This window comes from Rhodobacter xanthinilyticus, from assembly GCF_001856665.1.
GTDB classification, from domain to species: domain Bacteria; phylum Pseudomonadota; class Alphaproteobacteria; order Rhodobacterales; family Rhodobacteraceae; genus Rhodobacter; species Rhodobacter xanthinilyticus.
This window is the reverse complement of record NZ_CP017781.1, coordinates 1,454,716-1,675,493: the sequence shown is the minus strand read 5'-3', so window position 1 is coordinate 1,675,493 and position 220,778 is coordinate 1,454,716. Positions and strand designations below refer to the sequence as shown.

Sequence of the window (220,778 nt, the reverse complement as noted above, 5' to 3'; positions counted from 1 at the left end):
CGCGCGATCGAGGCCTTCGACGTGACCCATCATGAGGTCGTTCTGTCCTCCTCGGCGGCGCTCGCCAAGGGGGTTCTGACCTCGCCCGATCAGAAGCATTTTGCCTATGTGCATTCGCCCGCGCGCTATGCCTGGGATCTGACGCATGAATATATCGCCACGATCGAGGGCTTTGCGCAGGGGCTCAAACGCGCCGCGGCGCGCGAGATGATGCATCGCTTCCGGATCTGGGATCAGCGCACGCCGCCGCTCGTCGACCAGTTCATCGCGAATTCCGATTTCATCCGCAAACGGATCTGGAAGGTCTACCGCCGCGAGGCCGAGGTGATCTATCCGCCGGTCGATATCGATGCCTTCAGCCTGTCGCAAAAGCCGCGCGAGGACTTCTTCTTCACCGCCTCGCGGATGGTGCCCTACAAGCGGATCCCGATGATCGTGGAGGCGTTTTCGAGCCGGCCCGACCTGCGGCTCGTGGTCTCGGGCGACGGGCCGGACATGGCCCGCGTGCGCGCGCTCGCGGGGCCCAATGTCACGCTTTTGGGCCATGTCAGCCAGGCCACGCTGATCGACCATCTGCAGCGCTGCCGGGGCTTTGTCTTCGCGGCGATGGAGGATTTCGGTATCGCCCCGGTCGAGGCGCAGGCCTGCGGCGCGCCGGTGGTGGCGCTTGGCGCGGGCGGCACGGCGGAAACCGTGCGCGGTCTTGAAAGCGCGGCGCCCACCGGGGTGCATTTCGAGGCGCAGACGCCGCAAAGCCTGCTTGCCGGGGTTGACCGGCTGATCGCGGAGGAGGCGAACCTGCGCCCCTCCGAGATCCGCGCCAATGCCGAAGGCTTCAGCCCGGCGATGTTCCGCACCCGCCTGACCGATCTGATCGAGGCGCAGCTCTGAGGCCGGGGGCGGCGGCCCCCGCCCCGGGCCCGCCCCGGGCCCGCCCCGGCCCCCGCCCCGGGCCCAGACCCGGGCCCGGCCGCCCTCAGCCGAGCGCCCATTCGCGCGCGACGGCCTGCTCGACCTGCCAGGGCGCCAGCTGCGCGGCAATCGCCTCGGCCTCGCCCTGCGCCACGCGGATGTTGAGAAACCAGCCCGGAAGCGGCCCGAAAACCGGCACCTCATAGCCGCCGTCATCGAGCTCGACCGCGCCGGTCGGGCGATAGACCACGCCGATCACGTCGAAGAACACCCCCGCGCCGTAATCGGGGAAGGCCCCGTCTTGCAGATACTCGGCCAGCTCGCGGCGGGCCTGTGCGGCATCGGCAAACCGCAGCGTCAGATTGACATAGCTCATTGCAGCGCTCCCTCGCGATAAACCTCGATCTTCTCGACCCGGCCGGTGGCGGCGGCGGGCCAATAGGGGCCCGCGATCGCGACCCCGGGCAGGATCGTGCTGACCCCGTCGGCCACCACGCGCAGATCGTAGCTGCCCGCGGGCAGGTTGGTGATCCGCGCGATATCGGCCGCGCGGGTGGTGGCGGCGCCGTTTTGCACGATCACCGAGGAACGCAGGGTCGCTTCGGTCATGTTCGGCAGCGCGACATAGGCCAGCGTGGTCGCGGTCTCGGTGTAGATGCGGCAAAAGGCGCTCGTGCTGCCCGGTAGGAACTGCACCTCGTGGCGGGCATAGCCGCCGGCCGTGACATCGGTCCTCACGTAGGTCGTGCCCGTCCCCGCCCCGCGCAGCGAGATCTGGCCGCTCACGACGCGGGCATAGGCGCTGAACACATGCGGGTTGGTGCTGCCCGTCACCCCCGGCAGCGAGATCGCCGCCAAGGCGGACGAGCCATCCGCCTCGATCTTCAGCACCGTGCCGACGACCCCCGAGAGCTTCGCCGCGGCGAGCTCGGCCGCATCGGTCACGATGCTCAGGTTCACCCCCGCCCAGGCCGAGGAGACGAGATCGGAGACGACCGTCGGGTTGGCGTTGCGGACGGTGAGTTTCGAGGTCGCGGCCGCCTCGATCAGCAGGCCGCGGATCGCGCCGGTCGTGGTGTGATCAAAACGCGGCACATCCACCGGGGCGAGCTGCAACGCGCCGGAGCTGTCGCGATAGCTGCCGGTGGTGGCGCGCGCGAAGGTCACGCCCGCGGGCAGCACGCCCGTGGTGAAGCTGTAGCGCGCCCGCAGCTGCGAGCGCCCCGCGGCCCGCTGCGCGACGGCAGGAATGGAAAACGAAAGGCTTGGCAATTGGCGACTCCTTCAAGGTTCGATCGACGCCCCCCGCCGCCCCGCGCGGCCAGCGCCCCGCCCGGGCCGGAAGGCGGCCGGCTAGATCGCGCCCCGGTCAATGCCAGACCCGCGCCAAGGGCGCCGGGCCCGAGGGCCGGGGCGGATAGGTCCAGCTATCGACCGAAATCCTTAAACTTGGAGGAAGTGAGCGCGCGCCCCGTTGCGCGGCGCGGCGCGCCTCAGCGCCACAGATCGAGCGGGAACGCGCGTTTCAGCGCCGCGCTGTCAAACACCGGCGCGGCCTCGCCGCCCATCTCGAGCGCCTCCTCGATCGAGCGCGCATAGGCAAAGCTCCCGCGCCCGGTGCCGGCATAATAATCCTGAAACTTGAACAGGTTCTCATGCTCGCTCAGGCGCACATAGCGCGCCGGGATGCCGAAAGCCTCGGCGATCACCACGCCATGCAGCGACGAGGCCACCACGAAACGCGCCGCCACGATATCGGCCACCACCCGATGCCAGCTGCGCATCGGCGAGACGAGCGGCACCCCGGCCGGCAGCGTCACCTCGGTGCCGGCGAGGATATCGTTGAGGTTGGGCACGAAGATCGTGCCGCCCGCGCCGGAGGGCTGAAACCGCCCCTGACACAGCTCGGGCAAGAGCAGCGCCGGGTCGCCGTAGATCTCCGGCACCGCGATCTTGCGCCGCATCAGCCACTCCCGCGTATAGGGCCCGCGCACCGCGCGCACATCGAGCCCGCGATAGCGGTGGAAATGCTCGGGGATCTTGCCATTCACCCCCGAGCCCCAAAGCGTCGCCCCCTCCGGCGCGAAATGGATGATCGAGCCGATCGCGAGCAGGCTGGTGGCCCGCACCGCCTCATCCTCGAGCGTCCGCCCGCGCCGCGCCAGCATCAGCGAGACGATCACCTGCGACAGGTCATCGCCGAAATTGGGCACATTGCGCGGCGATTTCCACGCCACTAGGGACACCATCGGAAATGGCGGCGGCGGCGCCGGTTTGAAGGCGCCAAGCGCGCCGCGCAGCCGCTGGCGCAGCCGCCGCACCGGCGCTGGCACGAACTTTGCGATCGAAGTCATCTGGACCCTCCGTTGAGCCAGCAGGTGATCGTGGTGTTCACCCGGTGTTTGCGCCAGGCAACCGCGACACTCACCCCGGCGATCACCAGCATCGAACAGGCATTGGCAATCGCGCAGCCAAGCGCCCCATAGGCGGGGATCAACAGCAGATCGAGCCCGAGATTGACCGCGAGCGCCATCCACACCGCGCGCGCCGCCCACCGCTCCTCGCCGATCATCGACAGAACCGAATTGCACGGCCCCGCCAGCAGCACGAAGAGCACCCCCAGAACATAGATCCGCATCGCCCAGGCGCCCTCGGCAAAGGCCGCCCCGAAAACCGACATCGCCTCGCGCGGCCAGATCCAGAGCCCGAGCGTGATCGGCAGGCCGGTCACCACGAAGATCGCCACCATCAGCCGGGTGATCTTGCGCACCCGTTCGAGATCGCCCCGCCCGAAGGCCTCGGCGAGCTGCGGCTTGTATTGCAAGATCACGATCGCCCGCACCAGCCCGGCCATCTCCGCCACCCGCGACGCCACCCGCACGAGCGCCACCTGATCGGGCCCGGCAAACACCCCGGTGAGCAGAACATCCATATGCTGACCCAGCACAAACCCCAGAGAAATCAGCGAAAAATGCCAGCCGCTGCGCAACAGCTCGGCCGCGCCCGGGATCTCGCCCTCGCTCGAGCCATCGCGCGGCGTCTGCCGGGCGAGCCGTTGCAGCACCGGCCAGATCAGCAGGATCGACACGAGGAGGCTGCTGCCGATCGCGAGCCCATAGACGAGCATCACATTGCGCAGATCGACCACGCCGAGCCCCCAGATCGCCAGCGTGCCGAGGATCATCAGCACCGGATAGGCGATCTGGCTGCCCAGGATCGAGCGCCCGACGAGCTTGGCGCCGAGCGCGACACTCTCGACATATTTGCGCCCGAGCACGAGCGGCAGCGCCAGCGCCACCCCCGCCAGCGCGAGCCCGTAGCCGCCGCCCAGCCCGCTGCCCAGAAACAGCGCCCCGAAGCCCACCGCCAGCCCGAGCACGAGCGGCACCTGCCAGCGCCCGATCAGCCGCCGCAGCGCCAGCCACCGCCCCGACCGCGCAAAGCCCTCGAGCCCGCTGCGCGCCACATCGCGCATCATCAGCTGATCCAGCCCGATCGACAGCACCAGCACCGCCAGCGCCGAGACCGAAAGCGCGAAGGACAGGCTACCGAAGGTCTCCCGCCCGATCAGCCGCGTCATCACCAGCGTTTGCAGAAAGGTCAGCCCGATCGCCGCGAAGCGGATGCTCAGGAGCCGGCCGAGTTGTTTCCACACGCCGCTCACCTCGCCCCGTCCCCCGCCAGAACCGCGCGGTAGAAGGCCGCGGTGCTCTGCGCGATCCGCGTCCAGTCGAAGGCCGACATATCCGGCACCGCCGCGCGCAAACGCAAGGCCCGCGCCGCGCTCAGCGCCGCCTCGAGCTGCGCGCCATCGAGTTCGCCCGCAATCAGCCGCACCCAGTCGCCGCCCACCTGCCCCTGCAATTCGCGAAACAGCGCCGCATCCGAGGCGAGAATCGGCCGCCCCGCCGAGAGCGCATAGATCGCCACCCCGGAGTTCAACACATCCGCATAGGGCAGCACCACCAGATCCGCCGCCCGGATCGCCTCCAGAAGCTCCGCATCGGGGATGAACCGGTCCTCGAACACCACCTCCCCCGCACGCGCCTGCGGCACCTTGGCCAGCAGATCGAGCAGCCGCTCGTCCGGGATCGTCAGGCTCATCTTCCCCGAAATCCGCAGCCGCGCCCGCCCGGCGGGGATCTCGAGAAAGGCCGCCAACAGCTTCCAGACATTCTTGTAGCGCGAAATCGAGCCAAACAGGATCGCCTGCGGCGCCGAGCCGGGCTCCACCGGCGCGGGCGAGAGCGCGCCGATCACCGGCGCATAGCTGCCATGCGGGATCACCGCCGCGAGCTTGCGCGCGAGCGCCGGCGCCTCGGCCCGCGCCTGCGCGGCGGAGGCCTCGGTCATGAAGATCACCCCGTCGATCCGCCCCAGAAACCACGGCCAGAACCAGCGCTCGAGCCGCGCGCCGTTTTGCTGCTCGGCCCGGCGCAGGTTATGCGCCGTCCAGACCACCTTGATCCCGCGCACCCGCGCCAGCGCCATCGCCCCGCGCAGCGCCAAGAGCCGCGGCCAGAACCGCCAGCCCTTGCCCGCCGCGAGAAACACATCAGGCCAGTGCAGATGCCAGATCTCGGGCGCCGGCCGCGCCAGCAGCCCGCGCATCGAAAACTCGGCCACCTCGGCGCCGCCCTGCCCCTCGAGCGCGCCATAAAGCAGGCTCTGGAACGGGTTGCGCGCCGCATTGGCCCGCGCCGGCCAGGCAAGCACCCGCATCGCCCCGCCGCCGGTCCGCTCTTGCTGCCCCGGCGCCCTTGCCCCCGTCGTCATGCCCGCGCACTCTCCCAATAGATCACCTCGGGCGCCACCAGCCCCCGCAGCGTCTCGCAATCTCGCGCATAGATCTCGCGCAGCACCGCCTCGGTCTGCGCCGAGAGCCGCGGCCGCTCCTGCCCGCGCCACCGCGCCAGCCCCTCCACCGCCCGCGACATCACCGCCCCGAGCGCGCGCACCGGCAAGACCCGCGGCTCGCGCCGGTAGGTGCCCGCGATCGGACGCGTCTTCACGAGGCTGGCGAGCCGCGCATAGGGCAACAGCCCGATGTCATAAAGCCCCTCATTGGCCCGCTCGATCGGCTGCGCGGCAAGGCTCTGCCCCTCCTGCGCCAGCCCCAGATGGCGCCGACACGCCGCCAGCGCCGCCTGCGGATCCTTGCTGACCAGGGTCTGCGGCAGGAACAGGAACCGCTCGCGCGGATAATGCTCGAACCAGCGCGCGATATACTGGCCATAAAGCCCGTAGCTGATCACACTCGCCGCCCGGTCGCCCCGCCCCGCCCGCCAGGCCTCGATCGACCGCAAGATCCCCTCGTCGAGCCCATGCACCGGCAGATGCCCGTGCCGCACCAGATAGAGATAGCTCGACACCGCCCGGCTCACCGGCTCGCGCAGCACCGCAATGAACCGCGCCTGCGGCAACACCGCCGAGATCCGCGCGATCGCCTCGTCCGAGCACAGATAATCGGGCCGCTTGATGCCGCGCAACTGCGCCCCGCGATGGGCCTGCGCAAAGCCGAGCCAGGGCGCCCGGCCGAAATCGGGGTCCTCGAAAAACGCACTCTCCCCCGCCGGCATGGCGATCTCGGGCGCCGCCCGCAGCGCCCCCTGAAGCGCCGAGGTCGCGGCTTTCTGAGCGCCCAGAATGACAAAGTCGATCGACGGCTCAACCGATGGCATGCGACGACGCGCCTCCGTTCTTGATTGCGGAAGGGTTCAGTTCAGGGCCCTCGCCCTGAGACGCGGCCCGGCGCGCGCGCTGGCGATAGGCGCCCCGCGCCAGAATCGGGCGTCGGCGCAAGAGCAGGCTCCCGGTCGCCCAGAACAGGAACAGGGCAAACCAGGTCAGAAAGTGGTTCTGGTTATGGTTTGACGCGGCAAACAGCGATGCATGCATCCCGGCAATCACCGTGACCACCAGGAGATTGCTGTCGATGACGTTCCGATCGGCAAACTGCAAAAACCGCCGCCGGAACAAGACACTCGCCCACAGGAAAATCAGCACCGCAACGCCAAAGCCAAATCCGCCGAGCCCGACGAGAAACTGCAGGTAGGTATTATGCAGCCCCCAAGCCCCGGGAAACTCGAAACCAATTCCGAGCAGCGGGGAACTCTCCAGATAGGCGATCCCGGTATCCCACTTTTCGTATCGGTCCGCGACCGAAGCAGTGCCGTTGACCGCCGCGGAATACCCGGTTTGCAACACATTCAAGGATGAGCTCACCAGACTATCTGGCAACAGCATGATAACGATCACCGACAGCACGGCCGCGCCGAACGCGCCCTTCAAGGCCCGCCCGGCATCGAGCGACACGAAAGCAATGATCACGCCAAGCGCGAATGTGATATAGGCAGCGCGCGTCGTGGCAAGCGCCATCCCGATGAACCCCAAGACAAAAACCGACCACAGGAGTTTCTTTCCGATATTCGTGTCGCGGCGCAGAATCAGCGCCAGAGCGGCGACGCTGAAAAAGGACGCCATCGTCCCAAATTCATTCGGATAAGATCCGGGACTGAAACGCAAAAACCCGTAACCTTCCTGCGTCATCACGTTGAACATCTCATATTGCGCGCGCGGCAAACCGGCGAAACGGACACCAAAATAAAGAATGGCGCCAAGAACCGAGACGAAAAGAAACCCCTGAAAGGAGAGCCTGACCCAGCGCCAGACCTGTTCTGTTCCCTTGGAAAGCGCGTGCCATGCCGCGAACAGGAAAAAGGCGACAATCAGCGAATGGACCGCCAAGCGCACAACCGGAAACGTATTGATCGAAAGCCCCGGCGGCAAGTCATCGAGATGCAAGACAATCGACGCAAGCGCGTTGATGACATAGGCAAGCCAGACAACAAAAATCGGCAAAGTCGACTTGTATCGCAGGAAGTAGAAAAACGAAAAGGGCAGGATCAGAAAGAAGAAGCGCAAGGATTCGCCCGGCAGGCCCGGCAACAACGCTTTCCCGATTGGCGCGGTGAAAAAGACCGAGCTCACGAAAAGCACCGAAGGGCTTAGCGCGAGAAATGACTTTTCCTTGTAACCATAAGCCATTCTAGTCTCGCTCGATTTCGGCGCGCCACTGCTCCGCCACGGAGATGGCCGAATAGCTCTCGGCGAGCGGCGCCTGTGCGGCGCGCAGGCTGTCCAAAGCGGCGCGATCTTGCGCAAGGCGGGCGATCTCGGCCTCGAACCCGGCGTGATCTTCCTGATCGAACAGCCCTGCCCCGCCGGCCGCGGCGAGGATCCCGCGCGGGCCGATATGGTCGGAGCATAGCACCGCCATCCCGGCCGCCAGCGCCTCGATGATCACGATCCCGAAGAGCTCCTCCCAGCCCTCGCTGCGCTGCGAGGGCAGCACCAGAACGTCATGGCCCGCCATGATCCGCGCAAGCTCCGCCCGGTCCGAGATCCGCCCGAGCGCGCGCACCCCCGCGCCCGCCCGCGCCACCTCCGCCGCGAGCGGCCCATCGCCCACCACCGTCAGGCTCACCCCCCACGCCGCGAGCCGGGGCATCATCTCGAGGAGCGTCAAGAGCCCCTTCTTGCGCGACAGCTCCCCCACGAACAAGAGCCGCAGCCCCGAACCCGCCTCGGGCCGCCCCGCCGCCCGCGCGGTCCCCGCCGCAAAGAACACCTCCGGCACCGCATGCGGCACGACCGTCGCCGCCACCCCCATCTCGCGCGCCAGCGAGGCCTGCACCGCCGGCGTCACCGCGATGGTGCGCACATTGGGGTCGCGCAAGAACGCCCGCCAGCGCCGCATCATCGCCGCGCGAAACACCCCCGGCCAGGGCTGGCGCGGCGTCTGCCCGGCGCGCCAGTCATGCCAGGAGGTGTGGTAGAGAATGCGGTTGCGCCGCGCCAGATGACGATAGACCAGCAGCCGCCAATCCCAGGGCGCAAAGCCGATCACGATCACCTCGCCCGCCACCCGCCCCGCGGTGAGCCGGAACCACAGATCCGCCAGCGCGTTCTTCGTGCGCTGCGCCACCGGGGTCTTGTCGATCAGCCCCGCGCGCAGCCATTCCTTCGCGACGCTGTAGCGATGCGCGCCGACAAGCTCGACCGCGCCCCGTTCGGCCAACAGGTACAGCGCGGGGAAATATTTCTGCGGGTTGGTCTCATGGAGAAGACGCAGGCGCGGCCGGCTCATCGCAGCCCCTCGCACAGCGCGATCAGCCCCTCGGCCTGCGCGCGCCAGCTGTAGCGCGCCGCCTGCGCCCGCGCGCGCGCCGCATAGTCGTGCCAGAGCGCCGGATCCTCCATCACAGAGCGGATCGCGGCGGCGATCTGCCCCTGATCCTCGGGCTCGAAATAGAGCGCCGCCTCGCCGCAGCGTTCGGTCAGGCTAGGGATCCGCGAGACGAGTGCCGGGCAGCCGAAACTCATCGCCTCGATCGGCGGCAGCGGCGAGGCCTCGTAAAACGACGGGAACAGCAAGAACCGCGCTCCGCGATAGGCGGCGTGGATGGTCGCGGCATCGTTGATCTGGCCGCGGAACTCGAGCCGCGCGGCCAGATGCGCGGGCACCGAGATCTGCACCCCCTCGAAACTCGCCCCGCTCGCGCCGATCACCACGAAGCGCATCTGCGGATAGGCCTCGAGAAAGGCGATCGCGGCGCGCAACAGCCCCTCGGCGTTCTTGCGCCGGGTAAGCGAGCCGACATAAAGCCCGTAGCCGCGGCTCTCCATCGGCGCGAGCGGCACGGCCGCCACCGACTGCGCCACCGCATCGCTCAGCCCGCCGTTTTGCAAGAAGCTCAGCCGCCCATCGCCCGCCAGCGCCGGATAGGCGGTCACGATCGCCCGACGTTCCGCATCGGAGACGGTGACCACCGCCTGCGCCTTGCGCAAGATCACCGGGATCAGCGCCCCGTAAAGCGCCCGGAACTTCCAGTCATAGGCGGCCGGGAAATACTTGTAGGAGAGGTCATGGACCATCGCCACGGTCGGCCGGCCGCGCGCGAGAACCCGCGCGAGCGGCGCGGTGTTGCCAAGACACAAGAGCGGCTCCGCCCCCGCCATCCGCGGCAGTTCGAGCTGTTCCCACAGATGGCCGGTGAAGCGCCCACCCCGCTCGGGCCGGATCGCCTCGAGCGCCGGCGGCGCCACCAGATCGCCGCGCGCCGGCAGCAACAGCCGCGGCGGCGCGATCTTCCCGGCCACCGCCAGCGCATCGAACTCGGCCAGCAGCTCGCGCGCCACCCGCTGCACCCCGGTCACCGATTGCATGAGGAATCGGCCATTGATGGAAAAGCTGGAAGCCGGATCGGTCACGCGTCAGTCCCTGTTGCTGAGCTTTTCAGAAAGCGTATTTTCCCCGGCAAAACAAGTGCAGACTGGCTCAAACGGGGCCATCCCGCGGGCAGGTTTCTCCGGCTGCGAAAATTTAGGCAAACATGAAAAAGGCAACAGCCTCATGACGCAGGACGGGGCGTGCCCCGCCGCGCCTCGATGTGAAAAAGCGGCCGGCCTTCGTCAGGAAGACCGCCCGCGAAAAGCCCGTCGCGCCCGGGACAGGCGGGCGGCGCGGGCCAGAGAGTGCGCCCCCGACCGGGCCGGAGCGGGGCGGGCCGGCGCGGCGCGGGCCGGCGCGGGGCCTGCCGCCCCCCTCGCCGCTCTCAGGACAGCGCAAACCCGTGGATCCCGGTCGCGGTGGTGCCGGTGGCCAGCACCCGGCGCACGCCCACCGGCAAGATCGCACCATCGCCCAGCGTCACGGTCCGGGTCTGGCCCGCGCGCGAGACAAAGCGCAGCGCGCCCGCGGTTTCCACCATGACCGCCACGACGACCTGGCTCAGATCGGCACTGTCGGAAGGCGTGATCGGCAGCAGATCGACCGCGGGGCCCTCGAGCGACAGGGCCGTGTTATGGAAAGGATCAGTCATCTTGGTCTCCTTGTGAGAGAGAGCCCGCCCCCGGGTCGGGCGCGGGTCTCGAATGGTCCCCAAGGATTAGGTCAAATGTGCTGACAACTGCTTGGAGCAGCGTGCGCTGCCCCCGGCCCCCGCCTCACTCGACGTAATATTTCGACCCATAGCTCGCATAGGCGCCATAGCGGCCATATTTGCCGCCATAGCCATAGGCTTTCATCCGCTCCGGGTCGATCTGCGCGAGCACGAAGCCGGTGATCGGCTGGTTGACCGTCTCGAACATCGAGACCGCCTCCTGCAGCTGACCGCGGCTGGTATCGTCCCATTTGACGGTGAACAGAACCGCATCGGCCGAGCTGGCGATGATTCTCGCATCGGGCACCACGAGCACGGGCGGCGTGTCGATGATGATGTAATTGAACCGCGTGCGCAGCTCCTCGACCAGCGACTTCCAGGCATCGGACATGAACAGATCCGCCGCGTTGACCGCCGAACGCTCGCCCATGATCAGCGACAGCCCGATGCTGTCGTCATGCGCCACGACCGTCTCGAGCGTCGCGCGCCCCGAGAGCAGCGACACCAGCCCCGGGCGTTTTTCGAACTGCGGGAAATACTGGCCAAGCGTGTTGCGCCGGATGTCGCCCTCGATCAGCAACACCGATTTGCCGATGCCGACGAGGTTCATCGCGAGACCGAGCGAATTGGTGGTCTTGCCTTCGCCGGGCAGCGACGAGGTCGACAAGATCACCTGCGGCGGCTTGTCGACATTGGAAAGCAGCACCGAGGTGCGCAAATTGCGGATCGCCTCCATCGCCGCCGAGGCCGGCTTGTCGCGCAGATAGGCCAGAATCGCGCCCCGGTCGGCACCCTCGACGAGCGGGATCTGCCCCATCACCACGCCGCCGATCTCGTCCTCGAGCTCGCGCGCACTGCGGAACCCCGAGCGCATCATGTGCCGCCCGAGCACCGCGCCCACCCCGATCAGCGCGCCGAGCAGCGTCGCCATCACCACCACCAGCTTCTTGCGCGGCGCGGTCGGGAATTGCGGGCGCACCGCGGCCGAGAGCACCCGGCTGTCGGCTTGCTGGATGCCCTGCTGCGCCGAGGATTCCTTCAGCCGCGACAGGAAATATTCGTAAAGCGCCCGGCTCGCCTCGGCCTCGCGGGTGAGCTGCTGGAGCTTGATCTGATCATCGCCCTGCGAGGAGATCTGCGCCGAAAGGGCCTGCCGCGAGCGCTCGAGCGCCGCCGCCTGATCCTTCAGCCGCGCCACATCGAGCCGCGCCCGCGCCACCACCTGATCGTAGCGCGCCGCCAGATCCTCCGCCGTGACCCCCGCCTCGCCGCGGTCGAGCCGGCGCGCCAGATCGGACATCTGCGCATCATTGGCGAGCTTGAGCCGCTCGACGGGATCGGTCTGCGCCTCGAGCTGCGCCAGCCGGTCGACGGCCGCATCGCGCTCGCGCTCGGTCGCGCCCAGACGTTCGCGCAGATCCTTGAGCTGCGCCTCGAGCAGCGTCAGCGTCTCGGCCGAAACGAGCGAGGTCTGGGTGTTGAAGGCCTTGACCTTCTCCTCCGCCGCCTCGAGCTCGAGCTTGAGCGTCGAGACCCGGTTGGCCAGCCACTCGGTCGCCTGTTCGGTGGCGTCGAATTTCATCTCGATCTGGTTGACGATATAGGTATCGGCCAGCGTATCGGCGAGCAGCTTGGCCTTTTGCGGGTCTTCCGAGGTCACGCTGATCGCGAACACATAGCTCGAGGGCTGGTTCTTCACCGTCACCGCCGTGAGCAGGTTGCTCACCGTCGATTCGAGCTGACGCTCCGCGCTCGGCGGCTGCGCGTCGCGCAGCGCGCCCAGCATCTTGCCGATCAGCCCGGGCTCGCGCAGGCTCGTGTTGAACTCCGGGTCGCTCACGAGATCGAGCTTCTCGACCACCTTCTGCGCCAACCCGCGCGAGCGGATCACCTCGACCTCGGTGTTCAGCTCCGCGGAATCGCCGGTCAACCCATTGACCATCCCCGCAAAATCGACCGCCTGCGGCTTGCGCGTATCGAGCATCACCACCGCGCTTGCGGTATAGATCGGCACCGCGACGAAGCTGACATAGGCCGCCGAGATCACCGCGAGCGCAACCGCCGCCGCCGCGATCGGCTTCCAGCCCGCGCGCAGAACCTGAACCAGCTCCATCAGGTTGACCTGATCCTCCTGCGGCGCCCCGACCGGCATGTTTCTGGAACTCATCACATCCTTCATCGCAGGAGCCTTCTCGCTTCGCTTCATTCGTTAATCCACGCCCTAGCGGCTCTGCGCCAACAAACCATGACAGCGCCCCGGCTTTCGCCCGTCTTCACCCGTTTTGATGATTTTTCCGGCATCGGAGCGAGAGACTGCCGGTTTTGATAGCTAGAATTCGAATCCCTGTCTAGCGGCGCCGCGCCTCGATCTCGAGCACCCGCGCCCCGGCCGGGGTGATCACCACCGCGCTCAGCCGCCCCGTCGCAAAGGCGCCGGTGTCGACGGAAATGACTCCCGCCTCGACGCGCGCGCGCTCCACGATCACATGGCCATGCGCCACCCAAAGCCCGTCGGTGCGCGGCCGCCGCCCAAAGTCCTCATGCCCCCAGGTGAGCGCCTGCGGCTCCTGCAAGGGCAAAGGCCGGCGCGGATCGGCCCCGGCATGGGTCACCAGCAGGTTGCCGCTTTGCCAGGCCCGCGGCAGCCCGCGCAGCCAGGCCTCGGTGCCCTCCCCCAGCGCCGCGCGCAGCGCGTCGCGGATCTGCGCCCGCGCCCCGGCCTCGGGGCGCGCGCCGCTCACCGCCACCCCGTAACTCGCCAGCGTCTGCATCCCGCCATGGCGCAGCCACGCCGCCCCGCCCTGCGGATCGTCGAGAAAGCGCAGCATCATCTCCTCATGATTGCCGAGCAGCACCCGCGCCCGCGCGAGCCCGCGCACCCGCTCCAGCACTGCGGCGCTGTCCTCGCCCCGGTCGATCAGATCGCCCACGAAGACCGGCACCGCCGCCGCGTCCTCCTCGGCCAACCGCGCCAGCAACGCCTCGAGCAGATCCGCCCGGCCATGCACATCGCCGATGATCGCCACCGGCTCTTGCGGCGCGGGAGGGTTCCAGCACCTTTCCTCGGTGCCTTGCGGCGCCGTCGCGCGGCGCGGGCGCCCGAACGCGCGGGCAAGAGACCGAAACATGGCCTGACCTCCGACAGGCGCAGCAGAAACTCTCCCGGCGCCGGGCGCCATTCTCCCCCATGCCCCCGCCCGAGACAACCCCGCCCGAGACACGCCGCCCGAAACACCCCGCCCGAAACACGCCGCCCCGGAGCGCCGCACGCCCTGACGCGCGGGGGAATCTGACGCGGCGGCACCCAGCCCGCGCCCGCCCGCCTGCCCCACCCCGCAGAACGCCCCCCGATCGCATCCGCACTCTGCCCAGCGAAGCGCCAACCCGCCGCGCAGCGCTGCGATTTTGCCCAGAAAAACGGCATTTCCCGGATCCCCGCGCCGCAGCGCAGCAAAAGACTGCAAAGATCCTCCCAGATGGTTAAAAGACTGTTACCGAAACTCGGTAGTGTCAGCGCGGCCGACTAAAGTTTGCGCAAGTGATGAGTGAATAAGCGTAACATTTACCGCTGAAGTCATCGGGGAAGAATTCGCCGATCAACACCCGATTGTTCGCGAAACCGTGAGGTTTGAATGGCTTATAGAGATTTCTCCGAGACCCGGGTTCAGGCCTCTGGCCTGCGGGACACCCATCTTGCGCATGCCCCGCTCGCCGCGGTGCGCTTCAAAGCCCCGGCCGACAGCCTCTACAACCGATTCGGCAAACGCCTTCTCGACCTCGTCCTCGCGGTGCTGATGCTGCCGGTGCTGATCCCGGTGATCGCGCTGCTGACGGTTCTGGTGCGCCGCGACGGCGGCCGGGCGTTCTTCATCCAGCCCCGTGTCGGCCGCGACGGGCGGGTGTTCAACTGCTACAAATTCCGCACGATGATCGAGAACGCCGAGGCGGTGCTCGAACAGATGTGCCGCGACAACCCCGCGGTGGCGGCGGAATGGGAAACCTACCAGAAGCTCTCGAACGATCCGCGGATCTCGCGCGTCGGGCGGTTCCTGCGCGCCAGCAGCCTCGACGAGCTGCCACAGATCTTCAACGTCCTGCTCGGCGACATGAGCTTCGTCGGCCCGCGCCCGTTCCTGCCCTCGCAAAAAGCGCTCTATGACGCCGCCCATGGCCGCGCCTATTACGATCTGCGCCCCGGCATCACCGGGCCCTGGCAGGTCTATGGCCGCTCCGCGACCACCTTCGTGGCGCGTGTGGGCTATGACGAGACCTATCTGAAGGATCTCGGGCTGCGCGCCGATCTCGAGTTGCTGGTGAAAACGGTCAGCGTCGTGTTCCGCCGCACCGGCGCCTGAGCGCCCCCCGGCGGCCGCGCCGCCGGGCGCGCGTTGCACAGATGCCGCACGCGCGCTCCAAATCCTCGCCCCAGGACGCTCGCGGAAATAGTATCTGGCCAAGCAGACCCGGATCCCGCAGTTCTAACGACAGATCCCGCCGTGCCCGAGACCAGATGACGAACGCCCTTACCTCCACCGCGATCCCGCTCTTGCTGTGTGCCGCGCTCGGCTGGGCTGGCCTGCCCGCCCGGGCCGACGGGCTGTCGAGCTACGGCACCCCCGGGCTGATCGACATGCCGAGCGCCACGCCGGTCAAGGACGGGCTGCTGATCGACACGCTCAGCGCCCTGCCCGAGCATTACCGCAATTCGACCGCGTTCCAGATCACCCCGCGGATCTCGGGCGTGTTTCGCTACAGCATCCTCGAGAACTTCGGCGACAGGGGCAACCCGAACCGCTACGACCGCAGCTTCGATCTGCATGTGCAGCTGCGCGACGAGGGGCAATATTGGCCCGCCCTCGCCCTTGGCCTGCGCGATTTCGGCGGCACCGGGCTGTTCAGCTCGGAATATGTCGTCGCCTCGAAACATTTCGGCCCGAAATGGACGGTGACGGGCGGCATGGGCTGGGGGCGGCTGGCCAGCTACGGCGGGTTTTCCAACCCGCTCGGCGCGATCTCGGACCGTTTCAAGACCCGCCCCGGCGGGATCACCAACATCACCCAGACCGGCCGGGTCAACCTCAAGCAGTTCTTCCGCGGCGATGCGGCGCTCTTTGGCGGCATCGAATATCAGCTCAATGACCGCACCCGGCTGATCGCGGAATATTCCTCCGATGATTACGCCACCGAAGTGCGGCGCATGGGCTTCGAGCACAAGACGCCGATCAACCTCGGGGTGGAGTATCAGGCCTCGCGCAACCTGCGGATGGGGCTGTTCACCATCGGCGGCGCGCAGATCGGCGCCAAGCTCACCTATGTCATCGACCCGCGCGCGCCGAGCTTCCCGGGCGGGGCGGAAAAGGGCTACGAGCCGCTGCGCCCGCGCGTCGAGCTGGCCGGGCTCGGCTGGGACGAGGCCGATGGCACCGCCAACCGCGCGCGCCTCGATCAGGCGCTGCGCCGGCAGGGGCTGACGCTCGAAAGCTATCGCCAGACCGGCGCCGCGGCCGAGATCGTGCTCGACAACCGCCGCTATCCGGCCTCGGCCCAGGCGCTCGGCCGCGCCGCGCGGGCCATGGCCAACAGCCTGCCGCCCGAGATCGACCGGTTCGAGATCGTGCTGGCGCGCGGCGGCGTGCCGCAAACCCGCGTGAGCCTGCGCCGCAGCGATCTCGAGGCGCTCGAACATGCCGAGGACGGCAGCTGGAAGAGCTTCGCCCGCGCCCAGATCTCCGATGCGCCGAGCCGCCTGCCGCCCGATCCGGGCGTCTATCCGCGCCTCGAGGGCCGGCTTGGCCCCTATTACGCGCTTGGCATCTTCGACCCGGATGCGCCGCTGCGCTATCAGCTTGGCGCCGAGTTCGAGACCACCAGCCGGATCGCGCCGGGGGTCTCGGTCTCGAGCACCCTGCGCGTGCCCCTCGTCGGCACGCTCTCCGAAAGCACCCGCCCGTCGAATTCGATCCTGCCCCATGTCCGCTCCGACCAGGCGCTCTATGACAAGGCCGACGGGCTGCTGATCAACCGGCTCACCGCGGATTACCTGTTCCGGCCCGGGCCCGATCTCTTCGGCCGGCTCTCGGCGGGCTATCTCGAGCAGATGTATGCCGGGGTTTCGGCCGAGCTGCTCTGGGCGCCGGTCAACAGCCGCCTCGCGCTCGGCGGCGAGATCAACTATGTCGCGCAGCGCGATTTCGACCAGCGCTTCGGGCTGCAAGATTACCGCGTCGCGACCGGGCATCTGTCGGCCTATTACGATTTCGGCGGCGGCTATCTGGGCCAGCTCGATGTCGGGCGCTACCTCGCCCGCGACTGGGGCGCGACCTTCTCGCTCGACCGCGAATTCGACAACGGCTTCAAGGTCGGGGCGTTCTTCACCCTCACCGATGTCCCCTTCGACGATTTCGGTGAAGGCTCCTTCGACAAGGGCATCCGCTTCTCGATCCCGACCGACTGGCTGACCGGCCAACCCGCGCAGGGCGGCCTCGGCCAGACGATCCGCCCGGTGCAACGCGATGGCGGCGCACGTCTGGCGATCGCCAACCGGCTCTACGCGCAGGTCCGCGCCGACCGCACGACCGAGCTCGAGGATCGCTGGGGCAAGTTCTGGAGATGAGCATGACCCGCGCCCTGCCCGTGATTCTCGCCCCGCTGCTGGCCGCCCTGATCGGCCTGACGGGCTGCGCCAATACCGAGATCACCCTGCTCTCGCCCGCGATCGAACAGGCCGCGCGCCGCTTCAGCCGCGCCGAGGCCGCCCCCGTGCCGGCCTTCGCCGCCGCCGACCGCGCCGGCGCGCCGGTGATGATCGCCGCGCTCGACAAGACCCCGGACCGCGCCGCCGCCTTCTTGCGCCAGAGCGTCTCGCAAGACGGGGTGAGCACCTGGATCACCCTCGATGGCAGCCAGATGATGTTCCGCGACGGCCTGCTGGTCGGCACCCGCGGGCTCACCGGCGATGTCCTGGCCGCCGATGCGGGCGAAAGCGCCGCGCTGATCCGGGCCTTGGGCACCGGCGTCGCGACGCGGATCATGACCGTGATCGACGGCGAGGATCAGGCCCGCCGCCTCGCCTTCCGCTGCCAGATCGCGCCCAACCGCGCCGATCTCGTCGATCTCGGCCCGATTCAGGTGCAAACCCGCACCGTCGTCGAAGACTGCCGCGGCAATGGGATGGATTTCGTCAATTATTACTGGCTTGAGCCGCGCAGCCGCGAGATCATCCAGTCTGGCCAATGGGCCGGGCCGTCCAACGGCAAGATTTCGATGCGCAAGGCCCTGCGCTGAACGGGCAGAAGAGAGAGTGAGAACATGAAGGCGCGTTTGATCCTGGCTGGTCTGCTGGCAACTACCCTCGCGGGCTGCGGTGTGATTTACCACGGCACCGGGGTCAGCCCCGGGGTGACCGACCAAGGCAAGGTGCGGGTGCTGCCGATCACGCCCGAATCGGTGCTGACGGCCAATCACGACCCCTATACGCCGCGCAGCCTGCCCGCCGCCTTCTCGCAAACCGCGGGCACCACGGGGGGGCTGACCTCCGCGCCGCCCGCCGCCGTCTATGAGCGCCAGTCGCGCCCGGCCTCGGTCGAAACGCTGCTGCCGCCGCCGCGGCAACCCGAACCCTACCGCATCGGCGTCGGCGATGTGGTGCTGCTCGCCACGCCGAAATCGGGCAATACGGTCGAACAGCTCGCCGGCGTGCTCGCGGCGGAAAACTCGCGTCAGGGCTATACCGTGCAAGACGATGGCACGATCTCGATCGCCAATGTCGGGCGCGTCGAAATCGCCGGCCAGACCATCGAGGATGCCGAGGCGACGCTCTTCCAGCGCTTCCTCGACAAACAGGTCGACCCCACCTTCTCGCTCGAGATCTCCGAGTTCAACTCGAAGAAGGTCACGATCGGCGGCGCGGTGGTGAAACCGACGGTCGAACAGATCACCCTCTCGCCGCTCTACCTCGATCAGGCGATCAGCGACGCGGGCGGCACCACCTCGGGCGAGCTCGATTACACGCTCGTGCGGCTCTACCGCGAGGGCAAGCTCTACCAGGTGCCGCTCAAGGATGTCTATGCGCGCAAGGGCGGGCGGATCCTGCTCGCCGCCGGCGACATCATCTTCGTCGATGCCGAATATGACCTGGCCAAGGCCGAGGGCTATTTCGAACAGCAACTCAAGCTCGGCAGCTACCGCCAGACCGAACTCGCCGCGCTGCAAAACGAGATCGCGCTGCGCCGCGCCGGGCTCTCGGAAGAGCGCGACACCTTCAACGCGCGCCTCGAACTCGGCGCCGAGAAACGCGACTACGCCTATCTGACCGGCGAGGTCGGCAAGCAAAGCCGCTTCGCCCTGCCCTTCAATGAAAAGGCCAGCCTCGCCGATGCGCTCTATGATGGCGCGGGCGGGCTGCCGGCCAAGACCGCGAACCCGAAACATATCTATGTGCTGCGCGGCAGCAGCGACCCGCTCGAATATCAGTCGATCACCGCCTGGCATCTCGATGCGCGCAATGCTGCGGCGATGCTGCTCGCGACGCGCTTCGAGCTGCACCCCAATGATGTGGTCTATGTCGCTGCGCAGCCGGTGACCCATTGGTCGAATGTCGTCAATGCGATCACCCCGAGCCTGCTGATCAGCTCGGTCAACGCCGCGACCAACTGAGACGCCGCCGCACAGCCCCATCGAAAAGCCCGCCCCTGGCGGGCTTTTTCATCTCCGCCCGCGCCCTGCGCCGAAACAGCGCCCCCACAAAAGCAAAGGGCGGCGCAGAGCGCCGCCCGATGAGATCTGTCTGATCGCGCGATCAGTTGGTCGAGGGCGTGGTGCCCGTGGAGCCACCGCCGCCGGCGGCAACCCCCGCGACAACGCCCGCGAGGCCGAGGATCGGCCCGAAGATCACGAAGTTGCTCGCCACGCCGGTCGGCAGGGCGGCGCCCAGCGTCGGGTTCGGCGCGGGCGGCGCGGGCGGGGTCGGTTCGGCCGATTGTGCCAGAGCCAGGGAGCTGCTCGCGACAAGAGCGAGACCAGCGGCGGCGATAGCCTTGGTAAGTTTCATGGTGAAAGCCTCTTGCTGCGATTGCGAGATACCCGACTTGGATACCATCATTTCCCCCATGAAAAAAGGGATTTTCATAGAGCGATGCGACAAATTCTCCGCATGGTGGCCCGCCTTTGCGGGAGCCCCGGGCCGATGACGCGCATTTGGGCGCTGCAGGGCCGCGCGATCAGATTATGAGCGAAGTTCGAAACAATTTGCCGGACTATCCGGCGCATCGGGTCTGCGAGGTAAGCACTCCTTAAAGCCTCGGTGCTCTACTCCTTCTCGACGGCGTTGGGGAACGGTCCGTCAAGCCGCGAGAACGCGGCCGTGATCCAAGGGGTGGATTTCCATGTTTGGCAAAATCTTGGCCGCGCGGCGCGCGGCGCCGGTCGCGCATGCCTTGCGCGGCCTCCAGATCCTGTTCGCCGCCGCCGCGATTGTGGCTCTGCCGGCGCCGCAACCGGCCTCGGCGCAAAACTTCGGCGCCGCGCCGCGGCTCTTCGTGATCAAGAACGACCTCGGCGGCGATGTCGGCGCGCGCGCCAACAAGATCACCGCGATGCGCAACGAGGGCGCGCGCGTCGAGATCCGCGGTCAGGTCTGCTACTCGGCCTGCACGATGTATCTGCAACTGCCCGGCACCTGCATCAGCCGCCAGACCGAATTCGGCTTCCATCGGCCGAGCTATTACGGCGTCTCGCTCTCGCCCGAGCAGTTCGAATTCTGGTCGCAGGTGATCGCGATGCACTACCCGCCGGCGCTGGCGAGCTGGTATATGCGTGAGGGGCGCTATTCGCGCAGCCTCGTCAAGATCTCCGGCGCGGAGCTGATCCGGCTCGGCGTGCCGGAATGTGCGGCGAGCTCCTGAGCGCCCGCCCGCGTGGCGGGGGCGCTCAGACCCCGTCATCGACCGGCTCGAAAGCCTCCGGCCGCGCGCGCCGCCAGCGTTTGAGATAGCCAAAGCGATCATCATCCTCGCGCAGCAAAAAGCCAATCGGCATATAGGGATAGATCTCGTCGCCCACGACCATCTCGCGATCCTTCTCGCGCAGGAGCAGGTGGTGGGGCAGGAATTTCCCGGGATGATCGAGGCCCGCCGCGCCGGTCATTTCCGCGAGCGCCTTCATCGTGTTGCGGTGGAAATTCGCCACCCGCTGCGCCTTGTCGGGCACGACGATGGCGCGGGCGCGGCTCGGATCCTGGGTCGCGACGCCGACGGGGCAGCGATTGGTGTGGCAGGCCTGCGCCTGGATGCAGCCGATCGCGAACATGAAGCCGCGCGCGGAATTGGCCCAATCCGCCCCGATCGCCAGCACTTTGGCGATATCGAAGGCGGTCACCAGCTTGCCCGAGGCGCCGATCTTGATCCGGTCGCGGATCCCCGCGCCGCGCAGCACGTTATGCGCGAAGGTCAGCCCCTCGACGAGCGGCATCCCCATATGGTTGGCGAATTCGAGCGGCGCGGCGCCGGTGCCGCCCTCCTTGCCATCGACCACGATGAAATCCGGGGTCACGCCGGTTTCCAGCATCGCCTTGACAATACACATGAATTCGCGCCGATGCCCGATGCAGAGCTTGAAGCCCACCGGCTTGCCGCCGGACAGCTCGCGCAGCTCCTTGATGAAGGCCATCATCTCCAACGGCGTCGAAAACGCCGAATGCGAGGCGGGCGAGACGCAATCCACCCCCATCGGCACGCCGCGCGCCTCGGCGATCTCGGGGGTGATCTTGGCCGCCGGCAGCATCCCGCCATGGCCGGGTTTGGCGCCCTGGCTGAGCTTGATCTCGATCATCTTGACCTGCGGGTTGGCGGCCTGTTCGGCAAAACGCTCCGGGCTGAAGGAGCCATCGTCAGTGCGACAGCCGAAATAGCCCGAGCCGATCTCATAGATCAGATCGCCGCCGCCCGCGCGGTGATAGCGCGAGATCCCGCCCTCGCCGGTGTCATGGGCAAAACCGCCCATCGCCGCGCCACGGTTGAGCGCCTCGATCGCATTCGAGGAGAGCGCGCCGAAGCTCATCGCCGAGATATTGTAGATCGAGGCCTGATAGGGCTGCGCGCAATCGGGCCCGCCGATCGTCAGGCGGAAATCATGGTCGACGATATGGCGGGGCCGCACCGAATGGGTCAGCCATTGATAGCCCGAATCATAGACCCGCATCCTTGTGCCGAAGGGCCGCGCATCCTCGACATTCTTGGCGCGCTGATAGACGATCGAGCGTTCATCGCGGGAAAACGGCTCCTCATCCTGATCGCTTTCGATCAGATATTGCCGGATCTCGGGGCGCATTTCCTCGAAAATATAGCGCATATGGCCCAAAACCGGGTAGTTGCGCAGCACCGCGTGGCGGGTCTGGGTCAGATCGCGCAGCCCGACGCCGGTCAGGAAGCCAAAGAGCGCGACCCCGATCCAGAAGGCCGGCGAGAGCGCGAGCGCGCCGAGCGAAACGAGGGTGAGCAGCGCGCAAAGCACGAGCGGCAGGAAGCGGGTATAGCGGGCAACCATTCTGAGAGCCTCTCTGACGGACACATCCGGCGGGGCCAGAGTGCGGGAATTTTCTCAAGTTTTGGTAAAAATGTCCCGGGAATCCGGCAAAGTCGAGCCAGCAGATCGGCCAAGGGTCATGCAAATCTGGTCTGACATCATGCCCTTGGCTGTCAGATCGGCCAGTCGCGGCTTATTTTGCCGCGCAGGCGAGGCGGTTGAAGCGCAGCGAGGACATCAGCGAGAGCCCGATCAACGCCGCGCCGACAAGGCCGGTGACGAACTCGGGAATATGCCACAGCGTCTGGGCAAACATCACCCCGGAGAGCACCAGGATCGACCAGAAAGCGCCGTGCTCGAGATAGCGGAACTCCGAAAGCGTCTGGCGTTCGACCAACATGATCGTCATCGAGCGGACGTAGAACGCGCCGATCCCGAGGCCGATCGCGATCAGAAAGAGGTTCTGGGTGAGCGCGAAGGCGCCGATCACGCCATCGAAGCTGAACGAGGCGTCGAGCACCTCGAGATAGAGGAAGGCGCCGAGGCCGCCCTTTGCGGCATCCCCCGAAAGGCTCGCGCGATCAAGGACTTGGCCGAGGATCTCGACACCGAGAAAGGTCACGAGCCCGGCGCAGGCAGCGAAGATGAAGCGCCCCGCCTCCTGCTGCGGCAGCGCCACGGCGAAGATCATCACCAGCGCCAGCACCACCCCGATCTCGAGGCCGCGGATCGAGGCGCAGGCGCGCAGGCGCCGCTCGAGCGCGGCAATCCAGTCGACCTCCTTGCCCTCGTCGATGAAATAATTGAGCGCCACCATCATCAGGAATGCCCCGCCAAAGCCCGCGATCGCGATATGGGCCTCGCCGATGATGCGCGCATATTCGGCCGGTTGGGTGGCGGCGAGCACCAGCGCCTGCCAGGGCCCGATCCCGGCCGCGAGCACCACGATGGCGAGCGGAAACAGCACCCGCATCCCGAAGACCGCGATCACGATCCCCCAGGTGAGGAAGCGGTGCTGCCATTCGGGGGTCATCTGCTCGAGCTTGTTGGCGTTGACGATGGCGTTATCGAAGCTGAGCGAGATCTCGAGCACGGCGAGCACCGCGGCGATCATCAGGAAGGAGAGCGCGCCGCCGAGCCCGGGGCCGTAGACCCATCCAAGGCCGAAGGAGAGCACGAGGCCAACCAGCGTGAACAGGAAGGCCCAGCGGAAATAATGAAGTGCGATGCGCATGATGTCCCCGAAGTTCGCCTCGAGATAGGCGGGGGCCAGGGGCGCCGCAAGGGGCGGCATCGGGGGGGGACGCAAATTTCCTGCGCCCCGGGCACAAGAGCCACGCCGCGCGCGTGGATCGCGCCAGTTTTTGCGTATTTTTGCCAAGAAGAAACGGCTTTCGCTTCTTCTTGGACCAAATACGCAAGCCCCGCTTGCCACAGGCCGCGCCCCCTTGCAGGCGCGCGCGAAAGCCGCTAGCTCGCGCGTTTTCCGCCCTTTCGGAGGTCTCCATGCCCGCCCCTCGTCTCGCGATCGATTTTGGCACCTCGAACTCGGCGGTCGCGATCGCGGCGGGGGGGCGGGCGCTCCGGCTGCCGCTCGAGGCGGGGGCCGAGACGCTGCCCACGGCGGTGTTTTTCCCCGCCGGGGGCGGGGCGATGCAGATCGGAACGGCGGCGGGCGAGGCGCTTCTGTCGGGCGCCGAGGGGCGCTACATGCGGGCGTTGAAAAGCGCGCTCGGCACCAGCCTCCTGCATGAGCCGCGCCTGCTCGGCGGCAAGCGGCGCACGATTGCGGAGGTGATCACCGCGTATCTGGCCGAGCTGCGCACCCGCGCCGAGGCGATGGCGCGGATGCCGCTCACCCGCGCGCTCTCCGGCCGGCCGGTGCATTTTCATGACGGCGACCCCGCGCGCGATGCCCAGGCCGAGGCCGATCTCGCGGCGTGTTACCGCGCGGCGGGGTTCGAGGAGGTCGCCTTTCTGCCCGAGCCGGAGGCGGCGGCGCGGGCCGCGCGCGGGCTCGCGGCGGACGGCGCGCTGGGGCTTGTCGTCGATATCGGCGGCGGCACCTCGGATTTCACGCTGTTTCGCGCGCGCGGCGGGCGCGCCGAGATTTTGGCCAGCCACGGGATCCGCCTTGGCGGCACCGATTTCGACCAGGCGGTCTCGCTTGCCCATGTGATGCCGCTCCTCGGTCAGGGGGGCGAGTTGCGCCGCGAGATGGGGGCGGGGCTCCTGCCGATGCCGAATGCGCTTTTTGTCGATCTCGCGAGCTGGCCGAAGATCCCGTTCCTTTACACGCCCGAGACGCGGCGCGAGGTGGCGCGGTGGCGCCGGCTGGCGGTCGCGCCGGGGCCGCTTGCGCGGCTCGGGCGGGTGCTCGAGGAGGAGCTCGGCCATGAGCTCGCCTTTGCCGCCGAGCGCGGCAAGATCGCGGCCAATCGCGGCGAGGCGGGGGCGCGGATCGCGATGGGGGCGGTCGAGCCGGGGCTGGCGGCGCCGATCGACGCGGGCTCGATGGGCGCGGCGCTGGCGCCCTTTGCCGCGCGGATCGAGGCGGCGATCGCGGAGACGCTGGCGCTTGGCGGGGTGGCGCCGGGGGCGGTCGAGGCGGTAATTCTGGTTGGCGGCTCGAGCCTGATGGGCTTTGTGCGCGCGGCGGTGCGCGCCGCCTGCCCCGGCGCCGAGATCCGCGACGCCGACGCCTTCACCGCGGTCGTCGACGGACTCGCGCTCGCGAGCGAGGAATGATCACAGGCCCGCGCGGGCGAGCCAGCCTTCGACCCGGGCGCGGTTGACGCCGAAATCAGAGCGGCCGAAGACCAGATGGGCGCGGATATGGATCCGGTCGCCCTCGATCCAGATATTTGAAATATCAGGGAAACCCCAGATCCGCGAGCGGGTGACGAAGGTCACGAGCCCCTCTTCGGGCGCGCCTTCGAGGCGCGTGGTGCGCGGCGTGGCCTCGGCGAGGCGGGTGAGCTCGGCGAGCGTGGCTTGCGGGGCGGGCACCTGACGGACCGCCTCGAAGCCGCCGGGCTCGGGCCAATCGCCCTCGGCCTGCGCGGCGGCCATGCGGTGAAAGCGGTCCACCGGCAAGGGCGCGAGCCGCACCCAGGCGGCAAAGCCCACCACCGCGAGAACGAGAAGCGCCAGCGCGATCCGCAGGATCATTTGCGCCGCGTCCAGCCATAGAGCGCGATCAGCTCCATCGCGACATGGGCGCCCGCGATGGCGGTGGCGCCGGTCGTGTCATAGGGCGGCGAGACCTCGACGACATCGCCGCCGACGAGGTTGATGCCGGCAAGGCCGCGCAAGATCGCCGCCGCCTGCCATGACGCCAGGCCCCCCCAGACCGGCGTGCCGGTGCCCGGCGCGAAAGCGGGGTCGAGGCAGTCGATGTCGAAGGTGATGTAGCAGGGCCGGTCGCCGACGACCGCCTTGATCCGCGCGACCGTCTCGGCCACGCCCGCCTGATGGACGAAGGGCGCGTCGAGGATCGTCACGCCGCAGGTGTCGGGGTTGTCGGTGCGGATGCCGACCGAGACGGTGGTCTCGGGCGCCACGACCCCGGTTTTCAGCGCCTTGTAGAGGAAGGTGCCGTGGTCGATCCGATCCATGTCGTCATCGGCCCAGGTATCGGAATGGGCGTCGAACTGGATGAGCGCCAGGGGGCCGAATTTCTCGGCATAGGCGCGCAGGATCGGCAGGGTGATGAAATGATCGCCGCCGAGCGTGATCGAGCCCGCGCCCGCGGCGAGGATGGCCGCGATATGGGCCTCGACCCGGCCCGGGAAGGAGGGGGTATGAGCGTAATCGAAGGCGAGATCGCCGTAATCGACGACGCTCATCTCGGAGAGCGGGTCGAAGCCCCAGCCATAGGGCGCATCAAAAGCTTGCAGAGTCGAGGCTTCGCGGATCGCGCGCGGGCCGAAGCGGGTGCCGGGGCGGTGGGTCACGGCCTGATCGAAGGGCACGCCGGTGATCGCGAGATCGACGCCCGCGAGGTCTTTGGTGTAGCGCCGGCGCAGGAAGCTCACCGCGCCCGCAAACGCGTTCTCATAGGCCAGACCGCGCAGATCCTTGCGGGTGAAGGCCATGTCGATCTCGTTTTTCGCGTCTTCCAGCGCCATTCGGTCCTCCTCGCCGCTTCGGGCCACGCCCTCTGATAGGGGGGCGCGGCGGGGGCGGTCAAGAGCGGGGCGGGGCGCGCGCGGGGGGCGTGCGCCTCCGGCGGGGATATTTGGACATCGTTGAAGGGGGGCGCCCTGCCCCGCACGGGCTGCGTCAGGCTGCCGCAGTTGGAATTCTTCTAATTCTGATCTGGATCAAATCCGCTCACGCATCCGTGAGTTTAGAAGGGTTCTACCTTTCGGAGCTACGGAGGAAAACCTCATGAAACGGTCAAGACGGATGGCAGTGGCGGTCGGCACGGCGCTGGTGCCGCTCACCCTCGCGGGCGCGGCGCTCGCCGATGACGCGGAGCTGCGCGCGCTGGCGAAGGAGAATTTCGAGATCATCCCGATGCAGGCGCCCCAGCTTGGCGACGCCAATGTGATGAGCCGCGAGCGGGTCGAGCTTGGCAAGATGCTGTTCTTCGATCCGCGGATGTCGCGCTCGGGGCTGTTCTCGTGCCAGTCGTGCCACAATGTCGGCATCGGCGGGGTCGACGGGCTCGAAACCTCGATCGGGCATGGCTGGCAGAAGGGGCCGCGCAACGCGCCGACGATGCTCAACGCGGTCTATAATATCGCGCAATTCTGGGACGGGCGCGCGCCTGACCTTGCCGCGCAGGCCAAGGGGCCGGTGCAGGCCGGCGTCGAGATGAACAACACGCCCGAGAATGTGGTGGCGACGCTGAGTTCGATGCCGGGCTATGTGGACGCGTTCGCGGCCGCTTTCCCGGGGGTCAACGACCCGATTTCCTTCGACAATTTCGCGCTTGCGGTGGAGGCTTTCGAGGCCACTCTGGTGACGCCCAATTCGAAGTTCGACCAGTTCCTGCTCGGCAATGACGGGGCGATGTCGGATCAGGAGAAGGCCGGGCTGAAGCTCTTTGTCGAGACCGGCTGCGCGGCCTGCCACAACGGCATCAACTTCGGCGGCAACGGCTATTATCCGTTCGGCGTGGTCGAGACCCCCGGCGCCGAGATCCTGCCCGAGGGCGATACCGGGCGGTTCAAGGTCACCGAGACGGCGGGCGAGGAATATGTGTTCCGCGCGGCGCCTTTGCGCAATATCGCGCTGACCGCGCCCTATTTCCATTCCGGCAAGGTCTGGGATCTGCGCGAGGCGGTGGCGGTGATGGCCAATTCGCAGCTCGGCGCGGCGCTCGAGCCCGGGCAGATCGACGATATCGTGGCCTTCCTCGGCACGCTGACGGGCGAGCAGCCGGAGGTGGTGCATCCGATCCTGCCGGTGCGGGGGGCCGATACGCCCAAGCCTGAGCCGATGTAAGCGGTTGAGAGGAAAGACAAACGCGGGCCCCCAGGGCCCGCGTTTTCGTTCATTCGGGCTGGCAGATCTCGCCGCGCGCGACGCCGATCAGGGTGCGCCCGACGAGCCCCGCGATCAGCACGCTCAGCATCACCAGAAACGCGGTGCCGAGCCGGGCATGGAAGGCGGAGCCCGAGAGCTCGGCATAGAGGAATGTGGCGATGGTCAGCGCCGCGACCGGGAAGCTCAGCGCCCAGAACGACATCGCAAAGGGCAGCCGCAAGATCCGCGGGATCTGCACCGCGACAAGGGCGGCAAAGACATAGCCGAGCGACAGGAGCACATGGCCAAACGCATCGACCGGCGCGCCGGCGGTGTGGGTGAGCCGGATCCAGGCGATGAAGGCCACCGCGGGCGGCGCCACCATGATCACCAGCGTCGGCTGCAACCGCCCCGGCAGCGGGTCATGAAACACCAGCCGGTTGAAGACCAGCGTGAGCAAGATCACCCAGAACATCAGCCCCGCCGAGAAGAAGAGCCAGGCGATCTCCGGGTGGCCAAGCTGCGCACCGGCGACCGGCACGATGACATTGCCGACCGCGGGGATGAACCAGGCCGGGTTGAGGTGGCCATGCTCGAAGGCGCGGGTGCCGATCCAGTTCGAGACGATCGCGAGGGTGAGCACGCCTTGCAGCGCGGTGCCGATCGCCCAGAGCACGGGCGCGGCCGCGGGCGCGAGGCCAAGCGCGGCGGTGGCGAGCAGCAGCAGCGAGACCGAAACCGTCGGGAAGAACGCCAGCCGCACCGGATGGGCCCATTCCGCCGCCACCATCGGCCAATGCACCATCACCTTGAGCCCGTAGCCCGCCACGATCAGCCCGAAAACCACCGCCGTGACCATGAACGCCGCCGCCGACGGCCCCACCCCGAGGCCCAGCGGCCCTGCCCCGGCCCGCAGCGCCAGCGTCAGCCCGCCAAGGCCCATGGTGGTGGCGAAAAAGGTGATCGGGAAATGCGCGAGCCGCCCGGCCGGGGCGCCGGCGGGTCTGAGCGGGGTCAGGGTCGTCTGGGTCATGATCGGATCCTTGCGGGTCATATGCGACATCTGGAATGTATCTAGCCGCAAGCGAGCGGAAAAGCGCGCAGAAAATTGTGCATCTGCGATACCTGATCTAAGTCAAATCGTCTCACCCGGGGATCGGCTATGCAGGGGCGAACCGAGGATGGCCCCATGCGACTGACCACACGCACCAATCTGGCGATGCGCACGCTGATGTTTTGCGCCGTGAACCCCGAGCGGATCGTGCGCAAGCACGAGATCGCCGAAGCCTGCAATGCCTCCGAAAACCACCTCGCACAGGTGGTCAACACGCTCGCGCAGCGCGGCTTCATCGAGACCCAGCGCGGCCGCGCCGGCGGTCTGCGGCTCGCCCGCCCGATGGCCGAGATCGGCGTCGGCGAGGTCTTGCGCACCTTCGAGGCCACGCTGCCCTTCGCGGAATGTTTCGATCTCGAAACGAACACCTGCCCCCTGCACGAGGCCTGCATGTTCCGCACCGCGCTGCTTGAGGCGCTCGAGGCCTTCTATGCCTCGATGGACCGCCGCACGCTCGCCGATCTCGTCGAGGACAATGGCGCGCTCGAACATATCCTGCGCCTGCCTTCGGCCGCGCCGGTGCCGCTGTGTGGGACGCGCGCGCGCGGCGGCTGTGCCCCCGAAGCTGCGGCAGCGCTCTGAGGCAACCGCCGGGGGCTGTCTGCCCCCGGACCCCCGAGGATATTTTCAGCAAGATGAAAGACAGGCCGCGAATCTGGGGTTCTTTTCATCTTGCCCCAAATATCCCGGGGGTGAATGCCGAAGGCAGAGGGGGCAGCGCCCCCTGCGCCCTGCGCACCCCCGCCCTGATGCGGCGCAGTCACAACCGCGCGAGATGTGGCACAATGTCGCGAAAATCCTCGAGATCATATTGACCCATCGTCAGCTTGGTCCTAGGTCAGGCGCCGAAGCGGTTGTTTTCAAAGCGCCTCATAGAGAGGCCTCGCCGCTGATTTTTGAGGCATCGAGATGCAGAACCAACAGCAAATGGGCAGCCAGCCCGCGCAACAACCCGCCGCCCCGGTGAAACAGCAAAGCCAGAGCGACACCGCGAAGCCCGCCCAGCAGGGCGTGCATTTCTCGGACTGGGCCTCGATCTGACGCTCTTGCGGGCGCGCGCAGGCCGGGCGACACTGAGCGCCCCTGCCCTACGAAAGTCCCCGCAATGCCTACCCCCCTGACCGACATCGCCGGGATTGGCCCGGCCACTGCCGAAGGCTTTCTCCGCGCCGGGATTTCCGACGCGGAGGCTTTGCGTGCGATGGGCGCGGATGCGGCCTATGGCGCCTGGCTCGCGGCGGGCAACCCGCCTCATTTCATCGGCTATTATGCTTTGGTGATGGCGCTGCAGGGCCGGCCCTGGAACGATTGCCGTGGCGCTGAGAAAGACGCGCTGCGGACGCGGTTCGAGGCGTTGAAAGCGGGCGCGCGGCGCGCGGGGCGCCCCGCGGCGGCGGCAGACCCCGACCATGAAAAACGCCGCCTCTTGCGGGAGGCGGCGTTTGACGAGATTGGCATCGGGCTGCGACGCGCGCAGCCCTAAGGGCGATCAGCCGACGAGCTCGAGGCCCGAGAAGAAGAAGGCGATCTCGACCGCGGCGGTTTCCGGCGCATCCGAGCCGTGGACCGAGTTTTCGCCCATCGAGAGCGCGAATTCCTTGCGGATGGTGCCGTCGGCGGCATTGGCCGGGTTGGTTGCGCCCATCACTTCACGGTTCTTGGCGATCGCGCCTTCGCCTTCCAGCACCTGCACCACGACCGGTTCAGAGGCCATGAATTCGCACAGCTCGCCGTAGAAGGGGCGCTCTTTGTGGACTTCGTAGAACTTGCCGGCTTGGTCCATCGACAGCTTGATGCGCTTTTGCGCGACGATGCGCAGGCCGGCTTCCTCGAACTTGGCATTGATCTTGCCGGTGAGGTTGCGACGGGTCGCATCGGGTTTGATGATGGAGAGAGTGCGTTCGATCGCCATGGGAGGGGCCCTTTCTGAATGGATCCGGGCTTGACCGCCCGGTCGGAATTTCGTCTCGCGCCTGCTAGCATGGGGTTTGACGCTTGAAAACCCCTCGCGATGCGCAAGACTTGCCACGAAAGTATGACATTTGTGCAGGACCTGTCCAAAACGGCAAGGGAGCGGGGTTCGGGCTGGACCGGGGCGCGCGGGCGGGGCATGACGGGCAAAACGGAGGGCGGGATGCGGGCGATATTCGGGATCTGCGGGATCTTTGTGGCGACGGCGGCGGGCGCGGATCCGGCGCCCCTGCCCTTCACCTATGCGATGTTCGAGGCCTCGGTGCCGCATGTCGATCTGCCGGCCTGCCCGGTCGATCTGGCGGGGGCGGCGCGGTTTTGCCGTGTCGCGCTTTTCAACGACGCGTTTCATGTCTTCGTCTTCTCCGAGGCGGGCGATCAGCCGCTGATCGGGTTTCAGGATTATGACGCCGATCTGATGGCGGGGCTGTTCGACTGAGCGCCTCCGGCGGGGATATTTTCACATCGTTGAAGGGCGGGTCATTGACGGCGCGGGCGCGCTCGGGCATGGCTCGGCCATGCTGAAGATTTCCGACATCACCTATGCGGTCGAGGGGCGGCCCCTGTTCGAGGGCGCCTCGGCGACGATCCCGGAGGGCCACAAGGTCGGCCTCGTCGGCGCCAATGGCGCGGGCAAGACGACGCTGTTCCGGCTGATCAAGGGGGAGATCGCGCTGGAGAGCGGGGAGCTGTCGCTGCCCGCGCGGGCGCGGATCGGGGGCGTGGCGCAGGAGGTGCCGAGCTCCTCGACCTCGCTGATCGACACGGTTCTCGCCGCCGATACCGAGCGCGCGAGCCTGATGGCGGAGGCCGAGAGCGCCACCGACCCGCATCGGATCGCCGAGATCCAGACGCGGCTGGCCGATATCGAGGCCTGGTCGGCGGAGGGGCGCGCGAGCGCGATCCTGAAGGGGCTCGGCTTTGATGCGGAGGCGCAGCGCCGCCCCTGTTCGGATTTCTCGGGCGGCTGGCGGATGCGCGTCGCGCTCGCGGGCGTGCTCTTCGCGCAGCCCGATCTTCTGCTCCTCGACGAGCCGACGAACTATCTCGACCTCGAGGGCGCGCTCTGGCTCGAGCAATATCTCGCGCGCTATCCGCATACGGTGATCGTGATCTCGCATGACCGGGATCTGCTGAACCGGGCGGTGGGCGCGATCCTGCATCTCGAGAACCGCAAGCTGACGCTCTATCAGGGCGGCTACGATACGTTCGCGCGCACCCGCGCCGAGCAGCGCGCCGTTCTGGCCGCCGAAGCGAAGAAGCAGGATGCGCGGCGCGCCCATCTGCAAAGTTTCGTTGACCGCTTCAAGGCCAAGGCCACCAAGGCCGCCCAGGCGCAGGCGCGCGTCAAGATGCTCGAGAAGATGGTGCCGATCACCGCCCCCGAAGAGGCGGCCAAACAGGTCTTCACCTTCCCCGCCCCCGAACAGCTCAGCCCGCCGATCATCGCACTCGAGAGCGCCTCGGTGGGCTATGGCGGCACGCCGGTGCTCAAACGGCTCAACCTGCGCATCGACCAGGATGACCGGATCGCGCTCCTGGGCCGCAACGGCGAGGGGAAATCCACGCTTTCCAAGCTCTTGGCGGGCAAACTTGAGGTGAGCGAGGGGCGCATCACGCGCTCGTCCAAGCTGCGGATCGGCTATTTCGCCCAGCATCAGGTCGATGAGCTCGATCTCGGCGCGAGCCCGCTTTTGCATCTGCAACGGCTGCGCCCGGAGGAACATCAGGCGAAGCTGCGCGCGCGGCTGGCGGGGTTTGGCCTTGGCGCCGATCAGGCGGAAACCGAGGTGCGCAAGCTCTCGGGCGGGCAAAAGGCGCGGCTCTCGCTGCTCTTGGCCACGCTCGATGCGCCGCATCTGCTGATCCTCGACGAGCCGACCAACCATCTCGACATCGAGAGCCGCGAGGCGCTGGTCGAGGCGCTGACCGCCTATTCGGGCGCGGTGGTGCTGGTCAGCCACGACATGCACCTGCTCAGCCTCGCGGCCGACCGGCTCTGGCTGGTGAAGGGCGGCGCGGTGGCGCCCTATGGTGGCGATCTCGAGAGCTACCGGGCCGAGCTTCTGGCGGGCGATCCGGCCGAGAAAGCCGCGGCCAAGCCGAAAGCCACCGAGAAGCCCGCGCGCCCCTCGCGCGATGCGGTTCTCGCGCTGCGGGCGGAGGCGCGCAAATGCGAAGAGCGCGTGAACAAGCTCTCGGAAATGCTTGAAAAGCTGGATGAAAAACTCGCCGACCCGGAGCTTTACGAGGCCTCCCGCGCGGCCGAGCGCGACAAATGGCTGCTCAAACATGCCGAAGCGCGCGAGGCGATGGGCCGCGCCGAGGAGCTCTGGATGGCCGCGTTCGAGGCGCTGGAAGAGGCCATGGCGGGCTGAGCGCCCCCCTTCAACGATGTGAAAATATCCCCGCCGGAGGCTCCGCCGCCGCCACCCGCGCGGCGCCGGGCAGGCGATAGCCGATAACTTCACTCAACTATTGACCCACGCCCGCTCACCGGCTAGTCAGGCAAAAACCTGACCAAAGGAGTCACCCATGACCCAGCGCATCCTTCTGGCCCTGATCCCCGCGCTCACCGCGGCCCCGGCGCTCGCCGAGGACGTCAATGTCTATTCCCACCGCCAGCCCGAGCTCGTGCAGCCGCTCTTTGACGCCTTCACCGCCGAAACCGGGATCAACGTCAATGTCGCCTTCGTCGACAAGGGCATGGTCGAACGGCTGACCGCCGAGGGCGCGCGCTCGCCTGCCGATCTGGTGATGACGGTCGATATCGCGCGGCTCGATCAGGTGGTCGCGGCCGGCGTCACCCAAGCCGTCGACGACCCCGCCCTCGAGGCCGCGATCCCCGCCGAATTCCGCGACCCGGGCCAGCACTGGTTCGGCCTGACCTCGCGCGCGCGCATCGTCTACGCCAGCAAGGACCGCGTCGCGCCGGGCGAGGTGACCACCTACGAAGACCTCGCCGACCCGAAATGGAAAGGCCGGATCTGCACCCGCCCCTTCACCTCGGATTACAACGTCGCGCTGACCGCGGCCTTCCTCGCCCATCACGGCCCCGAGGCGACGCGCGCCTGGCTCGAGGGGGTGAAAGCCAACCTCGCCAAGCGCCCCGAGGGCAATGACCGCAGCCAGGTGAAATCGATCTGGGCGGGCGAATGCGACATCTCGCTCGGCAACACCTATTACATGGGCCAGATGCTCGCCGACCCCGAACAGATCCCGTGGGCGAATGCGGTCAACATCGTCTTCCCGGTCTTCGAGGGCGGCGGCACGCATGTGAACATCTCTGGCGTGGCGATGACGAAATCCGCGCCGAACCGCGACAACGCCTTGAAACTCATGGAGTTTCTGGCCTCCGACGAGGCGCAGCGGATCTATGCCGAGACCAACCATGAATTCCCGATCAAACCGGGTGTGGCGCGCTCGGCGCTGGTCGAGAGCTGGGGCGAGTTCACCCCCGACAGCCTGAGCCTGACCGAGATGGCGCGGCTGCGGCCGGAGGCGCTCAAGCTCATCGAAGATGTGAACTTCGACGGCTAAGCCCTTGTCCTAAAATAAAAAGCCCCGGAGCGATCCGGGGCTTTTGCTCATTCCGCGGCGAGCACGAGCTCGGGCGCCGCCCCGATCCGCACGCCGGGGCGCGCGGCAAGCGTGGCGAGATCGGCCTGATAGCGGCGGCGCAGGCGCGCGGCTTCGAGCGCGGAAAAGGCGGCGAGCGGCGCGGGCTGCGGCTGGCGGGCGTGAAACTGCATCAGGCGCTGGATCTGGCGCGGCGCGATCGTCGCGCCGGAGCGGTAGAGCCGCTGCAGCATCACAAGGCCGGTATCGGGCACGTTCTCCTGAGCGGCGGCGGGCGGCATCGGCAGCGAGGCGCCGGGCACCAGCGCCGCGAGCGCCTCCTCGCCGCGCACCGGCGCGGGCAGGATCACCGTCTCGCGCGCTCCGAGCGCCGCGCTCAGCTCGCTCACCAGCTCGACCCAGCCCCGCTCGCGCGCGACGAGGAGCTCGGCCATCTCGGCAAAGGGTTGCACCGCGCGACGATGCGCCAGAAAGCGCCACATCATCGGGTAATAAAGGTCATAGGGCAGCGTCGTGATGACCAGCCGCCCCACCGGCCCGCCGAGCCGCCCGGCGTAATCGCGCGCCCGCCCGCCCACCTGCGGGAAGAACCCCGCAAGCCCCTGCGGCACGCGCCCGATCAGCGTCTCGTCGATATGGATCTGCGCGCTGGCGCTCGGCCCGATCGCGGCGGCGCCATAGCCCGCCTCGGCGAGCCGGTCGCGGCCCTGGGCAAGCGCGCGCGCCACCTGCCCCGCAAGCCCCGCCATCGCGGGGGCACAAATCATCAGATGATGCACGGTCTTGGTCATGTCTGCCTCGTCTGCCGGTTCGGGAGGCCGGTTAGCCCGGTCTGATCTCTTCACGACTCGTTAACTATTTGCCGATTGTGGCGGAGTTTTGACCAATCGGGCGGATCTGGACTCCCGCGCCGGGCTGCGACACTCTCGGCGCCAAACAGGAGGGCCCGATGGCACGCAAGATCATCATCGACACCGACCCCGGACAAGACGACGCGGTCGCGATCCTGCTGGCGCTGGCGAGCGAGGAGCTCGAGGTGCTGGGGATCTGCTGCGTGGCGGGCAATGTGCCGCTCGCGCGCACCGAGGAAAACGCGCGCAAGATCTGCGAGCTGGCCGGGCGGCGCGAGATGCGGGTGTTTGCCGGCTGCGACCGGCCGATGCAGCGCGCGCTGGTCACGGCGGAATATGTGCATGGCAAGACCGGCCTCGACGGGATCGCGCTCGCGCCGCCGACGATGCCGCTCGAGAGCCAGCATGCGGTTGATTTCCTGATCGAAACGCTGCGCAAGGAGCCGCCGGGCTCGGTCACGCTGTGCACCCTCGGGCCGCTGACGAATGTCGCCACCGCCTTTGCCCGCGCCCCCGACATCATCCCGCGGGTGGCCGAGATCGTGGCGATGGGCGGGGCTTATTTCGAGGTCGGCAACACCACGCCCGCGGCCGAGTTCAACATTTACGTCGACCCGCAAGCGGCTGAGATCGTGTTCAAATCCGGGGTGCCGCTGGTGGTCTTGCCGCTCGATGCAACGCATCAGGTGCTCACCACGCGCACCCGGATCGAGGCGTTTCGCGCGCTTGGCACGCCGGTTGGCCAGGCCGTCGCCGCCTGGACGGATTTCTTCGAGCGGTTCGACATGGCGAAATATGGCTCCGAGGGCGCGCCGCTACATGACCCCTGCGTGATCGCCTATCTGCTCAAACCCGAGCTTTTCGAGGGGCGCCATATCAATGTCGAGATCGAGACTGGCTCGGAGCTGACGCTCGGCATGACGGTTGCCGATTGGTGGGGGGTGACGGATCGGCCGGCGAATGCCTATTTTGTCGGAAAGGCCGATGCGGCGGGGTTCTATGCGCTTTTGACCGAGCGTCTCGCGCGGCTTTGAGCGGCGGATTTTGCGTATTTTTTCCAAGAAGAAGCGAAGGGGTTTCTTCTTGGTCCAAATACGCACAAATCGGCCAGGTCGGGCGGCACGCCGGGTTGACGCGCCCGGCGCCCGCCCCAGATCAGCCGCAGGAGGCAAGATGACGCCCGTTTTCGACAACAGCTATGCCCGCCTGCCCGGGCGGTTTTACGCGCCCCAGGCGCCCACCCCGGTGGCGGCGCCCGTGCTTTTGGCGCTCAACCGCGGGCTTGCCGCGCGGCTCGGGCTCGAGGCCGAGTGGCTTGCCGGGCCGGAGGGGCTTGCGATGCTGGCGGGCAATGCGCTGCCTGCGGGCGCCGAGCCGATCGCGATGGCCTATGCGGGGCATCAGTTTGGCGGCTGGGTGCCGTCTTTGGGCGACGGGCGGGCGATCTTGATCGGCGAGGTGGTGGCGCCGGATGGCGCGCGGTTTGATCTGCAGCTCAAGGGCGCGGGGCCGACGCCGTTTTCGCGGCGCGGCGACGGGCGGGCCTGGCTCGGGCCGGTGTTGCGCGAATATCTGGTGAGCGAGAGTTTCGCCGCGCTCGGGATCCCGACGACGCGGGCGCTTGCGGCGGTGGCGACGGGCGAGCGGGTGGTGCGCGATGGGTTTGCGCGGCCGGGCGCGATTCTGACCCGGGTGGCGGCGAGCCATTTCCGGGTCGGCACGTTCCAGTATTTCGCCGCGCGGGGCGATGTGGACGCATTAGAAACGCTCTGCAACACACTGATTTCGCGCCATTATCCGCAGGCCAACACGCCGCTTGCGCTGCTTGAGGCGGTGGTGGCGGCGCAGGCGCGGCTGATTGCGCGCTGGATGGCGGTGGGGTTCATCCATGGGGTGATGAACACCGACAACATGGCGCTTTCCGGCGAGACGATCGATTTCGGGCCCTGCGCCTTCATGGATGCCTATCACCCGAACACGGTGTTTTCCTCGATCGACAGTTATGGCCGCTATGCCTATGCCGCGCAGCCGCAGATCGGGGCGTGGAATCTGGCGCAGTTTGCCTCCTGCCTCTTGCCGCTGATGGGCGCCGATGAGGCCGCGGCGATCGAGGCGGCGAGCGCGGCGGTCAACGGCTTCGGGCCGCTGTTTCAGGCCGAGTGGCGGGCGCGGATGGGCGCCAAGATCGGGCTCGCGGCGGCCGGGCCGGAGGATTTGCCACTGATCGAGGGCTTGCTCGGGCGGATGGCGACCGAGGGCGCGGATTTCACCCGCACCTTCCGCGGCCTTTCGACGGGCGCGGCGCGGGAGGAATTTGCCGAGCCTGCGGCCTTTGACACCTGGGCGCCGGAGTGGCGGGCGCGGCTTGCGCGCGAGGCGGAGCCCGAAGCGGTGATGGCGGGGGCGAACCCGGTGCGGATCGCGCGCAACCACCGTGTCGAGGAGGCGATCGCGGCGGCGGTGGCGGGCGATCTGGGGCCTTTCGAGCGGCTGATGGCGGCGCTTGAGCGGCCCTTCGAGGCGGCGGCGGAATTTGTCGATCTCGAGGCCGCGCCGCGCCCCGAGGAGCGGGTCAGCCGCACCTTCTGCGGAACTTGAAGAGCGCCTCGCAAAACATTGAAATCATGTCAATTCGCATCGCCTCCTATAATCTGCACAAATGTGTCGGCACCGATCGCAAGACCGATCCGGCGCGGATCCTGGCCGTGCTCAATGCGCTGAGCGCCGATGTCATCGCGCTGCAGGAGGTCGACCGGCGGATGGGGGCGCGGCCCGCCGCGCTGCCCGAAAAGCTGATCGAGGCGGAGAGCGATTTTCTGCGCATCGATGGGCCGCGTACGGGGCCGGACAGCCTCGGCTGGCATGGGCAGGCGATCCTCGTGCGGCGCGGCACGCGGGCGATTGCGGTCGAGGGGCTCGATCTGCCCGGGCTCGAGCCGCGGGGCGCGCTGGCGGCGCGGCTCGCGCATGAGGGGGCGGCGCCCTTCACGCTGATCGCGGCGCATCTGGGGCTGCGGCGCGCGGATCGGCGCGCGCAATGGGGGCGGCTGGCCGAGATCTTGCGCGCAGCCCCCGGCCCCGCGCTCGCGATCGGGGATTTCAATGAATGGTCGGAGAGCCGCGGCTTTGAGGCGCTCACCGGCTTTCAGATCCATGCGCCGGGGGCCTCCTACCCCGCGTTCGCGCCGGTCGGGCGGCTTGATCGGGTGGTGGTGACGCCGGGGCTGCGGGTGGTGCGGATGGGGGTCTTCGACAGCCCGCTGGCGCGGCGCGCCTCGGACCATCTGCCGATCTGGGCCGATATCGAGGGGGCGCTACGCTAACTTGTGCCGGGCACAATCGCGGATTTGACCGCGCGGACAGGCTCGGGCAGAGCGGCGGCAGGGCAACCCGGGGAGCGAGATGGAAAACCTGCGCGGCAGCTTGTTGATGGTGCTCGCGATGGCGGGCTTTGCGCTTGAGGACATGTTCGTCAAGGCGCTGGCGCGGGGGCTGCCGCTGGGCGAGGTGCTCGCGATCCTCGGCGCGGGGGGCGCGGCGATCTATGCGGTGGTGGCGCTCTTGCGGCGCGAGCGGCTGGTCACGCGGGGGCTTCTGTCGGGGCCGGTCCTGATGCGCAATGCCACCGAGCTGATCGGCACGATGTGTTTTGTCTCGGCGGTGGCGTTGACGCCCCTCGCGCAGGCTTCGGCGATCTTGCAGGCGACGCCGCTGGCGGTGACGCTGGGGGCGGCGCTGTTTCTGGGCGAGACGGTGGGCTGGCGGCGCTGGCTCGCGATCGGGGTGGGGTTCGCAGGCGTCCTGATCGTGATTCGGCCCGGCACCGAGGGGTTCTCGGCGCTCTCGCTTTTGGCGGTTGCGGCGGTGATCGGGCTCGCGGCGCGCGATGTGGTCACCCGGCGGGTGCCGCGCGAGGTCAGCTCGCTGATGCTCGCGACCTGGGGCTTTGCCTCGGTGATCCCGGCGGGGGTGGTGATGGCCGCGCTCTCGCCCGAGCCGGTGCGCGCGCCCTCGCCGCTCGAGGCGGCCTATTTCGCGGGCGCCCTCGTCTTCGGCACCGGCGCCTATTACGCGCTGATCGCGGCGATGCGGATCGGCGAGGTCTCGGTGATCACGCCGTTCCGCTACACGCGGCTGGTGTTTGCGCTGATCATCGGGGCGGCGATCTTTGCCGAGCCGGTCGATGGCGCGACGCTCGCGGGGGGGCGGTGATCGTCGGCTCGGGGCTCTATACGCTCTGGCGTCAGGCGCGGCGCCGGCGCGCCGACCTTCGTCGCTAACATGCGCCGGGGCGTCGGTTTTTCGGCGCTTGGGCCTTTTCGGATGGCCCGCCCGGGTCTATAGAGGGCGCGACTTCAGCACCCAAGCAGGGGACCGACATGAGCACGATCATCGACATCCACGCGCGCGAAATCCTCGACAGCCGCGGCAACCCGACCGTCGAGGTGGACGTCACCCTCGAAGACGGCACCATGGGCCGCGCGGCCGTGCCCTCGGGCGCCTCGACCGGCGCCCATGAGGCGGTGGAACGCCGCGACGGCGACAAGGCCCGCTACATGGGCAAGGGCGTGCTCGAGGCGGTGATGGCCGTCAACGGCGAGATCGCCGAGAACCTGGTGGGCGAGGATGTGACCGAGCAGGTCGCCATCGACCGCGCGATGATCGAGCTCGACGGCACGCCGAACAAGAGCCGGCTCGGCGCCAATGCGATCCTCGGCGTCTCGCTCGCCTGCGCCAAGGCCGCGGCCGATTACACCGCGCAGCCGCTCTACCGCTATGTCGGCGGCGCCGCGGCGCGGATCCTGCCGGTGCCGATGATGAACATCATCAACGGCGGCGAACATGCCGACAACCCGATCGACATCCAGGAATTCATGATCATGCCGGTGAGCGCGGGCAATATCCGCGACGCGGTGCGGATGGGCTCGGAAGTGTTCCACACGCTCAAGAAAGAGCTGACCGCGGCGGGCCTCTCGACCGGGCTTGGCGATGAGGGCGGCTTTGCGCCGAACCTCAGCTCGACCACGGCGGCGCTCGATCTGATCCTGAAATCGATCGAGAAGGCGGGCTACAAGCCGGGCGAGGATATCTATCTCGCGCTCGATTGCGCCTCGACCGAATATTACAAGGGCGGCAAATACGAGATGAAGGGCGAAGGCCTGTCGCTCAGCTCGGAAGAGAACGCCGACTATCTGGCGAAGCTCTGCGCGGCCTATCCGATCATCTCGATCGAGGATGGCATGGCCGAGGATGACTGGGCGGGCTGGAAGATGCTCACCGAGAAGCTCGGCGACAAGGTGCAGCTCGTCGGCGACGACCTCTTCGTGACCAACCCCGCGCGTCTGGCCGAGGGGATCAAGCAGGGCGTGGCGAACTCGATGCTCGTCAAGGTCAACCAGATCGGCTCGCTCACCGAGACGCTGCAGGCGGTCGAGATGGCGCATCGCGCGCGCTATACCAACGTCATGTCGCACCGTTCGGGCGAGACCGAGGATGCGACGATCGCCGATCTCGCGGTGGCGACGAACTGCGGCCAGATCAAGACCGGCTCGCTCGCGCGCTCCGACCGGCTGGCGAAATACAACCAGCTGATCCGCATCGAGGAAATGCTGGGCGAGACCGCCGAATATGCGGGTCGTTCGATCCTGAAATAAGTCAGAAGACCGACCTTCGGTTTCTTCTTGGCAAAAATACGCATGACCCCGCCGGAACGCAGCGTTCCGGCGGGGTTTTCTTTGACTTTCAGGCCTCCGGCGGGCGTATTTGGGCCAAGAAGAAACGGGAGGACGGAATGGAAGAGGCGGATCGGATCATCGCGGAGCTGGGGCTTTTGCCGCACCCCGAGGGAGGGTGGTATCGCGAGACCTGGCGGGCAGCGGCGGAGGCGGGCGCGCGGCCGGCGGGCACGGCGATCCTGTTCTTGCTCAAGGCCGGTGAGCGCAGCCATTGGCACCGGGTCGATGCGGCGGAGATCTGGCATTTTCACGCGGGCGCGCCTTTGGTGCTCGGGATGTCGGAGCACGATGCCGGGCCGCGGCGCGATGTGGTTCTGGGGGCGGATGTGCTCGGCGGCGAGGTGGTTCAGGCGATCGTGCCGGCGGGGCATTGGCAATCGGCGCGCAGTTGGGGGGCGTGGTCGCTGGTCGGCTGCACGGTGAGCCCGGGGTTCCGCTTCGAGGGGTTCGAGCTCGCGCCGCCGGGGTTTGCGATCCCGCGCTGAGGGCGTCTGAGACGGCGGCGGGCTCACCAGAAATCGCGTTTGAACCAGCCTTGCAGATCGGCAAGCCAGCTTGCGGGCGGCCAATCGGCGAGCGCGGTGACGAGCACCAGCGCCACGAGCGCGCCGGCGAGGGCCAGTTCGCGCCGGTGGCCCAGGACCGCGCCGCCCGCGCCGCGCAGAAGGTTGATGATCACCGACCCATGCAGCGCGATATGCCAGCCGCCCGCGCCGAGAAAGAGCGCGCCCATCGTCAGATGCAGGCTCTCCCAACCCGGCCGGGAGAGGCCGAGCGCGGTCCAGTCGCCGGTCTGGGCGATCCGGCCCGAGGGCGCGATGGCGAGCACAAGGCCCGAGAGCGCCATCACCAGAGAGGCCAGTCCGATCAGGAAGACCGCCGCCGCGCGGGCCGAGAAGCGGGGGGCGGAGGACGGGGCGGAAACGGGATGGGCCATGGGACACCTCCTCGCGCGTTCAGCCGAGTATAGCACGCCCCGCCCTGCCCCGCCATGCGACGCGCTGGCCCGATCAGGCGGGCCCGATCAGGCTGATCCGATCAGGCGGGCCCGGCGACGCGGTGCATCACCCAGAAGGCGAGTTTGAAGGCGAGCGGGCCGACGAAGAGCGAGAGCACGAAGGCCACCGGCCAGGCGGCGAGGAAATGCTCGAGCCAGCGCAGCGGCCAGCCCGGGGTGAGGCCCTCGGCGACGAGGATCGAGAAGAGGAAGGTCATCATCAGCGCCATCAGGCAGGAGATGAAGACCTGTGCGAGCAGGATCGTGAGTTTCTCACGTTTCGGGTTCGGTTTTTGCATCATGCACCTTTGCGGCGGGCGGGGCCCGCATGTTTAGGTGCCGTGGGTTCGAAAACTCGACTAACTCCGGGCGCGGGGGGCGCCTCGGGGCCGGGGTAACCTGACCGGCCGCACGTTTTTCGGCTTGGGCGAAATAATGCGGCGCGGGGCGGGCGTCAAGCGCGGCGGGCTCAGTCGGGCTGGCTGATCTGGCCGCCGCCGACGAAGGCCGCGACGCCGGTGGTGGTGGGGGCGGTGGTGGGCAGGCCGCGGGCCACGCGCACGGCGAGATAGGCGAAGGCCTGCGCCTCGAGCATGTCGCCATCGAGGCCGAGATCTTCGACGGGGGCGACGGGCACGCCCACGCGCGCGGCGAGCTCGACCATCAGCGCCTCGTTGAGCCGGCCGCCACCGGCGACATAGAGCGCGCTGGGGGGGCTGGGGAAATGCTCAAAGCCGCGGGCGACGGCGGCGGCGGCGAAGGCGGTGAGCGTGGCGGCGGCATCGGCGTCGCAAAGCCCCTCGAGCGCCGCGAAGAGCGGGTTGAAATCGTTGCGATCCAAAGACTTGGGCGGGATGCGCAGGAAATAGGGATGGGCCAGGAACCGCGCGAGGAGGCCCTCGTCGGCCCGCCCCGCCCGGGCGAGCGCGCCGCCTTCATCGACCTCGCCGAGCCCGCGCGCGCGCATCAGATCGTTGAGCGGGGCATTGGCGGGGCCGGTATCGAAAGCGAGCACCGCGCCGGGCACCTCGGGGCCCGGCGCGCGCGGGTCGAGCCAGGTGACATTGCCAACGCCCCCGAGGTTCAGGATCGCCACCGGCGCGGTGAGCCCGGCCCATTTCGCGCAGGCGAAGTGGAAAAACGGCACGAGCGGCGCGCCCTGACCGCCGAGCTCGACATCCATCGAGCGGAAATCCCACACCACGGGGCGGCCGAGCACCTCGGCCAGCACCGTGCCCGAGCCTGCCTGATGGGTGCGGCGGGGGCCCTGACGGCCGTCGGGGTCATGGGCCAGCGTCTGGCCGTGAAAGCCGACGAGCCGCGCCTCGAGAAGGGTCGAGAGGAGCTCGGCATGGGCGGTCTCGACGACTTCGGCCGCCGCCTCGACCCCGGGCTCACCGGGCCAGCGGCCAAGGGCTGCGCGCAGGGTTTCGCGTTCGGCCTCGGAATAGGGGCGATAATCGGCGCGGCCGAAATCGAGGATGCGGGTGCCATCGGTCAGCACGAGCGCCGCATCGACGCCATCGAGCGAGGTTCCCGACATTGTCCCCACTGCCCAGACCGGCCCCGGTTTCAACATGGCTTCCCCTTTCGCTGATGCGCCGATATACGCATGGGCGCAGCAAAGGAACAAGCACGATGACCTACCACCCCAAATCTGACTTTCTTCGGATCATCATCGAGCGCGGCTTCCTTGCGGATTGCACCGATCTGCAGGAGCTCGACGCGGCATTGGCGAAGGGGATGGTGACCGCCTATATCGGCTATGATGCAACGGCGGCGAGCCTGCATGTGGGGCATCTGCTCAATATCATGCTGCTGCGCTGGTTCCAGAAGACCGGCAACAAGCCGATCACGCTGATGGGCGGGGGCACGACGAAAGTGGGCGACCCGAGCTTCCGTTCGGAGGAGCGCCCGCTGCTCACGCCCGCGCAGATCGACGCCAATATCGACGGGATGCAGCGGGTGTTCGCGCGCTATCTCGATTATCAGGACGCGGGCAATGGCGCGCTGATGCGCAACAACGCCGAATGGCTCGATGAGCTCAATTACCTCGATTTCCTGCGCGATATCGGGCGGCATTTCTCGGTCAACCGGATGCTCTCGTTTGAATCGGTGAAATCGCGGCTCGATCGCGAGCAGAGCCTGAGCTTCCTCGAATTCAACTACATGATCTTGCAAGCCTATGATTTCCTTGAGCTGAACCGGCGCTACGGGTGCCTGTTGCAGATGGGCGGCTCGGATCAATGGGGCAATATCATCAACGGGATCGATCTCACGCGCCGCGTGCTCGACCGCGAGATCTTCGGGCTGACGACGCCGCTTCTGACCACCTCGGACGGGCGCAAGATGGGCAAGAGCCAGGGCGGCGCGGTGTGGCTCTCGGGCGAGATGCTCTCGGCCTATGAGTTCTGGCAGTTCTGGCGCAACACGACCGATGCCGATGTCGGGCGCTTCCTCAAGCTCTATACCGAGCTGCCGGTCGAGGAGTGCGAGCGGCTGGGCGCGCTCGGGGGCGCCGAGATCAATGGCGCGAAGATCATCCTCGCCAATGAGGTGACGACGCTTCTGCATGGCGCGGAGGCGGCTGCGGCGGCGGAAGCGACCGCGCGCGAGGTCTTCGAGAAGGGCGGCGTGGGCGAGGATCTGCCGACGCTGAGCCTGGCGCCCGAGGAGCTGGCCGAGGGGATTTCGCTGGCGCAGCTCGTGCTGCGCTCGGGGCTGGCCAAAACCGGCAAGGACGGCAAGCGGCTGATCGCCGAGGGCGGACTGAAGGTCAACGACGATATCTGCACCGAAGCCGGGCGGATGTTCCATGCCGGCGATTTCGCCGAGCCGCTGAAACTCTCGGCGGGCAAGAAGCGCCACGCGCTGGTGCAGATCGACTGACGGCGTGGGGGGCGCTGCCCCCCGGCCTGCGGCCTCCCCCCGGGATTTTTGGGGCAAGATGAAAAGCAAAAGGGGCGCTCCTGCCGGGCGCCCCTTTCTCTTTCATCTTGCCGAAAATATCCTCGGGGAGGTCCGGAGGGGTGGAAAACCCCTCCGGCGGGGGGGTCGGGGGGCTGGCCCCCCGCGTCTCCCCCCTGCCCTGATCTTCCGCCGTTACTCCTCGACGGTCGCCGAGACGATGTAATCGGGGTCTTCGACGAGGCCGTTCATCCGGGCATCGCCCTTCTTGATCTTGTCGACGAGATCCATGCCTTCGACGACATGACCCACGATCGTGTATTGGCCATCGAGATGGGGGGCGGCGTCGAACATGATGAAGAACTGCGAGTTGGCCGAGTTCGGATCGGCGGAGCGGGCCATGCCGACCATGCCGCGGGTGAAGGAGCGGTTCGAGAATTCCGCCGGCAGGTCGGGCAGTTTCGAGCCGCCCATGCCGGCCATCTGCAGATCGCCGCCGCGTTTGCCGAATTGCACATCGCCCGTTTGCGCCATGAAGCCGTCGATCACGCGGTGAAAGACCACGTTGTCATAGGCGCCTTCCTTGGCGAGCGCGGTGATCTGGGCCACGTGTTTGGGCGCGACATCGGGGAGCAGGTCGATGACGACCTTGCCGGTTTCCGAGCCGCCGATCTGCAGCACGAGGTTGGGGCCCGGGCCGTCGGGGACGGTGGTACCATCCTGGGCAAAAGCCGCGGCCGAACCGAGCGCCCCGCCGAGGCCGAGCGCCAGCGCCGCGCCGAGGAGCGCGCGTTTGCCCAAGTTACGCATCGGCGGCGACCTTGACCGAGATCATCCGGTCGGGCGAGGCCGGCGGCTCGCCGCGGGCGATCTTGTCGACGAATTCCATGCCCGAGAGCACGCGGCCGTAGACGGTATATTGGCCGTTGAGGAAATGGTTGTCGGCGAAGTTGATGAAGAACTGCGAGTTGGCCGAGTTCGGGTTCATCGAGCGCGCCGCGCCCAAAGTGCCGCGATCATGCGGCAGGCGCGAGAATTCCGCTTTCAGATCAGGATATTGCGAGCCACCCGTGCCGGCGCGGCGGGGGTTGTAATCCTTTTCCATATTGGCGTGTTCGACGTCACCCGTCTGGGCCATGAAGCCGTCGATCACGCGGTGGAAGGCGACGTTGTCATAGGCGCCGTCGCGGGCGAGCTGTTTCATCCGCTCGGTGTGCAGCGGCGCGACATCGGCGAGCAGTTCGATGACGACGGGGCCGTCTTTCAGCTCGATGATGATGGTGTTCTCGGGATCTTTGATTTCGGCCATGACGGTCCTCCTCGAAATTTTTTGCGACTTTAGGGAAGGCGTGCGGGATTCGGAAGACGAAAGCGCCGCGTGCCGTTGACGGCACCCTCACATCAGGGCAAGTTTGCGTGAACCGCGCGGGCAGCCCCCGGGCCCTCCCCGCCCTGCGCGCAACTCAGGAGAAGACGAATGGCTTGGAAAACGCTCGACGAGATGGATCTTTCGGGCAAGGTCGTGCTGGTGCGGGTCGATATCAACGTGCCGGTGGAAAACGGTGTGGTGACCGATGCGACGCGGATCGAGAAGATCGTGCCGACGGTGCGCGACATTCTGACCGCGGGCGGCAAGCCGGTGTTGCTGGCGCATTTCGGGCGGCCGAAGGGCAAGGTGGTGCCGGAGATGAGCCTGCGGCCCTTGGTGCCGGTGCTGGCCGAAAAGCTCGGCGCGCCGGTGGTGTTCGCGGAGGATTGCATCGGGGCGCCGGCCAAGAAGGCGGTGGCGGCGATGGCGCCGGGCGAGGTCGTGCTGTTGGAGAACACCCGCTTCCATGCGGGCGAGGAGAAGAACGCCCCCGAGCTTTCGGCGGCGATGGCGGCGCTTGGCGAGGTTTATGTCAACGACGCGTTTTCGGCCGCGCACCGGGCGCATAGCTCGACCGAGGGGGTGGCGCATATCCTGCCCTCGGCGGCGGGGCGGCTGATGGAGGCGGAGCTCAAGGCGCTCGAAGCGGCGCTGGGCGCGCCGGTGCGGCCGGTGACGGCGGTCGTGGGCGGGGCGAAGGTCTCGACCAAGATCGAGCTGTTGTCGAACCTCGTCGCGAAGGTCGAGAACCTGGTGATCGGGGGGGGATGGCCAACACCTTCCTCGTGGCGAAGGGGATCGATGTCGGCAAGTCGCTCGCCGAGCGCGAGATGGCCGAGACTGCGCGCGAGATCATGGAGAAGGCCGCCGAGACGGGCTGCCGGATCGTGCTGCCCTCGGATGTGGTGGTGGCGCGCGAATTTGCCGCCGGGGCGGCGAATGAGGTCGTGGCGGCGGATGCCTGCCCGATGGATGCGATGATTCTCGATGCGGGGCCGGCCTCGGTCGCGGCGATCGTGGCGGTGTTCGAGGCCTCGAAAACGCTGATCTGGAACGGCCCGCTCGGCGCCTTCGAGATCGCGCCGTTCGACACGGCGACGAATGCGGCGGCGCAGGCGGCGGCGCGGTTGACGAAGGCGGGCGCGCTGACCTCGGTCGCGGGGGGCGGCGACACGGTTGCGGCGCTCAACAAGGCGGGCGTTGCGGGCGATTTCAGCTATATCTCGACCGCGGGCGGGGCCTTCCTCGAATGGATGGAAGGCAAGGAATTGCCCGGCGTCGCGGCGCTGATGAAATAAGCGACAGGCGGCCCAAGGGCCGCCTTTTCCCTTCGGGGCGGGCTGTTAGCGTTCTCAGAATTGCGCGCGCGCGGCCGAGCCTGTATCCGGGGCACAAGGCCGGGCGACCGGCGTTTCAACACCAAGGGGGCCATCATGGCGAATGCGAAGCAGACCGAACAGATCCAGAAGGGCCAGGGCTTCATCGCCGCGCTCGACCAATCGGGCGGCTCGACGCCGAAGGCGCTGAAGCTCTATGGCATCGAAGAGGATGCCTATTCGGGCGAGACCGAAATGTTCGACATGATCCATGCGATGCGCTCGCGGATCATCAAATCGCCCGCCTTCACCGGCGAGAAGGTGATCGGCGCGATTCTGTTCGAGCAGACCATGGACCGCGAGATCGACGGGATCCCGACGGCGACCTATCTGTGGGAAAAGCGCGGCGTGGTGCCGTTCCTGAAGATCGACAAGGGGCTCGAGGCCGAGGTCAAGGGCTGCCAGACGCTGAAGCCGATCCCGGGGCTCGAAGATCTGCTGACGCGCGCGGCGAAGGCCGGGATTTTCGGCACCAAGGAGCGCTCGGTGATTTCGGCGGCGAATGCCGAAGGGATCCGCGATGTGGTTGCGCAGCAATTCGAGCTGGCGAAAACGGTGATCGCCCATGGGCTGATGCCGATCGTCGAGCCGGAGGTCACGATCTCGATCGCGGACAAGGCGGCGGCCGAGGCGATGCTGCGGGAGGCGATTCTCGAGCAGCTGATGGCGCTGGGCGAGGATGAGAAGGTGATGCTGAAGCTCTCGCTGCCGACCAATGCGAATTTCTACAAGCCGCTGGTCGATCATCCGAAGGTTCTCAAGGTGGTGGCGCTCTCGGGCGGCTATTCGCGCGAGACCGCGAACGAGATGCTGGCGCAGAACACCGGGATGATCGCGTCCTTCTCGCGGGCGCTGACCGAGGGGCTGAGCGCGCAGCAATCGGACGCCGAGTTCGACGCGATGCTGGCCGAGACGATCGAAGGGATCTACCAGGCGTCGATCGCGGGCTGAGGCCCCGGCGCCGGACGGATCGGACGGGGGCCCCTCGCGGCCCCCGTTCACATTTTGCGCAAGCCCCCGAAAATATGGCGGATTTCGCCGCGAGGGGGATTCCCAAGCCGCTTGCGCTGTGGCATGATTCCCAGACCGCCCAAGAAGAGGCGGACCCTTGGCATATCGAGCGAAACCCATGCACAAGAGCCGCACCCTCGGGCCCTTTATCTTTGCCTCCGTCGCGTTTGTGCTCGGGGCCTATTTTACCTTTGCCGCGGTGCAAGGGTCTTACGGGGTGTTCCGGCGCGTGCAGATCGATGCCGAGATCAAGGACCGCACCGCCGAGCGCGATGCGCTGCGCGCGGAGGTGGACCGGATGGCGAACCTGACGCGGCGGCTTTCGGATCAATATCTGGACCTCGACCTGCTCGATGAGCGCGCGCGCGAGGTGCTGGGCACGATCCGGCGCGACGAGATCGTGATCCGCTGAGGCGCGCCCGCCCGGAGAGGCGAGACGCCCCCTTCCCGCCCCCGGTGCCCCGGGGGTTTCTTGTTTTTCGGGCTGATGCCTGTCGAAACGGCGCTTTCGCGGCAAATCCGGGGCGCGGGCGCGGGCCCGTCTTGCGAAGCGTTGCCTTTTGCGGAGGGCTTTGCTAGAGGTAGTTTAACGTTGAACTATCTTCGTCTCAGGGGAGGATGCCCGATGGCACCACGCAAGCAACCCGAGGCACAGGCCGCCGCGGGCGCCAATGTCTCGAAGGAAGAGCTGCTCAAATATTACCGCGAAATGCTGTTGATCCGGCGCTTCGAGGAGAAGGCAGGCCAGCTTTACGGGATGGGGCTGATCGGCGGCTTCTGTCACCTCTATATCGGGCAGGAAGCGGTGGTCGTCGGGCTCGAGGCGGCGGCTTCGGAGGGCGACAAGCGGATCACCTCCTATCGCGACCACGGCCATATGCTCGCCTGCGGGATGGACCCGAAGGGGGTGATGGCGGAGCTCACCGGGCGCGAGGGCGGCTACAGCCGCGGCAAGGGCGGCTCGATGCACATGTTCTCCAAGGAAAAGCATTTCTACGGCGGCCACGGGATCGTGGCGGCGCAGGTGCCGCTGGGCGCGGGGCTGGCGTTTTCGGACAAATACAAGGGCAACGACCGGGTGACGTTCGCCTATTTCGGCGACGGGGCGGCCAACCAGGGGCAGGTCTATGAGACCTACAACATGGCCGAGCTCTGGGATCTGCCGGTGATTTTCGTCATCGAGAACAACCAATATGCGATGGGCACTTCGGTGGCGCGGGCGACGAAATCGACCACGCTCTTTGGCCGCGGTCTGGCTTACGGGATCGAGGGCGAAGAGGTCGACGGGATGGATGTGCTCGCCGTGAAGGCCGCGGGCGAGAAGGCGGTGGCGCATTGCCGCGCGGGCAAGGGGCCGTATATCCTCGAGGTCAAGACCTATCGCTACCGGGGGCATTCGATGTCGGACCCGGCGAAATATCGTTCGCGCGAGGAGGTTCAGAAGATCCGCGAGGAGCGTGACGCGATCGAGGCGGTGCGCGAGCTGCTGCTGACCGGCGGGCATGCGAGCGACGACGATCTCAAGGCGATCGACAAGGAGATCAAGCTGATCGTCAACGAGGCGGCGGAATTCTCCAAGGAAAGCCCCGAGCCCGCGCTGAGCGAGCTTTGGACCGATATTTACGCGTGAGGAGCTGAGAGAATGGCAACCGAAATCCTGATGCCCGCGCTCTCCCCCACGATGGAGGAAGGGACGCTTGCGAAATGGCTCGTGACGGAGGGGGATGTGGTCAAATCCGGCCAGATCATCGCCGAGATCGAGACCGACAAGGCGACGATGGAATTTGAGGCGGTCGACGAGGGGGTCGTCGGCAAGATCCTGGTGGCCGAGGGCACGGCGGGCGTGAAGGTGAACACGCCGATCGCGGTGCTGGTCGAGGAGGGCGAGAGCGCGGAAGCCGCGCCCGCCCCGGCCGCGGCGGCGGCCCCTGCCCCGGCGGCGGCTTCCGCGCCCGCCCCGGCGGCCGTGGCGGCGCCCGCGCCGGTCGTGTCGAACGCGTCGGCCGATTGGCCCGAGGGCACGCCGATGAAGACGATGACGGTGCGCGAGGCGCTGCGCGAGGCGATGGCCGAGGAGATGCGTGGCGATGGCACGGTCTTCCTGATGGGCGAGGAGGTCGCCGAATATCAGGGCGCCTACAAGATCAGCCAGGGGCTCTTGGACGAGTTCGGCGCCAAGCGGGTGATCGACACGCCGATCACCGAATATGGCTTTGCGGGCATCGCCTGTGGCGCGGCCTTTGGCGGGCTGCGGCCGATCGTCGAATTCATGACCTTCAACTTCGCCATGCAGGCGATGGACCATATCATCAACTCGGCGGCGAAGACGCTTTACATGTCGGGCGGGCAGATGGGTTGCCCGATCGTGTTCCGCGGCCCGAACGGGGCGGCGGCGCGGGTGGGCGCGCAGCACAGCCAGGATTATGCGGCCTGGTATGCGCAGGTTCCGGGGCTGAAGGTGGTGATGCCTTACTCGGCGGCGGATGCGAAGGGGCTGCTCAAGACCGCGATCCGCGACCCGAACCCGGTCGTGTTCCTTGAGAACGAGATCCTCTATGGCCGCAGCTTCGAGGTGCCGGCGCTCGAGGATTTCACGATCCCGTTCGGCAAGGCGAAGATCTGGCGCGAGGGCACGGATGTGACGCTGGTGAGCTTCGGGATCGGGGTGAGCCATGCGCTCGAGGCGGCACAGACGCTCGCCGCCGAGGGGATCTCGGCCGAGGTGATCGACCTGCGCACGCTGCGCCCGCTCGATTATGACACGGTTCTGGCCAGCGTGATGAAGACCAACCGCTGTGTGACCGTCGAGGAGGGCTGGCCGGTCGCCTCGATCGGCAACCATCTGAGCGCGGTGATCATGGAGCGCGCGTTTGATTATCTCGACGCGCCGGTGATCAACTGCACGGGCAAGGATGTGCCGATGCCCTATGCGGCCAACCTCGAGAAACTTGCGCTGATCACCCCCGACGAGATCGTCGCGGCGGTGAAAAAGTCACCTACCGCTGAGGGAGAGAGAGAATGGCAACCGAAATCCTGATGCCGGCGCTCTCCCCCACGATGGAGGAGGGGACGCTTGCGAAATGGCTCGTGAAAGAGGGCGATGAGGTCAAGGCGGGGGATATTCTCGCCGAGATCGAGACCGACAAGGCGACGATGGAGTTCGAGGCGGTCGATGAGGGGATCGTCGGCAAGATCCTCGTGGCGGCGGGCACGGCCGGCGTGAAGGTCAATACGCCGATTGCGGTGCTGGTCGAGGAGGGCGAAAGCGCCGAGGCCGCGCCGAAGGCGGCGGCGCCGGTCGCGGCGGCCCCGGCGGCGGAAGCCCCGGCGGCGGCTGTGGCGGCTCTGGCGCCGGCGCCGAAGGCCGCGGGCGCGCGGATCTTCGCCTCGCCGCTCGCGCGGCGGATCGCGGCGGAAAAGGGCGTCGATCTGGGCACGGTCACGGGCTCGGGGCCGCATGGGCGGATCGTGAAGGCCGATGTCGAGGGCGCGAAAGCGGCGCCCGCGGCGGCTCCGGTTGCGGCGGCGGCGCCTGTGGCGGCGGCTGCGGCCCCGGCCCCGGCGGCTTCGGCCTCGAACGTGGCCAAGCTCTATGAGGGGCGGGTCTATGAGGAGGTCGCGCTCGACGGGATGCGCAAGACGATCGCGGCGCGCCTCACCGAGGCCAAGCAGACGATCCCGCATTTCTATCTGCGCCGCGAGGTGCGGCTCGATGCGCTGATGGCGTTCCGGGGCGAGCTGAACAAGAAGCTCGAGAGCCGGGGCGTGAAGCTCTCGGTCAATGATTTCATCATCAAGGCCTCGGCGCTCGCGCTGCAGGCGGTGCCTGATGCCAATGCCGTCTGGGCGGGCGACCGGGTGTTGAAGATGAAGGCGTCGGATGTGGCGGTCGCGGTCGCGATCGAGGGCGGGCTCTTCACGCCGGTGCTGCTCGATGCGGAGGCGAAATCGCTCTCGAAACTCTCGGCGGAGATGAAGGATCTGGCCGCGCGGGCGCGGGCACGCAAGCTCGCGCCGCAGGAATATCAGGGCGGCGCCTTCGCGATCTCGAACCTCGGGATGTTCGGGATCGAGAATTTCGACGCGGTGATCAACCCGCCCCATGGCGCGATTCTCGCGGTCGGGGCCGGGGTGAAGAAGCCGGTGGTGACTGCCGCGGGCGAGATCGAGGTCGCGACGATGATGTCGATGACGCTCTCGGTCGATCACCGGGTGATCGACGGGGCGCTCGGCGCGCAGCTGCTGGCCGCGATCGTCGAGAACCTTGAAAATCCGCTGGCGATGCTGGCTTGAGCCAAAAATCTGCTGCAATGCAGAAAAAGCCCCCGGTTTCGGGGGCTTTTTGTTCTGGCTCAAGGCGAAAGGCCCCGAAAAACATATTGTCGCATCACGATATGATCGTTCGGAAAGGAATCGTCATGGACTGGAAGGCGGAACTTGCGACCATCAAGAGCGGCATGGGGGACTTTGCCAAGCATCAGGAAGCCCCGTTTCAGGGCTTCCACGCGCTGCATGGCGCCTCGCTCGCGCCCGGCGCGCTCTCGACCAAGCAAAAGGAGCTGATCGCGCTCGCGATCGGGATCGCGCGGCAATGCGCCTATTGCATCGGCGTGCATGTGCAGGCCTGCATCGCGGCCGGGGCCACGCGCGAAGAGGTCGAGGAAACGGTGAATGTGAGCGTGCTGATGGGCGGCGGGCCGTCGCTGATGTATGGCATCAAGACGCTCGAGGCCTTCGACCAGCTCTCCAGCTGATCCGGGCCTGACAAACGGTCAAGGGCCGGGTCCCACCCGGCCCCGGCCCCCGTTCCTCTGCCCGGCTCAGCCGGCGCAGTCGCAGCCCTTGAGCTGCTGATCCATGCGCACCGCAGGCTGATCGCAGCCCGCCTCGCCAACGATCTTCGCAGGCACGCCCGCAACCGTCTTGCAGCAGGGCACATCGGCCAGCACGACCGACCCCGCCGCGATGCGGCTGTTCTCGCCCACGCGAATATTGCCCAGAACCTTCGCCCCCGCGCCAATCAAGACGCCATTGCCGATCTTGGGGTGGCGATCCTCCTCCTCCTTGCCGGTGCCGCCCAGCGTCACCGAATGGAGCATGGAGACATTGTCGCCCACCACCGCCGTCTCGCCGATCACGATCGAATGGGCGTGGTCGATCATCACGCCGCGCCCGATCCGCGCCGCCGGATGGATATCGACGCCGAACATCTCCGAGGTCCGCATCTGCACGAAATAGGCCATGTCGCGGCGCCCGTTGCGCCACAGCCAATGCGCGATCCGATAGGATTGAAGCGCTTGATACCCCTTGAAAAACAGGATCGGCTGCAAAAACCGGTGGCAGGCCGGGTCACGGTCATAGACCGCCACCAGATCGGCCCGCGCCGCCGCGCCGAGATCGGGATCCGCCGAATAGGCCTCATCGGCAATCTCGCGCAGGATCTGTTCGCTCATCTCCCCCGAGGCGAGTTTGAGCGAGAACCGATAGGCCAGCGCGCGCTCCATCGTCGGGTGGTGCAAGAGCCCCGCATGGATCAGCGCGCCCAGAAGCGGCTCATCGCGCACCGCATCGCGTGCCTCATCACAGATCCGGGTCCAGACCGGATCGATTGCAGCAACCTTCGCGCGGATTTCGGCCATGACAGAGCTCCTTCTTCACGGTGCGAGCCTATCACATAGGCGCGCATCGGAATAGGGGAAGGGCGCGGGCGCGAAAAGAGCTAAACGCGCGCCCGCCATTCGGCGATGACCGCCAAGACCAACGCCAAGGCCTGAAGATACTCCGGCCCGAAGAGGCTCCCGCGGTAAAGCGGCGCCCGCATCGCGCGATCGATCAGCGCGCCATTGCCCCAAAGCGGATGGCTACGGCCAAGCCGCTTGCGGATCCGGTCGGCGCAATGCGCCTCCTCGAGCATCCGCCGCACCGCCCCGAAACGCGCCGACGGCGCGAGCGGCAAGACCGCCCGCGCCGCCATGATCAGATCGCCCTGCAAGATCGGGCGCATGGTCAAACCGCCACCGCAACCGAGGCAAAAAGCCCCGCGCCATAGACATCCGACACCTGCGCCACCGCGAGCGCAAACCCGCCCGCGACCCCATCGGCCGCCGCCTGCGCACTCGAATAGCTCCAACCGGGCTCGGCCACGAGCACCTCGCGCCGCACCGCCGTGCCGTCCATGACCCGCACGAGATAGCGCTCCTGCGCCTCGCCAAGCGGCACGTCATAGCCGTCCCAACTGTCCCCATCTATCCGCGTGCGCCGCACCCAGGAGAAATCCCAACCCGCGCCCGTCGCCGCCACCCGCAGATGACAGGGGCTGAGCGGGCGCAGCCCGATCCCCGAGAACGCCTCCACCCGGTGCCGATACGAAGGGTCGTCGTAAGGCCGCTGCGCCGCGCCGATCCGGTAATGCCGCGCAAGCCCCCGCGCCGAGGGCGCAAGCTCGATCTGCCCGGCCGATCCGTCGAGCAACACCACCGTGCTGCCCACCGGCCAGGCCGCCGGCATCAGCGCATCCGAGCCAAGCTGCCCGCGCAGCCGCAAGCTCAGATCCCAGGTCCGCACATCGACAAGCGTCGCCTCGGCAAACTGGAAAATCTCCCAATTGTCCGAACTGCCATCGCCGATCGCCATGACATTCGCGCCATTGAGCACCCGCGCCATCGTCGCCGCCTCGAGCTCGCCCGTCGCGAGCTTCACCCGCACCGCCGGCCCGCGGTCCCAGACGCCCGGCCGCGCCGCCAGCATCGGCGTCAGCGTCCGCCCGATCACCGAGCGCGCCTCCACCAGCCGGTTGAGCGTATAGCCCGCATCCTCGCTCGCCGAATAGACCGCGACCGAGCCCGGCCAGGGCCGCGCCGTCACCGCCAGATGCGGCGCATAGGGGTCTTCCTTGCCGGTCAGCAAAGGCAGATCGAGAAACACCGGCGTCACCGGCACCGGCGCGGCAAAGGGCTTGAGCGTGATCCGCGCCTCGGCCTCGTCCGAGGGCTCATAAAGCCCCGGCTCGATCCGCACAGCCTCGACCGCCACCGCGCCCGCCTGCTCGACCCGGTCGATCCGATAGCGCCGCACCCCGTCCGCGCGCTTGAGCGCCACGACATCGCCGGGCCCGAGATAGCTGCGCGAGGGCGCCAGCGTCATCCGCACCCCGTCGCGCGCCACCCGCGCCTCCGAAAGCCACCGCTCGACGATCTCCTGCGCCTGCGCCCGCGTCAGCGCGATCTCGAGCTCCGAGCCCGCCGCCGCCCCCGCCGTCTCATCCGGGAACACCGCCTCGACAACCCGCGTCTCGAAATCACCATCCGCCTCGACATAGGCAAGCCGCACCCGCCCGGCCATCTCCGCCTCGGGTGCCCGCGTCGCCTCGACCGTCTGGTCCTCCTCTCCGAGCGCGAGCTCGCCCTCCTCGATCTGCGCATCGACATGCCCGTCGCGCATCCGAAACGCCAACCTGCCGCCGCGCTCGACCGCCTCGAACCCATAGCCCAGCATCAGCGATTGCAACGCCGAACGCGCCGAGGCCGCACTCGTCACCGCATAGCCGCGCACGACCCCGTAAAGCCCGCTCGTGTCGATCGCCTCGAGCCCGGCCGTGCCGCAAATCTCCGCCACCACCGAGGCCAGCGGCTGCGACACCGCCCGCCCCGAGATCCAATGCCCGCGCGCATAATTCTCCGCATCCGCCCAAAGCGCGCCCAGCGCCGGAAACTGCGGATAGGGCCGGCTATCCCAGGCCCAGACATTGGCCCGGCTCATGTCGACCATCGGCCCGGCATAAACCTCCGAGATCGGGTTGTTCGCCGCATCCCCCCAATAGCCCACCATCGCGCGCAGATATTGCATCTGCACCAACTCGTCGCGCCGCCCATCCGAATAATAAGGCAGGCTCGATTCCGAGCTCTTCGGGTCGAGGAACTTGTTGGGCTGGTTGGTGCCCTTGTCGATCGCCGCACAGCCCATCTCGGTGAACCAGATCGGCTTCATCCCCGGCTCCCAGGCCGTGGGCGCCCCCGCACGCACCCCGCCGATGCGCTCGAAATGCTCGTTCTCCCACCAGCCGCGAATGTCCTTGTAGCGCCACACCCAAGGCTCGCCATAAGCCTCGTCGGTGATCGGCGTGCGGATTTGCGCATCGCGGTGCTCGGGCGCGGCATAATACCACTCATACCCCTCGCCCCCGGCGATATTCGCCATCAGATAATCGAGGTTGTAGATCGAGCCCCAGCCCGCATCGAGATGCTCCTCCCCCGCGCGCCAATCCGAAAGCGGCATGTAATTGTCGATGCCCACGAAATCGATATTCGGGTCCGCCCAGAGCGGATCGAGGTGAAAATAGCGATCCCCCTCCCCGGTCTGATAGCCGAAATACTCCGACCAATCCGCCGCATAGCCGACCTTGCACCCCGGCCCGAGGATCGCCTTCACCTCCGCCGCAAGCTGGCGCAGCGCCACCACCGCCGGGAAACTGTCCCCCGCGCCCCGGATCTGCGTCAGCGCGACCATCTCGGTGCCGATGCAAAACGCCTCGACCCCGCCCGCCTGCGCACACAGATGCGCATAATGCAGGATGAACCGCCGCATCGACCATTCCGCAGGCCCCGTATAGGCCACCGTCCCCGCCGCCGCCGAGAAATCCCCCGGCTGCGCCGCACCGAAAAACGCCGCAACCTCCGCCTCGGCCGCCGCCGTCCGGTCGGGCGTGCCCTCGCGCCCGGGCGCGATCGAGGTCGTGATCCGCCCCCGCCACGGCAGCGCCGGCTGATCATCCGCCCCGCTCCAGGGATCGGTCTTGCCGTTCCCGGCGATCTGATCCATCAAGATAAACGGATAGAAGGTCACCGCCTTGCCCGCCGCGCGCAGCGCCACGATCGCCTCGATCACCGATTGGTCCGCAGGCGTGCCGCCATAAACCGGCGCACCATCGTCCAAGGCCACCTGCCCCGCCGTCGCCCGATCCACACCCGAGACGCGCCAGACCATATTGGTCCCCTCCGCCTCGAGCGTATCGGCCCGCGGCCGCACCGTGCAGTCCCCACAGCGCAGATCGTCGCCAAACCAGCTCACCACCAGCGACACCGCCCCGCAATTGGGCAGCTCCTCGCCCAGCGTCTCGAGCGCGCGCGCAAAATCCGTCTTGCCTCCGGGCGCATTCTCGTTGACCGCCGTCGTCCCCTCGGTCAGCTCATCCCCGGTGCTCGTGTAAACCGGCGTCGTCGCCAGCGCATAATCCCCCGTGCCCGGGATCAGCGCCACCGCCTGAATGCCCCGCACAAGATCGGGAACCTCGTCGACCAACGCCCCCTGCGCCGCGCGCATCACCTCAAAGGTAAACTGCGGCACCCGGTTGCCGTAAGGCTCGAGCGGCAGATCCTCGATCACAACATAGGCAATCCCGCGATAGGCCGGCGCCTCCCCCTCGACCGCCACGATCTTCGGGTCCGGCACCTGATCCTCGGTCCCCGCATAGACCCGCATCGTCAGACGCGACTTGTCGATCTCGATCCCGTCCGCCCAGACCCGGCCCACGCGCAGGATCTCCCCCTCGCACAGCGCGAGCGCGAGACTCACCGAATAGCTGTAGCTCGTCGTGGTGACCTTCGGCGTGCCCTTGCCGCTCTTCTGCACCGTCTGCGTCTCGAAGAACCGCGTGGCCCAGATCACCTGCCCGGCCATCCGCATCCGCCCCCAGAGCCGGCCCACCGCCTCGCCCTCCGACGCGCTCGAGAGCCGCAGCCGGTCGACCTTGCCGGTCTCCACCGATTGCGAGCCCACGCCCAGGAGCTTCTGGTCGATCGCCCGCCCGAGCGCCGCGCCCACCGCGCGCCCGATCACCGCGCCCGAAAGCCCCAGAACCGTGCCGCCGAAGCCGCCGCCGATAGCGGCCCCCGCCGCCGAAAGCAAAATCGTCGCCATTCACCTGGCTCCTTCCGGAAATTGAAATCGCGCCACGATACGGCGCCGCCACGGCTCGGAGAGCGGGCTCTCCACGACCCCGTGGCCGGTATAGGCATGGATGAAGCTCGCCTCGGCCCCGACCCGCGCCAAAATGCCCAGATGCTTCGCGACCGCCCCGTCGCGCATCCGAAACAACAGAACCTGCCCCGGCGCTTCCGCCCCGGCCACCACCAGATGCCGCGCCGCCGCCGCCCAGAGCAGCTCCTCGCGCGCGGGCTCCGACCAATCCGACGTATAAGCCGGGATCACCTCGGGCTCGGCCCCGTAAAGCCCCCGCCAAATGCCGCGCAACAGGCCCAGACAATCCGTGCCCGCACCCCGCACCGAGGCCTGATGCTGATAAGGCGTGCCGAGCCAGTCGCGCGCAATCGCCACCGCGCGCGCGCCCGCCGTCTCCTCGCCCCTCATGAGAACAGGCTCCCCCCGTCATTGGTGCCCGAACTGACCGGATAGCTGATCAGCCAATCCTCGCCCGGCAAATGCGGAAACCCGCGGAAATTCAGGAAATTCTGGAATTTGAGCCGACAGGTCTCGGCCCGCCGGTCGCAACCCGCCTCGAGCCGCACCAGATCGCCCACGGCAATCTCCGCGCCCAGCCGCTGCCACAGCTCCACCACCCGCTCGCCCGTCCCCGCAACCCGATCGTTCTTGATCAGGCCGACAAGACCCGCCGCCGCCCCGGTCAGAACCTTCAGCCGCCCCTTCTCGAACCACCGATCCTCGAACCCGTCGACCTCGGCAAAGCGGAACACCACCGCCCCCTCGACCTCCTCGGCCGCGAGCTCGATCGCATAGCCGGGCTTGTCGAGGTTGAACCGGCACTGCCCGTCCCCCAGAACCGCCGAACAGCGCGGATGATAGACCCGCCCGTTCTGCGCCCCCAAAGCCTCCGTCAGCCCGCGCAGCTCCGCCGTGAACGCCCCGCCCGCGCGCGTGATCTCGCCCACCGAGCCGCGAAACACCATCTCGCGCTGGCTCACATCGGCCCAGTTCACGATCCAGGCCCGCACCTCGGCGCCGTCATAGCGCCCGGCAAGAATATCCGCCTCGTTGATCGCCTCCGAGCTCAGCGCCCCGAAACTCTCGGTATTGTCGACCGCAAGCCCGGTGTTTTGCGCCACCGCCCGCGCCGTCATCCCGCTCTCGGGCGCAAACCGCAGCCCCTCGAACGTCAGCGCCACATCATGATCGGTGAAACCGAGCTCCACCCCATCGGTGCGCGTGATCGCCCAGGCCCGCGCCAGCGTCGTGCATCCGCTCGCCAGATGCGCCTTGAATGCCTCCGAATAGCCCATCAGACCCGCACCTCCACAACCGGCACCTGCGGCAGATCCCCTGCCTGGAACGATTGCACCGAGACCTGGATCCGGTCGGTGTCAAACCGCACCGGCACATCGAACTCGAACCCCGCCGTCACCCGCGCGCCCATCGGCGGCGCATCGACAAAACTGATCACCCCGGTCTCGAAATTCACCGAAAAATGCACCGATTCCGCCTGATGGTCGCCCTGCAACCCCACCAGAACGGTGCCCGACACCGGCTTCACGATCGGCCGCGTATAACTCTGCGCGCCCGAAACATAGGTCTTGGCGAGCTGAAACTGCGTCGTCACCCCGTCGCCCGTGCCGATCACCTGGTCTTCATAATCCGGGCTCTTCGAGGAGGGGCAGCTCTTGTAATCGGCCCAATCCTTCCAGCGAAACCCGTGCAACTGCCCGCCCCGCGCCTCGAAAAACGCGATCAACCGCTCGACATCGTCGAGCGAGCGCAGGCCAACCCCCGCGTCATAATGCCGGCGCGAATGCGCCCAGGGCGTGTTGCGCTCCTCGAAGCCGCTCGCAAGCGTAACGATATCGGTGCGCCGCTCCGGCCCGCCGACCGAGCCAAAGCTCAGATTGGCCGGAAAGCGAACTTCATGAAAAGCCATTGTCCTACCTCAGCTATTGCGATTGCCGCGCGCCAGAACGCGGTTGATCTGCGCGGCGATCTGGCTTTGGCTGCGCGCAAAGCCGGCGGTATCGGGTGTGGTGATGTTCATCACCACATTGACCGTCCGCCCGCCGCCATTCGACTGCACCCCGAGCCGCCCATCGGCGGTGCGCGTCAGCGGCATGATCGCCTCCGGCCCCGCCTCGCCCATCAGCCCGGTCGCGCCGCGCATCGGGAAATTGGTGGGCGAGCTCACCACGCCCCCCTTGGCAAAGGGCATCACCTTGCCCTGCGCAAAGGCGCCGCCCTTCGCAAACGGCAACATGCCGCCGAGAAAATCGCTCATCGTCGTCGCGATCGCCCCGCCAAAAGCGTTCTGCACCGGCTTCATCGCCACCGCATAAACGCTGTCGACCATCGTCTGCGCCACGCTCTTGAGCGCATCCTCGAGCTTCATCCCCTCGAAGATCAGCCCGTCGAAGGCGTTGCGCAGCCCCCGCCCGATGCTCGCCGTGAGCGTGTTCACCTCGCGCCCGGTGAACAACATCCCCTCGCGCATCCGCCCGAGTTCCTCGTTGAAAGCGCCCGCCATCGCCTCGGCCCCGCCGAGGTTCTTCTCGAGCGCCGCCGTCTGCTGGGTGAAACCGTCCAGCCCGTCGACCTCAGCCATCGCTCATCCTTTCCCATCTGTGCCGCCCGCCGCCGCCGGCCGGTCGGGCCATCGCGCCGCCAGCTCCTCGAGCCGCGCGCGCGTCAAAGGCGGCGAGCCCGCCACCTCGCCGAGCATCAGCGCCAATTCAGCGGGCGTCAGCGCCCAGAACTCCGCCGGCCGCAGCCCGAGCCCGCGCAAGCCCACCCGCATCAATCCGGGCCAGTCGAGCCCGCGCGCCTGCGGCAAGCTCATGACCCGCCGCCCTGCGGCACCGTGAAGGCCCGCGCCAACAGCTCCGCCGCGATCCGCGCCGCGCCCACCGGCCCGCCGCCAATCTCGACCGTGCGCAAATCCGCCGCCGTGCCGCGCCATCCGCCGCCCCGCAGCCCCGCCACGACCAGCGCCAGAACATCGCGGCTCGAGAACGCCCCGCCCTCGAAACGCCGCACGAGATCGAGCATCGAGCCCCCCTCGAGCGCCGCCTCGAGCTCGGCCAATGCGCCCAGCGTCAGCTTCGCCACATGCCGCTCCCCGTCGAGAAACACCTCGACCTCGCCCGCCCAAGGGTTTGCCATGGCCGACCTCAGAGCGCCGTGAAGGTCAGAACACCGGCCGAGGCCATGCTCAGCTCATAGGTCGCCTCGCCGTTATGCGAGCCCGCATATTCGACCGCAGTGATCATGAACGGCCCCTGCACGATGCCGAAATCGGGGATGATCACCTGAAACTCGGGCACTTCCCCGTCAAAGAAGATCTGCCGCGCGCGCTCGTCGGTCGAGGCGTCCTTGAACACCCCCGAGCCAGAGATCGAGGCCGAACGCACGCCGGCGCCGCCCAGAAGCTCGCGCCAGCCGCCCTGGCTCTCGAGCGAGGTCACATCGACCGTCTCCGCGTTGAAGCTGATGCGCGTCGCACGCAGCCCCGCGATGGTCTCAAACTGCCCGCCCCCGGTGAGGTCGAGCTTGATCAGAAGGTCCTTGCCGTTCTGCGCCGCCATGTCAATTCTCCGATAAGTGCTGGAATTTGGTCAAACCGCCCGCCTCGGACGGTGTTGATTGTCGTATTTTCGCAATCTGCCGGGGCCTCAGCCCTCGACCCGCGCCCGAAACGTCAGGTCGATCCGCCGGGTGTCGGCCTTCTCGACCCGGCGCGCCCGCGCCTTGAGAAACCACAGCCCGACGAGATGCCCCCGCGCGAGCACGAGCGGCGCGTCCACCAAAGCATCCGAGATCGCCGCGGCGATCTCCTTGGCGCTCTGGAACCCGGCCTCATTCGTCACCACCGAGACCACGAAATCATGCGCCGCTCCGTCGCCGGTCTGGTCCGAAGCGTCCGAAACGTCCTCCGGCCCGAGGCTGACATAGGTCGCCGGCGTGGTGCCCGGAGGCACCGCGTCATAGATCGCATCCCCCACCAGCGCCGCGATCGCGGGGTCGGTGTAGATCTGCTGATAGACCGCCGCCTGCAGCGCGGCCGCAACGCCATAGCTCATGCCACCACCTCCTCACGCGCAAAACAGGTCAGGTAATGCTGGCTGCGGTCGGCCTCGGCCACCGCGAGGATGCGAAACACCCGCCCCCTTCGCGAAACCGCTGCTCCGGCCGCGGCCGGCGCGGCGAGCCCACCGGCGCCGCCCGCACCACGATCTTGTAAGGCACCGAGGCGAGCGTCACGAACTCCCCCGCGCGCTCGACGCCGGTGCCGGGCGAAACCTCCGCCCAGAGCTCGCCAAGCGTGACCCAGGTGAGCCGCTGCCCCCCCGCGCCATCGGCCACCCGCTGCGCCTCCTCGAGGCTCAACAGCCGGTTCAGGACAGGCACCGTCATCCCCGCGCCCCCCCATAACCGCCCAGCACCCGCACCGTGCGCCACCGCTCGATCAGCGCCATCACCCCGAACGGCATCGCCTCGCCGGTGATCCCGCCATCGAGCCGGTTCTCGTAATATTGCGCCGCGAGCAGGAACACCGCCTGCGCCAGATCGACCGGCAAATCGCCCCAGGCCGCCCCGAACCCCGCCGTAAACGCGATCTCGACCGTGCCGCCGGTGGCGATCGAGGGCAACAGCCCGCTGATCGGCTCGATCCGCGGCCGGCTCAGATCGGCGATCAGCCGATAGTGCTCGGCCTCGACCACCGTCCCCGCGCCGGCCCTGTCGCGCAGCGTCACCGAGGCCACCGCGCTCACCGGCGCGATCGGCAGAGGCTGGCTCTCCGCCGTCCGCCAATACGCCAGCGTCAGCGTATAATCTCGCGAGATCAACACCTTGGAGGTGCGTCCCTCAATCGCCGCGATCGCCGCCCGCAGATAGGCTTCGAGCGCCGCATCCTCCGCACCGAGGTCGGCAAACCCGGTGCCAAGCCGCAGATGATCGCGGAATTCCGCCACCGGCAGGGCGCCCGAGGCGATCGCCGTTTCTTCGTTCAGCATCATGGAAATCTCTCCGAAAGTCGCGCGCGGCCCGCTCGGGCGGCGCGGTGAGGCGTTCGGGCGCGGGCTCTCCCGCCGCCGCTCGGACGGAGGGAGCAGCTAGGCGACGACGGTCAAACCCGCGCCCGCCCGAAGCCGTTACCGGCTCAGCGCCGCGGGGTTTCCCCCGCGACCAGGTTCACCCCCCTCACGAGGCGGCGAATTTCAGCACCTTGATCGCCGCGAAGTCGGAAACATCGCCGCCGACGCGCTTCGAGGCATAGAAGAGAACATGCGGCTTGGCCGAGAAGGGGTCGCGCAGAACGCGCAGATCCGGGCGCTCGGCGATCGTGTAGCCGTTCTTGAAATCGCCAAACGCGATCGCGGTGGCGCCCGAAGCGATATCGGGCATGTCCTCGGCGATCAGCACCGGATAGCCCATCAGACGCGCCGGCTCGCCCGCCGCAAGGCCATCCGACCACAGGAAGCGGCCATCGGCATCCTTCATCTTGCGCACCGCGCCGGCGGTCTTCGAGTTCATCACGAAGGTCGCATTGGCGCGATATTCCGCCTCGAGCGCATAGACGAGATCGACGATCGCATCCGAGGCATTGAGCGCGGCGAAATCGCCATCCGCGCCGGTCGCGACATAGCCGATCGAGCCCCAGGCCCAGACCCCGTTGGCGACCTTCGGATGGGTCAGGAAGCCGGTCGGCTTGTCGACGCCATTGCCGTTGATGAACGCCGCCGCCTCGGCACGGGCGAATTTGTCAGCGATGCGGCCCGCCAGCCAGCCCTCGATATCGAAAGCCGAGTCATCGAGCAGGCGCTGCGAGGCCTTCGGCATCGCCGAGAGCTCGTGCAGCGGGATCGAGATCCGGTCGATCTGCGGCGTCGCGGTCTCGGTCAGCGCGGCGGTCTCGGTCGCCCAGCCCGAGCCGAGCTCGGTGTGATCGACGAGCACGTCAAACGAGGTCGCCTCGACATTGACGACATTGGCGATCATGCGGATCGAAGCGGTCGATTTGAGCACACCGCGGATCGTGTCCGAGGTCTGCGGATCGACGAGATAGCCGCCCTCGGCCGCCACGGCGGTGTTCAGGCCCTTGCCCTCGAGCGAGAGCCCGCGCAGCGCGTCATCATCGCCCGAACGCAGATAGGCGGCGAAGGCTTTCTGATGCGGCGCCTCTTCGGTGGCGGCGACGGACAGGGCGGGACGCCCGGCGAAAGTTTTGGTCTGCAGCATGGTCATACGCTCTTCTTGCTGTTGAAACTTCGATTTAACTTCATCCTGAAAGCCTTTGATTTCTTTCAGGAACCCGGCCAGCGCGGTTTTCACCTCAGCCGCCGGGTCCGGGCCCTCGGACACACCCGTCCCGGCCCGAGCCTTGGTCTCGGTCTTCATCGTCACTCGATCTCCATCAGGTCAGTGACCGGGCTCAGCGCCCGGCCAGTTCGGCCGCGGCGCTCGAAAGCGCCTGAGCCAGATCGCGCCAGGTCTCGGCCTCGAGGCTCTCGCCCTTCGCCGCCACCCGCGCCTCGCGGAGCATCGGGAAGGTCACCAGCGACACCTCCCAAAGCTCCAGTTCCGCAAGAAGCCGCTGGCCTTTTGCGTCCTTCTCGGCAGCCACCGTGCGGTAGCCGATCGACAGCCCGTCGATCGCCCCCGCCTCGATCAGCGCCGCCGCCTCGCGCGCACGCCCCACCTCAAGCAGCAGCCGCCCCTTGACGTAAAGCCCGCGCTCGTCCTCGAAAATCTCGTCCCAGACGCCGATCGGCTGGGTCGGGTCATGCTGCCAGAGCATCTTCACCGAGCCCCCCCGCGCCCGCAGCCGCTCGAGGCTGCGGCCATAGGCGCCGCGCTGGACGATATCGCCGCCCTGATCGGGCAGACCAAAGAGCGAAGCATAGCCCTCGATCTTCGTGCCATCCTGGACCTGAACCTGGGCCTCGGCCCGACAGAACTTCAACTCAAGCCCATAATCACTTGTATTCATGTGACAATCCTCATTTGGGGGCATATTCCAGGACGCCCTGGATCGCCTGCGTCAGGATCACGGCGACAACGCCATAAACCGTCATCCAGAGCCGCTTCTCGAGGCCCTCGATCATCGTCTCGATCCGCACGAGCCGCTTCTCGACCTGGCTGAACTGCAGCTCCATGATCTTCTCGGTCGCCTCGAACCGCTGCTCATGCACCTCGAAAGGCTCTTTGAGATATCGCGACCCACCCTCGGCCATCTCACGTCTCCGCGATCGGCGGCAGCCCCAGAAGCGCGCGTTTCTCCGCATCCGTCAGGAAGCTCGCCGCCCCCACCCGCGCCCATTGCGCATCGCGCTCGGCCGCGAGCGCGGGGATCTGGTCGAGGTCGGGCTTGAGCTCGATCACCTCGCCCAGGAACCCCGAGAGCCACCAGCTCACCGCCGCCGACACCCGCGTCGCGAGCGGCAGAACCGTCAGCCGGTAAAACGCCCGATGCGCCTCCGCGTAATTGGCGTAAGTCGCATCCCCCGGGATCCCGAGCAGCATCGGCGGCACCCCAAACGCCACCGCGATCTCGCGCGCCGCCGCCACCTTGGTCTCGTGAAACTCCATATCCGAGGGGCTGAACCCCATCGGCTTCCAGTCGAGCCCGCCCTCGAGCAGCATCGGCCGCCCGGCGTTGCGCGCGCCCTGATGATGGGTCTCCATCTCGAACACGAGCCGGTCATATTGCTCGGGCGAGAGCATCCCCTGCCCGTCCGAGCCCTTGTAAACGATCGCCCCCGAGGGCCGCGCCGCATTGTCCAAAAGCGCCTTCGACCACGCGCTCGCCGAGTTGTGCACATCGATCGCCGTCGCCGCCGCCTGCATCGGCGAGAGCCCGTAATGGTCGTCCTGCGGATGGAAGCTCTTGATATGACAGATCGGGTCCGGGTAGCCTGTCATGTCGAAGCGATGCTTGCGCCCGCCGACCACATAATCATAGCCCACCGGCCAGCCATCCGCCCCCGGCACCACCGACATCCGGTCCGAGCGCAACACATGCAGCTCCCGCGGCAGCCCCGGCTCCGGCGTCACCGCCTCGAGATAGCCGTTGCCGGTCAGCAGCATCTGCCCGTAAAGCGCCTCGAACAGCTCCGCCCGCCCCTGCCCGCCATTCGGGCGCCGGATCAGGTCGATCACCGGGTGGATCTCATAGCGCCGCTCGGCGTCCTGACAGTTGAGCGGCACCGCCGCCGCCGCTTCCGCGATCAGCTTGACACAGCGAAACCCCACCGGGTTGCCGGTGAACCCCGTGCGCGTCAGGCTCACCACATCGCGCGGGCTCCAGACCACCCGCCCCGCGCCCGTGGCCATCGCCACCACCCGCCCCGTCACCGAGGCCTTGAGCTCGGGCGCGCGCGCCGGCTCCGCCTTGCGAAAGAAATTCAGTCCCATCCTGGTCTCCTCGTCGCGGCCCCGCCCCCGGGCTCACCCGCGGGGCCGGCCAAAGAAAAAGGGCCGGGGAATCCCCCAGCCCTCGCTCAGTCTCGCCCCCGGCCGCGGCCCGGAGCCCTTCGTCATGACCTCACAGCCCCCGCACCTGCGGGCGCCGCCAATGCGCCGCGGGCTCGAGGATCAGCTCCGTCAAAGCCCAGACCAGCGCATCCACCCGGTCGGGCGAACCCCGCCCCTCGAAGCCGCGCGTGGTCATCTTGCACATCTGATCCTCGAGCGCGCCCAACCGCCCGCCCTTGAGATGCTTGACCCGCCCCTGCTCGTAAAGCGCGGCGACCGGCTCGGCCCGGGCCGACTTGCCCCGCCCCGCCCGCAACGCCTTGAACGGCACCAACGGGTCGATCTGCCGGATCACACTCTCCACCATGTCGCCGCCCTGGTTGACCTCCGCCACCAGCTTCTCGGCGCCATGTCGCTCCATCGCCGCAATCGCCGCGCGCGCCCAATCGGTGGGCTTGCCGCGCACCGAAGCATCCTCGAGCACAAACGCCCGCCACTCCTGCACCGGCCCGCGCAGCTGCGCGCCCACGACCACGATCCCGCATTCGTCCGACGCCGCCCCCCCCGTCACCGAAGGGTCCACCGCCACCACGATCCGGTCGAGCTCGGGCGCCCGCTCCACCCGCGCCGCCTCGAGCGCGCCAGTGGTCCACAGCGCCCCCTCGACATCGTCGAGCAACACCCCCTCGAGCTCCTGCCGCCCGAGCCGCGTGCCCGCATAGCGCGCCTGCACCTCCTCCAGAAACGACGCCGCCAGATAGGCGCGGTTCGCATCCGTGGGCGCGTGGGTCATCACCGTCGACGGGTTCTTCAGGATCGCCTTCAACACCGCCACATTGCGCGGCGTCGTGGTGATCACCTGCTGCGGATGCTCCCCCAGCCGCAGCGCGAACTGCAACATGTCCCAGGTCTCATCCGCCTTCTTCCATTTCGCCAGCTCGTCCGCCCAGGCTGCATCGAACTGCGGCCCCCGCAGCGCCTCCGGCTCATGCGCCGAAAACGCCTGCGCGGTCGCGCCATTGGGCCAGATGAGGCGACGCTTGGTCGCCTCCCAGTCCGGCCGCCGGTCGGGCGGCGAACAGGCGATGATCCCGCTGTCACCGAAGATCATCACATCCCGCACCTGGTCAAACGTCTCGCCGACCAGCGCCACCCGCCGCGCCCTGCCGGGGTCGAGCGGCCGCGCGCCTTCCACCTGCGCGCGCACCCACTCGGCCCCGGCCCGCGTCTTGCCGGCACCGCGCCCCCCCATGATGACCCAGCTTTTCCAGGCCCCCTGGGGCGGCAACTGATGCGGCAATGCCCAGAACTCGAACATCCACGGCAGGGCCAGAAGCGCATTCTCCTCCAGCCCCTCCAGAAACTCGTCAACCTCCTCCTGCCTCGCGCAAGCGAGCCAGGCGGCGCCCGATCTCAGATCGGGCAGCGTCGAAGTCGAGAGCATAATCTCGGACGACCCCGGCAACCTGTCTGCGGAGTTTTTCAACGCGTGTCCTTTCATCCATGACCATCTGAAATGCGGCGCGAAGATCCTTCACCGCCTGCATGGCGGCCTTCGCTTCCGTCAAATCGCCTTGGCGAACCCCCTGCATCGCCAACGCCAACTCTTGAGCGACCTCACGATAAAGGTCTTCCGTTTCCTTCAGCAGATCGGCCGAAGGACTTTCCCCACCCGAGAAAGACATATCCATGTGCTTTGAACCCGCTCCTCATGCTTGTTCCGCACGAGCGAAATGCAAAAGCGCCGACGGTCACCCGCGGCGCTTACCCACTTCTCCTAGCATGTCATATCTCTACCTTAGAGCGTTCGCAAAGTCAAGCGCTAAATCTGAGGTTGTGGCGTTTTCCAAAAACCCCGCCCCCGCCGCGCCAAAAGAAAACGCGCGCAGCCTCCCGACCGCGCGCGCCCATCCTTCAAAAACTCAGCAAAATCAATTCGCTGCGCCGCTCGCCTTCTGCTGCGCCTCGATCTCGCGCCATTTCGCGACATTGCGGTTATGCTCCTCGAGCGTCTGCGCGAACACATGCCCGCCGGTGCCATCCGCCACGAAAAACAGATAGCGAGTCGAATCGGGGTTCAGCGCCGCCTCGATCGCCGCCCGCCCCGGGTTGCAGATCGGCGTCGGCGGCAGCCCCTCGATCACATAGGTGTTGTAAGGCGTCTCGCGGCGCAGCTCGCTTTGCCGCAGCCCCCGCCCCAAGATCCCCTGCCCCTTGGTCACCCCATAGATCACCGCCGGGTCGGTCTGCAACTTCATCCCCTGCTCGAGGCGGTTGACAAACACACTCGCCACCCGGCCCCGCTCGCCCGGAACGCCGGTCTCCTTCTCGACGATCGAGGCCATCACCAGCGCCTCCTCCGGCGTCTCGTAAGGCAGCCCGCTCGCCCGCGCCTCCCAGGCCGCCGCGAGAATCGCGCCCTGCCGCGCTTCCATCTCGTCGATCAGCTTCTGGCGATCCGAGCCGCGCTTGACCTCATAGCTGTCGGGCGCGAGGCTGCCCTCGGGCGGCACCGCCTTGACCTCGCCCGCGAGGAAATCGGCGGCCTTCAGCCCCTCGACCACCTGCCAGCTCGTCACCCCCTCGGCCACCGTGACCCGGGTGCGCACATCGGCCTTGCTCGCGGCCGCGTCGAACCCCTCCGGGCGCGCCTCCGCCGCCGGGTCGAATTTCGCCTTCTCGACATATTGGCCCGAGCCCGGGTCGAGCTCGCGCAAGATCAGCTGCGTATTGAGCACCCCGATCCGCAGATTGAGCTCCGTGCCACAGCTCGAGGGCACCCCGGCGGTGATCTCGTCGACGATCTCCTGCATCGAGGCGCCCGGCGCCACCAGATAGGAGCCGAACTTCAAATCCTTGGATTTGCCCGCATAATCCGCCCCCGCCCGAAAGATATAGCCCGAGCGGATCGCGCCTTGCGCCAGCAGATCCTGCGAGACGCGGGTGAAATTCGACCCCTGCTCGACCCGCAGACAGACCGCCTGCGCCAGCGGCCCCGGCCCCTCATATTGCTTCTTGGCCCAGGCCGCGAGCCCCGCCAGCCCGACCATGATCACGATCAGGACGGTGAGGAAATTCGAGACGATATGGCGCCACATCAGCCGGCGACCTTGCCCAGGATCAGGCTCGCATTGGTGCCGCCAAAGCCAAAGCTGTTCGACAGCGCGATATTGATCTCGCGCTTGACCGCCTTGAGCGGGGCGAGATCAATCGTCGCCGCGACCGCCGGGTTCTCGAGGTTGAGCGTCGGCGGCGCCACCTGATCGCGGATCGCCAAGATACAGAAGATCGCCTCGACCGCCCCCGCCGCACCCAGCAAATGCCCGATCGCGCTCTTCGTCGAGCTCATCGTGGCCTTCGCCGCCGCATTGCCCATCAGCCGCTCGACCGCGCCCAGCTCGATCGTGTCGGCCATCGTCGAGGTGCCATGCGCGTTGATGTAATCGATCGCATCCGGGGTGATCCCCGCGCGCGCGAGCGCCGCCTTCATCGCCCGGAACCCGCCATCGCCGTCCTCCGAAGGCGCGGTGATGTGATAGGCATCGCCCGACATCCCATAGCCCAGAACCTCGGCATAGATCTTCGCGCCGCGCGCCTTGGCGTGCTCATATTCCTCGAGCACCACAACCCCCGCGCCCTCGCCCATGACAAACCCGTCGCGATCCGCGTCCCAGGGCCGCGAGGCCTTGGTCGGGTCTTCGCCGGCCTTCGTCGAGAGCGCCTTGCAGGCGTTGAACCCGGCAATCCCGATCTCCGAGATCGGGCTCTCGGCGCCACCGGCCACCATCACATCGGCATCGCCCAGCATGATCAGCCGCGCCGCATCGCCAATCGCATGCGCGCCCGTCGCACAAGCCGTCACCACCGAATGGTTCGGCCCCTTGAACCCGAAGCGGATCGAGACCTGCCCCGAGGCGAGGTTGATCAGCGAGGCCGGGATGAAGAACGGGCTCACGCGCTTGGCGCCCTTTTCCTTGATCAGAACGGCCGTTTCCGCAATCGTCTGCAAGCCGCCGATGCCGGAGCCGATCATCACGCCGGTGCGCTCGCGCCCCTCCGCATCCTCCGGCATCCAGCCCGAATCCCGCACCGCCTGATCGGCCGCCGCCATCGCGTAGAGGATGAATTCATCGACCTTGCGCGCCTCTTTCGGCGCCATCCAGTCATCGGGGTTGAACGTGCCGTCCGACCCGTCGCCGCGCGGCACTTCGCAGGCATATTGCGTCACGACATTCGTCGCATCGAAGCGCGTGATCGGGCCCGCGCCCGACTGCCCGGCAATGAGCCGCGACCACGTCTCCTCAACCCCGCAGGCGAGCGGCGTAACCAGACCCAGACCCGTGACAACCACACGACGCATGTTCAACCTCTCCGGCATGTTTTCCGACCCCGCCGTGATACACGCGCGGGCCGCGAGGCGCAACGTCAAGCGGCCACCTCAGCCCGCTTCGCCCGCCCCGCCCGGCGCAACCCCGCCCGGCACAAGCCGCTCCGGCCCCGCCGAGGCCCCGCCCACAGGCTCGAGCGCCCCGCGCCCGCCCGCCTCGGCGGCGCCGCGCGCGAAACTCGCCCCCGCCTGCCCGGCCCCCGTCTGCCCGGCCCCCGCCTGCCCGGCCGGCGGCGCCGCGACCACCCGGTCCCGGCCATGGCCCTTGGCCGCGTAAAGCGCCTCATCGGCGCGCGAATAAAGCTCGAGCATGGTCTCCCCCGGGCTCCATTCCGCCACCCCGAGCGAGGCCGTCACCGCAACCTGCCCCGACAAGAGCCCGCGCGCCCCGCCCGCGCCCCGGGCCTGCGCCGACGTCGCCCCGCGCCGCGAAAACCGCTGCGCCGCAACCCGCGCCCGCAGCGCCTCGGCCACATCGAGCCCCTCCGCCAGCGACCGCCCCGGCAACAGGATCGCGAATTCCTCGCCCCCGAGCCGCGCCAGCGTATCCTCGGGCCGCACCCCGGCCTGCAGGGTCTGCGCCACCTGCCGCAACACCTGATCGCCGAATTCATGCCCGGCGAAGTCATTGATCTGCTTGAAATGATCGAGATCGACCAGCACGAAACAGAACGGCACCCCGCGCCCGCCGCGCAGATCCGAAGCCGCCGCGAAGCGCTGCTCGAACTTCACCCGGTTGAACAGCCCCGTCAGCCCGTCGCGCTCCGCCAGATAGCGCCGCTCCCGCTCGAGCCGCCGCCGCGCCCGGTCCGAGCGCTCGAAAGCGAGCGCATTGAGCGCCGAGATCAACAGATAGAACGCCACGATCAGCACCACCACGAGCGCCACATCGCCGCGCGCCTCATGCGAGGTAATCCGCTCGAGAAACAGCCCCCCGATCGCCACCGGCCCGACCACGCCCAGCGTCATCTGCCAGCGCGCCTGCTGCCCCGCCGGGTATGCCCCCAGAACCGCCCGCAAGATCCCCCGGTGCGGCGCCCGCGCCAGAAAGGCCGTGGCCAGCAACAGCCCCACCACCGCCGTCATCGGCGCCATCACGCCCTGCGGCAAAGGCGCGTCGAACACCAACCCGATCAGGCTCAGGATCGCCGTCCAGATGCCGAGAAACACCAGCCATTGCGCCGCCAGAATCATCTCCGCCGCCGCACAGATCCGCGCCACCGCCAGCGACGCGATCATCACCGCCGTGCCCAGATCGATCCCGCCCGGCGCGCTCAGCCCCCCCGGGCTGGCCTGCGCGAGCGCCGTCAGCCGCGGCGCAACCCCCGCCGCCACCATCAGCAAGACCCCGCCCGCCAGCACCGGCACCCCCCGGCGCAGCCCCGCCGGCACGAGCACACTCGCCCCGAGCAGCAACAGACACAGCGCCGAGACCGGGTGGCTCAAGCCCCCCTCGATCGGCGGGCGCATCCACGCCGCCCCCGTCGTCGCGCCCAAAAGACTCCACAGCGCCAAGGCCATCGCCAGCACCGTTGCGGGAATCACGGCTCTGAGTGCCAATCGCACCAGCACGACCACGCCCTACCCAATCATAAAATACTGCGACCGGCGCCGGCCGATGCAATATCGGAAAATCCTACGCCCGAATTCAGGTTTTCCCAAATGATATTGGCGTTTTTCGGGCCCGAAACCCGCGCAAATGCCAAAAAACAAGCGGCGCTCCGGGGAGCGCCGCTTGCCGCAAGTCTACCGATCCGAAAAAATCAGACGGCTTCCGAGATGAATTTCACCGCGTCGCCGAAGGTCTGGATGGTTTCGGCCGCATCATCCGGGATCTCGATGCCGAATTCTTCTTCGAAAGCCATCACCAGCTCGACGGTGTCGAGGCTGTCGGCGCCCAGGTCGTCGATGAACGAGGCGGTCTCGGTGACCTTGTCCTCTTCCACGCCCAGATGCTCCACGACGATCTTCTTCACACGATCAGCGATGTCGCTCATGTTTCTTCCTCAGTTTTGAGGGCCTCGGCCCCGTCTCTAGTTCCTGGCTCCGCGGGTTTTCCCCGTCCGAGCGGTTCATGTGCACGTCTCGCGGCTCCCACGAGACGGCCGAAAGGCTGGAGCAGCCCCCGGCCCCTTCCCCGCCGCTAATAACACAGTCTTACCCCAAGGCAAGGTGTTTTCACTGCGCCCGAAGGCCACATTCCAGCGCCGGGGCCTATTCCGCCCCGACGGTTCGAACCGCGCCCAAAGAGAGCGCAATCCGCCTCCGTTCAGAGCATCGCCATGCCGCCGTTGACATGCAGCGTCGCGCCCGTGACATAGCCCGCCTCGGGGCTCGCAAGGTACAGCACCGCCGCCGCGATCTCCTCGGGCGCGCCCATCCGCCCCGCCGGGATCTGCGTCAGGATCTTCGATTTCTGCTCGTCATTGAGCTTGTCGGTCATCGCCGTCGCGATGAACCCGGGCGCCACGCAATTGACCGTGATCCCGCGGCTCGCCACCTCATAAGCGAGGCTCTTCGACATGCCCACAAGCCCCGCCTTCGCAGCCGCATAATTGCCCTGCCCCGGGTTGCCGGTCGCGCCGACCACCGAGGTGATGTTGATGATCCGCCCCCAACGCGCCTTCATCATCCCCCGCAGACTGCCGCGCATCAACCGAAACGCGGAGCTGAGGTTCACATCGATCACGCTTTGCCATTCGTCATCCGACATCCGCATGAACAGATTGTCGCGCGTGATACCGGCATTGTTGACCAGAATGTCGAGCCCGCCCATCGCCGCAGCCGCCGCCTTCGGCAAAGCCTCGACCGAGGCCGCATCCGACAGGTTCGCAGGGCACACAAACGCGCCCTCGCCCAACTCCGCCGCCAAAGCCTCGAGCGGCTCAACCCGCGTCCCCGAGAGCGCAACCTTCGCCCCGGCCGCGTGCAACGCCCGCGCAATCTCGGCGCCAATGCCCCCGGACGCACCCGTCACCAGCGCCGTTTTCCCAGTCAGATCAAACATCTCAAAGCCCTTCCCGCAGCTTTCATCTTGCCGCAAATATCCCAGGGGGTGCGGGGGAGGATCCCCCGCCGCCCTCACCCTTTCAGCGCCGCAATATCCTCAGGCGTGCCAACCGCCTTCTGCACACTGTCCTTGGCGATCCGCTTGATCATGCCCGACAAAGCCTTGCCCGCCCCGATCTCCCAGAACTCGCCAACGCCCGCGCCAACCATCCATTGCACCGACTCGCGCCAGCGTACCGACCCGGTCACCTGCGCCACGAGCAACTCGCGGATCACCTCCGGCTCACTCACCGCCGCGGCACGCACATTGGCCACCACCGGCACCACAGGCGCCTTGATCTCGACGCCCTCCAGAGCCTCGGCCATCGCCTCCGCCGCCGGCTGCATCAAGGCACAATGGAACGGCGCCGAGACCGGCAACATCACCGCGCGCTTGGCACCCTTGGCCTTGGCGATCTCCACCGCCCGCTCGACCGCGCCCTTGTGCCCCGAAACCACCACCTGCGCGGGGTCATTGTCATTGGCCGCCTGACAGATCTCGCCCTGCGCGGCCTCCGCCGCCACCTCGGCCGCCGCCGCGAAATCAAGCCCCAGAAGTGCGGCCATCGCCCCCACCCCCACCGGCACCGCCGCCTGCATCGCCGCGCCACGGATCCGCAACAGCCGCGCCGCATCCGCGACACTCAAACTCCCCGCCGCACAAAGCGCCGAATATTCCCCAAGGCTGTGCCCCGCGACAAAAGCCGCATCCAGCACCCCGAAGCCCTCCGCCTCGAGCGCCCGCAACGCCGCGATCGAGGTCGCCATCAACGCCGGCTGCGCATTCGCCGTCAGCGTCAGCTCGGCACTATCGCCCTCCCAGATCAACCCGCTCAGGCTCTGCCCAAGCGCCGCATCGACCTCCTCGAAGACCGCCCGCGCCGCCGGATAGGCCTCCGCAAGGGCCCACCCCATGCCGATCGTCTGCGCGCCCTGACCGGGGAATACGAATGCACGGCTCATGCCATCCTCCATCGCTCGTTTGCCCCGTCCTAACGTGACGGAAGCGCCCTGACAACTCCCGCGCGCGCCGCAGCCCCACTGATGAGGGGGCGCTGCCCCCGCTGCCGTGCCGGCAGCCCGCCGGGATATTTGACCATCATTGAAACAGCCCCCCTTCAACGATGCCAAAATATCCCGGGGGTGAGGCGCGGCAGCGCCGAGGGGGCAGCGCCCCCAGTCCGGCGCACAGCCCCTGTGCGGATCGCGCGCTGGCCCGCCCGCCCGCCCGCGCGTAAACTCGCCCCGACCATTTCCTCAAAGGGCCTCCCCGATGATCTCCAACACCCCGCAGAGCTACGGCCTGCCCGCGCGCGCGCTCCATTGGCTGACCGCGCTTTTGATCCTCACCGCCATCGGCCTTGGCCTCTACGGCGAAGACCTGCCGCGCGACGCCGCCCATACCGACACCCTCAAGACCCTCTATTCGCTGCACAAGACGATCGGCGTCGCGGCCTTCTTCACCGCTCTCGTGCGCATCCTCTGGGCGCTCGCCCAGCCCAAGCCCGTCCCCCTCCACCCCGAGCGGCGCGCCGAGACCTTCGCCGCCGAAGCCGTCCACTGGGCGCTCTACGGCGCGATGCTGGTGATGCCGCTCTCGGGCTGGATCAGCCATGCCGCCGCCACCGGCTTTGCGCCGATCCTTTGGCCGTTCGGCCAAGGCCTGCCCTTCGTGCCGGTCTCCGAAACCCTTTCGCATACCACGGAAATCGTTCACAAACTCTCGGCGAATCTGCTCTATGCGGCGATTGCGCTGCATGTCATCGGCGCGCTCAAACATGTGCTCTTCGACCGCGACGCGACGCTGGCGCGGATGACCCGTGGCGCGCGCGCCGGGGCCGCCGCGGCGCGCCATGGCGGCGCCGCGCCCGCCGCGCTCGCCGGGCTGATCTGGCTCGCGGTGATCGGCGCCGGGGTCGGGCTCTCGGGCCGCCTTGCGCCCGAAGCCCCCGCGCAAGCCCCGGCCCCCGCCGCCAGCGCTCCCACCAGCGCCCACGCCTGGACCGTCACCGAAGGAGCGCTCACCTTCACCGTCGCGCAAATGGGCGCGCCGGTGAGCGGCACCCTGCCCGCCTGGACCGCCGCAATCGACTACGACCCCGAGACCGGCACCGGCACCGTGACGGTCGAGATCGACGTGACCCAACTCAGCCTCGGCTCGGTCACCGATCAGGCGCGCGGCCCGGAGTTCTTCGATACCGCCACCCACCCGAGCGCGCGGTTCGACGCAACGATCCGCCGCCTCGACGGCCCCGCGCATGACGCTACCGGCACCCTCACCCTGCGCGGCACGGCGGTGCCCGTCACCCTGCCTTTCACCCTCGAGATCAGCGGTGAGGCCGCGCAGATGACGGGCCAGCTCATCCTCGATCGGCGCGCCTTCGGGATCGGCGCGGCTTACGGCGATGAAAGCACGGTGGGCTTTGCCGTCACCGTCGATGTCGCGCTCACCGCGCAGCGCGCGAATTGAACGCCCGAGCGGGGGGCTGGCGGCCCCCCGCACCCCCCGCGCGTATTTTCGCCAAGAAGAAAATGCCCGCTTCTTCTTGGTCCAAATACGCAAAAGAAAACGGCCGCCGGTGTCCCGACGGCCGCTCTTCGTCTCGACGGCTGGGCTTATTCAGCCTTTTGCGCCTCGATCGAGATCGAGATCGCGACCTCGTCCGAAACATAGGGCGCGAACATGCCCATGTCGAAATCCGAGCGCTTCACCGTGGTGGTCGCATCGAAGCCGACCCAGGGCTTCTTCGCCATCGGGTGCTCGCCCATCTGGGTCATCACCGCATCAAGCACCACCGGCTTCGTCACGCCATTGATCGTCAGATCGCCGGTGATCTTGCCCGATTTCTCGCCCGTCACTTCGATCGCGGTCGATTTGAACGAGATTTCCGGGTTTTCCGGGGCGTCGAAGAAATCGGCGGTCAGGAAATGGGTGGTGCGCTCATCCCAGCCGGTGATCAGCGAGGCGGTCGGGAAGCTCACGGTCACCGAGGAGTTGGCCGGCGCTTCGGCGTCAAACTCGATCGTGCCCTCGAAGCCCGAGAACATGCCGGTGGTGGTCGAGAAGCCGAGGTGGTTGTAGCTGAACACGATCTGGCTGTGGCTCGGGTCGAGCGTGTAGGTCTCGGGCGCGGCGGCGGCGGCGGTGGCGAGGCCGAAGGCAAGGCCGGCGGCGAGCAGAACGGATTTCATCGCGAAAACTCCTGATGCGGTGAGGATTTGGTTCCACCTCAGGATGCGGGTTGCGCCCTCAGGGCACAATTCCACAGTTTCCAACAGGTTCTGTGCATCCGCGCAGATCACGAGCCCGCAAGAACCCTTGCGCCGCGCCCGCGCGAACCAGCTCCGCGCCGTCTTACCGCGTGCAGCGCCCGCTCGACGCGCCCGTCGCCGAGGCCGTCGCCGCGCAGCCCGGCTGGCCGGTCGCGGCCTGGGCGGGCGCGGCGGCGGGCGCTTTCGGCGGCTCCCCCTTCCAGAAGGGCAGGAACGGCGCGCTTTCGCTGATCGGCGGGCCGTCGATATAGCCCTTCATCGCGCCCCAGCCGAGCTTGCCATCGAAGCGTTGCTCCGCTTCGAGCCCCGCGCCGCCGCCCATCACCGCCCCGCCGGGTTTCGACGGTTGCGGGACCGCAATATCGACCCTGCTCCCGCCAAAGGCGCCGCGGCTCGCCGCGCGCTCCTCGGCCCCGGCGCCGCCCGCCAGCGCCAGAGCCAGACCCACGATCCCGCCAGCCATCGCCCGTTTCATCGCCTCACCTCCGCAGACCAAGCCCCGAGGAAACCCCGTCCCCCGCCCCCGCGCAAGCAAAAAGGGCGCCCCGAAGAGCGCCCTTTCCGTCGAAATCCCGAAGGAAATCAGCAGGAGTAGTACATTTGGTACTCAACCGGGTGCGGCGTATGCTCATAGGCATACACTTCTTCCCATTTGAGCCCGATGTAGGCCTCGAGCATCTCCTTGGTGAAGACGTCGCCCTGCAGCAGGAAGTCCATATCGGCTTCCAGCGCCTCGAGAGCCTCACGCAGCGAGCCGCACACGGTCGGGATCGCGGCCAGCTCTTCCGGCGGCAGGTCGTAGAGGTCCTTGTCCGAAGCCGGGCCCGGATCGATCTTGTTCTTGATCCCGTCGAGGCCCGCCATCATCAGCGCCGCGAAAGCGAGATAGGGATTGGCCGCCGGATCGGGGAAGCGGGCTTCCACACGTTTCGCCTTCGGCGATTCGGTCCACGGAATACGGACGCAACCCGAGCGGTTGCGGGCCGAATAGGCGCGCAGAACCGGGGCTTCGAAGCCCGGGATCAGACGCTTGTAGGAGTTGGTCGAGGGGTTCGTCAGGGCGTTGAGCGCCTTGGCGTGCTTGAGGATCCCGCCGATGAAGTAGAGCGCTTCTTGCGACAGATCGGCGTATTTGTCCCCGGCGAAGAGCGGCTTGCCGTCTTTCCAGATCGACATGTTCACGTGCATCCCCGAGCCGTTGTCGCCCTTCATGGGCTTGGGCATGAAGGTCACGGTCTTGCCATAGGCGTGGGCCACGTTGTGGATCACGTATTTGTATTTCTGGATATTGTCGGCTTGCTCGACGAGGCCGCCGAAGATCATGCCCAGCTCGTGCTGGCAGGTCGCCACTTCGTGGTGGTGCTTGTCGACCTTGATGCCCATGCGCTTCATGGTCGAGAGCATCTCGCCGCGCAGATCCTGGGCTTCGTCGACCGGGTTCACCGGGAAGTAGCCGCCCTTGTGGCCGGCGCGGTGGGCGAGGTTGCCCATCTCGATCGCGGCATCGGTGTTCCAGGCCGCCGCTTCCGCGTCGATCTGATAGGCCACTTTCGCCGGGGTCACCGAGTAACGCACGTCGTCGAAGATGAAGAATTCAGCTTCCGGGCCGAAATAGGCCGTGTCACCGATCCCCGAGGATTTCAGATAGGCTTCCGCCTTGTGGGCGATCTGACGCGGGCAGCGGTCATAGGCCTCGCCGGTGTCGGGCTCGACCACGTCGCAATGCACGCACATGGTCTTCTCGGCGTAGAACGGGTCGATATAGACCGAGCTCGCATCCGGGATCAGTTTCATGTCGGACTGATCGATCGATTTCCAGCCGGCGATCGACGAGCCGTCGAACATGAAGCCTTCCTCGAAGAAATCCTCATCCACGAGATCGGCGACCAGCGTGACGTGCTGGAGCTTGCCGCGCGGATCGGTGAAGCGCACGTCGACGTATTCAACGTCTTCGGCCTTCATCAGTTCGAGAGCTTTCTTGACCTTGCTCATTGCAATTTACCCTTTCGTTGAGCATGGGTTTGCGGGCCGCGGACGGCCCGTAAATCGGTGCGGCTCAGACGGCGTCGTCGCCGGTTTCGCCGGTGCGGATACGGATCGCCTGTTCCACGGGCGAGACGAAGATCTTGCCATCGCCGATCTTCTCGGTGCGCGCCGCGGAGGTGATCGCCTCGATCGCGGCCTCGACCATCTCGTCGGGCAGAACCATCTCGATTTTCACCTTCGGCAGGAAGTCGACGACATATTCGGCGCCGCGGTAGAGCTCGGTATGGCCTTTCTGACGCCCGAAGCCCTTCACTTCGATCACCGAAAGCCCCTGGATCCCCGCTTCTTGCAGAGCTTCCTTCACTTCATCGAGCTTGAACGGCTTGATGATCGCTTCAACCTTTTTCATCCGGTCGACTCCCCCCTTGAGGTCTTGCCGAAACCCTCTGACCATGTTCCTTACCAGCCCGCAATCGACTAGGCTGGCGGGGGGTCCAAGCGCCCCGGGATTCCCTATATGATGCCTACATTTTGTGCAGTTAGCACGCGCAGCGGGCAAAGTGAAAACGATTCGAGCAGCAAAATGGCAGAAACCCTCACCTCCGCCCAAATGCGCGCCACCGAAGCCGCGGCGATCGCTGCGGGCCGGGTGACGGGCCTTGCGCTGATGGAGCGCGCGGGCGCGGCCACGATCACCGCGATTTTCGAGACCTGGCCCGCGCGCGCCGCCGCCCCCGGCCACGCCCTCGTGCTCTGCGGGCCCGGCAATAACGGCGGCGACGGCTTCGTGGTGGCGCGCCTCCTCGCCGCGCGCGGCTGGCAGGTGACAGTGCGCTTTTTCGGACGCGTCGAAACGCAGCCGCCCGATGCCCGCGTCAACCATGATCGCTGGGCCGAACTCGGCCCGGTGCTGCCCCTCGACCCGGCCGCGCCGCCGCCGCTCTCCCCCGCCCCCGATCTCGTCATCGACGCGCTCTTCGGGATCGGGCTGAGCCGCCCGCTCGAGATCTTCGCGCCGCTCTTCGCCGCGCTCGGGGCCTGCGGCGCGCCGGTGGTCGCGGTCGATCTGCCCTCGGGCCGCGAGGCCGATGCCCGCCCCGAGGCCGCGGCCTGGCCCGCCTGCCCCGCCGATCTGATCGTGACCTTCCACCGCGCCAAACCCGCCCATGCGGCCCTCGCCCCGGGGGCGATGCTGCGGGTGATGGACATCGGGCTGTAATCCGTTAACCAAATCCTCAGGGATCGGGCGAATACTGCCCCCGCCCCTCACCCCCGCCGGAGGCCCAAGTGATCCGCCCCATCGAATTGACCGAACCCCTGCGCGCGGCGCTGATGAAACCCGAGGCGGCGCATAAATACAGCCACGGCCATGTGCTCGTGCTCGCGGGGGGCGCGGGGAATGGGGGCGCCGCGCGCCTCGCCGCGCGCGCCGCGCTGCGGGTCGGCGCGGGGCTCGTCACCCTCGCCGCGCCGCAGGTGGCGTTCGCCGAACATGCCGCGCAACTCACCGCGATCATGCTGCGCACCCTGCCCGATGCCTATAGCCTGCGCGGGATGCTCGCCGACCGCCGGCTCAGCGCGCTTTGCCTCGGCCCGGGGCTCGGCCTCGCGCGCGCGCAAGAAATGGTGCCCGCCGCGCTCTGGGGCCGCCGCCCGACGGTGCTCGATGCCGATGCGCTCTCGAGCTTCGCCGAGGATCCGCAGCTCCTCTTCAACGCGCTCCACGCCGAAACCGTGCTGACCCCGCATCTGGGCGAATTCGCGCGCCTCTTCCCCGATCTGGCCGAGGGCCTCGCCGAGGCGCCGCTCGAACGCCGCATCGCCGCGACCGAAGCCGCCGCCGCCCGCACGGGCGCGGTGGTGCTGCTCAAGGGCGCGCAAACCGTGATCGCCAAACCGGGGGGCGAAACCGCCCTCCACGACGCGACCGGCCCCCGCGCGGCCCCTTGGCTCGCCACCGCCGGCGCAGGTGATGTGCTCGCAGGCCTGATCGCCGGGCTGATGGCGCGCGGCATGGCGCCGTTTGACGCCGCCGGCGCCGGCGCCTGGCTCCATGTCGAGGCTGCACGCAGCTTCGGCCCCGGCCTGATCGCCGAAGATCTCCCCGAAGAACTCCCCAAAGTCTTCCGCGCGCTCAAGCTCTGAGGCCGCGCCCGGCCCCAAAGGCAGGATTTGCGTATTTAGTCCAAGAAGAAACCCATCCGCTTCTTCTTGGTCCAAATACGCCCTTTTTGCCGATCGCCGCCCCGCGCGCGCTCAGACAAGCGCGCCCGCCGCCGCCCCGGACACCTCGACACCGTCCGCGTAATAGACCTCGGCCTGATCGAATTCGAGCGCGTAAAGCCGCAAAAGCCCCGGCTCGGCCAGCGTGACGAACTCGCCATCCACAAGCCGCGTCACCGGCACCAAGGCCTCGCGCGCCCCGAAAAGCGCCTTCGCCCGCCAGTCGCGGACCAGAACCTGCGTCCCTGCGCCGATAGTCAGCGCCTGTTCGGGCCGGTCATGACCAAGCGCGCCCGGCGCCACCCGCACCGCCGCCCCATAGGCCGCGGTCATCGACACCGACACCAACCTGCGCGCGCCCGCGCGGGTGATCACCCGGTCGCCCGGCGCGAGAAATTCCACCGGCAGGGCGCCATCGAGCGTGAGCACCTGCGTGCCCTGTGCCACCCCCACCAAAGCGCGGACCGCCCCTTTCGAGGGCGCGGAGTCGGGGCGGGGATCGAGGAGCGAGGCTCCGACGATCTGCCCCAAAAGCGTGTTCGCCATCGGGTTTTCCTGCTCTCTTGCCTCGGCCCGTCTCGCGGGCGCTTGCTTTTGCGTGGATAATTCTTTGTTAACCATCAGCGGCCATCCTAAGCCCAACACCGCGGCTTGGCGAGGATTTTTCGCGCGCCCCCTATCGCCGGGCGAGGAGGGTTGCTAAAACGCCGCGCAGGTTGCGGGTGTGGCGAAATGGTAGACGCACCAGATTTAGGTTCTGGCGCCGCAAGGCGTGGGGGTTCAAGTCCCTTCACCCGCACCAGCCCTCGCCCGAGATTCCGCCCCCCCGCCCCCCGATCGCCGCCTTTTCGCCTTGCCTCCAAGGCGCGCGCCCAATAGAAGGGCGGCTGAAATTCACGGACGCGGCCGCCGCATGCGCGGCCCTTCAGACAGAGGAACCCCCATGCAGGTCACCGAGACCCTCAACGACGGCCTCAAGCGCGGCTACAAGATCACCCTGACCGCCGCCGAGCTCGACGAGAAAGTCACCGCGAAACTTCTCGAAGCCCAGCCCGAAATCGAGATGAAGGGCTTCCGCAAGGGCAAGGTTCCGATGGCCATGCTGCGCAAGACCTATGGCGACCGCGTCATGGGCGACGCCATGCAAGAAGCGATCGACGGCGCGATGTCGGATCACTTCGAAACCGCGGGCGTGCGCCCCGCGATGCAGCCGAAGGTCGAAATGGAAGGCGGCGAAGCCTGGAAGCCGGGCGATGACGTGATCGTCACCGTTTCCTATGAAGCGCTGCCGGAAATCCCGGAAGTCGACCTCTCGGGCCTGAAGCTCGAGCGTCTCGTGGTGAAAGCCGGTGAGGCCGAGATCGACGAAGCGCTGGCGAACCTCGCCAAGACCGCGCAGAACTTCGAAAAGCGCCGCAAGGGCTCGAAGGCGAAAGAAGGCGATCAGGTCGTGATCGACTTCGAAGGCTTCGTCGACGGCGTGGCCTTCGAGGGCGGCAAGGGCGAGGATTACCCGCTCGTGCTCGGCTCGGGCTCCTTCATCCCCGGCTTCGAGGACCAGCTCGTCGGCGCCAAGGAAGAAGAAGAAGTCGACGTCAAGGTGACCTTCCCCGAGCAATATGGCGCCGCCCATCTCGCCGGCAAGGAAGCCCTCTTCAAATGCACCGTGAAGGAAGTTCGCGGCGCGAAAGAAGCCGAGATCGATGACGAACTGGCCAAGAAATTCGGCGCCGAAGACCTCGCCGCGCTGAAGGCCCAGATCGCCGAGCGCCTCGAAGCCGAGTTCAAGGGCGCCGCCCGTGCGGTTCTCAAGCGCGGCCTGCTCGACCAGCTCGACGGCAAGGTGAAATTCGACCTGCCGCCCTCGCTCGTCGAGGCGGAAGCCAATTCGATCGCCCACCAGCTCTGGCACGAAGAACACCCGGAAGAGCATGGCCACAACCACGGCTCGATCGAACCGACCGAAGAGCACAAGACCCTCGCCGAGCGCCGCGTGCGCCTCGGGCTGCTGCTGGCCGAGCTCGGCCGCAAGCAAGAGATCGAAGTGACCGACGCCGAGTTCACCCAGGCCGTGCTGAACCAGGCTCGCCAATACCCGGGCCAGGAACGCGCCTTCTTCGAATTCGTGCAGCAAAACGCCCAGATGCAACAGCAACTGCGCGCGCCGATCTTCGAAGACAAGGTCGTCGATTACGTCGTGAACGGCGCCGAAGTGACCGAGAAGGAAGTCTCGAAAGAAGAGCTCCAGAAGGCCATCGAAGCCCTCGACGAGATGTAATCTCGCCACCATCGAATAGTGAAAGCCGCCCTTCGGGGCGGCTTTTGCGTTTTTCCTCCCCGGCCCGAACCGCCGCCCCGCCGTTGCCCCGACAGTCAGACGCTCCGCGATCATCAGCCCGTCCGCGGCCTCACGACAGCTCTTGGCCCTGAGCGCACCCCGCCCAGCCCCGCGCCGCCGCCCTTCAACGATGTCCAAATATCCCGGGGGGCCGCAGGCGGGGGCGGAGCCCCCTCCCCGCTCAACTCGGCGGGCGCAGGAATTTCGCTTGCGACACGGCGCGCTCGGGCGCGGGGGTCGGCGCGAACCGCTCGGCGTTGAGAACCGGAGCCGCCTCCTCAGAGACCTCCCCCGCCCCGCCCAAGAGCGGCGCCGCCCCGGCGCCCGCCGCGGCCAGCGTCTCGAGCGGGCGCGCGCCCATCGCCGCCCCCCCAAGCCCCGCAAGCCCGCGCGCAAGGTCGCGCTGCGCCTGCGCGGGCGTGTCGATCACATAAACCCCGACCCCCGCCAGAAAGACGGTCACGAAACTCAACAGAAATCGGATCACGAACATCGGCCCCTCCGGCGCCGGCTTGCGCGGCTTTCACCAAGACTGGCCGAACAATCGGGCCGGATTTTGGCCCCGCGGGGGTGATTTGGCGCCCCCCAAACGCAAACCGCGCCCCGAGGGGCGCGGCGCGATCTTCCCGATGGGGGAGAGATTATTCTTCGTCGCCGGCGGCCGCGCCGACTTCGTCGAAGAGCTCGGCGATCTCGAACTCGGCTTCCGCTTCCGCTTCGGCGGCGAGTTGCTGGATCGACTTGCCCGAGGCTTGCAGCTCGGCTTCTTCAGCCGAACGCGCCACGTTCAGAACGACGGTGACGTCGACTTCCGGGTGCAGGACGACATGAACTTCGTGCAGGCCGAGGTCCTTGATCGGAGCCTTGAGCGCGACTTGTTTCTTGTCGACGGTGAAGCCCGCGGCGGTGGCGGCATCGGCGGCGTCACGGGGCGTGACCGAGCCGTAGAGCGCGCCGGCGTCCGAGGCCGAACGAATCACCACGAAAACCGAACCGGCGAGTTTCTCGGCCAGCGCTTCGGCTTCTTTCTTGGTCTCGAGGTTGCGGGCCTCGAGCTGAGCCTTGCGAGCTTCGAAGCTCTTGATGTTGGCGTCCGAGGCGCGCAGCGCCTTGCCTTGCGGCAGCAGGAAGTTGCGGGCGTAACCGTCCTTGACGGAGACGACCTCGCCCATCTGGCCAAGCTTGGCCACACGTTCCAGAAGGATCACTTGCATGGTCGCTCTCCTTACTTCACGGCGTAGGGAAGCAGGGCGAGGAAGCGCGCGCGTTTGATCGCACGGGCCAGCTCACGCTGTTTCTTGGCCGAGACGGCGGTGATGCGAGCCGGCACGATCTTGCCGCGCTCGGAGATGTAGCGCTGCAGCAGACGCACATCTTTGTAGTCGATTTTCGGCGCGTTCTCGCCCGAGAACGGGCAGACCTTGCGACGACGGAAAAACGGTTTGTTCGCCATGGGTTAGCTCCTCTCGATCAACGGCGCTCGCGGCGCTCGCCGCGCTCGGGGCGGCCTTCGCGCTCGTCGCGTTTCTGCATCTGAACCGAGGCGCCGTCCTCGTGGGCGTCGACCTTGACGGTCAGAACGCGCATGACGTCGTCATGCAGGCGCGCCAGACGCTCCATCTCCTGCACGGCGGCCGAGGGGGCATCCGTTTTCAGGAAGGCGTAGTGGCCCTTGCGGTTCTTGTTGATCTTGTAGGCCATGGTCTTCACACCCCAGTATTCCGAGGCAACGACCTTGCCGCCATTGTCGGCGAGCACGGTCGAGAAGTGTTCCACGAGGCCTTCGGCCTGCGCGTTGGACAGGTCCTGACGCGCGATGAGGACATGCTCGTAAAGCGGCATGCGATCTCCTGTCATGTTCGGGCGGCTTCATAGGTGGGCTTGATCTTCCGCGCCCCACCACGAGAGGCTCCGCCGGTTCTACTGATCTGCGGAAGTCCGCGCGTTATAGGCGATGGGCCGCGCGATGCAAGGGAAATCGGCTCAACGCCGCCCCGCGAGAACGATCCCCGCGAGGATCGCGCCAAAGCCCACCGCGTGATAGAGATGCAGCTCCTCGCCGAGGAAAATCGTCGAGAGCACCGCGCCATAGACCGGCAGAAGGTGGATGAACTGCCCCGCCCGCGCCGGGCCCGCGAGCGCCACCGCCCGCATGTAAAGGAGCGTCGCGAGAACCGAAGGCACGATGCCCACATAGATCATCGCCGCGATCCCCGCGGGCGAAAAGCTCGGCACCCGGCCGGAGTGCACCTCGAGCGCCAGAAACGGCGCCAGGATCACCAGCGTCACCGCCGTCTGCACCGTCAACAGCCCGAGCCGGTTGACGCTCGCCGGGATCCGCGTGAGCCCGAGCGTGTAGATCGCCCAGCACACCATCGCGACGAAAATCACCAGATCGCCGCGCGAAAACTCGAGCGCGATGAGCCGCGCCCATTGGCCATGCAAGATGATGACAGCAACGCCAAGCGTCGAGACCGCAAGCCCGAGCACCTGCATCAGATGCAACCCGCGGCCCAGAAACACCGCGCCGATCAACAAGATCAGGACCGGGATCGTCGAGTTGAGCAACATCCCGTTCGTCGCGGTGGTGTATTGCAAGCCGAGATAGACCAGCGTGTTGAAGGCCGTGACCCCGAAGACGCCAACCCCCGCAACGAAAAGCCAATGCGCCCGGTAATAATCGGCATCACGGCGCAGATATTTCCACGCGAAGGGCAGAAGGCACAAAAGCGCAATCCCCCAGCGCACCGAGGCCAGTGCGATCGGCGGCACCTCGCCACGCGCCGCACGCGCCACGATGAAATTGCCCGCCCAGAACAAGGGCGGCAAGGCCAGCGCCGCCCAAACCTGCGCCTTGCTTACCGATCCGGCTTCCTCGCCCATCCGCGCCCCCTGCTTGCCGCCCGGTTCTGGGCCATTTCGCCGCGCGGCGCAAGGTGGTGGGGGCGCAGGGGGCGCCGCCCCCTCTGGCCTGCGGCCATTCACCCCCGGGATATTTGCAGCAAGATGAAAGGCTCCGGTTTCATCTTGCCAAAAATATCCCGGGGGCCCGGAACGGGCGGGGGCAGCGCCCCCTCCGCGCTCAGCCAATGCGCCCGAGCAGCTTCGCCATCGCCCGGATCAGCTTGAGCTTGCCCCCGGAATAGGGCGGCATGAAATTGCCCAAGGGCGCGAACCGGTTCTCGAGCACGGGCTTTTCATGGCTGAAGGCGCGGAAGCCCCAGATCCCATGCGCGGCGCCGAGGCCGGAATTTCCGATACCGCCGAAGGGCAGGTTCAGATGCAGGTAATGGGCGAGGGTGACATTGATACCGACCGCGCCCGAGCTCGTCTCGGCGCAGACCCGCTCGATGAAAGTGCGCTCTTTTTCAAAGACATAAAGCGCGAGCGGCTTTGGCCCGGCATTGATCCGCTCGAGCACCTCCTCGAGCCGGTCATAGCCGATCACCGGCAGGATCGGGCCGAAGAGCTCTGTTTGTTCGACGCCCATCTCGGCGCTGGTGCGGGTCAGGATCGTGGGGGCGAGGTAGCGCGCCTGCGCGTCGGCCGTGCCGCCGACGGCGACCTCGGCGCCCTTGAGCCGCGCCTCATCGACGAGCCCGGCGAGGCGCGCGAAATGCCGCGCGTTGATGATCCGCGCGAAACTGCCGCTCGCTTTCGGCTCGGCGCCATACATGCGGGTGATCTCGGCGCGCAGCGCGGCGATCAGCGCCCCCTCCTGCGCGCGCGGCACGAAGACATGATCGGGCGCGATACAGGTCTGGCCGGCATTGGCGAATTTACCCCAGGCGATCATCCGCGCCGCGCGGGCGAGATCCGCCCCCGGCCCGATCACCACCGGCGATTTGCCGCCAAGTTCGAGCGTGACCGAGGCCAGGGTCTTGGCCGCCGCCGCCATCACCACGCGCCCCACCTCGGGCGAGCCGGTGAAGAAGATATGGTCAAACGGCAGCGCCAGCAGCGCGCTCGCCGTCTCGACCCCGCCCTGCTCGACCGCGACGAGATCAGCCGGCAGATCCGCCACGATCCGCGCCACCACCCCCGCCGTCGCAGGCGCGAGCTCGGAGGGTTTGATCACCGCCGCACAGCCCGCCGCCAGCGCCGAGACGAGCGGCCCGAGCGCGAGGCTGAGCGGGTAGTTCCAGGGCGCGATGATCAGCGCGGTGCCCTTCGGCTCGGGGCGGATGCGCGCCCGCGTGCCGAGCATCGCCAAGGTCGGGCGCACCCGGCGCACCCGCATCCAGCCGCGCAAGTGCCTGAGAGTATGGGATATTTCCGACTGGATCGGCAAGATCTCGGTGAGCCGGGTCTCGGCCTCGGGCTTGCCGAGATCGGCCTTCAGCGCGGCGAGGATCGCGCTTTCATGGGCGCCGATCGCCGCGCGCAGCGCTTCGAGCGCCGCACGGCGCTCTTTCAGCCCAAAACTGCGCCGACGCGCGATCGCCCCCGCCGCGAGCCGCTCGAACGCCGCGCTCATACCGCCACCACGACCTGACGCTGGCTCCCCAGCCCCTCGATCCCAAGCGTCACGACATCGCCCGCGCGCAGGAACCGCGGCGGTTTTTGCCCCATGCCCACCCCCGGCGGCGTGCCGGTGGTGATGATGTCGCCGGGCTCGAGGGTCATGAACTGGCTCAGATATTCCACAAGGAAAGCAACGCCATAGACCATGGTCGCGGTGCTGCCGCGCTGTTGCGGCGCGCCGTTCACATCGAGCCAGAGGGGGAGCGCCTGCGGGTCGGGGACCTCATCGGCGGTCACCAGCCACGGCCCGAGCGGGGCGAAACTGTCGTGGCTCTTGCCCTTCACCCATTGCCCGGCGCGCTCGGCCTGAAAGGCGCGCTCGGAGATGTCGTTGCACACCATATAGCCCGCGACATGGGCCAGCCCCTGCCCCGGCGCGACATATTTCGCCCGCGAGCCGATGACGAAGGCGAGCTCCACCTCCCAGTCGAGCTTTTCCGAGCCGCGCGGCAGCTCGGTCGGGTCATCGGGGCCGCAAATCGCGGTGGTGGCCTTCATGAACACGACCGGCTCGGGCGGCACCTGCATCCCCGCCTCGGCGGCGTGATCGGCGTAGTTGAGCCCGATCGCGATCAGCTTGCCGACCTGCGAAACCGGCGCGCCGATCCGCGCGCCCTCGGGCACAGCCGGCAGCGCGCCCGCGTCAAGCGCGGCGAGCCGCGCGAGCCCCTCGGGGCCAAGCTCCGCCCCCGTCAGCGCCCCGATCACCCCCCCAGATCGCGCAGCGAACCATCGCCCGCGACCATCCCGGGCCGCTCGGCGCCCCGCTCACCCCATTGAAAAAGCTTCATCTTTCCCTCCCGTCGCGGCGCTCGCCGCGGTTTCCTCCACCAGTGCGGCAAGCCGCGCCGCCGCGCCCCGCCGCCCCTCCTCGAGCGCGCCAAGCGCGCGCCCAAGCGCCGCGATCTGCCCCGGCCCCGCCACCCGCAGATCGGGCACCGGGATCTCCAACAAATCCCGCGGCTCGAGTTTGAGCAAGCCCCGCGCATAGATCCGCGCCTGCGCCCGCATCAGCCCCTGCACCGGCTCGGCGTTCAGAGCGGCCACCAGCGCGCGCGCGAAGGCCCGCCCCTCGATGCGCGGAAAGATGCCGTGAAACGCGGTCAACTGCCAGACTTCCGCGGCGTTCAGGATGAAACGCATCTGGTCGCGGCCGAAGGTCGTGGCCCAGATCGGCGCGCGGTAGAGCCGCTCGGGCGCATACCAGGGGTGGCGGTTGCGGGTCAAAAACCGCTGATCGAGGCCGAGGGCGGCGCCTTCGGCGACATAGGCGGCCTCGGCGGGCGAGAGCGGGCGGCGGGGCGCGAAGAACCGCGTGGGCCGGCCGGCCCCCTCGAGGGCCTTGAATTTTTCGCGTGTGAAAACAAGGCCATCGGCATCGCCGGCCTTGGCGATGCAGGGCAGGCATTGGCTCGGGCGCAGGCCGCGCCGGGCGGCCTCGGCCTCGGTCAGGTGGAAAAAGCCGTTCGCGCCGGTGGCGATGCCGCGCCGGGTGGTGGCGAGCGCGCCAAGCGCCACGAAACCGGGCGGCAGCGCCGCGCTGTGAGGCGCCGCCGCGGCGCCGAGCAGCGGCGCCCATTTCGCCGCCGCCGCGAGGCGCTCGGGCGCGATCTCGCGCACCGCCACCGCGGCCGGATCGGCGCCCGCGGCCACGAAGCGCGCCCGGATCGGGCGCGCCAGCGCGCCCCCGCGCGGCGCCTCGAGGAGCACCACCGACGCGGTGGTCAGCGTCGCGCCAAACACCGGGCGATGCGCGCAATAGGTGATGATTTCCCTGAGATATCCGCCGCTTACGAGCCAATCCTTGAGCGGCGCCGAGCTATTGGCATTGCCCCATTCCGCCGGCAGCAAGATCGCCGCCCGCCCCCCGGCGCGAGCCGCATGAGCGCCTCGAAAACGAAGAGCTGATAAACATTGGTCAGCCCCGAGAGCGGCCGGCCGATCCGCGCGGCGGTGGCGCCGACCTGCGCGCGCAGCTCGGTCCCCGCGCCGGGGCGCAAAAACGGCGGGTTGGCGATCACCGCCTCGAAGCGGGTCTCGGGCGCGGTGAAAAAGCTCGCCACCCGCAGATCGAGCGCCCCCTCGCCCCCCCAGGCCGCGCGCCCGGCGGCGGCGATCTGCGGGTCGATCTCATAGCCCGTCACCGCCACGCCCGGCACAAGCGCCGCCACCGCGCGCGCCAGAACCCCGGTGCCGAAGGCCGGATCGAGCAGCGTCGCGGGGCGCGCGCCCGCCACCCAATCGGCCATCAGCGCGGCGCAATCGGGCGGCGTGAACACCTGCGCAAAGCGGCGCCGATGGGCCTTCGGCGCGCGGGCGAGATAGGCGGCCTCGGGGCTGTCCGGCGCGTCAAAGGTCATCGCGCCGCCCCGCTCGCAAGCTCGATGAGCTCGGTCGTCATCTGCTCCTGACGGGCGCGCTGCCAGCCCGCGCGCAGATCGGCCGCGATGCGCTTGATATTGGCCTGCGCCCCGGCCATCGCCTCGGCCCGGGCGGCGTTTTCGCTCGCAAAGCCGAGCATCAGCGCCTCGCAAAGCGCGGAAAACACATATTCTTCAATGAGATCGGCGATGAGTTCAGGGAGCGGCAGGCTCAGGAGCGGCCCCGGCCCCCGCGCGGGCGGAAAGCGCGAGGGCTCGAGCGGCCAGAGGCTCGGGGTGAGGAGCGCAGGCCCCGCGCCCCCCGCGCCCGGGTCGATGTAAACCAGCCGCACCCGCAGCCCCGGGCGCGCGGCGAGCGCCTCGAACAGCGCATCGGCGAGGCGGCTGGCGAGCTCGGGCACCTGGGCGGCATGGGTGGCCATCTCGGCCTGCCAGAGCGGCGCGCGGATCTCGGCGAGCGCCGCGCAGCTGCGCGAGCCGAGCACGATCAGATCGGCGCCCGCCGCCGCCTCGGCGCGCGCGGCCTCGGCCAGCCGGTCGGCATGGGAGCCGCAAAAGCCCTGCGCGGCGCCGATCAGGATCGAGAGCCGCCCCTGCGCCGCGCCCGCCTCCGGCCAGACCCCGCCCGCGCCGAGCGCGGTCGAAAGCGCCGCGCCCAGGCTCGCGCCATGGGCGCGCACCGCCGCAAGATGGCCGCGCGCCTCGCGCTGATGCGCAGCCGCGAGCGCGCGCAACGCGCCCACGATCGCGGCGATCTGCTGGACATTGGCGAGATGGGCCTTGATGTCGTCGGGGCGGGCGGCGGCGTCGCTCATGGCGCGGGCGCGCCCAGCCGCGCGATCACGCCGCGCATCGTCTCGAGAAGCGCCGCGCGGGTGGGCGCATCGAGCCGGTCGGGCGCGGCGGCGAAGGCGGAGAGCGCGGGCTCGGCCGCCAGCGCCGGCCCCGCCGCGCGGCGCAGATCGGCGATTTGTTCCACCGGCAGCGCATCGAGCAGCCCCTCGCCAAGCGCCACCAGAAGCCCGATCTGCGCCAGCGTCGAGACCGGCTCGAAGCGCGGCTGGCTGAGCAGCGCCGAGATCCGTTCGCCCCGCGCAAGCCGCGCCTTCATCGCCCCGTCGGCAAACCCGCCAAAGCGCGAAAACATCTTCATTTCAAGATATTGCGCGTAATCGAGCCGGATCCCGCCGGAGGCTTTGCGCAAGCCCCCCGCCTGCGCCTTGCCGCCCACCCGGCTCACCGAGAGGCCAATATCGACCGCCGGGCGCTGGTTGGCGGCAAAGAGCGCGGCCGAGGTCACGATCTGGCCATCGGCGATCGAGATCAGGTTGGTGGGGATATAGGCCGAGAGGTTGCCCGCCTCGATCTCGGCGATCGGCAGCGCGGTGAGCGAGCCGCCCCCCCGCGCCGCGGAGAGTTTCGCCGAGCGTTCGAGAAGCCGGGCATGGAGGTAGAAAATATCGCCCGGATAGGCCTCGCGCCCGGGCGGCTGGCGCGCGAGCAGCGCCAGCTCGCGGTGCACGGCGGCGTGTTTGGTCAGGTCGTCATAGACGATCAGCGCATGCCCGCCCCGGTCGCGCAGCCATTCGGCGACCGACGTCGCGGCAAAGGGCGCGAGCCAGCGCAGCCCCGGCTCGGCCGCGGCGGGCGCCACGACGAAGATCGTGCGGGCGAGATCGCCCTTCTCGCGCACCGCCTCGATGACCCGGGCGACGGCGGTGGCGCGCTGGCCGATCGAGACGTAAACGCTTATGATATCAGTGTTTTTCTGGTTGATGATGGCATCGACCGCGAGCGCCGTCTTGCCCGTGCCACGCTCGCCGATGATCAGCTCGCGCTGGCCGCGCCCGACCGCGAAGAGCGCGTCGATGACCAGAACCCCGGTCGCGACCGGCTCGGTGACGTAATCGCGCTCGATGATCTCGGGCGCGGGGCGCTCGGCCTCGAGCCGCTCGGTGGCCTTGACCGGCCCGAGCCCGTCGAGCGGGCGGCCGAGCGGGTCGATGACGCGGCCAAGGAGCCCCTCGCCCACCGGCACCGAGAGAAGCGCGCCGGTGCGCGTCACGCTTTGCCCCGCCTCGGCGCCCTCCATCGGGTCGAGAAAGGCCACCTGAATGAGGTCTTCGGCGAGGCTGAGAACGAAGCCCTGCGCGCCGGTCGCGAAGGTGACGATTTCATTGAGCGCCGCGCCCGGCAGGCCCGATACATGGGCGAGCCCGTCGGCAAGCTCCTCGATGCGGCCGGTCTCCTCGGCTTGCGGGCCAAGCGCGGCGGTGTCGATCCGGGCGTGGAGGGCGTCAAGCCCGGGGAGCGTCGGCATGGCGGAGCGCCTTTGCGATCTGGTCGAGGTCATGGGCGAGGGAATTGTGCACGACGCCCGCGCCCGAGCGCAGCTCCAGCCCGGCCAGAAGCGCGGGATCGAGGGTCAGGGGCGTGTCGGGCGGCAGATCGGGGAGTGCGGCGCGCGCGGCGGCGAGATCCTTGCGCCCCGGCGCGCGGGCCGCGACGAGGGTGAGGCCGGGGGCGGCGAGAAGGCTCGCGCGCGCCTCGGGCGCCATCGCGGCGAGCGCGGGGGCAAGGCGCGCGGCATAGGCGGCGGCGGTAGCGGGCTGGGGCTGGGCGGCGAGCGCGCGCGCCGCGATCGCCGTGGCGAGGTCGCGGGTTTCCTCGACCAGCCCCGCCTCGGCCGCGGCGCGGGTCTCGGCGGCGGCGGCGCGGGCTGCGGCGGCGATCTGTTGCGCCTCGGCCTCGGCGGCGGCTTTGAGGCGGGCGCGCTCGGCCTCGGCCTCGGTCTGGGCGCGCGCGATCAGCTCGGCGCGGGCGGCGCGGGTGGCTTCGGCCTCGGCGGCCGCGGCCTCGGTCGCGGCCTCGGCGGCGGCGCGGGCGCTCTCGGCGCCCTTGAGCGCGGCCTCGGTCTCGGCCTGGCGGCGCGCGATGATCTCCACCACCGGGCGGAACAGGAAATGTTTCAAAATCGCGAGCAAAACCAGCACGTTGACCAGTTGCAGCGCGAAGGTGGTGAGATCAAAGCCCATCGCGGCGCCTTACAGGAAGGGGTTGGCGAACAAGAGCAAAAGCGCGATGACGAGGCAGTAGATCGCCATCGTCTCGATCATCGCGAGGCCGACGAAGAGGGTGCGCGAGACGGTGCCCGCGGCATCGGGCTGGCGCGCGATCGCATCCATCGCCGCGGCCACCGCGCGGCCCTCGCCAAGCGCCGGGCCGATCGCGCCGAAGGAGACGGCCATCGCCGCCGAGAACACGCTCACCAGTTTGATCCAATCGACTGCGGTCATCGGGGTTTCTCCGTTTTCTGTTTGCTATCATGCGGTTGCGGGGCGCCTTCCTCGATGGCCGAGCCGATGAAGACGAGCGCGAGGATGGCGAAGATATAGGCCTGCACGGCGCCGGTCAGCAGATCGAGCGCCATCAGCGGGATCGGCACCAGAAGCCCCGCGAGCGAGAGCAGGATCGAGATCACGAAGACCCCGCTCATCACATTGCCAAAGAGCCGCACCATCAGCGAGAACGCGCGGGTGATCTGCTCGACGAGGTTGATCGGGATCATCACCCAGGTCGGGTTGGCAAAGCCGCGCAGATAGCCCCAGAGGCCGTTGGCGCGCACCCCCGCCGCGACGGTCGCGACGAAGACGATCAGCGCGAGTGCGGCGTCGGTCTCGAGATGGGCGGTGGGCGGTTCGAGCCCGGGGATCAGCGAGATCCAGTTCGCGGTGAGGATGAAGATCATCAGCGTGCCGATCAGCCCGCGCAGCCGCCCCGGGTCGCCCGCGACGACGGAGGTGATCTGCGCGTCGAGCGTGGTGATGATGAGCTCGAGCACCGATTGCGCGCGCGAGGGGGCAAGCGCGAGGCGCCGCGTGATCGCCCAGGAGCCCAGGCCAAGCGCGGCGAGGATGCCCCAGGTGGTCGCGACCGGGGTCGAGATCGCGAGCGGGCCGAGGTGGAAGGCGATCGGCAGATCGAGCGGGTTGGTGCTCATGGCGCGGCCCCCTTGCGCGCGCCGCGCATCACGAGCGCGCGGCCAAGGAACACGCCCCCGGCGGCGGCGAGAAGCGTGAGCGCGCCGCCCTTGGCGCAGAGGAAGAGAAAGAGCCCGAGCGCGATGAGGCGCAGCGCCTGCCACAAGATCACCCGCCGCTCGCCCGCGGCGAGGCGCGCGGCGATCGTCTCGAGCGCGCGAAAATGCGCCCAGCCCGCCGCCGTTCCGGCGAAAAGGGCCGCGAGAGCAAGGGCATAGGGGGCGAGATCACTCATTGCCCATGCATCCATCGAAAGGCGAGCCAGAGCCCGAGCCCCGCGCCGAGCATCAGCCCCGCGGCGGAAAAGGTGATGCCGGTGCCCGCGAGGCCATCGCAAAAGCGCCCGGCAAAGAGCCCCGCGAGCGTCGGTCCGACGATCACCCAGCCGAGCACGCCGATCTGGCCGAGGCGGCGGGCGAGCGAGGGCTCGGGGTCGGCGCGGCCCGCTTCGGCGCGCGCGCGCGCCGCCGCCGCGGCGCGTTCAAGGCTTTGATCTGGCTTGCGATTTTCGCTCATCGGAAGGCCTCCGCCAGCGGGTCGGGCCCGCCCGAGGCCGACAGATGACGCATCAGCGCCCGGATCGCCCGGCCATGGAGCGCGATCTCGGCGCCGCGCGCCACGCGCGCGGCATCGCGCCGCGCGGCCTCGGCCCGGGCCACCTCGGCCTCGAGCGCGGCGAGATCCTCGCCGAGCACCGCCGCGCGGCAGGCGACCTCGACCCGCGTGCCGCCCGTGACCCGCACCACCCCGCCGCGCAGCGCCGCAAAGCGCCACGGCGCGCCCGCCGCACGCCAGCTCAGCACGCTCGACCCGACCACCGTCAGGAACTCCGCATGGCCCGGCCAGATCCCGAAGCCGCCCGAGGCATCGGCGCCGCGCACCGCGGCGAGCCCCTCGGCCTCGAGCACCAGATCCATCGGCGTCGTGATGCGCAGCGCGAGCGTCATGGCGCCGCCCCCGAGCCGCGCCGGGCCTGCTCCTTGGCGCGCGCCTCGGCCAGATCGCCGACCATATAGAGCGAGCCCTCGTCCCAATCGTCACATTCGCCCGCCAGGATCGCCGCCGCCCCCGCCACCGTCTGCGCCACCGGCACCGAGCGCCCGGGCAGGCCGTTATAGGCCTCGGCGACGAAGAAGGGCTGGGTCAGGAAGCGGCTCATCTTGCGCGCGCGCCCGACCAGAAGGCGCTCCTCGCGGCCGAGCTCCTCGACGCCCAGAAGCGTGATCACATCGCGCAGCTCGCGGTAATGTTCGATCAGCGCGCGCAGATCGGCCGCGACGCGGACATGGTCGGCGCCCACGACATTGGGGTCGAGCAGCACCGAGGTGGTGGCGATCGGGTCGACGGCGGGGTAGATGCCTTCGGCCGCCAGATCGCGCGAGAGCATCACCGTGCTGTCGACATGGGCCGAGATCGCGGCGACGGCGGGGTCGGTGAAATCATCGGCGGGCACATAGACGGCCTCGATCGCGGTGACCGCCGCGCGGCCCACCGAGGCGATGCGCTCTTGCAGGCTCGCGACCTCGGTCTCGAGCGTCGGCTGGTAGCCCACGCGCGAGGGCATCCGCCCCAAGAGCCCCGAGACCTCCGCGCCCGCCTGCACGAAGCGGAAGACATTATCCATCAGGAGCAAGACGTTACGCCCCTCGACATCGCGGAAATGCTCGGCCATGGCGAGCGCGGTCAGCGGCACACGCCAGCGCGCGCCGGGGGGTTCGTTCATCTGGCCATAGACGAGGACGGTCTGCGGCAGCACCCCCGAGGCGGTCATGTCGCCGAGCATCTCATGGCCCTCGCGCGAGCGCTCGCCGACGCCGGCAAAGACCGAGATCCCGTCATAGCCCGAGACCATCGCGTGAATGAGCTCCATCACGAGGACCGTCTTGCCGACGCCGGCGCCGCCGAAAAGCGCCGATTTGCCGCCCTGGCCCAAGGGCGCGAGCAGGTCGAGCACCTTGATGCCGGTCGAGAAGACCTCGGTGCGGGCGTGTTGGGCCGAGAGCTGCGGCGCGGGCTGCAAGATCGCGCGGCGCGGCGTATCGGCGGGCAAGGGCGGGCCCGCGTCGCCCACCGCGCCCAGCACGTTGAGCAGCCGCCCCAGCACCGCGCCGCCCACCGGCACCTCGATCGGCCGCCCGGTCAGCGCGACGGCGGCGCCGCGTTTGAGCCCCTGCGTCGGCTCGAGCGCGATCGCGCGGGCGCGGGTCGGGTCGAGATGGGCCTGGATCTCGGCATGAACGGGCCCCGCGGGCCCCGCGATCACCGCCGCGGTGCCGATTTCGGGCAGCGCCGCGCCGGGCGCGAGGGCGAGATCGAGGACCGGGCCGCGCACCGCACTCAGCCGCGCCTCTGAGAGCCCTTCGGGCGCCATCGGATCAGCCATCGCGCGCCTCCGCTTCGCTTGTCACGGCGTCAGACTAGACCCGGGGGGCGCGCCCGTGCAAGGCGCAAACCCCGGGCGCGCCGTCACTTTTTCGCGCCCGCCCCGCCCGCCGCGCGCGCGAGAAGCGCGAGGCAAACCTTGAGCGCGGCCGCCATATCCTGCACGCAGACCCATTCGAGCGGCCCGTGGATCTCTTGCATGCCGGTGAAGAGATTGGGGCACGGCACGCCCATCTCGGTCAGCCGCGAGCCATCGGTGCCGCCGCGGATCGGCACGGAGATCGGCGTGATCCCCTCCTCCGCGCAGGCCGCGCGGGCGAGCTCGACGGGGGTCATGTCCTGCTCGAGCCAATAGCGCATGTTGCGATATTGCGGGAAGATCTCGCAAGCGATGCGCGCGCGCGGCTCGGTGGCGGCGAGCGCGGCGCACAGGCCGCGCAGCATCTCGCCGCGCCGCGCGAGCCCCTCGAGCTCGAAATCGCGCAAGATGATCGAGAGCTCGGCCTCGGCGGCGGTGCCGGTGAGCGCGTAGATATGCCAAAACCCCTCGCGCCCCTCGGTGACCTCGGGGGTGTCGGTCGCCTGCGGCAGCGCCGAGATCAGCCGCGCGGCGAGGTGCAGCGCATTGACCATCTTGCCCTTGGCGGTGCCGGTATGGGTCGAGACGCCGGTGATCTTCACCTTGGCGCCATCGGCCGAGAAGCTCTCATATTCGATCTCGCCAAGGCAGGCGCCATCGAGCGTATAGGCGAAATCGACGCCGAGATCGGCGGGCAGACGCGGATCGACCCCGCGGCCGATCTCCTCGTCGCAGGTGAAGGCGAGCGTCAGATCGGGGCGCGGCAGATCGGGGGCGGCGGCCAGGGTCGCGGCAAGCTCCATCGCGATCGCGACGCCGGCCTTGTCATCGGCGCCCAGAAGCGTCGCGCCCGAGGCGGTGATCAGATCGAGGCCGATTTTCTCGTTCAGATACGGGGCGTTAGTCGGCGAGAGCACGAGATCCGGGGCATCGGGGTAGCGGATCTCGCCTCCCGGATAGGCGCGGATCACCCGCGGCTTCACCCCCGTCGCGTTATAGGCGGGCGCGGTATCCATATGCGCCAAAAGCGCGATCTTCGGCCCGGGCGCCGTGCCCGGGATCTTCGCGATCACCGCGCCATAGTCGGTGATCCGCGCCGCATGGCCCATCGCCTCGAGCTCGGCCAGCAGCATCCGCGCCAGATCGAGCTGGATCGCGCTCGAAGGCTGGCTCGCGGAGGTCTCGCAAGCCTGCGTATCCACCGCCGCATAACGGCAAAGGCGCGCCTCGAGCGCGGCATCATATTGGGTTCGTTCGGTCATTTCGCCCTCCGGGTTGGCCCGATCAGGCCCCCGGAGGCGCGACTGTCAACCGCCCTCAGGCGTCTTTTTCGACCCAGAGCCCCTCGGCCTTGACCCGCTCATAGGCCTCGTCGAGCGATTTCGTCGCCCGCGCGATCAGCTCGTCGATCTCGGCCTTGGTGATGACGAGGGGCGGCGAGATGATCATCCGGTCGCCGACATGGCGCATCACCAGGTTGTTGGCAAAGCAGCGCTCGCGGGTGATATAGCCGACCGTGCCCTCCTTGGCGGCAAATTTCGCGCGCTTGTCCTTGTTCGGCGTCAGCGCGATCGAGGCCATCATGCCGACGATCTTCGCCTCGCCGACCATCGGATGGGCGGCAAGCGCCTCCCATTTCGCCTTCAGGTAAGGCCCGGTGACCTCGCGCACGGTCTCGATCACCTTCTCATCCTCGAGGATGCGCAGGTTCTCGAGCGCGACGGCGGCCGCCACCGGATGGCCCGAATAGGTATAGCCATGGGCGAATTCATCGGCGCCGTTGATCACCGCGGCCACCTCATCGGAGACGATCGAGGCGCCCATCGGGATATAGCCCGAGGTCAGCCCCTTCGCGACGGTCATGATATCGGGGGTGATGCCGAGCGTCTGGCAGCCAAACCAGTTGCCGGTGCGGCCAAAGCCACAGATCACCTCGTCGGCGATCAGCAGGATGCCGTATTTCTTCACGATCCGCTGGATCTCGGGCCAGTAGGTCTCGGGCGCGATGATCACGCCGCCCGCGCCCTGGATCGGCTCGCCGATGAAGGCCGCGACCTTCTCGGGCCCGATCTCGAGGATCTTCGCCTCGAGCTCCTGCGCGCGGGCGAGGCCGAACGCCTCGGGGCTCATATCGCCGCCCTCGCTCCACCAGTCGGGCTGGTCGATATGGACGATATCGGGGATCGGCAGGCCGCCCTGTTTATGCATCCCCTTCATGCCGCCGAGGCTCGCCGCGCCCATCGTCGAGCCGTGGTAGCCGTTCCAGCGCGAGATGATCACCTTGCGCTCGGGCTCGCCCTTGGCCGACCAGTATTGGCGCACCATGCGGATGTTGGTGTCGTTCGAATCCGAGCCCGAGCCGTTGAAGAAGACATGGTTGAGATCGCCGGGGGCGAGCTCGGCGAGCTTCTTGGCGAGCTGGATCGCGGGGATATGGGTGGTCTGGAAGAAGGTGTTGTAGAAGGGCAGTTGCTTGATCTGGCGCGCGGCGACCTCGGCCAGCTCCTCGCGGCCATAGCCCACGTTCACACACCAAAGCCCCGCCATCCCGTCGAGGATCTCGCAGCCCTCGGAATCGGTCAGCCACACGCCCGAGGCGCGGGTGATGACGCGCGCGCCCTTCTTGGCCAGCGCATTGCCGTCGGTGAACGGGTGCATGTGGTGGGCGGCGTCGAGCGCCTGAAGCTCAGCGGTGGGCAGGTGGTTGTCGATCATGGCTCATCTCTCGGAAAGGGCGCCCCCCTCGGGGGCCGGGCCGCGATTCGCCGCAAGGGGCGCGCGGGATGGATTCAGAATATGATCAAAAGTTAGGCCGTCAAGGGGATTTGATCATATTAAGGCGGCGGCGCAGAGTCGCGCCCCGCCGCCCCTGCCCCCGCGTCAGCCCTCGCCGCGCCCCTCCAGAACCGCGCGGATATTCTCCAGCCCCTGCACGATATCGAGGCGAATGGCCTGCGCCACCGCCTCGCCATCGCCCGCCCGCAGCCCCGCGAGCGCCTCGACATGCATGTCGGGCAGGTTCTGGGTGCCGAAGCGGCCGCACATCACCCGCAGGCTCGGCGCCGAGCGCAGCCACAGCGCCTGCACGAGCGGCAGAACCACCTCCGAGCCCGCCGCGCCGTAAAGCGCCATATGGAAGCGGTAGTTTTGCAACAGATACCCCTTCACATCGCCCCGGGCGATCGCGGCGTTGAGCGCCTCATCAATGGTGCGCAGCGCATATATCTGATCTGGCTTGATTTTTCGCGTCGCGCGGCGGGCGAGCTCGGGCTCGAGCGCGCAGCGCGCGAAGGTCAGCTCGTCGATCTGCGCGAGGCTGAGCTCGGGCACCGAGACCCGGCGGTTGCCCTGAAACTGCAACGCCCCCTCCGAGATCAGCCGCCGGATCGCCTCGCGCACCGGCGTCATGCCCGCGCCCAGAAGCTCGACCAGCCCCTGGATCGTCACCGCCTGCCCCGGCGCGAAATCGCCGCCGAGGATCATCTGGCGCAGGCCCTGATAGACCGATTCATGGGCAGGCTGTTTCTGCAGCTCGACGTTCACCGCTCGATTACTCCTTGACGTTCGCGCGCGGATGGCCTTGGCTTAACCCTATTGCGGGGGGCAACTTCGGCGTTGCGCCATCGCGCGTGTTTTGATCAAATAAAGAAAACAACAACCCGAACCGAAAACCAATAGGGAAATCTGTCATGAAACACCTCTGGCTTCCTCTCGCTGCCTTGACCCTCGCGGGGGGCTCGGCGCTCGCAGAGGACGTTCGCGTCTACAACTGGTCGGACTATATCGACGAAGCGCTGCTCAAGCAGTTCGAGGACGAGACCGGCATCAACCTGATCTATGACGTTTTCGACAGCAACGAAGTGCTGGAAACGAAGCTGCTGGCGGGCTCGTCGGGCTATGACGTGGTGGTGCCGACCGGCTCCTTCCTCGAGCGCCAGATCCAGGCCGGCGTGTTCCGCAAGCTCGATTACGACAAGATGCCCAATTCCGCGAACCTGTGGGATCTGATCAAGGACCGCACCGCACAATATGACCCGGGCAACCAATATTCGATCAACTACATGTGGGGCACCACCGGCATCGGCGCCAACATGCCCAAGATCAAGGAAGTGCTCGGCGATGACGCGCCGGTCAATTCGCTCGAGCTGGTCTTCAACCCGAAATATATGGAAAAGCTCTCGAAATGCGGCGTGATGTTCCTCGACGCGCCGACCGAGATCATCCCGGCCGCGCTGAAATACATCGGCGAGGACCCGAATTCGAAAGACCCCGACGTGATCGCCAAGACCGAGCCGGTGCTGATGGCGATCCAGCCCTATGTCTCGAAGTTCAACAGCTCGGAATATATCAACGCGCTGGCGAACGGCGAGATCTGCATGGCGTTTGGCTGGTCGGGCGATATTCTGCAGGCGCGTGACCGCGCGGCCGAGGCCAACAACGGCGTCGAGATCGAATATCATGCGCCCAAGGAAGGCGCGCTGATGTGGTTCGACCAGATGGCGATCCCGGCCGATGCGCCGAACCCGGAAGGCGCGATGAAGTTCCTCAACTTCATCATGGATGCCAAGAACATGGCCGCCGCCTCGAACTACGTCTATTACGCCAACGGCAACAAGGCGAGCCAGGAGTTCCTCAACGAGGACGTGATCGGCGATCCGGCGATCTACCCCGATGAGGAGACGCTGAAGAACCTCTACACGGTCACGGCCTATGATCCCAAGCTCAACCGCACCGTGACGCGCCTGTGGACGAAAGTGAAATCGGGCACCTGATCGGGGCCCGCGCCGCGCCCGAGGCTCCGGCCCGGGCGCGGTTTTCCTTTGTGATCTCCTCCCCAACGCCGTAGCCAGTCGAGGGCCCCAATGGCCGAAACCAATCCGCAGAAAGTCTTTGCGCCGTGGGAAGACCCCACCGCCGTGCCGCTGATCCGCTTCGAGGGGGTGACGAAGAAATTCGGCACCTTCACCGCGATCGACAATCTCAACCTGAAGATCTACCGCGGCGAGTTTTTCGCGCTGCTGGGGCCCTCGGGCTGCGGCAAGACCACCTTGATGCGGATGCTCGCGGGCTTCGAGACGCCCACCGAGGGGGCGATCTGGCTCGATGGCCAGAATGTCGCGCCGATCCCGCCCAACAAGCGCCCCGTCAACATGATGTTCCAAAGCTACGCGCTCTTCCCGCATCTGAGCGTGTGGGAGAATATCGCCTTCGGGCTGAAGCGCTCGGACATGCCCAAGGAGCAGATCGGCGAGCGCGTGCAGGAGATGCTGCGGCTCACCCGGCTCGAGCAATTCGCCAAGCGCAAGCCCCATCAGATCTCGGGCGGTCAGCGCCAGCGGGTGGCGCTCGCGCGCTCGCTCGCCAAGGCGCCGAAGCTTCTGTTGCTCGACGAGCCCTTGGGCGCGCTCGACAAGAAGCTGCGTCAGGAGACGCAGTTCGAGCTGATGGATATTCAGGAAAAGACCGGCACCACCTTCGTGATCGTGACCCACGATCAGGAAGAGGCGATGACGGTGGCCACGCGGGTGGCGGTGATGGATCACGGCAAGCTGATCCAGGTGGCCACGCCCGCCGGCATCTACGAGACCCCGAATTCGGTCTATGTCGCGGATTTCATTGGCGAAGTGAATATCTTCGAGGGCGCTGCGCGGCGCATCTCCGAGGAGATGGTCGAGATCGATTATGCCGAGGGCAAGGCGCCCCTGCGCGCGGTCACCGCCGAGGCGCTCGCGCCCGGGCAGAAGGTGTTCCTCGCGGTGCGCCCCGAGAAGATCCTCGTCTCGCATGAGCCGCCCCATGAGCGCGCCAACGAGGTGAAGGGCAAGATCGTCGACATCGCCTATCTGGGCAATATCTCGACCTACCGGGTGCGGCTCGAAACCGGGCAGATGGTCTCGGCGCAGATGACCAACGCCAAGCGGCTGGCGCGGCGCGATTTCACCTGGGAGGACGAGGTCTGGCTGAGCTGGACCGAGACGGCCGGCGTCGTATTGACGAGGTAAGCCATGAATTTCCGTCGCTTTTCGCTGATCTCGGTGCCCTATCTGTGGCTCCTGATCTTCTTTCTCGTGCCGTTCCTGATCGTCTTGAAGATCGCGCTCTCCGATACGGCGATCGCGATCCCGCCCTATGAGCCGGTCTTCGACCCGGCGGCGGGCTGGGCGGGGCTGAAGGCGTTCTTCTCGGGGCTCGATTTCGAGAATTTCACCTTCCTGACCGAGGATGATCTCTACTGGAAGGCCTATCTCGGCTCGCTCAAGATCGCCACGATCTCGACGGTTCTGACGCTGATCGTCGGCTATCCGATCGCCTATGCGATGGCGCAGGCGGCGGACGAATGGCGCCCGACGCTGATGATGCTCGTCATCTTGCCGTTCTGGACCTCGTTCCTGATCCGCGTCTATTCCTGGGTCGGCATCATCGGCAACGAGGGGCTTTTGAACCATATGCTGATGGCCAGCGGGCTGATCTCGACGCCGCTGCAGATCATGAACACGCCGACGGCCGTCTATCTCGGTATCGTCTATACCTACCTGCCGTTCATGATCTTGCCGATCTACTCCGCGCTCGAGAAGATGGATACCTCGCTGACCGAGGCGGCGGTGGATCTGGGCTGCTCGCGCGGGCAGGCCTTCTGGCTCGTGACGCTGCCGCTCTCGCGGCCGGGCATGGTGGCGGGGTGCTTTCTCGTCTTCATCCCGGCGCTCGGCGAATTCGTGATCCCCTCGCTTCTGGGCGGCTCGCAGACGCTGATGATCGGCAAGGTGCTGTGGGAGGAATTCTTCTCCAACCGCGATTGGCCGGTGGCTTCGGCGGTGGCGGTGGTGCTGCTCGCGATCCTCGTGATCCCGATCATCCTCTTCCAGCGCAACCAGCAAAAACAAGAGGAGGCCGGCCGATGAACCGCAAGCTGAGCTGGTTCAACGTCACCTCGCTGACGCTGGGCTTTGCCTTTCTCTACCTGCCGATGGTGATCTTGATCTTCTACAGCTTCAACGCCTCGAAGCTGGTCACGGTCTGGGCGGGGTTCTCGACGCGCTGGTATGTGGCGCTCTTCCACGACCAGCAATTCCTCGATGCGGCCTGGGTGACGCTCAGGGTCGGCGTCATGTCCTCGACGCTTGCGACCGTGCTCGGCACGATGGCGGCCTATGTTCTGGTGCGCGGCGGCCGCTTCACCGGGCGGACGGTGTTTTCGGGGATGATCTATGCGCCGCTCGTCATGCCCGAGGTGATCACGGGCCTGTCGCTGCTGCTCCTCTTCATCGCGATCGGCATCGACCGGGGCATCTTCACCATCGTGCTCGCCCATACCACCTTCGCGATGTGCTATGTCTCGGTGGTGGTCAGCTCGCGGCTGATGACCTTCGACCGATCGCTCGAGGAGGCGGCGCTCGACCTCGGCTGTTCGGCCTTCGACGCGTTCCGCTCGGTGACGCTGCCGATCATCTTCCCGGCGGTGATCTCGGGCTGGCTTCTGGCCTTCACCCTCTCGCTCGATGATCTGGTGATCGCCTCCTTCGCCTCGGGGCCCTCCTCGACCACCCTGCCGATCAAGATCTTCTCGGCGGTGCGGCTCGGCGTGAACCCGGAGATCAACGCGCTCTCGACGATCATGATCTCGATCGTGACGGTGGGCGTGATCACCACCTCGCTGATCTCGAAAAACGCGATCCGCCGCCAGCGCGAGGAAGAACAGGCCGCGGCGAGCCAATAAGCTCTGGCGGGGCCCGCGGGCCCTGCCCTCCCCCCCTGCTCCGGCGCCTGTCATGCTCAAACGTCTCTATGAACCGGCGGCCTATTCCGCCGCCTCGCTTTCGGGCTGCTTCTGGGCCGAGACCCTGCCCGATGGCCGCGATTACGCGCCGCTTTCGGGCGCGGCGCGGGCCGAGTTCGCGGTGATCGGCGCGGGCTTTGCCGGGCTCTCGGCGGCGCTGCGGCTGGCTGAGGCCGGCGCCGATGTCGCGGTGCTCGATCTGCATGCGCCGGGCTGGGGCGCCTCGGGGCGCAACGGCGGCTTTTGCTGCATCGGCGGCGCGAAAGCCTCGGGCGCGACGATCGCGCGCCGCCATGGCGCGGGTGAGCTCGCCGCCCATCGCGCCGCCGAAAAAGCCGCGATCGCCCTCGTCGAAGAGCTCGCCGAGCGCTACGCCATTGATCTTCAACGCCATTCGGATGGCGAGGTGCAGCTCGCCCATAGCCCGCGCGCCTATGCGGCCTTGCGCGAAGAGGCGCCCGAGATGGCGCGCGCCTATGGGGTCGCGGCGCAGCTCATCGCGCCCGAAGAGCTCGCCACCCAAGGCCTTGCCGGGCGCGGCTTTCATGGCGGGCTGCATCTGGGGCTCGGCTTCGGGCTCAACCCGCGCGCGCTCGCGCTCGGGCTTGCCCATGGGGCGCAGGATCTGGGCGTGCGCATCCACGCCAATTCCCCCGCCGAGGCGATCACGCCCGCGCCCGAGGGCTACCGCATCGCCACGCCGGGCGGCACGCTCACCGCGCGCCACCTCCTGATCGCGACGAACGGCTATTCGGCCGAGAACCTGCCCGGCTGGATGCGCGCGCGCTTCTTGCCGGTGCAAAGCTCGGTGATCGTGACCCGCCCGCTGACCGAGGACGAGATCGCCGAACAGGGCTGGAGCTCGGATCTCATGGCCTATGACACTCGGAATTTGCTGCATTATTTCCGCCTGATGCCGGATCGGCGGATGCTCTTCGGGATGCGCGGCGGGGTGCGCTGGACGCCCCGCGCCCATGCCGAGATCCACCGCGCGATCCGCGCCGATTTCGAGGCGATGTTCCCGGCCTGGGGCGGGGTCGAGACACCCTATTTCTGGTCGGGGCTGGCCAATCTCGCGCGCAACCTCACCCCCTTCGTGGGCGCGGTGCCGGGCATGGCGCGCGCCTATGCGGCCTTCGCCTGGCATGGCAACGGCGTTGCGATGGGCACGTTTGGCGGGCGCGCGATGGCCGATCTGGCGCTTGGCCGCGCCCCGGCGATCCCGCGCTTTTACCAGGCCGAGCCGAAGCGCTTTGAGCTCGGGCCCGCGCGGCGCCTCGCGCTGAGCCTGGCCTATCCTTACTTCAAAGTGATCGACGCGCTGTAACAGAAGGGTTGCACTTTTGCTGCGCTGCGGCATGCTGAGGGGGAGTTTTGCCTGCCTCAGCCCGAGGGCCGCGCGTGGCCGTCATATTCCCGAAACCTGCAGTTGCGAGAACTCTTCAGGAATCAGACGGGAGTCTCGCCATGCCGCACTGCCCCTCCGCTCCGCTCCCCGGGCCCGCGCTCGCCGTGCGCAGCCTCTTTCTCTCCGACCTGCATCTTGGGGCCCGCGGCTGCCGCGCAACCGAGATCTTGAGCTTCCTGCGCCAGATCGAGGCCGAGCGGATCTATCTCGTCGGCGATATCCTCGATATCTGGCACCCCGCCGCGGTGCATTGGAGCGCCACCCATGACGCCATTGTCGACTGGATCGGCGCGCAGGTCACCGCCGGGCGCGAGGTGATCTACCTCTACGGCAACCATGACCGCGAGATGGCGGTCGATTTCCCGCGCCCGATGCCCGCGGTGCGGGTGGCCGAGCGGGTCACCCATGAGGCGGCCGACGGGCGGCGCTATCTGGTCTTGCATGGCGATCAGGCCGACGGGCGGCTCCTGCGCTGGCACTGGATGACGCGGATCGGCTCGCGCGCCGATGCGCTCTTGCGCCGGCTCGATCAGGCCCTGCGCCGCCATCGCGGCCTCTCGGAGGGCGAACGCTCGCTCATTCAGGCGGTGCTGGCCGGGGTCAACACGCTGCTCGCGATGGGCGACGGGTTCGAGCGGCGGCTGGCGCTGATCGCCGAGACCGCCGGGCGCGAGGGCATCATCTGCGGCCATTCCCACAAACCCGCGCTGCGCGATGTCGCCGGGCGGATCTACGCCAATTGCGGCGATTGGGTCGACAGCCTGACCGCGCTGGTCGAACACGCCGACGGGCGGCTGCATCTTCTGCAATGGGCGCCCGAGGCCGCCCGCATCGCCGCGCCGCAGGGCGCGCTCAAGGAAACGCTCGCATGATCTACCTGCTCTGGGCCCTTTTCGCTCTGCCGTTGGGGCTCCACCTGCTCTCCGCCGGGCTCTCGGCCGCGCGCTATCTGCCGCGCCGCCCTGCCCCCGCGCCCGCGCCCGAGGCGCTGCCCTTCATCTCGCTGATCCGCCCGGTCTGCGGGCTCGACCCGTTCGATGCCGAGACGCTGGGCTCCTCCTTCGGGCTCGATTACCCCGATTACGAGGTGATCTTTTGCGTGGCCGACCCGGCCGATCCGGTGGTGCCGCTGGTGCGGGCGCTGATCGCCGCCCATCCGGGCCAGCGCGCGCAGCTGCTGATCGGCGAGACGCCGATTTCCGCCAACCCCAAGCTCAACAACCTGCAAAAGGCGATCCCGGCCGCGCGCGGCGCCTATCTCGCGATGACCGACAGCAACCTCTTGTTGCCGCGCGATTATCTGCGCGCGCTGATGGCGGCCTGGGGGCCCGCGACGGGGCTCGTCTCGGGCCCGCCGGTGGGAGTGCGGGCCGAGAATTTCTGGGGCGCGGTCGAATGTGCCTTCCTCAACGGCAATCAGGCGCGCTGGCAGCTCGCGGCCGATGCGGTGGGGCTTGGCTTTGCGCAGGGCAAGACGCTGTTCTGGCGGCGCGATATTCTGGCGGCGGGGGGCGGGCTCGCGGGGCTCGGGCGCAACATGGCCGAGGATGTCGCCGCGACGAAAATGGTGCGCGAACAAGGGCTTCGCGTGCGCCTGCCGCGCCAGCTCTTTGCCCAGCCGATCGGGGCGCGCGCCGCCCGCGCGGTCTGGGACCGGCAATTGCGCTGGTCGAAGGTGCGCCGCGACGGCTTTGTCGGGCTCTTCGCGGCGGAGATCTTGCAGGGCCCCTGGCTTGCGGCGGCGGCGCTGATCGGGCTGGTGGCGGCGGGGGCGGCGCCGGGGGCGGCGCTCGTGGCGCTGCCGGTGGCGTGGTATGGTGCCGAGCTCGGGCTCGCGCGGCTTGCCGGCTGGCCCGCGGGGCCGCGCGATCTCGCCGCGGCGGTGGTGCGCGACCTCTGGCTGCCCGCGCTTTGGGCGGTGACCTGGCGGACGCGCGATTTCACCTGGCGCGGCACGGCGATGACCCATGCGGGCGCGCTGGCGGAGGCGCCGCGCGGATGATCGGCCTCGAGACGGTGGTGGCGCTGATCACCAAGCACGGGCTGACGCTTCTGGCGCCGATGGCGGTGGTCGAGGGGCCGATCGTGACGGTGATCGCGGCCTGGCTCGCGAGCCGGCAGCTCTTTGATCTCTGGAGCGTGACGGTGGTCGTGCTGGTCGCCGATATGGTGGGCGACATGATCTGGTATGGGGTCGGGCGCTGGGGGCTCGGGCCGATGCCCGAGCGCTGGCGGCGCCGGCTCGGGCTGCGGCGCGCCCGCCTCGCCGCGCTCTCGGCGCAGTTTCGCAGCCGCGGCGCCAAGATCTTGATGTTTGGCAAGTGGACCCATTCGGCGGGGCTCGCGGTCCTTGTCGCGGCGGGCGCGGCGCGGATGCCGGCCTGGCGGTTCTTCTGGGTCAACTCGCTGATCTCGGTGCCCAAGGTGTTGATTTTCGTAGCCATTGGCTATGGCTTCGGCGCGGCCTATGGCCAGATCGACGGCTGGATCTTCAAGGGCTCGGCGCTTGCGCTCGGCCTGATCGTGGCGATCGGGCTCGGCTTTGCAGCGAAGAATTGCGGCAAGCGGAGGGCGGCGGCATGAGCGAGATTTCCATCTCCTGCGTGATCGCGGCCTATAACGAAGCGCCGCGGATCGGGGCGGTGCTGGGCGCGGTGGCGGGGCATCCGGCGCTCGAGGAGGTGATCGTCGTCGATGACGGCTCGCGCGATGGCACGGCCGAGGTGGTGGCGGGGTTTTCGGGCGTCCGGCTGCTGGCGCAGCCGCAAAACGGCGGCAAGAGCCGGGCGGTCGCGCGCGGGATCGCGGCGGCGCGGGGCTCGCATCTGCTCCTTCTCGACGCCGATCTGCGCGGGCTCGACCGGGGCGCGGTCTCGCGGCTGATCGCGCCGGTCGATGCGGGGGCGGCCGATGTCTCGCTCTCGCTGCGCGCCAATGCCCCGGCGAGCTGGCGCGCGCTCGGGCTCGATTACATCTCGGGCGAGCGGGTCTTGCCGCGCGCCCAGCTGGCGGACCGGATCGCCGAGCTCGAGGCGCTGCCGCGCTTCGGCCTCGAGGTGTTTCTCAACCGGATCTGGCTGGCCGAGGCGGCGCGGATCGCGGTGGTGCGCTGGCCGGGCGTCGAGAGCCCGATGAAGCATGAAAAGCGCGGCTGGCGCGCGGGGCTCGTGGCCGATGCGAAGATGATGGGCGATATTTTCCGCACCATCCCCCCGCGCGAGGCCGCGGCCCAGATCCTGCGGATGCGCGCGCGCCGGATCGCTGCGTAACGGCCGCGGCAGGGCGTTGACAGCGGCGGCGCGCGGGTCCACCCTGCGCAAAAGTGAACCGTTCGGTCTGGCGCCGCCCGACCCAGCCAAGGAGCCCCGCGATGCTCACCTCCCCGCCCCTTTGCCGCCCGCTTGGCGCGCTCCTCGTCGTCTCGGCGCTGGCGATGGGCGCGCTCGCCGCGCCCGCCGGGGCGCGGGCCGAGACCAGTTTCGAGGCGCTGGTGGCGCGCTTCACGCAGCGCGCCGAGACTGACAAGGTGGCCTCCTCGAACGGCCGGATCGAGGCGCAAAGCCTTGATGTCGCGGGGAAATACGCAGGCCGGCTGACCGAGATCACGGCCCGCGAGGGCGATCTCGTCGAGGCCGGCGCGGTGATCGCGAGGCTCGACGACCGCGATGTTCAGGCGCGGATCCTCGGCGCCAAGGCCTCGCTCTTGCAGGCCGAGGCCGCCAAGGAGCAGGCTCAGGCCGCGGTGATGCAGGCCGAAAGCGCGCTGGCCGTCGCGCAGACCTCCTATGACCGGGTCGTCGTGCTCAACCGCGAGGGCCATGCCGCGCAAAGCGTGCTCGATGACGCCACGAACGCGCTGAAAACGGCGCAGGCCTCGCGCGCGGCGGCGCGGGCGCAGGTCTCGAACGGCGAGGCGCTGATCGCGGCGGCCAATGCCGCGCTCGAGGAGCTCAATGTCGCGCTCGAGGATCTGACTATCCGCGCGCCGATCCGGGGGCGCGTGCTCTACCGGCTGCATGAGCCGGGCGAGGTGATCGCGGCGGGCACGCCGGTCGCGACGCTGCTCGACCTCACCGATGTCTACATGAGCCTTTATCTGCCCGCCGAGACAGTGGGCGTGCTCGCGATGGGCGACGAGGCGCGGATCGTGCTTGACCCCGCGCCCGATTATGTCGTGCCCGCGCGGATCACCTTCATCGCCCCCGAGGCGCAGTTCACGCCCAAAAGCGTCGAGACCTCGGAGGAGCGCGCCAAGCTCGTGTTCCGCGTCAAACTCACCATCCCACGGGATTTGCTCGAGAAATTCGAGGATCGGGTGAAGGTCGGCGTGCGCGGCATCGGCTTTGTGCGCACCGATCCGGCCGCCGACTGGCCCGCCGATCTCGCCGTGAAACTGCCGTGACGCCATGGGCTACGCCGCGCGTCTGGAGGGGGTGAGCCATCGCTACGGCCGGGCCGTGGCGCTCGAGGGGGTGGATCTGGCGATCCCCGCGGGGGTGATGGCGGGGCTGATCGGGCCCGACGGGGTCGGCAAATCGACGCTCTTGGCGCTCATCGCGGGCGTGCGCCGGCGCCAGACCGGGCGCGTCGAGGCGCTCGGCGCCGATCTCGCCACGCCGGCCGCGCGCGCCGCCGTCGCGCCGCGGGTCGCCTATATGCCGCAGGGCCTCGGGCGCAACCTCTACCCGACGCTGAGCGTGCGCGAGAACCTCGATTTCTTTGGCCGGCTGTTTGGCCAGGGCGCGGCCGAGCGCGCGGCGCGGATCGCGATGCTCCTCGAGGCGACCGGCCTTGCGCCCTTCCCCGACCGCCCGGCGGGCAAGCTCTCGGGGGGCATGAAGCAAAAGCTCAGCCTCTGTTGCGCGCTGATCCACGACCCGGAGCTTCTGATCCTTGATGAGCCCACGACCGGCGTCGACCCGCTCTCGCGGCGGCAATTTTGGGAGCTGATCGAGCGGTTGCGCGCCCAGATGCCGGGGATGAGCGTGATCGTCGCCACCGCCTATATGGAGGAGGCCGAGCGCTTCGACTGGCTCGCGGCGATGGATGGCGGGCGGGTGATTGCCGCGGGCAGCCCCGCCGAGCTGCGCGCGCGCGTCGGCGCCGCGCATCTCGAGGAGGCCTTCATCGCGCTTTTGCCCGAGGCCGAGCGCGCCGCGCACAAGCCCGTCGAGATCACCCCGCGGGTGGCGAAGGACGGCCCCCCCGCGATCGAGGCGCGGCATCTTACCAAGCGCTTTGGCCCGTTCACCGCGGTCGAGGATGTCAGTTTCGAGATCCCCGAGGGCGAGATTTTCGGCTTTCTCGGCTCGAATGGCTGCGGCAAGACCACGACGATGAAGATGATGACCGGGCTCTTGGCGCCAAGCTCGGGCGAGACGCGGCTCTTCGGCACAGCACTTGCCGCCTCGGACATGGCCGCGCGGCTGCGCATCGGCTATATGTCGCAGAGCTTTTCGCTCTATGGCGAGCTGACGGTGGCGCAAAACCTCGCGCTCCACGCCGATCTCTACGGTATCGCCCCGGCGCGGCGCGCGCCCCGCGTGGCCGAGGTTCTGGCCGAATTCGACCTCGCCGATGTCGCGGGCGAGAAGCCCGAGAGCCTGCCGCTCGGGATCCGCCAGCGGCTGCAACTCGCGGTCGCGACGATCCATGAGCCGCGGATCCTGATCCTCGACGAGCCGACCTCCGGCGTCGACCCGGTGGCGCGCGATGCCTTCTGGCGCAAGCTGATCTCGCTCTCGCGCGAGCACGGCGTGACGATCTTCATCTCGACGCATTTCATGAACGAGGCGGCGCGCTGCGACCGGATCTCGCTGATGCATGCGGGGCGGGTGCTGGCGGTGGGCACCCCCGCCGAGCTCGCCGCGCGCCAGGGCGTGAGCGATCTCGAGGAGGCGTTCATCCGCTATCTGGAGGCGGAAATCAGCGCCGAGGCCCCGCCGGCGGCGCCCGCCCCGCCCGCCGCCCCGCCACCCCGCGCCCCCCCGCCCGCGCGGCTGCGCTCACCCGGCTCTGGGCCTATACCTGGCGCGAGAGCCTCGAGCTCCTGCGCGATCCGATCCGCCTCTTCTTCGCCCTGGCCGGGCCGATTATCCTCATGATTACCGTTGGTTACGGGATCTCTTTCGATGTCGACGAGCTCAGCTTCGCGGTCTTCGACCAAGACCAGACCCCCGAGAGCCGCCGCCTTGCCGAGCAATTCACCGCGATCGCGCAATTTGCCGAGACCGCCCCGGTCGAGAGCCTCGACGCGCTCGAGGCGCGGATGAAGGCCGGCGCGCTCACCGTCGCGCTCGAGATCCCCGAGGGCGCGGGGCGGATGCTGCATCAGGGCAAGGTGCCCGAGGTCTCGCTCTGGGTCGATGGCTCGATGCCGTTTCGCGCCGAGACCGCGCGCGGCTATGCGCTCGGCGCGCTGACCCGCTTTGCGGCGATCCTCGCCGAGGAGAGCGGCACCGCCACCCCGAGCCCCGTCACCCTCGAGACGCGCTTTCGCTTCAACCAGGCCTTCCGCAGCGCCAACGCCATGCTGCCCTCGGTGATCATGCTGATCCTGATCCTGATCCCGGCGGTGATGTCGGCGATCGGGGTCGTGCGCGAGGTCGAGACCGGCACGATCGCGAATTTCCGCTCGACGCCGGTGCGGCGGGTCGAGTTCCTGCTCGGCAAGCAGATCCCCTATATCGCGCTCTCGGCGCTCGCTTTCGCGGCGCTCTTCGCGCTCGGCCAGGGGCTCTTTCAGGTGCCCTTCACCGGCTCGCTCGGCGCGCTCACCGCGCTCGCGCTCCTTTATGTCTGCGCCACCACCGGGCTTGGCCAGCTGATCTCGACCTTCACGAAAACCCAGGTCTCGGCGGTTTTCGCGGTGGCGGTGATCTCGATCATCCCGACGGTGAATTTCTCCGGGCTGATCGTGCCGGTCTCCTCGCTCGAGACGGCGGGGCGGCTCACCGGGCTCGCCTTCCCCGGCGCCTGGTTCCAGACCGGCGCGCTTGGCACCTTCCTCAAGGGCTTCGGCTGGGCCGATATCGGCACTTCGGCCGCCGCCATCGCGGGCTTTGCCGCGCTCTACCTCGCCGCCGCGGTCGCGATCTTGCGCAAACAGGAGCCGTAACATGCTGCAAAGCCTGAAGAATACGGCCCGCCTGACGCTCAAGGAGCTGCGCGCCATCCGCGCCGACAAGGTCATGCTGGTCTTGATCTTCTACGTCTTCACGGTGGCGACCTATATGGTCGCCGACGCGATCTCGACCGAGATCAACGACCTCGCCGTCGCCGTCGTCGACGAAGATCAAAGCCCGCTCAGCCAGCATCTGACCGATGCGATCCGCGCGCCGATGTTCAAGACCCCCGACAGCCTGACCCCCGATCAGGCCGAGGCCGCGCTCAAGGTCGGCGGCTATGTGCTCGTCGTCAGCTTCCCCCCCGAGATGGAGCGCGACCTGCGCGCGGGCCGCGCCACCACGATCAAGATCGACGCCGATACCACCGCCATCGCGCAGGCCGGCAATGGCGCGACCTTCCTCCAACAGCTCCTCGCGGCCGAGCTTTCGGCCTGGGCCGCGCCCTCGGGCGCCAACACGACAAGCCTCGTCTCGGTGGTGTTTCGCAACCTCTTCAACCCGAACCTGACCTCGAAATGGTTCACCTCGGTGATGGAGCTGATGAATTCGATCACCATCCTGACGCTGATCCTCGCCGGCGCCTCGCTGATCCGCGAACGCGAACATGGCACGATCGAACATGTGCTGGTGATGCCGGTGCGCCCCCATGAGATCGTGCTCTCGAAGATCGCGGCCAATGGCGCGGTGATCCTCGCGGCCTCGGTGTTTTCGCTGGTGGTGGTGGTCGAATGGATCATCGGCGTGCCGATCGGCGGCTCGCTTTGGCTCTTCGTCCTCGGCACGGCGGTCTATGTGGTGGCGGTGGCGGCGCTCGGGCTGATGCTGGCGAGCTTCACCCATACGATGGGCCAGTTCGGGCTCCTCATCATCCCGGTGATCATCGTGATGATCCTGCTCTCGGGCGGCATGACGCCGATGGAATCGATGCCCGACTGGCTCCAGACCCTGATGAAACTGATCTCCCCCGCCCCCCATTTCGTGGCCTTCGCGCAGGGCGTGCTCTACCGCGGCGCCGGCGCCTCGGTGCTCGCCCCCGAGATCGGCGCGATGGCGGCGATGGCGGGCGTGGCCCTCACCGTGGTGGTCGCGCGCTTCCGCAAGGTCCTGAGCTGACCCTTTCATCTTGCCGAAAATATCCCGGGGTCCGGGGCGGCGCCCCGGTCCTCACGCCTCCACCCGCAACGCCGGCCCGCGCCGCCAGCCACCCTGAAGATAAAGCGCCCCCGCCGCCAGAAGGGTGAAACACATCGAGGCCGGGAAACTCAACCAAAGCGCATCGACGCCGAGCCACTCCCGCATCCCCAAAGCCACCCCGAGCCGCACCGGATACATCGACACGATCAGGATCAGAAGCGGCGCAATCACCTGCCCATTCGCCCGCACCGTGCCAAAGAGCACCATCGTGACCCCGAAGGCCACAAAACCCCAGCTCGCAACCCGTTGAATATGCTGCCCGATCTCGATAGCCGGGCTGCCCTCGCCCAAAAACAGCGCCATCGCCTGCGCATCGAGCACCGTCACCGCCGCAACCAGCCCCCGGTCATCACGAGGTTGAACACCACCCCCCAGCCCGTGATCCGCCCGACCCGCGCCCAGTTCCCCGCGCCGATATTCTGCGCCGCCATCGCGCTCACCGCCGCCCCAAGCGCCATCGCCGGCATCTGGATATAGGTCCAAAGCTGCTGGGTCGCGCCAAAGGCCGCGGTCGTATCGACCCCCTCGCGGTTCACAAGGCTGAGCATCGTCAGCGCCGCCGAGGAGACCACGATCATCTGCACCCCCATCGGCGTGCCCTTGGCAAAGATCAGCCGCAACACCGACGCGCGCGGGCGCAAGTAAGCCCATTCCGCCCCGCGCAGCCGCAACGGCAAATCGCGCCCGTAGATATAAAGGAGCATCGCGCCGAGGCTCGCGTAATTGGCCACCGCCGTCGCAAAGGCCGAGCCCGCAATCCCCATCTCGGGCGCCGGGCCGAGGCCCAGAATGAAAACCGGGTTCAGCACCACATCGAGCGCCACCGCCAGCGCCATGAAGACCAGCGGCGTGAGCGCATCCCCCGCCCCCCGCAGCGCCATCATCAGGAGCGTCTGCATCAGAAGCGCCGGCATCGCAAGAAAGATCACCCGCAGAAAATCCCGCGCGAAATCAAGGCTTTCCGCAGGCGTGCCGAGCAGCCCCAGAAGATGCGGCGCCAAGAGCCACCCCCCCGCCGAGATCAACACCGCGAGCGGCACAAAGGTGCCGATCACCGTGCCCACCACCTCGCGCGCCCCCGTCAGATCGCCCCGCCCGATCGCCTGCCCGATCAGGATCGTCGCCGCCATGCCAAAGCCGAAGACGAAAGAGGTGAGCAAAAACATCAAGATGTTGCCGTTCGTCGTGGCGGCCAGGGCGGTCTCGCCCAAGAGCCGCCCGATCCAGACCGCATCGATCGAGCCATTGGCCGATTGCAGCATCGAGGAGCCAAGCGTCGGCAGCGCGAACATCAGAAGCGTCGTCGCGATCGGCCCCCGGGTCAGTTTCGGCGTGGGTCTCATCGGGCCTCCGTTTCCCTGCCTATCTGGCACAGAGCCGCCCGCCGTCAAGCCTCAGCAGATCCGCGGCAATTGCTCGCCCACCAACATGTCGACGATCCGCGCCCCGCCAAAGGCCGTGCGCATCCGTACCTGGCCCACATGCCCCTCGACCGCGCGCCCGATCACCGCCGCCCCCGCGCCCTCGGCCCGCGCGCGCATCGCGCTCAGCGCCGCCGCCGCCTCCGCCTCGGGCACGAAGACGACAAGCCGCCCCTCATTGGCGAGGTAAAGCGGGTCGAGCCCGAGGATCTCGCACACCCCCACCACCTCGGCCCGCAACGGCAAATCCTCCTCGGCAATCTCGATCCCGCAGCCCGCGGTTTCGGCAATCTCGTTGAGCGCCGAAGCCAAGCCCCCGCGCGTCAGATCGCGCGCCGCCTTCGCCCCGGGCGCTGCCGCCAGAACATCCGCCATCAGATGCCCGAGCGCCGCACAATCGCTCTGCAGATCGGTCGAGAGCGCCAGATCGCCGCGCGCCGCCAAGATCGCCGCACCATGATCGCCCAACACCCCGTTCACGATCGCCACATCGCCCGGCCGCACCCGCGCCGCCCCCATCGCCCGCCCGGGCGGGATCACCCCCACCCCGGAGGTCGTGACAAACAGCGTGTCGCAAGCCCCGCGCCCGACCACCTTGGTATCGCCCGTGACGATCCGCACCCCCGCCGCCGCCGCCTCGCGCGCCATGCTCGCCACCACCCGGCGCAAGAGCGCAATCTCGGTCCCCTCCTCGATGATGAAGGCCGCCGAGAGCCACAGCGGCACCGCCCCCCCCACCGCAAGATCGTTGACCGTGCCACAGACCGCGATCTTGCCGATATCGCCGCCGGGAAATTCGATCGGCGTCACCACGAAACTGTCGGTGGTGAAGGCAAGCCGCGCGCCCGGCTCAGCCAAAGCCGCCGCCTCCAGCACCGCCTGATCCTCCATCCCGGGCGGCTCGAACACGGCGGTGAACACCTCCTCGATCAGATCCCGCATCGCCTTGCCGCCGCCACCATGCGACAGCGTCACCTTGTCATCGCGAAGCGCCATCCCGCTCCCCTTTCATCTTGCCGCAAATATCCCGGGGTCCGGGGCAGAGCCCCGGCGCTCATTGAGCCGCGCGCGCCCCGCCATATTGCCAATAGGCCGCACAGGCCCCCTCCGAACTCACCATCAACGCCCCCAACGGCATCTCGGGCGTGCACCCGCGGCCAAATTGCGCGCAGTGCACGGGCTTCATCCGCCCCGTCATCACCGCCCCGCAGGCGCATCCCTCGGGCTCCTCGAGCTCGGTGCGCACCCCCGCATAGCCCACGCCGAATTTCTCCTCGGCGTCGAAAGCGGCATAGGCCGGCCGGATCCTGAGCCCCGAGGCGTCGATCTCTCCCAGCCCCCGCCACTCGAAGGAGGGGCGCTTTTCATAGACATCGGCGATCGCTGCAAGGCTCACCGGGTTGCCGTTCTCGGGCACGACGCGGGCATATTGGTTCTCGACCCGCGCCTCGCCCGCCGCGATCTGGCGCAGCACCATCAGCACCGATTGCAAGAGATCCGTCGGCTCAAAGCCCGCCACTACGATCGGCTTGTGATAATCTTGCGCAATGAAATCATAGGGATGCACCCCGATCACCATGCTCACATGACCCGGCCCGATAAAGCCGTCGAGCACCATATGCGGGTCGTCGAGCAGCGCCTTGATCGGCTCGGGCACGGTGATGTGGTTGCAAAACACCGAGAAATTCGCAAGCCCCTCGCGCGCGGCCTGCTGGATCGCGAGCGCGGTCGAGGGCGTCGTCGTCTCGAAGCCGAGGCCAAAGAACACCACCTCGCGCCCGGGGTTGCGCCGCGCAAGCTCGAGCGCGTCGAGCGGGCTGTAGACCATGCGGACATCGGCCCCCGCGGCCTTCGCCTGCAGAAGCGATTTTTTCGACCCCGGCACCCGCATCGCATCGCCAAAGGTGGTGAAAATCACCCCCTCCTTCTCGGCGATCTCGATACATTCATCGACCCGCGCGCGCGGCAGAACACAGACCGGGCAACCCGGCCCATGGATGAATTCGATCCCCTCATGGACGAGCTTGTCGAGCCCATAGCGGAAGATCGAATGGGTATGCCCGCCGCAGATCTCCATGATATGAACAGGGTTCTTGCGGCTCGCGCCGAGGCCGTCGGCGACCCGCGCAATCTCCGCCAAAAGCGCCTTCGCGGCCTTCGGGTCGCGGAATTCAGAGGCAAATTTCATCGCTCACACCCCTTCGCCGGGCCCGGCCAGCGCCGCGTCGCCCTCGGCCATCTGCGCGAGCGTCTCCTGCGCCTCGCCCAGATCATGCAGCGCCTCAAGCGTCTTGGCGGCCTCCTCCTCGTCGATCAGGCTCATCGCGAAACCCACATGGATCAGCGCCCATTGCCCGATGAGATCGCCAAGCTCCGCCCCCGCCACGCAAGCCACATTGACCTCGCGCCGCACCCCCGAAACCTCGGCCATCGCCATCATCCGCTCGGGCGCCGTGATCGCCACGATCTGCCCCGGAATCCCCAGACACATTACGCTTCCTCCTCCTCGCTCACCCGGCCCGAGGGGTCGGTGATACCATATCGGTCGAGTTTCGCGCGCAGCCCCACGCGCGACAGCCCCAGCTCCGCCGCCGCGCGGCTCTTGTTCCAGCGCAGCCGCGTCAAGGTCTCGCGCAGGATCCGCATCTCGACGAGCTCGACGCGGTCCTTGAGCGTGCCCTCGGCGGTCAACACCCCCTCCGCCGCGCGGTCGGCGCCCTCGGCCGAGGGCGGCGCCTGCAGGATGTGGCGCGAGATCAGCTCGGCGCCCAAGACGTTATCCTGCGCGAAAATCAGCATCCGCGTGACCTCGTTGGCAAGCTCGCGCAGGTTGCCGGGCCAATCGTAATTCTCCAGAAATTCGAGCGCGGCCGCGTCGAACCCCATCACGGGCTTGCCATGTTCAGCCGCCGCCTCGCCCAAGATGTGCTGCGCCAGCATCGCCACATCGCCGCGCCGCGCACGCAACGGCAAGAGCCCGATCTCGCCCACCGCCAGCGCATAATAGAGATCGGCGCGGAACCGCCCCTCGGCCACCGCCGCGCGCAGATCGACCCCCGCCCCCGCGATCAGCCGCAGGTTCGTCGTCACCGTCTCCTGCCCGCCCAGCGGCGTGAAGGCGCCCTCGCCCAGCATCCGCATCAGCGCGAGCTGCAGCGCGGCCGAGGCGCTCTCGATCCCCGAAAGATAGAGCGTGCCGCGATCGGCCTTCTGCGCGAGCCCGATCTTCGCGACACCGCCGGGCAGCACGCCGCGCTTCGCGCCAAACAGCTCGATCAGCGCGAGATCCTCGGGCAGGCCCGAAATATTGAGCTCATAGAAGGGCTTATCCGAGCGCAACGAGCCATAATGCATGGCCCGCGCGAGCTGCGCCTTGCCGGTGCCCGCCTCGCCGGTGAGCAAGACCGGCACGTCGAAGCTCGCATATTGGCGCGCGAGCGTCACGGCGGTGTTCATCGCCGATTGCGGCGCGCGCAGGATCGTCTCGAAGCCCATCCCCTCGCGCAGCGCCCGGCGGCGTTTCTCGAGCCGGCTCTCGGAGGTCGAGTTCAGGAACCGCATCTCGAGCGCGAGGCGCTCATTGTCGCGCGCGAGCTGGAACATCCGCGCGCCGTTGCGGGCGGCGGCGAGGAGCTGTTCGGGGTGCCAGGGCTTGGTCAGGAACTGATGCACGCCCGCCTCGTTGATCGCCGCGACCATCGCCTGCGCATCGGTATACCCGGTGATCACGATCCGCACCGTCTCGGGCCAGCGCTCGCGCACCTCGGCGAGGAAATCGACGCCCGAACGGCCGGGCATGCGCTGATCGGAGAAGATCACCTGCACCCAGTTTTCCGCCAGCACCCCGAGCGCGGCTTCGGCGCCCGAGGCGGTGAGGATGTCGAACTCATCCTCGAGCGCCATCGTCATCGCCGAGAGCGAATGCGGCTCGTCATCGACGAGCAGGATCACCGGGCGCGAGGCAGCCATCACGCCGCCTTCGCGGCAAGGCCGCGCCGGAGCCAATCGAGCCAGAGCTCCATCCCCTCGCCGGTGCGCGCCGAGACGCGGATCACCTCGATCTCCGGGTTCACGCGCTTCAAGTTCGCCTCGTAAGTATCCAGATTCACGTCACAAAACGGCGCGAGGTCGATCTTGTTGAGGATCGCGAGGCGCGAGGCTGCGAACATGTCGGGGTATTTGAGCGGCTTGTCCTCGCCCTCGGTCACCGACAGGATCGCGACCTTGGCATCCTCGCCGAGATCGAAGGCCGCGGGGCAGACGAGGTTGCCGACATTCTCGATGAAGAGCAGCGCGCCGGCCCCCAGATCGAGCCGCGCAAGCGCCTGTTCGACCATGTTGCCGTCGAGATGGCAGCCCTTGCCGGTGTTGACCTGCACCGCCGCGGCGCCGGTTTCGCGGATCCGGTCGGCGTCGTTCGAGGTCTGCTGATCGCCCTCGATCACCGCGAGCGGCTGGGCGCCGAGCGCGCGGATCGTGGCGCACAAAAGCGTGGTCTTGCCCGAGCCGGGCGAGGAAACGAGGTTGACCGAAAACGCCTTGAGCGCCGCCAGCGCCGCCCGGTTGCGCGCGGCGAAGCTGTTGTTCTTGCTCAGGATATCGGTCTCGATCTCGATCAGCCGCGCCTGGGTCATGCCCGGCACCTCGGTGCCCGCGGGGCCCTGGCCGAAATGCAGATCATGGGTGCAGGCGGCGTGGCTGCCATCGACCGGCGCAGGCGCGGGCGCGGGCGTTTTCGGCGCAGTGGGCTTCGGCGCGGGATGGGGCGCGAGCACCGCCAGCGGCGCCGCCGGCGCCTGCCCCTGTTTGGCGAGATGGGCGCGGAACTGGTCCTCCACGCTATGGCCGCCGCAGCCGCAAACCGTACACATCACAGCACCTCCAAATCCTTGATCCGCATCTCATCGCCGCCCTGCACGAGCAGCCGCCCGCCACCACAGTGCGGGCAAGGCGCGAGGCGGTCGGTGATCTCGACCTCCACCGCGCAATCGTAACACAGCGCCCGCCCCGGCAGATCGAGGATCTCGAGCGCCGCGCCTTCGGCGACCGAGCCGCGCATCACCACCTCGAAGGCAAAGTCGAGCGCGGCGCGCTCAACCCCGGCGAAGGCGCCAATCTCCAGCCGCACGCGGGTGATCTTGCTGAAATCATTGGCCTTTGCGGCATCCTCGAGGACGGTTCGGATGCCCTCGGCGATCGACATTTCATGCATGGCACCCCTCCATCACCACCGCAACGCAGGGGTCGAGGATATCGACAACGAGCCCCGCGCGCGAGGCCTTTGCCGCGGGCAGCGCGCCGAGCGCGGCCTCGAGCGCGCCGCCCGGGGCGAGGAGATGATCGGTCGGCGTGCGGCGCAGGAATTCGGTCACGACGCCACCCTCGGCGCGGGCTTCGAGCGCATAGGTGCCGCGCGCGGCAGGCACGAGCGCGCGCCCGGGCGCGGGCGTTTCGCCGCGCGGCGGGGTCTCGGCGAAGGCCGCGAGATCAAGGAGGCGGCCAAGCGCGCGCCACAGCGGGCCGCGCCCGAAGGCGGCCTCGGCCTCGGCCATCAGCGGATGGCCCGCGCGCCGCCCGGCGGGGGAATTTTCCTGCGGCGCGGTGCCGAACGGGTCGGTCAGCGGCGCGAGTTCGGCCACCGCCTCGCCCGGCGCAAAGGCCTCGGCCAGCGCGGCGAGCGCGGGCGCCACGCCGCGCCCGGCGGCGAGCCATTCGGCCAGATGCGCGGGCGCCGCCCCGCCCCAGACCGCCGAAACGAGCCGCGGCCCGCCCGCCTCCCAGCCGAGCGGCAGCGCCCGCGGCGCAAGCCCCAATAGCCCCGGCCAGGCGATCATCAGTTTGAAAAGGTGATCGCGCAGGATCTCACGGCCCAGATCGGCCTCGGCTCGGGGGAGGTCGAGCGCGAGACGAACCGCAAGATCCTGCGCTTCACCGCACAGGTTGAACAGGCTCCGGGCAAGCCGGGCCACATCCTCGGGCGCACGGCCACACATCAGCCGCGCCACCGGCAAAGCCGGGGCCTGCGTCACGACGGGGCGCAGATCAGCCCCCGCAACGCCAAGCGTGATGTGCAGACCGCCGCTCATGCCTGTGCGGAGCCTCCGTCCTGAGGCGCCTCGGCCAGCCCGCCGGTAAGGATCTGGCGGCGCGTCGGCGCCGGGTCGAGGGGCGCCTCGGCCTCCGGGGCGGGCGCGGCCAAGGCCGCTTCGGCGGCGGCGATCTCGGCCTCGCGCGCCGCGCGGATCTCGCCCGCGCGGTCGGTCTCGGCGCGGTTCTCGGCGCGGTAAAGCTCGGCCATCACCGCCCGCGCGACATCGACCGCCTGCATCTGGGTCTGGAAATCGGCCATCGGCGAGAACAGCGAGCACGCCTTGTAGCCGCCGACCATCTCCCTGACATTATGGAGAAATTCATAGCGCCCCGAGGGGAACTCGATCTCTTCCTTGGCGCCCGCCGTGAGACCCGACCAATCCTCGCCCGGGCCGGGCAGCAAGATCAGGTTCATGAACCACGGGCTGACCAGCACCCCCACGACGCGGCCCTCGCGGTTTTCAAACCCCACCGCCTCGACCGAGAGCGCCTTGTTGACCAAGGGCACCTCGCGCATTTTCGCATGCCACACTTCGCGGAAATCGGCGGTGAGCTTTTGCACCTCGGCCTCGATCCGCCGCGCCTCGAGGATCGCGGGCGCGCCCGGGTCTTCGCGGACCATGAACTGTTCCTTCGGCGCGCCGCAATTCGGGCAGGACCAATCCTCGGGCAGCGCGGTGAAGGCGGTGCCGGGCAGAACCTGACGGAACTCATCGCCCTCGGCGGGGTCGTAGGGCGTCCAGCAGATCTTGCATTCCATCACCGCGGCCGCGGAAATGCGGTCATTGGCGCCCAGATAGCTGCCCTCGAACCCGGCAAAACCGCTCATCGGATCGCCTCCAGAACCTCGGTGATGCGCGCGCCCGAATCGCTCAGATCCTCGGGCGCGGCGATCGCGACCTCGGGCATCGGGGTGACCTCGAACGTGTCGAGAATGAGCACATCCATCGAGTTGAAAAACTGCACGCGCCAGACGAAAGGGGTGGCGGTGGCGGTGATCCGGCAATTGCCATAGCCGCGCGACAAGATCGTGACCGCGCCCTCGCCGAGCACCTGGCCCAGCCAGTCGAGATCGGCCTCGGTATGGGGCAAAAGCGTGAGGTTGATCACATGCGGCTCCCCGCCCGCGCGGAAAGAGGCCGATTTATCAAGGAGTTCTGCCGCAAGCGCGGGGGCGTTCACGACGCCCGCCGGGCGCGGCGCCTCGAGGCCTTGGGCCGCGCGGGCGGGCTCAAAGGCGCGCGAGAGCGCCGCCGCCGGCACCGGGCCGATCTCGATCCGGTCGACGCCCGCCCCCGCGATCTGCCACACGCCCGCGAAGACGCTTTCCTGCACCATCAGGGCCGGGATCCCGCGGATCTTCATCGCGACCTCGCCCTGCCCCATCGTCTCGGCGATCAGCGCGCGGTTTTGCGCATCGAGATGGGAGAGATCAAAGCTCGCCATGCCGCCCATCGCGCAGGCCTCGGCGGCCTTCGCCAGATCGGCCAGCGTCTTCAGCGCCGGCGTCACCGCGCTCGGGTCGTCGACCTGCGGGTGATGCGCGCTATAGGTGCGCATCCCCGACGGCAGTTGCAGATAATCGAGCTCGCCCTCCTCGGGCTGCGAGCCGGGGCCGAAGCCCATGGGCGGCAAGTGAAAATTCGACACCATGGCTCAGCCTTTCTGCGCCAGAAGATGGGGGATGCGGGCGAGGTAATCGTCCCAGTCGCGGATCTTCTCGATCGCGCCGAGATAGACGCCGTCGCGGTAAAAGAGGAAGGCCGGGGTCTTGAGCGCGCGCGTGGCCTCGCGCAGCCTGGTCTCGATCGAATTGCCGACGACGGCGCAATCGAAGGCGCGCTGGAAGGCGATGCGCAGCTCGGGCAGGATCACCGCGGCATCGGGCGTCTCGAGGTTGCGCGCGCCGTCGCCCGGGATGAACAGGCAATGCGCGCCGGGCGCCTCGGTAAAGGCGCGCAGGGCCTCGAAATCATCGAGCAGCGGGTAGTCGAATTCGGCGATCAGCCGGGTGACGAGGGGATGGGGCGCGCCGGAGGCGGGCGCCGAGGGGGGGCAATATCGTGCATGTCTCAGCCTCTGGAACGGCCCGCGTCGACGGCGGCCTGAAGATGGGGGGGAAGGGTCGGCTCGCGGCCCTCGAGATCGGCGAAGGCATCGCCCAGATCGCCGCCTTCCATCAGCGATCTGAGGCCGGCGAGCGCGGCGGTGATCTGGCGGGCCTCGGTCTCGGTCAGGATGCCGCGGGCGGCGCCGAGAAAGGCCAGAACCCAATCGCCCGGGCGCGCCTCGGGGGTGAGCGAGAGATCGACGAGGCCGGGGCGGCCGTCTTCGAGCACCTCGCCGCGAATGCCGTCAACGGCGGTCAAGAGAACCGGAATCCCGAGACACATCAGAGCCCCTCCTGATCGGGGAAAAACCGCGCATCGCCCGCGCGGCAGGCCTCATCGGCCGAGGGGCGGCCCGCCTCATAGGCGGCGCGGGTGAGCGAGGGATCGGCGCGGCCCTCGCAAGGGGTGGTGCCCGGGCGGGTCTCGACCCCCCACAGGCCGAGCTGCGCGCGCGCGGCCTCGAGCGCGGGGGCGATCTGCGCCGCGACCGCGGGACGCAGGCTGCCGCCGTAATCCTCGAGCTCGACCGGCTGGCAGCCGATCAGCACCATCCGCTCCGGCGCGCGGCCCAGAAGCTCGGCGGTGGCGATCACATCCTGAAAGCCGGTCTGGTGCAGGCTCATCTTCTTGGCGCCCATGAAGGCGGGCACCTCGCCGTCGCGCAAGACCTTCAGCGTGCCCGGCGCGAGGCCGAAATCGATCGCGTCGAAGATGATCATCGCCTGCGCCTCTTCGAGGAAAGGCAGCAGGTAGAGCCCTTGGGTGCCGCCATCGAGGAGCCGCACATGGGCGGGCAGCGCGACGGTCTCGGCAAGCTCCTCGACGCAGCGCACCCCGAAGCCCTCATCGGCCCAGAGCACATTGCCGATGCCCAGAATCAACACGGTTTCGGGCAAGGGCGCCCGCGGATCGGCCCGAAGATCAGCTTGCATTAGGTCCTCCCTGACCGGATGCTGGCAAGAGGCTTTGCGCCTCGGATCGAATCCGAACATAGGCTTTCCGGCGCTTTGCGCGCGAGAAAAAGCACGGCCCGCGACAGGACGCGCAAGCGATTGAAATCGCTCAGATAACTTGAGATTTGACGAGAAAAAGCCGGAAAATACCGGAAAGTATCTTGCCAGTTTTGCGCAAAACCGGAAGCCAGACAGCAAACAGGCGCGAGAGTTGCCCCTCGCGCCCGCCACTCGCAATCGGCCAAGGGCCGGTCACTCATTATTCGATGCGGTCGTCCTTGAACGTCCGATGCCCGGATATCATGGTCGAGACCATGGATTGCCGCGACATGATGTCCTCACGGATCGCGGCGTAGATGTGGATGATCATGAAGATCACGATCGCCCACATGCCCAGATGGTGCAGCGTGTGCAGTCGCTGGCTGTTCTGCACGAGCCCGAGCACCCAGCCCATCGCGGTATCGGGCAGCGAGCCCTGCCCCGCGCCCTCGGCATAAAGCGCCCAGCCGGTCACCAGCATGAAGGTCAGCCCCAGCGTGATGAAGGTGAACATCGCCACATGCGCGAGCGGGTTATGGCCGACATATTTCTTCGGGTTTTCCTCAAGAAACGCATACCAGCGCAGCTCGAAGATCATTTCCTTCCAGAAACGTCTATTGAAAACAGGCACATAGAACATCTGCCGGGCATGGGTATTGCCCACGAAGGCCCAGTAGATGCGCCCGAAGAACCCGACCGTGAGGATCATCGCCGCGGCGAAATGGGCAAAGCGGATATAGCCCATCACGAATTGATCCGTGGCCTCGGCGATCTGCATCGTGGGCAGCGGCCGGCCGATCAGATAGCCGGTGACGCACAGGATCGTGATCGCGAGCGCGTTCACCCAATGCCACAGCCGCACCGGCGCCTCGTAGACATAGACCGAGGTGCGGCGGCGGATCGATTCGAGATCCTCGAGCGTCGCGTCGCCGGTGAGCCGCGAGGCCTCGAAGATCTCGTGGCTCTCGCGCGCGGGTTGGAAAATCTTCTCCGACATGGCCTCACCCTCCCCGGTGCTGCGGTGCGGTTGACAGGAACGTGGTCATCCTCCCCGCCCCCCTCAGCGCACCTTGACGGTGGTCAGTTCCTGACCATCGGGCGACATGACATGGGTCGAGCAGGCAAGGCAGGGGTCGAAGCTGTGCAGCGTGCGCAGGATCTCGACCGGCTCCTCGGGGCGCGCCATCGGCGTGTCGAGCAGCGAGGCCTCGAAGGCGCCGATATTGCCCTGGCTGTCGCGGGGCGAGCCGTTCCAGGTGGTCGGCACGACGCATTGATAATTCTCGATGCGCCCGTCCTTGATCTTGATCCAGTGCCCGAGCGCGCCGCGCGGCGCTTCGGTCATGCCCACGCCCTTGGCCTCTTTCGGCCAGGTGGAGGGGTCCCATTTCTCGACATTGGCGGTGCTTTCGTCGCCGTTCTTGATATTGGCGATCATCTTGTCGAAGAAATGGCGCTGCAAGCGGCAGCAATATTCCGCCTCGAGCGCGCGCGCCGCGGTGCGGCCGAGCGTGGAGAAGAGCGCGGTGACCGGCAGATCCATGGTGCGCAGGAGCCCGTCGACCTGGTTCTTGATGTCCTCGTGGCCCTTGGCATAGCCGATGACGTAGCGCGCGAGCGGCCCCACCTCCATCGCATGGCCCTTCCAGCGCGGCGCCTTGATCCAGGAATATTTCGCCGCCTCGTCGAGCTCCTGGATGTTGGTCTTGGTGCCCTTGGCGTTCGGCCCGAGCTCGAAGCGCGGGGTCGTCTCGCCATCCCAGGGGTGCAGGCCGCGGCCCGGCTCGCCATAGGTGTACCACGAATGGTCGACGAATTCCTGCACCTGCTCGGGGTCGCGCACGTCGACGTCATGGACCTCGTTGAGGTTGCCGTTGATGATCGCGCCGCGCGGCAGGTGGAGCTGCTCGGGCGAGAAATCATTCGGGTTTTCCGGGATGTCGCCATAGGCGAGGCAGGCCTTCGAGGAGAGCCCACCGCCGTAGAGCCAGTTCTTGTAGAACCCGCCCACCGCGATCACATCGGGGATATAGACGTTCTTCACGAAGTCGAGCGACTGGTCGATGATCGAGCTGACGAGGTTCAGCCGCTCCATGTTGATCGCGCCGGTGGCGCCGGTCGAATGGACGTTGATCGGGCAGGGAACGCCGCCCACCAACCAGTTCGGATGCGGGTTCTTGCCGCCGAAGATCGTGTGGATCTTCACCATTTCCTTTTGCAGATCAAGCGCTTCGAGATAGTGCGTGGTCGCCATCAGATCCGCCTCGGGGGGCAGCTGATAGGCCGGGTTATCCCAATAGCCGTTCTTGAAGAGGCCGAGCTGGCCGCTCTCGACGAACCGCTTGAGGCGGTTTTGCACGTCGCGGAAATAGCCGGGCGAAGACAGCGGATGGCTCGGGCTGACCATCTGTTGCAGCTCGGAGGTCGCCTTCGGATCGGCGCGCAGCGCGTTCACGGGGTTCACCCAGTCGAGCGCATGCAGGTGGTAGAAGTGCACCACATGGTCATGGATCTGCAGCGCGAGCTGCATCATGTTGCGGATCGAGTTGGCGTTGTCGGGGATCGCGATGCCGAGCGCGTCTTCCACCGCGCGCACCGAGGTCAGCGCATGGGTGCCGGTGCAGACCCCGCAGATCCGCTCGGTGAAGGCCCAGGCGTCGCGCGGGTCGCGGCCCTTGAGGATCACCTCGAGCCCGCGCCACATCGTGCCGGTCGAGACGGCGTTGGTGATCACGCCCTGCTCGTTGACGTTCACTTCGCAGCGCATATGGCCTTCGATCCGGGTCACCGGGTCGACGACGATCCGCTTGCCGGAGTTGTCGAGGTTGAAGCCGTTCGGCGTTTGGGTGGTCATGGCTTACACCTCTTCGTTTTTCTTCTGGGCGCGTTTGAGCGCGGAGACAGCGGCATGGACCGCCACCGCGCCACCGACGGCGGCCGAGGCGGTCAGGCCGATCTTGTCGGCATTGGCCTCGATGCCGAATTGCTTGATGTTGGTCACCCGGTCATAGAACGAGCCCTGATCCCAGAACCCGTCTTCCGAGCAGCCGATACAGCCGTGGCCCGACTGGATCGGGAAGCTCACCCCCTCGTTCCAGCGCACGGTCGAGCAGGCGTTGTAGGTGGTCGGGCCCTTGCAGCCCATCTTGTAGAGGCAATAGCCCTTGCGCGCGTTCTCGTCGTCCCAGGTCTCGACGAACTGGCCGGCGTCGAAATGCGGGCGGCGGTAGCATTTGTCGTGGATGCGCTGGCTGTAGAACATCGCCGGGCGGCCCTGACGGTCGAGCTCGGGCAGCCGGTCGAAGGTCAGCATATAGGTGATCACGCCGGTCATCACCTCGGCGATCGGCGGGCAGCCGGGCACCTTGATGATCGGCTTGTCGGTGATCACCTTGTGCACGGGCGTGGCGCGCGTCGGGTTCGGCGCGGCGGCCTGCACGCAGCCATATGAGGCGCAGGCGCCCCAGCTGATGATCGCTTTCGCGTGTTTGGCGGCCTCGCGCAGCTGCTCGACGAAGGGCTTGCCGCCGACGATGCAGAACATCCCGTCTTCGTTGAGCGGCGGGTTGCCCTCGACGGCGAGGATATAGTTGCCCTTGTATTTCTCGATCGTATCGGCGAGCGCGGCCTCGGCCTGATGGCCCGCGGCGGCCATCAGCGTGTCGTCGTAATCGAGCGAGATCATCGAGAGCACGACATCTTTGGCCAGCGGATGCGCGGCGCGGATGAAGCTCTCCGAACAGCAGGTACATTCGAGCCCGTGGACCCAGATCACCGGCGTGCGCGGCTTGGTCTCCATCGCATGCGCGATCTTCGGCACGAAGGCGGGCCCGAGCCCGAGCGCCGCCGCCGTCAGCGAGCAATATTTCATGAAGCTGCGCCGGGTGATCCCCTGGCGACGCATCACGTCATAAAAGGTTTCGATCTTCGACAAGGTCTCCCTCCCGTGCCTCATGTCTTTGATCGGCGCGGGCGGGTGGCCCGGTGGCGCCGTGGTATCCATCGGTATGCCGGGAGAAGAGGGCGGCGGACAAAGAGTTTCGTCACCCCGGGGAAAGATGTTTTTATTGCGAGTTTTTAAGGCATTACGGCGCGAAGTTCATCTGCGACAGCCGGTCGCACCGGCAAGTTCCTTGCCGTGGGCGCGCCCTTTCGGTCAGGTGCTTTCCGGCCCCGGGGAAAGCTGCGCCGCAGCGATCAGCGCCTGACCGAGCGCGAGCCCGCCGTCATTGGCGGGCACCTTGGCATGGGTCAGAACCGGCAACCCTTCGAGCGCGGCGAGGCTGAGCCGATGCAGGAGCGCGTTCTGATAGACCCCGCCCGAGAGCACGACCGCCCGCGCCCGGCCGGCCTCGACCAGCGCGCGCGCCCGCGCCGCGAAAGCCTCCGCGAGCCAGCGGTGGAAGGCGAAGGCCAGCGCCTCGGGCGCGGCCGCGGCCCGCGCGGCCATCAGCGCGGCGATCATCGGCGCGGGGTCGATCACCGGCCCCGCCGGCGCGGTGGGCAGCACGAGTTCTGCCCGCCCCTCGCCCGCCCGGGCCAAGGCCTCGAGCCGCATCGCCGCCTCGCCCTCGAAACTCATCCCCACCGGGCAGATCCCCAAGAGCGCCGCCACCGCATCGAAGAGCCGCCCCGCCGAGGAGGAGAGCGGCGCATTCACCCCCGCCCGCGCCGCCGCCCGCAACGGCGCAACCGCGAGCCCCGCGAACTCGGCCTCCGCCGCGCCCCCGAGCCCCGCCTGATCGAGCCGCATCACCGCGTTGCGCCAAGGTTCGCGCGCGGCCCGATCCCCGCCCGGAAGCGGCGCCGGCCGCAGATGAGCTTCGCGCGAGAAGCCCTTGTAATCGCCCAGCAATACCTCACCACCCCAGAGCGTGCCATCGGGGCCGAGCCCGGTGCCATCGAGCACGATCGCCGCCACCTGGCCCCCCGCCAGAGGCCAGAGATTTTCGCCCAGACAGGCCGCCAGATGGGCGTGATGATGCCAGACCTCCGCCACCGGCAGGCCCATCGCCTGACCCGCCTGGGTGGCCCGATACCCCGGGTGGGCATCGACCGCGACCCGCTCCGGGCGGTGCTCGAAGAGCGCGCGATAATCCGCCACCGCCTTCTCGAATTCGTCAAAACACAGCGCCCCGTCGAGATCGCCCAAGTGATGGCCAAGGAGCGCCTGTCCGTTCTTGATCAGACAGATCGCCCCCTTCATCTGCCCGCCAAGCGCGACAATCTCGGCCCCGCCAAACCCCTCGGGCAGCGCGATGACATCCGGCACCCGGCCGCGCGCATGGCGCAAGACCTGCGCGGGCTCGGCGCGCAGGACGGAATCATCGAGCCGCCGCGCGATCGGCCGGTCATGCATCAAAAAGCCGTCGACAAAGCCCGCGAGCTTCTCCCGCGCCTCAGCGTTTTCAATGACTTGCGGCTCGCCCGAGAGGTTGCCCGAGGTCATCACCAAGACCCCGCCAAAAGCCTCGAGGAGGAGGTGATGCAGCGGCGTATAGGGCAGCATGACGCCATATTCGACCATCCCGGGCGCCACAGCCTCCGGCAGCGCCCCCGCCAGCGCCGGGCAAAGCACGACCGGCGCCGCCGCCGCCCGCAGCGCCGCGCGCGCGGGCTCCGAAAGCGCGACAATCGCCCCCAGATCGCCCTCCCGCGCCATCAGCGCAAAGGGCTTCGCCGGCCGGCGCTTGCGCACGCGCAGCGCGGTGAGCGCGCCGGGGTCGCGCGCATCACAGGCCAGATGAAACCCACCTATCCCCTTGATCGCGATGATCTTTCCCGCCCGCAGCGCCACCGCCGCCTCCGCCACGGCGTCCCCCGCAACCTCCGCGCCGCCTTCCTCATACCAGACCCGCGGCCCACAAACCGGGCAGGCGATCGGCTGCGCATGAAAGCGCCGGTCGGCGGGGTTTTCATACTCCGCCCGACACGCGGGGCACATCGCAAACCCCGCCATCGTCGTCTCGCCCCGGTCATAGGGCAAGCCCCGCAGGATCGAAAACCGCGGCCCGCAATGGGTGCAATTGGTGAAGGCATAACCGGCCCGCCGCCCGCCCGCATAGCCCCCCCGCCCGAGGCTCTCGGCCACACAGTCCGGGCAGCTCGCCGCATCGGGCGCCACCCGCGTCTGAGCCCCATGCCCGCGCGAGGGCGTGATCGTGAACCCCGCCGGCGCCGCGCCCTCGAAAGGCGCCGCCTCCACCGCATCGATCCGCGCCAGCGGCGGCGCCTCGGCCCGCAACGCGGCCAGAAAATCGCCGATCTCGCCGAAGAGCTCCACCCCGACCCCCTCCGGGTCGTTCCAGACCTGCCCCCTCAGCCCCCGCTCGCGCGCCAGCCGCCAGACGAAGGGGCGAAACCCCACCCCCTGCACCTGCCCCCGCACCCGGATCCGAACGCCCTGCTCTTTCATCTTGCCTCAAATATCCCGGGGTCCGGGGCAGCGCCCCGGTCTGCCCTGACCACCCGCGCCCTCAATGCACCGTGCAGACCATGCAGGGATCAAAGCTGCGCACCACATGCTGCACCGCCACCGGCACCGCCTCACCCGGGGCCACCGACACCCCGACGAGCGCCGCCTCGAGCGGCCCGGGCCCCCCTCGCGCATCGCGCGGGCTGAAATTCCAGGTCGTCGGCGCGATGATCTGATAGGACGCGATCTTCCCGCGCTCGATCCGCAGCCAATGCCCGAGCGCCCCGCGCGCCGCCTCGACGAGCCCCGCCCCGCGCCCCGCCTCCGGCACCCCGCCGCCGCGCAGCATGAACCGCGCCGAGGGCTCGAGCCGCGCCACGATCCGCTCCATCTCGATCTGCAACCGCGCGAGCTCCAAAAGCCGCGCCGCGACCCGCGCCATCACGCCGCCGCCCGCCCCCGCCACCAGCGCGCGGGCGAGCGGATGGCCGTCGACCACCTGCCGCGCCAGCGCCCCCACCTCGACCGGCGCGCCCCCCAGCCGCGGCGCCTTGCACCAGCTATAGGCCGCCGCGCGCATCTCCTCATCGGGGCGGGTCTCGCCCTCGAACGGATGGCGCGCGGGCCCGAGCATCCAGGCATGGCTCAGGTCTTCGGAAATCGCACTCGCGTCGAACTCCCGCGCGCCCCCCTCCCAAAGCCCAGAGGCAAAAACATGCCCCTCTTCAAGCGGATAGGCGCCAAAGCTCAAGTAACGCCCGGCGCCGCGGCCGAGATCGGCGAGGCCGAGATCGGCCGCGATCTCAAAGAACACCCCGGCATCGCCCGCCCCCCAGGCCGCAGCGGCCTCAGCGGTTTCGAGCGCGACAAACGCCTCGAGCGGCGCGCCGAACACCACGGTTTCGAGATAGCGGCGAAACGCGCGCAGATGCGCCCCGATCCGCACCACCTCGCGCGGGCCCGGCGCGCGCGTCACGCCGCCGGGCTGCACCGCAAGCGTATGGGGCCATTTGCCGGCGAGCATGCCAAGGATATGCATCAGCTCCGCCCGCGCCTCGACGGCCGCGCGCGCCGCCCCCCCCGCGCCCGGCGCAAAACGCGCGACCGCCTGCGCCGCCCAAGGCCGCCCCTCATAGGCCGGGCGACAGAAATCGGGCATGAAGAACAGGTTGAAATGGGTCAGATGGTCTGCCGCATTCTCGACCGCATGGATCAGCGCCGCGACCAGCGCCCCTTGCGGCGCGGGGCGCAGCCCGATCGCCTCGCCAAGCGCAAAGGCCGCCGCAACCGATTGGGAAATCGAGCAAATCCCGCAGATCCGCGGGGTGATGGTGAGCGCATCGCGCGGGTCCTTGCCCTCGAGCATCCGCTCGAAGCCGCGATAGAGCGGCGCGTTCACCCGCGCCGAAGCCACCGCCCCCTCGGAGAGCTCGAGATGCACCTCGAGATCGCCCTCGACGCGGTTGAACGGCCCGACGACCAGCCTCGTTTCGCTCATTTCCCCCCCTTCGGCCGCCGGATCGAGGGCGGCACCACCACCCGATCCGCGACCGCATTCTTCGCGATCCGCTCGGGCGTCGCGGCCTTCGAGAGCGAGGCGAGCGCCATGAACCAGGCCTTGGGCATATCGGTCGGCAGGCCCACCGGGATCCCGGCGATCTTCGGCGTCTCGGTGAAAGCGTGGCGCGGCTCCTCGAACTCGGGCGCGGTGCAATTGATGCAGGGATAGCCGCCCCGCGTACACGAGCCCTCGCCGTTCCAGGGCCGGATATTGCAATCGCCGACCGCCTGCGTGCCGATGCAGCCCAGATGCTCCATCATGCAGCCCTGATCGGAGAAGGCGACGGCGCTGGCCTTGTATTCATAGAATTCGTTTTTCGGGCAGCCGTGATGCACAAGATGTTGCGCGTAAAAAAGCGGCCGGCCGAGCGCGTCGAGCGCCTCGGCCCCGAGCGCGCCGGCCTTGAGCAGCAAGAGCGTCTCGGTCACCCAATCGGGATGGGTCGGGCAACCGGCGATATTGATCACCGGGCGCCCCGAGCGCGCGCGGAACTCGGGCGCGAGGATCCCGCCGCGCAAAGTGCCCTCATAGCCCAGGCCCACCGCATCCGAAGGGTTGCCGCCCGCCGAGGTCACCCCGCCAAAGGCCGCGCAGGAGCCCACCGCCACCACATCGCCCGCCAAAGGCGCGAGCCGCTCGACCCAATCGAGCATCGAGCGCCCGGTGCCGCCGAGCATCTGGAACCGCCCGGTGCCGCGCGGGCCCCGCGCCACCGCGCCCTCGACGGCGAGCACATCGAGCGCCACCTCGCCCGCCTCGATACGCGCAAGCAACGCCGCCACCTCCGCCCCGGTCTCGAGGCTGAACGAGGGATGCCAGAGAAACCCCACCCCCGCATCTTCCAGGAGCTGGAAAACATTGGGGTTTTCGGCGCACAGGAGCGACATCGTGCAGCCCCCGCAGCCCGCAGCCTGAAGCCAGAGAACCTTCATGCCGCGCCCTCCGCCAAGGCCAGATCGAAACAGAAACAGGCCCCGCCCTGCGCGATCTCGCTTGCGCAAAGCCGCAGCCGCCCGCCATGTTCCTCGATGATCTTGTGGCTGATCGAGAGGCCGAGCCCGGTGCCGCGGCCCACCGGCTTGGTGGTGAAAAACGGGTCGAAAATCGCCGCGAGCAGGTCTTCGGGGACGCCGGGGCCGTTGTCTTGCACCTTCAGCTCGGCGCGCCCGCCGACGGCGGCGAGGGTGATCTCGATCGCGCCGCCCTCGCGCCCCTCGAGCGCGTCATAGGCGTTTTGCACGAGGTTCATCAGCACCTGCTGGATATGGCCCTGACGGCCCACCGCCATCAGGCTCGCCGGGCCGGAGAAGCGCAGCCCGACATCGGCGCGCGCCCCGCGGCGGACCCAGTCGACGGCGATCTGCGCGGTCTGGGCGAGATCGAAAGGCGCCATCTGGCCCGAGCCATCGGCCGAAAGGCGGCGCAGATCCTCGACGATATCGCGCACCCGCTCGGCGCCCTCGCGCGCCCCCGCGACCGCCGTGCGCAGGTTGCGCAGCTCGCGGTCGAGCTTGAGATCCTCGCGGAGCCGGATCAGCTTCTCGCGGCTGGCGCCATCCTGCACCTCTTTGAAATAGCTCTCGAATTTGCCCGCATACCGCTCGAGCGCATGGGCGTTTGCGTAGACAAAGGAGATCGGGTTGTTGAGCTCATGCGCGACGCCCGCGAGCAGCCGGCCGAGGGAGGCGAGCTTTTCGTTGCGCACGAGCTGGGCCTGGGTGGCCTTGAGCTCCTCATGGCTGCGGGCGAGCGCCGAATAGGCCTGGCGCAGCTCGCCCACCGGGCGGCCCGAGAGCACATAGCCCGCGACGCGGCCGCGCTCATCCATCCGCGGCCCGACCGAGAGCGCGAGCGGCGCGGGGCCCGCGGCGGTGGCCAGCGCCACCTCGAGATCGACCGGGTGGCGGCTGTTGGCGGCGCGCGCAAGCGCCCCGTCGAGCGCGGGGTGATCTTCGGGCACGAAGAGGTTCGCGACCGGCTGTCCGAGCCAATCGGCCCGCGCGCGGCCCGTGAGCGCGGTGACCGAGGCCGAGGTTTCAAGCACCGCCCCGCCGCGCGAGGCGACGATCAGCGCATCCGAGACCGAGGCCAGGATCGAGCCGAGAAAGGAGCGCAGATCCTCGAGCTCGCGGTTTTGCCGCTCGAGCCGCTCCTGATAATCGACGAGCTCGGCATAGGTGCGGTCGACCGCCGAGAGCACGTCGATCCAGACATCATCGCCCTCGCCGAGGCCCTCGATGCCGGCGCGGCGCGGCTGGGCGCCGGCAAAGGCCGGTCCGCGCAGCGAGGGGGGGGTGAGGTCGGGCGGGGTCATGGCGAGGAAGCGCTTTGGGCCAAGGTCGGGCCCCGAGCCTAGCGGCGCGGGCGGGCGATTTCCACCGCGATTTGTGCCCGCCGCCGCCCGGCCGCTCATGGGTAGTATTTCAGCGGGTCGTGGAACTGCGCCATATGGCCCTCGACCCAGTCGAACGGGTCATAGGAGACCGCCGGCCCCGCCGCGGGCGCGAGCACGCCCGCCGCCTCGGGCGCGACCGCGCCAAGGGGCGCGAGCACCGCGCCGACCGGGTCGGGCAGGATATATTTGCCAAAGGCCCAGCCCTCGCGGCCATCCTCGGTCGCGACATAGCGCCAATCGCCCTGCGTCTCGAAGACGACAAGGCGGGTGCCCGGGCCCATCCGGCTGAGCGCCTCGGCCTTGGTGCTGGGGCCCGCGCGCAGCGTCAGGTAATTGTCGCCGGTGGGGCTGAGGTTACCCACCACTTCGGCGCCGGCGGGCAGCGCGGCGAGCAGGCAGGCGGCCAGAAGAAATGCACGCATGTCATTGGTCTCCCGTGGAAAATCCGCCCTGCATCTGCTGCAGGAGCTCTTCGAGCGCGGGGTCTGCGGCGGGCGGGGCGGTGGCGGGGGCGGCGGCGGCGCCGTTGAGCGCCTCGGCGCCCGGGCCCATCGCGGTCAGGATCCCCCCCGGCCCGAAGAGCCCGTCAAAGGCCCCCTCGCCCGGGCCCTTGATCGAAAAGGCCGAGATCAGGAGCGCCCCGTCGCCGGTGCGGATCGCCAGAACCCGCGCCATCGCGGGGCGCGCGGGCGCATCGCCAAGGCCGATCGCGCCGGTGAAATCCTCGCCCGCGATCTGGAACCGCCCGGCGGCGAGATCGAAGGGCGCATCGGCCGCCAGATCGCGGATCAGCCCCGCCCGCATCGCCCGCCCCGCCGCATCGCGCAGCGCGCCCGGGTCGGGCCAAGGGTCGCCGTCGAGCATCGAGACCGTCACCGCGATCAGCCCCGAGGCCGGCGGCGGATCCCAGCTCTCGGCGCGCAGATGCCAGACCGCGATCGCCGCGTCGCGGTGCTCCTCGAGCTTCCAGCCGCGCGCGGGCGGGTTGAGCGCGATGCCCGACCGGCCGAGATCCAGCGCCGCGCCGGGCCCCGCAAGGCACATCAAGATCGCCGCGCAAATGATTGATTTATATCGCATCATATCCCCCTATTCGCGGTTGGCCTGGTAGCTGCCGGAGCGGCTCTCGCTATCGCTGCCCACGGTCCAGCGGCCGCTCACCCGGTCGCCCCGGGCCTCGCCCGTGATCCGCCCGCCGATCGTCCAATCCATCTGGTAGCTGCTGTCGGTGATCTTGCCGGTGATCGGCACATCGAAGGCGCCGCCCGGCGCGGGGCCGGAGAAGGCGAGCGAGATCTTGTCGCCCTCGAAGCTGCCGCGGACCCAGCCCTCGACCCGCCCGCCCGAGATCGTGAGCGAGATCATCGCGCCGGGCGCGCCGGTGATCGTGCCGGAATAGCCGCCCTCGACGCCCGCGGCCGGGGCCGGGGTGGGGGTGGGGGCCGGCGTCGGCACGGGCGCGGGCACAGGCACGGGCGTGGGCGCGGCGCCGCCGGGGAAGAGCACGCCCGGGCTCGCGGTTTCGGGCGCGGCGCCCTCCTCGGGGGCGGGGCGGCTTTCCTCGACCTCTGTGATCACGCTTTGCAGCTCCTTGATCAGAGAGGCTTTTTCGCCATCCGGGCAGAGGCTTTGCGCCTCTTCGAGCGCGCCGAGGGCGGTGGCCAGATCGCTGTCATCGAGCGCGCGGCTGGCCCGGCCAAGCGCGGCTTGCGCGGCCTCTTGGCGCGCGCCGCCGGGGGCGCAGGCGGCCTGCGCGGCGGCGGCGGCGGCCTCGAGCGCGGAGGGCGCGCGGGTGGGCGCGGTCTCGGGCGCGGTCGCGGGCGCGGGGGCCGCGAGACGGGTCTTGAGCGCGGCCAGTTGCGCCGCGCGGGTCGGGTCGGGGCAAAGTGCCAGCGCCGCATCGAGCTCAGCCAGCCCCGCCTCGGGCGCGCCGCCGCTCACCGCGGCGAGCCCCGCGCGCCAATGCTCGGCCGCGCGGGCATAATCGGCGCCGCCGGGCGCACAGGCGGCGCCCGCCGCGCCCGAGGCCGCGCCTGCGGTGGCGCCCGACGCGGTGCCCGACGCGGTGCCCGGCGCGGTGCCCGGCGCGGCATTCGGCGCCGCCGTGGCGCTCAGATGCGATTTCAGCGCCGCGACCTGCGCCGCGCGGGTCGCATCGGGGCACAGATCGAGCGAGGCCTCAAGGGCCGCGAGCCCCTCCGCGCCCTGCCCCGCCGAAACCGCGGAAAGCCCCTTTTTCCAAAGGCTTGCGGCCGTCGCGGCGGCGGGCTGGCCGGGCGCGCAGGCCGCCGCAGCCGGCGCCGCTTCGGGCGCGGGCGCGGAGGATTTCGCCGCCGCCTCCGGGCCCGCCTTGGTCTCGGGCAGGCTCAGGATCGGCACCTCGCCCCCCGCATCGGGCGCCACCATCGCGGCGATCTGCGGCGCGACCGAGAGCGTGATCGCCCCGCGGCCAAGCTCGCGCCCGTCGGCGTCATGGGCCACCACCTCGGCCTCGATCGCGCCCGGTTCGGCGCGGCTCACGGTCGGCGTTTGCGAGATCGGGTTCGAGAGGGTCGTGCCCGGGTTGACCGTCCAATCCCAGTTCGGCGCCTTGGCGGGGCTCTCGGGGAAGGTGGCGGTGAGGGTGATCTCCTGGCCGGTGACCCAGCTGCCCGCGGGCGCCGCGACGAGCCCGCCCGCGACCGGGTCCCAGACCTGCGGCGCGGGGCCCTTGGCCTCGGCGGTGACCTCGATCGCGCCGCCCGCGAGACTGTAGGAGCCCTTGATCGTGCCGATCTCATCGCCCCAGAACGGCGTCGTGAGGCGCGCCTCGAGCGCGATCACCTCCTCGGCGGCGCCGGTGAAGCGGATCGTGGCGCCCGGCCCGTCGAGCTCGAGCCGGTTCGAGCTCGGCGGCTCGGCCCAGGTGACGGTGAAGAGATCCTCGGCGAGCGGCGGGGTGGTGACGATCCGCGCGCTGATCTCGGCGCCGGGTTTGGCGCCGCCGGGCGGGTCGAAGGCGAGCGCGAGCGAGGGCAGGCCCACGGTCACGATCTGCTGGCTGCCCTCGGCGATGGTAGTGCCCTCGCGCAGGATCTGCGCCCAGATCTTCGCCTCGCCCGGGCGCTCGAAGCGGACGGTGGTTTGCGGCAGGCTCGAGCTCGGCGGGTCGAAGCGCACGCCCTCGGAGCCTTGCCAGATGAAGGTCAGCGCCGCGGGCGCGGGGCCGGGATCGACGAGGTCTTCGGTGTCGTCGGCGGCGTGGACGGTGACGCTCGCGGCGGTGTTGCCGATCTCGACCTCGCATTCGGTGAAGGGGGTGCCCGGGGCACAGGTGCCGGGGCTCGCAGCCGTCGGCGCGGGCTCGGTCCAGTTGACGGAGACCACGACCTGATCGCCGAGCATGACCTGACCGGGCAGGCCCGCGAGCGGCACCTGGGTGCCGAGCCCCGGCGCGGCCTCGCCGACGGCGGCGATGGCGGCGGCCTCGCTATCGGGGGGCGGGGCGGTGCTTTCGGGGGCGGGTTGCTCCTCCGCGCCCGGCTGCGGCGCGGTGCCGAGCGGCGCGCTGTCGCCCGGGCCGGTGCCGATCGCGACCTGCGGGTCGGGGGGGAGGGTTTGCGGGATCTCGGGCTCGGGGGCGGTCTCGGGCTCGGGGGTCTCGGCGCCCTGCCCGGCCGAGCTTGTGGCCTCGCCGGTCGTTGACGGCGCCGCGTCGGTGGGCGCGGGCTGGCCGGTCGCGACCCAGACCGGGTCGGGGGCGGGCGGGATCGGGGTCGGGGCGACCGGGGTCGGGGCCTTGCCGGTCTTGGCGGCCTCGGCGGCGGCTTGCGCCGCGGCTTCGGCGGCGGCCTGGGCGAGCTCTTCGGCGCGGGCCTCTTGCACGCGCGCGGCCTCTTCGCGGGCCTTGGCCTCCTCGCGGGCCTGGGCCTCGGCGGCGCGGGCCTCCTTGAGCGCCTGTTCGGCGGCCGCCGCGCGGGCCTCGGCCTCGGCCTTGGCTTTCTCGGCCGCGTCCTCCTCCTCGGGCTCGGGCGTCAGGCCGATCTTGGCGTAATTTTGCGCGGGGCTGAGCGGCAATTCGACGGTTTTCGGCAAGAACCCCTTGGCGCGGATCTCGACCACCACCGGCGCGCCGAGATCGGCCAGCGTGCGCGCGCCAAAGATCCGCGCGGCGGGCGGGTCGAACCGGGTGCCGGCCTTGCCATCGACAAGGCGCGTGCCGTTCACGGTGATCACCGGGGCGCGCGGGGCCTCGGGGCGGCGCCAATCGGCCGAGACGAGCGCGAGGCGGATCGGCGCGATATCGCGGTAGCGCGCGACGAGATCGAAGATGAGGTTGCGCGCGGAGGGGTCGAAGAGACACAGGCCCAGAAGCTCGGCCGCGGGGGTGCGGCCGGGGCGCAGCCGGGTGCCGCTCGGCGCCGCGATCGCATCGCCATAATCGATCACGCCGAGCGCCAGAAGCGTCGCGCGGAAGCGGTCGGAGGCGATCAGATCGGCGCCCGCGCGGCACTCGCGCTCGGCGATGATCCGGCCGGCGCGGGTGGTGACCATGGCGCGCGAGAGGAACGTGTCGGGCGTGGCGCGGGCGGCGTTTTGCGGCTCCTCCGAGGCGCGCAGCGCGCGGAAGGCACCCAGAAGCGTGGCCGCATCGGCGCGGGAGAGATAGGCCGAGGCGCCATCTGCGGGCCGCCAGTAGAAGGTTTCGCCATATTCGAAATGTTCCCACACTTTCAACGGCTTGAGGGTCGCCTCGGCGCCATAGTCGGTGAGATAGAGCGCGCAGGAGCCGCCCTTGATATGCTGATCGAGGGCGGCGAGTTCGGCCTGCAACTGGCCGAGCTGGCCGCAAAGCGACCCCGCGCGGGCCTCCTTGAGCTTCATGTCGAGCCGGTCGAGCGCGCCGGCAAAGGCGGTCGCGGCCTCGGCGTAAAAGCCCACGAGGTCGTCGAGCCCGGGGATCGGGCCGGTGATGTCCTGCATATAGGTGAGCACCGCCGAGAGCGATTTGAGCCGCCCCACGGGGCCGTCGGCGGCATTGTTGTTCGGGTCAAAAAGCGCCACGAAATCAACGAGCTGGCCGGCCTTGTCGAGATATTTCCCGCCTTTCTCGAAAATCGCCTCGGCCTGGGCGAGCGCCTTGGCGGCGGAGCTGTCGCGGAAGGCGCGCTCATAGATCGAGAGGTTGTACATATAGCCGTAGCGCTTGGCGAAATCATCGGGGTCGCGGATCAGGTCGAGCATCCGCTTGGGCTCCGGCAGGCCGATCGTCTTGCCCGTGATTTTGTCGAGCTTTTGCAAGGCCTTGAGGGCGTCCTCGCCGAGCATCTGGCGGACCATTTCGTCGCGCGCGAGCGTCGTTCCGCTGGCCAGCATGCCCTCGATCTTCTCGATCGCCGCCTTCGATTGCGCCCGCCGCACCGCGCCGCGCCATTCGGTGATCGCGGCTTGGGCCTCCTTGATCGGGCCATAAACGGCGTCGAATTTGGCGCGCGTGTCGTCGAAGGCTGATTTCACCTCGGAATAGGCCTGTTTGTAGACCTTTTCCTCGGGGTCTTCGGCGGCCTGCGCGGCCCCGAGTGCCGCAAGCCAGAGCAGGGCGCCAAGCGCGAGACGGGTCAGCAGGGCACGCATCGGGGGGCCTCCTCAATCGCCGGGGACGTCGTAAAGCTCGATCTCGAGGCTCGGGCGGCCGCGCCCGCGCACGTCGATGAAAAGCCAATCGGGGGTGGAGAAGAGCGCGAAATCCCATTTGCCATTGGCGCGGAACATCGCGTCGTAGAAGGGCAGGAAGAAGCTGTCGTTGCCCGCGAGATGGGCGTCATAGGGCAGCTCGACCCCGAAGACCGGGAAGGTGCGGCCGCGGCAGAGCGCGACGAAGCGGATCGCGATGCCGCGCGCCTCCATCACGGCGCGGGTCGGGTGGCTCCAGCTCGCCAGATCGAGCGGCTGACAATCGCCCGCGCCGTAGCGCATGTTGGCGATCGCGATCCAGTCGTCGAGCTCGGTATGCTGGGCGTCTTCGGCGGCCCAGGGGTCGGCGGCGGGCGCGGGCGTGGCCGCCGCGGGCACGGCGCGCACGCCATCCACCACGAGTTCGGCGCCGAGCCGCTGGAAGAGCGCCTGATGTTCGGCGAGCGGCGCGCCCTGCCCGATCAGCTGGAAGAGAAACTGCCGCCCCTTGGCATCCTTGCGATCGAACGCATATTGGAGAAAGCGCTCGGTGGGCCCCTCGGTATGGATGAAAAGCGCGCCCTGCCCCGCGATGGTCAGCGGCCCATGCGCGACGATATCGTCATAGCCCAGAAGCGGCTCATCAGGCAGCCAGAGCCGCGCCCAGAGCTGATAGCGCCCGTCGGGGCTCGCCAGGTCGATCTCATCGGCGCGCCGCGCGGTCACGGCCCAGTCGGCCGGGGCGCCAAAGCCGTAGGCGCCCAAGCTGTAGCTGCGCCACTCCTCGGCCCGCGCGGGCGCACCAAGCGCCAGAGCCGCGATCAGAATTGCAAATAAATTCCGCAAGATAACACGCATCTTCCCCTCCATCTCAGGGCGCAAGCCCGGGCGCGAGCGCCACCCCCCGCGCCGCCGCCGCGCGCAAGATCGCCCCCGTCGCCGCCTCGAAAGCATCCCCCGGGATCACCCGCCGCGCGCCGGATTTCAGCCCGATCTCGAGCCCCGAGGAGGGCCGCGCGAGCATCACCGCGCCCGCCGCCGTCGGGTTGCCGAGCGCGCCCGCGGCCGCCCCGAGCGCGCGCACCCAGCCCGGCAGATCGCGCCGCCAGGGCCGGATCTCGGCGATCTCGTCAAAATCGATCCGCCAGCCGCCGAGCAGCGTGAGGCTCTCGAGCCCCTCCGGCGTGAGGCGCAAACTCACCCCCGCGCGGCGCGCCGCGATCATGCTCAGCGCCAGAAACGCGCCGCCCACGGGCCAGGTGAGCACGGCCGAGGGGTGCAGCCCCGCGCCCGCGCGCCCCGCCCAGAACGGCAGCGCGATCAGCACGCCGCCCCAGAGAAACCCCATCCAATCGGGCAAGATCACCGCCGAAACCGCGCCGTAACGGTAGCTTCCCGCCCAGCCCGCGCGCGCCTCGAGCCCGGCGCGCCCGCGCGCGCTCAGCCCATAGAGGAGCGCCGCAAGGCCAAGCCCCGCCGCCGCCCCGCCCGCGCCGATCCGTGGCCAAAGCGCCAGCGCGCCGATCACCAGCGCGGCCGGAACGAGCCGCCCGCCGATCAGGGCAATTGTCCGAAGTCTTCGCATCTCGCCCCCCTCCTCCAGGGGTGCTCACCCTCTGATCTTCGGGCGCGGGCGGGGGGAGGCGCTTTGAGATGGGTCAAATTCGGCGCGGGTTTGGGCGCGGCATGGCGTCGCGCGGGGGCGGCTCAGCCGCCGAAGTCGAGCACCGCCTGCACCGCGCGCGCCCATCGCGCGCGTGCCGCCGCGCGCGCAGGCGCTGCCATCGCGGGGCTAAAGCGGCGCTCAAGCGCCCAGGCGGCGGAAAATTCGGCCCGGCTCGGGCCGATGCGCGCGCCCCGCGCCGCGAGCCAGGCCGCGCCGAGCGCGGTGGTCTCGAGCACGGCGGGCCGGTCAACCTCGGCGCCCAGAAGATCGGCGAGCGCCTGCATCGTCCAATCCGAGGCCGCCATGCCGCCATCGACGCGCAGCCGCACCTGCGCGCCCGCGCCCCCCGCGCCGCGCGCGCCCTCGGCCCAATCGGCGCGCATCGCCTCCCAGAGATCCGCGGTCTGCTGGCCGACGCTTTCGAGCGCCGCCCGCGCGATCTCGGCGCGGCCCGCGCCGCGGCTCAGCCCCAGGATCGCGCCGCGGCATTCGGGCGCCCAATAGGGCGCGCCCAGCCCGGTGAAGGCGGGCACGAAGACCACCCCCGCCCCCGGATCGGCGGCTTCGGCGAGCGCCTGCACCTGCGGCGCGGCCTCGATCACCTTGAGCCCGTCGCGCAGCCATTGCATCACCGCGCCGGCGATGAAGATCGCGCCCTCGATCGTGTAAGTCCTTGTTCCGCCGAGCTGAAGCGCGACGGTGGTGGCATCGGTCGCATGCACGCGCCCGCCGGTGAGATGCCAGATCAGCCAGCTGTCAACCGTGCCAAACGCCAGATCGCCCGCCTCGGCACGCGCCCGCGCGCCCGGCACATGATCGAGGATCCAGGCGATTTTCGTGGCGGAGAAATAGGGGGCGAGCACGAGCCCGGTGCGCGCGCACGCGGCCCTCATGGCCCTCGGCGGTGAGGCGCGCGCAGGTCTCGGCGGTGCGGCGGTCTTGCCAGACGAGCGCGTTATGGATCGGCCGACCCGTCGCGCGCTCCCAGATCACGGTGGTCTCGCGCTGGTTGGTGATGCCGATCGCGGTGATCTCGGCGGCGGTCTTGCCCGCGCGGGCGAGCACGCCCTGCACCGAGGCCGCGACCGAGGCCCAGATCTCGGCCGGGTCATGCTCGACCCAGCCCGGGCGCGGGAAGATCTGGGGGAACTCCTGCCCCGCCTGCTCGATCGGGCGCAGGGCGGCGTCGAAGAGGATGGCGCGCGCCGAGGTCGTGCCCTGGTCGATGGCGAGAATGGTCATGGGGGCCTCCGGCGCCGATGGAAGCGCGCGGGGGCGGCCCCGTCAAGGGGCGTGCGCGGCGATATGGGCGGCGAGGCGGGCGACCTGATCGGGGGTCAGATGCAGGCCGAACTTGCCGCGCCGCCACAAGATATCCTCAGGCGCGCGGGCCCATTCGCGCGCGATCAGCCAGTTGACCTCGGCGGCATGGAGCGTCGCGCCAAAGGCCTCGCCGAGGTCTTCGGGGCGGCGCGCCGCGCCCAGGATCTCGCGCGCCTCGAGCCCATAGGCGCGGATCAGCCGCCGCGCCCAAGGCCCGGTGAGGAAGGGATAATCGCGCACGAGATCCTCGGCGAGGCGCGGCGCCTCGGCGGGCGCAAAGCCGCCCCCCGGCAGGGTCGAGCCCGCCGTCCAGGGGCCGCGCATCTGCGGGAAGAACGGCGCGAGTTTTTCCAGCGCATGCTCGGCCAAACGCCGGTAAGTGGTTATCTTGCCACCGAAAATATCGAGGATCGGGGCGGTCTCGCCCTCGAGTTTGAGGACATAATCGCGGGTGGCGGCAGTGGCCGAGGAGGCGCCGTCATCATAGAGCGGGCGCACGCCGGAATAGGTCCAGACGACATCTTCGGGGGTCACGGGCTTGCGGAAATAGCGCGAGGCGGCGGCGCAGAGATAGGCCACCTCGTCCGGCGAGCAGATCGCCGCGCCGGGGGGGCCGTCGTGTTCCTGATCGGTGGTGCCGATCAGGGTGAATTCCTCCTCGAAGGGGATCGAGAAGGTGATCCGGCCATCGGCGCCCTGGAAGAAATAGCACCGGTCATGGTCGTAAAGACGGCGGGTGACGATATGGGAGCCGCGCACGAGGCGGATGCGGGCGGGCGGCTCGGCGCCCACGGCCTCGCGCAGCACCGCCTCGACCCAGGGGCCCGCGGCATTGACGAGCGCGCGGGCGCGATGCGTCGCGGGGCCGGCGGGGCCCTCGGTCTCGATCTGCCAAAGCCCCTCCACCCGGGCCGCGCGGGTGACGCGGGTGCGCGTCTCGATCACCGCGCCGCGGGCGGCGGCATCGCGCGCGTTGAGCACGACAAGCCGCGCATCCTGCACCCAGCAATCGGAATATTCCCAGCCGAAGCGGAAGCGCGGGTCGAGCGGCTGGGCGAGCGGGCCCCGGCTCAGATCGACCCGGCGGGTGCCGGGCAGGAGTTTGCGCCCGCCCAGATGGTCATAGAGGAAGAGCCCCGCGCGGATCTGCCAGGCCGGACGGCGGCCGCGCAGCCAGGGCATCGCGAGGCCGACAAGGCGCGAGACCGGTGAGGTCGCGTCAAAGCGCATCGCCGGGTCATAGGGCAGCACGAAGCGCATCGGCCAGGAGATATGCGGCATCATCGCGAGCAGCACCTCGCGCTCGGAGAGCGCCTCGCGCACCAGCCGCAGCTCGAGATATTCGAGATAGCGCAGCCCGCCGTGGAAGAGCTTGGTCGAGGCCGAAGAGGTCGCCTGCGCCAGATCGCCCTGCTCGGCCAGCCGCACCGAGAGCCCCCGCCCCGCCGCATCGCGCGCGATCCCGGCGCCGTTCACCCCGCCGCCGATGATGAAAAGATCAACCGGATCATCCATTTGGCGCCCCCTTTTCCTGCCGCTCATGCTGGCGCAGCCGCGCCGAAAGTCAACGCCTTGCCAGAGCCGCGCGACAGCAAGGTGACAGATGCGCGGCAAGTGATTGATTTTGCGCCGCCTTGCGGGTATTTTATCTGTCGACAAGAGGCACATGATGACCGACACCCCCCTCCCCGAACGCAAACGCGGCTCCGGCGCGCGGTTTGTCTATGATGTGCTGCGCGACGAGATCCTGAGCCTCGCCCTGCCGCCGGGCAGCCCGATCGACGAGGTGCAGATCTCCGAGCGGCTCGAAATGTCGCGCACGCCGGTGCGCGAGGCGCTGGTGCGGCTGGCGGGCGAGGGACTGGTCGTGACGCTGCCCAACCGCTCGACGGTGGTCGCGCCGATCGACTTCCTCAACCTGCCGGCGTTTTTCGACGCGCTGACGCTGATGTATCGGGTGACGACGCGGCTCGCGGCCGAACATCACCGCGCCGAGGATCTCGAGACGATCCGCGCGCGCCAGCTCGACTTTGAGCGCGCGGTGACCGCCCAGGACGCCAAAGCGATGATCGCAAGCAACCGCGAGTTCCATGCCGCCATCGCAGAAGCCGGGCGAAACCCCTATTATACATCGCTTTTCTTGCGGCTCCTCGATGAGGGGCGGCGGATCTTGCGGCTCTATTACCACAGCTTCGACGACCGGCTGCCGCAGGAATATGTCGTCGAACATGAGGATATGATCGAGGCAATCGCGGCGCGCGACATCGAGCGCTGCGACCGGCTGGCGAGCGCGCATGCCGATCAGATCGTGCGCCAGATCCGGGCGCTGATCGCGCGCGACCGGCGCCAGCATCCGGCGCTCTGAGCCCCCACCCGCACCGACAGGGGGCGCTGCCCCCTCGGGCTCCGCCCTCACCCCCGGGATATTTCCGCATCGTTGAAGCGCAGTCGGGTCTCTTCAATGATGCCCAAATATCCCGGCGGGCGCGCCGTCAGGCGCGTGGGGGCAGCGCCCCTTCCGGCTTGGCCTATCGCGCTCGATTTTTATGTCGACAAATAAAATACAACGTGGCACGATCCCTTCATCCCGGCGAGACTCACCGGCTCAGCTGCAAGGAACCTCGCCATGATCGCCCCGATCTCCCCCGCCATCTTCTCCGGCTGCATCCCCGCGCTGATGACGCCCTGCAAGGCCGACCGCACGCCCGATTTCGACGCGCTGGTGCGCAAGGGGGCCGAGCTGATCGCGGCGGGGATGTCGGCGGTGGTCTATTGCGGGTCGATGGGCGATTGGCCGCTCCTGACGGATGCCGAGCGGATGGAAGGTGTCGCGCGGCTCTGCGCGGCGGGGATCCCGGTGATCGTCGGCACCGGCGCGGTCAACACCAAGATCGCGGCCGAACATGCAGCGCACGCCGCGCGCGCCGGCGCCAAGGGGTTGATGGTGATCCCGCGGGTGCTCTCGCGCGGGCCCTCGCTCACCGCGCAGCGCGCCCATTTCAAGGCGATCCTCGCGGCCGCGCCGGAGCTGCCGGCGGTGATCTACAACAGCCCCTATTACGGCTTCGCGACGCGGGCCGACCTCTTCTTCGCGCTGCGCGAGGAGCATCCGAACCTCGTCGGCTTCAAGGAATTCGGCGGCCCGGCGGACATGCGCTATGCGGCCGAGAACATCACCTCGCGCGATGATGCGGTGGCGCTGATGGTGGGGGTCGATACGGCGGTGTTCCATGGCTATGTGAACTGCGGCGCGTCGGGCGCGATCACCGGGATCGGCAACGTCCTGCCCAAGGAGGTGCTGCATCTCGTGGCGCTGTCCGAGGCGGCGGCGGCGGGCGATGCGGTGGCGCGGGGGCGCGCGCTCGAGCTCGAGGCGGCGCTTGGGGTGCTGTCGAGCTTCGACGAGGGCCCCGATCTCGTGCTCTATTACAAGCATATGATGGTGCTGACCGGAAACCCGGAATATACCTTGCATTTCAATGCCTCGGACGAACTTTCGCCGAGCCAGAAGGGCTATGTCGAGGCGCAGTTCAAGCTGTTCCGGGCCTGGTATGCGGCCTGGTCGGCGGCGCTCTGAGGGGGCGGCGATGAGCTATGAACCCCATGGGCGGCATCTGATCGCGGGCGAGTGGGTGGCGGGCGCCGCCACCTTCGAGAGCCGCCCCGCGACCGGCGCGCCCAGCGTTTTCGCCCAAGGCTCGGCGGCGCTCGTCGCCGCCGCGGCCGAGGCTGCCGAGGCTGCGGTCTGGTCCTATGGCTTTGCGCCGCGCGAGACGCGCGCGGCCTTTCTCGAGGCGATCGCCGAGGAGATCGAGGCGCGCGGGCCCGCGCTGACCGAGACCGCGGGCGCCGAGACCGGCCTGCCGGCGGCGCGGCTCGAGGGTGAGCGCGGCCGCACCACCGGCCAGCTGCGGCTCTTCGCGGCGCATATCCGCGCCGGCGATTATCTCGACCGGCGGCTTGACCCGGCGCTGCCCGAGCGCGCGCCGCTGCCGCGCCCCGAGATCCGCCTGATGCAGCGCCCCGTCGGCCCGGTTGCGATCTTCGGCGCGTCGAACTTCCCGCTCGCGTTTTCGGTGGCGGGGGGCGATACCGCCTCGGCGCTCGCCGCCGGCTGCCCGGTGGTGGTGAAGGCCCATGAGGCCCATCCGGCGACCTCGGAAATCGTCGCGGGCGCGATCGATGCGGCGCGGGCGCGGCTCGGGCTCGATGCGGGCGTGTTCTCGATGGTGCATGGCGGCGCGCATGAGGTCGGCGCGGCGCTCGTGCAGCATCCGGCGATCAAGGCGGTGGGATTCACCGGCTCGCTCGGCGGCGGGCGGGCGCTTTTTGACCTCTGCGCGGCGCGGCCCGAGCCGATCCCGTTCTTTGGCGAGCTGGGCGCGGTCAACCCGATGTTCTTCCTGCCCGGCGCGGCGGCCACGCGGGGGGCGGCGCTCGGCGCGGCCTGGGCGGGCTCGCTGACGATGGGGGTGGGGCAGTTCTGCACCAACCCCGGCATCGCGGTGATCCGCGCCGATCTGGCGGGGCCCGTGCTGGCCGGGGCGACCGAGGCGTTGGCCAAGGTCGGCGCGCAGGTGATGCTGACCGAGGGGATCGCGGCGGCCTATCGCGCCGGGCGCGACCGGATCGCGGCGGCCCCGGGCGTGCGCGCGGCGCTCAGCTCGATGTGCCAGGCGCGCGAGGGCAGCCCCAATCTCTTCGTGGTTTCCGGGGCCGATTGGCGGGCGAATGCCGATCTCGGGCATGAGGTCTTTGGCCCGCTCGCGCTTCTGATCACCGTCGAGAGCGATGCGGAAATGGTTGAAATCGCGAAGAGTTTTGCGGGGCAGCTGACCGCGACGCTGCATCTGGAGGCCGAGGATACCGCACTTGCCGGGCGGCTCATGCCGGTGCTCGAGCGGATGGCGGGGCGCGTTCTGGCCAATGGCTTTCCGACCGGCGTCGAGGTCTGTGACGCGATGGTCCATGGCGGGCCCTACCCCGCCTCGACCAATTTCGGCGCGACCTCGGTCGGCACGATGGCGATCCGGCGGTTCTTGCGGCCGGTGTGCTATCAAAACCTCCCCGAGGCGCTCCTGCCCGAGGATCTGCGCGGGCTCTGAGCGCTTGGGGCGGCCTCCGCGCCGCCCCGCCCCGCCCTTGCATACAGAACATATTTCGGTTGAATCCGGGGCCGCCCGGGCTCATCATCCCCCTCAGATTGACTGACTGCGCCCCATGACTCGCTCGCCCTCCTCCCCCCGTCCCGACCCCGACGTGCTGATCATCGGCGCGGGGGTCATTGGCCTCTCGGCGGCGCTGGCGGCGCGCGCGCGCGGGCTCTCGGTGCGCGTGATCGACCGCGAGGGCCCGGCCGCGGGCGCCTCGGCGGGCAACGCCGGCGCGCTCGCCTTCAGCGATATCTTCCCGCTCGCCTCGCCGAAAATCATCGCGCAGGCGCCCAAATGGCTGCTCGACCCGCTCGGGCCGCTCTCGGTGCCGCCGGCCTATGCGCCGCGCCTCGCGCCCTGGCTGTGGCGGTTCTGGCGCGCCTCCTCGCCCGCCCGCGTGCGCGCCTCGACGGTGGCGCAGACCGCGATGATGCGGGTCTCGGAGGCGGCGATGCGGCCCTTCCTGATCGGCAACGGGCTTCTGGGCTATCTGCGCAACGAGGGCCAGTTGCAGGTTTACGAGGGCGCGCGCGAGTTTCAGGCGAGCCTGCCGGGCTGGGAGGCGCGGGCGGCGGAGGGAATCGCGTTCGAGCATCTGACCACCCCCGAGGCGATCGCGCAGGTTCAGCCGGGTCTGGCGGCGCGCTTCACCCATGCGACCTTCACGCCGGGGTGGTATTCGGTCTCGGACCCGAAGCTCTACACGCTCGCGCTCGCCGATGTGCTGCGCGAGAAAGGCGTCGAGATTGTCGTGGCGGAGGCGCGCGCGCTCACCGGGGGCGGCGTCGAGACCTCGCAAGGCCTTATGAAAGCGGGGAAAATCGTTCTCGCGGCGGGGGCCTTCTCGCATCATCTGGCGCGCAGCGCGGGGGTGAAGATCCCGCTCGAGACCGAGCGCGGCTATAACACCACCCTGCCCGCCAATGCCTTCGATCTGCGCACGCAGGTGACCTTCGGCGGCCATGGGTTCGTCGTCACGCGGCTCTCGACGGGCCTGCGAGTGGGCGGCGCGGTGGAGCTCGGCGGGCTCGAGCGCGCGCCCAATTTCGCCCGCGCCGAGGCGATGCTGACGAAAGCCGCGGCCTTCCTGCCGGGGCTCGAGACCTCGGGCGGCGTGCAATGGATGGGCTTCCGCCCCTCGCTGCCCGACAGCCTGCCCGCGATCGGGGCCCTGCCCGGGCGCGCCGAGGTGATCTGCGCCTTCGGCCACGGCCATCTCGGGCTCACCCAATCCATGGGCACCGCCGAGATCGTGGCCGATCTGCTCACCGGGCGCGCGCCCGGCTTCGATCTCACCCCCTTCTCCCCCTCCCGCTTCGCGAGACACGCATGACCCAACATATCTTCCCCTGCATCGACGGCCATACCTGCGGCAACCCGGTGCGGCTGGTGACCGGCGGCGCGCCGTTCCTCAAGGGCGCCAACATGCTCGAGCGGCGGGCGCATTTTCTGGCCGAATATGACTGGATCCGCACGGGGCTCATGTTCGAGCCGCGCGGCCATGACATGATGTCGGGCTCGATCCTCTACCCGCCGACGCGGGAGGATTGTGACGTCGCGGTGCTCTTCATCGAGACCTCGGGCTGCTTGCCGATGTGCGGGCATGGCACGATCGGCACGATCACCATGGCGATCGAGCACGGGCTGATCCGGCCGCGCACGCCGGGGCGGCTTGCGATCGAGGCGCCGGCGGGGCGGGTCGAGATCGAATATCGCCAGGAGGGCCGGTTCGTCGAAGAGGTGCGGCTGACCAATGTCGCCTCCTTCCTTTACGCCGAGGGGCTGACGGCCGAGGTCGAGGGTCTGGGCGAGATCGTCGTCGATGTGGCCTATGGCGGCAATTTCTACGCGATCGTCGAGCCGCAGAAGAATTTCCGCGACATGGCGGATTTCTCGGCCGGCGAGCTGATCGGCTTCTCGCCGCGGCTGCGCGCGGCGCTCAACGCGAAATACGAGTTCATCCACCCCGAACATCCGCAGATCGCCGGGCTGAGCCATATCCAATGGACGGGCGCGCCGCGCGACCCCGCAGCGCAGGCCCGCAACGCGGTCTTCTACGGCGACAAGGCGATCGACCGCTCGCCCTGCGGCACCGGCACCTCCGCGCGCATGGCCCAGCTCGCCGCCAAGGGCAAGCTCGCCCCAGGCGACGCCTTCGTCCATGAATCGATCATCGGCTCACTCTTCCATGGCCGGGTCGAGGCCGCGGCCGAGGTCGCGGGGCGGCCCGCGATCATCCCCTCGATCGCGGGTTGGGCGCGCACCACAGGCTACAACACGATCTTCATCGACGAGCGCGACCCTTTCGCGCATGGCTTTGTCGTGAAGTGACCGCCCGCCGGGGGCGGCACGCCCCCGGCCCCCCCTTCGCGCCGGGGGCGGCCCCCGCCCCCGGCCCCGCCCCCCGCCGCCGCCCTTCCCGGGCCGTTTCAGGAAAGACCTCGCCATGACCGCCAATTTCGACACCCTCCTCAACGGGTTTGCGAAAACCTCCGCCACGCCGATCACCGACGCCGAACTTCTCAGCCGCATCAAGGGCTTGCAAAGCGCGCTCGCCGCGCATGGGCTGGCTGCGGCCTGGCTCGACGCCTCCTCCTCGCTGCGCTATTACACCGGGCTCTCGATCGGGCTCTCGGAGCGGGTGCATGGCGCGATCGTGCCGGCCACGGGGCCGATCACCTATGTCTCGCCGGCCTTCGAGGTGCCCAAGCTCGAAACCATGCTGCGCATCCCCGGCGCGGTGCTGGCCTGGGAGGAACATGAAGACCCCTGCGCGATGATCGGGGCGCTGGTCGCGGGCGCGCGGGGGGGCGCGGCGGGGGGCGCGCTCGCGCTCGATCCGGCGACGCCCTTTGCCTTCGCCAGCCGCCTCACCGCGGCGATGGAGGGGCGCGTGTGCTCGGCCGAGGCGCTGATCGCGGCGCAGCGCCAGATCAAATCGCCCGCCGAGATCGCGATCATCCAGACCGCGATGGATGCCTCCTTTGCGGTGCAAAAGGCGGTTCATGCGGGGCTGCGCGCAGGCGTCAGCACCACCGAGGTCGCGCAATTCGTCGATGCCGCGCATCGCGCGCAGGGGCTCGCGCCGCTCTTCGTGGCGGTGCAGTTTGGCGAGGCGACCGCCTATCCGCATGGCGTGCCCTATCCGCAGACCCTGACCGAGGGCGATATGGTGCTCGTCGATCTGGGCGGCATCCTCGAGGGCTATCGCTCCGACATCACCCGCACCTACCCCTTCGGCACGCCGAGCCCGCGGCAGGTGGCGCTCTGGGGGGCGGAGGCGCGCGCGCAGGGCGCCGCTTTCGCCGCCGCGCGACTCGGCGCGCCCTGTGAGTCGGTCGATCTGGCCGCCCGCGCCAGCCTCGAATCGGAGGGATTCGGCCCGGGCTATGCGGTGCCCGGCCTGCCCCATCGCACCGGCCACGGGCTCGGTCTCGATATCCACGAGGCGCCGTTCATGGTCCGCGGCAACATGACGCCCTTGGCGCCCGGGATGGTGTTCTCGATCGAGCCAATGCTTTGTGTTTATGGCGAATGCGGCGTGCGGCTGGAGGATATCGCCTATATGACCGAGGCCGGCGCGCGCTGGTTCTGCCCGCCCGCGACCGACCCCGCCGCCCCCTTTGCGCCCGCCCCGCAGGCGGCGCGATGACGTCGCGTCGGGGGTTGCTGAAAATTACCCCTTGCGATTTCGAACGCGCGGTCAAAAAATCGCGCCAATCGAGACCGGGGCCGGGCCACCCTGCCCGCCCCCCGGAACGAGACCGGCCGACAAGCCGGCCCCAACCGCCCAACAGCGAGAAAGGACTTCCATGAAACCGTTTACCCGCAGCCTGATCGCGGCCTCCGCGCTGGCGCTTGCCGCCGCGCTGCCCGCTTCGGCGAAAACCTTCGTCTATTGCTCGGAGGCCTCCCCCGAGGGCTTCGACCCGGCGCCCTATACCGCCGGCACCACCTTCGACGCCTCGGCGCACCCGGTCTTCAACCGTCTGGTCGAGTTCAAGAAGGGCACCACCGAGGTCGAACCGGGCCTCGCGGAAAGCTGGGAGGTGTCGGAAGACGGGCTGGAATATACCTTCCACCTGCGCAAGGGCGTGAAGTGGCAATCGAACGAGAAATTCACCCCCACGCGCGAATTCAACGCCGATGACGTGGTGTTCTCCTTCAACCGTCAGGCCAAGGCCGATGATCCGTGGAACCAGTATATCCCCGGCATCACCTACGAATATTACAACGCGATGGAAATGCCCGCGCTGATCAAGGAAATCGTCAAGGTCGACGATGCCACGGTCAAGTTCGTGCTCAACCGCCCCGAAGCGCCGTTCCTGGCCAATATCGCGATGCCCTTCGCCTCGATCGTCTCGGCCGAATATGCCGATGCGCTGGCCGCGGCGGGCACCAAGGAAGATTTCAACAACCTGCCGATCGGCACCGGCCCGTTCAAATTCGTGGCCTATCAGAAAGACGCGGTGATCCGCTATCAGAAGAACCCCGATTACTGGGGTGAGGCGCCGAAGATCGACGACCTCGTCTTCGCGATCACGCCCGATGCCTCGGTGCGTCTGCAAAAGCTCAAAGCGGGCGAATGCCATCTGATGCCGTTCCCGGCGCCGGCCGATCTGGCCGCGATCAAGGCCGATCCGGATCTCAAGGTCGATGAACAGCCCGGGCTGAACGTCGCCTATCTCGCCTATAACACCACCGTCGCGCCCTTCGACAAGCCCGAGGTGCGCAAGGCGCTGAACATGGCGATCAACAAGAGCGCGATCATCGACGCGGTCTTCCAGGGCGCAGGCCAGGTTGCCAAGAACCCGATCCCGCCGACCATGTGGTCCTATAACGATGCGGTCACCGACGACGCCTATGACCCGGAAGCGGCGAAGAAAATGCTCGACGAGGCCGGCGTCAAGGATCTCGAGATGAAGATCTGGGCGATGCCGGTGCAGCGGCCCTACATGCCCAACGCGCGCCGCACGGCCGAGCTGATGCAGGCCGATCTGGCCAAGGTCGGCGTCAAGGTCGAGATCGTCTCCTATGAATGGGGCGAATATCTGAAGAAATCGACCGAGGTGAGCCGCGATGGCGCGGTGATCCTGGGCTGGACGGGCGACAACGGCGACCCGGACAACTTCATGGGCGTGCTCTTGAGCTGCGCGGCCACCGGCGAGGGCGGCTCGAACCGCGCGCAATGGTGCAACCAGGAGTTCTCCGACAAGATCACGGCGGCGAAGACCACCACCGATCTGGCCGAGCGCACCAAGCTCTATGAAGAGGCGCAGGTGATCTTCAAGGATCAGGCGCCCTGGGACACCATCGCGCATTCGACGCAATTCGTGCCGATGCGCAAGGATGTCACCGGCTTCGTGATGAGCCCGCTGGGCGATTTCACCTTCGAGACCGTCGATATCGCCGAGTGATCGGGCGCGCTTGAAATCGGACGCGCGGGAGGCCACCCTCCCGCGCGTTCGACTCCTCCGGGCCCCCCTGACCGGCCCCTGGCCCAAGGACTACCCATGATCCGCTTCCTGCTGACCAAGCTCCTCTACCTCGTGCCGACCTTCCTCGGCATCACGCTGATCGCCTTCGGCTTCGTGCGGGTTCTGCCCGGCGACCCGGTGCTGCTGATGGCGGGCGAGCGGGGCCTCACGGCTGAGCGCCACGCCGAACTTGCCGCGCAGCTTGGCTTCGACCGCCCGATGTGGGCGCAATATCTCGAATTTCTCACCCGGCTGCTGCATGGCGATCTGGGCAATTCGCTCGTCACCAAGAAGCCGGTTCTGGCCGAATTCTTCGCGCTCTTCCCCGCGACGCTGGAGCTTGCCTTCGTGGCGATCGTGATCGCGACGGTGATCGGCGTGCCGGTGGGCGTGCTCGCCGCGGTCAAGCGCGGCTCCTGGTTCGATCAGGTCTCGATGACGGCCGCGCTCGTCGGCTTCTCGATGCCGATCTTCTGGTGGGGGCTGTTGCTGATCATCCTGTTCTCGGGGATCTTGCAATGGACGCCGGTCTCGGGGCGGATCTCGCTGCTCTATTTCTTCCCCGCGCAGACCGGCTTCATGCTGATCGACAGCCTGCTCTCGGGGCAAAAGGGCGCGTTCGGCTCGGCGCTGAGCCATCTGATCCTGCCCTCGATCGTGCTCGCGACGATCCCGCTCGCGGTGATCGCGCGGCAGACGCGCTCGGCGATGCTTGAGGTGATGGGCGAGGATTATGTCCGCACCGCCCGCGCCAAGGGCCTGCCGCGCGCGCGCGTGGTGATGGTCCATGCGCTCAGGAACGCGATGATCCCGGTGATCACCACGATCGGGCTGCAGGTCGGCGTGTTGATGGCCGGCGCGATCCTGACCGAGACGATCTTCTCCTGGCCGGGGATCGGCAAATGGATGATCGACAGCATCTCGCGGCGGGATTACCCCGTCGTGCAATCGGGTCTTTTGTTGATTGCGGGGCTGGTGATGCTCGTCAACCTGCTCGTCGACCTGACCTATGGCCTGATCAACCCGAGGATCCGCCACAAATGACCGACACCACCGTCAAACTCTCCGATGCCGAGATCCGGGCGCGGATACTCAAGGATTTCTGGTATCATTTCAAACAGAACAAGGGCGCGGTCGCGGGGCTTGTCGTGTTCATCTTGCTGGTGATCGCGGCGGTGCTGGCGCCCGTTCTTGCGCCCCATGACCCGACGGAGCAGTTCCGCGACGCGCTTCTGGTGCCGCCGGTCTGGGCCGAGAACGGGCGCGCGGGCTTCTGGCTCGGCACCGATGCGGTCGGGCGCGACATGCTCTCGCGGCTGATCTATGGCGCGCAATATTCGCTCTTCATCGGCGTCGTGGTGGTCTCGATCGCGCTTTCGGGCGGGATTTTCGTCGGCATGATCGCGGGCTATTTCGGCGGCTGGATCGACAATCTGATCATGCGGGTGATGGATGTGATCCTCGCCTTCCCCTCGCTCCTGCTCGCGCTCGTGCTGGTCGCGATCCTCGGGCCGGGGCTGACGAACGCCATGATCGCGATCGCGATCGTCTATCAGCCGCATTTCGCGCGTCTGGCGCGGGCCGCCGTGATGGGCGAGAAAGAGCGCGAATATGTCACCGCGGCGCGGGTCGCGGGGGCGGGCAATCTGCGGCTGATGTTCAAGACGATCCTGCCCAACTGCCTCGCGCCGCTGATCGTGCAGGCGACGCTGTCGTTCTCCTCGGCGGTGCTCGATTCCGCGGCGCTTGGCTTTCTGGGCATGGGCGCGCAGCCGCCCGCCTCAGAATGGGGCACGATGCTCGCCGAGGCGCGCGAATTCATCCTGCGCGCCTGGTGGGTGGTGACCTTCCCCGGGCTCGCGATCCTGATCTCGGTGCTCGCGATCAACCTGATGGGCGACGGTCTGCGCGATGCGCTCGACCCGAAGCTCAAGAAAAGCTGAGGTGGGGCCATGCAAGACGCCATTTTGACGATCCGCAATCTCACCGTGACATTCGCGACCGCGACGGGCAGTTTCACCGCCGTGGACGGCATCGACGTGCGGGTCAGCCCGCGCGAGGTGCTGGCTATCGTGGGCGAGTCGGGCTCGGGCAAATCGGTCTCGATGCTGGCGGTGATGGGGCTCTTGCCCGAGACCGCCACGGTGACCGCCGATGAGATGGTCTTCGACGGCCATGACCTGCTGCGCCTGACGCCCGCCGAGCGGCGCCAGTTGATCGGCCGCGAGATCACGATGATCTTTCAGGAACCGATCGCCTCGCTCAACCCCTCCTTCACGGTGGGCTTCCAGATCGAGGAGGTGCTGCGGCTGCACATGGGGCTCGGCCGCGCCGCCGCGCGCGCCCGCGCGATCGAGCTTTTCGAGGCGGTGGGCATCCCCGACCCGGCGGCGAAGATCCATGCCTATCCGCATCAGATGTCGGGCGGCCAGTGCCAGCGGGTGATGATCGCGATCGCGATCGCCACCAACCCGCGGCTCTTGATCGCCGACGAGCCGACAACCGCGCTCGATGTGACGATCCAGAAGCAGATCCTCGATCTGCTGACCGCGCTGCAGGAAAGCCACGGGATGGCGCTGATCCTGATCACCCATGACATGGGCGTGGTGGCCGAGACCGCCGACCGGGTCGTGGTGCAATACAAGGGCCACAAGATGGAAGAAGCCGATGTGCTGAGCCTCTTCGAGGCGCCGCAACATCCCTATACGCGGGCGCTGCTTTCGGCGCTGCCGGAGAACGCCACCGGCGACCGGCTGCCGACGGTGTCTGATTTCTTCGGCGCGGAGGGGGTGCGATGAGCTATGTTCTCGAAGGCGAGGGCCTGACCCAGGATTACCACATCCCCGGCGGGCTCTTTGGCAAGGCGCGGGTGCTGCGCGCGGTGAAGGGGGCGAGTTTCCGCCTCGAAAAGGGCCGCACGCTCGCCATCGTGGGCGAGTCGGGCTCGGGCAAATCGACGCTCGCGCGGATCATCGCGCTGATCGACCGGCAATCGGGCGGCACGCTGAAGATCACCGGCGAGACGGTCGATATCGGGCGGCACCGGCCGAAACCCTCGCTGCGCTCGAAGGTGCAGATGGTGTTCCAAAACCCCTATGGCAGCCTCAACCCGCGCCAGAAGGTGGGCGATGTGCTGATGGAGCCCTTGCTGCTCAACACCGACCTGCCCGCCCCCGAGCGGCGCGCCCGCGCCGAGGCGATGCTCGCCAAGGTCGGCCTCGCGCCCGAGCATTTCAACCGCTACCCGCATATGTTCTCGGGCGGCCAGCGCCAGCGGATCGCGATCGCGCGGGCCTTGATGCTCAACCCCGCGCTTCTGGTCCTCGACGAGCCGGTCTCGGCGCTCGATCTTTCCGTGCAGGCGCAGGTGCTCAACCTGCTCGCCGATCTGCAACAGGAATTCGGCCTGACCTATGTGTTCATCAGCCATGACCTCTCGGTCGTGCGCTATATCGCCGATGAGGTGATGGTGATGAACAAGGGCGAGGTGGTCGAACAGGGCTCGCGCGAGGCGGTCTTTGCCGATCCGCAACACGCCTATACCCGCCAGCTCTTCGCCGCGACGCCGATCACCGATGTCGAGGCGATCCGGGCCCGGGTGGCGCGCCGCAAGGCGTTGCTCGCAGGCGCCTGAGCCGCCGCGCCCTTGGCCCCGGTCGGATTTTGCGTATTTGGGCCAAGAAGAAACGAAGCCGTCCAGAGGGGGGGAGAGGCGCCGCGCCCTCCCCCCTTCTTCTTGGCAAAAATACGCAAAAGCAACGCCCGCAGGCGGCGCGCGGATCGCTCAGCGCGTGACGCGCACCGCCGCTGCGGCCAGAAGTGCGGCCGCGCGCACCCCGTCGATCAGCGGCACCGAGACCCGCGCGGCCAGATCGTCGCGCAGATGCGCCATGCCCGCGCAGCCAAGTGCCACCGCGCCCGCCCCCGCGGCTTCGGCCGCCCGCACCTCGCCCTCGAGGCGCGCGAGCACCGCCGCCCCCCCCCCCCCCCGCCTCGACCTCGAGCACCCCGAGCCCCGAGGCGCGCAGCGCCACGCAGGCCCCCTCGAGCCCCGCCTCGGCGAGGTTTTCGGCCAGCACCGGAAGCGAGACCGGCAGCGTCGTGACCACCCCGAACCGCCCCGCGATCAGCGCCGCCATGTGATAGGCCGCCTGGCCGATGCCAAGCACCGGCACCCGCGCCGCCGCGCGCAAGCCCGCAAGGCCGGTATCGTCAAAGCAGGCGATGACGAGCGCCGCCGCCCCCTCGGCCTCGGCGCGCGCGTCCAGCGCGCGCAGCCCCGGCGGCGCGGCCGCGCCATCCTCTGGCCCCTCGATCGCGGCGGGGCCAGCCGTGTTCGTATAGCCCACGATCTGACCCTCGGGCAGAACCGCGCGCGCCGCCGCCACCGCGCTTTCGGTCATCGCCACGGTCGAATTGGGGTTCAAAAGCGCGAGTTTCATGCCGCGGCCCGTTTCGCGCGCCGCCGCTCGGCCAGCCAGAAGGCCCCGAGAAAGACCGCGATCATCGCGAAGAAGAACACCGTCGTCAGCGTGCCCAGCGCATAGATCACCGGTTTCGTGACATTGGTCGTCATCCCGAAGATCTCGAGCGGCAGGGTGTTGTAGCTGCCCGCGGTCAGCAGCGTGCGGGCGAATTCGTCATAGCTGAGCGAGAAGCCGAAGAGCGCCACGCCGATGACCGAAGGCGCAATGATCGGCAAGACGACATGGGCGAAGGTCTGCCAGGCGGAGGCGCCCTGATCGCGCGCGGCCTCCTCATAGCTGCGATCGAAGCGGTTGAAGACGGCGAACATCACCAGAAGCCCGAAGGGCAGCGTCCAGGTGAGCTGCGCACCGAACCCCGAGCTCGCCCAACGGACCTTGAGCCCGAGCCGGTCGAAGACGAGCCCGACGCCGAGCGACACCAGGATCGAGGGGATCACCAGCGAGGCGATGGTCAGGTAGAAGGGCGCCCCCGAGGCGTTGAAGCGGGTGCGAAACGCCAGCCCCCCATCACCGCGATCACCACCGTCGCCGCCATCACCATCAGCCCGAGCGCGAAGGAGCGCCGGAACGCCCCCCAGATATCGCCCACCGCCTGCTGCTCGAAGAGGTTGTGGAACCAATAGGTCGAGACGCCGTTCATCGGGAAGGTGAGCCCGCCCTGGGGGCCCTGAAAACTCAGGATGCCGATCGTCACCGTCGGCCCGTAGAGGAAGATCACGAAGAGCGCGAAGAAGGCGCTCAGCACCCAGAAGCTGCGCGGCCGCGGGTCCATCTCAAAGCTCCTTGCGAATGTTGTCAAAGCGCATCAGCGCACCGATCACCATCAGCACGGTGACCAGAAGCACCATCGAGGTGGCCGAGGCGGAGGGGTATTGCAACAGGCCGATATCGTTCGAGATCAGCCGCCCGACATTCGCGGACTGGCTGCCCGACATGAAGCGCACGGTGATGAAATCGCCCATCACCAGGGTCAGCACGAAAATCGTGCCGATCATGATCCCGGGCTTCGAGAGCGGGATGATCACATTTGTCAGGATCTGCGCCCCCGAGGCGCCGCCATCGCGCGCCGCCTCGATAAGCGCGCGGTCGATGCGCATCATCGTGTTGAAGATGGGCGTGATCATGAACAGCGTGTTGAGATGCACGAAGGCGAGCACCACCGAGAAATCGGAATAGAGCAGCCATTCCACCGGCTGATCGACCACCCCCATGCTCTACAGCGCCTGATTGGCGAGCCCGTTGCGCCCCAGAAACGGGATCCAGGAGATCATCCGGATGATGTCGAGGTCAGGAACGGGATCGTGCAGAGCAGAAACAGCACCATCCGCGTCGTGTTCGAGCGGATATGGAAGGCCAGATAATAGGCCACCGTGAAGCCGATCGCGAGCGTCAGCGCCCAGGTGATCGCGGCATAGCGGAAGGTCGCCAGAAACACGCTCCGGGTCACCGAGGAGCCGAACAGGAACTGATAATTCTCGAGGCTGAAATCGGGGATGATCGAGAATTCGGTCGCCCGCCAGAAGCTCACGACAAAGATCGTGCCGATCGGCACGAGCAAGAACCCCGCCAGCACCAGCGCCAAGGGCGAGGCCAGCGCCCAGCCGATCAGATCCTTGCGCGTCAGACGCATCCGCTCTCGCATGAAGCTCCCGCCTTTCATCTTGCCAAAAATATCCTCGGGGGGTGCGGGGGGCAGACAGCCCCCCGCTCCAACTCACGCCCCCCTCGCCGGCGGCCGGGGCAAACCGCCCCTCACCGGCTCACGCCGCGATGAACTCGTTCCACTTGCGCACCATGTACTGGTTCTCATCCATCACCGAGTTCCAGCACGCGACATGGCCCATCCGCTCATAGAACGAGCCCCCGTCGCGCAGCTCGCCCGCCTTCGCCATCACATCGCCGAACGGGTTGGTGATATCCTCGGCCCCGGGCTTGCCCTCGAACCAGTAGCCCCATTCATTGGCCGACATGTATTCCTTCGAGGTCTCCGGCACCGCCGAGTAATAGCCCTGCCGCATCAGGAAGCCGCCGACCCAGCCCGAGAGATACCAGTTGATATATTCGTAAGCCGCATCGAGCTCGATCCCCGAGAGCGATTTCGACAGGCCAAGCCCGCCACCCCAGCTCCGATAGCCCTCTTTGTGCGGCTGATAGACGCAAGGGATCCCGCGCGTCTTCACCGCGGTGATCGCGGGCGACCACATCGACTGGATCACCACCTCGCCCGAGGCCATCAGGTTCACCGACTCGTCAAACGACTTCCAGAAGGCGCGGAACTGGCCGGCTTTCTTCGCCTCCATGAAGATCCCGATCGTCTTGTCGATCTCTTCGCGGGTCATATTGCCCTTGTCGGCATATTTGATCTCGCCCATCGCCTCGCAGACCATCGCCATATCCATGATCCCGATCGAGGAAATGTCGAGGATCGAGGCCTTGCCCTTGAACTCGGGGTTCAGCAGCTCCGCCCAGGTCTCGATCGGGCGGACGATCAGATCGGGGCGGATGCCCAGCGTATCGGCGTTGTAGATCGTCGGGATCAACGTCATCCAGCCGGTCTCCTCAGCGGCGAAGCTGGTCGCGCCGGGGCCGTCGACAAAGCCCACGGTATGCGGCGCGGTGCCCTGCGCGATCACGCTCTCGGGCGTCAGCTTGCCCGAGCGGAAGATGCCGACGATCTTGTCGTAATTCTTGATCTTCGAGACATCCATCGCCTGCAGGTTGCCGGTCGGCCAGACCTTCTTGCAGATCCAGTATTCGATATCGGCGATGTCGAAACTGTCGGGCTGGGTGGCGGCGCGCTGGGTCACGCTGTCGCTGTCGAGCGCGGTCATCTCGAGGGTGAAGCCGAGATCTTCCTTCACCTTCTGGCCGACCTCGTTGAGGTTCGACACGCCGGTGCCGAACTGGCGCAGGGTGATATTCTTGATCCCCTGCGCCCAGACCATCGGCGCGGGCAGCGCCGCAGCGGCAAGCCCCGCCGCCCCCGATTTCAGGATCGACCGGCGGGAATAACGCTCTTCGACATTTCAGTCCCTCTCTGTTGGGTAAGTGGTTGTTTTTGTTTACTCAGGCTTCGAGGCGGTGGGCCCGCCCCGCGTCCCAGCCAAGGCTCACCGCCTCGCCGGGCGAAATCGGGCGCGCGAAGAACGCCTCTTCGGGGATCAGCGCGACGATCTCCTCATCGGCGCCGGTGCGCGCGCTCAGCGCCACCCGGTCGCCCTGATATTCGACCGCGGTCGCCACCGCCGCGAGCCCCTCGCCGGGGCCCGCAAGCCGCACCGCATCCGAGCGCACCGCATAGGCCGCCCCCTCGAGACGCAGCAAATTATGCCCGCCCATGAAGCGCGCCACGAATTCGGTGCGCGGCGGCCCCCAGACCTCGCGCGGCGGGCCCGCCTGTTCGATCACCGCATTGTTCATCACCACACATTCATCGGCGAGCGCGAGGGCCTCGTCCTGGCCGTGGGTGACTTGGAGGAAGGTGATGCCGAGCGCGCGCTGGAGCTTCTTCAGCTCGGCGCGCATGCGGATGCGCAAGAACGGGTCGAGCGCCGAGAGCGGCTGATCGAGCAGCAGCACCCGCGGCTCGGTGATCAGCGCGCGCGCGAGCGCCACGCGCTGTTGCTGGCCGCCCGAGAGCTGCGCGGGCAGGCGGTTGGCGAGGCTCTCCATCGCCACGAATTCGAGGAGCGCCATCGCCTTGGCATGGCGCGTCGCGCGGTCGACCCCCTTCATCTTCAGGCTGAAGGCCACATTGTCGAGCACGCTCATATGCGGAAAGAGCGCGTAATTCTGGAACATCATCGCCGTGCCGCGCCGGCGGCAGGCGCGAGATATCCGCGCCATCGAGCAAGATCGCGCCCTCCGAGACGCTTTCATGCCCCGCGATCATCCGCAGCGTCGAGCTCTTGCCGCAGCCCGAGGGCCCGAGCAGGCACACATAGCTCGCCGGCGGGAAGATATGGCTGACATCGCGCACCGCCACCGTGGCGCCATAGCGCTTGGTCAGGTGGACGAGTTCGAGGTCATGGGCGGTGCGCATCGCGGACGTCCTTTCGCTTTATCTGCCCCAAGCCTGCGCTCGGCCGCGCCGCCCGAACCAGGTTTTTCTGCGCCGCGGCGGGGTGAAAACCCTGAGCCCGAAAGTTTATGCGCTTTGCGAAATTCTGCGCACAATCTTTGCCAGGTTTTGTATACAATTTCGCATCCCGAGAGGGAATCACCCCCGCCCCTTGCGCCGCCCCCCCCGCGCGGCACACTCTCGGCGGCGAAAGGATCCTCCGATGGACGCACCCGTTTCCGAAACCACCGCCGATGGCATCGCCGCGGATCTTGCGCTCGCGATCCATGAACACCGCATCGCGCCGGGCGCGAAACTCGCCGAGGATGAGGTGGGCGAGATCTTCGGCGTCTCGCGCACGGTGGTGCGCGCCGCACTCCAACGCCTCGCCCATGACCGGCTGGTCGAGCTCAAGCGCAACCGCGGCGCCTTTGTCGCCCAGCCCAGCGTGCGCGAGGCGCGCGAGGTCTTCGAGGCGCGCGCGCTTTTGGAGCCGCGCACTGCGCGCTCGGCCGCCGAGCGCGTCACGCCCGAGGATCTGGCCGCGCTGCGCCACCATATCGACGAGGAACATGCCGCGCTCCATGCCGGGCAGATGGGCCGCGCGCTCTATCTCTCGGGGCTCTTCCACATCGAGATCGCCCGGATCGCCCAACAGGCGACGATCGCGGAGTTCATCAGCCAGCTTGTCGCGCGCTCCTCGCTGATCATCGCGCTTTACTGGCAACGCCGCGCGGCGCTGTGCGAGAGCCACGCCCATCACGCGCTGCTCGATGCGATGGCGGCGCGGGACGGGGCGCGGGCGGAGGAGCTGATGAAGAGCCACCTGCTCGACCTGCTCTCCTCGCTCGATCTGCGCAACACGCCCTCGGCGCCGCGCTCGCTCAAGGAGGCGCTGGGGGGATGAGCGTGACGCTGCGCACCGCCCGCGCCGAGGAGGTGGCGCTGATGCTCGATTGGGCCGCCGTCGAGGGCTGGAACCCCGGGCGCGCCGATGCGTCGGCCTTCCATGCGGCGGACGGCGACGGGTTTTTCCTCGCCGAAGCGCCCGGCGCGGGGCCGGTCGCGGCGATCTCGGTGGTCAACCATTCCGCCGATCTCGCCTTTCTGGGGCTTTATCTGTGCCGGCCGGAGTATCGCGGCCGCGGCATCGGCTCGGCGCTGTGGCGCCACGGGCTCGCCCATGCCGGGGTGCGCACGGTCGGGCTCGATGGCGTGGCGGCGCAGGAGGCGAATTACGCGCGCGCGGGGTTCGTGCGCGCAGGCGCCACGCGGCGCTTCGAGGGGGGGCTCGCCGGCGCGTCGGGCGGGGGCCTGCGCGCGGTCGCGCCCTCCGATCTGCCCGCGCTGATCGCGCTTGATGTCGCCGCGAACGGCTTTGCCCGGCCCGCCTTCCTGCGCGCCTGGCTCGCGCCCGCGCCGGGGCGGGTGAGCCTTCTGGCCGAGGGCGCGGCGGGGCCGGAGGGGCTCGTGACGATTCGCACCTGCGCGCGGGGCGCCAAGATCGGCCCGCTCCTCGCCCCCGATGCGGGGCGCGCGCTCACGCTGGCGCAGGGCGCGGTGGCCGCCTTGGGCGGCGCGGGCCCGGTGGCGCTCGATCTGCCCGAGGCGAACCGGGCGCTCGCGGCGCGGCTCCTCGCGCTCGGCTTTGTCGAGACCTTCGCCACCGCGCGGATGTATCGCGGCCCCGCGCCCACGCCCGGCCCGATGTTGCAAGCGATCGCGACGATGGAGCTCGGCTGAGGCTTGCGCACAATTTCGCGCGTGCGCGCCGGGGTGCGTTGACCCGGCCGCGGCAATCTGCGATCTCGCGCCCTCTGACAGGAGTGCCCGATGCAAAACCCTTCCCTCGACCGCAGTGAGATCGCCCTTCTCGAGGTCCTCGCCGAGCTCGGCGCGGATCGCAAACCGGTGGAGCGCGGCGCCTTGCAGGTCGCGGCGCGGGGCCAGGGGATCGAGGTCGCGCGCCCGGTGAACCGGCTCAAGGGCCTTGGTTTCATTGAGGAAATCGACTTTCAGCCGGGGTTTTTCCGGCGCCTGATCGGGGCGCGGGCGACGCTTTTGGTCGGGCTGACGGCCTCCGGGCTCGCGCTCGTGCGCCCGGCGGCGGCGGAGGCGGCCCTTGCGGCGGCGGAAGAGTTCGTGCCGGAGCCCGAGCCCACCCCTGAACCCGCGCCCGAACCCGTGCCCGAGCCGGAGGCGGCGCCCGAGATCGTCGAAGAGCCTGCAGCGCCGGTGGCCCCCGCCCCCGCAAAGCCGAAAAAACCCCGCCGCGCGGCGGCGGAAAAGCCGATGCCGCTCGACGCCTATACCGATACGCTCGGCGGTCTGCCTGAGGCCGCGCCCGCCGTTTTCGCCGTCGATCCGGGCCAGATCGAGGCGATTCGCGAGCTGCTCGGCAGCCTCGGGATGGAGCTGACCTGGGCGGGCGAGGAGCTGCTGACCTCCCGCCTCGGCGCGGGCGACCGGCCCGGCGAGGCCGCCTCGCAGGTGGTGCTCTTCGCCTTCGCCCATGCGATTCGCCATGACCAGACCGCCGAGGCCAGCGCGCTGGCGCTCGGGCTGAAGGATTATGCGGTCGGCGTCATGCAGGAGATCGAGCGGCTGCGCGACGGCGGCGAGATCGCCGAGGCGCGGTTCGAGGCGGATATGCGGGCGCTGTGGGATCTGGTGGGCGAGCCCGAGGGCCGCGCGGCGCGCGCCGAGGCTTTGCTCCTCGACCCGATCGGGGGCGCGGCGCCGCCCGCGCTCCTGCCCGAGGAGCTGCGCGAGGCCGAGGAGGGCTGAGCGCCCTCCCCCGGCCCCACCCGTTCAGCCGAAGCTGCGGGTCATCCGGTCGAGCACGCGCCGCCCGAAGAGGCTCGCGGTGAGGTCGGTCAAGAGTTTCGCGGTGCGGCCGCGCTCATCGAGGAAAGGGTTGAGCTCGACGAGGTCGAGCGAGGTCACGAGGCCCGCGTCGCAGAGCTCCTCCATGATCAGATGCGCCTCGCGGAAGGTGGCGCCGCCGGGCACGGTGGTGCCGACCGCAGGCGCGATCGCGGGGTCGAGGAAATCGACATCGAGGCTGACATGGAGCCGCCCGCCCGCCGCCCGCACGCGCGCCAAAAACGCCCGCAAAGGCGCCAGCACCCCGGTTTCATCGAGCGCGCGCATGTCATGGACCTCGATCGGGCAGGCGCGCAGCCGGGCGCGCTCGGCCGGGTCGACCGAGCGAATGCCCATCATGCAGATGTTTTCCGGCGCGACCGGGTGGCTGAGCGGCGGATAGTCGGAAAACCCTTCCTCGCCAATCAGATAGGCCACCGGCGTGCCATGCAGGTTGCCGCTTTCGGTGGTTGCGAGCGTGTGCAGATCGGTATGGGCATCGAGCCAGAGCACGAAGAGCGGCGCCCCCGCCTCGGCCGCGGCGCGCGCCACGCCCGCGATCGTGCCGGCCGCGAGCGCATGATCGCCGCCCAAAAACACCGGCCGGTCGCTCTCGCGCGCGGCGGCGTAGGCGGCCTCGGTCAGCGCCCCGATCCAGGCCGCGGTCTCGGCCAGATCATGGATCGCGGGGTTGGCATGCGCGCGCGCCGCCTGCGCCCCGATCGCCAGATCGCCGCGGTCCTCGACCTGCCAGCCGAGCTCGGCCAGAACCGCCGGCAGCCCCGCCGTGCGCAGACTCGCCGGCCCCATCAGGCAGCCCGGTTGCGCCGCGCCGGATTGGATCGGCGCGCCGATCAGAATGGTCTTGGGCATCTTGCTCTCCTGTCGGACCTGTCGCCGTCAGGCTAAAGCGCCGCGCCCCGCGCCGCAATGCGCCTTGTCATCGGCCGCCGGGCGCGGTGTAATCGGGCGCGTAAGCCCTGCCCGCCGCCCCACCCCCTGCCCCCGCCCCGGAGACACGTTCCTGATGGCCTTCACCCTGCGCCAGCTGCGCTATTTCGTGGCCGCGGCCGAAAGCGGCACGGTCTCGGGCGCGGCGCAATCGCTCGCGATCTCGCAAAGTTCGGTCACCGAGGCGGTGCGCGAGCTCGAGGCCGATCTCGGCGTGCAGCTCTTCGAGCGCCACCCGCGCGGGCTCGAGATCACCCAGAAGGGGCACCAGTTCCTGCGCCATGCGGCGGCGATTCTGGCCGATGTGGCGGATGCGCGCAAAGCCGTCGCGCTCGACCGCGAGCCCTTGTCGGGGCGGCTCAATGTCGGCGTGACCTCGCTCGTCGCGGGCTATGTGCTCTCCGACATCCTCGCGCGGTTTCGCCGCGCCAACCCCAATGTCGAGGTTACCGCGCTCGAGGATTCGGGCGATTATCTCGAGCATCTGCTGGTCGGGGGCGAGCTCGATGTGGCGGTGATGGTGACCTCGAACCTGCGCGACCGGATGGCGTTGCAGGCCGAGATCCTCGAGGTCTCGCCCTATCAGCTGTGGCTGCCCAACGGCCATGAGCTCGCCACCCGCACCTCGGTCGCGATCGAGGATCTGGCGGGCGAGCCGATGATCATGTTGCGCCTCGACGAGATCGAGGAGGCGACGCGCAAGCTCCTGGGCGCCTTTGGCGCGCGCCCACGGGTGGCGTTTCGCACCCGCTCGGTGGAGGCGGTGCGCTCGCTCGTCGCCACCGGCGCGGGGGTCGCGCTCCTGCCCGAGCTCGTCTATCGGCGCTGGTCGCTCGAAGGCGACCGGATCGTCTCGCGCGATGTCTCGGGCAGCTTGCCGGTGGTGCAGGTGGGGGTGGTCTGGCGCAAGGGCGCGCCGCTCGCGGCGCCCGCGCGCGAGTTCATCATGGCCGCGCAAACCCAACGCGTGGCACGATAATTTCCGGTATCGGAAATTCCGAAACCACTCTTCGGATAATTGAATTTGCGAAAACCCGCCGCGCGGCGCAGGCTCGGGCGCAAGGGGCGGCACGCCCCATCGACAACAACCATCAACAGGGAAGATGCAGATGACCCAATTTCTCAAGGCCGGCGCCTCGGCCTTTGCGCTTGCGGCGGCGATCGGCACGGGGCTTGCGGGCCCGGCTGCGGCCGAGATGCTCGACGCGCTCGGCACGCCCGAGGGCGCGCTCTCGATCGTGGCCTGGCCGGGCTATATCGAACGCGGCGAGACCGACCCGGCCTATGACTGGGTGAGCAAATTCGAGGAGGCGACGAGCTGCAAGGTCGAGGTCAAGACCGCCGGCACCTCCGACGAGATGGTCTCGCTGATGAACCAGGGCGGCTTTGACCTCGTGACCGCTTCGGGCGACGCCTCGCTGCGGCTGATCGCGGGCAAGAAGGTCGCGCCGATCAACACCGCACTGATCCCGCATTGGAACCGGGTCGATGACCGGCTGAAGGACGCGCCCTGGCACACCTCGGAGGGCGTGCATTACGGCGTGCCCTTCATGTGGGGGCCGAATGTGCTGATGTATAACACCGAGACCTTCAAGGAGGCGCCGACGAGCTGGTCGGTGGTGTTCGAGCCGCAGGATCTGCCCGATGGCAAGCCCAACGAGGGCCGCGTGCAGGCCTATGACGGCCCGATCTACATCGCCGACGCGGCGCTTTACCTCAAGGCCACGCGCCCCGAGCTCGGCATCGAGAACCCCTATGAGCTCAACGAGGATCAATATGCCGCGGCGCTCGAGCTCCTAAAGGGCCAGCGCAAGCTCGTCTCGCGCTACTGGCACGACGCGATGGTGCAGATCGACGATTTCAAGAACGAGGGCATGGTCGCCTCCTCGAGCTGGCCGTTCCAGGTCAACCTCCTGAAGGCCGAGGGCCAGCCCGTCGGCTCGACCGTGCCGGTCGAGGGCGCGAGCGGCTGGGCCGACAGCCTGATGCTCCATTCCGAGGCCGCGCATCCGACCTGCGCCTATCTCTTCATGGAACATGCGCTCAACTCGAACCTGCAATCGGATCTCTCGGTCTGGTTCGGCGCCGTGCCCTCGGTGCCCGAGGCCTGCACCGACGGCTCGGGGATGCAGACCGCCGAGGGCTGCGCCGCCAATGGCTTGGGTGATTTCGACAAGATCTGGTTCTGGCGCACGCCGACCTCGTCTTGCGAGGCGGGCGGCTGCGTGCCCTATCACCGCTGGGTGTCCGATTATATCGCCGTGATGGGCGGCTGACGCCCCTCCCCCGGCCCGAGGCCTGCGCCTCGGGCCCCCCTCCCCCCCCGGAAAGACTGACGATGACTTCTGCAGTGACGATGCGTGGCGTCTCGCGCCACTTTGGCTCGGTGCGCGCCGTGGATGGCGTGGACCTCGAGATCCGCGAAGGCGAGTTCTTCGCCATGCTGGGCCCCTCGGGCTCGGGCAAGACCACCTGTCTGCGGCTGATCGCGGGGTTCGAGCAACCCACCGCCGGCCATATCGAGATTTTCGGCGAGACCGCCGAAGGCGTGCCGCCCTACCGGCGCAATGTGAACACCGTGTTCCAGAGCTATGCGCTCTTCCCGCATATGAATGTGCGCGAGAACGTGGCTTTCGGGCTGCGGGTGAAGGGCGTTGGGCGTGCCGAGCGGGCGCGCGCGGCCGAAGAGGCGCTGGCGCTGGTCGAGCTGGCGGGCTATGGCGAGCGGCGCGCGGGCGAGCTCTCGGGCGGTCAGCGCCAGCGCGTGGCGCTCGCGCGCGCGCTCGTCAACAAGCCGAAGGTGTTGCTCCTCGATGAGCCCCTCGGCGCGCTCGATCTGAAGCTGCGCGAGCAGATGCAGGAAGAACTCCGCCGGCTGCAACGCGCGCTCGGACTGACCTTCGTCTTCGTCACCCATGACCAGGAAGAGGCGCTCTCGATGGCCGACCGCGTGGCGGTCTTCGCCGAGGGCCGGATGCAGCAGGTGGGCTCGGCCGAGGAAATCTATCGCCGCCCGGCGAGCCGCTTTGTCGCCGATTTCGTCGGCTCCTCGAATGTGATCCCGGCCGATCTCGCGGGCGCGGGGCCGGCGGGCGCCTGGGCGAGCCTGCGGCCCGAGGATATCCGGCTCGACCCGGCCGGGCGGGCGGCGCGCGTCACCGGGCGGTTCTTCCATGGCCGCGTGGTGAAGCTGCATCTCGATCTGGGCGGCCAGCATCTGACCGCGCTGGTCGCGCCCGCCGAGACCCTCCCCGAGCCCGGCACCGAGACCCGCATCTCCTGGGATCTGGGGCGCGTCCATGTCATGGAGGCGGGCGCATGAGCGAGGCGATTTTCCCGCCGCGTCAAGGCCTTGCGCCGCGCGCGGTGGAATGGATCTTGCGCCATCCGGGGCTCTTCACGCTTCTCATGGTGCTGCCGATCGTGCTTTGGCTCGGCATCGTCTATATCGGCGCGCTGATCGCGCTCCTGATGCAGAGCTTCTTCTCGATCGACGAATTTTCCGGCGTGGTGGTGCGCGAGCCGACGCTGAAGACCTATGCGGAACTGCTGCGCCCGGCGAATTTCGACATCATCGCGCGCACCGTGGTGATGGCGGCTTCGGTGACGCTCGCCTCGGTGGCGCTCGCCTTCCCGATCGCCTATTTCGCCGCGCGCTATGCCAAGGGCCGGCTCAAGGCGCTCTTCTATATCGGGGTGATGCTGCCCCTGTGGTCGAGCTATCTGGTCAAGGTCTATGCTTGGAAACTGGTGCTCGCGAAGGAAGGCATCCTGACCTGGATCTTTGCCAAGCTGCATCTGGGCTGGCTCCTCGACGCGGTGCTCGGCCTGCCGGTGGTGGGGGGCAACTCGCTCTCGGTGAGCTATCTCGGCACCTTCCTCGTCTTCACCTATATCTGGCTGCCCTACATGATCATCCCGATGCAGGCCGCGCTCGAGCGCGTGCCCGCGCCGCTCCTCGAGGCGGCGGCCGATCTCGGCGCCACCCCGCGCCAGAGCTTCTGGATGGTGCTCGCGCCGCTCGCGCTGCCGGGCGTCGTGGCGGGGTCGATCTTCACCTTCTCGCTCACCTTGGGCGATTACATCATCCCGCAGATCGTGGGCTCGGGGCGGCTCTTCCTCGGCCAGGCGGTCTACATGCAGCAAGGCACGGCCGGCAATATCCCGCTCGCCGCCGCCTTCACCGTGGTGCCGATCGTGATCATGGGCGTCTATCTGACGATCGCCCGCAAACTGGGGGCTTTCGATGCACTCTGAGACCCGTGCGCCGCTTGCGCTCAAACTCTCCGCCGCCGCCGGGCTCGTCTTCCTGCTCGCGCCGATCGCGCTGATCTTCCTCTATGCCTTCTCGACCGAGGAAAAGAGCTTCCAATGGCCGCCGCCGGGCTTCACGCTGAAATGGCTCGGTGTCACGCTCGGGCGCGGCGATGTCTGGGAGGCGCTCGGCCTCTCGGTCAAGGTCGCGGCGATCTCGACGGCGATCGCGCTCATCATGGGCACGCTCACCGCCGCCGCCGTGGCGCGCTCGCGCTTCTTCGGCCGCGAGACGATCTCGCTCCTCGTGATCTTGCCGATCGCGCTGCCCGGCATCATCACCGGCATCTCGCTGCGCTCGGCCTTCGCGCTCCTCGAGATCCCGTTCAGCACCTGGACGATCGTGCTCGGTCACGCGACCTTCTGCATCGTGATCGTCTACAACAACGCGGTCGCGCGGTTCCGCCGCCAGAATGCGGCGCTGATCGATGCGGCGATGGATCTGGGCGCGGATGGGCTGCAGACCTTCCGTCTGGTGATCTTGCCCAATATCGCGACCGCTCTGCTCGCCGGGGGCATGCTCGCCTTCGCGCTCAGCTTCGATGAGGTGATCGTGACCACCTTCACCGCGGGGCAGCAAACCACGCTGCCGATCTGGATGCTCGAAGAGCTCGTGCGCCCGCGTCAACGCCCGGTGACCAATGTGGTCGCGATGGCGGTGGTGCTGGTCACGGTGATCCCGATCGTGGCCGCCTATTACCTGACCCGCGACGGCGAATCGACCGCCGGCGCCGAGAAATGACCCGAAGGGAGAGGGAAAACCCCATGCAAACCAAGATGTTGATTGGCGCGGACCTGGTCGGCGGCACGGAAACCGAAGAGCAGATCCTGAACCCGCGCACCGGCGAGATGATCGTCTCGCTGCCCGAGGCGTCGCTGGCGCAGGTCGAGGCGGCGGTGGCCGCGGCCGAGGCCGCCTTCGCGGGCTGGTCGCGCACCACGCCGGCCGCGCGCTCGGGCTATCTGCTCAAGATCGCCGAGAAGATCGAGGCCTCGGCCGAGCGGCTGGCCGCCCTCGAGGCGCTCAACTGCGGCAAGCCGGGCCAGCTCGCGCTCGGCGACGAGCTCCCCGCGATCGTCGATTGCTTCCGCTTCTTTGCGGGCGCGGTGCGCTGCATGACCGGCCCGGTCGCGGGCGAATATCTGGCGGGCCATACCTCGATGATCCGGCGCGACCCGCTCGGCGTCGTGGCCTCGATCGCGCCGTGGAACTATCCGCTGATGATGATGGCCTGGAAGATCGCCCCGGCGATCGCGGCGGGCAATACGGTCGTCTTCAAACCCTCCGAACAGACGCCGCTGACCGCGCTCGCGATGGCCGAGATCTTCGCCGAGGTGCTGCCCGAGGGGGTCGTGAACATCATCCTCGGGCGCGGCGAGAGCGTCGGCTCGGCGCTGATCAACCACCCGAAGGTCGCGATGATCTCGCTCACCGGCGATATCGCGACCGGGCGCAAGATCCTCGAGGCGGCGAACAAGACGATCAAGCGCACCCATCTCGAGCTCGGCGGCAAGGCCCCGGTGATCATCTTCGACGATGCCGATATCGAGGCCACCGTCGCGGGGCTGCGGGCCTTTGGCTATTACAACGCGGGCCAGGATTGCACCGCCGCCTGCCGGATCTATGCCCAGGCGCCGATCTACGAGAAATTCGTCGCCGCGCTGGCCGATGCGGTCTCGACGATCGGCTTTGGCAACGCCGATGACAGCCTGAACGAAATCGGGCCCCTGATCTCGATGCGCCAGCGCGACCGGGTGGCGAGCTTTGTCGCCCGCGCCCGCGAGGCCAACCATATCGAGGTCGCCACCGGCGGCGAGATCCCCGAGAGCCCCGGCTTCTTCTACAAGCCCACCGTGATCGCGGGCGCGCTGCAAAGCGACGAGATCGTGCGGCGCGAGGTCTTCGGCCCGGTCGTCTCGGTGACCCGCTTCACCGAGGCCGACGAGGCGGTGACTTGGGCCAATGACAGCGATTACGGCCTCGCCTCCTCGGTCTGGACCAAGGATATCTCGAAGGGCATGGAGGTCGCCACGCGGCTGCAATACGGTTGCACCTGGGTGAACACGCATTTCATGCTGACCAACGAGATGCCGCATGGCGGGATGAAACAATCGGGCTATGGCAAGGACATGTCCTCCTATGCGCTCGAGGATTACTCGCTCGTGCGGCATGTGATGGTCGCGCATTGAGGCGTTGAGATGCCGTCGGGCGGGGCAAGACCCGCCTGGCGCTTCCCCGCGCGGGCCGGTCCCCTGCCCGCGCACCTCCCGCGCCGCCCCGGGTCCGCCCCGGGGCCGCGCGGGTTTTTTCGTTATTGGGCGCGGGGGTCGTAGGACTGGGCCGCGCGCCAGGTCTTGATCGCCTCGGTCAGCCCCGCATCGCCCGTCTCGGGCAGCACGATCTTGAGCCGCACGCGCAGATCGCCCGCGCCCCCCTTGCGCGGCACGCCCTTGCCGCGCAGCCGCAGCATCCGCCCCGAGGAGCTCATCGGCGGCACCTTGAGCCGCACCCGCCCGCCCGGGATCTCGGCCTCGATGGTGGCGCCCAAGACCGCCTCGTCGATCGAGATCGGCAGATCCATCACCACATCGTCGCCCTCGCGCGCGAACCGCGCGTCGGGCGCCACGCTCACCCGCAGATAGGCGTCGCCCGCGGCCCCGCCATTCGCCCCGGGCGCGCCCTTGCCCGCGAGCCGCAGCACCTGCCCCTCCGCGATCCCGGCCGGGATGGTGACCTCGAGGCGGCCGATCTCGGGCAGGCCGAGGGTCTTCTTCGCGCCCAAAAGCGCCTCGAGGAAGCTCACCTCGATATGAAATTGCAGATCCTCGCCGCGCATCGGGCGCGGGCCGGCGCCGCCGCGCGCCCCGCCAAAGCCGCCAAACCCCTGGCCCTGGCCCGCGCGGAAGGCCTGCGCGAAGATATCGCCCAGATCGTCGAAATTCCCCGAGAAGTCAAAGCCCTGCGTGCCGGGATGGGCGCCCGGGTGGGCGCCGGGCCGCGCCCCCCAGGGGCCGCCGCGCGCGCCAAAGGGCGGCTCGGGCGCGCGCTCATTGCCCTGCGCATCAAGTATCCCCGCGTCGAATTTCGCGCGTTTCTCGGTGTCGCCGAGAAGGTCATAGGCGGCGGCGACCTCCTTGAAACGCTCGGCTTTGGCGGGGTCGTTGCCGGTCTGGTCGGGGTGCAGCTCCTTGGCGAGCTTGCGATAGGCTTTCTTGATCTGCGCCGCGCTGGCCGTCTTGGCCACGCCCAGCACCTCATAGGGGCTCTTCAGGGTGGTTTGTGCCATGATCTGTCGTCCATATCCTGCGCCGATGCGGCGCGTTTGGGTCAGATATGGGGAGGCCGGGCGGCAAAACAATCGCCCCCGGCGCGGGCCTTGCTGAAATTTTGGGCACTTTCAGCCCTCCCAGGTGACATCCACCGTCAGGATATAGCCCGCGCCATAGACGGTGCGGATGATCTCCGGGTCTTGCGGGCGCGGCTCGATCTTGCGCCGCAACCGGCACACCCGCGCGTCGATCGAGCGGTCGAAGGGCTCGTCCGAGCGCCCCTGCGTCGCGTCGAGGAGCTGCGAGCGGCTCATCACCCGGCCCGGCGCGCGCAGGAGCGCCTCGAGGAGGCGGGTCTCGGAGGAGGAGAGCGCGATCTGGCGGCCATCCTCATGCGCGAGCCGGCAGGCGGAGAGATTGGCGCGCCAGCCGCCAAAGCGGGCGGTCTCGGGCGCGGGCTCGGCGCCCGCGGCGGCGGCGCCGGGCCCCGCGCCCCCGCGCGCGCGCCGCAAGACCGCGCGCAGCCGCGCGGCGAGCTCGCGCGGCTCGAAAGGTTTGACGATGTAATCATCCGCGCCGATCTCGAGCCCCACCACCCGGTCGGTGACCGAGCCGCGCCCGGTCACGATCACGCGCGGCACCGAGGGCGGCAGCGCCCCCGAGCCGATCAGCCCGAGCCCGTCGCCATCGGGCAGCGACAGGTCAATCAGGCACAGATCGGGCAGCTCGCGGCGCAGCGCGCGCTCGATCTCGGCGAGGCGGCGGAAGCTGCGGGGGGTGAAGCCCTGCTGGGTCAGCGTGCGCTCGATCAGCCGGGTGATATCGGGGTCATCCTCGAGGAGGTAGATCAGCTGGCTCATCGCGCGCCTTTCGGGGCTTGGGCCTGCGCGGCGCGCAGGGTCTGGACAAGTTCGGCCTCGTCAAAGGGTTTGGCCAGCAGCGCCACACCGGGCAGATCGAGCGCCGCGCGCGCCAGAAGATCGCCCCGCCCGCTCATCAGCGCAAGCCCGATCCCGGGGCGGGTGGCGCGCAGATGGCGCGCGAGCGCGAGCCCGTCGGGAGCGGCGCCGAGGTCGATATCGGAGAGCACGATCCCCACCGAGCCCACCCGCACCGCGAGCGCCTGCGCCTCGGCGCCGGTCTCGGCCTCGAGGATCGGATAGCCCAGCGCCGCGATCCGCCGCCGCAGGCTGCGCCGCAGCTCGCGGTCATCCTCGACAAGCAGCACGAGCGGGCGCGCGGCGGGGACGGCGGCGGGCGGGGCGGCGGGCGTGGGCGCGGCGCCCGCGCCCTCGACCTCGGGCAGCAGGATCGAGAAGACCGCCCCCTGCCCCGGCGCGCTCTCGACATGGATCGCGCCGTTCGATTGCTTGACGAAGCCATAGACCATCGAGAGCCCGAGCCCCGAGCCGCCGCCCGCCGCCTTCGAGGTGAAGAACGGCTCGAAGATCCGCTCGACCTGTTCGGCCGACATGCCGCAGCCGTCATCGGCGACCCGCAGCCGCAGATAGCGGCCCGCGGGCAGATAGAGGAGCTCCGCCTCGCCCGGCGGCAGGCTGTGGCAATCGAGCGTGACGCGGATCGCGCCGGTGCCGCCGGTCGCATCGCGGGCGTTGAGCACGAGATTGAGCAGCGCCATCTCGAGCCCCGCCCGATCGACGAGCGCTTGCGGCAGGCCCGCGGCGCTTTCCTCCAGAAGGTCAAGCCCGCGCGGCAGCGAGCTGCGCAAGAGCGCACAGATCTCCGCCACCGCCTCGGCGATATCGGTGGGCTCGGGGGCATATTGCTCGCGCCGGGCGAGCGTCAAGAGCCGGCTGGTCAGCGCCGCCCCCCGCCGCGCGGCCGAGATCGCGGGGGCGAGATATTCCGCGTTGAGCGGCGCGAGGCCCTCGCGGGTGGCGAGCTCATCGGAGAGGGGCAGCAGATTGCCCAGAAGAACGGTCAGCAAGTTGTTGAAATCATGCGAGATCCCGCTCGCCATCCGGCCCAGCGCATCCATCTTTTGCGCCCGCATCAAGGCGCCGGTGGTGGCCTTGCGCCGCGTCACGTCGATCGAGAGGAGATAAAAGCCGATCACCTCGCCGGGGGCGCCCGCCTCGGGCGCGGTCAGCGTCTCGGGGCGCAGGAGCGTGCGGATCTCCTTGACGCGGCCCCCGGGCAGCTCGATGCGCATCTCGAAATCGACCTGCGCGCCGCGCCGGGCCTGTTCGAAATAGCGGCTCGATTGCGCCATCGTGCGCGGGTGCAAAAGCGCGCCCGCCGAGACCCCGATCACCTCGCCCGGGCGCTTGCCATAGGCGGCGGCAAAGCGGCGGTTGGCGTAGAGAAAGCGCATCTCGCGGTCGATATGGGCGATGCCGGCGGGCACCTCGTCGGCGATCAGCGCCAGCCGCGCCTCGGACGCGCTCAGCGCGCGCGAGCGCTCCTCGACCGCCGCCTCGAGCCGCGCCTCATGGCGGCGCCGGTCGGTGACATCGGCGCAGGTCGACAGATACCCCCCGAGGGCAGATGCCGCCCCACCGCCTCGATCACCCGCCCGCCGGGTTTCGCCAGATCGATCTGGATCCGCTCATGGCGCGCCGCCCCCGCCAGCCGCCAGGCGACAAGCCGCTCAGGCTCGCCCGGGCCATAATCGCCCCGCTCGGCGAAGAGCGTGACAAAGGCGCGGTATTCCACCCCCGGCGCGGCCAGTTCGAGCGGGAAATCATGCAGCGCGAAGAACCGCTCGTTCCAGGCGACGAGGCGGAAGTGCTCATCAAAGACCGCATAGCCCTGTTCGAGCTCATGGAGCGCCTCGCTCAGGAGCGCGGCGCGGCGCGGGTCGGCGGTTTCTGGCGGCATCGGGGCTCTCTCCTCGGGGCCAGATTGCACGATCCGCCCCCGCGCCCCAAGGCCAGAATGCGCCCCGTCACAATTCGCTACAATTGAAGAAAACTTGCGCAACACGGGTCTGGCCATAGTTTCTGGCTCGCCGGGTTTGGAGGATCTGGCGCGACAAGCGGGAGGAGACCGCCGAAATTGACGAGATACGGTTTGCGCGGGGGTTGATCTGCACCCCGCCGGGCCGTCGGATGCGTGCCGGCGCATCCAGCCGCCCGCGCGTCACCTCCTCCGACGTCGCGGGCGGCGCTTCGGGCGCCCCCGCGCCGCGCTTGCCGCCCCCCTCCTCCCCCGCCGGGTTTGCGACCGGGCCCTGAGCCCCAGCCATTCGGGAGGAACGATGGAGCACAATATCTACAACATCGGGGTGGAGCAGACCCCGGCGAATTATCTCGCGCTGACGCCGGTGAGCTTCCTGGAGCGCTCGGCGCGGGTGTTTCCGAACCGGCTCGCGGTGGTCTATAACGAGACCCGGCGCAGCTGGGGTGAGACCTATGCGCGCTGCCGGCAGATGGCCGGGGCGCTCGCGGCGCGCGGCTATGGGCCGGGCGATACGATCTCGATCATGGCGACCAATATTCCCGAGATGTTCGAGGCGCATTTCGCCGTGCCGATGACCGGGGCGGTGCTGAACGCGATCAACACGCGCCTCGATGCCGAGGCGGTGGCCTTCATCCTCAGCCACGCCGAGACCAAGGTGATCTTCGTCGACCCGGAATTTGCCGAGATCGTCGACCGGGCGGTCCATATCGCGGGGCGGCGCAACCTTCTCGTCGTCAATATCACCGACCCGAGCTTTGGCCCGGCGCGCAAGATCGGCGCGCTCGATTATGAGGCGCTGCTGGCCGAGGGCACGCCCAATTTCGCCTGGCGCCGGCCGGAGAGCGAATGGGATGCGATCACGCTCAACTATACGTCCGGCACCACCGGCAACCCGAAGGGCGTGATCTATCACCACCGCGGCGCGCATCTCAACGCGATGACCAATATCGTCGCCTGGAACATGGGCGACCGGCCGGTCTACCTCTGGACGCTGCCGATGTTCCATTGCAACGGCTGGTGCTTCCCCTGGACGATCGCGGCGGCGGCCGGGGTGGCGGTCTGCCTGCGCGCGGTGCGCGACGAGGCGATCTTCCGGGCGATGAAGGCCGAGGGCGTGACGCATTTCTGCGGCGCCTCGGTGGTGCTTGCGATGCTCGTCCATGCGCCCGCCGAGATGAAGGAGGGCCTTGCCCCCGGCATCAAGGTGCTCACCGGCGGCGCGCCGCCGCCCGCGGTGATCATCGAGAAGATGGAGGCGCTCGGCTTTGACGTGACCCATGGCTATGGGCTGACCGAGACCTATGGCCCGGCTGTCACCTGCGCCTGGCATGAGGAATGGGACGCGCTGCCGCTGCCCGAACGCGCGCGGCTCAAGGCCCGCCAGGGCGTGCGCAACCATGCGATGGAAGATCTGATGGTCGCCCACCCCGATACGATGGAGCCGGTGCCCGCCGATGGCCAGACGATGGGCGAGATCTTCATGCGCGGCAACAATGTGATGAAGGGCTATCTGAAGAACCCCTCGGCCACCGACGAGGCCTTCCGCGGCGGCTGGTTCGCCTCGGGCGATCTCGGCGTCATGCATCCCGATGGCTATATCGAGCTCAAGGACCGCTCGAAGGATATCATCATCTCGGGCGGCGAGAACATCTCCTCGATCGAGGTCGAGGATGTGCTCTACAAACACCCCGAGGTGATGGAGGCCGCGGTGGTCGCGCGCCCGCATGAGCGCTGGGGCGAGACGCCCTGCGCCTTCGTCACGCTGCGCAAGGGCTCGACGATCGGCGAGGCCGAGCTGATCGCGCATTGCCGCCAGAACATGGCCCATTTCAAGGCGCCGAAAACCGTGGTCTTCGGCGATCTGCCGAAAACCTCGACCGGCAAGGTGCAGAAATTCCTCCTGCGCGACCGGGCACGCGAGATGGAGCTGCAAGGCTGAGGCGGCCGCGGCCCCTCTTCCCGGACGAGCCGCGGGCCCCGGCGGCGGATTTTGCGTATTTGCACCAAGAAGAAACCCCATCCGTTTCTTCTTGGCAAAAATACGCAATCTGCCGCCGGGGCGCTTGACTTAGGTTTCTCCTAAGCCCGGCGGATAAATCTTATACTTTTTCCGAAGCCGCGCCTTTGCGAGCCTGGGCGGGAGATATCTGCTCAGGAGCCCACCCCGATGATCCGCACCGGCGCCGCCTATCTGGCCTCGATCCGCGATGCCCGCCACGTTCTGTGCGGCGGCGCGCGGGTGTCGGATGTGACGCGCGCGCCGGGGTTTGCGCCGATGATCGCGGCGCGGGCGCGGGTCCATGACCTCGCGCAGGAGGCCGCCACCGCTCCGCTTCTGACCCAGATCCGCGCGGGCGAGCCCTGCACGGTGGCCGCCGCCCTGCCCTATGCGCAGGCCGATTGGTGGGCCAAGCGGCGCGCGGCGGAGGTGGTGCTCGATGCGCTTGGCGGGCTGCCGCTGCGGCTGGGCGATGAGACCTCGGGCGAGTTCTGGGCGCTGCTCGATGCCGCGCCCGCGCTCGATGCGCTCGACCCGCGGTTTGGCGCGGGGGTGGCGGCCAAGGTCGAGGCCGCGGCGCGCGAGGATCTGTTCGAGGTGACGGCGGCGGCCGAGCCGGCGGGCGGCGCGCCGCTACACGCGGTGCGCGAGAGCGATGCGGGGGTGGTGGTGCGCGGCGCCAAGGTGGCGACGGCGGCGGCGGTGGCGAACCGGGTGCTGGTGCGCCCGGCGCCGGGCGAGGCGGGCGCGCTCGCGCCCGAGGCGGCGCTCGGGTTTCTGTGCGATCTCGCGGCGCCCGGGCTGACGATCCACTGTGCGCCGGCGGCGGCGGGCGGCACCGGCCTTGCGCTCGATGAGATCGACTGCATCTTGCACTTCGACGACGTGCTGATCCCTTGGGAGAACCTGCTCTTCTACCGTCAGCCCGAGGCCGCGCGGCTGCTTGGCGCCACGCGCCACCGTTACAGCGCCTTTCCCTTTCTGGTCAGGCTCTTGCGTCAGGCCGATCTGCTCCTCGGCGCGGTGCTCCGGGCGCTGCGTCAGGCCGGTCGGGAGGCCGATCAGGGCGTGCAGGACAGCCTTGTCGCGCTCGCGGCCTATCGCACCGGGATCGAGGCGCATCTGAGCGCAGCGGTGGCGCTGGCGGAGCGCTCGCCCGGGGGGCTGATGATGCCTGCGCAGGCGATGCTTTACGCCGGGCGGATGGCGGCGCTCGAGGGGCTCGGGCCGGCGATGAGCCGGGCGCGGCTCTTGTGCGGGGGGGCGCTGGCGCTGCCCGAGGCGGGTGCTGAGGACGAGGATCGCGCGCGGCTGATGGGTTTTGCGCGCGAGCTGATCAACTCGGCGCAGGCGGGGCATCGGCTGAGCTATTTCGGGCTGGCGCAGGGCGCGCCGCAGGCCCAGCGCGCCGCGCTTTACGGCAATTTCGATTTCGAGGGGCCGCTCGATCTGGTGCGGCGCGCGGCCGGTCTGGGCGCGATTGCGGCGCCTGCGGGGGCCGCGCCGCCGGCCGGCGCCCTCGCGCCGCGGGCAACGCGGTGGTTTTCGATGGAATTGGGCTGCGGCGCGGGCTGCGGGCCCCCGACGGACAAGAGCGAAAGGACGCAGGATGGGTGTCGAGAAGGTTGAGGTTCTGGTCGTCGGTGGCGGTCAGGCGGGGATCGCGATGAGCGAGCATCTGGGGCGGGCGGGGGTCGGCCATCTGGTGCTCGAGCGCGCGCGGCTGGCGGAGCGGTGGCGCTCGGAGCGGTGGGATTCGCTCGTGGCGAACGGGCCGGCCTGGCATGACCGCTTTCCCGGGATGGCGTTCGCGGGCGACCCGGAGGCCTTTGTCGCCAAAGAGGCGGTTGCGGATTATCTCGTTGATTACGCGAAGAAAATCGACGCGCCTTACCGCGAGGGCGTGGCGGTGACGCGACTCACCCGCAAGCCCGGGGCCGCGGGGTTCATCGCCGAGACCTCGGCGGGCGTGGTCGAGGCTGAGTATGTCGTGGCCGCGACCGGGCCGTTTCAGCGCCCGCTGATCCCGCCGATCCTGCCCGAGAGCGCGGGCGTCGCGCAGATCCATTCGGTGGCCTATCGCGCGCCGGATCAGCTCGCGCCGGGCGCGGTGCTGGTCGTGGGCTCGGGCTCGTCGGGGGTGCAGATCGCGGCCGAGCTGCAGGAGGCGGGGCGCAAGGTCTATCTCTCGGTCGGCCCCCATGGCCGCCCGCCGCGCCGCTACCGGGGGCGCGATTTCGTCTGGTGGCTGGGGGTGTTGAACAAATGGGATGCCGAGGCGACGCCCGGGGTCGAGCACACCACCATCGCGGTGTCGGGCGCGCATGGCGGCGCGACGGTCGATTTCCGGGCGCTGGCGGCGGGGGGGATGGTGCTTTTGGGCCGGACCGAGGGGTTTGCGGGCGGCAAGCTCACCTTCGCGCCCGATCTGGCGGCCAATATCACCGCGGGCGACGCGAATTATCTCGGGCTTCTCGCCGAGGCCGATGCTTATGTCGCGCGCCATGGGCTCGACCTGCCCGAGGAGCCGCAGGCGCATCTGATCGGCCCGGCGCCGGCCTGCATGACCGACCCGGTGCTCTCGCTCGATCTCGCCGCGGCGGGGATCACCACGGTGATCTGGGCCACCGGCTTTGGCCGCGAGGACGGCTGGTTGCAGGTGGGCGCCTTTGATGCCGCCGGCCGCCCCGCCCATCAGCGCGGCGTGTCGACCGAGCCCGGGGTCTATTTCCTCGGTCTGCCCTGGCAGACGCGGCGCGGCTCGTCCTTCATCTGGGGGGTCTGGCACGACGCGAAATATATCGCCGATCATATCTGCAAACAGCGCGGCTATCTGGCCTATCGGCCGGCCGTTTCCGACACCAAGTAACCTGAGGACATCATGGCGCACAAACGTATCCGCCCGTTCAACACCCGCGACACCTACCCCGAGCAGAAGCTCGACAATGATCTGTGCCAGGCGGTCGTCGCGCGCGGCACGATGGTCTTTCTGCGCGGCCAGTGCCCGCAAGACCTTGATACCGCGGCCGATATTGGCAGTTTCGACCCGACCGAGCAGACCCACAAGGTGATGCAGAACATCCGCCAGCTGATCGAGGAGGCGGGTGGCACGATGGAGCATCTGGTGAAGGTCGTCGTCTATCTGACCGATGTGCGCCACCGCGAGGCGGTCTATCGGGTGATGGGGGAATATATCAAGGGCGTGCATCCGGTTTCGACGGGGGTGGTGGTGAGCTGTCTGGCGCGGCCCTCGTGGCTGGTGGAGATCGATGCGACGGCGGTGATCCCGGATTGAGTGTGGCGAGGTCCGGGGGGCGAGGTCGGGGGGCGAGGTCCGGGGGGCCAGCCCCCCGGGCCCCCCGGGATATTTTTGGCAAGATGAAGGGCAAGGGGCGAGCGGGATGACGTTTTCGATCGTGGCGCGATGTGCGCAAACGGGGCAGTTCGGGGTGGCGATTTCGTCGTCCTCGCCGGCGGTGGCGGCGCGCTGTGCCTTTGCGCGGGCGGGCGTGGGGGCGGCGGCGAGCCAGAATGTGACGAACCCGGGGCTCGGGCCGGTGATGCTGGGCGAAATGGCCGGGGGGGCGGCGGCCGCGGCGGCGGTGGCGGCGGCGGTGGCGGCCGATCGCTTTGCCGATTACCGGCAATTGCTGGCGATTGATGGCGCGGGGGGCGTGGCGATCCATTCGGGGGGCTTTGCGCTCGGCGTCGTGGGCGAGGCGATGGGGCGCGATTGTGTGGCGGCGGGGAATTTGCTGGCCGACCCCGGGGTTCCGGCGGCGATGGTGGCGGCGTTCGAGGCCACGGGCGGGGCGCTCGGCGACCGTTTGATGGCGGCGATGCGGGCGGGGCTGGCGCTTGGCGGTGAGGCGGGGCCGGTGCGCTCGGCGGGGATGTTGATCGTCGCCGAGCAGGCCTGGCCCTGGGCCGAGTTGCGCATCGACTGGCTCGACGAGGGCTGCCCGATTGCGGCGCTGGGCCGGGCCTGGGAGGTCTATGCGCCGCAGGCCGGGGATTATGTGACGCGTGCGCTCGCCCCGGCGGCGGCGCCCTCTTATGGCGTTCCGGGGGACGAATGATGCAAAGCCTGTCGCATTATGCCGCGCGCGCCGCGGCGCTGAGCTTCCGCACGGACTGCTGGATCGACGGGCGGTTCGTGCCCGCGGCCGCGGGGGGGCGGTTCGAGAGCGTGAACCCGGCGACGGGGGCGGTTCTGAGCGATCTTGCGCGCGGGGGGGCGGAGGATATCGACCGCGCGGTCCGGGCGGCGCGGGCGGCCTTCGAGGACGGGCGCTGGTCGCGCCGGACGCCGGGCGCGCGCAAGGAGGTTCTGTTGCGCCTCGCCGCGCTTTTGCGCGAAAATCTCGAGGAATTTGCGCTGCTTGATACGCTCGACATGGGCAAGCCGATCTCGGAGACGGTGACGGTCGATGTGCCCGGCTCGGCGCATTTCTTCCAATGGCATGCCGAGGCGATCGACAAGCTTTATGACGAGGTGGCACCGACGGGGGGCGCGATCTGGCGCTTGTGCGGCGCGTGCCGCTGGGGGTCGTGGGGGCGGTTGTGCCGTGGAATTTCCCGCTCGACATGGCGACCTGGAAGCTCGCGCCGGCGCTTGCGGCGGGGAATTCGGTGGTCTTGAAACCGGCCGAGCAATCGCCGCTGTCGGCGCTGCGGCTCGCGGAGCTTGCCGCCGAGGCCGGGCTGCCTGATGGCGTGTTGAATGTCGTGCCGGGCTATGGCGAGGAGGCAGGTCAGGCGCTCGGGCGGCATGGGGATGTCGATTGCCTCGTCTTCACCGGCTCGACCGAGGTCGGCAAGATGTTCCAGCGCTATGCGGGCGAGAGCAACATGAAGCAGGTCTGGCTCGAGACCGGCGGCAAGAGCCCGAACCTGATCTTTGCCGATGCCGATCTCGAGGCCGCCGCCGACAAGGCCGCCTTCGGGATCTTCTTCAACCAGGGCGAGGTCTGTTCGGCCAATTCGCGGATGCTGGTGCACGAGAGCATCGCCGAGGAGATGATCGAGCGGATGCGCCTGCGCGCCGCGGCGATCCGGCCCGGCAACCCGCTCGACCCGGCCACGAAAATGGGTGCGATGGTCGATGCGCGGCACGCCGAGCGGGTGGCGGGGTTCATCGCCTCGGGGCGGCAGTCGAGCCGGCTCGTGGCGGGGGGCGAGCGGCTCACGATCGGCGGCTCGGACGCCTTCATCGAGCCCACGATCTTCGCCGATGTGCCGCGCGCGGCGCGGATCGCGCGCGAGGAGATCTTTGGCCCGGTGCTCGCGATCCAGACCTTCCGCGACGAGGCGGAGGCGATTTCTCTCGCCAATGACACGGTTTACGGGCTCGCCGCTTCGGTCTGGACGAAGGATCTCAGCCGCGCGATGGCGGTTTCGGAGGCGCTCGTCGCGGGCACGGTCTCGGTCAACACGGTCGATGCGCTTTCGGCGATGACGCCCTTCGGGGGGATGAAGCAATCGGGCTTCGGGCGCGACCTGTCGCTGCATTCCTTCGACAAATATACCGCGCTGAAGACCACCTGGATCGCCTATTGACGGCGGTCCGGGGCGGGCGCAGGGTGGCTTAGGGAGAGGCTAACGCGAGACAGGATCGGCTGAGTCATGGCCTTACGCATCACGCTGCGACAGCTCGAATATTTCGTGGCGGTGGGGGAATGTGGCTCGATCGCGCTGGCGGCGGAGAAGGTCAATGTCTCCTCGCCCTCGATCTCGGCCGCCATCGCCCAGCTCGAGGCGGAATTCGGGCTGCCGCTGTTCATCCGCCGCCATGCCCATGGGCTCGCGCTGACGCAGGGCGGCGCGCGCTTCATCGAGCAGGCGCGGCGGGTGCTGGCCGAGGCGCGCGCGCTCCATGATCTGGCCAATGACATCACCGGCAAGGTGCGCGGGCCGCTCAATGTCGGGTGCCTCTCGAGCTTTGCCCATATCGTCTTGCCGCAGCTGCGGCGCAGTTTTGTCGATCTGCACCCGGAGGTGGGGTTTCGGCAATTCGAGCGCGATCAGGCCGAGCTTTTCGAGGGGCTGCGGGCGGCGCGGTTCGATATCGCGCTGAGCTATGATCTCAACCTGCCGCCCGATCTGAGCTTCGTGCCGCTCCTTGATCTGCCGCCCTTCGTGCTGCTTGGCGAGACCCATGATCTCGCCCATCGCGCCGCGCTCTCGGCGAGCGAACTTGTCGATTATCCGATGATCTTGCTCGATTTGCCGATGTCTGCGGAGTATTTCTTGTCCTTTTTCAACAAAGCGGGCGCGGCGCCCAGGATCGCCGAGCGCACCCGCGACATGGCGGTGATGCGGGCTCTGGTGGCCAATGGCTTTGGTTATTCGCTGGCCAATATCCGCCCCGTCACCGATCTTGCGCCCGATGGGCGGCGGCTGAAATTCGTGCCGCTGACCGGGCCGGTGCGGCCGTTGAAACTCGGGCTGATGATGACCGAAGGGGCGCGCGCCTCCTCGACGATCCGGGCCTTTGTCGAGCACGCGCGGCGCGAGATCACCCCCGCCCGCGCCCCGGGGTTGCAGCTGCACCAGGGCGTGCAGCGCGATGTCTGATTAGGAAAAACCTAAGTCAGGCTTTCGCATCGGGTTCTTTACCGCCCGCCCCGAACCCCGGAGGATCGGGCCAGCCCGCCCCCGCCCCGCCCGGGCCCGAACGGGCGCCCAAGGAGTGTCACATGCCGCCCGATCCCTATCAAATCCTGTTCGAGCCGGTCCGCATCGGGCCGCTGACCGCCAAGAACCGCTTCTATCAGGTGCCCCATTGCAACGGCGGCGGCTATCGCGACCCTTCGGCGGTGGCGGCGATGCGCGGGGTGAAGGCCGAGGGCGGCTGGGGGGTGATCTTCACCGAACAGACCGAGATGCACCACAGCTCGGAGATCACCCCGTTCATCGAACTGCGGCTTTGGGATGACGCGGATATTCCCGCGCTCAACCGGATGTCGGAGGCGATGAAGAGCCACGGCGCGCTGGCCGGTATCCAGCTCGCCTATTCCGGCATCAACGGGCCGAACCTCTATACCAAGGAGGTGCCGCTCGCGCCCACCGCGCTGCCCATTCGCACCTTCACCAACGACCCGGTGCAGGCGCGCGCGATGGACAAGACCGATATCCGCAACCTGCGGCGCTGGTTCGTGAACGCCGCGCGCCGCTCGGAGCGCGCGGGCTTCGACCTGATCTGCCTATATGGCGCGCATGGCTTTGGGATCTTTCAACATTTTCTCAGCCGCGCGACCAACCAGCGGAGCGACGAATATGGCGGCAGCCTCGAGAACCGGGCGCGGTTCGTCAACGAGGTGGTGGCCGATATCCGCGAGGCGGTGGGCGACCGGATGGCGCTCTCGCTGCGGGTCAGCCTCGACGAAACCATTGGCGCGCTTGGGTTTTCCAACGCCGAGCTGCGCGAGTTCGTCGAGATGAACGCCGATCTGCCCGATCTGTGGGATCTCGCGCAGGGCAGCTGGGAGGAGTGCTCGGGCCCCTCGCGGTTCAAGGACGAGGCCGCGCAGGAGAGCCTGGTGCGCGGCATCCGCGATCTGACCTCGCGCCCCGTCGTGGGCGTCGGGCGCTTCACCTCGCCCGATGTGATGGCGCGGCTCGTGCGGCAAGGCGTGCTCGATTTCATCGGCTGCGCGCGGCCCTCGATCGCCGATCCGTTCCTGCCCAGAAAGATCGCGGAGGGCCGGATCGAGGACATCCGCGAGTGTATCGGCTGCAATATCTGCATCACCGGCGACATGACGATGTCGATTTCGCGCTGCACGCAGAACCCGACCTTCATGGAGGAATGGCGCAAGGGCTGGCACCCGGAACGGATGAACGCGAAGGGGCCGAGCGAGAAGGTGCTGATCGTGGGCGCGGGGCCGGCGGGGCTCGAGGCGGCGCGGGGGCTTTCGCTTCGCGGCTATGATGTGGCTCTGGCGGAGGCAGCCACAACCCTTGGGGGGCGCGTCGCGCGCGAGCGGCTCCTGCCCGGGCTCTCGGCCTGGGGGCGGGTCGCCGATTACCGCGCGTATCAGCTCGGCCAGAGCGCCAATGTCGAGACCTATTTCGAGAGCCGGCTGAGCGCGGCGGAGATCCTCGAATTCGGCTTCGAGCATGTCTGCCTCGCGACCGGGTCGCATTGGCGGGCCGATGGCGTGGCGCGGGCGCATGTCCTGGCGATGCCGATCGCGGCCGGGATGGCGGTCTTCACCCCCGATGACATCATGGCCGGGCGCCTGCCCGCGGGCGAGGTCGTGCTTTTCGACGACGACCATTATTACATGGGCGGGGTGATCGCCGAGGCGCTGGCGCAGGCAGGCGCCCGGGTGACGCTGATCACCCCCTCGGCCCATGTCTCGGATTGGACGCTCAACACGCTCGAACAGGGCGCGATCCATCGCCGGCTCGTCGCAGCGGGGGTGACGATCGTGCTCAACACCTCGGTTGCCGAGATCACCGCGGGCGGGGTGGTGACCGAATGCGTCTATACCGGCGCGCGGGCGGAGCGGGGCGCCGAGGCGGTGGTGCTCGTCACCTCGCGCGTCTCGGACGATATGCTTTATCAAGAGCTTAAGGCGCGCGCGGCGGAGTGGGCCGAGGCCGGGATCGCCTCGGTCAAGCGGATCGGCGACGCCGCCGCGCCGGGGCCGATCGCCTGGGCGACCTATGCGGGCCACCGCTATGCGCGCGAGCTCGATACGCCCGATATTGGCGACGCGCTGCCCTTCCGGCGCGAGGTGACCGCGCTTGCCTGAGGAGAGAGTGATGCCCCCTGCCCCGCCGCTCGCGCGGATCCTCGCCCATCTCGAGGCGCTCGTGGCCTTCCCCACGGTCTCGAGCGAAAGCAATCTCGAGCTCATCGCCCATGTCCGCGCCCATCTCGCGGCCTGCGGCTTTGCGGTCACCGAGATCGCCGCTGCGGGCGCGCCGAAGGCGGGGCTGCTCGCGCGGATCGGCCCGCAGGGGGGTGTGCTCCTCTCGGCCCATAGCGATGTGGTGCCGGTCGCGGGCCAGAGCTGGAGCCTCGCGCCCTTTGCGCTCACCCGGCGCGGCGGGCGCGTCCATGGCCGTGGCACGACCGATATGAAGGGGTTTCTGGCGGTGGTTCTGGCGCTCGCGGAGGGGTTTGCCGCCGCGCCGCCCGCGCGGGGGGTGGCGCTTGCGCTCAGCTGGGATGAGGAGGTCGGCTGCCGCGGCATCGCCGAGCTCGCGCCGCATGTGACGCGGGTGCTCGGGCGGCCCGATCTCGTCATCGTCGGCGAGCCGAGCCGGATGCGGCCCGCGCGCGCCCACAAGGGCAAGGTGAGCTACCGCGCCACCGCGCGCGGCGAGGCGGGGCATTCGGCCTCGGCGCCGGCGTTTCGCAACGCGCTGCATCCGGCGGCCGAGCTGATCCTCGCGATCCGCGCCGAACAGGCCCATCTGAGCGCCGCGGGCGCGCAGGATCCGAGCCAGGTGCCGCCCTCCTCGACGATCCACGCAGGCGTGATGCGCGGCGGCTCGGCGCTCAACATCGTCCCCGACAGCGCGGACGTTCTCTTTGAAATCCGTCACTTGGCTGAGGAGGCCCCGGAGGAGATCCTGGAGCGCATGCTCGCGCGCCTTGCGCCCGAGGCGCGCGCGGCGCTCGAGGTGGAAGAGACCGGGCGCTACCCCGGGCTCGCCGCCGATCTCGCCCACCCGGCCTTCGCGCCGCTCCTCGCCGCGCTCCCCGACCCGCGCCCGACCGCGATCGCCTTTGGCACCGAGGCGGGGGCCTTTGCCGCGCTCGGGCTGCCGACGGTGGTTTGCGGGCCGGGCACGATGGACGACGGCCACCAGCCCGACGAATCGATCGAGGTTGCGGAGCTTGCCCTTTGCGGGGCGGTTCTGGCGCGGCTCGTCGGCGCTCAGCCGGGCTGAACCGGCAGCCGCACTTCGGCGCAAAAGCCGCCCGCGGCGCCCGGGATCGGCGAGCGGAGCGTGAGCGCGCCGCCCGCGCCCTCGGCGATCGCGGCGACGATGGCGAGGCCGAGGCCCGAGCCCTCGGCCTCGGCCGCGCCGCGCTCGAACCGCGTGGTGAGGCGCGCGAGCACCTCGGGCGGCACGGGGGCGCCGTCGTTCGTGACGCTGAGCGCGCCCGCGGGGGTGAGCGTGAGGCCCACCGGGCGCCCCTCGGCGCCATGGCGCAGCGCGTTTTCCAGGAGATTTCGGGTCAGGATCGCCAGCGCATCGGGGTCGATATCGCCGCGCACCGGCGCGCTGGGCAGATCGAGCGAGACCCGCCCTTCCCCGCCCGCGCGCGCCACATCCTCGGCCACGAGCCGCAGCACCGGGCGCAGATCGGCGGCCTCGGCGCGGCGGATCCGGCCGCCCTCGGCGCGGGCAAGCTGCATCAGGCGCTCGGCGAACCGGGTCAGGCGCTTGAGCACGGCCTCGATCTCGCCCGCGCGGGCCGCGGCGGCGGGGTCGGCGGTCTCGGCGCGCAGCCGCTGGGCCTGGGCGATCGCGCCGGCGAGCGGCGTGCGCAGCTCATGCGCGGCGTTCGCGGCAAAGCTGCGCTCGGCCGCGAAGGCGGCCTCGAGGCGGGCGAGCACGCCGTTGAGCGCGGAGGCGAGCGGCGCGATCTCGGCGGGCAGCCCGGCCTCGGGCAAGGGCGAGAAATCGCGCGGGCCCCGCGCGCTGAGCGCCGCGCGGAAGCGGCGCACCGCGCCGAGCGAGAGCCGCACGCCCACCGCCACCGCCGCGAGCGCGAGCGGCAGCACGAGCAGAAGCGGCGCCAAGAGCCCCATCTGGATCTCGCGCGCGACCTCGGCGCGATGCGCCAGCGGCTCCGCCACGGTGATCCGCACCGTGCCCTTCAGGGCAAAATCGCTGTAAAACCGGTAGGTTGCGTCTTCGGAAAAGCCCGGACCCTGCCAGGCGGGGAAGGCGGAGGGCTCGGCGTTATGGGATTGCATCAAGAGCGCGCCGGTCTCGTCGCGCAGGATATAGGTGAAGAACTCATCCCCCTCGCGCGCGGTGGCAAGGCGCTGCACGCCGGGCTCCTCGGCCTCGGCGCGGGAGATGATGTCGATCACCGCGAGCGGCAAGATCCGGTCCGAGGTCTCCTTCAGCGCCGCGTCGAAGACCTGATTCATCTCGCCGCGCAAGATCAGCGCGGTGAGCGAACCGGCGGCGAGCCAAAGCGCGGTCAGCGCAACCCCGAGCGTCAGCCCGAGCCGCGCCTGCAGGCTCGTGAGCCGCCTCACCGCGCCACCAGCCGGTAGCCAAGGCCGCGTTCGGTCGCGATCACGCGCGCGCCGAGCTTCTTGCGCAACCGGCTGATATGGACCTCGATCGCATTGCTCTCGACCTCGGCGTCGAAGGCGTAGAGCTTGTCCTCGAGCTGCGCGCGCGAGAAGACCTGCCCCGGGCGGGAGAGGAAGGCCTCGAAAAGCGCCCATTCCCGCGCCGTCAGGCTCACCGCCTTGCCCCCCCGCGAAACCCGTTTCTGCGCCAGGTCGATCTCGAGATCTTCGATATGGATCAAGGGGTTGGGGTTGCCGCTATAGCGGCGCGCGACGGCCCCGATCCGCGCCGAGAGCTCGGCCAGATCGAAGGGTTTGACGAGGTAGTCATCGGCGCCCGCGTTCAAGCCCTCGATGCGGTCCGAGATCTGGTCGAGCGCGGTCAGGATGATCACCGGCACCGTCTCGCCGCGCGCGCGCACCGCGCGCAGGAACGCGATCCCGCGCCCGTCGGGCAGCATCAGATCGAGCAGCACGAGGTCATAGCCCGTGCCCGCCATCGCCTCGCGCGCGAGATCAAGCCGCGTCACCCAATCGACCGTCTGGCCATCCGCCGCGATCTGGTCGCGCACCGCCGCGCCCAGAACCGTATCATCCTCGATCAGCAAGATCCGCATCGCTCGTCCTTTCCGGCCTGCCCCGGCTCTATCGCGCGGATCTGACGGAAAGCTGACGCGGGGCTTTTCAGCGCGTCAGGATCCTGTCAGTTTCGCCGCGCATATCCGTCGCATGGCCCGGTTGGCCGGAGTTTGCCCGATGAAGAAACCGCTGACAATTCTGCTCTTTTGCGCGCTGATCCCGGCCGGGATGGCGCGGGCCGATGACGAGGACTGCTTCGTGCCGATGGCCGAGTGGCAGCCGCGCGAGGCGGTGGTGGCGATGGCCGCGGAAAAGGGCTGGAGCATCGGCAAGCTGCGCATCGACGACGGCTGTTACAAGATCCGCGGCACCGATGCGACGGGGCGGCCGATGGTGGTGGAGCTGAACCCGGCGACGCTCGAGGTGCTTGAGCTCGACTATACCGATACCCCCGAGGCGCGGGCGCGCCATGACGATCACGAGCATGAGGAGCTGCGCGCGCGCTGGAAGAAGCTGCTCGGCCATCTGCCCGGCGCCGAGGAGCATGACGACCATCATTGAGCGCGACTGACCCGGAGAACCCCCTCCGGCGCCCCGCCCTCCCGGGCGGGGTTTTTCGTTTTGGCGCAAGGGGTTGCGGGGCCACGCGAAAGCTGACGGGAAGCTGACGAAGTTTTTGCGCCCCTGTCAGGAAACCCTCAGCCCCGGGGGCCAGATAGGCGTCATAGACAGTTTAGGAGTGACCCATGAACTCGAAAGTCCTGATCCTCGCCCCGCTGGCCGCGCTGGCTGCGGGGCTGGCCCTGCCGGTGCTCGCCCAGGCCCCCGCGACCGCGCCGCAGGCCCTGTTGCCCGCGCCCGCCACGGGCTCGGTCTCGGTGCAGTTCCTTGATGCGAACGCCACCCCCGTGACGCCCGCGCCCGCCGCCCGCCGGGGCGAGCGCCATGCCGATGCCGACGGGATCGGCGCGATCTGGCAGCGGGTCTGGCATGATGACGACGATGATGATGACGCGCGCCGTGGCCGCAAGGGCGATCACCACGACGACGACGATGATGATGACGACGACGGTCGCGGCGGCCCGCAGGCGGCGCCCGCGGGCTCGGTTGCGCCGCCGAAAAACGGGCTCTTCGTGCCGGGCGGCGCGCCGGCCGTGGTCACCAAGTAAGCTCAGAGAAAGAGAGACACCCATGAAACCGCTTCTTGTTGCGCTCGGCGCCACCACCGCGATGACGCTGCCTGCGCTCGCGATGGCCACGCCGGTGACCTTCACCACCACGCTCTCGAACTATGGCGGCGACGGCGCCTATCTGGCCTATTACGTCACCGATGCGCAGGGCCAATATGTCGGCTCGCTCTGGATGGCGGGCGGCAAATCCAAGTATTATCAGCACCTTGTGGGTTGGTATCGGGCCACGGGCGGCAATGTCGCCGAGGTCAACGGGATCACCGGCGCCTCGGTCGGCGCGGGCCGCACGCTGGAGATCACGCTCGATCTCGCCGATGCGCTCTTCGATGCGGGCTATACGCTGCATATCGACAGCTCGGTCGAGAAGATGAGCGACGTGCCCAGCGAAATCACCGTGCCGCTGACGCGGGCGGGGGCGGGTCAGGCGGTGGCGGGCAGCCGCTATATCGCCTCGTTCAGCTACGGGCTTTGAGCGGGGGGAAAGGGCATGATCCGCGCGATTCATAGATGGGCGGGGCTCGTCACGACGGCGCTCGCTTCGGTGATCAGCCTGAGCGGGCTGGGGCTTGCGGTTCTGGCGGCGCGCGATGCGCTCGCCGCGCCCGCGCTGCCCGCGGGGCTCAGCCTCGCCGATCTGATGCGCGCGGTCACCGCCCAGATCCCGATGATCGAAGAGCTGCGGCGGGCGCCTTCGGGGGCGCTCACCGCCTGGTGGTTTGCCGATGGCGCGGCGCATTCGGCGGTGATCGACCCGCTGAGCGGCGCGCCGCTCGTCGAGGCCGGGCCCGATGCGCTTCTGGTGTGGCTGACGAACCTGCACCGGGCGCTTTTTCTCGAGGATACCGGGCGGCTGATCGTGGCGGGCGGGGCGGCGGCGATGCTGGCGCTGGCGCTCACGGGGCTGATGCTGCTCAAACGCCGCGCGGGCGGCTGGGGCGGGCTTTTGCGCGCGCTGCCGGGCCGGGGCGCGGCGCGGGTCCATGCCGAGATCGGCCGCGCGAGCTTCGTGCTCCTCGCGTTTTCGGCGCTGACCGGGCTTTGGCTGACCGCCTCGAGCTTCGATCTCTTGCCTGACACGGCGGCGCTGCCAGCCTATCCGATGTCTGTTTCGGGCAGCATGGGCGCGGCGCCCGAAACCATCCCCCTTTTCGCCGAGACGCCCGCCAGCGCCATGGAAAGCCTCAGCTTTCCGACGCCCGGCGACGCGCAGGATTTCTACACGCTCGAGACCGCGACCGGCTCGGCCACGATCGACCAGGGCACCGGCGCGGTGATTTCCGAGGCCACGACCTCGCCGATGACGCGAATGAGCGCACTTCTCGAGCGGCTGCACAGCGGCGAGGGCACCGCGCTTTGGGCGGGGCTTCTGGGCCTCGCGGCGGCGGGGGTGCCGGTGCTCGGCGTGAGCGGGCTCCTGCTCTGGGCGCGGGGCCGTCGGCGCGGGGCGCGCGCGCCGCAGGTGGCGCTTTCGCAGGCGAGCCTCGTGCTTTGGGTCGGCAGCGAGGGCGGCACCACGCGCGCCACGGCCGAGGCGCTGGGGCGCGCGCTCAGCGCGGCAGGCGAGCGGGTGCATATCGCGCCGATGTCGGGCTTTGCGCCCGCCGCGGCGGCGCAGGCGCGCGCCCATCTGATCCTGAGCGCGACCTATGGCTCGGGCGCGGCCCCCGCCTCGGCCGCAGGCTTCCTCGACCGCCTCGCCGCCCTCCCCGCCGCGCCTGCCGCGCCCTATGCGCTCCTCGGCTTTGGCGACCGCGCCTTCCCCGCGTTCTGCGGCTATGCCCGCAAGGTCGCGGCCGCGGCCGAGGCCAAGGGCTGGGCGGCGCTCGTGCCGATGGGCGCGGTCAATGCCGGCGCGGCCGAGGAGATCAACGCCTGGCTCGCCACGCTTGGCGCCGCGCTCGGCCATGATCTTGCGATCACCGCCGCCGCGCAGGCCGCGCCCCGGACCCACCGTCTCGCCCTCCTCTCGCGGCGCGATTACGGCGAGGCCGTGCAGGCGCCGATCTCGATCCTGCGCTTTGCCACGCCCCGCGCGGGGCTCTTGGCGCGGCTGACCGGGCGCGCGCCGCGCTTTGCGCCGGGCGATCTGCTGGGGGTTCTGCCCCGGGGCTCCGAGGTGCCGCGGTTCTACTCGCTGGCCTCGGGCGCGCGCGACGGCTTTGTCGAGATTGTCGTCTCGCGCCACCCGGGCGGGCTGTGCTCGGGGCAGCTTCTCGCGCTCCAGCCGGGCGACGAGATCACCGCCTTCTTGCGGCCGAACCCGGGCTTTCAGGCGCCCGAGGGCCGCAGCCCGCTGATCCTGATCGGCGCGGGCTCGGGCGTCGGGCCCTTGGCCGGGTTCATCCGCGCCAATGCCCGCCGCCGCCCGGTGCATCTCTTCTATGGCCAGCGCGATCTGCGCTCGGATTACCTCTACGGGCCGGAATTTGCCGCCTGGCAGGCCGAGGGGCGGCTCGGCGCGCTCACCACGGCGTCCTCGCGCGGCGCGCGGCCGCGTTATGTGCAAGACGCGCTGCGCGCCGAGGCGCAGGAGGTGGCGCGGCTGGTCGGCGCGGGCGCGCGGGTGATGATCTGCGGCGGGCGCGCGATGGCCGAGGGCGTGGCCGAGGCGATGGCCGAAATTCTCGAACCGCTGGGGCTTTCCCCGGCCCAACTCCGCGCGGAGGGGCGTTATGTCGAAGATGTCTACTGATCTGGTGCGCGTCGCGCTCAACGGGCCGACGATGGGCACGCGCTGGTCGGCGCTCCTTTATCTGCCCGAGGGCACCGGGACGGCGCCGCTCAGCGCCGCGCTCCAGGCCGCCGTCGAGCGGGTCGATGCGCAGATGTCGCTCTGGCGCGCGGGGAGCGATCTGAACCGGCTCAACGCCGCGCCGGTCGGCGAATGGGTGGCGCTCGGGGCCGAGATCGGGGAGGTGCTGCATCTCGGGCTGACGATCGGGCGCGCCTCGGGCGGGGCGTTTGATCTCACGCTGGGCGATGCGGTGCGGGCCTGGGGCTTTGGCCCGGAGGGGGCGAGCGAGGCCGCGATCGGCGCGGCGCGCACGGCCGCGCGCCGCCCGGCCTGGGAGACGGTGGAGCTTGACCGCGCGGGCGCGCGCGCGCGCCGCCTCGCGCCGGTCTCGCTCGATCTCAACGGCATCGCGAAGGGCTATGGCGCCGATTGTCTGGCCCGCGCGCTGAAGGCTGCGGGGGTCACGGCGGGGCTCGTCGGGATCGATGGCGAGATGCGCGCGCTCGGCCGGCGGCCCGATGGCGCGGGCTGGACGATCGCGGTCGAGGCGCCCGAGGTCGGGCGGCGCACGCCCCATTCGATGCTCGTGCTCGAGGAGGCGGCGGTCGCGACCTCGGGCGATTATCGCCATTTCGTCGAGGTGCAGGGCCGCGCGCTTGCCCATACGATGGACCCGCGCCGCGGCATGCCGCTGCTGGCCGCGCCCGCCTCGGTGACGGTGGTCGCGCAAAGCTGCGCGGCGGCGGATGCCTGGGCGACGGCCCTGATGGTGGCGGGGCCGGAGGCGGGGCTCGATCTGGCGCGCCGCGCGGGGCTCGAGGCACTCTTCTTGCTGCGCGGGGCGGATGGCAATCTCGCCGAGGCGCGCGGCGTGGGGCGGCTTTTTGGCGCCGCGGCGGCCTGAGCCGCACGGCCTCGCGCGGGGCGCCGCGCGGGGCCCCTTCCCCGGCCCCGGCACGATTTCGCGCGCCCTGCGGCAAAAATCCGCCGCCCGAGGGAACCCGCCGCCGCCCGGCGCGTTGATGTTGCGACGGCGCAAAGCGCGCCGAAATCAACCCCTTAGGGAAAAGGAGAATACCATGCTCGGTTGGGCTCTGACGTTCCTTGTCATCGCACTGATCGCGGCAGCGCTCGGGTTCGGCGGTATCGCCGGGGCCTCGGCGTCGATCGCGCAGGTGCTGTTCTTCATCTTCATCGTGCTCTTCGTGATCGCCATGATCGCGCGCGCGCTGCGTGGCCGACCGCCGGTCTGACCCGCGCCATCGCGCCCCAAAAACCGCCCTTCGGGGCGGTTTTTTCATGCCTGCGGCCCGCCGCCCCCCCATGCCTTCCGATCGCCGTGCACATGCAAAAACCCCCGCGGTGGCGCCACCGCGGGGGTCTCTCTCGGAGGATCTGTCCCGGAGTATCTCTCTCGGCGATCAGCCCTGATAGGCGGGCAGCGCCTCGAGTTCGGCCTTGCTCAGCGCGGTCGCGGCGCGCAGATCCTCGGGCGTCGCGCCCTGGGCGATCGAAAGCTGCGCAAGCTCGATCGCGACCGGCTTTTCGCCAATGCCGAGGAAGCCGCCGACATCGATCACCGCCTGCGCTGGCGCGCCCTTGGCATCGAGCACCACGCGCGCGATCTCGCCCACGCGGGTGTTTTGCGCGTCATAAACCGGCGTGCCCTCCAGCGCCTCGACGCTCAGCCCCGCCGTCTCGATCGGGTGATAACCCGTCTCGCCCGCCGGCAGCACCGCCGCGGTCTTCTCCTCCGGGTAGATCGGCGAAGCCTCGAGCGTGGCGCGGTCGGCCGCCATCACCAGGAAGAAATCGTCCGGGTCGTCCTCGGTCGAGGCATCGGGCACGAAGCGGATCGCCTCCATGCCGACGGCCACGCGGTGCTCGCCGATGCCGAGGAAGCCGCCGAGATCGACGAGCACCGCCTCGACGCCGCCCTCGCGGGTCAGGACGAGATCATGCACCTCGCCGATATCGGACCAGCCCTCCTCGGGGCCGGCGGCCATGGGCGCCTCGCCCTGCGCCTCCATCTGCGCGGGGTCGGCGGCATAGATGCGCATGCCGATCACCTGCGAGGCGGTCAGATCGGTCGGGTCGACCGCCGAGCGGAAGGGCGAGGGTTCGGCCCCGGCGGCGGTGGCAAGGCTGGCCAGGATGGCGGTGGAAAGCATCAGCTTTTTCACGGCAAATCTCCGTTTTTGCTTCATTTTACCGCGCGTCATCGCGCTTGCCACATCAACCCGCGGCAGCGCGAAACGTTCCGACCCGCTCACGGGTTTGTCATCTGGGGGCCGCAGATCGGGGGGCGCTCAGCCCTCGGCGAGCGGGAAGCTCAGCGTCGCCACGGTGCCGCGGTCGGAGGCGAACTCGAGCCGCCCGCCGAGCTGGTCGGTGAATTGCAGCGCCACCCGCAGCCCGAGGCTGCGCGAGCGTTCGGGCTGAAAATCGGGCGGCAGGCCCGGGCCATTGTCGCGCACGACAATCCGCGCCTCGGCCCCCTCGCGGCGCACGGTTACGGTGATCGCCAACGCCGCGCCCGCCTGCGTTGCATGTTCGAGCGCATTCGAGACCAGCTCGACCACGATCAGCCCGATCGGCGTCGCCTGATCGCCGCTCACCTTCAGGCTCTCGCCGCTCACCCGCAGCTCGGGCGCGGGCTCGAGCGCGAACCCGCCGATCACCTCGGGCAAAAGCCCGCCCAGAAGCGCGGCGATATCGGCCTCCTGGCGCTTGGGGTTGTGCAGCTGGCGCTGGATGCCGGCCATCACCTGCAGCCGCGCCGAGGCGGTATCGAGGGCGGCGCGCGCGGCCTCATCCTCGAGCTGGCGGCGCTGCATCTTCAAAAGCGAGGCCACCACCTGCAGGTTGTTCGAAACCCGGTGTTGCAGCTCATGGAACATCAGCTTGTTTTGCACCGCGAGCGCGTCGGAGGTCTGTTTCTCGGCGTCGAGCTTCCTGAGCGCCTCGCGCATCAAATGGATCAGCACGATATCGGTCGCGACGATGAAACAGTAAAACAGGAGCGCAAGCAGGCTGGCGCCGTTGAGCGCCCAGCTGCCCACCGGATTGATGAAGAAATACCAGGACGCGAGCCCGCAAAGCACCGCCGCCCCCACCCCCGCGCGGGTGCCGGCAAAGAAGCTCGTCAGGATCACCGCGGGGAAGAAGGTCAGGTAAGGAAAGCCCGGCGGCAGCGCCCCCTCGAGCTCGTAGCGCAGCCCGAAAGCCACCGCGACGACGCCAAGCGTGATCCCCGCTTCCTGCACCGGACCATGCTGAGCCGTGGCCCAGCGCCGCATCCTCTTCATCGCCACCCCCAAGGCCGCCATCGCGCCACCCTGCGCACTAGTCTCCCGTTTTGCAACGGTTTTTTCGACACCTGCCGCAACGGCGAGACAGATACGCGCAAAATCGCGCAAGCCCCGCGGAACCCGCGCGCCGCCCGGACGTTCTCTCCCCGTAACCCGGCGCAACCCGCGCCAGCTCAGGAGATGACGATGAATATCGACCAGATCAAAGGCCAGTGGAAACAACTCAAGGGGGCCGCCCGCACGAAATGGGGCGAGATCACCGATGACGAATGGGAGCAGATCGAGGGCGAGCGCGAGCGGCTCGTGGGCGTGGTGCAGGAGCGCTACGGCAAGGCCCGCGAAGAGGCCGAGAAAGAGGTCGATGACTGGCTTGCCAAGATGTGATAGACTGGCGCCGGAGCCTGCGGGCTCCGGGCCCCTTTCCCGGAACAGGAGGCCGCAATGACCGAATTTTCCCTTCTCAATGTCTCGGGTTTTGGCGGGCTGATCGTCCTCGCGCTCGACATCTATGCGCTGATCTCGATCCTCGGATCGGGGGCGAGTGCCGGGCGCAAGGCGCTTTGGGTGCTGGTGATCGTGCTCCTGCCGCTCCTGGGCTTCGTGCTGTGGCTGCTCTTCGGCCCGCGTGCGGAGAAACGTCTCGTGTGAGGATGCCATGACCGACCTGCCCGCCTTTCTCCCCCTGTTGCGGCTGCTCAAACGGCTGTTGCGGATCAAGCTGCGGCTGTGGGAGCTCACCGCGCGCGAGCGGGGCGGCTGGGCGGTCGAGGCGGTCGTGTTTGGCGTTCTGGCGCTCTTCATGGTGGCGCTCGGGCTCGGGCTCGGGCTGGCGGGCGCGGTGATGGCGCTGATCGCGGCGGGGTTCAGCGCGGCGGCGGCGCTCGGGCTGATGGCGGGGGCGGCGGCGGTCTTGGCGCTCGTCTTCTGGCTTCTGGCGCGGGCGCGGGCGGCGCAGGTGCTCCGGCACCGCCCACCGAAACTCTAATTCTTCAGCCTTTTCAAAGGCTTTCCCTGAAAGGACAGATCCATGGCTGGTAAAGCTCTGAAAAAAGAAATGAAAGATCTCGAAGCTCAGGCCGCGGCGGCCGAGGCGGAAATCACCTCGCTCTGGGCGGGGCTCGGGGCGAAATCGCCGTCGGGCGCGCGGCTTGCGGCCGGCGCGGGGCTTGGCGCGCTCGCGGGGGCAGGGATGCGGGTCAACCCGCTCCTCGGGGCGCTCGCGGGGCTCGGCCTTGCCTATCTGAGCGCGCCCAAACGCGGGCTTTTGGACGAGGCCGAGGCGGCGCTCGCGCCGAAAAAGCCGCTCGGTGAGGCGGCGGCGGAGGCCCGCGAGGCCTGGCGCGCGCTCGCCGATGCGGCCTATGCGAGCGCCGAGGAGAAGCTCGCCACGCTGGCCGAGGTGAGCGCGCAAAAGGGCGCCGAGGCGCTCGATCTGGCGCGGGAGAAGGCGAAAATCGCTGAGGCGCTCGCGCAAGATCTTGCGGTGTCCTTCCGCCATGACCTCGAGGGCTTGACCGAGGATACCGCCGAGCGGGTGGCGCAGGCCCGCGCCGAGGCTTATCGCCGGGCGCGCGAGATCGGCGCGCAGGCGGCCGAGGGGATGGAGGCGGGCCTCGATCTGATCCGCCGTCACCCCTATGCCACGGCGGCGGCCGGGGTTGCGGGCGCCACCGCGATCTGGGCGGCGCGCTCGCCCAAGGCGCGCGCGCAGCTGGCGCAGATCGCGCCCGATCTGGCGCGGCTGGCGCCCTATGCGGCGCTCGCCGAGAGCCTGTTGAGCGCGCGCAGCACCGCCGCCGCGCAGGGCCCGGCCGAGGCGATGATGCGCAAGGCGGGCGCGCAGGCGCGCGCGGCGCGCGACAGCGCGGGCGAGGGCCTGCGCGAGACGAGCGCCGATCTGCGCGCGCGCCTTGCCGATGAGATCGAGACCCTCTCGCGCGCCGCGCAGGAGCGGTTGCGCGGCAACGGCCTCGCGCACTGACCGCGCCCTCTCTCCCCCTCCCCCCACCGGGCCGCCGCCACCCCGCGGCGGCCCGTCTCACACAGGGACCGCCGATGGACCGTGCCGCCCAGATCTCGCTTTGCCTGCTCGCCGCGCTGGCCAGCGCCGCCGCGCTCGACGCCACCGCCGATATCGCCGCGCCAACCACGCTTGGCCTCACCGTCGGGCTCGTGCTCGCGCCGCTGGCCGAGGCGCTCGAGCGGCGCGGGCTGGCGCGCGGGGGGGCGGCGCTCGCGGCGCTGACCGTCGCGCTGCTCGCGATCGGCGGCATCTTGCTGCTCTTCCAGCCGATCCTCGCGCAGCTTTTCGAACAGGCGCCGAAGGTCTGGAGCGATCTGCAAGACGTGCTGCGCGCGCTGCGGGGGCTTGCCTCGGGGCTCAAGGATGTCTCGCGCGAGGTCGCGACGACGGTCAACCCGGGCAGCCCCGCGAGCGCCGCCCCGCCCGAGGGCGCGATCGCGATGCCGACGGTCACCGATGCGCTGCTGATCGCGCCGGCGGTGGGCGCGCAGGTGCTCACTTTCATCGGCGCGCTGTTCTTCTTCCTGCTGACCCGACGCGAACTTTACACCGCCCTGCCCGCCCGCCTTGCCCGACCGCAGGCGCGCGCCGGCCTCACCGCGCGGCTCTTCGCCGCCGAATCCCTCGTCTCGCGCTATTTCGGGATCATCACGGTGATCAACGCGGCCCTCGGCGCGGCGACGGGGCTGTGGCTCACCGCGCTCGGCCTGCCCGGGGCGCTGGCCTGGGGGGCGCTCGCCTTTCTGGTCAATTACATCATCTTCCTCGGGCCGGCGCTTCTGTTCGTGACGCTGCTCTTTGCGGGGGTGGCGGGTTTTGACGGGGCGGCGGCGCTCTTGCCGGCGCTTGGCTATATCGGGCTGAATTTCCTCGAGAGCCAGTTCGTCACCCCCGCCTTTGTCGGCCGGCGGATGGAGATCAACCCGCTCGGCGTATTTCTGGCGCTGCTCTTCGGGATCTGGCTCTGGGGGCCGATCGGGGGGATCGTGGCGATCCCGTTGATCTTGTGGGCGATGGCGCTCTGGCAGGAGCCCGCCGCGCAGGACGGATGAAGAACGCCCCGCAAGCCATTGGCTGCGGGGCGTTTTTCTGTCCGGCGCATGGGCGCGGCCCTGCGCTCAGGCGGGGTCTTCTTCACCGGCTTCGGGCGCGCCCTCGGGCGGCTCGGCGGGGGCGCGCCTCGCCTCGGCCTCATCGAGCGCGCGCAGCGGGAAGACCACCGCCAGCCGATAGCGCCCCGCCTCAGTCAGCCCGCGCTCCACCCGCCCCTCGAGCTGGCGGGCAAAGGCGGTCAGGAGCTGCGTGCCAAACCCGTCCGAGGTCATGGCGCTCGGCGCCGGCGCGCCGGAGCCGATGTCATTGACGAGCTCGAGCCGCGCCTCGCCCGCCGTCGGGCAATGGCCAAGCCGCAGATCGACCCGCGCGCGCGCACCCGCGCCGGCATGGCTGTGCTTGATGACATTGGCGAGCCCCTCGGTCAGAAACAGCGCCAGCGGCACCGCCTGATCGGGCGGCAGGCGGATCTCGTCGATCGCGGTCTCGACCGCGAAGCGCCGCCGCGGGGTCTCGGCGATCTTCAGGATATGGCGCACGATCTGCGGCAGGAGTTCATCGGCGCGCACATCGGTCAGCCCGCTCGTCTGGTAGAGCTCGCGGTGGATGGTGGCGAGCGAGAGCACGCGCTCCTGCACCGAGCGCATCGCCTCGCGCGCCTCGGGGCTTTTGACCGAGCGCAGCTGCATGTTGATGATCGAGGCGATCAGCTGGAGGTTGTTCTTCACCCGGTGGTGGACCTCGCGCAGGAGCACCTCTTTTTGGTGGATGATATCCTCGAGCTCGGCCTCGTCATGCAAGATCGAGAGCGTCATCTTCTCATAGGCCGCCCCCACCTCGCGCAGCTCGCGCGCGGCCGCGCCAAAGGCGAGCGGCTTGACCTTGCGATCGCCCCCGGCAAAGGCGGTGATCGAGGCCCGCAGCGCGCGCACATGGCGCAGAACCTGCGCCTCGGCGGCAAGCCAGGCGACCAGCAGGCTCGCCCCCCACATCAGCGCCGGAAACAGCGAGGCCGGCAGATCGGCGTTGAGAAAGCTCAGCCCGAGCTGCTCCTCGGGCCAGGAGCCGACGAGATAGATCTGCCGCGGGACCAGCGGCACCACCGCAAAGGCGCGCATCTCGCCCTCGGCGGTGCGCGCGAGAAAACTGTCGCCGCGGTTGCCAAGCCAGGGCTCGATCGAAAAGCCCCGCGGCAGCCGGCCGGGCGCCTGATCGACCCCGATCGAGGAGGTCAAAAGCTCATCTTCGTTGGAAAAGGTGAAGAGCGCCAAGGGCTTGCCCTCGGCGCCGAGATCGCCATCGGTCTCGCGGCGCAAGATCGAATGGGGGATCGAGAGCGACAGAAACCCCGTCACCCGCCCCGCGCCATCCATCACCGGATTGACCAGCAAGAGCACCGTCGTCTTCGACATCACGCCGCGGCGGTTGAGCCGCAGCACCGGGCGCGGGTCCTCCATCATCGCCCGCAGCGTCTCGGTCTCGCCGAAATTCATCGACTCGCCATTCGAGGTGCAGCGCATCTGGCCATTGGCCTCGACATAGCCCGCAAAGGAAAAGAGCGCCTGATTGGCGCTGACGAACCGCTCGAGCGTCGCGCGGCACTCGGCCTCGGCCTCGGGTGTCGCGGGGTCGATGCCGCCCATCGCCGCCGCGAGCCCCTGCGCCGCGCCCTGGGCGCGCATGATCTGCTCGCTCAGGCTCGCCCCCGCCATCAGGGTCTCGCCCAAGATCGCGGTCTCGGCGCGTTTGCGGGAGACGGAATTGGCCTCGAGCGTCTGCACATAGGTGAGCACCGCCAGCGGCAGAAGCGCGAGCCCCATCAAGATGACGAGGCGCGCGCCGAGGCCGCCAAGGCGGCGCGGCAGCGCCCGTCTCATGCCGCCGCGATCCCCGAGCGGCCCATCACCGCCAGCGTCTCGGCCGATTGGCCCGCGACCGGGTCCTCGCCCTCCTCGAGCCCGAGAAGCTCGGCCAGCCGCGCCCGCGCCCGGTGCGCGCGGCTTTTCGCCGTGCCCGTCGCCACCCCCATCATCGCGCCCGCCTCCTCATAGGAATAGCCGTTCGCGCCGACGAGGATCAGAACCTCGCGGTGTTCGGGGGTGAGCTGATCGAAGGCGCGGGCGAATTCGTCGAGCGCAAGCCGCCCGTCATGGCGCGGCGGATCGAAAAGCGCGGCCGCATAGGCGCCCTCGGGGTCGGCCACCTCGCGGCGGGTCTTGCGGCGCGCCGAATAGAAGGTGTTGCGCAAGATCGTGAAGAGCCAGGCGCGCAGGTCGGTGCCGACGGTGAATTTCTCGATATTCGACCAGGCCTTCAGGATCGCCTCCTGCACGAGGTCATCGGCCTCGGAGACGTTACGGGTGAGCGAGATCGCGAAGGCGCGCAGCGCGGGGATATGATCGGCGAGCTCGTCGCGCGGATCGGCGAAAACCGGCGGCGTCTCGGTCATTGGCCGCCCTCCGCCTTGCGCGCGGCCTCGGCGGATTTGAGCTGCGCGAGCAGATCCTTGAACCGGTCGGGCACCTCGAGGCTCAGCGCATCTTCATAGACGCGCTTGAGGTTCTCGTCGATATCGCGCCGCAGACGGGGCTTGGGCGGGGTCTCGGGCATGTTTTCGCTTGCACTCATTTTCGTAATTTCCGCGATTATTCATGGAACCCAACGCGGGGGAAGCGCGTTGGTTCCCTGAAAAAAATGCATTGGGAGTATTTTTCATGGCATCGACTGCCGATCTCGACCTCAGCTCCGCGATTGCGCGCGACCTGCCCTATCTGCGCCGCTATGCGCGCGCGCTGACCGGCAATCAGGACAGCGGCGACCGTTTTGCCGCCGCGACGCTGGAGAGCCTCTTGGTCGACCCTTCGGTTCTGGCCGCCGCCGAGACCCCGAAACTCGGGCTCTTCCACGCCTTCCACCTGGTCTGGTCGAGCGCCGGCGCCCCCTTGGGCGAGCCCGACAGCCGCTACGGCGCCCAGGCCCAGGCCCATATGGCGCGCCTCACCCCCAATTCCCGCGAGGCGCTGCTGCTCAACGTCATCGAGGGCTTCACGGTTCCCGAGATCGCCGCGATCATGCAGCGCGAGCGCGACGAGGTCGATCTTCTGATCCGCGCCGCTCAGGCCGAGATGGAGGCCGCGGTGACCGGGCGGGTGATGATCATCGAGGATGAGGCGATCATCGCGATGGATATCGCCGATATCGTCACCTCGATCGGCCATGAGGTCACCGGCATCGCGCGCACCCGCAAGGAGGCCGTGGCGCTTGCCGCGAAGATCAAGCCCGACCTGATCCTCAGCGATATCCAGCTGGCCGACAATTCCTCGGGGATCGATGCGGTCGACGACATCCTCGCGCAGTTCGAGGATATGCCGGTGATCTTCATCACCGCCTTCCCCGAGCGGCTCCTGACCGGCGCGAAGCCCGAGCCCGCCTTCCTGATCACCAAGCCCTTCTCCGAAGAACAGGTCCGCTCGGCGGTGAGCCAGGCGATGTTCTTTGCCTCGACCGAAGGGATCGACGCCTGACGGGTTTCCCTCCCCCCAAGGCTCCCTCCGACTGGCCCCGGCCCCGAGCTCACCCTCGGCGCCGGGGTCTTTTTATGTCTTTTCAATGATTTGCGTAGAAATTTCGGGCCCGGGCCGGAACCGCGAGGCGCCCTGCGCGTTGATCTTGCGAAGGCCGGAGCCCCGGCCCCCCGTTGAAAGGACAGATCATGTTTTCCAAGATGAAGATCGTCACCGCCGCCGCGCTGAGCGCGGCGAGCCTCCTCGCCGCGCTTCCCGCCGGCGCGATGCCCACCGCGCCGATGGTCAAGGATGTCCATGTCAGCGCCGATGTCAGCGCGATCGCGAACCCCGAAGCCGCGCGCTATTTCGCCCGCATCGCCCCCGATCTCGAGGCCGCGATCGAGGCGCGTCTCGTCGATCACCTGAGCGCCGATCTCGGCTCGCGGATCGTGATCGATATCGACGAGCTGGCGCTTTCGGATTCGTTCAAGACCGTCACCGGGATCGAGGATGCGGTGCTTGCCGGCAAGGTGGTGATGACCGGCGACCCGGCGGGCGTGATGGGCGGCAGCTATCAGGTCTCGGTCTCGACGCGCGCGCTGATCCCGGCGCAGGATCTGGGCAAATCGGTGGTGGTGAGCACCCGCGACGAGCCGGTCTATTACAAGGCGCTGGTCGAGAGTTTTGCCGAGAGCGTCGCGGCCCAGGTCAAATAAGCGGCTCAGCCATCGGGGCGGGTGAAGACATAGCTGAGGCCCGCCGCGATCAGCCCGCCGACGCCCAGCCCCTGCCACAGCGTCGGCTCGCGCAGCACCACAAACACCCCGAGCCCGGTGAGCGAGCCCGCCCCCGCCATCCATTTGGCGCGCCGCGGGATCGCCCCGGTCTCGCGCCAGGCGCGGATCAGGGGCCCGAACTGGCGATGCTCGAGCAGCCAGGTCTCGAGCCGGCGCGAGGAGCGCGCGAAAGCCGCCGCCGCGACGATCAGGAAGGGCACCGTCGGCACGACCGGCAAGAACAGCCCGACAAAGCCGAGCCCGGTGAACAGAAGCCCCACCACGAGCCAAAACGCGCGGATCAGCGCGCGTTTGCGCGCGCGCCGCCCCGCGCGCGCGCGCGCCCGGCGGCGGCGGATCTCGCGGGCGGTCTCATGCGGGTCTTGCGGGCGTTCGGGCGGGCTTTCGGGCATCAGACGGGCTCCGGGTTCGGGGCCGCAACCTGCGCTGCGGGCGCGGAGGCGTCAAGCCCCCGCCCCTCCCCCTCAAGCCCCCGCCCGCGCCACCTGCGGCAAGAGCCAGACCCCCTCGCGCGGCGCGGTGTTGAGGCAAAGCTCGCACCGATAGGCCCGCGACAGAAGCGGCGCCGTCATCACCTCGGCGGGGCGCCCCGCGGCGGCCACGCGCCCGCCCTCCATGAGCACCATCGCGCCCGCATGCATCGCGGTGAGGTTGAGATCATGCATCACCGCCACCACCCCGCCCCCCGCGCGCGCGAAGCGGCGCAGCACGCCCATCACCTGCAACTGATGCCCGATATCGAGCGCGGCGACGGGTTCATCGACGAAAAGCCAGGCCGGGCGGCCCTCGCTCACCGGCTCCCAGACCTGGGCGCGCACCCGCGCGAGATGGCCGCGCGCCTGCTCGCCGCCCGACATGTCCTGAAAGAAGCGCTCGGCCTTCGCGCCCAGCCCGACCTCGGCCAGCGCCGCCTCGACGACGCCGGGGAGATGCGCCGCCGCCCCCGCCTGATGGCCCATCGCGACGACCTCGCGCAGCGTGAAGGGAAAGCCCAGCGTGCTCGCCTGCGGCAGCACCGCGCGGCGGCGGGCAAGCGCGCGCGGCGCGAGATCGGCCAGCCGCTCGCCCTCGAGGCTGATCGCGCCGCCGCCCGCCAGATCGCCGGTGAGGCGGCGCAGGAGCGTGGTTTTCCCCGAGCCATTCGGGCCCACGATCGCGGTGATCTGGCCCGGGCGGGCCTCGAAATCGACGCCGTGGAGGATCTCGCGGCCACCAAGCCGCGCGGTCAGGCCGGTTGCGAGCAGCATCTCAAAGCTCCAGAACGGCGCGGCGCGCCAGCAAGATCCACAGAAAAACCGGGGCGCCGATCAGCGCCATCAAGATGCCGATCGGCAACTCGGCGGGCGCCACGACGAGCCGCGCGGCGGTATCGGCGCCGATGAGCAGCGCCGCCCCGAAGAGCGCCGAGAGGGGCAAGAGCAGCCGGTGCCCCGGCCCCACCGCGAGGCGCAGGATATGGGGCACGACGATGCCCAGAAAGCCGATCCCGCCCGAGACCGCCACCGCCGCCCCGGTCATCGCCGCGACCGCCAGGATCGCGCCGCGTTTGACGCGCTCGACCGGCACCCCCATGTGGCGCGCCACCGCCTCGCCCAGCGCCATCGCATCGAGCCCGCGCGCGAGCGGCACCGAGAGCGCGAGCCCGGCGAGCAGGATCGGCCCCGCGGCGGTGAGTTTGAGCCAGTTCGCTCCGGCGAGCGAGCCGAGCCCCCAGAAGGTCAGGTCGCGCAGCTGCGCATCATCGGCGAGGAAGATCAGGATGCCGGTGAGCGCGCCGGCGAGCGCGCCAAGGACGATCCCCGCGAGCAGCATCGTCGCGATCGAGGTCTGGCCGCGCAGGCTGGCCACGCGGTAGAGCACGACGACCGCCGCCCAGCCCCCCGCGAAGGCGAAAAGCGGCACGAGATAGATCCCGGTCGCGGCGCGGATCGCGACGGGCAGCGCGCCGCCGAGCACGATCGCGATCACCGCGCCGAGCCCCGCCCCCGCGCCGACGCCCACGAGCCCCGGATCGGCGAGCGGGTTGCGAAACAGCCCCTGCATCAGCGCCCCCGAGACCGCGAGCCCCGCGCCGACGAGCGCGCCAAGCAGCAGCCTTGGCAGGCGGATATCATAGAGGATCGCGGCCTCCACCGGCGAGAGCGGGCGCAAGAGCGGCTCCCAGGGCGCAAGGCCCGAGGCGCCGAGGCTGAGGCTGAGCCCGGCGGCGGCGAGGAGGAGCGCGAGAAGCCCCACCGCCACCGCCCCGGCGGGGAGCCGATGGGCGGGGGCGGGTTTGGGCGCGGCGAGCGGCGCGGCGCTCATCTCAGCGCGCCTTCGCAAAGAGCGCGCGATGGAGCGCGGTGATCGCCTCGGGCGTGCGCGGGCCAAAGCCCAGAAGGAACATCCCCGGCATCCGCACGATGGCCCCCGCGCGCCCCGCCGGCGTTGCGGCGAGCGCCGGGTGGGCGAGGTAATCGGCCTCCGTCGCGCCCTCGCTCGCGCCGCCATCGCCGCGATCCATCACCAAAAGCACATCGGGCGCGGCGGCCGCGATCGCCTCATCGGTGAGCGCCTTGTAGCCCGAAAACCCGGTGATGGCGTTTTCGCCGCCGGCGAGGTCGATCATCGCCTGCGCCGCGGTCCCGGCCCCCGCGCCGGTCAGCCGCCCGCCGGAATTGCCAAGGATGAACAAGACCTTGGGGGCCGGGCCGGGCTCGGCCGCGACGGCGGCCTGCGCCGCCGCCATCTCGGCCGCGAGGCGCGCGTTCAGCTCCGCGCCCTTCTCGGACACGCCCAGCGCCGCCGCCACCGCGGCGACCTTCTCGGTCACCGCCTGCGGGGTGATCCCCTCGGGGATCGTGACCATCGCCACCCCCGCCGCGCCCAGCGTCTCGAGCGTCTCGGCCGGGCCCGCGCCCGCGCTGAGCAAGATCAGATCGGGCGCGACCGAGAGCATCCCCTCGGGCGAGAGCTGGCGCATATAGCCCACATCGGGCAGCGCCGCGGCCGCGGGCGGGAAGGTCGAGGTCGTGTCGCGCCCGACGAGGCGGGCCTCCTCGCCCAGCGCATAGACGATCTCGGTGACGCCGCCGCCGACCGAGAGCACCCGGCCGGGGCCCTCGGCGCGCGCGAGCGCGGGCCACAGAAGCAGCGCGATCAGCCCCGCACGGATCATTGCGCGCCCTCCAGCACGGCGGCGCCTTCGGCCTCGGGCAGCCCCGCAACCAGCGCGTTCCAGGCCGAGACCGCCCCCTCGCCCGCCTTCAGCACGCCAAAGATCTGCGCGATCAGCCCGCCGTCCGCGTCAAAGACCTCGACCGAATGGGCCGGGCCGCGGGCGGTGTTCTTCACCACCCGGTAGACCTCGGCGATATGGTCGGTGCGCAGGTGGAAATCGAAGCCCGGGTCGAGCACGTTGATCCAGGGGCCCATCTCGACCACGCGTTTGATCGGGCCGGTGTGGATCTCGATCATGCCCTGATTGCCGACGAAGACCATGATCGGCACGGCGATCTCGGCGGCCTGCGCGAGCAGCCGCTCGACCGCGCCGGGCGCGAGGCGGCGGGCATAGGGCGCGCCCGCCAGCCGATAGGCGCCGAGCCGGTTCATCTTGAGCCGCGCGCACAGGCGCAGGAACTGATGGGTATCGGTCAGCGCCTCCCAGCCCGCGATCAGCTCGGCGCGCCGCTCGGGCGCTGCGCGGGGCGCCTCGGGGGCCGCGCGGGGCGCAAGATCGAGGGCCGCGCCCTGATCGGCAAGGCGCAGATCGGCCAGAAGCGGCGCCCAGGCGCCCGCATCGCTCTCGGGCCGCAGGTAGATCTTGTGGACCGCCTCGCCCGCCGCATCGAAGATCTGGAGCGAGCGTTTCGGGCCCGCGGGCCCCTCCTCCTCCAGCGCGAAGCCATGCACCCAATGGCGCGGGAAGATCCGCAGGTCGATCTCTTCATGGACGACGAGCGCGGCATGGGGGCCGGGGCGGTAGCCATCATAGACGCCGACTTTCTCGATCACGCAGCTCTCGTTGCGGGTCAGCGCCATCAGGGGCCCGAAAGCCGCGAGCCGGGGGATGAGCGCGTCGGGGTGGGCGGCGATGCGCGTCGCGCCCGCGCCCACGAAGGCCGCGCAGAGCTCGGCCTCGGTGATGCCGAGGCTTGCGGCCAGATCGCGGGCGCGGGTTTTCGGGGCGTCGGCGCGGGCCGCGCGGATCATCTCAGGGGTGGGTTTCATCACAAATCTCCGGGGTCAGAAGCGCAGCGAGGTGCCGATATGGAAGGTGCGGCCCTGGCCGTTCTCGGTGGCCGAGGCGGAGAGCCAGGGCACATAGGTCTCGTCGAAGAGGTTGGTGACCTTGGCATAGACCAGCGCATCCTCGGTCACGGCATAGCTCGCGAAGAGATCGACGAGCTCATAGCTCGTGTCCTTCTGATAGGGGGTGCTCGTATAGGTATCGGTGAAGAGCCCGCCCGAGACGTAGTTATACTGCGCGCCGAGCGTGAGGCGGTCCTCCATCAGGCGCTTCGAGAGCCGCAGGGAGAGCGTGTCATCGGGCAGATATTGCCCCGCGCCGAGCCCCGGCATCTGGCTCGGCAGGGTGCTGTCGTTATGGGTGTAGCTCAGCCCAAGATCATAGCTTTGCCAGCCATAGGCGAGCTCGAGCTCGAGACCCTTGGTCTTCGAGGTGCCGGGCACGTTGACGAAAGCCGCGCCGGTCTGGCCGAAGGCATTGGTGAAGGCCATGCTGGTGACGATGTAATTCTCGACCGACATGTCGTAGTAATTCACCCGCCCCGAGAGCCGGTCGCCCGCCGCGAAAAGCCCCTCGCGGTCGATGTTGAAGCCGATCTCGAAGCCCTCCTCGGTCTCGGCCTCGAGCGCGGGGTTCGCGATCATGCCGATGCCGCCGCCCGGATGGGTGCCGCCGAGCATGGTCTCTTGCAGCGTCGGCGCGCGCATCGCGCGCGAGAGCGTCAGATAGGGTTGCAGCGCGGGGGTGAGCTGATAGGCGAGCGTCAGTTTCGGGTCGAGCGAGCTGTTGTCGATATCGATCGCGCCCTGCGAGGCCTGGCCCTCGAGCCGGTAGGAGGCGCCGCGCAGCCCGGCGGTGATCTCCCAGGGGCCGTTGCGGAAGACGTTTTCCGAGAAAACGGCGGCGCGGCGCGCGGTGCCCGAGGTCGGGTTCACCCCGCCCGCCGTGCCGCCGAGCCGGTCCTGCGCGGCCTCGAAGCCGTTCGCCGAGGTCAGCGCCCAGGCGCCGAGCGCAAATTCCGAAGTATTGGTCGCGTCAAAGCCGGTGGTGCGGGTCGACATCACCCGCCCGACCGCGGAGCCCGTGCCCGCGATCCAGTCGGTCTCGGTCTTGCCGGTATAGGCGTTGAGGCGCAGATCGACCCGCCCGTCGCCCGGCGCATAGCGATAGGAGAGCTTGGCGATATCGTTGCTCAGCGCCTGGCGGTAGCTCGTGGCGAAGAAATCGGTCTCGTAATGCATCACCGAGAGCCCGATCCGCTGGGCATCGCTCAGGTCATAGCCGAGCTTGAAGAGCTGCGAGGAGATGTCCTGATAAGTGTTGGCGACGGGCGTATCGGCGCCGTCCTCGTAATCGTCGCCGGTGTGGCGGCTGAGCGCGAGGAGCATGTCGAGCCGCCCCGCTTTCATCGCGGTCGCGGCCATGCCCGAGGCGGCCTCACCGTTATCGGCATAATCGAAGCGCAAGAGCGCGCCGCGGCTCGCGCCGTCTTTGAGCACATCGCCCGCCTCGATCGTGCGGAAATCGACCGCGCCCGCGTAGCCCGAGCCGCCCGTCGCGGTGACCGGCCCGCGGGTGATATCGACGCCGGTGACGAAGTTTTCATCGACGAAGGTGAAGCCCTGCGCCGAATGGCCGGTCAGCCGGTAGCTCTGCGGCACGCCATCGACCGACATCGCGACCCGCCCCGAGCCCTCGAAGCCGCGGATATTGACCGCAAGGCCGGGGTTGCCCGGGTCTTTCTGGGTGAAGACCGAGGTCTGCTGGCGCAGCAGCCCGTCGAGATCGGTGGTAGAGGTCGCGCCGCGCAGATCGGCCTCGCCCAGATGGGTGGCATTTTCGCCCGCGAAAATCGGCGTGCCGTCCTCGGCATAACCGATCACGATCTGGCCCAGATAGGTCGGGCCGTCGAGCGATTGGGCGCCGAGCGGCGCGCTCAGGGCGGTGGAGGTGAGCAGGAAGGCGGCCAGATGCCGCGCGGTGAGGCGCATGAGAGACTCCCGGTCAAGACGCGAAAAGGGCGGCTGGCGGGAGAGCTGGCAGCGGTTCGGGGGGAGGACTCGCTTATCCGAGTTAAAATGTCAAGATTGCCTGTGCGCCCCGAAAACAGAAAAAGCGGCGCCGAAGCGCCGCCTTCAGGGCCGGGGGTCGGGGCCGGGGATCAGGGGTGCCTCAGCCCCAGCCGACGACGCCTTTGATCTCGGTGAAATCATGGATCGCCCAATCGGCATATTCGCGGCCATTGCCCGATTGCTTGTAGCCGCCGAAGGGCGCGAAGAGATCCCAATCGGGGCCGTTGACATAGACCGACCCCGCGCGCAGCCGCCGCGCCACGGCGCGGATCTGCGCGAGGTCTTCGCCCTGGAGATAGGCGGCGAGCCCGTAGGGGGTATCATTGGCGATGGCGATCGCCTCCTCCACCGTCTGATAGCCGATGATCGACAGGACGGGGCCGAAGATTTCCTCGCGCGCGATGGTCATGTCATTGGTGACATTGCCAAAAACCGTGGGCTTGACGAAATAGCCGGTGGCGCGCCCCTCGGGTTTGCCAAGGCCCCCGCAGGCGAGCGTCGCGCCCTCGGCGAGGCCCGCCGCGATCAGGCGTTGCACCTTCTCGAACTGCAGCGCCGAGACCAGCGGGCCCATGGTGGTCGCCTCCTCGGCCGGGTCGCCCACGACCACGCCCGCCGCCGCCTCGGCCGCAATCGCCATCGCCTCGGCCATCCGCGCGGCGGGCACGAGCATCCGCGTCGGCGCGTCGCAGCTTTGGCCGGTGTTGTTCATCACCCCGATCGTGCCCTCGCGCACGGCTTTCGCGAAATCGGCGTCGGGCAGGACGATATTGGGCGATTTGCCGCCAAGCTCCTGCGCCACGCGCTTGACCGTCTCGGCCGCGGTGCGCGCCACGATCACGCCCGCCCGCGTCGAGCCGGTGAAGGAGACCATGTCGACATCCGGATGGCCCGACATCACCTGCCCGACATCGGGGCCGGTGCCGTTGACCATGTTGAAAACGCCCGGCGGCAGGCCCGCGGCGTCGATCATCTCGGCAAACAGCACCCCCGACATCGGCGCGATTTCCGAGGGTTTGAGCACTACCGTGCAGCCCGCGATCAGCGCCGGCGCGACCTTGCACATGATCTGGTTCATCGGCCAGTTCCAGGGCGTGATCAGCGCGCAAACGCCGACCGGCTCGCGCAGGATCCGGGTCGGGCCGCGCATGGTTTCCCATTCGAAGCGCTCGGCGGCGGCGATCGTGGCCTCGAGATGGCCCTGGCCGGCATAGGCCTGCGCCTCGCGCGCCCAGGTGATCGGCGCGCCCATCTCGGCGCTGATCGCCTGCGCCATCTCCTCATAGCGAGCCATGTAGACGGCCAGGAGGCGCTTGGCGGCGGCGATGCGCTCGGCCACCGGGCGCGCGGCCCAGTCCGGGAAAGCGGCGCGCGCGGCGGCCACGGCGCGGTTCACATCGGCCTCGGTGCCCAGCGCGATCGCGGCATAGGGCGCCTCGGTGGCGGGGTTGATCACCTCGAGCGTGGCGTCGGTGGCAGGCGCGACCCAGGCGCCGTCGATATAGAATTTCAGGGCATTGGACATGGACATCTCCTCGAAAACGGGCGGCTTTAGGCCGGAAGCAGGATCGCGCCGGCGCCGGGGCGCAGCGCAAGGGCGGCCTGCGCGCCATCGGCGGGCAGGCTTTGCGCCGCGGCGCGGGGGATATCGAGCACCACCTCGGCGCCATCGGCCAGATGGCCGACGACCCGCAGGCTGCGGCCGTGGAAGACGGTGGTGGTGACGGTCAGCGCCGCGGTCTCGGGGCCCGGGGGCACGAGGATGAGATCCTCGGGGCGCAGCCCGAGCGTGACGGGCGCGCCCGCGGGCAAGGCCCCTGCCCCCTCGACCGGCAGCGTCAGCCCGCCGCCCGCGACCCGCCCGTCGCCCGTCGCGCGCCCGCCCAGCAGGTTCATCGTGCCGATGAAGCCCGCGACGAAGCGGGTCGCGGGGCGGTCGTAGAGCTCGGCGGGGGTGGCGATCTGCTCGATCTGCCCGCCGCTCATCACCGCGATCCGGTCGGAGATCGAGAGCGCCTCGGTCTGGTCATGGGTGACCATCACGAAGGTGGTGCCGAGCCGGTGCTGGAGCGCCTTGAGCTCGACCTGCATCTGCTCGCGCAGGCTCGCATCGAGCGCCGAGAGCGGCTCATCGAGGAGCAGCACCTGCGGCTCGCAGATGATCGCGCGGGCGAGCGCGACGCGCTGGCGCTGGCCGCCCGAGAGCGCGGCGACGGGGCGCTTGGCCTTGTCGGCCAGGCCCACGAGCTCGAGCGCCTGCGCGACGCGGCGGCTGATCTCGCCGCGCGCGGTGCCGCGCACCGAGAGCCCGAAGGCCACGTTCTCGGCGACATCCATATGCGGGAAGACCGCGTAATCCTGAAAGACGGTGTTCACGGGGCGGCGGTTCGGCGGCAGATGGCCGATCTCGCGGCCCTCGAGCAGCACCTGGCCGGCGGTCGGCGCCTCGAACCCCGCGATCACCCGCAGCGTGGTGGTCTTGCCGCAGCCCGAGGGGCCAAGGAGGCTGACGAATTCGCCGCGCGCGATGTCGAGATCGATGTCGCGCAGGCCGAAGACGCCGCCGCCGAAATCCTTCGACACGCCGCGCAGGCTCAGGAGCGGGTCAGTCGGCATCGCGCACCTCCGAGGGTTTGGTGGAATTCACCCAGAGGATCACCGCGCGCTCCGCGCCGTCGTTGCGGAAGGCATGGAGCAGCGTCGAGCGGAAGGCGAAGCTGTCGCCCGCGCGGAGTTGATAGCTGGTGCCGTCGATCGTCAGCGCGATCTCGCCCGCCATCACATAGCCGAATTCATGGCCCTGATGGGCATAGGCCTCGGCCGAGCCGCCGCCGGGTTCGACCTCGACGGTCATGCCGGTGAGCGTGGCGCCCGGCGGCGAGAGGAGCTGTTTGCGGATCCCCTCGGAGCGCACCGGCAGATCGCGCCGCCGGCCCGCGCGCACGCAGTAGATATCGTTGCCCTCCGCGCTGTCATCGAGCAGCACCGAGGGCTCGATGCCGAGCGCGGCGGCGAGCGGCCAGATCGTGCGCACGCGCAGCGAGGAGACACCGCGCTCGACCTGGCTGAGCGCGCCGACCGAGAGCCCGGCCTGAGCGGCGAGCTCGGCCAGCGACAGCCCCGCCTCGAGGCGCAGCGCGCGCAGCCGCCGCCCGACGACGACATCGGCCTGATTGCCCTCGGGGGCGGGTTTGCGCGCGGGTTCGGCGCCAGAGTCGGGGCCAGAGTCGGGGCCGGGATCGGCTTCGGGATCGGGGGCCATGCTATGCTCTTCGGTCATCATCGTCCTGTCCTGGTAAGGGGCGGCGCGGCGCGCCGCCCGCCGGCCTCAGCCACCCGCCTTGACGCGCTCGAACATCTTGGCGAGATCGTCGTTTTGCTTCATCGGCCCGGTGAAGATCGTGGTCTCGAGCATCTTCTGCGGGTCGGCGGGCAGTTTCAACTCCTCGAGCTTGGCGGGCGCGACCTCGCCAAAGGCGGCGTCGGTCGAGGCGCCATAGCCGTAAGCCTCGATCAGATGCTTGCCCGAGCCCGCCTCGAGCGCGCTGTTGATGAACTCATAGGCGAGATCGGGGTTCTTGGCATCCTTGAGCATCACAAAGCCGCAGGTCCAGGTCAGCATGCCTTCCTTCGGGTCCATGAACTCGACCGGCACGCCCTGCCCCTTCAGCGCGACGGCCGAGGCGTTCCAGGTCATCGCGGCGACGAGCTCGCCCGAGGCCAGCGATTGCTCGATCGAGGTCATGTCGGTGGTGTAGGTGGTCAGCAGCGGGCGCTGTTCGCGCAGCTTCTCGGCGACCTTGTCCATCTCGGCAGGCGTCATGTCGAACGGGTTCACGCCCGCCAGAACGGCCGCGACGAGGGGGGTGTCATGCACCGCGTCGATCGTCGCGAGCCGCCCGGCATATTGCGGATCCCAAAGCATGTTCCAGCTCATCTCGGCATCGGGGGCGACCATGTCGGTGCGGTAGAGAACCGAGGTATTGCCCCAATCCCACGGCACCATCCAGACCTTGCCGTCGCCCGCCTGAATATCGGGGAGGTTGCGGAAGGCGGGGAAGATATGCTCCCAATTCGCGATCTTTGCGGTGTCGATCGGCTGCAACAGGCCCTCGGCGTTCCAGCGCGCGATCTTGTCGTAGCAGGGATGCGCGAGATCGGGGTGGAAGCCCGCCTTGACCTTGGTGAACGCGTCATCGTCATCGCCGAAGACCGAGATATCGACCGCATCGGGATGCGCGGCGGTATAGCTTTCGTGGAAGACGGGGAGCTCATAGCCCGACCAGGTGAAATAGGTCAGCTTGTCCGCCGCAAGGGCGGGCGCGGCTGCGAGCGCACAGGCGGCAGCGGTGAGAAGCAGGGTCGTGCGGGTCATTCTGGCCTCCGGGTGTTGGGTTTGTGTGGTTTTTTGTGGGTCGTTGGGGTCACAGGCGGGAGCGGCGGCGCAGGAGCTCGGCGAGCCCCGCCAGCAGCACCGAGACGGTGAGGATCAGAGTGCCGAGCGCCATCACCACCGGCAGCGATTTCGGGAAGCGCAGCTGGCTCCAGATATAGAGCGGCAAGGTGGGCTCGGTGCCGGCGAGGAAATAGGCGACGATGAATTCGTCAAACGAGGTCAGGAAGGCCAGCGTGAAGGCCGAGCCGATCGCCGAAGCCGCGAGCGGCAAGATCGCGCGGCGCAGCACCACCCAATCGGAGGCGCCGAGATCGGCCGCGGCCTCGGCGATCGAGCGCGGGATCGCGGCGAGGCGCGCGCGGATCACCGTCACTGCGGCGGGCAGGCAGACGAGCACATGCCCCCCCACGATCGCCAGCCGCGAGGGCCCGAGGCCGGCGAGATTGACGAGGATGAGGAGCGCAATGCCGACGATCACGCCCGGGATCAGGATCGGCAGCCGCGCGAGCCCTGCCACCAGCCGCGCAACCGGGCCGCGGGCGAAGACATCGAGATAGCCGATCGTGGTGGCGCAGAGCGTGGTGATCGTGGCCGAGGCGGCGGCGATGATCAGGCTGTTCTTCAGCGCCTGCGCGATCGCCGGGGTCTCAAGGAGCGTGCGATACCACCCCAGCGTCGCGCCCTTCAGCGGGAACGCCGCCTGGATCGCATCGTTGAACGAAAACAACGGGATAAGCGCCACCGGCAGGTAGAGAAAGACGATATAGGCGCCGACATAGAGCGGCAGGATCGACAGCCGACGGGTCATGCGCGGCTCCCCCAGCGTTTATCGGCGCGCCGCACCAGCGCCACCGCGAGCAAGATCACCGCCATCGTCGCCACCGCCAGCGCCGCCCCGAAGGGCCAGTCGTTGGCCTTGCCGAACTGCGCCTGGATGAGCGTGCCGATCATCGTGCTCGACGGGCCGCCGACCATCGCCGGCGTGACGTAATCGCCCAAGGTCGGCACGAAGACGACCAGCGCGCCGCCCAGCACGCCGGGCATCGAGAGCGGCAAGACGATGCGGCGGAAGGCTTGGGCGCGGGAGGCGCCGAGGTCGGAGGCCGCCTCGAGCAGGCTCGGCGGGATCGTCTGAAGCGCCAAGAAAATCGGCAAGATCGCGAAGGGCGCATAGGCATGGGCGAGCGTGATCACCACCGCGGTGGGGTTGTTCAGGAAGGCCGTCGAGGGCGCATCCCAGAGCCCGAGCCCGGTCATCGCCGAGTTCAGCACGCCGTTATAGGCCAGCACCACCTTCCAGGCGAAGACCCGCAGCAGGTAGCTCGTCCAGAACGGCAGCGTGACCAGAAACAGGATCAGCCCGCGCCAGCGCCCGGCGCGGAAGGCCAGAAACCACGCCACCGGGTAAGCGGTGACGACGGTCGCGAGCGTGACGAGCCCCGCGATCCAGAGCGAGCGGCCCATCACCCGCGCGTAAAGCGGGTCGGTGACGATCGCGGTGAGGTTGGTGACCGAGAGCGGGCCGAGCAGGAAAGCGCCGTCATTGCGCCGCAACGCGAGCAGGAGCACGAGCCCCAGCGCGAAAAGCACAAGCCCGAAGGTCACCGCCACGCCGGGCACCGAAAGCGCGGCGCGGAACGGGCGGCCATTGGCGAGGGTCTGGATCGGAGGCATCGGCGCTCTCAGGATTCGTGAACTTGCTCAGGTTTCCGCAGGATGTGTGAAATAGCAACTATCATTTTCATAATATGAATCGAAAGTAGCGATTTTCACGAATTTGCTCAAATGCCCAGCGCGTCGCGCAGCCGGAACAGCACCACCGCCGCCCGCACCGCCGGTTTGCGCAGGGCATGGAAGGGGATCTCGCGCAGCGGCAGGACCGGGAAATCGAGCCCCGCCTCGGGCACACCGCTCGCCCAATCGGCCAGAACCCGGCCCATCGCGGTGCCGAGCGCGAGGCCGCGGCCGTTGTAGCCGGTGGCCGACATCACCCGGGGCCCGAGCGGCGCGAGATGGGGGTAATGGTCGGCGGTCATCGCGACATGGCCGCCCCAGGCGTGCTCGAAGGGCGTATCGCCGAGCTGCGGGAACATCTGCCGCGCAACGCGGCGCAGGTTGGCTTGCAGCTTGGCGGTGGTGGCGTCGGAATAATCGCCCCGCCCGCCGATCACGAACCGCCCGGCGCCATCCATCTTGTAATAGACCATCACGCGGCGCGAATCCGAGGCCGCCTGACGGCCCGGCAGGATCGCGGCGCGCACCGCCTCGGGCAGCGGCGCGGTGGCGACCTGAACCGAGCGCACCGGCACCAGAGACCGCGCGAGCGCGGGGGCGAGCGGGCCGCTCTCGGCATTGGTGCAGATCAGCGCGCGGGCGGCGGACACAAGCCCGCGCGGGGTCTTGATCCGCACTCCCGCCATCGTGGTTTCCATAGCGTTTGCAGGGGTTTGCGCGAAAATCTGCGCGCCGGCGGCGGCGGCGGCGCGCGCCAGGCCCAAGGTATAGTTGAGCGGATGCAGGTTCGCGCCGCGCGGGTCGAGAAGCCCGCCGGTATAGACCTCGGTGCCGATTTTGGCGGCGACCTCGGCGCGGCTGAGGAGCGACAGCTCGACCCCTTGCGCCGCCCAATCGCGCGCGCGCGCCTCGAGCGCGCGCAGCGAGGCCGCGTCATGGGCGGGCTGGATCCAGCCGGGCGCGACCGCGTCGCAGCCGATGGCATGGCGCGCGACGAGATCCATCGCAAGCCCCGGCGCGCCGCCCGAGAGGCGCAACATCCGCCCGCCGAGATCGGCGCCAAAGCGCGCGATCACGGCGGAGGGATCGTGTTTGAGACCCGGGTTGAGCTGGCCGCCGTTGCGCCCCGAGGCGCCCCAGCCGGGCGTCGCGGCCTCGAGCACGACCACCGAAACGCCGCGCTCGGCCAGATGCAGCGCGGCGCTCAGCCCGGTCACGCCGGCGCCGATGATGACGACCTGCGTTTCGATGCGCCCGTCGAGCGCGGGGTATCGGGGCGCCGGCGCGGCGGTGGCGGTCCAGAGCGAATTCGCAAGGACGGGCGTTTCATGCGGGATCATCGGGGCCTCAGGGAGATGTGAAATTCCGCTCAAGCATTTCACATCCTGAAATCACGGCGCA

General features: G+C 68.7%; 214 protein-coding genes, 1 tRNA gene and 9 pseudogenes (1 of these 224 running past the window's edge). 88 read left to right on the top strand and 136 right to left on the bottom strand.

Translation table 11 applies throughout. The features are described 5' to 3' along the window. Positions 1 to 891 carry the 3' portion of a glycosyltransferase gene (locus LPB142_RS08285; protein WP_083392629.1) on the top strand. It extends 264 nt beyond the left edge of the window, so only the last 891 of its 1,155 coding nucleotides appear in the window; its start codon lies off the left edge, out of view; it ends in the stop codon at positions 889 to 891. Between the two features lie 85 nt (positions 892 to 976). On the opposite strand, the gene LPB142_RS08280 is transcribed toward LPB142_RS08285, so the two are convergent. The 12 genes from LPB142_RS08280 to LPB142_RS08225 all read right to left on the bottom strand — a co-directional run bounded on the left by LPB142_RS08280 (position 977) and on the right by LPB142_RS08225 (position 13,984). Next, a complete protein-coding gene (locus tag LPB142_RS08280; RefSeq protein WP_068765246.1) occupies positions 977 to 1,288 on the bottom strand; it encodes a hypothetical protein in 312 nt (103 codons plus the stop codon). Then, the gene (locus tag LPB142_RS08275) at positions 1,285 to 2,184 is read right to left on the bottom strand and encodes a phage head spike fiber domain-containing protein (protein WP_071166083.1); all 900 of its coding nucleotides are present in this window, start codon (positions 2,182 to 2,184) and stop codon (positions 1,285 to 1,287) included. Before LPB142_RS08275 ends, LPB142_RS08280 begins: the two co-directional genes overlap by 4 nt. 221 nt (positions 2,185 to 2,405) lie before the next feature. Beyond that, positions 2,406 to 3,266 carry a polysaccharide pyruvyl transferase family protein gene (locus LPB142_RS08270; RefSeq protein ID WP_083392628.1) on the bottom strand — a complete coding sequence of 287 codons (861 nt, stop codon included), beginning with the start codon at positions 3,264 to 3,266 and terminating at the stop codon, positions 2,406 to 2,408. Continuing rightward, positions 3,263 to 4,567: an oligosaccharide flippase family protein gene (locus tag LPB142_RS19390; protein ID WP_198037879.1), complete on the bottom strand. Its 1,305-nt coding sequence runs from the start codon at positions 4,565 to 4,567 to the stop codon at positions 3,263 to 3,265. The genes LPB142_RS08270 and LPB142_RS19390 overlap by 4 nt, the downstream gene beginning before the upstream one ends. Before the next feature lie 5 nt (positions 4,568 to 4,572). Then, positions 4,573 to 5,688 (bottom strand): glycosyltransferase, encoded by a 1,116-nt coding sequence (locus tag LPB142_RS19020; RefSeq protein WP_071166081.1) that lies wholly within the window; start codon positions 5,686 to 5,688, stop codon positions 4,573 to 4,575. Continuing rightward, positions 5,685 to 6,593 (bottom strand): sulfotransferase family protein, encoded by a 909-nt coding sequence (locus LPB142_RS08255; RefSeq protein ID WP_068765241.1) that lies wholly within the window; start codon positions 6,591 to 6,593, stop codon positions 5,685 to 5,687. Before LPB142_RS08255 ends, LPB142_RS19020 begins: the two co-directional genes overlap by 4 nt. Then, positions 6,580 to 7,959 (bottom strand): O-antigen ligase family protein, encoded by a 1,380-nt coding sequence (locus LPB142_RS08250; RefSeq protein WP_071166080.1) that lies wholly within the window; start codon positions 7,957 to 7,959, stop codon positions 6,580 to 6,582. The genes LPB142_RS08255 and LPB142_RS08250 overlap by 14 nt, the downstream gene beginning before the upstream one ends. 1 nt (position 7,960) lies before the next feature. Next, positions 7,961 to 9,061, bottom strand: coding sequence for a glycosyltransferase family 4 protein (locus LPB142_RS19795; protein ID WP_071166079.1), 1,101 nt, complete (start codon positions 9,059 to 9,061; stop codon positions 7,961 to 7,963). Continuing rightward, complete coding sequence (locus tag LPB142_RS08240; RefSeq protein ID WP_156894350.1) at positions 9,058 to 10,185, bottom strand: glycosyltransferase family 4 protein; 1,128 nt, start codon at positions 10,183 to 10,185, stop codon at positions 9,058 to 9,060. The genes LPB142_RS19795 and LPB142_RS08240 overlap by 4 nt, the downstream gene beginning before the upstream one ends. 344 nt (positions 10,186 to 10,529) lie before the next feature. Then, positions 10,530 to 10,796, bottom strand: a complete 267-nt coding sequence (locus LPB142_RS08235) for a spike base protein, RCAP_Rcc01079 family (RefSeq protein ID WP_068765237.1) — start codon at positions 10,794 to 10,796, stop codon at positions 10,530 to 10,532. A gap of 124 nt (positions 10,797 to 10,920) precedes the next feature. Continuing rightward, positions 10,921 to 13,023, bottom strand: a complete 2,103-nt coding sequence (locus LPB142_RS08230; RefSeq protein ID WP_083392758.1) for a GumC family protein — start codon at positions 13,021 to 13,023, stop codon at positions 10,921 to 10,923. A 181-nt stretch (positions 13,024 to 13,204) separates the two neighbouring features. Next, a complete protein-coding gene (locus LPB142_RS08225) occupies positions 13,205 to 13,984 on the bottom strand; it encodes a metallophosphoesterase (RefSeq protein ID WP_083392626.1) in 780 nt (259 codons plus the stop codon). A gap of 504 nt (positions 13,985 to 14,488) precedes the next feature. On the opposite strand from LPB142_RS08225, the gene LPB142_RS08220 reads away from it, so the two are divergent. The 4 genes from LPB142_RS08220 (at position 14,489) to LPB142_RS08205 (ending at position 19,511) form a co-directional block, all read left to right on the top strand. Continuing rightward, entirely contained in the window at positions 14,489 to 15,211 is a 723-nt protein-coding gene (locus LPB142_RS08220; RefSeq protein WP_083392625.1) for a sugar transferase, read from the top strand. A gap of 155 nt (positions 15,212 to 15,366) precedes the next feature. Continuing rightward, positions 15,367 to 17,469, top strand: coding sequence for a YjbH domain-containing protein (locus LPB142_RS08215; protein WP_083392624.1), 2,103 nt, complete (start codon positions 15,367 to 15,369; stop codon positions 17,467 to 17,469). Between the two features lie 2 nt (positions 17,470 to 17,471). Beyond that, the gene (locus LPB142_RS08210; protein ID WP_071166076.1) at positions 17,472 to 18,140 is read left to right on the top strand and encodes a YjbF family lipoprotein; all 669 of its coding nucleotides are present in this window, start codon (positions 17,472 to 17,474) and stop codon (positions 18,138 to 18,140) included. 24 nt (positions 18,141 to 18,164) lie between these two features. Then, positions 18,165 to 19,511 (top strand): polysaccharide biosynthesis/export family protein, encoded by a 1,347-nt coding sequence (locus LPB142_RS08205; RefSeq protein ID WP_198037878.1) that lies wholly within the window; start codon positions 18,165 to 18,167, stop codon positions 19,509 to 19,511. 142 nt (positions 19,512 to 19,653) lie between these two features. Here the strand turns inward: LPB142_RS08205 and LPB142_RS08200 are convergent, their stop codons facing one another. Beyond that, on the bottom strand, positions 19,654 to 19,905 hold the full coding sequence (locus LPB142_RS08200; RefSeq protein ID WP_068765235.1) for a hypothetical protein: 252 nt from the start codon (positions 19,903 to 19,905) through the stop codon (positions 19,654 to 19,656). 334 nt (positions 19,906 to 20,239) lie between these two features. Between LPB142_RS08200 and LPB142_RS08195 the strand changes: the two genes are divergently transcribed. After that, entirely contained in the window at positions 20,240 to 20,758 is a 519-nt protein-coding gene (locus LPB142_RS08195) for a hypothetical protein (RefSeq protein ID WP_068765234.1), read from the top strand. Between the two features lie 25 nt (positions 20,759 to 20,783). Here the strand turns inward: LPB142_RS08195 and LPB142_RS08190 are convergent, their stop codons facing one another. Further along, a complete protein-coding gene (locus LPB142_RS08190) occupies positions 20,784 to 22,397 on the bottom strand; it encodes an FMN-binding glutamate synthase family protein (protein ID WP_071166074.1) in 1,614 nt (537 codons plus the stop codon). 172 nt (positions 22,398 to 22,569) lie between these two features. Next, positions 22,570 to 23,610: a DUF475 domain-containing protein gene (locus tag LPB142_RS08185; RefSeq protein WP_071167181.1), complete on the bottom strand. Its 1,041-nt coding sequence runs from the start codon at positions 23,608 to 23,610 to the stop codon at positions 22,570 to 22,572. A gap of 272 nt (positions 23,611 to 23,882) precedes the next feature. On the opposite strand from LPB142_RS08185, the gene LPB142_RS08180 reads away from it, so the two are divergent. Next, positions 23,883 to 25,124 carry an Hsp70 family protein gene (locus LPB142_RS08180; protein ID WP_071166073.1) on the top strand — a complete coding sequence of 414 codons (1,242 nt, stop codon included), beginning with the start codon at positions 23,883 to 23,885 and terminating at the stop codon, positions 25,122 to 25,124. Here the strand turns inward: LPB142_RS08180 and LPB142_RS08175 are convergent, their stop codons facing one another. Continuing rightward, positions 25,125 to 25,547: a DUF1499 domain-containing protein gene (locus tag LPB142_RS08175; protein ID WP_068765231.1), complete on the bottom strand. Its 423-nt coding sequence runs from the start codon at positions 25,545 to 25,547 to the stop codon at positions 25,125 to 25,127. It abuts the gene before it with no gap. Beyond that, the gene (gene speB, locus LPB142_RS08170) at positions 25,544 to 26,506 is read right to left on the bottom strand and encodes an agmatinase (RefSeq protein ID WP_068765230.1); all 963 of its coding nucleotides are present in this window, start codon (positions 26,504 to 26,506) and stop codon (positions 25,544 to 25,546) included. Before speB ends, LPB142_RS08175 begins: the two co-directional genes overlap by 4 nt. Before the next feature lie 262 nt (positions 26,507 to 26,768). Here speB and LPB142_RS08165 point away from each other — a divergent pair, with 262 nt between their 5' ends. Beyond that, on the top strand, positions 26,769 to 27,830 hold the full coding sequence (locus LPB142_RS08165) for a cytochrome-c peroxidase (RefSeq protein ID WP_071166072.1): 1,062 nt from the start codon (positions 26,769 to 26,771) through the stop codon (positions 27,828 to 27,830). A gap of 49 nt (positions 27,831 to 27,879) precedes the next feature. Here the strand turns inward: LPB142_RS08165 and LPB142_RS08160 are convergent, their stop codons facing one another. Further along, on the bottom strand, positions 27,880 to 28,884 hold the full coding sequence (locus LPB142_RS08160; RefSeq protein ID WP_071167180.1) for an SLAC1 anion channel family protein: 1,005 nt from the start codon (positions 28,882 to 28,884) through the stop codon (positions 27,880 to 27,882). Positions 28,885 to 29,040: 156 nt separating this feature from the next. Here LPB142_RS08160 and LPB142_RS08155 point away from each other — a divergent pair, with 156 nt between their 5' ends. The 3 genes from LPB142_RS08155 to LPB142_RS08150 all read left to right on the top strand — a co-directional run bounded on the left by LPB142_RS08155 (position 29,041) and on the right by LPB142_RS08150 (position 30,448). After that, positions 29,041 to 29,547 (top strand): RrF2 family transcriptional regulator, encoded by a 507-nt coding sequence (locus LPB142_RS08155; RefSeq protein ID WP_068765282.1) that lies wholly within the window; start codon positions 29,041 to 29,043, stop codon positions 29,545 to 29,547. Positions 29,548 to 29,874: 327 nt separating this feature from the next. Continuing rightward, complete coding sequence (locus tag LPB142_RS19790) at positions 29,875 to 30,006, top strand: hypothetical protein (protein ID WP_269635488.1); 132 nt, start codon at positions 29,875 to 29,877, stop codon at positions 30,004 to 30,006. Between the two features lie 64 nt (positions 30,007 to 30,070). Beyond that, entirely contained in the window at positions 30,071 to 30,448 is a 378-nt protein-coding gene (locus LPB142_RS08150) for a TfoX/Sxy family DNA transformation protein (RefSeq protein ID WP_071166071.1), read from the top strand. A gap of 6 nt (positions 30,449 to 30,454) precedes the next feature. Here the strand turns inward: LPB142_RS08150 and ndk are convergent, their stop codons facing one another. After that, positions 30,455 to 30,877: a nucleoside-diphosphate kinase gene (gene ndk, locus LPB142_RS08145; protein WP_071166070.1), complete on the bottom strand. Its 423-nt coding sequence runs from the start codon at positions 30,875 to 30,877 to the stop codon at positions 30,455 to 30,457. Positions 30,878 to 31,099: 222 nt separating this feature from the next. Here ndk and LPB142_RS08140 point away from each other — a divergent pair, with 222 nt between their 5' ends. From LPB142_RS08140 to LPB142_RS08130, 3 genes are all read left to right on the top strand, one after another. Next, complete coding sequence (locus LPB142_RS08140; RefSeq protein WP_156894348.1) at positions 31,100 to 31,375, top strand: hypothetical protein; 276 nt, start codon at positions 31,100 to 31,102, stop codon at positions 31,373 to 31,375. A 79-nt stretch (positions 31,376 to 31,454) separates the two neighbouring features. Further along, complete coding sequence (locus tag LPB142_RS08135; protein WP_071166068.1) at positions 31,455 to 33,314, top strand: ABC-F family ATP-binding cassette domain-containing protein; 1,860 nt, start codon at positions 31,455 to 31,457, stop codon at positions 33,312 to 33,314. A gap of 157 nt (positions 33,315 to 33,471) precedes the next feature. Then, complete coding sequence (locus tag LPB142_RS08130; RefSeq protein WP_071166067.1) at positions 33,472 to 34,476, top strand: Fe(3+) ABC transporter substrate-binding protein; 1,005 nt, start codon at positions 33,472 to 33,474, stop codon at positions 34,474 to 34,476. Between the two features lie 47 nt (positions 34,477 to 34,523). Here LPB142_RS08130 and LPB142_RS08125 read toward each other — a convergent pair whose 3' ends face one another. After that, positions 34,524 to 35,306 carry a hypothetical protein gene (locus LPB142_RS08125; protein WP_071166066.1) on the bottom strand — a complete coding sequence of 261 codons (783 nt, stop codon included), beginning with the start codon at positions 35,304 to 35,306 and terminating at the stop codon, positions 34,524 to 34,526. 158 nt (positions 35,307 to 35,464) lie between these two features. Between LPB142_RS08125 and LPB142_RS08120 the strand changes: the two genes are divergently transcribed. From LPB142_RS08120 to LPB142_RS08095, 6 genes are all read left to right on the top strand, one after another. Further along, entirely contained in the window at positions 35,465 to 36,400 is a 936-nt protein-coding gene (locus tag LPB142_RS08120) for a nucleoside hydrolase (protein ID WP_068765223.1), read from the top strand. 139 nt (positions 36,401 to 36,539) lie between these two features. After that, on the top strand, positions 36,540 to 37,964 hold the full coding sequence (locus tag LPB142_RS08115; protein ID WP_071166065.1) for a protein adenylyltransferase SelO: 1,425 nt from the start codon (positions 36,540 to 36,542) through the stop codon (positions 37,962 to 37,964). A gap of 26 nt (positions 37,965 to 37,990) precedes the next feature. Further along, on the top strand, positions 37,991 to 38,689 hold the full coding sequence (locus tag LPB142_RS08110) for an endonuclease/exonuclease/phosphatase family protein (protein ID WP_068765280.1): 699 nt from the start codon (positions 37,991 to 37,993) through the stop codon (positions 38,687 to 38,689). Positions 38,690 to 38,768: 79 nt separating this feature from the next. Continuing rightward, positions 38,769 to 39,578 carry a DMT family transporter gene (locus LPB142_RS08105; RefSeq protein ID WP_330390785.1) on the top strand — a complete coding sequence of 270 codons (810 nt, stop codon included), beginning with the start codon at positions 38,769 to 38,771 and terminating at the stop codon, positions 39,576 to 39,578. Between the two features lie 167 nt (positions 39,579 to 39,745). Next, positions 39,746 to 41,020 carry a phosphopyruvate hydratase gene (eno, locus tag LPB142_RS08100; protein ID WP_068765220.1) on the top strand — a complete coding sequence of 425 codons (1,275 nt, stop codon included), beginning with the start codon at positions 39,746 to 39,748 and terminating at the stop codon, positions 41,018 to 41,020. A 137-nt stretch (positions 41,021 to 41,157) separates the two neighbouring features. Then, complete coding sequence (locus LPB142_RS08095; protein ID WP_071166064.1) at positions 41,158 to 41,586, top strand: cupin domain-containing protein; 429 nt, start codon at positions 41,158 to 41,160, stop codon at positions 41,584 to 41,586. 23 nt (positions 41,587 to 41,609) lie between these two features. Here the strand turns inward: LPB142_RS08095 and LPB142_RS08090 are convergent, their stop codons facing one another. From LPB142_RS08090 to LPB142_RS08080, 3 genes are all read right to left on the bottom strand, one after another. Then, a complete protein-coding gene (locus tag LPB142_RS08090) occupies positions 41,610 to 42,038 on the bottom strand; it encodes a DUF4405 domain-containing protein (RefSeq protein ID WP_071166063.1) in 429 nt (142 codons plus the stop codon). A gap of 101 nt (positions 42,039 to 42,139) precedes the next feature. Continuing rightward, on the bottom strand, positions 42,140 to 42,397 hold the full coding sequence (locus tag LPB142_RS08085; RefSeq protein WP_071167179.1) for a DUF2798 domain-containing protein: 258 nt from the start codon (positions 42,395 to 42,397) through the stop codon (positions 42,140 to 42,142). Positions 42,398 to 42,567: 170 nt separating this feature from the next. Continuing rightward, positions 42,568 to 43,677: an anhydro-N-acetylmuramic acid kinase gene (locus tag LPB142_RS08080; protein ID WP_071166062.1), complete on the bottom strand. Its 1,110-nt coding sequence runs from the start codon at positions 43,675 to 43,677 to the stop codon at positions 42,568 to 42,570. Between the two features lie 59 nt (positions 43,678 to 43,736). On the opposite strand from LPB142_RS08080, the gene tyrS reads away from it, so the two are divergent. Further along, positions 43,737 to 44,987 carry a tyrosine--tRNA ligase gene (gene tyrS / locus LPB142_RS08075; protein ID WP_071166061.1) on the top strand — a complete coding sequence of 417 codons (1,251 nt, stop codon included), beginning with the start codon at positions 43,737 to 43,739 and terminating at the stop codon, positions 44,985 to 44,987. Positions 44,988 to 45,200: 213 nt separating this feature from the next. Here the strand turns inward: tyrS and LPB142_RS08070 are convergent, their stop codons facing one another. Both LPB142_RS08070 and LPB142_RS08065 read right to left on the bottom strand, forming a co-directional pair. Next, complete coding sequence (locus LPB142_RS08070; RefSeq protein WP_071166060.1) at positions 45,201 to 45,815, bottom strand: peptidylprolyl isomerase; 615 nt, start codon at positions 45,813 to 45,815, stop codon at positions 45,201 to 45,203. Continuing rightward, positions 45,808 to 46,314 carry a peptidylprolyl isomerase gene (locus tag LPB142_RS08065; protein WP_068765214.1) on the bottom strand — a complete coding sequence of 169 codons (507 nt, stop codon included), beginning with the start codon at positions 46,312 to 46,314 and terminating at the stop codon, positions 45,808 to 45,810. The genes LPB142_RS08070 and LPB142_RS08065 overlap by 8 nt, the downstream gene beginning before the upstream one ends. 168 nt (positions 46,315 to 46,482) lie before the next feature. On the opposite strand from LPB142_RS08065, the pseudogene LPB142_RS08060 reads away from it, so the two are divergent. From LPB142_RS08060 to LPB142_RS08030, 7 genes and pseudogenes are all read left to right on the top strand, one after another. Next, positions 46,483 to 47,672 (top strand): annotated as a pseudogene (locus LPB142_RS08060) (phosphoglycerate kinase). A gap of 135 nt (positions 47,673 to 47,807) precedes the next feature. After that, the gene (locus LPB142_RS08055) at positions 47,808 to 48,701 is read left to right on the top strand and encodes a fructose bisphosphate aldolase (RefSeq protein ID WP_071166059.1); all 894 of its coding nucleotides are present in this window, start codon (positions 47,808 to 47,810) and stop codon (positions 48,699 to 48,701) included. A 178-nt stretch (positions 48,702 to 48,879) separates the two neighbouring features. Further along, positions 48,880 to 49,173, top strand: a complete 294-nt coding sequence (locus LPB142_RS08050; protein ID WP_068765211.1) for an FtsB family cell division protein — start codon at positions 48,880 to 48,882, stop codon at positions 49,171 to 49,173. 213 nt (positions 49,174 to 49,386) lie between these two features. Beyond that, positions 49,387 to 50,391 carry a pyruvate dehydrogenase (acetyl-transferring) E1 component subunit alpha gene (gene pdhA, locus LPB142_RS08045; RefSeq protein WP_071166058.1) on the top strand — a complete coding sequence of 335 codons (1,005 nt, stop codon included), beginning with the start codon at positions 49,387 to 49,389 and terminating at the stop codon, positions 50,389 to 50,391. A 12-nt stretch (positions 50,392 to 50,403) separates the two neighbouring features. Beyond that, on the top strand, positions 50,404 to 51,798 hold the full coding sequence (locus LPB142_RS08040; RefSeq protein ID WP_071166057.1) for a pyruvate dehydrogenase complex E1 component subunit beta: 1,395 nt from the start codon (positions 50,404 to 50,406) through the stop codon (positions 51,796 to 51,798). Then, positions 51,780 to 53,054, top strand: coding sequence for a pyruvate dehydrogenase complex dihydrolipoamide acetyltransferase (locus LPB142_RS08035; RefSeq protein ID WP_071166056.1), 1,275 nt, complete (start codon positions 51,780 to 51,782; stop codon positions 53,052 to 53,054). Before LPB142_RS08040 ends, LPB142_RS08035 begins: the two co-directional genes overlap by 19 nt. A 125-nt stretch (positions 53,055 to 53,179) precedes the next feature. Continuing rightward, a complete protein-coding gene (locus LPB142_RS08030) occupies positions 53,180 to 53,515 on the top strand; it encodes a carboxymuconolactone decarboxylase family protein (RefSeq protein ID WP_068765207.1) in 336 nt (111 codons plus the stop codon). Between the two features lie 66 nt (positions 53,516 to 53,581). On the opposite strand, the gene cysE is transcribed toward LPB142_RS08030, so the two are convergent. The 25 genes and pseudogenes from cysE to fabD all read right to left on the bottom strand — a co-directional run bounded on the left by cysE (position 53,582) and on the right by fabD (position 75,585). Further along, positions 53,582 to 54,400, bottom strand: coding sequence for a serine O-acetyltransferase (gene cysE / locus LPB142_RS08025; protein ID WP_068765206.1), 819 nt, complete (start codon positions 54,398 to 54,400; stop codon positions 53,582 to 53,584). A gap of 80 nt (positions 54,401 to 54,480) precedes the next feature. Beyond that, complete coding sequence (locus LPB142_RS08020) at positions 54,481 to 54,765, bottom strand: DUF7742 family protein (protein ID WP_068765205.1); 285 nt, start codon at positions 54,763 to 54,765, stop codon at positions 54,481 to 54,483. A 2-nt stretch (positions 54,766 to 54,767) separates the two neighbouring features. Beyond that, positions 54,768 to 58,676, bottom strand: a complete 3,909-nt coding sequence (locus LPB142_RS08015) for a baseplate multidomain protein megatron (protein ID WP_071166055.1) — start codon at positions 58,674 to 58,676, stop codon at positions 54,768 to 54,770. After that, the gene (locus LPB142_RS08010; RefSeq protein ID WP_071166054.1) at positions 58,677 to 59,126 is read right to left on the bottom strand and encodes an NlpC/P60 family protein; all 450 of its coding nucleotides are present in this window, start codon (positions 59,124 to 59,126) and stop codon (positions 58,677 to 58,679) included. Beyond that, positions 59,123 to 60,013 carry a DUF2163 domain-containing protein gene (locus LPB142_RS08005; RefSeq protein WP_068765202.1) on the bottom strand — a complete coding sequence of 297 codons (891 nt, stop codon included), beginning with the start codon at positions 60,011 to 60,013 and terminating at the stop codon, positions 59,123 to 59,125. The genes LPB142_RS08010 and LPB142_RS08005 overlap by 4 nt, the downstream gene beginning before the upstream one ends. Beyond that, positions 60,013 to 60,645, bottom strand: coding sequence for a DUF2460 domain-containing protein (locus LPB142_RS08000; RefSeq protein WP_071166053.1), 633 nt, complete (start codon positions 60,643 to 60,645; stop codon positions 60,013 to 60,015). Before LPB142_RS08000 ends, LPB142_RS08005 begins: the two co-directional genes overlap by 1 nt. Before the next feature lie 9 nt (positions 60,646 to 60,654). Beyond that, complete coding sequence (locus LPB142_RS07995; RefSeq protein ID WP_068765200.1) at positions 60,655 to 61,317, bottom strand: phage tail tape measure protein; 663 nt, start codon at positions 61,315 to 61,317, stop codon at positions 60,655 to 60,657. Positions 61,318 to 61,320: 3 nt separating this feature from the next. After that, on the bottom strand, positions 61,321 to 61,551 hold the full coding sequence (locus LPB142_RS07990; protein WP_071166052.1) for a rcc01693 family protein: 231 nt from the start codon (positions 61,549 to 61,551) through the stop codon (positions 61,321 to 61,323). Beyond that, complete coding sequence (locus LPB142_RS07985; RefSeq protein ID WP_068765198.1) at positions 61,548 to 61,874, bottom strand: gene transfer agent family protein; 327 nt, start codon at positions 61,872 to 61,874, stop codon at positions 61,548 to 61,550. The genes LPB142_RS07990 and LPB142_RS07985 overlap by 4 nt, the downstream gene beginning before the upstream one ends. 8 nt (positions 61,875 to 61,882) lie before the next feature. Continuing rightward, positions 61,883 to 62,296 (bottom strand): phage major tail protein, TP901-1 family, encoded by a 414-nt coding sequence (locus LPB142_RS07980; protein WP_068765197.1) that lies wholly within the window; start codon positions 62,294 to 62,296, stop codon positions 61,883 to 61,885. Between the two features lie 87 nt (positions 62,297 to 62,383). Then, positions 62,384 to 62,791: a DUF3168 domain-containing protein gene (locus LPB142_RS07975; protein ID WP_071166051.1), complete on the bottom strand. Its 408-nt coding sequence runs from the start codon at positions 62,789 to 62,791 to the stop codon at positions 62,384 to 62,386. Further along, a pseudogene (locus LPB142_RS07970) lies at positions 62,788 to 63,125 on the bottom strand (head-tail adaptor protein). Before LPB142_RS07970 ends, LPB142_RS07975 begins: the two are co-directional and overlap by 4 nt. Next, on the bottom strand, positions 63,122 to 63,730 hold the full coding sequence (locus LPB142_RS07965; RefSeq protein WP_071166050.1) for a head-tail connector protein: 609 nt from the start codon (positions 63,728 to 63,730) through the stop codon (positions 63,122 to 63,124). The pseudogene LPB142_RS07970 and the gene LPB142_RS07965 overlap by 4 nt, the downstream one beginning before the upstream one ends. 184 nt (positions 63,731 to 63,914) lie before the next feature. After that, positions 63,915 to 65,111: a phage major capsid protein gene (locus LPB142_RS07960; protein WP_068765193.1), complete on the bottom strand. Its 1,197-nt coding sequence runs from the start codon at positions 65,109 to 65,111 to the stop codon at positions 63,915 to 63,917. A 34-nt stretch (positions 65,112 to 65,145) separates the two neighbouring features. After that, on the bottom strand, positions 65,146 to 65,703 hold the full coding sequence (locus LPB142_RS07955) for an HK97 family phage prohead protease (protein WP_068765192.1): 558 nt from the start codon (positions 65,701 to 65,703) through the stop codon (positions 65,146 to 65,148). Positions 65,704 to 65,713: 10 nt separating this feature from the next. Next, positions 65,714 to 65,947: a GTA head formation protein, RCAP_rcc01685 family gene (locus LPB142_RS07950; RefSeq protein WP_071166049.1), complete on the bottom strand. Its 234-nt coding sequence runs from the start codon at positions 65,945 to 65,947 to the stop codon at positions 65,714 to 65,716. Position 65,948: 1 nt separating this feature from the next. Next, entirely contained in the window at positions 65,949 to 67,127 is a 1,179-nt protein-coding gene (locus LPB142_RS07945) for a phage portal protein (protein WP_071166048.1), read from the bottom strand. A 130-nt stretch (positions 67,128 to 67,257) separates the two neighbouring features. Further along, the gene (locus LPB142_RS07940) at positions 67,258 to 68,631 is read right to left on the bottom strand and encodes a DNA-packaging protein (RefSeq protein WP_082872846.1); all 1,374 of its coding nucleotides are present in this window, start codon (positions 68,629 to 68,631) and stop codon (positions 67,258 to 67,260) included. After that, a complete protein-coding gene (locus tag LPB142_RS18435; RefSeq protein ID WP_197474202.1) occupies positions 68,555 to 68,878 on the bottom strand; it encodes a hypothetical protein in 324 nt (107 codons plus the stop codon). Before LPB142_RS18435 ends, LPB142_RS07940 begins: the two co-directional genes overlap by 77 nt. A 240-nt stretch (positions 68,879 to 69,118) precedes the next feature. Further along, positions 69,119 to 70,285, bottom strand: coding sequence for an endolytic transglycosylase MltG (gene mltG, locus LPB142_RS07935; protein ID WP_071166047.1), 1,167 nt, complete (start codon positions 70,283 to 70,285; stop codon positions 69,119 to 69,121). Next, complete coding sequence (fabF, locus tag LPB142_RS07930) at positions 70,285 to 71,547, bottom strand: beta-ketoacyl-ACP synthase II (RefSeq protein ID WP_068765188.1); 1,263 nt, start codon at positions 71,545 to 71,547, stop codon at positions 70,285 to 70,287. The genes mltG and fabF overlap by 1 nt, the downstream gene beginning before the upstream one ends. Positions 71,548 to 71,625: 78 nt before the next feature. Beyond that, on the bottom strand, positions 71,626 to 73,119 hold the full coding sequence (locus LPB142_RS07925; RefSeq protein WP_156894347.1) for a GGDEF domain-containing protein: 1,494 nt from the start codon (positions 73,117 to 73,119) through the stop codon (positions 71,626 to 71,628). A 218-nt stretch (positions 73,120 to 73,337) separates the two neighbouring features. Then, entirely contained in the window at positions 73,338 to 73,571 is a 234-nt protein-coding gene (locus tag LPB142_RS07920) for an acyl carrier protein (protein WP_068765186.1), read from the bottom strand. 272 nt (positions 73,572 to 73,843) lie between these two features. After that, positions 73,844 to 74,581 (bottom strand): 3-oxoacyl-ACP reductase FabG, encoded by a 738-nt coding sequence (gene fabG / locus LPB142_RS07915; RefSeq protein ID WP_071166045.1) that lies wholly within the window; start codon positions 74,579 to 74,581, stop codon positions 73,844 to 73,846. Between the two features lie 74 nt (positions 74,582 to 74,655). Continuing rightward, positions 74,656 to 75,585: an ACP S-malonyltransferase gene (gene fabD / locus LPB142_RS07910; protein ID WP_071167178.1), complete on the bottom strand. Its 930-nt coding sequence runs from the start codon at positions 75,583 to 75,585 to the stop codon at positions 74,656 to 74,658. 310 nt (positions 75,586 to 75,895) lie between these two features. Here fabD and LPB142_RS07905 point away from each other — a divergent pair, with 310 nt between their 5' ends. Next, entirely contained in the window at positions 75,896 to 77,092 is a 1,197-nt protein-coding gene (locus tag LPB142_RS07905; protein WP_071166044.1) for a cytochrome b/b6 domain-containing protein, read from the top strand. A 146-nt stretch (positions 77,093 to 77,238) separates the two neighbouring features. On the opposite strand, the gene LPB142_RS07900 is transcribed toward LPB142_RS07905, so the two are convergent. The 4 genes from LPB142_RS07900 to LPB142_RS07885 all read right to left on the bottom strand — a co-directional run bounded on the left by LPB142_RS07900 (position 77,239) and on the right by LPB142_RS07885 (position 80,290). Then, positions 77,239 to 77,814 carry a YceI family protein gene (locus LPB142_RS07900; protein ID WP_071166043.1) on the bottom strand — a complete coding sequence of 192 codons (576 nt, stop codon included), beginning with the start codon at positions 77,812 to 77,814 and terminating at the stop codon, positions 77,239 to 77,241. 163 nt (positions 77,815 to 77,977) lie between these two features. After that, complete coding sequence (locus LPB142_RS07895; RefSeq protein ID WP_071166042.1) at positions 77,978 to 78,370, bottom strand: hypothetical protein; 393 nt, start codon at positions 78,368 to 78,370, stop codon at positions 77,978 to 77,980. Positions 78,371 to 78,477: 107 nt separating this feature from the next. Continuing rightward, the gene (glnA, locus tag LPB142_RS07890; RefSeq protein WP_071166041.1) at positions 78,478 to 79,887 is read right to left on the bottom strand and encodes a type I glutamate--ammonia ligase; all 1,410 of its coding nucleotides are present in this window, start codon (positions 79,885 to 79,887) and stop codon (positions 78,478 to 78,480) included. A gap of 64 nt (positions 79,888 to 79,951) precedes the next feature. Then, a complete protein-coding gene (locus LPB142_RS07885; protein WP_068765180.1) occupies positions 79,952 to 80,290 on the bottom strand; it encodes a P-II family nitrogen regulator in 339 nt (112 codons plus the stop codon). 174 nt (positions 80,291 to 80,464) lie between these two features. On the opposite strand from LPB142_RS07885, the gene LPB142_RS19955 reads away from it, so the two are divergent. Both LPB142_RS19955 and LPB142_RS19950 read left to right on the top strand, forming a co-directional pair. Beyond that, positions 80,465 to 81,100 carry an NAD(P)H-hydrate epimerase gene (locus tag LPB142_RS19955; protein WP_156894346.1) on the top strand — a complete coding sequence of 212 codons (636 nt, stop codon included), beginning with the start codon at positions 80,465 to 80,467 and terminating at the stop codon, positions 81,098 to 81,100. A 68-nt stretch (positions 81,101 to 81,168) separates the two neighbouring features. Further along, a complete protein-coding gene (locus tag LPB142_RS19950) occupies positions 81,169 to 82,026 on the top strand; it encodes an NAD(P)H-hydrate dehydratase (RefSeq protein WP_071166039.1) in 858 nt (285 codons plus the stop codon). 111 nt (positions 82,027 to 82,137) lie between these two features. On the opposite strand, the gene LPB142_RS07870 is transcribed toward LPB142_RS19950, so the two are convergent. Beyond that, positions 82,138 to 82,650, bottom strand: a complete 513-nt coding sequence (locus tag LPB142_RS07870) for a Hint domain-containing protein (RefSeq protein ID WP_156894345.1) — start codon at positions 82,648 to 82,650, stop codon at positions 82,138 to 82,140. Between the two features lie 172 nt (positions 82,651 to 82,822). Here LPB142_RS07870 and LPB142_RS07865 point away from each other — a divergent pair. Together LPB142_RS07865 and tig are read left to right on the top strand one after the other, a co-directional pair. Then, positions 82,823 to 82,906: transfer RNA gene (locus tag LPB142_RS07865), tRNA-Leu, on the top strand. A gap of 141 nt (positions 82,907 to 83,047) precedes the next feature. After that, a complete protein-coding gene (tig, locus tag LPB142_RS07860; protein ID WP_068765179.1) occupies positions 83,048 to 84,382 on the top strand; it encodes a trigger factor in 1,335 nt (444 codons plus the stop codon). Between the two features lie 241 nt (positions 84,383 to 84,623). Here tig and LPB142_RS07855 read toward each other — a convergent pair whose 3' ends face one another. From LPB142_RS07855 to LPB142_RS07755, 21 genes and pseudogenes are all read right to left on the bottom strand, one after another. Then, on the bottom strand, positions 84,624 to 84,935 hold the full coding sequence (locus LPB142_RS07855) for a hypothetical protein (RefSeq protein ID WP_068765178.1): 312 nt from the start codon (positions 84,933 to 84,935) through the stop codon (positions 84,624 to 84,626). Positions 84,936 to 85,083: 148 nt separating this feature from the next. Further along, on the bottom strand, positions 85,084 to 85,656 hold the full coding sequence (rplI, locus tag LPB142_RS07850; protein ID WP_068765177.1) for a 50S ribosomal protein L9: 573 nt from the start codon (positions 85,654 to 85,656) through the stop codon (positions 85,084 to 85,086). A gap of 11 nt (positions 85,657 to 85,667) precedes the next feature. Beyond that, positions 85,668 to 85,895 (bottom strand): 30S ribosomal protein S18, encoded by a 228-nt coding sequence (rpsR, locus tag LPB142_RS07845; RefSeq protein WP_068765176.1) that lies wholly within the window; start codon positions 85,893 to 85,895, stop codon positions 85,668 to 85,670. 17 nt (positions 85,896 to 85,912) lie between these two features. After that, positions 85,913 to 86,284, bottom strand: coding sequence for a 30S ribosomal protein S6 (rpsF, locus tag LPB142_RS07840; protein ID WP_068765175.1), 372 nt, complete (start codon positions 86,282 to 86,284; stop codon positions 85,913 to 85,915). Positions 86,285 to 86,425: 141 nt separating this feature from the next. Further along, positions 86,426 to 87,325, bottom strand: coding sequence for a DMT family transporter (locus tag LPB142_RS07835; protein ID WP_068765174.1), 900 nt, complete (start codon positions 87,323 to 87,325; stop codon positions 86,426 to 86,428). Positions 87,326 to 87,524: 199 nt separating this feature from the next. Beyond that, positions 87,525 to 88,919, bottom strand: coding sequence for an aldehyde dehydrogenase family protein (locus LPB142_RS07830; protein WP_071166038.1), 1,395 nt, complete (start codon positions 88,917 to 88,919; stop codon positions 87,525 to 87,527). Then, a pseudogene (locus tag LPB142_RS07825) lies at positions 88,916 to 89,757 on the bottom strand (fumarylacetoacetate hydrolase family protein). The gene LPB142_RS07830 and the pseudogene LPB142_RS07825 overlap by 4 nt, the downstream one beginning before the upstream one ends. Further along, positions 89,735 to 90,817, bottom strand: coding sequence for a hypothetical protein (locus LPB142_RS07820; RefSeq protein WP_156894344.1), 1,083 nt, complete (start codon positions 90,815 to 90,817; stop codon positions 89,735 to 89,737). The pseudogene LPB142_RS07825 and the gene LPB142_RS07820 overlap by 23 nt, the downstream one beginning before the upstream one ends. After that, complete coding sequence (locus LPB142_RS07815; RefSeq protein ID WP_071166036.1) at positions 90,757 to 91,326, bottom strand: methyltransferase; 570 nt, start codon at positions 91,324 to 91,326, stop codon at positions 90,757 to 90,759. The genes LPB142_RS07820 and LPB142_RS07815 overlap by 61 nt, the downstream gene beginning before the upstream one ends. Then, complete coding sequence (locus tag LPB142_RS07810; RefSeq protein ID WP_071166035.1) at positions 91,323 to 92,162, bottom strand: F0F1 ATP synthase subunit gamma; 840 nt, start codon at positions 92,160 to 92,162, stop codon at positions 91,323 to 91,325. Before LPB142_RS07810 ends, LPB142_RS07815 begins: the two co-directional genes overlap by 4 nt. Continuing rightward, positions 92,159 to 93,667, bottom strand: coding sequence for a F0F1 ATP synthase subunit alpha (locus LPB142_RS07805; protein WP_068765169.1), 1,509 nt, complete (start codon positions 93,665 to 93,667; stop codon positions 92,159 to 92,161). Before LPB142_RS07805 ends, LPB142_RS07810 begins: the two co-directional genes overlap by 4 nt. Further along, on the bottom strand, positions 93,645 to 94,382 hold the full coding sequence (locus tag LPB142_RS07800; RefSeq protein WP_071166034.1) for a F0F1 ATP synthase subunit B family protein: 738 nt from the start codon (positions 94,380 to 94,382) through the stop codon (positions 93,645 to 93,647). Before LPB142_RS07800 ends, LPB142_RS07805 begins: the two co-directional genes overlap by 23 nt. 9 nt (positions 94,383 to 94,391) lie before the next feature. Then, positions 94,392 to 94,643, bottom strand: a complete 252-nt coding sequence (locus LPB142_RS07795; RefSeq protein WP_068765167.1) for a F0F1 ATP synthase subunit C — start codon at positions 94,641 to 94,643, stop codon at positions 94,392 to 94,394. Further along, positions 94,640 to 95,347: a F0F1 ATP synthase subunit A gene (locus LPB142_RS07790; protein WP_071166033.1), complete on the bottom strand. Its 708-nt coding sequence runs from the start codon at positions 95,345 to 95,347 to the stop codon at positions 94,640 to 94,642. Before LPB142_RS07790 ends, LPB142_RS07795 begins: the two co-directional genes overlap by 4 nt. Then, a complete protein-coding gene (locus LPB142_RS07785) occupies positions 95,344 to 95,622 on the bottom strand; it encodes an N-ATPase subunit AtpR (RefSeq protein ID WP_071166032.1) in 279 nt (92 codons plus the stop codon). Before LPB142_RS07785 ends, LPB142_RS07790 begins: the two co-directional genes overlap by 4 nt. Further along, positions 95,619 to 95,903 (bottom strand): AtpZ/AtpI family protein, encoded by a 285-nt coding sequence (locus LPB142_RS07780; RefSeq protein ID WP_071166031.1) that lies wholly within the window; start codon positions 95,901 to 95,903, stop codon positions 95,619 to 95,621. Before LPB142_RS07780 ends, LPB142_RS07785 begins: the two co-directional genes overlap by 4 nt. Next, the gene (locus LPB142_RS07775) at positions 95,900 to 96,334 is read right to left on the bottom strand and encodes a F0F1 ATP synthase subunit epsilon (protein ID WP_071166030.1); all 435 of its coding nucleotides are present in this window, start codon (positions 96,332 to 96,334) and stop codon (positions 95,900 to 95,902) included. Before LPB142_RS07775 ends, LPB142_RS07780 begins: the two co-directional genes overlap by 4 nt. Beyond that, positions 96,331 to 97,770, bottom strand: a complete 1,440-nt coding sequence (gene atpD / locus LPB142_RS07770; RefSeq protein WP_198037877.1) for a F0F1 ATP synthase subunit beta — start codon at positions 97,768 to 97,770, stop codon at positions 96,331 to 96,333. Before atpD ends, LPB142_RS07775 begins: the two co-directional genes overlap by 4 nt. 83 nt (positions 97,771 to 97,853) lie before the next feature. Beyond that, entirely contained in the window at positions 97,854 to 99,110 is a 1,257-nt protein-coding gene (gene pepT, locus LPB142_RS07765; RefSeq protein WP_071166028.1) for a peptidase T, read from the bottom strand. A gap of 55 nt (positions 99,111 to 99,165) precedes the next feature. Then, positions 99,166 to 100,563, bottom strand: a complete 1,398-nt coding sequence (locus LPB142_RS07760; protein WP_071166027.1) for an aspartate aminotransferase family protein — start codon at positions 100,561 to 100,563, stop codon at positions 99,166 to 99,168. 165 nt (positions 100,564 to 100,728) lie between these two features. Further along, positions 100,729 to 101,391, bottom strand: a complete 663-nt coding sequence (locus LPB142_RS07755) for a GntR family transcriptional regulator (RefSeq protein ID WP_068765159.1) — start codon at positions 101,389 to 101,391, stop codon at positions 100,729 to 100,731. Between the two features lie 146 nt (positions 101,392 to 101,537). Here LPB142_RS07755 and LPB142_RS07750 point away from each other — a divergent pair, with 146 nt between their 5' ends. From LPB142_RS07750 to LPB142_RS07695, 13 genes are all read left to right on the top strand, one after another. After that, complete coding sequence (locus LPB142_RS07750; protein WP_071166026.1) at positions 101,538 to 102,620, top strand: polyamine ABC transporter substrate-binding protein; 1,083 nt, start codon at positions 101,538 to 101,540, stop codon at positions 102,618 to 102,620. Between the two features lie 90 nt (positions 102,621 to 102,710). Beyond that, positions 102,711 to 103,850: an ABC transporter ATP-binding protein gene (locus tag LPB142_RS07745; protein ID WP_068765157.1), complete on the top strand. Its 1,140-nt coding sequence runs from the start codon at positions 102,711 to 102,713 to the stop codon at positions 103,848 to 103,850. A gap of 3 nt (positions 103,851 to 103,853) precedes the next feature. Then, entirely contained in the window at positions 103,854 to 104,750 is an 897-nt protein-coding gene (locus LPB142_RS07740) for an ABC transporter permease subunit (protein WP_071166025.1), read from the top strand. Further along, on the top strand, positions 104,747 to 105,565 hold the full coding sequence (locus LPB142_RS07735; protein WP_068765155.1) for an ABC transporter permease subunit: 819 nt from the start codon (positions 104,747 to 104,749) through the stop codon (positions 105,563 to 105,565). Before LPB142_RS07740 ends, LPB142_RS07735 begins: the two co-directional genes overlap by 4 nt. A gap of 52 nt (positions 105,566 to 105,617) precedes the next feature. Next, positions 105,618 to 106,952: an NAD(P)/FAD-dependent oxidoreductase gene (locus tag LPB142_RS07730; protein WP_071166024.1), complete on the top strand. Its 1,335-nt coding sequence runs from the start codon at positions 105,618 to 105,620 to the stop codon at positions 106,950 to 106,952. 140 nt (positions 106,953 to 107,092) lie between these two features. Beyond that, the gene (locus tag LPB142_RS07725; RefSeq protein WP_071166023.1) at positions 107,093 to 107,905 is read left to right on the top strand and encodes a UDP-2,3-diacylglucosamine diphosphatase; all 813 of its coding nucleotides are present in this window, start codon (positions 107,093 to 107,095) and stop codon (positions 107,903 to 107,905) included. Continuing rightward, on the top strand, positions 107,902 to 109,035 hold the full coding sequence (locus tag LPB142_RS07720) for a glycosyltransferase (protein ID WP_071166022.1): 1,134 nt from the start codon (positions 107,902 to 107,904) through the stop codon (positions 109,033 to 109,035). The genes LPB142_RS07725 and LPB142_RS07720 overlap by 4 nt, the downstream gene beginning before the upstream one ends. After that, a complete protein-coding gene (locus tag LPB142_RS07715) occupies positions 109,032 to 109,616 on the top strand; it encodes a DedA family protein (RefSeq protein WP_071166021.1) in 585 nt (194 codons plus the stop codon). The genes LPB142_RS07720 and LPB142_RS07715 overlap by 4 nt, the downstream gene beginning before the upstream one ends. Beyond that, positions 109,613 to 110,302: a glycosyltransferase family 2 protein gene (locus LPB142_RS07710; RefSeq protein ID WP_156894343.1), complete on the top strand. Its 690-nt coding sequence runs from the start codon at positions 109,613 to 109,615 to the stop codon at positions 110,300 to 110,302. Before LPB142_RS07715 ends, LPB142_RS07710 begins: the two co-directional genes overlap by 4 nt. Before the next feature lie 101 nt (positions 110,303 to 110,403). Continuing rightward, positions 110,404 to 111,435, top strand: a complete 1,032-nt coding sequence (locus LPB142_RS07705; protein ID WP_232230991.1) for an HlyD family secretion protein — start codon at positions 110,404 to 110,406, stop codon at positions 111,433 to 111,435. A 4-nt stretch (positions 111,436 to 111,439) separates the two neighbouring features. Further along, positions 111,440 to 113,137: an ATP-binding cassette domain-containing protein gene (locus tag LPB142_RS19535; RefSeq protein ID WP_269635484.1), complete on the top strand. Its 1,698-nt coding sequence runs from the start codon at positions 111,440 to 111,442 to the stop codon at positions 113,135 to 113,137. Further along, the gene (locus LPB142_RS19530) at positions 113,083 to 114,150 is read left to right on the top strand and encodes an ABC transporter permease (protein WP_330390801.1); all 1,068 of its coding nucleotides are present in this window, start codon (positions 113,083 to 113,085) and stop codon (positions 114,148 to 114,150) included. Before LPB142_RS19535 ends, LPB142_RS19530 begins: the two co-directional genes overlap by 55 nt. A gap of 1 nt (position 114,151) precedes the next feature. Continuing rightward, a complete protein-coding gene (locus LPB142_RS07695) occupies positions 114,152 to 115,273 on the top strand; it encodes an ABC transporter permease (RefSeq protein ID WP_071166020.1) in 1,122 nt (373 codons plus the stop codon). Between the two features lie 51 nt (positions 115,274 to 115,324). Here LPB142_RS07695 and LPB142_RS19385 read toward each other — a convergent pair whose 3' ends face one another. The 28 genes and pseudogenes from LPB142_RS19385 to glpD form a co-directional block, all read right to left on the bottom strand. Next, entirely contained in the window at positions 115,325 to 115,681 is a 357-nt protein-coding gene (locus LPB142_RS19385; RefSeq protein WP_071166019.1) for an MATE family efflux transporter, read from the bottom strand. Next, complete coding sequence (locus tag LPB142_RS07685; RefSeq protein ID WP_071166018.1) at positions 115,678 to 116,697, bottom strand: MATE family efflux transporter; 1,020 nt, start codon at positions 116,695 to 116,697, stop codon at positions 115,678 to 115,680. Before LPB142_RS07685 ends, LPB142_RS19385 begins: the two co-directional genes overlap by 4 nt. A 51-nt stretch (positions 116,698 to 116,748) precedes the next feature. Further along, positions 116,749 to 117,771 (bottom strand): hydrogenase expression/formation protein HypE, encoded by a 1,023-nt coding sequence (gene hypE, locus LPB142_RS07680; RefSeq protein WP_071166017.1) that lies wholly within the window; start codon positions 117,769 to 117,771, stop codon positions 116,749 to 116,751. A gap of 58 nt (positions 117,772 to 117,829) precedes the next feature. Continuing rightward, entirely contained in the window at positions 117,830 to 118,963 is a 1,134-nt protein-coding gene (gene hypD / locus LPB142_RS07675; RefSeq protein ID WP_071166016.1) for a hydrogenase formation protein HypD, read from the bottom strand. A gap of 3 nt (positions 118,964 to 118,966) precedes the next feature. After that, the gene (locus LPB142_RS07670) at positions 118,967 to 119,266 is read right to left on the bottom strand and encodes a HypC/HybG/HupF family hydrogenase formation chaperone (protein WP_071166015.1); all 300 of its coding nucleotides are present in this window, start codon (positions 119,264 to 119,266) and stop codon (positions 118,967 to 118,969) included. Beyond that, on the bottom strand, positions 119,266 to 120,744 hold the full coding sequence (locus LPB142_RS07665; protein WP_068765144.1) for a sigma-54-dependent transcriptional regulator: 1,479 nt from the start codon (positions 120,742 to 120,744) through the stop codon (positions 119,266 to 119,268). The genes LPB142_RS07670 and LPB142_RS07665 overlap by 1 nt, the downstream gene beginning before the upstream one ends. Next, complete coding sequence (gene hypB, locus LPB142_RS07660) at positions 120,744 to 121,646, bottom strand: hydrogenase nickel incorporation protein HypB (RefSeq protein ID WP_269635480.1); 903 nt, start codon at positions 121,644 to 121,646, stop codon at positions 120,744 to 120,746. Before hypB ends, LPB142_RS07665 begins: the two co-directional genes overlap by 1 nt. Further along, positions 121,646 to 121,987 (bottom strand): hydrogenase maturation nickel metallochaperone HypA, encoded by a 342-nt coding sequence (gene hypA, locus LPB142_RS07655; RefSeq protein WP_071166014.1) that lies wholly within the window; start codon positions 121,985 to 121,987, stop codon positions 121,646 to 121,648. Before hypA ends, hypB begins: the two co-directional genes overlap by 1 nt. Then, positions 121,980 to 122,861, bottom strand: coding sequence for a hypothetical protein (locus LPB142_RS07650; RefSeq protein ID WP_071166013.1), 882 nt, complete (start codon positions 122,859 to 122,861; stop codon positions 121,980 to 121,982). The genes hypA and LPB142_RS07650 overlap by 8 nt, the downstream gene beginning before the upstream one ends. Next, on the bottom strand, positions 122,858 to 123,694 hold the full coding sequence (locus tag LPB142_RS07645; protein ID WP_071166012.1) for a [NiFe]-hydrogenase assembly chaperone HybE: 837 nt from the start codon (positions 123,692 to 123,694) through the stop codon (positions 122,858 to 122,860). Before LPB142_RS07645 ends, LPB142_RS07650 begins: the two co-directional genes overlap by 4 nt. Continuing rightward, positions 123,691 to 124,518, bottom strand: coding sequence for a hydrogenase expression/formation protein (locus LPB142_RS07640; protein ID WP_156894342.1), 828 nt, complete (start codon positions 124,516 to 124,518; stop codon positions 123,691 to 123,693). Before LPB142_RS07640 ends, LPB142_RS07645 begins: the two co-directional genes overlap by 4 nt. A 3-nt stretch (positions 124,519 to 124,521) precedes the next feature. Next, the gene (locus LPB142_RS07635; protein WP_071167173.1) at positions 124,522 to 124,941 is read right to left on the bottom strand and encodes a thioredoxin domain-containing protein; all 420 of its coding nucleotides are present in this window, start codon (positions 124,939 to 124,941) and stop codon (positions 124,522 to 124,524) included. Beyond that, entirely contained in the window at positions 124,938 to 125,258 is a 321-nt protein-coding gene (locus tag LPB142_RS07630) for a HypC/HybG/HupF family hydrogenase formation chaperone (RefSeq protein ID WP_071166011.1), read from the bottom strand. Before LPB142_RS07630 ends, LPB142_RS07635 begins: the two co-directional genes overlap by 4 nt. After that, positions 125,258 to 125,908 (bottom strand): HyaD/HybD family hydrogenase maturation endopeptidase, encoded by a 651-nt coding sequence (locus LPB142_RS07625; RefSeq protein ID WP_071166010.1) that lies wholly within the window; start codon positions 125,906 to 125,908, stop codon positions 125,258 to 125,260. The genes LPB142_RS07630 and LPB142_RS07625 overlap by 1 nt, the downstream gene beginning before the upstream one ends. A gap of 280 nt (positions 125,909 to 126,188) precedes the next feature. Further along, entirely contained in the window at positions 126,189 to 126,965 is a 777-nt protein-coding gene (gene cybH, locus LPB142_RS07620) for a Ni/Fe-hydrogenase, b-type cytochrome subunit (RefSeq protein ID WP_068765136.1), read from the bottom strand. Between the two features lie 63 nt (positions 126,966 to 127,028). Beyond that, positions 127,029 to 128,822, bottom strand: a complete 1,794-nt coding sequence (locus LPB142_RS07615) for a nickel-dependent hydrogenase large subunit (protein ID WP_071166009.1) — start codon at positions 128,820 to 128,822, stop codon at positions 127,029 to 127,031. 3 nt (positions 128,823 to 128,825) lie between these two features. Beyond that, positions 128,826 to 129,902: a hydrogenase small subunit gene (locus LPB142_RS07610; protein WP_068765272.1), complete on the bottom strand. Its 1,077-nt coding sequence runs from the start codon at positions 129,900 to 129,902 to the stop codon at positions 128,826 to 128,828. A 222-nt stretch (positions 129,903 to 130,124) separates the two neighbouring features. After that, positions 130,125 to 132,383, bottom strand: a complete 2,259-nt coding sequence (gene hypF / locus LPB142_RS07605) for a carbamoyltransferase HypF (protein WP_071166008.1) — start codon at positions 132,381 to 132,383, stop codon at positions 130,125 to 130,127. 61 nt (positions 132,384 to 132,444) lie between these two features. Further along, entirely contained in the window at positions 132,445 to 133,881 is a 1,437-nt protein-coding gene (locus tag LPB142_RS07600) for a nickel-dependent hydrogenase large subunit (RefSeq protein ID WP_071166007.1), read from the bottom strand. After that, a complete protein-coding gene (locus tag LPB142_RS07595; RefSeq protein WP_071166006.1) occupies positions 133,878 to 134,876 on the bottom strand; it encodes an NADH-quinone oxidoreductase subunit B family protein in 999 nt (332 codons plus the stop codon). The genes LPB142_RS07600 and LPB142_RS07595 overlap by 4 nt, the downstream gene beginning before the upstream one ends. Next, entirely contained in the window at positions 134,873 to 136,258 is a 1,386-nt protein-coding gene (locus LPB142_RS07590; RefSeq protein ID WP_083392620.1) for a sensor histidine kinase, read from the bottom strand. The genes LPB142_RS07595 and LPB142_RS07590 overlap by 4 nt, the downstream gene beginning before the upstream one ends. A gap of 95 nt (positions 136,259 to 136,353) precedes the next feature. Beyond that, positions 136,354 to 136,761 (bottom strand): SH3 domain-containing protein, encoded by a 408-nt coding sequence (locus LPB142_RS07585; RefSeq protein ID WP_071166005.1) that lies wholly within the window; start codon positions 136,759 to 136,761, stop codon positions 136,354 to 136,356. Between the two features lies 1 nt (position 136,762). Continuing rightward, the gene (locus LPB142_RS07580) at positions 136,763 to 137,419 is read right to left on the bottom strand and encodes a hypothetical protein (protein ID WP_156894341.1); all 657 of its coding nucleotides are present in this window, start codon (positions 137,417 to 137,419) and stop codon (positions 136,763 to 136,765) included. Positions 137,420 to 137,428: 9 nt separating this feature from the next. Next, positions 137,429 to 141,952, bottom strand: a complete 4,524-nt coding sequence (locus LPB142_RS19380; RefSeq protein ID WP_071166003.1) for a hypothetical protein — start codon at positions 141,950 to 141,952, stop codon at positions 137,429 to 137,431. A 12-nt stretch (positions 141,953 to 141,964) separates the two neighbouring features. After that, entirely contained in the window at positions 141,965 to 142,849 is an 885-nt protein-coding gene (locus LPB142_RS07570) for a hypothetical protein (protein WP_156894340.1), read from the bottom strand. A gap of 13 nt (positions 142,850 to 142,862) precedes the next feature. Further along, on the bottom strand, positions 142,863 to 143,576 hold the full coding sequence (locus tag LPB142_RS07565; RefSeq protein ID WP_071166001.1) for a hypothetical protein: 714 nt from the start codon (positions 143,574 to 143,576) through the stop codon (positions 142,863 to 142,865). A gap of 122 nt (positions 143,577 to 143,698) precedes the next feature. Then, positions 143,699 to 144,899, bottom strand: a pseudogene (locus tag LPB142_RS07560) (FGGY family carbohydrate kinase). A gap of 42 nt (positions 144,900 to 144,941) precedes the next feature. Further along, entirely contained in the window at positions 144,942 to 146,495 is a 1,554-nt protein-coding gene (gene glpD / locus LPB142_RS07555) for a glycerol-3-phosphate dehydrogenase (protein WP_198037876.1), read from the bottom strand. Positions 146,496 to 146,649: 154 nt separating this feature from the next. Between glpD and LPB142_RS07550 the strand changes: the two genes are divergently transcribed. The 11 genes from LPB142_RS07550 (at position 146,650) to LPB142_RS07500 (ending at position 159,244) form a co-directional block, all read left to right on the top strand. Continuing rightward, positions 146,650 to 147,345: a GntR family transcriptional regulator gene (locus LPB142_RS07550; protein WP_071167171.1), complete on the top strand. Its 696-nt coding sequence runs from the start codon at positions 146,650 to 146,652 to the stop codon at positions 147,343 to 147,345. Between the two features lie 261 nt (positions 147,346 to 147,606). Then, the gene (locus tag LPB142_RS07545) at positions 147,607 to 148,557 is read left to right on the top strand and encodes a dihydrodipicolinate synthase family protein (protein ID WP_071165999.1); all 951 of its coding nucleotides are present in this window, start codon (positions 147,607 to 147,609) and stop codon (positions 148,555 to 148,557) included. Between the two features lie 10 nt (positions 148,558 to 148,567). Continuing rightward, entirely contained in the window at positions 148,568 to 150,085 is a 1,518-nt protein-coding gene (locus LPB142_RS07540) for an aldehyde dehydrogenase (NADP(+)) (protein ID WP_071165998.1), read from the top strand. Between the two features lie 115 nt (positions 150,086 to 150,200). Next, positions 150,201 to 151,466, top strand: a complete 1,266-nt coding sequence (locus tag LPB142_RS07535) for an NAD(P)/FAD-dependent oxidoreductase (protein ID WP_071165997.1) — start codon at positions 150,201 to 150,203, stop codon at positions 151,464 to 151,466. After that, entirely contained in the window at positions 151,463 to 152,464 is a 1,002-nt protein-coding gene (locus tag LPB142_RS07530; protein WP_071165996.1) for a 4-hydroxyproline epimerase, read from the top strand. The genes LPB142_RS07535 and LPB142_RS07530 overlap by 4 nt, the downstream gene beginning before the upstream one ends. Before the next feature lie 115 nt (positions 152,465 to 152,579). Beyond that, positions 152,580 to 153,785 carry a M24 family metallopeptidase gene (locus LPB142_RS07525; protein WP_071165995.1) on the top strand — a complete coding sequence of 402 codons (1,206 nt, stop codon included), beginning with the start codon at positions 152,580 to 152,582 and terminating at the stop codon, positions 153,783 to 153,785. Positions 153,786 to 153,945: 160 nt separating this feature from the next. After that, on the top strand, positions 153,946 to 155,550 hold the full coding sequence (locus tag LPB142_RS07520) for an ABC transporter substrate-binding protein (protein ID WP_071165994.1): 1,605 nt from the start codon (positions 153,946 to 153,948) through the stop codon (positions 155,548 to 155,550). 96 nt (positions 155,551 to 155,646) lie between these two features. Beyond that, positions 155,647 to 156,654: an ABC transporter permease subunit gene (locus LPB142_RS07515; protein WP_071165993.1), complete on the top strand. Its 1,008-nt coding sequence runs from the start codon at positions 155,647 to 155,649 to the stop codon at positions 156,652 to 156,654. Next, positions 156,651 to 157,553: an ABC transporter permease subunit gene (locus LPB142_RS07510; RefSeq protein WP_071165992.1), complete on the top strand. Its 903-nt coding sequence runs from the start codon at positions 156,651 to 156,653 to the stop codon at positions 157,551 to 157,553. Before LPB142_RS07515 ends, LPB142_RS07510 begins: the two co-directional genes overlap by 4 nt. 9 nt (positions 157,554 to 157,562) lie before the next feature. Beyond that, positions 157,563 to 158,408 (top strand): ABC transporter ATP-binding protein, encoded by an 846-nt coding sequence (locus tag LPB142_RS07505; RefSeq protein WP_068765117.1) that lies wholly within the window; start codon positions 157,563 to 157,565, stop codon positions 158,406 to 158,408. Beyond that, entirely contained in the window at positions 158,405 to 159,244 is an 840-nt protein-coding gene (locus tag LPB142_RS07500) for an ATP-binding cassette domain-containing protein (RefSeq protein ID WP_068765116.1), read from the top strand. Before LPB142_RS07505 ends, LPB142_RS07500 begins: the two co-directional genes overlap by 4 nt. Positions 159,245 to 159,394: 150 nt before the next feature. On the opposite strand, the gene LPB142_RS19880 is transcribed toward LPB142_RS07500, so the two are convergent. The 7 genes and pseudogenes from LPB142_RS19880 to LPB142_RS19940 form a co-directional block, all read right to left on the bottom strand. After that, positions 159,395 to 159,580 (bottom strand): aspartate/glutamate racemase family protein, encoded by a 186-nt coding sequence (locus tag LPB142_RS19880; RefSeq protein ID WP_330390776.1) that lies wholly within the window; start codon positions 159,578 to 159,580, stop codon positions 159,395 to 159,397. A 91-nt stretch (positions 159,581 to 159,671) separates the two neighbouring features. Then, positions 159,672 to 160,013 (bottom strand): annotated as a pseudogene (locus LPB142_RS19875) (aspartate/glutamate racemase family protein); the annotation flags it as partial. Positions 160,014 to 160,048: 35 nt separating this feature from the next. Beyond that, positions 160,049 to 160,869 (bottom strand): annotated as a pseudogene (locus LPB142_RS07490) (ABC transporter permease). A 1-nt stretch (position 160,870) separates the two neighbouring features. Beyond that, positions 160,871 to 161,727 (bottom strand): annotated as a pseudogene (locus tag LPB142_RS07485) (ABC transporter permease). A gap of 130 nt (positions 161,728 to 161,857) precedes the next feature. Further along, the gene (locus LPB142_RS07480) at positions 161,858 to 163,042 is read right to left on the bottom strand and encodes an ABC transporter substrate-binding protein (RefSeq protein WP_330390775.1); all 1,185 of its coding nucleotides are present in this window, start codon (positions 163,040 to 163,042) and stop codon (positions 161,858 to 161,860) included. A 121-nt stretch (positions 163,043 to 163,163) separates the two neighbouring features. After that, entirely contained in the window at positions 163,164 to 163,436 is a 273-nt protein-coding gene (locus tag LPB142_RS19945; protein WP_394328610.1) for a TOBE domain-containing protein, read from the bottom strand. 276 nt (positions 163,437 to 163,712) lie between these two features. Further along, positions 163,713 to 164,139 (bottom strand): annotated as a pseudogene (locus tag LPB142_RS19940) (ABC transporter ATP-binding protein); the annotation flags it as partial. A gap of 241 nt (positions 164,140 to 164,380) precedes the next feature. Between LPB142_RS19940 and LPB142_RS07470 the strand changes: the two are divergent. The 3 genes from LPB142_RS07470 to LPB142_RS07460 all read left to right on the top strand — a co-directional run bounded on the left by LPB142_RS07470 (position 164,381) and on the right by LPB142_RS07460 (position 166,944). Further along, positions 164,381 to 165,064: a GntR family transcriptional regulator gene (locus tag LPB142_RS07470; protein ID WP_068765112.1), complete on the top strand. Its 684-nt coding sequence runs from the start codon at positions 164,381 to 164,383 to the stop codon at positions 165,062 to 165,064. Next, positions 165,061 to 165,900: a GNAT family N-acetyltransferase gene (locus tag LPB142_RS07465; RefSeq protein WP_068765111.1), complete on the top strand. Its 840-nt coding sequence runs from the start codon at positions 165,061 to 165,063 to the stop codon at positions 165,898 to 165,900. The genes LPB142_RS07470 and LPB142_RS07465 overlap by 4 nt, the downstream gene beginning before the upstream one ends. Before the next feature lie 90 nt (positions 165,901 to 165,990). Further along, on the top strand, positions 165,991 to 166,944 hold the full coding sequence (locus LPB142_RS07460) for a hypothetical protein (RefSeq protein WP_071165990.1): 954 nt from the start codon (positions 165,991 to 165,993) through the stop codon (positions 166,942 to 166,944). A 24-nt stretch (positions 166,945 to 166,968) separates the two neighbouring features. Here the strand turns inward: LPB142_RS07460 and rocF are convergent, their stop codons facing one another. Further along, positions 166,969 to 167,895, bottom strand: a complete 927-nt coding sequence (gene rocF, locus LPB142_RS07455) for an arginase (protein ID WP_071165989.1) — start codon at positions 167,893 to 167,895, stop codon at positions 166,969 to 166,971. Between the two features lie 154 nt (positions 167,896 to 168,049). On the opposite strand from rocF, the gene LPB142_RS07450 reads away from it, so the two are divergent. The 6 genes from LPB142_RS07450 (at position 168,050) to LPB142_RS07425 (ending at position 174,477) form a co-directional block, all read left to right on the top strand. Then, the gene (locus LPB142_RS07450) at positions 168,050 to 168,952 is read left to right on the top strand and encodes a LysR family transcriptional regulator (RefSeq protein WP_068765108.1); all 903 of its coding nucleotides are present in this window, start codon (positions 168,050 to 168,052) and stop codon (positions 168,950 to 168,952) included. 130 nt (positions 168,953 to 169,082) lie between these two features. Further along, on the top strand, positions 169,083 to 170,249 hold the full coding sequence (locus LPB142_RS07445) for an ABC transporter substrate-binding protein (RefSeq protein WP_083392753.1): 1,167 nt from the start codon (positions 169,083 to 169,085) through the stop codon (positions 170,247 to 170,249). A 62-nt stretch (positions 170,250 to 170,311) separates the two neighbouring features. Next, the gene (locus LPB142_RS07440) at positions 170,312 to 171,295 is read left to right on the top strand and encodes an ABC transporter ATP-binding protein (protein WP_071165988.1); all 984 of its coding nucleotides are present in this window, start codon (positions 170,312 to 170,314) and stop codon (positions 171,293 to 171,295) included. Further along, entirely contained in the window at positions 171,292 to 172,230 is a 939-nt protein-coding gene (locus tag LPB142_RS07435; protein ID WP_071165987.1) for an ABC transporter permease, read from the top strand. Before LPB142_RS07440 ends, LPB142_RS07435 begins: the two co-directional genes overlap by 4 nt. Further along, positions 172,220 to 173,029 carry an ABC transporter permease gene (locus LPB142_RS07430; RefSeq protein WP_071165986.1) on the top strand — a complete coding sequence of 270 codons (810 nt, stop codon included), beginning with the start codon at positions 172,220 to 172,222 and terminating at the stop codon, positions 173,027 to 173,029. The genes LPB142_RS07435 and LPB142_RS07430 overlap by 11 nt, the downstream gene beginning before the upstream one ends. 23 nt (positions 173,030 to 173,052) lie before the next feature. Then, positions 173,053 to 174,477: a gamma-aminobutyraldehyde dehydrogenase gene (locus LPB142_RS07425; RefSeq protein ID WP_071165985.1), complete on the top strand. Its 1,425-nt coding sequence runs from the start codon at positions 173,053 to 173,055 to the stop codon at positions 174,475 to 174,477. A 122-nt stretch (positions 174,478 to 174,599) separates the two neighbouring features. Here LPB142_RS07425 and LPB142_RS07420 read toward each other — a convergent pair whose 3' ends face one another. From LPB142_RS07420 to LPB142_RS19375, 4 genes are all read right to left on the bottom strand, one after another. Continuing rightward, on the bottom strand, positions 174,600 to 175,574 hold the full coding sequence (locus tag LPB142_RS07420) for a DnaJ C-terminal domain-containing protein (RefSeq protein ID WP_198037875.1): 975 nt from the start codon (positions 175,572 to 175,574) through the stop codon (positions 174,600 to 174,602). A 111-nt stretch (positions 175,575 to 175,685) separates the two neighbouring features. After that, complete coding sequence (locus LPB142_RS07415) at positions 175,686 to 176,417, bottom strand: winged helix-turn-helix domain-containing protein (RefSeq protein WP_068765103.1); 732 nt, start codon at positions 176,415 to 176,417, stop codon at positions 175,686 to 175,688. Then, positions 176,414 to 177,925 (bottom strand): PAS domain-containing sensor histidine kinase, encoded by a 1,512-nt coding sequence (locus tag LPB142_RS07410; protein ID WP_071165984.1) that lies wholly within the window; start codon positions 177,923 to 177,925, stop codon positions 176,414 to 176,416. The genes LPB142_RS07415 and LPB142_RS07410 overlap by 4 nt, the downstream gene beginning before the upstream one ends. Positions 177,926 to 177,963: 38 nt before the next feature. Then, complete coding sequence (locus tag LPB142_RS19375) at positions 177,964 to 178,398, bottom strand: PAS-domain containing protein (RefSeq protein WP_071165983.1); 435 nt, start codon at positions 178,396 to 178,398, stop codon at positions 177,964 to 177,966. A gap of 379 nt (positions 178,399 to 178,777) precedes the next feature. Between LPB142_RS19375 and LPB142_RS07400 the strand changes: the two genes are divergently transcribed. The 9 genes and pseudogenes from LPB142_RS07400 (at position 178,778) to argE (ending at position 190,387) form a co-directional block, all read left to right on the top strand. Beyond that, positions 178,778 to 180,418: an acyl-CoA synthetase gene (locus LPB142_RS07400; protein ID WP_071165982.1), complete on the top strand. Its 1,641-nt coding sequence runs from the start codon at positions 178,778 to 178,780 to the stop codon at positions 180,416 to 180,418. A gap of 228 nt (positions 180,419 to 180,646) precedes the next feature. Next, positions 180,647 to 182,107 (top strand): 4-hydroxyphenylacetate 3-hydroxylase N-terminal domain-containing protein, encoded by a 1,461-nt coding sequence (locus LPB142_RS07395; RefSeq protein WP_071165981.1) that lies wholly within the window; start codon positions 180,647 to 180,649, stop codon positions 182,105 to 182,107. Then, on the top strand, positions 182,088 to 183,347 hold the full coding sequence (locus tag LPB142_RS07390; RefSeq protein ID WP_071165980.1) for a flavin-containing monooxygenase: 1,260 nt from the start codon (positions 182,088 to 182,090) through the stop codon (positions 183,345 to 183,347). Before LPB142_RS07395 ends, LPB142_RS07390 begins: the two co-directional genes overlap by 20 nt. 12 nt (positions 183,348 to 183,359) lie before the next feature. Continuing rightward, the gene (locus LPB142_RS07385; protein WP_068765098.1) at positions 183,360 to 183,773 is read left to right on the top strand and encodes a RidA family protein; all 414 of its coding nucleotides are present in this window, start codon (positions 183,360 to 183,362) and stop codon (positions 183,771 to 183,773) included. A gap of 106 nt (positions 183,774 to 183,879) precedes the next feature. Further along, complete coding sequence (locus LPB142_RS07380; RefSeq protein ID WP_071165979.1) at positions 183,880 to 184,557, top strand: DUF1028 domain-containing protein; 678 nt, start codon at positions 183,880 to 183,882, stop codon at positions 184,555 to 184,557. After that, a pseudogene (locus LPB142_RS07375) lies at positions 184,554 to 186,037 on the top strand (aldehyde dehydrogenase). Before LPB142_RS07380 ends, LPB142_RS07375 begins: the two are co-directional and overlap by 4 nt. 66 nt (positions 186,038 to 186,103) lie before the next feature. Then, on the top strand, positions 186,104 to 187,054 hold the full coding sequence (locus LPB142_RS07370; RefSeq protein WP_071165978.1) for a LysR family transcriptional regulator: 951 nt from the start codon (positions 186,104 to 186,106) through the stop codon (positions 187,052 to 187,054). 122 nt (positions 187,055 to 187,176) lie between these two features. Further along, positions 187,177 to 189,240, top strand: a complete 2,064-nt coding sequence (locus LPB142_RS07365) for an oxidoreductase (protein ID WP_071165977.1) — start codon at positions 187,177 to 187,179, stop codon at positions 189,238 to 189,240. A 10-nt stretch (positions 189,241 to 189,250) separates the two neighbouring features. After that, complete coding sequence (gene argE, locus LPB142_RS07360; RefSeq protein WP_071165976.1) at positions 189,251 to 190,387, top strand: acetylornithine deacetylase; 1,137 nt, start codon at positions 189,251 to 189,253, stop codon at positions 190,385 to 190,387. Here argE and LPB142_RS07355 read toward each other — a convergent pair. Next, the gene (locus LPB142_RS07355; RefSeq protein ID WP_071165975.1) at positions 190,375 to 191,715 is read right to left on the bottom strand and encodes a sensor histidine kinase; all 1,341 of its coding nucleotides are present in this window, start codon (positions 191,713 to 191,715) and stop codon (positions 190,375 to 190,377) included. The two genes, argE and LPB142_RS07355, sit on opposite strands and share 13 nt — an antisense overlap. Further along, positions 191,712 to 192,371, bottom strand: a complete 660-nt coding sequence (locus LPB142_RS07350) for a response regulator transcription factor (RefSeq protein WP_071165974.1) — start codon at positions 192,369 to 192,371, stop codon at positions 191,712 to 191,714. Before LPB142_RS07350 ends, LPB142_RS07355 begins: the two co-directional genes overlap by 4 nt. Positions 192,372 to 192,510: 139 nt before the next feature. Between LPB142_RS07350 and LPB142_RS07345 the strand changes: the two genes are divergently transcribed. The 6 genes from LPB142_RS07345 (at position 192,511) to LPB142_RS07320 (ending at position 197,510) form a co-directional block, all read left to right on the top strand. Beyond that, a complete protein-coding gene (locus LPB142_RS07345) occupies positions 192,511 to 192,894 on the top strand; it encodes a PepSY domain-containing protein (protein ID WP_071165973.1) in 384 nt (127 codons plus the stop codon). Between the two features lie 185 nt (positions 192,895 to 193,079). Beyond that, entirely contained in the window at positions 193,080 to 193,502 is a 423-nt protein-coding gene (locus LPB142_RS07340; RefSeq protein WP_071165972.1) for a hypothetical protein, read from the top strand. 22 nt (positions 193,503 to 193,524) lie between these two features. Then, positions 193,525 to 193,995 (top strand): DUF2271 domain-containing protein, encoded by a 471-nt coding sequence (locus LPB142_RS07335; RefSeq protein ID WP_071165971.1) that lies wholly within the window; start codon positions 193,525 to 193,527, stop codon positions 193,993 to 193,995. A gap of 15 nt (positions 193,996 to 194,010) precedes the next feature. Then, positions 194,011 to 196,215 (top strand): PepSY domain-containing protein, encoded by a 2,205-nt coding sequence (locus LPB142_RS07330; protein WP_071165970.1) that lies wholly within the window; start codon positions 194,011 to 194,013, stop codon positions 196,213 to 196,215. Beyond that, positions 196,196 to 197,161, top strand: coding sequence for an FAD:protein FMN transferase (locus LPB142_RS07325; RefSeq protein ID WP_071165969.1), 966 nt, complete (start codon positions 196,196 to 196,198; stop codon positions 197,159 to 197,161). The genes LPB142_RS07330 and LPB142_RS07325 overlap by 20 nt, the downstream gene beginning before the upstream one ends. A 175-nt stretch (positions 197,162 to 197,336) precedes the next feature. Then, positions 197,337 to 197,510, top strand: a complete 174-nt coding sequence (locus LPB142_RS07320) for a DUF1328 domain-containing protein (protein ID WP_071165968.1) — start codon at positions 197,337 to 197,339, stop codon at positions 197,508 to 197,510. Between the two features lie 168 nt (positions 197,511 to 197,678). On the opposite strand, the gene LPB142_RS07315 is transcribed toward LPB142_RS07320, so the two are convergent. Continuing rightward, positions 197,679 to 198,440 carry a PRC-barrel domain-containing protein gene (locus LPB142_RS07315; RefSeq protein ID WP_068765086.1) on the bottom strand — a complete coding sequence of 254 codons (762 nt, stop codon included), beginning with the start codon at positions 198,438 to 198,440 and terminating at the stop codon, positions 197,679 to 197,681. Positions 198,441 to 198,566: 126 nt separating this feature from the next. Beyond that, positions 198,567 to 199,565: a sensor histidine kinase gene (locus LPB142_RS07310; protein ID WP_198037874.1), complete on the bottom strand. Its 999-nt coding sequence runs from the start codon at positions 199,563 to 199,565 to the stop codon at positions 198,567 to 198,569. Between the two features lie 189 nt (positions 199,566 to 199,754). Here LPB142_RS07310 and LPB142_RS07305 point away from each other — a divergent pair, with 189 nt between their 5' ends. The 5 genes from LPB142_RS07305 (at position 199,755) to LPB142_RS07285 (ending at position 202,643) form a co-directional block, all read left to right on the top strand. Beyond that, on the top strand, positions 199,755 to 199,952 hold the full coding sequence (locus LPB142_RS07305) for a CsbD family protein (protein ID WP_071167167.1): 198 nt from the start codon (positions 199,755 to 199,757) through the stop codon (positions 199,950 to 199,952). A gap of 57 nt (positions 199,953 to 200,009) precedes the next feature. After that, complete coding sequence (locus LPB142_RS07300) at positions 200,010 to 200,216, top strand: PLDc N-terminal domain-containing protein (RefSeq protein WP_068765085.1); 207 nt, start codon at positions 200,010 to 200,012, stop codon at positions 200,214 to 200,216. A gap of 7 nt (positions 200,217 to 200,223) precedes the next feature. After that, positions 200,224 to 200,553 (top strand): hypothetical protein, encoded by a 330-nt coding sequence (locus tag LPB142_RS19010; RefSeq protein ID WP_068765084.1) that lies wholly within the window; start codon positions 200,224 to 200,226, stop codon positions 200,551 to 200,553. A 69-nt stretch (positions 200,554 to 200,622) separates the two neighbouring features. Then, positions 200,623 to 201,549, top strand: a complete 927-nt coding sequence (locus tag LPB142_RS07290) for a hypothetical protein (RefSeq protein WP_071165967.1) — start codon at positions 200,623 to 200,625, stop codon at positions 201,547 to 201,549. A gap of 74 nt (positions 201,550 to 201,623) precedes the next feature. Further along, positions 201,624 to 202,643 (top strand): AI-2E family transporter, encoded by a 1,020-nt coding sequence (locus LPB142_RS07285; protein WP_068765082.1) that lies wholly within the window; start codon positions 201,624 to 201,626, stop codon positions 202,641 to 202,643. A gap of 66 nt (positions 202,644 to 202,709) precedes the next feature. Here LPB142_RS07285 and LPB142_RS07280 read toward each other — a convergent pair whose 3' ends face one another. From LPB142_RS07280 to LPB142_RS07270, 3 genes are read right to left on the bottom strand one after another with little or no spacing between them, the layout of a single operon-like run. Next, positions 202,710 to 204,521, bottom strand: a complete 1,812-nt coding sequence (locus tag LPB142_RS07280; RefSeq protein ID WP_068765081.1) for a sensor histidine kinase — start codon at positions 204,519 to 204,521, stop codon at positions 202,710 to 202,712. After that, the gene (locus LPB142_RS07275) at positions 204,518 to 205,093 is read right to left on the bottom strand and encodes an RNA polymerase sigma factor (RefSeq protein WP_068765080.1); all 576 of its coding nucleotides are present in this window, start codon (positions 205,091 to 205,093) and stop codon (positions 204,518 to 204,520) included. Before LPB142_RS07275 ends, LPB142_RS07280 begins: the two co-directional genes overlap by 4 nt. Continuing rightward, the gene (locus LPB142_RS07270) at positions 205,090 to 205,272 is read right to left on the bottom strand and encodes a NepR family anti-sigma factor (RefSeq protein WP_232230990.1); all 183 of its coding nucleotides are present in this window, start codon (positions 205,270 to 205,272) and stop codon (positions 205,090 to 205,092) included. The genes LPB142_RS07275 and LPB142_RS07270 overlap by 4 nt, the downstream gene beginning before the upstream one ends. 86 nt (positions 205,273 to 205,358) lie before the next feature. On the opposite strand from LPB142_RS07270, the gene LPB142_RS07265 reads away from it, so the two are divergent. Together LPB142_RS07265 and LPB142_RS07260 are read left to right on the top strand one after the other, a co-directional pair. Then, positions 205,359 to 206,168, top strand: a complete 810-nt coding sequence (locus LPB142_RS07265; RefSeq protein WP_071165965.1) for a response regulator — start codon at positions 205,359 to 205,361, stop codon at positions 206,166 to 206,168. A 188-nt stretch (positions 206,169 to 206,356) separates the two neighbouring features. Beyond that, positions 206,357 to 206,866, top strand: a complete 510-nt coding sequence (locus LPB142_RS07260) for a hypothetical protein (RefSeq protein WP_071165964.1) — start codon at positions 206,357 to 206,359, stop codon at positions 206,864 to 206,866. 5 nt (positions 206,867 to 206,871) lie between these two features. On the opposite strand, the gene LPB142_RS07255 is transcribed toward LPB142_RS07260, so the two are convergent. The 13 genes from LPB142_RS07255 to LPB142_RS07195 all read right to left on the bottom strand — a co-directional run bounded on the left by LPB142_RS07255 (position 206,872) and on the right by LPB142_RS07195 (position 220,717). After that, entirely contained in the window at positions 206,872 to 207,339 is a 468-nt protein-coding gene (locus LPB142_RS07255; protein WP_156894338.1) for a YbaN family protein, read from the bottom strand. Between the two features lie 72 nt (positions 207,340 to 207,411). Then, positions 207,412 to 208,194, bottom strand: coding sequence for a heme ABC transporter ATP-binding protein (locus tag LPB142_RS07250; protein ID WP_071165963.1), 783 nt, complete (start codon positions 208,192 to 208,194; stop codon positions 207,412 to 207,414). Between the two features lies 1 nt (position 208,195). Further along, positions 208,196 to 209,251, bottom strand: a complete 1,056-nt coding sequence (locus LPB142_RS07245) for a FecCD family ABC transporter permease (protein ID WP_068765076.1) — start codon at positions 209,249 to 209,251, stop codon at positions 208,196 to 208,198. 1 nt (position 209,252) lies between these two features. Beyond that, positions 209,253 to 210,104, bottom strand: coding sequence for a heme/hemin ABC transporter substrate-binding protein (locus tag LPB142_RS07240; RefSeq protein WP_071165962.1), 852 nt, complete (start codon positions 210,102 to 210,104; stop codon positions 209,253 to 209,255). Beyond that, positions 210,101 to 211,156: a hemin-degrading factor gene (locus tag LPB142_RS07235; RefSeq protein WP_071165961.1), complete on the bottom strand. Its 1,056-nt coding sequence runs from the start codon at positions 211,154 to 211,156 to the stop codon at positions 210,101 to 210,103. The genes LPB142_RS07240 and LPB142_RS07235 overlap by 4 nt, the downstream gene beginning before the upstream one ends. 15 nt (positions 211,157 to 211,171) lie before the next feature. Continuing rightward, a complete protein-coding gene (locus LPB142_RS07230) occupies positions 211,172 to 213,166 on the bottom strand; it encodes a TonB-dependent receptor domain-containing protein (protein WP_071165960.1) in 1,995 nt (664 codons plus the stop codon). A 181-nt stretch (positions 213,167 to 213,347) separates the two neighbouring features. Then, entirely contained in the window at positions 213,348 to 214,772 is a 1,425-nt protein-coding gene (locus LPB142_RS07225; RefSeq protein ID WP_156894337.1) for an aldehyde dehydrogenase family protein, read from the bottom strand. Positions 214,773 to 214,798: 26 nt separating this feature from the next. Continuing rightward, complete coding sequence (locus LPB142_RS07220; RefSeq protein ID WP_071165958.1) at positions 214,799 to 215,863, bottom strand: ABC transporter ATP-binding protein; 1,065 nt, start codon at positions 215,861 to 215,863, stop codon at positions 214,799 to 214,801. Then, the gene (locus LPB142_RS07215; protein WP_198037873.1) at positions 215,853 to 216,530 is read right to left on the bottom strand and encodes a cupin domain-containing protein; all 678 of its coding nucleotides are present in this window, start codon (positions 216,528 to 216,530) and stop codon (positions 215,853 to 215,855) included. Before LPB142_RS07215 ends, LPB142_RS07220 begins: the two co-directional genes overlap by 11 nt. A gap of 45 nt (positions 216,531 to 216,575) precedes the next feature. Beyond that, the gene (locus tag LPB142_RS07210; protein ID WP_071165957.1) at positions 216,576 to 217,622 is read right to left on the bottom strand and encodes an ABC transporter substrate-binding protein; all 1,047 of its coding nucleotides are present in this window, start codon (positions 217,620 to 217,622) and stop codon (positions 216,576 to 216,578) included. A 49-nt stretch (positions 217,623 to 217,671) separates the two neighbouring features. Beyond that, a complete protein-coding gene (locus tag LPB142_RS07205) occupies positions 217,672 to 218,451 on the bottom strand; it encodes an ABC transporter permease (protein WP_071165956.1) in 780 nt (259 codons plus the stop codon). After that, complete coding sequence (locus LPB142_RS07200; protein WP_071165955.1) at positions 218,448 to 219,317, bottom strand: ABC transporter permease; 870 nt, start codon at positions 219,315 to 219,317, stop codon at positions 218,448 to 218,450. Before LPB142_RS07200 ends, LPB142_RS07205 begins: the two co-directional genes overlap by 4 nt. Positions 219,318 to 219,424: 107 nt before the next feature. Continuing rightward, complete coding sequence (locus LPB142_RS07195; protein ID WP_071165954.1) at positions 219,425 to 220,717, bottom strand: NAD(P)/FAD-dependent oxidoreductase; 1,293 nt, start codon at positions 220,715 to 220,717, stop codon at positions 219,425 to 219,427. Positions 220,718 to 220,778: the final 61 nt, after the last annotated feature.

Excerpts from the sequence above, each read along its gene's own strand:
- LPB142_RS08280 (WP_068765246.1), bottom strand. The coding sequence starts at position 1,288 with ATGAGCTATGTCAATCTGACGCTGCGGTTTGCCGATGCCGCACAGGCC.
- LPB142_RS08270 (WP_083392628.1), bottom strand. The coding sequence starts at position 3,266 with ATGACTTCGATCGCAAAGTTCGTGCCAGCGCCGGTGCGGCGGCTGCGC.
- LPB142_RS19020 (WP_071166081.1), bottom strand. The coding sequence starts at position 5,688 with ATGACGACGGGGGCAAGGGCGCCGGGGCAGCAAGAGCGGACCGGCGGC.
- LPB142_RS08255 (WP_068765241.1), bottom strand. The coding sequence starts at position 6,593 with ATGCCATCGGTTGAGCCGTCGATCGACTTTGTCATTCTGGGCGCTCAG.
- LPB142_RS08250 (WP_071166080.1), bottom strand. The coding sequence starts at position 7,959 with ATGGCTTATGGTTACAAGGAAAAGTCATTTCTCGCGCTAAGCCCTTCG.
- LPB142_RS19795 (WP_071166079.1), bottom strand. The coding sequence starts at position 9,061 with ATGAGCCGGCCGCGCCTGCGTCTTCTCCATGAGACCAACCCGCAGAAA.
- LPB142_RS08235 (WP_068765237.1), bottom strand. The coding sequence starts at position 10,796 with ATGACTGATCCTTTCCATAACACGGCCCTGTCGCTCGAGGGCCCCGCG.
- LPB142_RS08230 (WP_083392758.1), bottom strand. The coding sequence starts at position 13,023 with ATGAGTTCCAGAAACATGCCGGTCGGGGCGCCGCAGGAGGATCAGGTC.
- LPB142_RS08225 (WP_083392626.1), bottom strand. The coding sequence starts at position 13,984 with ATGTTTCGGTCTCTTGCCCGCGCGTTCGGGCGCCCGCGCCGCGCGACG.
- LPB142_RS08220 (WP_083392625.1), top strand. The coding sequence starts at position 14,489 with ATGGCTTATAGAGATTTCTCCGAGACCCGGGTTCAGGCCTCTGGCCTG.
- LPB142_RS08215 (WP_083392624.1), top strand. The coding sequence starts at position 15,367 with ATGACGAACGCCCTTACCTCCACCGCGATCCCGCTCTTGCTGTGTGCC.
- LPB142_RS08210 (WP_071166076.1), top strand. The coding sequence starts at position 17,472 with ATGACCCGCGCCCTGCCCGTGATTCTCGCCCCGCTGCTGGCCGCCCTG.
- LPB142_RS08205 (WP_198037878.1), top strand. The coding sequence starts at position 18,165 with ATGAAGGCGCGTTTGATCCTGGCTGGTCTGCTGGCAACTACCCTCGCG.
- LPB142_RS08200 (WP_068765235.1), bottom strand. The coding sequence starts at position 19,905 with ATGAAACTTACCAAGGCTATCGCCGCCGCTGGTCTCGCTCTTGTCGCG.
- LPB142_RS08195 (WP_068765234.1), top strand. The coding sequence starts at position 20,240 with ATGTTTGGCAAAATCTTGGCCGCGCGGCGCGCGGCGCCGGTCGCGCAT.
- LPB142_RS08190 (WP_071166074.1), bottom strand. The coding sequence starts at position 22,397 with ATGGTTGCCCGCTATACCCGCTTCCTGCCGCTCGTGCTTTGCGCGCTG.
- LPB142_RS08185 (WP_071167181.1), bottom strand. The coding sequence starts at position 23,610 with ATGCGCATCGCACTTCATTATTTCCGCTGGGCCTTCCTGTTCACGCTG.
- LPB142_RS08180 (WP_071166073.1), top strand. The coding sequence starts at position 23,883 with ATGCCCGCCCCTCGTCTCGCGATCGATTTTGGCACCTCGAACTCGGCG.
- LPB142_RS08175 (WP_068765231.1), bottom strand. The coding sequence starts at position 25,547 with ATGATCCTGCGGATCGCGCTGGCGCTTCTCGTTCTCGCGGTGGTGGGC.
- speB (WP_068765230.1), bottom strand. The coding sequence starts at position 26,506 with ATGGCGCTGGAAGACGCGAAAAACGAGATCGACATGGCCTTCACCCGC.
- LPB142_RS08165 (WP_071166072.1), top strand. The coding sequence starts at position 26,769 with ATGAAACGGTCAAGACGGATGGCAGTGGCGGTCGGCACGGCGCTGGTG.
- LPB142_RS08160 (WP_071167180.1), bottom strand. The coding sequence starts at position 28,884 with ATGACCCAGACGACCCTGACCCCGCTCAGACCCGCCGGCGCCCCGGCC.
- LPB142_RS08155 (WP_068765282.1), top strand. The coding sequence starts at position 29,041 with ATGCGACTGACCACACGCACCAATCTGGCGATGCGCACGCTGATGTTT.
- LPB142_RS19790 (WP_269635488.1), top strand. The coding sequence starts at position 29,875 with ATGCAGAACCAACAGCAAATGGGCAGCCAGCCCGCGCAACAACCCGCC.
- LPB142_RS08150 (WP_071166071.1), top strand. The coding sequence starts at position 30,071 with ATGCCTACCCCCCTGACCGACATCGCCGGGATTGGCCCGGCCACTGCC.
- ndk (WP_071166070.1), bottom strand. The coding sequence starts at position 30,877 with ATGGCGATCGAACGCACTCTCTCCATCATCAAACCCGATGCGACCCGT.
- LPB142_RS08140 (WP_156894348.1), top strand. The coding sequence starts at position 31,100 with ATGCGGGCGATATTCGGGATCTGCGGGATCTTTGTGGCGACGGCGGCG.
- LPB142_RS08135 (WP_071166068.1), top strand. The coding sequence starts at position 31,455 with ATGCTGAAGATTTCCGACATCACCTATGCGGTCGAGGGGCGGCCCCTG.
- LPB142_RS08130 (WP_071166067.1), top strand. The coding sequence starts at position 33,472 with ATGACCCAGCGCATCCTTCTGGCCCTGATCCCCGCGCTCACCGCGGCC.
- LPB142_RS08125 (WP_071166066.1), bottom strand. The coding sequence starts at position 35,306 with ATGACCAAGACCGTGCATCATCTGATGATTTGTGCCCCCGCGATGGCG.
- LPB142_RS08120 (WP_068765223.1), top strand. The coding sequence starts at position 35,465 with ATGGCACGCAAGATCATCATCGACACCGACCCCGGACAAGACGACGCG.
- LPB142_RS08115 (WP_071166065.1), top strand. The coding sequence starts at position 36,540 with ATGACGCCCGTTTTCGACAACAGCTATGCCCGCCTGCCCGGGCGGTTT.
- LPB142_RS08110 (WP_068765280.1), top strand. The coding sequence starts at position 37,991 with ATGTCAATTCGCATCGCCTCCTATAATCTGCACAAATGTGTCGGCACC.
- LPB142_RS08105 (WP_330390785.1), top strand. The coding sequence starts at position 38,769 with ATGGAAAACCTGCGCGGCAGCTTGTTGATGGTGCTCGCGATGGCGGGC.
- eno (WP_068765220.1), top strand. The coding sequence starts at position 39,746 with ATGAGCACGATCATCGACATCCACGCGCGCGAAATCCTCGACAGCCGC.
- LPB142_RS08095 (WP_071166064.1), top strand. The coding sequence starts at position 41,158 with ATGGAAGAGGCGGATCGGATCATCGCGGAGCTGGGGCTTTTGCCGCAC.
- LPB142_RS08090 (WP_071166063.1), bottom strand. The coding sequence starts at position 42,038 with ATGGCCCATCCCGTTTCCGCCCCGTCCTCCGCCCCCCGCTTCTCGGCC.
- LPB142_RS08085 (WP_071167179.1), bottom strand. The coding sequence starts at position 42,397 with ATGCAAAAACCGAACCCGAAACGTGAGAAACTCACGATCCTGCTCGCA.
- LPB142_RS08080 (WP_071166062.1), bottom strand. The coding sequence starts at position 43,677 with ATGTTGAAACCGGGGCCGGTCTGGGCAGTGGGGACAATGTCGGGAACC.
- tyrS (WP_071166061.1), top strand. The coding sequence starts at position 43,737 with ATGACCTACCACCCCAAATCTGACTTTCTTCGGATCATCATCGAGCGC.
- LPB142_RS08070 (WP_071166060.1), bottom strand. The coding sequence starts at position 45,815 with ATGCGTAACTTGGGCAAACGCGCGCTCCTCGGCGCGGCGCTGGCGCTC.
- LPB142_RS08065 (WP_068765214.1), bottom strand. The coding sequence starts at position 46,314 with ATGGCCGAAATCAAAGATCCCGAGAACACCATCATCATCGAGCTGAAA.
- LPB142_RS08055 (WP_071166059.1), top strand. The coding sequence starts at position 47,808 with ATGGCGAATGCGAAGCAGACCGAACAGATCCAGAAGGGCCAGGGCTTC.
- LPB142_RS08050 (WP_068765211.1), top strand. The coding sequence starts at position 48,880 with ATGCACAAGAGCCGCACCCTCGGGCCCTTTATCTTTGCCTCCGTCGCG.
- pdhA (WP_071166058.1), top strand. The coding sequence starts at position 49,387 with ATGGCACCACGCAAGCAACCCGAGGCACAGGCCGCCGCGGGCGCCAAT.
- LPB142_RS08040 (WP_071166057.1), top strand. The coding sequence starts at position 50,404 with ATGGCAACCGAAATCCTGATGCCCGCGCTCTCCCCCACGATGGAGGAA.
- LPB142_RS08035 (WP_071166056.1), top strand. The coding sequence starts at position 51,780 with ATGGCAACCGAAATCCTGATGCCGGCGCTCTCCCCCACGATGGAGGAG.
- LPB142_RS08030 (WP_068765207.1), top strand. The coding sequence starts at position 53,180 with ATGGACTGGAAGGCGGAACTTGCGACCATCAAGAGCGGCATGGGGGAC.
- cysE (WP_068765206.1), bottom strand. The coding sequence starts at position 54,400 with ATGGCCGAAATCCGCGCGAAGGTTGCTGCAATCGATCCGGTCTGGACC.
- LPB142_RS08020 (WP_068765205.1), bottom strand. The coding sequence starts at position 54,765 with ATGCGCCCGATCTTGCAGGGCGATCTGATCATGGCGGCGCGGGCGGTC.
- LPB142_RS08015 (WP_071166055.1), bottom strand. The coding sequence starts at position 58,676 with ATGGCGACGATTTTGCTTTCGGCGGCGGGGGCCGCTATCGGCGGCGGC.
- LPB142_RS08010 (WP_071166054.1), bottom strand. The coding sequence starts at position 59,126 with ATGAGGGGCGAGGAGACGGCGGGCGCGCGCGCGGTGGCGATTGCGCGC.
- LPB142_RS08005 (WP_068765202.1), bottom strand. The coding sequence starts at position 60,013 with ATGGGCTATTCGGAGGCATTCAAGGCGCATCTGGCGAGCGGATGCACG.
- LPB142_RS08000 (WP_071166053.1), bottom strand. The coding sequence starts at position 60,645 with ATGGCTTTTCATGAAGTTCGCTTTCCGGCCAATCTGAGCTTTGGCTCG.
- LPB142_RS07995 (WP_068765200.1), bottom strand. The coding sequence starts at position 61,317 with ATGGCTGAGGTCGACGGGCTGGACGGTTTCACCCAGCAGACGGCGGCG.
- LPB142_RS07990 (WP_071166052.1), bottom strand. The coding sequence starts at position 61,551 with ATGAGCTTGCCGCAGGCGCGCGGGCTCGACTGGCCCGGATTGATGCGG.
- LPB142_RS07985 (WP_068765198.1), bottom strand. The coding sequence starts at position 61,874 with ATGGCAAACCCTTGGGCGGGCGAGGTCGAGGTGTTTCTCGACGGGGAG.
- LPB142_RS07980 (WP_068765197.1), bottom strand. The coding sequence starts at position 62,296 with ATGGCGGCGCAGAACGGCAAGGACCTTCTGATCAAGCTCGACCTCACC.
- LPB142_RS07975 (WP_071166051.1), bottom strand. The coding sequence starts at position 62,791 with ATGAGCTATGGCGTTGCGGCCGCGCTGCAGGCGGCGGTCTATCAGCAG.
- LPB142_RS07965 (WP_071166050.1), bottom strand. The coding sequence starts at position 63,730 with ATGATGCTGAACGAAGAAACGGCGATCGCCTCGGGCGCCCTGCCGGTG.
- LPB142_RS07960 (WP_068765193.1), bottom strand. The coding sequence starts at position 65,111 with ATGAAGACCGAGACCAAGGCTCGGGCCGGGACGGGTGTGTCCGAGGGC.
- LPB142_RS07955 (WP_068765192.1), bottom strand. The coding sequence starts at position 65,703 with ATGAATACAAGTGATTATGGGCTTGAGTTGAAGTTCTGTCGGGCCGAG.
- LPB142_RS07950 (WP_071166049.1), bottom strand. The coding sequence starts at position 65,947 with ATGGCCGAGGGTGGGTCGCGATATCTCAAAGAGCCTTTCGAGGTGCAT.
- LPB142_RS07945 (WP_071166048.1), bottom strand. The coding sequence starts at position 67,127 with ATGGGACTGAATTTCTTTCGCAAGGCGGAGCCGGCGCGCGCGCCCGAG.
- LPB142_RS07940 (WP_082872846.1), bottom strand. The coding sequence starts at position 68,631 with ATGCTCTCGACTTCGACGCTGCCCGATCTGAGATCGGGCGCCGCCTGG.
- LPB142_RS18435 (WP_197474202.1), bottom strand. The coding sequence starts at position 68,878 with ATGGATATGTCTTTCTCGGGTGGGGAAAGTCCTTCGGCCGATCTGCTG.
- mltG (WP_071166047.1), bottom strand. The coding sequence starts at position 70,285 with ATGTGGCGCCATATCGTCTCGAATTTCCTCACCGTCCTGATCGTGATC.
- fabF (WP_068765188.1), bottom strand. The coding sequence starts at position 71,547 with ATGCGTCGTGTGGTTGTCACGGGTCTGGGTCTGGTTACGCCGCTCGCC.
- LPB142_RS07920 (WP_068765186.1), bottom strand. The coding sequence starts at position 73,571 with ATGAGCGACATCGCTGATCGTGTGAAGAAGATCGTCGTGGAGCATCTG.
- fabG (WP_071166045.1), bottom strand. The coding sequence starts at position 74,581 with ATGTTTGATCTGACTGGGAAAACGGCGCTGGTGACGGGTGCGTCCGGG.
- fabD (WP_071167178.1), bottom strand. The coding sequence starts at position 75,585 with ATGAGCCGTGCATTCGTATTCCCCGGTCAGGGCGCGCAGACGATCGGC.
- LPB142_RS07905 (WP_071166044.1), top strand. The coding sequence starts at position 75,896 with ATGATCTCCAACACCCCGCAGAGCTACGGCCTGCCCGCGCGCGCGCTC.
- LPB142_RS07900 (WP_071166043.1), bottom strand. The coding sequence starts at position 77,814 with ATGAAATCCGTTCTGCTCGCCGCCGGCCTTGCCTTCGGCCTCGCCACC.
- LPB142_RS07895 (WP_071166042.1), bottom strand. The coding sequence starts at position 78,370 with ATGAAACGGGCGATGGCTGGCGGGATCGTGGGTCTGGCTCTGGCGCTG.
- glnA (WP_071166041.1), bottom strand. The coding sequence starts at position 79,887 with ATGAGCAAGGTCAAGAAAGCTCTCGAACTGATGAAGGCCGAAGACGTT.
- LPB142_RS07885 (WP_068765180.1), bottom strand. The coding sequence starts at position 80,290 with ATGAAAAAGGTTGAAGCGATCATCAAGCCGTTCAAGCTCGATGAAGTG.
- LPB142_RS19955 (WP_156894346.1), top strand. The coding sequence starts at position 80,465 with ATGGCAGAAACCCTCACCTCCGCCCAAATGCGCGCCACCGAAGCCGCG.
- LPB142_RS07870 (WP_156894345.1), bottom strand. The coding sequence starts at position 82,650 with ATGGCGAACACGCTTTTGGGGCAGATCGTCGGAGCCTCGCTCCTCGAT.
- tig (WP_068765179.1), top strand. The coding sequence starts at position 83,048 with ATGCAGGTCACCGAGACCCTCAACGACGGCCTCAAGCGCGGCTACAAG.
- LPB142_RS07855 (WP_068765178.1), bottom strand. The coding sequence starts at position 84,935 with ATGTTCGTGATCCGATTTCTGTTGAGTTTCGTGACCGTCTTTCTGGCG.
- rplI (WP_068765177.1), bottom strand. The coding sequence starts at position 85,656 with ATGCAAGTGATCCTTCTGGAACGTGTGGCCAAGCTTGGCCAGATGGGC.
- rpsR (WP_068765176.1), bottom strand. The coding sequence starts at position 85,895 with ATGGCGAACAAACCGTTTTTCCGTCGTCGCAAGGTCTGCCCGTTCTCG.
- rpsF (WP_068765175.1), bottom strand. The coding sequence starts at position 86,284 with ATGCCGCTTTACGAGCATGTCCTCATCGCGCGTCAGGACCTGTCCAAC.
- LPB142_RS07835 (WP_068765174.1), bottom strand. The coding sequence starts at position 87,325 with ATGGGCGAGGAAGCCGGATCGGTAAGCAAGGCGCAGGTTTGGGCGGCG.
- LPB142_RS07830 (WP_071166038.1), bottom strand. The coding sequence starts at position 88,919 with ATGAGCGCGGCGTTCGAGCGGCTCGCGGCGGGGGCGATCGCGCGTCGG.
- LPB142_RS07815 (WP_071166036.1), bottom strand. The coding sequence starts at position 91,326 with ATGACCTTTGACGCGCCGGACAGCCCCGAGGCCGCCTATCTCGCCCGC.
- LPB142_RS07810 (WP_071166035.1), bottom strand. The coding sequence starts at position 92,162 with ATGAGCGACGCCGCCGCCCGCCCCGACGACATCAAGGCCCATCTCGCC.
- LPB142_RS07805 (WP_068765169.1), bottom strand. The coding sequence starts at position 93,667 with ATGCCGACGCTCCCCGGGCTTGACGCCCTCCACGCCCGGATCGACACC.
- LPB142_RS07800 (WP_071166034.1), bottom strand. The coding sequence starts at position 94,382 with ATGGGCTTTGATCTCACCACCTTCGCGCTGCAACTGGTCAACGTGCTG.
- LPB142_RS07795 (WP_068765167.1), bottom strand. The coding sequence starts at position 94,643 with ATGACCGCAGTCGATTGGATCAAACTGGTGAGCGTGTTCTCGGCGGCG.
- LPB142_RS07790 (WP_071166033.1), bottom strand. The coding sequence starts at position 95,347 with ATGAGCACCAACCCGCTCGATCTGCCGATCGCCTTCCACCTCGGCCCG.
- LPB142_RS07785 (WP_071166032.1), bottom strand. The coding sequence starts at position 95,622 with ATGAGTGATCTCGCCCCCTATGCCCTTGCTCTCGCGGCCCTTTTCGCC.
- LPB142_RS07780 (WP_071166031.1), bottom strand. The coding sequence starts at position 95,903 with ATGAGCGAAAATCGCAAGCCAGATCAAAGCCTTGAACGCGCCGCGGCG.
- LPB142_RS07775 (WP_071166030.1), bottom strand. The coding sequence starts at position 96,334 with ATGACGCTCGCGCTGCGCATCACGACGCCGATGGATCTGGTGCTCGAG.
- atpD (WP_198037877.1), bottom strand. The coding sequence starts at position 97,770 with ATGGCTGATCCGATGGCGCCCGAAGGGCTCTCAGAGGCGCGGCTGAGT.
- pepT (WP_071166028.1), bottom strand. The coding sequence starts at position 99,110 with ATGACCGAACGAACCCAATATGATGCCGCGCTCGAGGCGCGCCTTTGC.
- LPB142_RS07760 (WP_071166027.1), bottom strand. The coding sequence starts at position 100,563 with ATGATCGACAACCACCTGCCCACCGCTGAGCTTCAGGCGCTCGACGCC.
- LPB142_RS07750 (WP_071166026.1), top strand. The coding sequence starts at position 101,538 with ATGAAACACCTCTGGCTTCCTCTCGCTGCCTTGACCCTCGCGGGGGGC.
- LPB142_RS07745 (WP_068765157.1), top strand. The coding sequence starts at position 102,711 with ATGGCCGAAACCAATCCGCAGAAAGTCTTTGCGCCGTGGGAAGACCCC.
- LPB142_RS07740 (WP_071166025.1), top strand. The coding sequence starts at position 103,854 with ATGAATTTCCGTCGCTTTTCGCTGATCTCGGTGCCCTATCTGTGGCTC.
- LPB142_RS07735 (WP_068765155.1), top strand. The coding sequence starts at position 104,747 with ATGAACCGCAAGCTGAGCTGGTTCAACGTCACCTCGCTGACGCTGGGC.
- LPB142_RS07730 (WP_071166024.1), top strand. The coding sequence starts at position 105,618 with ATGCTCAAACGTCTCTATGAACCGGCGGCCTATTCCGCCGCCTCGCTT.
- LPB142_RS07725 (WP_071166023.1), top strand. The coding sequence starts at position 107,093 with ATGCCGCACTGCCCCTCCGCTCCGCTCCCCGGGCCCGCGCTCGCCGTG.
- LPB142_RS07720 (WP_071166022.1), top strand. The coding sequence starts at position 107,902 with ATGATCTACCTGCTCTGGGCCCTTTTCGCTCTGCCGTTGGGGCTCCAC.
- LPB142_RS07715 (WP_071166021.1), top strand. The coding sequence starts at position 109,032 with ATGATCGGCCTCGAGACGGTGGTGGCGCTGATCACCAAGCACGGGCTG.
- LPB142_RS07710 (WP_156894343.1), top strand. The coding sequence starts at position 109,613 with ATGAGCGAGATTTCCATCTCCTGCGTGATCGCGGCCTATAACGAAGCG.
- LPB142_RS07705 (WP_232230991.1), top strand. The coding sequence starts at position 110,404 with ATGCTCACCTCCCCGCCCCTTTGCCGCCCGCTTGGCGCGCTCCTCGTC.
- LPB142_RS19535 (WP_269635484.1), top strand. The coding sequence starts at position 111,440 with ATGGGCTACGCCGCGCGTCTGGAGGGGGTGAGCCATCGCTACGGCCGG.
- LPB142_RS07695 (WP_071166020.1), top strand. The coding sequence starts at position 114,152 with ATGCTGCAAAGCCTGAAGAATACGGCCCGCCTGACGCTCAAGGAGCTG.
- LPB142_RS07685 (WP_071166018.1), bottom strand. The coding sequence starts at position 116,697 with ATGAGACCCACGCCGAAACTGACCCGGGGGCCGATCGCGACGACGCTT.
- hypE (WP_071166017.1), bottom strand. The coding sequence starts at position 117,771 with ATGGCGCTTCGCGATGACAAGGTGACGCTGTCGCATGGTGGCGGCGGC.
- hypD (WP_071166016.1), bottom strand. The coding sequence starts at position 118,963 with ATGAAATTTGCCTCTGAATTCCGCGACCCGAAGGCCGCGAAGGCGCTT.
- LPB142_RS07670 (WP_071166015.1), bottom strand. The coding sequence starts at position 119,266 with ATGTGTCTGGGGATTCCGGGGCAGATCGTGGCGATCACGGCGCCCGAG.
- LPB142_RS07665 (WP_068765144.1), bottom strand. The coding sequence starts at position 120,744 with ATGGCTGCCTCGCGCCCGGTGATCCTGCTCGTCGATGACGAGCCGCAT.
- hypB (WP_269635480.1), bottom strand. The coding sequence starts at position 121,646 with ATGTGTACGGTTTGCGGCTGCGGCGGCCATAGCGTGGAGGACCAGTTC.
- hypA (WP_071166014.1), bottom strand. The coding sequence starts at position 121,987 with ATGCATGAAATGTCGATCGCCGAGGGCATCCGAACCGTCCTCGAGGAT.
- LPB142_RS07650 (WP_071166013.1), bottom strand. The coding sequence starts at position 122,861 with ATGAGCGGCGGTCTGCACATCACGCTTGGCGTTGCGGGGGCTGATCTG.
- LPB142_RS07645 (WP_071166012.1), bottom strand. The coding sequence starts at position 123,694 with ATGAGCGGTTTTGCCGGGTTCGAGGGCAGCTATCTGGGCGCCAATGAC.
- LPB142_RS07640 (WP_156894342.1), bottom strand. The coding sequence starts at position 124,518 with ATGGTGTCGAATTTTCACTTGCCGCCCATGGGCTTCGGCCCCGGCTCG.
- LPB142_RS07630 (WP_071166011.1), bottom strand. The coding sequence starts at position 125,258 with ATGTGTCTCGGGATTCCGGTTCTCTTGACCGCCGTTGACGGCATTCGC.
- LPB142_RS07625 (WP_071166010.1), bottom strand. The coding sequence starts at position 125,908 with ATGCAAGCTGATCTTCGGGCCGATCCGCGGGCGCCCTTGCCCGAAACC.
- cybH (WP_068765136.1), bottom strand. The coding sequence starts at position 126,965 with ATGTCGGAGAAGATTTTCCAACCCGCGCGCGAGAGCCACGAGATCTTC.
- LPB142_RS07615 (WP_071166009.1), bottom strand. The coding sequence starts at position 128,822 with ATGACCACCCAAACGCCGAACGGCTTCAACCTCGACAACTCCGGCAAG.
- hypF (WP_071166008.1), bottom strand. The coding sequence starts at position 132,383 with ATGAAAGAGCAGGGCGTTCGGATCCGGGTGCGGGGGCAGGTGCAGGGG.
- LPB142_RS07600 (WP_071166007.1), bottom strand. The coding sequence starts at position 133,881 with ATGAGCGAAACGAGGCTGGTCGTCGGGCCGTTCAACCGCGTCGAGGGC.
- LPB142_RS07595 (WP_071166006.1), bottom strand. The coding sequence starts at position 134,876 with ATGAAGGTTCTCTGGCTTCAGGCTGCGGGCTGCGGGGGCTGCACGATG.
- LPB142_RS07590 (WP_083392620.1), bottom strand. The coding sequence starts at position 136,258 with ATGACCCCGCCCGACCTCACCCCCCCCTCGCTGCGCGGACCGGCCTTT.
- LPB142_RS07585 (WP_071166005.1), bottom strand. The coding sequence starts at position 136,761 with ATGCGTGCATTTCTTCTGGCCGCCTGCCTGCTCGCCGCGCTGCCCGCC.
- LPB142_RS07580 (WP_156894341.1), bottom strand. The coding sequence starts at position 137,419 with ATGCGATATAAATCAATCATTTGCGCGGCGATCTTGATGTGCCTTGCG.
- LPB142_RS19380 (WP_071166003.1), bottom strand. The coding sequence starts at position 141,952 with ATGCGTGCCCTGCTGACCCGTCTCGCGCTTGGCGCCCTGCTCTGGCTT.
- LPB142_RS07570 (WP_156894340.1), bottom strand. The coding sequence starts at position 142,849 with ATGCGTGTTATCTTGCGGAATTTATTTGCAATTCTGATCGCGGCTCTG.
- LPB142_RS07565 (WP_071166001.1), bottom strand. The coding sequence starts at position 143,576 with ATGCGAAGACTTCGGACAATTGCCCTGATCGGCGGGCGGCTCGTTCCG.
- glpD (WP_198037876.1), bottom strand. The coding sequence starts at position 146,495 with ATGGATGATCCGGTTGATCTTTTCATCATCGGCGGCGGGGTGAACGGC.
- LPB142_RS07550 (WP_071167171.1), top strand. The coding sequence starts at position 146,650 with ATGACCGACACCCCCCTCCCCGAACGCAAACGCGGCTCCGGCGCGCGG.
- LPB142_RS07545 (WP_071165999.1), top strand. The coding sequence starts at position 147,607 with ATGATCGCCCCGATCTCCCCCGCCATCTTCTCCGGCTGCATCCCCGCG.
- LPB142_RS07540 (WP_071165998.1), top strand. The coding sequence starts at position 148,568 with ATGAGCTATGAACCCCATGGGCGGCATCTGATCGCGGGCGAGTGGGTG.
- LPB142_RS07535 (WP_071165997.1), top strand. The coding sequence starts at position 150,201 with ATGACTCGCTCGCCCTCCTCCCCCCGTCCCGACCCCGACGTGCTGATC.
- LPB142_RS07530 (WP_071165996.1), top strand. The coding sequence starts at position 151,463 with ATGACCCAACATATCTTCCCCTGCATCGACGGCCATACCTGCGGCAAC.
- LPB142_RS07525 (WP_071165995.1), top strand. The coding sequence starts at position 152,580 with ATGACCGCCAATTTCGACACCCTCCTCAACGGGTTTGCGAAAACCTCC.
- LPB142_RS07520 (WP_071165994.1), top strand. The coding sequence starts at position 153,946 with ATGAAACCGTTTACCCGCAGCCTGATCGCGGCCTCCGCGCTGGCGCTT.
- LPB142_RS07515 (WP_071165993.1), top strand. The coding sequence starts at position 155,647 with ATGATCCGCTTCCTGCTGACCAAGCTCCTCTACCTCGTGCCGACCTTC.
- LPB142_RS07510 (WP_071165992.1), top strand. The coding sequence starts at position 156,651 with ATGACCGACACCACCGTCAAACTCTCCGATGCCGAGATCCGGGCGCGG.
- LPB142_RS07505 (WP_068765117.1), top strand. The coding sequence starts at position 157,563 with ATGCAAGACGCCATTTTGACGATCCGCAATCTCACCGTGACATTCGCG.
- LPB142_RS07500 (WP_068765116.1), top strand. The coding sequence starts at position 158,405 with ATGAGCTATGTTCTCGAAGGCGAGGGCCTGACCCAGGATTACCACATC.
- LPB142_RS07480 (WP_330390775.1), bottom strand. The coding sequence starts at position 163,042 with ATGGTCTGGGCGCAGGGGATCAAGAATATCACCCTGCGCCAGTTCGGC.
- LPB142_RS19945 (WP_394328610.1), bottom strand. The coding sequence starts at position 163,436 with ATGGGCGGGCATAATTTGCTGCGTCTCGAGGGGGCGGCCTATGCGGTG.
- LPB142_RS07470 (WP_068765112.1), top strand. The coding sequence starts at position 164,381 with ATGGACGCACCCGTTTCCGAAACCACCGCCGATGGCATCGCCGCGGAT.
- LPB142_RS07465 (WP_068765111.1), top strand. The coding sequence starts at position 165,061 with ATGAGCGTGACGCTGCGCACCGCCCGCGCCGAGGAGGTGGCGCTGATG.
- LPB142_RS07460 (WP_071165990.1), top strand. The coding sequence starts at position 165,991 with ATGCAAAACCCTTCCCTCGACCGCAGTGAGATCGCCCTTCTCGAGGTC.
- rocF (WP_071165989.1), bottom strand. The coding sequence starts at position 167,895 with ATGCCCAAGACCATTCTGATCGGCGCGCCGATCCAATCCGGCGCGGCG.
- LPB142_RS07450 (WP_068765108.1), top strand. The coding sequence starts at position 168,050 with ATGGCCTTCACCCTGCGCCAGCTGCGCTATTTCGTGGCCGCGGCCGAA.
- LPB142_RS07445 (WP_083392753.1), top strand. The coding sequence starts at position 169,083 with ATGACCCAATTTCTCAAGGCCGGCGCCTCGGCCTTTGCGCTTGCGGCG.
- LPB142_RS07440 (WP_071165988.1), top strand. The coding sequence starts at position 170,312 with ATGACTTCTGCAGTGACGATGCGTGGCGTCTCGCGCCACTTTGGCTCG.
- LPB142_RS07435 (WP_071165987.1), top strand. The coding sequence starts at position 171,292 with ATGAGCGAGGCGATTTTCCCGCCGCGTCAAGGCCTTGCGCCGCGCGCG.
- LPB142_RS07430 (WP_071165986.1), top strand. The coding sequence starts at position 172,220 with ATGCACTCTGAGACCCGTGCGCCGCTTGCGCTCAAACTCTCCGCCGCC.
- LPB142_RS07425 (WP_071165985.1), top strand. The coding sequence starts at position 173,053 with ATGCAAACCAAGATGTTGATTGGCGCGGACCTGGTCGGCGGCACGGAA.
- LPB142_RS07420 (WP_198037875.1), bottom strand. The coding sequence starts at position 175,574 with ATGGCACAAACCACCCTGAAGAGCCCCTATGAGGTGCTGGGCGTGGCC.
- LPB142_RS07415 (WP_068765103.1), bottom strand. The coding sequence starts at position 176,417 with ATGAGCCAGCTGATCTACCTCCTCGAGGATGACCCCGATATCACCCGG.
- LPB142_RS19375 (WP_071165983.1), bottom strand. The coding sequence starts at position 178,398 with ATGCCGCCAGAAACCGCCGACCCGCGCCGCGCCGCGCTCCTGAGCGAG.
- LPB142_RS07400 (WP_071165982.1), top strand. The coding sequence starts at position 178,778 with ATGGAGCACAATATCTACAACATCGGGGTGGAGCAGACCCCGGCGAAT.
- LPB142_RS07395 (WP_071165981.1), top strand. The coding sequence starts at position 180,647 with ATGATCCGCACCGGCGCCGCCTATCTGGCCTCGATCCGCGATGCCCGC.
- LPB142_RS07390 (WP_071165980.1), top strand. The coding sequence starts at position 182,088 with ATGGGTGTCGAGAAGGTTGAGGTTCTGGTCGTCGGTGGCGGTCAGGCG.
- LPB142_RS07385 (WP_068765098.1), top strand. The coding sequence starts at position 183,360 with ATGGCGCACAAACGTATCCGCCCGTTCAACACCCGCGACACCTACCCC.
- LPB142_RS07380 (WP_071165979.1), top strand. The coding sequence starts at position 183,880 with ATGACGTTTTCGATCGTGGCGCGATGTGCGCAAACGGGGCAGTTCGGG.
- LPB142_RS07370 (WP_071165978.1), top strand. The coding sequence starts at position 186,104 with ATGGCCTTACGCATCACGCTGCGACAGCTCGAATATTTCGTGGCGGTG.
- LPB142_RS07365 (WP_071165977.1), top strand. The coding sequence starts at position 187,177 with ATGCCGCCCGATCCCTATCAAATCCTGTTCGAGCCGGTCCGCATCGGG.
- argE (WP_071165976.1), top strand. The coding sequence starts at position 189,251 with ATGCCCCCTGCCCCGCCGCTCGCGCGGATCCTCGCCCATCTCGAGGCG.
- LPB142_RS07350 (WP_071165974.1), bottom strand. The coding sequence starts at position 192,371 with ATGCGGATCTTGCTGATCGAGGATGATACGGTTCTGGGCGCGGCGGTG.
- LPB142_RS07345 (WP_071165973.1), top strand. The coding sequence starts at position 192,511 with ATGAAGAAACCGCTGACAATTCTGCTCTTTTGCGCGCTGATCCCGGCC.
- LPB142_RS07340 (WP_071165972.1), top strand. The coding sequence starts at position 193,080 with ATGAACTCGAAAGTCCTGATCCTCGCCCCGCTGGCCGCGCTGGCTGCG.
- LPB142_RS07335 (WP_071165971.1), top strand. The coding sequence starts at position 193,525 with ATGAAACCGCTTCTTGTTGCGCTCGGCGCCACCACCGCGATGACGCTG.
- LPB142_RS07330 (WP_071165970.1), top strand. The coding sequence starts at position 194,011 with ATGATCCGCGCGATTCATAGATGGGCGGGGCTCGTCACGACGGCGCTC.
- LPB142_RS07325 (WP_071165969.1), top strand. The coding sequence starts at position 196,196 with ATGTCGAAGATGTCTACTGATCTGGTGCGCGTCGCGCTCAACGGGCCG.
- LPB142_RS07320 (WP_071165968.1), top strand. The coding sequence starts at position 197,337 with ATGCTCGGTTGGGCTCTGACGTTCCTTGTCATCGCACTGATCGCGGCA.
- LPB142_RS07310 (WP_198037874.1), bottom strand. The coding sequence starts at position 199,565 with ATGAAGAGGATGCGGCGCTGGGCCACGGCTCAGCATGGTCCGGTGCAG.
- LPB142_RS07305 (WP_071167167.1), top strand. The coding sequence starts at position 199,755 with ATGAATATCGACCAGATCAAAGGCCAGTGGAAACAACTCAAGGGGGCC.
- LPB142_RS07300 (WP_068765085.1), top strand. The coding sequence starts at position 200,010 with ATGACCGAATTTTCCCTTCTCAATGTCTCGGGTTTTGGCGGGCTGATC.
- LPB142_RS19010 (WP_068765084.1), top strand. The coding sequence starts at position 200,224 with ATGACCGACCTGCCCGCCTTTCTCCCCCTGTTGCGGCTGCTCAAACGG.
- LPB142_RS07290 (WP_071165967.1), top strand. The coding sequence starts at position 200,623 with ATGAAAGATCTCGAAGCTCAGGCCGCGGCGGCCGAGGCGGAAATCACC.
- LPB142_RS07285 (WP_068765082.1), top strand. The coding sequence starts at position 201,624 with ATGGACCGTGCCGCCCAGATCTCGCTTTGCCTGCTCGCCGCGCTGGCC.
- LPB142_RS07280 (WP_068765081.1), bottom strand. The coding sequence starts at position 204,521 with ATGAGACGGGCGCTGCCGCGCCGCCTTGGCGGCCTCGGCGCGCGCCTC.
- LPB142_RS07275 (WP_068765080.1), bottom strand. The coding sequence starts at position 205,093 with ATGACCGAGACGCCGCCGGTTTTCGCCGATCCGCGCGACGAGCTCGCC.
- LPB142_RS07270 (WP_232230990.1), bottom strand. The coding sequence starts at position 205,272 with ATGAGTGCAAGCGAAAACATGCCCGAGACCCCGCCCAAGCCCCGTCTG.
- LPB142_RS07265 (WP_071165965.1), top strand. The coding sequence starts at position 205,359 with ATGGCATCGACTGCCGATCTCGACCTCAGCTCCGCGATTGCGCGCGAC.
- LPB142_RS07260 (WP_071165964.1), top strand. The coding sequence starts at position 206,357 with ATGTTTTCCAAGATGAAGATCGTCACCGCCGCCGCGCTGAGCGCGGCG.
- LPB142_RS07255 (WP_156894338.1), bottom strand. The coding sequence starts at position 207,339 with ATGCCCGAAAGCCCGCCCGAACGCCCGCAAGACCCGCATGAGACCGCC.
- LPB142_RS07250 (WP_071165963.1), bottom strand. The coding sequence starts at position 208,194 with ATGCTGCTCGCAACCGGCCTGACCGCGCGGCTTGGTGGCCGCGAGATC.
- LPB142_RS07245 (WP_068765076.1), bottom strand. The coding sequence starts at position 209,251 with ATGAGCGCCGCGCCGCTCGCCGCGCCCAAACCCGCCCCCGCCCATCGG.
- LPB142_RS07240 (WP_071165962.1), bottom strand. The coding sequence starts at position 210,104 with ATGATCCGTGCGGGGCTGATCGCGCTGCTTCTGTGGCCCGCGCTCGCG.
- LPB142_RS07235 (WP_071165961.1), bottom strand. The coding sequence starts at position 211,156 with ATGAAACCCACCCCTGAGATGATCCGCGCGGCCCGCGCCGACGCCCCG.
- LPB142_RS07230 (WP_071165960.1), bottom strand. The coding sequence starts at position 213,166 with ATGCGCCTCACCGCGCGGCATCTGGCCGCCTTCCTGCTCACCTCCACC.
- LPB142_RS07225 (WP_156894337.1), bottom strand. The coding sequence starts at position 214,772 with ATGTCCAATGCCCTGAAATTCTATATCGACGGCGCCTGGGTCGCGCCT.
- LPB142_RS07220 (WP_071165958.1), bottom strand. The coding sequence starts at position 215,863 with ATGCCGACTGACCCGCTCCTGAGCCTGCGCGGCGTGTCGAAGGATTTC.
- LPB142_RS07215 (WP_198037873.1), bottom strand. The coding sequence starts at position 216,530 with ATGATGACCGAAGAGCATAGCATGGCCCCCGATCCCGAAGCCGATCCC.
- LPB142_RS07210 (WP_071165957.1), bottom strand. The coding sequence starts at position 217,622 with ATGACCCGCACGACCCTGCTTCTCACCGCTGCCGCCTGTGCGCTCGCA.
- LPB142_RS07205 (WP_071165956.1), bottom strand. The coding sequence starts at position 218,451 with ATGACCCGTCGGCTGTCGATCCTGCCGCTCTATGTCGGCGCCTATATC.
- LPB142_RS07200 (WP_071165955.1), bottom strand. The coding sequence starts at position 219,317 with ATGCCTCCGATCCAGACCCTCGCCAATGGCCGCCCGTTCCGCGCCGCG.
- LPB142_RS07195 (WP_071165954.1), bottom strand. The coding sequence starts at position 220,717 with ATGATCCCGCATGAAACGCCCGTCCTTGCGAATTCGCTCTGGACCGCC.